At 69.8% G+C, this 223,673-nt stretch carries 205 protein-coding genes, 4 tRNA genes and 3 pseudogenes (2 of these 212 cut by a window edge); 96 read left to right on the top strand and 116 right to left on the bottom strand.

Annotated elements, in window-relative coordinates; genetic code table 11:
• A protein-coding gene (locus tag ACT3UF_RS12405; protein ID WP_441443380.1) for an ABC transporter family substrate-binding protein crosses the window boundary here: on the top strand, positions 1 to 353 show its final stretch. It extends 1,375 nt beyond the left edge of the window; the window shows 353 of its 1,728 coding nt (coding positions 1,376-1,728); its start codon lies off the left edge, out of view; it ends in the stop codon at positions 351 to 353.
• Positions 354 to 509: 156 nt separating this feature from the next.
• Here the strand turns inward: ACT3UF_RS12405 and ACT3UF_RS12400 are convergent, their stop codons facing one another.
• The gene (locus ACT3UF_RS12400) at positions 510 to 1,187 is read right to left on the bottom strand and encodes a PH domain-containing protein (RefSeq protein ID WP_441443381.1); all 678 of its coding nucleotides are present in this window, start codon (positions 1,185 to 1,187) and stop codon (positions 510 to 512) included.
• 25 nt (positions 1,188 to 1,212) lie between these two features.
• Positions 1,213 to 2,424: a molybdopterin molybdotransferase MoeA gene (locus tag ACT3UF_RS12395; RefSeq protein ID WP_442331860.1), complete on the bottom strand. Its 1,212-nt coding sequence runs from the start codon at positions 2,422 to 2,424 to the stop codon at positions 1,213 to 1,215.
• Between the two features lie 122 nt (positions 2,425 to 2,546).
• On the opposite strand from ACT3UF_RS12395, the gene ACT3UF_RS12390 reads away from it, so the two are divergent.
• From ACT3UF_RS12390 to ACT3UF_RS12360, 7 genes are all read left to right on the top strand, one after another.
• A complete protein-coding gene (locus tag ACT3UF_RS12390; protein WP_441443383.1) occupies positions 2,547 to 3,533 on the top strand; it encodes an NADP-dependent oxidoreductase in 987 nt (328 codons plus the stop codon).
• A 66-nt stretch (positions 3,534 to 3,599) separates the two neighbouring features.
• Positions 3,600 to 4,886, top strand: coding sequence for a THUMP-like domain-containing protein (locus ACT3UF_RS12385; RefSeq protein ID WP_441443384.1), 1,287 nt, complete (start codon positions 3,600 to 3,602; stop codon positions 4,884 to 4,886).
• Positions 4,883 to 5,722 (top strand): DUF4129 domain-containing protein, encoded by an 840-nt coding sequence (locus ACT3UF_RS12380; RefSeq protein ID WP_444501756.1) that lies wholly within the window; start codon positions 4,883 to 4,885, stop codon positions 5,720 to 5,722. The genes ACT3UF_RS12385 and ACT3UF_RS12380 overlap by 4 nt, the downstream gene beginning before the upstream one ends.
• On the top strand, positions 5,719 to 6,225 hold the full coding sequence (locus ACT3UF_RS12375; RefSeq protein WP_444501757.1) for a hypothetical protein: 507 nt from the start codon (positions 5,719 to 5,721) through the stop codon (positions 6,223 to 6,225). Before ACT3UF_RS12380 ends, ACT3UF_RS12375 begins: the two co-directional genes overlap by 4 nt.
• Positions 6,222 to 7,244 carry an AAA family ATPase gene (locus ACT3UF_RS12370; protein WP_444501758.1) on the top strand — a complete coding sequence of 341 codons (1,023 nt, stop codon included), beginning with the start codon at positions 6,222 to 6,224 and terminating at the stop codon, positions 7,242 to 7,244. Before ACT3UF_RS12375 ends, ACT3UF_RS12370 begins: the two co-directional genes overlap by 4 nt.
• Positions 7,241 to 8,578 (top strand): DUF58 domain-containing protein, encoded by a 1,338-nt coding sequence (locus ACT3UF_RS12365; RefSeq protein WP_441443388.1) that lies wholly within the window; start codon positions 7,241 to 7,243, stop codon positions 8,576 to 8,578. Before ACT3UF_RS12370 ends, ACT3UF_RS12365 begins: the two co-directional genes overlap by 4 nt.
• The gene (locus tag ACT3UF_RS12360) at positions 8,578 to 9,129 is read left to right on the top strand and encodes a hypothetical protein (protein ID WP_441443389.1); all 552 of its coding nucleotides are present in this window, start codon (positions 8,578 to 8,580) and stop codon (positions 9,127 to 9,129) included. Before ACT3UF_RS12365 ends, ACT3UF_RS12360 begins: the two co-directional genes overlap by 1 nt.
• 31 nt (positions 9,130 to 9,160) lie before the next feature.
• On the opposite strand, the gene ACT3UF_RS12355 is transcribed toward ACT3UF_RS12360, so the two are convergent.
• Complete coding sequence (locus tag ACT3UF_RS12355) at positions 9,161 to 10,945, bottom strand: hypothetical protein (RefSeq protein WP_441443390.1); 1,785 nt, start codon at positions 10,943 to 10,945, stop codon at positions 9,161 to 9,163.
• 236 nt (positions 10,946 to 11,181) lie between these two features.
• Here ACT3UF_RS12355 and msrA point away from each other — a divergent pair, with 236 nt between their 5' ends.
• Positions 11,182 to 11,874 carry a peptide-methionine (S)-S-oxide reductase MsrA gene (gene msrA / locus ACT3UF_RS12350; protein ID WP_441443391.1) on the top strand — a complete coding sequence of 231 codons (693 nt, stop codon included), beginning with the start codon at positions 11,182 to 11,184 and terminating at the stop codon, positions 11,872 to 11,874.
• A 5-nt stretch (positions 11,875 to 11,879) separates the two neighbouring features.
• On the opposite strand, the gene ACT3UF_RS12345 is transcribed toward msrA, so the two are convergent.
• Positions 11,880 to 12,419 carry an arsenic metallochaperone ArsD family protein gene (locus ACT3UF_RS12345; RefSeq protein ID WP_441443392.1) on the bottom strand — a complete coding sequence of 180 codons (540 nt, stop codon included), beginning with the start codon at positions 12,417 to 12,419 and terminating at the stop codon, positions 11,880 to 11,882.
• Positions 12,420 to 12,461: 42 nt separating this feature from the next.
• On the opposite strand from ACT3UF_RS12345, the gene ACT3UF_RS12340 reads away from it, so the two are divergent.
• Positions 12,462 to 13,064, top strand: a complete 603-nt coding sequence (locus ACT3UF_RS12340) for an LURP-one-related/scramblase family protein (protein ID WP_441443393.1) — start codon at positions 12,462 to 12,464, stop codon at positions 13,062 to 13,064.
• Positions 13,065 to 13,073: 9 nt separating this feature from the next.
• On the opposite strand, the gene ACT3UF_RS12335 is transcribed toward ACT3UF_RS12340, so the two are convergent.
• On the bottom strand, positions 13,074 to 14,105 hold the full coding sequence (locus ACT3UF_RS12335) for an aminoglycoside phosphotransferase family protein (RefSeq protein ID WP_441443394.1): 1,032 nt from the start codon (positions 14,103 to 14,105) through the stop codon (positions 13,074 to 13,076).
• Positions 14,106 to 14,110: 5 nt separating this feature from the next.
• Positions 14,111 to 14,851 (bottom strand): FadR/GntR family transcriptional regulator, encoded by a 741-nt coding sequence (locus ACT3UF_RS12330; RefSeq protein ID WP_441443396.1) that lies wholly within the window; start codon positions 14,849 to 14,851, stop codon positions 14,111 to 14,113.
• A 554-nt stretch (positions 14,852 to 15,405) separates the two neighbouring features.
• Between ACT3UF_RS12330 and ACT3UF_RS12325 the strand changes: the two are divergent.
• The 7 genes and pseudogenes from ACT3UF_RS12325 to ACT3UF_RS12295 form a co-directional block, all read left to right on the top strand.
• A pseudogene (locus ACT3UF_RS12325) lies at positions 15,406 to 15,858 on the top strand (ABC transporter substrate-binding protein); the annotation flags it as partial.
• A 13-nt stretch (positions 15,859 to 15,871) separates the two neighbouring features.
• Positions 15,872 to 17,429, top strand: a pseudogene (locus tag ACT3UF_RS12320) (dipeptide/oligopeptide/nickel ABC transporter permease/ATP-binding protein); the annotation flags it as partial.
• Complete coding sequence (locus tag ACT3UF_RS12315) at positions 17,426 to 18,256, top strand: ABC transporter ATP-binding protein (RefSeq protein WP_441443397.1); 831 nt, start codon at positions 17,426 to 17,428, stop codon at positions 18,254 to 18,256. The pseudogene ACT3UF_RS12320 and the gene ACT3UF_RS12315, both read left to right, overlap by 4 nt.
• Before the next feature lie 97 nt (positions 18,257 to 18,353).
• Positions 18,354 to 19,310 carry a dihydrodipicolinate synthase family protein gene (locus ACT3UF_RS12310; protein WP_441443398.1) on the top strand — a complete coding sequence of 319 codons (957 nt, stop codon included), beginning with the start codon at positions 18,354 to 18,356 and terminating at the stop codon, positions 19,308 to 19,310.
• Positions 19,303 to 20,250: an ROK family protein gene (locus ACT3UF_RS12305; protein ID WP_441443399.1), complete on the top strand. Its 948-nt coding sequence runs from the start codon at positions 19,303 to 19,305 to the stop codon at positions 20,248 to 20,250. Before ACT3UF_RS12310 ends, ACT3UF_RS12305 begins: the two co-directional genes overlap by 8 nt.
• A gap of 33 nt (positions 20,251 to 20,283) precedes the next feature.
• Positions 20,284 to 21,000: an N-acetylmannosamine-6-phosphate 2-epimerase gene (locus ACT3UF_RS12300; RefSeq protein WP_441443400.1), complete on the top strand. Its 717-nt coding sequence runs from the start codon at positions 20,284 to 20,286 to the stop codon at positions 20,998 to 21,000.
• Positions 20,997 to 22,136, top strand: a complete 1,140-nt coding sequence (locus ACT3UF_RS12295; RefSeq protein ID WP_441443401.1) for a sialidase family protein — start codon at positions 20,997 to 20,999, stop codon at positions 22,134 to 22,136. Before ACT3UF_RS12300 ends, ACT3UF_RS12295 begins: the two co-directional genes overlap by 4 nt.
• A 222-nt stretch (positions 22,137 to 22,358) precedes the next feature.
• Here the strand turns inward: ACT3UF_RS12295 and ACT3UF_RS12290 are convergent, their stop codons facing one another.
• Together ACT3UF_RS12290 and ACT3UF_RS12285 are read right to left on the bottom strand one after the other, a co-directional pair.
• Positions 22,359 to 25,043 carry a S8 family serine peptidase gene (locus ACT3UF_RS12290; protein ID WP_444608365.1) on the bottom strand — a complete coding sequence of 895 codons (2,685 nt, stop codon included), beginning with the start codon at positions 25,041 to 25,043 and terminating at the stop codon, positions 22,359 to 22,361.
• A gap of 177 nt (positions 25,044 to 25,220) precedes the next feature.
• Complete coding sequence (locus tag ACT3UF_RS12285; RefSeq protein ID WP_441443403.1) at positions 25,221 to 26,036, bottom strand: hypothetical protein; 816 nt, start codon at positions 26,034 to 26,036, stop codon at positions 25,221 to 25,223.
• 54 nt (positions 26,037 to 26,090) lie between these two features.
• On the opposite strand from ACT3UF_RS12285, the gene ACT3UF_RS12280 reads away from it, so the two are divergent.
• A complete protein-coding gene (locus tag ACT3UF_RS12280) occupies positions 26,091 to 27,536 on the top strand; it encodes a DUF2079 domain-containing protein (RefSeq protein ID WP_345082086.1) in 1,446 nt (481 codons plus the stop codon).
• Here the strand turns inward: ACT3UF_RS12280 and ACT3UF_RS12275 are convergent.
• The 5 genes from ACT3UF_RS12275 to ACT3UF_RS12255 form a co-directional block, all read right to left on the bottom strand.
• Complete coding sequence (locus tag ACT3UF_RS12275) at positions 27,514 to 28,386, bottom strand: hypothetical protein (protein ID WP_441443404.1); 873 nt, start codon at positions 28,384 to 28,386, stop codon at positions 27,514 to 27,516. The genes ACT3UF_RS12280 and ACT3UF_RS12275 overlap by 23 nt on opposite strands.
• 83 nt (positions 28,387 to 28,469) lie before the next feature.
• On the bottom strand, positions 28,470 to 29,927 hold the full coding sequence (locus ACT3UF_RS12270) for an alpha/beta fold hydrolase (protein ID WP_444501761.1): 1,458 nt from the start codon (positions 29,925 to 29,927) through the stop codon (positions 28,470 to 28,472).
• The gene (locus tag ACT3UF_RS12265; RefSeq protein WP_441443406.1) at positions 29,924 to 30,640 is read right to left on the bottom strand and encodes a DinB family protein; all 717 of its coding nucleotides are present in this window, start codon (positions 30,638 to 30,640) and stop codon (positions 29,924 to 29,926) included. The genes ACT3UF_RS12270 and ACT3UF_RS12265 overlap by 4 nt, the downstream gene beginning before the upstream one ends.
• Positions 30,637 to 32,850, bottom strand: coding sequence for a prolyl oligopeptidase family serine peptidase (locus tag ACT3UF_RS12260; protein WP_441443407.1), 2,214 nt, complete (start codon positions 32,848 to 32,850; stop codon positions 30,637 to 30,639). The genes ACT3UF_RS12265 and ACT3UF_RS12260 overlap by 4 nt, the downstream gene beginning before the upstream one ends.
• Before the next feature lie 45 nt (positions 32,851 to 32,895).
• Positions 32,896 to 33,462, bottom strand: a complete 567-nt coding sequence (locus ACT3UF_RS12255) for a hypothetical protein (protein ID WP_442331984.1) — start codon at positions 33,460 to 33,462, stop codon at positions 32,896 to 32,898.
• Positions 33,463 to 33,539: 77 nt separating this feature from the next.
• Here ACT3UF_RS12255 and ACT3UF_RS12250 point away from each other — a divergent pair, with 77 nt between their 5' ends.
• Positions 33,540 to 34,760 (top strand): glycoside hydrolase family 3 N-terminal domain-containing protein, encoded by a 1,221-nt coding sequence (locus ACT3UF_RS12250; RefSeq protein ID WP_441443409.1) that lies wholly within the window; start codon positions 33,540 to 33,542, stop codon positions 34,758 to 34,760.
• Between the two features lie 35 nt (positions 34,761 to 34,795).
• Here ACT3UF_RS12250 and thiD read toward each other — a convergent pair whose 3' ends face one another.
• Positions 34,796 to 35,671, bottom strand: coding sequence for a bifunctional hydroxymethylpyrimidine kinase/phosphomethylpyrimidine kinase (gene thiD, locus ACT3UF_RS12245; protein ID WP_441443410.1), 876 nt, complete (start codon positions 35,669 to 35,671; stop codon positions 34,796 to 34,798).
• A 234-nt stretch (positions 35,672 to 35,905) separates the two neighbouring features.
• On the opposite strand from thiD, the gene ACT3UF_RS12240 reads away from it, so the two are divergent.
• Together ACT3UF_RS12240 and ACT3UF_RS12235 are read left to right on the top strand one after the other, a co-directional pair.
• On the top strand, positions 35,906 to 36,829 hold the full coding sequence (locus tag ACT3UF_RS12240) for a hypothetical protein (RefSeq protein WP_442331983.1): 924 nt from the start codon (positions 35,906 to 35,908) through the stop codon (positions 36,827 to 36,829).
• Positions 36,830 to 36,884: 55 nt separating this feature from the next.
• A complete protein-coding gene (locus ACT3UF_RS12235) occupies positions 36,885 to 37,694 on the top strand; it encodes a hypothetical protein (RefSeq protein ID WP_441443412.1) in 810 nt (269 codons plus the stop codon).
• A gap of 23 nt (positions 37,695 to 37,717) precedes the next feature.
• Here the strand turns inward: ACT3UF_RS12235 and cls are convergent, their stop codons facing one another.
• The 7 genes from cls to ACT3UF_RS12200 form a co-directional block, all read right to left on the bottom strand.
• Complete coding sequence (cls, locus tag ACT3UF_RS12230) at positions 37,718 to 39,205, bottom strand: cardiolipin synthase (RefSeq protein WP_444501762.1); 1,488 nt, start codon at positions 39,203 to 39,205, stop codon at positions 37,718 to 37,720.
• Positions 39,206 to 39,300: 95 nt separating this feature from the next.
• Complete coding sequence (locus ACT3UF_RS12225; RefSeq protein ID WP_441443414.1) at positions 39,301 to 40,224, bottom strand: Bax inhibitor-1/YccA family protein; 924 nt, start codon at positions 40,222 to 40,224, stop codon at positions 39,301 to 39,303.
• 149 nt (positions 40,225 to 40,373) lie between these two features.
• Complete coding sequence (locus tag ACT3UF_RS12220) at positions 40,374 to 41,126, bottom strand: amino acid ABC transporter ATP-binding protein (protein ID WP_441443415.1); 753 nt, start codon at positions 41,124 to 41,126, stop codon at positions 40,374 to 40,376.
• Positions 41,116 to 41,778: an amino acid ABC transporter permease gene (locus ACT3UF_RS12215; protein WP_441443416.1), complete on the bottom strand. Its 663-nt coding sequence runs from the start codon at positions 41,776 to 41,778 to the stop codon at positions 41,116 to 41,118. Before ACT3UF_RS12215 ends, ACT3UF_RS12220 begins: the two co-directional genes overlap by 11 nt.
• Positions 41,779 to 41,786: 8 nt before the next feature.
• Complete coding sequence (locus ACT3UF_RS12210) at positions 41,787 to 42,608, bottom strand: transporter substrate-binding domain-containing protein (RefSeq protein WP_441443417.1); 822 nt, start codon at positions 42,606 to 42,608, stop codon at positions 41,787 to 41,789.
• Positions 42,609 to 42,660: 52 nt separating this feature from the next.
• On the bottom strand, positions 42,661 to 43,797 hold the full coding sequence (locus ACT3UF_RS12205) for a trans-sulfuration enzyme family protein (RefSeq protein ID WP_441443418.1): 1,137 nt from the start codon (positions 43,795 to 43,797) through the stop codon (positions 42,661 to 42,663).
• Between the two features lie 187 nt (positions 43,798 to 43,984).
• On the bottom strand, positions 43,985 to 45,373 hold the full coding sequence (locus tag ACT3UF_RS12200; protein ID WP_441443419.1) for an MFS transporter: 1,389 nt from the start codon (positions 45,371 to 45,373) through the stop codon (positions 43,985 to 43,987).
• Positions 45,374 to 45,506: 133 nt separating this feature from the next.
• On the opposite strand from ACT3UF_RS12200, the gene ACT3UF_RS12195 reads away from it, so the two are divergent.
• The gene (locus ACT3UF_RS12195; RefSeq protein WP_441443420.1) at positions 45,507 to 46,616 is read left to right on the top strand and encodes an ROK family protein; all 1,110 of its coding nucleotides are present in this window, start codon (positions 45,507 to 45,509) and stop codon (positions 46,614 to 46,616) included.
• 4 nt (positions 46,617 to 46,620) lie between these two features.
• Here the strand turns inward: ACT3UF_RS12195 and ACT3UF_RS12190 are convergent, their stop codons facing one another.
• From ACT3UF_RS12190 to ACT3UF_RS12180, 3 genes are all read right to left on the bottom strand, one after another.
• Entirely contained in the window at positions 46,621 to 47,925 is a 1,305-nt protein-coding gene (locus tag ACT3UF_RS12190) for an MFS transporter (protein ID WP_441443421.1), read from the bottom strand.
• Between the two features lie 323 nt (positions 47,926 to 48,248).
• Entirely contained in the window at positions 48,249 to 49,007 is a 759-nt protein-coding gene (locus ACT3UF_RS12185; protein WP_441443422.1) for a YggS family pyridoxal phosphate-dependent enzyme, read from the bottom strand.
• A gap of 109 nt (positions 49,008 to 49,116) precedes the next feature.
• Positions 49,117 to 49,193, bottom strand: a tRNA-Leu gene (locus ACT3UF_RS12180).
• 62 nt (positions 49,194 to 49,255) lie between these two features.
• Between ACT3UF_RS12180 and ACT3UF_RS12175 the strand changes: the two genes are divergently transcribed.
• Positions 49,256 to 51,415: a helicase-associated domain-containing protein gene (locus ACT3UF_RS12175; RefSeq protein WP_441443423.1), complete on the top strand. Its 2,160-nt coding sequence runs from the start codon at positions 49,256 to 49,258 to the stop codon at positions 51,413 to 51,415.
• A 199-nt stretch (positions 51,416 to 51,614) separates the two neighbouring features.
• On the top strand, positions 51,615 to 51,881 hold the full coding sequence (locus ACT3UF_RS12170) for a hypothetical protein (protein WP_441443424.1): 267 nt from the start codon (positions 51,615 to 51,617) through the stop codon (positions 51,879 to 51,881).
• Between the two features lie 282 nt (positions 51,882 to 52,163).
• On the opposite strand, the gene gndA is transcribed toward ACT3UF_RS12170, so the two are convergent.
• Complete coding sequence (gene gndA, locus ACT3UF_RS12165; RefSeq protein ID WP_441443425.1) at positions 52,164 to 53,624, bottom strand: NADP-dependent phosphogluconate dehydrogenase; 1,461 nt, start codon at positions 53,622 to 53,624, stop codon at positions 52,164 to 52,166.
• A gap of 308 nt (positions 53,625 to 53,932) precedes the next feature.
• Between gndA and ACT3UF_RS12160 the strand changes: the two genes are divergently transcribed.
• From ACT3UF_RS12160 to ACT3UF_RS12135, 6 genes are all read left to right on the top strand, one after another.
• The gene (locus ACT3UF_RS12160) at positions 53,933 to 54,781 is read left to right on the top strand and encodes a hypothetical protein (RefSeq protein ID WP_441443426.1); all 849 of its coding nucleotides are present in this window, start codon (positions 53,933 to 53,935) and stop codon (positions 54,779 to 54,781) included.
• A 224-nt stretch (positions 54,782 to 55,005) separates the two neighbouring features.
• Positions 55,006 to 55,689, top strand: coding sequence for a hypothetical protein (locus tag ACT3UF_RS12155; RefSeq protein ID WP_441443427.1), 684 nt, complete (start codon positions 55,006 to 55,008; stop codon positions 55,687 to 55,689).
• A gap of 39 nt (positions 55,690 to 55,728) precedes the next feature.
• Positions 55,729 to 57,384 carry a DNA repair helicase XPB gene (locus ACT3UF_RS12150; protein ID WP_442331982.1) on the top strand — a complete coding sequence of 552 codons (1,656 nt, stop codon included), beginning with the start codon at positions 55,729 to 55,731 and terminating at the stop codon, positions 57,382 to 57,384.
• A gap of 108 nt (positions 57,385 to 57,492) precedes the next feature.
• Entirely contained in the window at positions 57,493 to 57,960 is a 468-nt protein-coding gene (locus ACT3UF_RS12145; RefSeq protein ID WP_442331981.1) for a lipopolysaccharide assembly protein LapA domain-containing protein, read from the top strand.
• A 54-nt stretch (positions 57,961 to 58,014) separates the two neighbouring features.
• Positions 58,015 to 58,734 (top strand): response regulator transcription factor, encoded by a 720-nt coding sequence (locus ACT3UF_RS12140; protein WP_441443430.1) that lies wholly within the window; start codon positions 58,015 to 58,017, stop codon positions 58,732 to 58,734.
• A 3-nt stretch (positions 58,735 to 58,737) separates the two neighbouring features.
• Positions 58,738 to 60,318: an ATP-binding protein gene (locus tag ACT3UF_RS12135; RefSeq protein ID WP_441443431.1), complete on the top strand. Its 1,581-nt coding sequence runs from the start codon at positions 58,738 to 58,740 to the stop codon at positions 60,316 to 60,318.
• Between the two features lie 111 nt (positions 60,319 to 60,429).
• Here ACT3UF_RS12135 and ACT3UF_RS12130 read toward each other — a convergent pair whose 3' ends face one another.
• The 7 genes from ACT3UF_RS12130 to ACT3UF_RS12100 form a co-directional block, all read right to left on the bottom strand.
• A complete protein-coding gene (locus tag ACT3UF_RS12130; protein WP_441443432.1) occupies positions 60,430 to 60,987 on the bottom strand; it encodes a DUF4031 domain-containing protein in 558 nt (185 codons plus the stop codon).
• A complete protein-coding gene (locus ACT3UF_RS12125) occupies positions 60,984 to 62,303 on the bottom strand; it encodes a DUF418 domain-containing protein (protein WP_441443433.1) in 1,320 nt (439 codons plus the stop codon). Before ACT3UF_RS12125 ends, ACT3UF_RS12130 begins: the two co-directional genes overlap by 4 nt.
• Positions 62,304 to 62,405: 102 nt before the next feature.
• Positions 62,406 to 63,191 carry a hypothetical protein gene (locus tag ACT3UF_RS12120; protein WP_442331980.1) on the bottom strand — a complete coding sequence of 262 codons (786 nt, stop codon included), beginning with the start codon at positions 63,189 to 63,191 and terminating at the stop codon, positions 62,406 to 62,408.
• Positions 63,188 to 64,153 carry an ABC transporter ATP-binding protein gene (locus ACT3UF_RS12115; RefSeq protein ID WP_444599048.1) on the bottom strand — a complete coding sequence of 322 codons (966 nt, stop codon included), beginning with the start codon at positions 64,151 to 64,153 and terminating at the stop codon, positions 63,188 to 63,190. The genes ACT3UF_RS12120 and ACT3UF_RS12115 overlap by 4 nt, the downstream gene beginning before the upstream one ends.
• Positions 64,150 to 64,911 (bottom strand): hypothetical protein, encoded by a 762-nt coding sequence (locus tag ACT3UF_RS12110; RefSeq protein ID WP_441443436.1) that lies wholly within the window; start codon positions 64,909 to 64,911, stop codon positions 64,150 to 64,152. Before ACT3UF_RS12110 ends, ACT3UF_RS12115 begins: the two co-directional genes overlap by 4 nt.
• Positions 64,908 to 65,834, bottom strand: coding sequence for an ATP-binding cassette domain-containing protein (locus ACT3UF_RS12105; RefSeq protein WP_441443437.1), 927 nt, complete (start codon positions 65,832 to 65,834; stop codon positions 64,908 to 64,910). Before ACT3UF_RS12105 ends, ACT3UF_RS12110 begins: the two co-directional genes overlap by 4 nt.
• The gene (locus tag ACT3UF_RS12100) at positions 65,831 to 66,208 is read right to left on the bottom strand and encodes a GntR family transcriptional regulator (protein WP_442331977.1); all 378 of its coding nucleotides are present in this window, start codon (positions 66,206 to 66,208) and stop codon (positions 65,831 to 65,833) included. The genes ACT3UF_RS12105 and ACT3UF_RS12100 overlap by 4 nt, the downstream gene beginning before the upstream one ends.
• A 581-nt stretch (positions 66,209 to 66,789) precedes the next feature.
• Here ACT3UF_RS12100 and ACT3UF_RS12095 point away from each other — a divergent pair.
• Positions 66,790 to 68,787: an HNH endonuclease gene (locus ACT3UF_RS12095; RefSeq protein ID WP_444608364.1), complete on the top strand. Its 1,998-nt coding sequence runs from the start codon at positions 66,790 to 66,792 to the stop codon at positions 68,785 to 68,787.
• Positions 68,788 to 68,832: 45 nt separating this feature from the next.
• On the opposite strand, the gene ACT3UF_RS12090 is transcribed toward ACT3UF_RS12095, so the two are convergent.
• The 3 genes from ACT3UF_RS12090 to ACT3UF_RS12080 all read right to left on the bottom strand — a co-directional run bounded on the left by ACT3UF_RS12090 (position 68,833) and on the right by ACT3UF_RS12080 (position 72,018).
• Entirely contained in the window at positions 68,833 to 69,828 is a 996-nt protein-coding gene (locus ACT3UF_RS12090) for an RNase H family protein (protein ID WP_441443440.1), read from the bottom strand.
• 134 nt (positions 69,829 to 69,962) lie between these two features.
• On the bottom strand, positions 69,963 to 70,997 hold the full coding sequence (locus ACT3UF_RS12085) for an alcohol dehydrogenase catalytic domain-containing protein (protein WP_441443441.1): 1,035 nt from the start codon (positions 70,995 to 70,997) through the stop codon (positions 69,963 to 69,965).
• 10 nt (positions 70,998 to 71,007) lie between these two features.
• Complete coding sequence (locus ACT3UF_RS12080; RefSeq protein ID WP_444501767.1) at positions 71,008 to 72,018, bottom strand: GNAT family N-acetyltransferase; 1,011 nt, start codon at positions 72,016 to 72,018, stop codon at positions 71,008 to 71,010.
• Positions 72,019 to 72,408: 390 nt separating this feature from the next.
• Here ACT3UF_RS12080 and ACT3UF_RS12075 point away from each other — a divergent pair, with 390 nt between their 5' ends.
• On the top strand, positions 72,409 to 72,885 hold the full coding sequence (locus ACT3UF_RS12075) for a hypothetical protein (RefSeq protein ID WP_444501768.1): 477 nt from the start codon (positions 72,409 to 72,411) through the stop codon (positions 72,883 to 72,885).
• 43 nt (positions 72,886 to 72,928) lie between these two features.
• On the opposite strand, the gene ACT3UF_RS12070 is transcribed toward ACT3UF_RS12075, so the two are convergent.
• Entirely contained in the window at positions 72,929 to 74,878 is a 1,950-nt protein-coding gene (locus tag ACT3UF_RS12070) for a glycoside hydrolase family 2 protein (RefSeq protein ID WP_441443444.1), read from the bottom strand.
• Between the two features lie 110 nt (positions 74,879 to 74,988).
• Positions 74,989 to 76,008, bottom strand: coding sequence for a LacI family DNA-binding transcriptional regulator (locus tag ACT3UF_RS12065; RefSeq protein ID WP_441443445.1), 1,020 nt, complete (start codon positions 76,006 to 76,008; stop codon positions 74,989 to 74,991).
• Positions 76,009 to 76,352: 344 nt separating this feature from the next.
• On the opposite strand from ACT3UF_RS12065, the gene ACT3UF_RS12060 reads away from it, so the two are divergent.
• The 4 genes from ACT3UF_RS12060 to ACT3UF_RS12045 all read left to right on the top strand — a co-directional run bounded on the left by ACT3UF_RS12060 (position 76,353) and on the right by ACT3UF_RS12045 (position 79,921).
• Positions 76,353 to 77,945, top strand: a complete 1,593-nt coding sequence (locus ACT3UF_RS12060) for a DEAD/DEAH box helicase (protein WP_441443446.1) — start codon at positions 76,353 to 76,355, stop codon at positions 77,943 to 77,945.
• Entirely contained in the window at positions 77,942 to 78,391 is a 450-nt protein-coding gene (locus tag ACT3UF_RS12055; RefSeq protein ID WP_441443447.1) for a rhodanese-like domain-containing protein, read from the top strand. Before ACT3UF_RS12060 ends, ACT3UF_RS12055 begins: the two co-directional genes overlap by 4 nt.
• A gap of 181 nt (positions 78,392 to 78,572) precedes the next feature.
• Positions 78,573 to 78,932 carry an ArsR/SmtB family transcription factor gene (locus ACT3UF_RS12050; protein WP_441443448.1) on the top strand — a complete coding sequence of 120 codons (360 nt, stop codon included), beginning with the start codon at positions 78,573 to 78,575 and terminating at the stop codon, positions 78,930 to 78,932.
• Positions 78,929 to 79,921, top strand: coding sequence for a cation diffusion facilitator family transporter (locus ACT3UF_RS12045; RefSeq protein ID WP_442332200.1), 993 nt, complete (start codon positions 78,929 to 78,931; stop codon positions 79,919 to 79,921). The genes ACT3UF_RS12050 and ACT3UF_RS12045 overlap by 4 nt, the downstream gene beginning before the upstream one ends.
• 17 nt (positions 79,922 to 79,938) lie before the next feature.
• On the opposite strand, the pseudogene ACT3UF_RS12040 reads toward ACT3UF_RS12045, so the two are convergent.
• Positions 79,939 to 80,331: pseudogene (locus ACT3UF_RS12040) on the bottom strand (putative PEP-binding protein); the annotation flags it as partial.
• A gap of 94 nt (positions 80,332 to 80,425) precedes the next feature.
• Here ACT3UF_RS12040 and ACT3UF_RS12035 point away from each other — a divergent pair.
• Positions 80,426 to 81,247, top strand: a complete 822-nt coding sequence (locus ACT3UF_RS12035) for a hypothetical protein (protein WP_444608363.1) — start codon at positions 80,426 to 80,428, stop codon at positions 81,245 to 81,247.
• Between the two features lie 8 nt (positions 81,248 to 81,255).
• Here ACT3UF_RS12035 and ACT3UF_RS12030 read toward each other — a convergent pair whose 3' ends face one another.
• Entirely contained in the window at positions 81,256 to 82,227 is a 972-nt protein-coding gene (locus ACT3UF_RS12030) for an MsnO8 family LLM class oxidoreductase (protein WP_444608362.1), read from the bottom strand.
• 106 nt (positions 82,228 to 82,333) lie between these two features.
• Between ACT3UF_RS12030 and ACT3UF_RS12025 the strand changes: the two genes are divergently transcribed.
• Positions 82,334 to 83,338, top strand: coding sequence for an LLM class flavin-dependent oxidoreductase (locus ACT3UF_RS12025; RefSeq protein WP_441443465.1), 1,005 nt, complete (start codon positions 82,334 to 82,336; stop codon positions 83,336 to 83,338).
• Positions 83,335 to 83,934 (top strand): hypothetical protein, encoded by a 600-nt coding sequence (locus ACT3UF_RS12020; protein WP_444608361.1) that lies wholly within the window; start codon positions 83,335 to 83,337, stop codon positions 83,932 to 83,934. Before ACT3UF_RS12025 ends, ACT3UF_RS12020 begins: the two co-directional genes overlap by 4 nt.
• 139 nt (positions 83,935 to 84,073) lie before the next feature.
• Here the strand turns inward: ACT3UF_RS12020 and ACT3UF_RS12015 are convergent, their stop codons facing one another.
• The 4 genes from ACT3UF_RS12015 to ACT3UF_RS12000 are packed head-to-tail and all read right to left on the bottom strand — an operon-like array spanning position 84,074 to position 87,110.
• On the bottom strand, positions 84,074 to 85,402 hold the full coding sequence (locus tag ACT3UF_RS12015) for a TRAP transporter large permease (RefSeq protein ID WP_441443467.1): 1,329 nt from the start codon (positions 85,400 to 85,402) through the stop codon (positions 84,074 to 84,076).
• A 2-nt stretch (positions 85,403 to 85,404) separates the two neighbouring features.
• Positions 85,405 to 85,860: a TRAP transporter small permease gene (locus ACT3UF_RS12010; RefSeq protein WP_441443468.1), complete on the bottom strand. Its 456-nt coding sequence runs from the start codon at positions 85,858 to 85,860 to the stop codon at positions 85,405 to 85,407.
• Between the two features lie 3 nt (positions 85,861 to 85,863).
• Positions 85,864 to 86,010 carry a hypothetical protein gene (locus tag ACT3UF_RS12005; RefSeq protein ID WP_441443469.1) on the bottom strand — a complete coding sequence of 49 codons (147 nt, stop codon included), beginning with the start codon at positions 86,008 to 86,010 and terminating at the stop codon, positions 85,864 to 85,866.
• Positions 86,010 to 87,110, bottom strand: coding sequence for a TRAP transporter substrate-binding protein (locus ACT3UF_RS12000; RefSeq protein ID WP_442332203.1), 1,101 nt, complete (start codon positions 87,108 to 87,110; stop codon positions 86,010 to 86,012). The genes ACT3UF_RS12005 and ACT3UF_RS12000 overlap by 1 nt, the downstream gene beginning before the upstream one ends.
• A gap of 319 nt (positions 87,111 to 87,429) precedes the next feature.
• Between ACT3UF_RS12000 and ACT3UF_RS11995 the strand changes: the two genes are divergently transcribed.
• Complete coding sequence (locus ACT3UF_RS11995) at positions 87,430 to 88,269, top strand: CPBP family glutamic-type intramembrane protease (protein WP_441443471.1); 840 nt, start codon at positions 87,430 to 87,432, stop codon at positions 88,267 to 88,269.
• Positions 88,270 to 88,577: 308 nt separating this feature from the next.
• On the opposite strand, the gene ACT3UF_RS11990 is transcribed toward ACT3UF_RS11995, so the two are convergent.
• The 5 genes from ACT3UF_RS11990 to ACT3UF_RS11970 form a co-directional block, all read right to left on the bottom strand.
• Complete coding sequence (locus ACT3UF_RS11990; protein WP_444601612.1) at positions 88,578 to 89,795, bottom strand: IS110 family transposase; 1,218 nt, start codon at positions 89,793 to 89,795, stop codon at positions 88,578 to 88,580.
• A 243-nt stretch (positions 89,796 to 90,038) separates the two neighbouring features.
• On the bottom strand, positions 90,039 to 90,380 hold the full coding sequence (locus tag ACT3UF_RS11985) for an SRPBCC family protein (RefSeq protein ID WP_444608360.1): 342 nt from the start codon (positions 90,378 to 90,380) through the stop codon (positions 90,039 to 90,041).
• 396 nt (positions 90,381 to 90,776) lie between these two features.
• The gene (gene groL / locus ACT3UF_RS11980) at positions 90,777 to 92,414 is read right to left on the bottom strand and encodes a chaperonin GroEL (RefSeq protein WP_444599054.1); all 1,638 of its coding nucleotides are present in this window, start codon (positions 92,412 to 92,414) and stop codon (positions 90,777 to 90,779) included.
• A gap of 428 nt (positions 92,415 to 92,842) precedes the next feature.
• The gene (locus ACT3UF_RS11975) at positions 92,843 to 93,442 is read right to left on the bottom strand and encodes a LytR C-terminal domain-containing protein (RefSeq protein WP_441443474.1); all 600 of its coding nucleotides are present in this window, start codon (positions 93,440 to 93,442) and stop codon (positions 92,843 to 92,845) included.
• Positions 93,443 to 93,505: 63 nt separating this feature from the next.
• A complete protein-coding gene (locus tag ACT3UF_RS11970) occupies positions 93,506 to 93,982 on the bottom strand; it encodes a DUF3263 domain-containing protein (protein ID WP_444608359.1) in 477 nt (158 codons plus the stop codon).
• Between the two features lie 128 nt (positions 93,983 to 94,110).
• On the opposite strand from ACT3UF_RS11970, the gene ACT3UF_RS11965 reads away from it, so the two are divergent.
• Complete coding sequence (locus ACT3UF_RS11965; protein ID WP_441443476.1) at positions 94,111 to 94,788, top strand: uracil-DNA glycosylase; 678 nt, start codon at positions 94,111 to 94,113, stop codon at positions 94,786 to 94,788.
• Between the two features lie 46 nt (positions 94,789 to 94,834).
• On the opposite strand, the gene ACT3UF_RS11960 is transcribed toward ACT3UF_RS11965, so the two are convergent.
• Positions 94,835 to 95,491 (bottom strand): hypothetical protein, encoded by a 657-nt coding sequence (locus tag ACT3UF_RS11960; RefSeq protein ID WP_444608358.1) that lies wholly within the window; start codon positions 95,489 to 95,491, stop codon positions 94,835 to 94,837.
• Positions 95,492 to 95,619: 128 nt separating this feature from the next.
• On the opposite strand from ACT3UF_RS11960, the gene treS reads away from it, so the two are divergent.
• Positions 95,620 to 97,419, top strand: coding sequence for a maltose alpha-D-glucosyltransferase (gene treS / locus ACT3UF_RS11955; protein ID WP_441443478.1), 1,800 nt, complete (start codon positions 95,620 to 95,622; stop codon positions 97,417 to 97,419).
• A 75-nt stretch (positions 97,420 to 97,494) separates the two neighbouring features.
• Here the strand turns inward: treS and ACT3UF_RS11950 are convergent, their stop codons facing one another.
• A complete protein-coding gene (locus tag ACT3UF_RS11950) occupies positions 97,495 to 97,959 on the bottom strand; it encodes a hypothetical protein (protein ID WP_441443479.1) in 465 nt (154 codons plus the stop codon).
• 358 nt (positions 97,960 to 98,317) lie between these two features.
• Between ACT3UF_RS11950 and ACT3UF_RS11945 the strand changes: the two genes are divergently transcribed.
• Positions 98,318 to 99,721: a hypothetical protein gene (locus tag ACT3UF_RS11945; protein WP_444608357.1), complete on the top strand. Its 1,404-nt coding sequence runs from the start codon at positions 98,318 to 98,320 to the stop codon at positions 99,719 to 99,721.
• Between the two features lie 287 nt (positions 99,722 to 100,008).
• Here the strand turns inward: ACT3UF_RS11945 and ACT3UF_RS11940 are convergent, their stop codons facing one another.
• From ACT3UF_RS11940 to ACT3UF_RS11890, 11 genes are all read right to left on the bottom strand, one after another.
• The gene (locus ACT3UF_RS11940; RefSeq protein WP_444599058.1) at positions 100,009 to 100,287 is read right to left on the bottom strand and encodes a hypothetical protein; all 279 of its coding nucleotides are present in this window, start codon (positions 100,285 to 100,287) and stop codon (positions 100,009 to 100,011) included.
• 124 nt (positions 100,288 to 100,411) lie between these two features.
• Complete coding sequence (locus ACT3UF_RS11935) at positions 100,412 to 101,254, bottom strand: phage major capsid protein (protein WP_444599059.1); 843 nt, start codon at positions 101,252 to 101,254, stop codon at positions 100,412 to 100,414.
• 122 nt (positions 101,255 to 101,376) lie between these two features.
• Complete coding sequence (locus tag ACT3UF_RS11930) at positions 101,377 to 101,820, bottom strand: hypothetical protein (protein ID WP_444599060.1); 444 nt, start codon at positions 101,818 to 101,820, stop codon at positions 101,377 to 101,379.
• A complete protein-coding gene (locus ACT3UF_RS11925) occupies positions 101,817 to 102,497 on the bottom strand; it encodes a hypothetical protein (RefSeq protein ID WP_444599061.1) in 681 nt (226 codons plus the stop codon). Before ACT3UF_RS11925 ends, ACT3UF_RS11930 begins: the two co-directional genes overlap by 4 nt.
• The gene (locus ACT3UF_RS11920) at positions 102,498 to 103,247 is read right to left on the bottom strand and encodes a phage terminase large subunit (RefSeq protein WP_444599062.1); all 750 of its coding nucleotides are present in this window, start codon (positions 103,245 to 103,247) and stop codon (positions 102,498 to 102,500) included. It abuts the gene before it with no gap.
• Complete coding sequence (locus tag ACT3UF_RS11915) at positions 103,244 to 103,744, bottom strand: hypothetical protein (protein ID WP_444599063.1); 501 nt, start codon at positions 103,742 to 103,744, stop codon at positions 103,244 to 103,246. The genes ACT3UF_RS11920 and ACT3UF_RS11915 overlap by 4 nt, the downstream gene beginning before the upstream one ends.
• Positions 103,737 to 104,216 carry a hypothetical protein gene (locus ACT3UF_RS11910; protein WP_444599064.1) on the bottom strand — a complete coding sequence of 160 codons (480 nt, stop codon included), beginning with the start codon at positions 104,214 to 104,216 and terminating at the stop codon, positions 103,737 to 103,739. Before ACT3UF_RS11910 ends, ACT3UF_RS11915 begins: the two co-directional genes overlap by 8 nt.
• Positions 104,217 to 104,319: 103 nt before the next feature.
• A complete protein-coding gene (locus ACT3UF_RS11905) occupies positions 104,320 to 105,342 on the bottom strand; it encodes an AAA family ATPase (RefSeq protein WP_444599065.1) in 1,023 nt (340 codons plus the stop codon).
• Positions 105,339 to 105,539, bottom strand: a complete 201-nt coding sequence (locus ACT3UF_RS11900) for a hypothetical protein (protein ID WP_444599066.1) — start codon at positions 105,537 to 105,539, stop codon at positions 105,339 to 105,341. Before ACT3UF_RS11900 ends, ACT3UF_RS11905 begins: the two co-directional genes overlap by 4 nt.
• Positions 105,536 to 105,754: a hypothetical protein gene (locus ACT3UF_RS11895; protein ID WP_444599067.1), complete on the bottom strand. Its 219-nt coding sequence runs from the start codon at positions 105,752 to 105,754 to the stop codon at positions 105,536 to 105,538. Before ACT3UF_RS11895 ends, ACT3UF_RS11900 begins: the two co-directional genes overlap by 4 nt.
• 86 nt (positions 105,755 to 105,840) lie before the next feature.
• Positions 105,841 to 106,038: a helix-turn-helix domain-containing protein gene (locus ACT3UF_RS11890; protein ID WP_444599068.1), complete on the bottom strand. Its 198-nt coding sequence runs from the start codon at positions 106,036 to 106,038 to the stop codon at positions 105,841 to 105,843.
• A gap of 124 nt (positions 106,039 to 106,162) precedes the next feature.
• On the opposite strand from ACT3UF_RS11890, the gene ACT3UF_RS11885 reads away from it, so the two are divergent.
• Positions 106,163 to 106,783, top strand: a complete 621-nt coding sequence (locus ACT3UF_RS11885; RefSeq protein WP_444599069.1) for a helix-turn-helix domain-containing protein — start codon at positions 106,163 to 106,165, stop codon at positions 106,781 to 106,783.
• 2 nt (positions 106,784 to 106,785) lie between these two features.
• Entirely contained in the window at positions 106,786 to 108,027 is a 1,242-nt protein-coding gene (locus ACT3UF_RS11880; protein ID WP_444599070.1) for a site-specific integrase, read from the top strand.
• A 22-nt stretch (positions 108,028 to 108,049) separates the two neighbouring features.
• Here the strand turns inward: ACT3UF_RS11880 and ACT3UF_RS11875 are convergent.
• The 3 genes from ACT3UF_RS11875 to ACT3UF_RS11865 all read right to left on the bottom strand — a co-directional run bounded on the left by ACT3UF_RS11875 (position 108,050) and on the right by ACT3UF_RS11865 (position 111,280).
• Positions 108,050 to 108,121 (bottom strand) — tRNA-Thr (locus ACT3UF_RS11875).
• Between the two features lie 89 nt (positions 108,122 to 108,210).
• Positions 108,211 to 109,032: a thioredoxin domain-containing protein gene (locus ACT3UF_RS11870; protein WP_442332206.1), complete on the bottom strand. Its 822-nt coding sequence runs from the start codon at positions 109,030 to 109,032 to the stop codon at positions 108,211 to 108,213.
• Positions 109,033 to 109,159: 127 nt separating this feature from the next.
• Positions 109,160 to 111,280, bottom strand: coding sequence for a protein kinase domain-containing protein (locus ACT3UF_RS11865; RefSeq protein WP_444608356.1), 2,121 nt, complete (start codon positions 111,278 to 111,280; stop codon positions 109,160 to 109,162).
• Positions 111,281 to 111,489: 209 nt separating this feature from the next.
• Between ACT3UF_RS11865 and ACT3UF_RS11860 the strand changes: the two genes are divergently transcribed.
• From ACT3UF_RS11860 to ACT3UF_RS11835, 6 genes are all read left to right on the top strand, one after another.
• Positions 111,490 to 112,167 (top strand): AIM24 family protein, encoded by a 678-nt coding sequence (locus tag ACT3UF_RS11860; protein WP_441443826.1) that lies wholly within the window; start codon positions 111,490 to 111,492, stop codon positions 112,165 to 112,167.
• Between the two features lie 36 nt (positions 112,168 to 112,203).
• Positions 112,204 to 114,471, top strand: coding sequence for a circularly permuted type 2 ATP-grasp protein (locus ACT3UF_RS11855; protein WP_441443827.1), 2,268 nt, complete (start codon positions 112,204 to 112,206; stop codon positions 114,469 to 114,471).
• On the top strand, positions 114,464 to 115,462 hold the full coding sequence (locus tag ACT3UF_RS11850) for a transglutaminase family protein (protein ID WP_441443828.1): 999 nt from the start codon (positions 114,464 to 114,466) through the stop codon (positions 115,460 to 115,462). The genes ACT3UF_RS11855 and ACT3UF_RS11850 overlap by 8 nt, the downstream gene beginning before the upstream one ends.
• A 176-nt stretch (positions 115,463 to 115,638) precedes the next feature.
• Entirely contained in the window at positions 115,639 to 116,559 is a 921-nt protein-coding gene (locus ACT3UF_RS11845; protein WP_441443829.1) for a formate/nitrite family transporter, read from the top strand.
• Between the two features lie 156 nt (positions 116,560 to 116,715).
• Positions 116,716 to 118,191 carry an FAD-dependent oxidoreductase gene (locus ACT3UF_RS11840; protein ID WP_441443830.1) on the top strand — a complete coding sequence of 492 codons (1,476 nt, stop codon included), beginning with the start codon at positions 116,716 to 116,718 and terminating at the stop codon, positions 118,189 to 118,191.
• A gap of 156 nt (positions 118,192 to 118,347) precedes the next feature.
• Positions 118,348 to 119,325 carry a zinc-binding dehydrogenase gene (locus tag ACT3UF_RS11835; RefSeq protein WP_441443831.1) on the top strand — a complete coding sequence of 326 codons (978 nt, stop codon included), beginning with the start codon at positions 118,348 to 118,350 and terminating at the stop codon, positions 119,323 to 119,325.
• A 121-nt stretch (positions 119,326 to 119,446) separates the two neighbouring features.
• On the opposite strand, the gene ACT3UF_RS11830 is transcribed toward ACT3UF_RS11835, so the two are convergent.
• Both ACT3UF_RS11830 and ACT3UF_RS11825 read right to left on the bottom strand, forming a co-directional pair.
• Entirely contained in the window at positions 119,447 to 119,869 is a 423-nt protein-coding gene (locus ACT3UF_RS11830; protein ID WP_441443832.1) for an organic hydroperoxide resistance protein, read from the bottom strand.
• A complete protein-coding gene (locus ACT3UF_RS11825) occupies positions 119,866 to 120,456 on the bottom strand; it encodes a TetR/AcrR family transcriptional regulator (protein ID WP_441443833.1) in 591 nt (196 codons plus the stop codon). The genes ACT3UF_RS11830 and ACT3UF_RS11825 overlap by 4 nt, the downstream gene beginning before the upstream one ends.
• A 127-nt stretch (positions 120,457 to 120,583) precedes the next feature.
• Between ACT3UF_RS11825 and ACT3UF_RS11820 the strand changes: the two genes are divergently transcribed.
• Positions 120,584 to 120,973: a DUF1304 family protein gene (locus tag ACT3UF_RS11820; protein ID WP_444608355.1), complete on the top strand. Its 390-nt coding sequence runs from the start codon at positions 120,584 to 120,586 to the stop codon at positions 120,971 to 120,973.
• A gap of 120 nt (positions 120,974 to 121,093) precedes the next feature.
• Here the strand turns inward: ACT3UF_RS11820 and ACT3UF_RS11815 are convergent, their stop codons facing one another.
• Positions 121,094 to 122,305, bottom strand: coding sequence for a pyridoxal phosphate-dependent aminotransferase (locus tag ACT3UF_RS11815; RefSeq protein WP_444608354.1), 1,212 nt, complete (start codon positions 122,303 to 122,305; stop codon positions 121,094 to 121,096).
• Between the two features lie 162 nt (positions 122,306 to 122,467).
• Here ACT3UF_RS11815 and ACT3UF_RS11810 point away from each other — a divergent pair, with 162 nt between their 5' ends.
• From ACT3UF_RS11810 to ACT3UF_RS11795, 4 genes are all read left to right on the top strand, one after another.
• The gene (locus ACT3UF_RS11810; RefSeq protein WP_444608353.1) at positions 122,468 to 124,708 is read left to right on the top strand and encodes an alpha-galactosidase; all 2,241 of its coding nucleotides are present in this window, start codon (positions 122,468 to 122,470) and stop codon (positions 124,706 to 124,708) included.
• A gap of 125 nt (positions 124,709 to 124,833) precedes the next feature.
• Positions 124,834 to 125,748 (top strand): carbohydrate ABC transporter permease, encoded by a 915-nt coding sequence (locus tag ACT3UF_RS11805; RefSeq protein WP_442332527.1) that lies wholly within the window; start codon positions 124,834 to 124,836, stop codon positions 125,746 to 125,748.
• A gap of 13 nt (positions 125,749 to 125,761) precedes the next feature.
• On the top strand, positions 125,762 to 126,733 hold the full coding sequence (locus ACT3UF_RS11800; protein ID WP_442332526.1) for a carbohydrate ABC transporter permease: 972 nt from the start codon (positions 125,762 to 125,764) through the stop codon (positions 126,731 to 126,733).
• 8 nt (positions 126,734 to 126,741) lie between these two features.
• Positions 126,742 to 128,133 carry an ABC transporter substrate-binding protein gene (locus tag ACT3UF_RS11795; protein ID WP_444608352.1) on the top strand — a complete coding sequence of 464 codons (1,392 nt, stop codon included), beginning with the start codon at positions 126,742 to 126,744 and terminating at the stop codon, positions 128,131 to 128,133.
• A gap of 83 nt (positions 128,134 to 128,216) precedes the next feature.
• Here the strand turns inward: ACT3UF_RS11795 and ACT3UF_RS11790 are convergent, their stop codons facing one another.
• The 4 genes from ACT3UF_RS11790 to ACT3UF_RS11775 all read right to left on the bottom strand — a co-directional run bounded on the left by ACT3UF_RS11790 (position 128,217) and on the right by ACT3UF_RS11775 (position 132,654).
• Positions 128,217 to 129,380, bottom strand: a complete 1,164-nt coding sequence (locus ACT3UF_RS11790; RefSeq protein WP_441443840.1) for an ROK family protein — start codon at positions 129,378 to 129,380, stop codon at positions 128,217 to 128,219.
• A 9-nt stretch (positions 129,381 to 129,389) separates the two neighbouring features.
• The gene (locus ACT3UF_RS11785; protein WP_442332524.1) at positions 129,390 to 130,367 is read right to left on the bottom strand and encodes a LacI family DNA-binding transcriptional regulator; all 978 of its coding nucleotides are present in this window, start codon (positions 130,365 to 130,367) and stop codon (positions 129,390 to 129,392) included.
• 177 nt (positions 130,368 to 130,544) lie between these two features.
• A complete protein-coding gene (locus tag ACT3UF_RS11780) occupies positions 130,545 to 131,546 on the bottom strand; it encodes a Gfo/Idh/MocA family protein (RefSeq protein WP_444608351.1) in 1,002 nt (333 codons plus the stop codon).
• Positions 131,547 to 131,610: 64 nt separating this feature from the next.
• The gene (locus ACT3UF_RS11775; protein WP_442332545.1) at positions 131,611 to 132,654 is read right to left on the bottom strand and encodes a Gfo/Idh/MocA family protein; all 1,044 of its coding nucleotides are present in this window, start codon (positions 132,652 to 132,654) and stop codon (positions 131,611 to 131,613) included.
• Between the two features lie 216 nt (positions 132,655 to 132,870).
• On the opposite strand from ACT3UF_RS11775, the gene ACT3UF_RS11770 reads away from it, so the two are divergent.
• The 5 genes from ACT3UF_RS11770 to ACT3UF_RS11750 all read left to right on the top strand — a co-directional run bounded on the left by ACT3UF_RS11770 (position 132,871) and on the right by ACT3UF_RS11750 (position 137,949).
• A complete protein-coding gene (locus ACT3UF_RS11770) occupies positions 132,871 to 133,734 on the top strand; it encodes a Gfo/Idh/MocA family protein (RefSeq protein ID WP_441443844.1) in 864 nt (287 codons plus the stop codon).
• Positions 133,734 to 134,765 (top strand): Gfo/Idh/MocA family protein, encoded by a 1,032-nt coding sequence (locus ACT3UF_RS11765; protein WP_442332544.1) that lies wholly within the window; start codon positions 133,734 to 133,736, stop codon positions 134,763 to 134,765. The genes ACT3UF_RS11770 and ACT3UF_RS11765 overlap by 1 nt, the downstream gene beginning before the upstream one ends.
• Before the next feature lie 7 nt (positions 134,766 to 134,772).
• Positions 134,773 to 135,690, top strand: a complete 918-nt coding sequence (locus ACT3UF_RS11760; protein WP_441443846.1) for a hypothetical protein — start codon at positions 134,773 to 134,775, stop codon at positions 135,688 to 135,690.
• A 228-nt stretch (positions 135,691 to 135,918) separates the two neighbouring features.
• Positions 135,919 to 136,689, top strand: a complete 771-nt coding sequence (locus ACT3UF_RS11755; protein WP_444608350.1) for a hypothetical protein — start codon at positions 135,919 to 135,921, stop codon at positions 136,687 to 136,689.
• A 9-nt stretch (positions 136,690 to 136,698) separates the two neighbouring features.
• Positions 136,699 to 137,949, top strand: a complete 1,251-nt coding sequence (locus ACT3UF_RS11750) for a hypothetical protein (protein ID WP_444501790.1) — start codon at positions 136,699 to 136,701, stop codon at positions 137,947 to 137,949.
• Positions 137,950 to 138,049: 100 nt separating this feature from the next.
• On the opposite strand, the gene ACT3UF_RS11745 is transcribed toward ACT3UF_RS11750, so the two are convergent.
• From ACT3UF_RS11745 to ACT3UF_RS11700, 10 genes are all read right to left on the bottom strand, one after another.
• Positions 138,050 to 139,267, bottom strand: a complete 1,218-nt coding sequence (locus ACT3UF_RS11745) for an Nramp family divalent metal transporter (RefSeq protein ID WP_444608349.1) — start codon at positions 139,265 to 139,267, stop codon at positions 138,050 to 138,052.
• Positions 139,268 to 139,277: 10 nt separating this feature from the next.
• Entirely contained in the window at positions 139,278 to 140,009 is a 732-nt protein-coding gene (locus tag ACT3UF_RS11740) for an amidohydrolase family protein (RefSeq protein WP_441443849.1), read from the bottom strand.
• The gene (locus tag ACT3UF_RS11735; RefSeq protein ID WP_444608348.1) at positions 140,006 to 140,713 is read right to left on the bottom strand and encodes a hypothetical protein; all 708 of its coding nucleotides are present in this window, start codon (positions 140,711 to 140,713) and stop codon (positions 140,006 to 140,008) included. Before ACT3UF_RS11735 ends, ACT3UF_RS11740 begins: the two co-directional genes overlap by 4 nt.
• Positions 140,710 to 141,951, bottom strand: coding sequence for a DegT/DnrJ/EryC1/StrS family aminotransferase (locus ACT3UF_RS11730; protein ID WP_442332539.1), 1,242 nt, complete (start codon positions 141,949 to 141,951; stop codon positions 140,710 to 140,712). Before ACT3UF_RS11730 ends, ACT3UF_RS11735 begins: the two co-directional genes overlap by 4 nt.
• Positions 141,941 to 143,656, bottom strand: coding sequence for a dipeptide ABC transporter ATP-binding protein (locus ACT3UF_RS11725; RefSeq protein ID WP_444608347.1), 1,716 nt, complete (start codon positions 143,654 to 143,656; stop codon positions 141,941 to 141,943). The genes ACT3UF_RS11730 and ACT3UF_RS11725 overlap by 11 nt, the downstream gene beginning before the upstream one ends.
• 13 nt (positions 143,657 to 143,669) lie before the next feature.
• The gene (locus tag ACT3UF_RS11720) at positions 143,670 to 144,566 is read right to left on the bottom strand and encodes an ABC transporter permease (protein WP_441443853.1); all 897 of its coding nucleotides are present in this window, start codon (positions 144,564 to 144,566) and stop codon (positions 143,670 to 143,672) included.
• On the bottom strand, positions 144,566 to 145,633 hold the full coding sequence (locus ACT3UF_RS11715) for an ABC transporter permease (protein WP_442332537.1): 1,068 nt from the start codon (positions 145,631 to 145,633) through the stop codon (positions 144,566 to 144,568). Before ACT3UF_RS11715 ends, ACT3UF_RS11720 begins: the two co-directional genes overlap by 1 nt.
• A gap of 34 nt (positions 145,634 to 145,667) precedes the next feature.
• On the bottom strand, positions 145,668 to 147,425 hold the full coding sequence (locus ACT3UF_RS11710) for a peptide ABC transporter substrate-binding protein (RefSeq protein WP_444608346.1): 1,758 nt from the start codon (positions 147,423 to 147,425) through the stop codon (positions 145,668 to 145,670).
• A 201-nt stretch (positions 147,426 to 147,626) separates the two neighbouring features.
• Positions 147,627 to 148,952, bottom strand: coding sequence for an enolase C-terminal domain-like protein (locus tag ACT3UF_RS11705; RefSeq protein WP_441443856.1), 1,326 nt, complete (start codon positions 148,950 to 148,952; stop codon positions 147,627 to 147,629).
• A gap of 27 nt (positions 148,953 to 148,979) precedes the next feature.
• The gene (locus tag ACT3UF_RS11700) at positions 148,980 to 150,113 is read right to left on the bottom strand and encodes a LacI family DNA-binding transcriptional regulator (protein WP_444608345.1); all 1,134 of its coding nucleotides are present in this window, start codon (positions 150,111 to 150,113) and stop codon (positions 148,980 to 148,982) included.
• 119 nt (positions 150,114 to 150,232) lie between these two features.
• Here ACT3UF_RS11700 and ACT3UF_RS11695 point away from each other — a divergent pair, with 119 nt between their 5' ends.
• The 5 genes from ACT3UF_RS11695 (at position 150,233) to ACT3UF_RS11675 (ending at position 155,073) form a co-directional block, all read left to right on the top strand.
• Positions 150,233 to 151,288 carry an NAD-dependent epimerase/dehydratase family protein gene (locus ACT3UF_RS11695; RefSeq protein ID WP_441443858.1) on the top strand — a complete coding sequence of 352 codons (1,056 nt, stop codon included), beginning with the start codon at positions 150,233 to 150,235 and terminating at the stop codon, positions 151,286 to 151,288.
• On the top strand, positions 151,288 to 152,334 hold the full coding sequence (locus tag ACT3UF_RS11690) for a dihydrodipicolinate synthase family protein (protein WP_441443859.1): 1,047 nt from the start codon (positions 151,288 to 151,290) through the stop codon (positions 152,332 to 152,334). Before ACT3UF_RS11695 ends, ACT3UF_RS11690 begins: the two co-directional genes overlap by 1 nt.
• A complete protein-coding gene (locus ACT3UF_RS11685; RefSeq protein WP_441443860.1) occupies positions 152,331 to 153,152 on the top strand; it encodes a hypothetical protein in 822 nt (273 codons plus the stop codon). The genes ACT3UF_RS11690 and ACT3UF_RS11685 overlap by 4 nt, the downstream gene beginning before the upstream one ends.
• A 35-nt stretch (positions 153,153 to 153,187) precedes the next feature.
• On the top strand, positions 153,188 to 154,219 hold the full coding sequence (locus tag ACT3UF_RS11680) for a hydroxyacid dehydrogenase (protein ID WP_444600858.1): 1,032 nt from the start codon (positions 153,188 to 153,190) through the stop codon (positions 154,217 to 154,219).
• Positions 154,220 to 154,389: 170 nt separating this feature from the next.
• On the top strand, positions 154,390 to 155,073 hold the full coding sequence (locus tag ACT3UF_RS11675; RefSeq protein WP_441443862.1) for a hypothetical protein: 684 nt from the start codon (positions 154,390 to 154,392) through the stop codon (positions 155,071 to 155,073).
• A gap of 63 nt (positions 155,074 to 155,136) precedes the next feature.
• Here the strand turns inward: ACT3UF_RS11675 and ACT3UF_RS11670 are convergent, their stop codons facing one another.
• On the bottom strand, positions 155,137 to 155,742 hold the full coding sequence (locus ACT3UF_RS11670; protein WP_441443863.1) for a DUF4126 domain-containing protein: 606 nt from the start codon (positions 155,740 to 155,742) through the stop codon (positions 155,137 to 155,139).
• 51 nt (positions 155,743 to 155,793) lie between these two features.
• Complete coding sequence (locus ACT3UF_RS11665; protein WP_441443864.1) at positions 155,794 to 156,459, bottom strand: PH domain-containing protein; 666 nt, start codon at positions 156,457 to 156,459, stop codon at positions 155,794 to 155,796.
• A 49-nt stretch (positions 156,460 to 156,508) separates the two neighbouring features.
• On the opposite strand from ACT3UF_RS11665, the gene ACT3UF_RS11660 reads away from it, so the two are divergent.
• From ACT3UF_RS11660 to ACT3UF_RS11635, 6 genes are all read left to right on the top strand, one after another.
• The gene (locus tag ACT3UF_RS11660) at positions 156,509 to 157,135 is read left to right on the top strand and encodes a hypothetical protein (protein WP_441443865.1); all 627 of its coding nucleotides are present in this window, start codon (positions 156,509 to 156,511) and stop codon (positions 157,133 to 157,135) included.
• Between the two features lie 335 nt (positions 157,136 to 157,470).
• Positions 157,471 to 158,103, top strand: coding sequence for a DUF47 family protein (locus ACT3UF_RS11655; protein WP_441443920.1), 633 nt, complete (start codon positions 157,471 to 157,473; stop codon positions 158,101 to 158,103).
• Positions 158,104 to 159,120 carry an anion permease gene (locus ACT3UF_RS11650; protein WP_442332428.1) on the top strand — a complete coding sequence of 339 codons (1,017 nt, stop codon included), beginning with the start codon at positions 158,104 to 158,106 and terminating at the stop codon, positions 159,118 to 159,120.
• A 90-nt stretch (positions 159,121 to 159,210) separates the two neighbouring features.
• Positions 159,211 to 160,041 carry a hypothetical protein gene (locus ACT3UF_RS11645; protein WP_442332427.1) on the top strand — a complete coding sequence of 277 codons (831 nt, stop codon included), beginning with the start codon at positions 159,211 to 159,213 and terminating at the stop codon, positions 160,039 to 160,041.
• 109 nt (positions 160,042 to 160,150) lie between these two features.
• On the top strand, positions 160,151 to 161,788 hold the full coding sequence (gene pgm, locus ACT3UF_RS11640; protein WP_442332426.1) for a phosphoglucomutase (alpha-D-glucose-1,6-bisphosphate-dependent): 1,638 nt from the start codon (positions 160,151 to 160,153) through the stop codon (positions 161,786 to 161,788).
• A gap of 575 nt (positions 161,789 to 162,363) precedes the next feature.
• A complete protein-coding gene (locus ACT3UF_RS11635) occupies positions 162,364 to 163,407 on the top strand; it encodes a hypothetical protein (RefSeq protein WP_444608344.1) in 1,044 nt (347 codons plus the stop codon).
• Between the two features lie 97 nt (positions 163,408 to 163,504).
• Here the strand turns inward: ACT3UF_RS11635 and ACT3UF_RS11630 are convergent, their stop codons facing one another.
• Positions 163,505 to 164,023, bottom strand: a complete 519-nt coding sequence (locus tag ACT3UF_RS11630) for an arsenate reductase/protein-tyrosine-phosphatase family protein (RefSeq protein WP_444599095.1) — start codon at positions 164,021 to 164,023, stop codon at positions 163,505 to 163,507.
• Positions 164,024 to 164,180: 157 nt separating this feature from the next.
• Here ACT3UF_RS11630 and ACT3UF_RS11625 point away from each other — a divergent pair, with 157 nt between their 5' ends.
• From ACT3UF_RS11625 to ACT3UF_RS11610, 4 genes are read left to right on the top strand one after another with little or no spacing between them, the layout of a single operon-like run.
• Positions 164,181 to 164,666, top strand: a complete 486-nt coding sequence (locus ACT3UF_RS11625; protein ID WP_442332424.1) for a GNAT family N-acetyltransferase — start codon at positions 164,181 to 164,183, stop codon at positions 164,664 to 164,666.
• Positions 164,667 to 164,672: 6 nt separating this feature from the next.
• Positions 164,673 to 165,779, top strand: a complete 1,107-nt coding sequence (locus tag ACT3UF_RS11620) for an App1 family protein (protein WP_441443872.1) — start codon at positions 164,673 to 164,675, stop codon at positions 165,777 to 165,779.
• Positions 165,776 to 166,363: a GNAT family N-acetyltransferase gene (locus tag ACT3UF_RS11615; protein ID WP_441443873.1), complete on the top strand. Its 588-nt coding sequence runs from the start codon at positions 165,776 to 165,778 to the stop codon at positions 166,361 to 166,363. Before ACT3UF_RS11620 ends, ACT3UF_RS11615 begins: the two co-directional genes overlap by 4 nt.
• A 48-nt stretch (positions 166,364 to 166,411) precedes the next feature.
• The gene (locus ACT3UF_RS11610) at positions 166,412 to 167,431 is read left to right on the top strand and encodes an aldo/keto reductase (RefSeq protein ID WP_444608343.1); all 1,020 of its coding nucleotides are present in this window, start codon (positions 166,412 to 166,414) and stop codon (positions 167,429 to 167,431) included.
• A 239-nt stretch (positions 167,432 to 167,670) separates the two neighbouring features.
• On the opposite strand, the gene ppc is transcribed toward ACT3UF_RS11610, so the two are convergent.
• The 5 genes from ppc to ACT3UF_RS11585 form a co-directional block, all read right to left on the bottom strand.
• Positions 167,671 to 170,499 carry a phosphoenolpyruvate carboxylase gene (ppc, locus tag ACT3UF_RS11605; RefSeq protein ID WP_444600854.1) on the bottom strand — a complete coding sequence of 943 codons (2,829 nt, stop codon included), beginning with the start codon at positions 170,497 to 170,499 and terminating at the stop codon, positions 167,671 to 167,673.
• Positions 170,500 to 170,665: 166 nt separating this feature from the next.
• On the bottom strand, positions 170,666 to 171,463 hold the full coding sequence (ehuA, locus tag ACT3UF_RS11600; protein ID WP_441443876.1) for an ectoine/hydroxyectoine ABC transporter ATP-binding protein EhuA: 798 nt from the start codon (positions 171,461 to 171,463) through the stop codon (positions 170,666 to 170,668).
• Entirely contained in the window at positions 171,456 to 172,115 is a 660-nt protein-coding gene (gene ehuD, locus ACT3UF_RS11595; protein ID WP_441443877.1) for an ectoine/hydroxyectoine ABC transporter permease subunit EhuD, read from the bottom strand. Before ehuD ends, ehuA begins: the two co-directional genes overlap by 8 nt.
• Positions 172,112 to 172,948: an ectoine/hydroxyectoine ABC transporter permease subunit EhuC gene (gene ehuC, locus ACT3UF_RS11590; RefSeq protein ID WP_441443878.1), complete on the bottom strand. Its 837-nt coding sequence runs from the start codon at positions 172,946 to 172,948 to the stop codon at positions 172,112 to 172,114. Before ehuC ends, ehuD begins: the two co-directional genes overlap by 4 nt.
• An 84-nt stretch (positions 172,949 to 173,032) precedes the next feature.
• Positions 173,033 to 173,962, bottom strand: a complete 930-nt coding sequence (locus tag ACT3UF_RS11585; protein ID WP_441443879.1) for a transporter substrate-binding domain-containing protein — start codon at positions 173,960 to 173,962, stop codon at positions 173,033 to 173,035.
• 289 nt (positions 173,963 to 174,251) lie between these two features.
• Between ACT3UF_RS11585 and ACT3UF_RS11580 the strand changes: the two genes are divergently transcribed.
• On the top strand, positions 174,252 to 175,052 hold the full coding sequence (locus tag ACT3UF_RS11580) for a GntR family transcriptional regulator (protein ID WP_444605824.1): 801 nt from the start codon (positions 174,252 to 174,254) through the stop codon (positions 175,050 to 175,052).
• A 130-nt stretch (positions 175,053 to 175,182) separates the two neighbouring features.
• Here ACT3UF_RS11580 and ACT3UF_RS11575 read toward each other — a convergent pair.
• From ACT3UF_RS11575 to ACT3UF_RS11555, 5 genes are all read right to left on the bottom strand, one after another.
• Positions 175,183 to 175,271, bottom strand: a tRNA-Ser gene (locus tag ACT3UF_RS11575).
• Between the two features lie 102 nt (positions 175,272 to 175,373).
• Entirely contained in the window at positions 175,374 to 175,910 is a 537-nt protein-coding gene (locus ACT3UF_RS11570) for a peroxiredoxin (RefSeq protein WP_444608342.1), read from the bottom strand.
• Positions 175,911 to 175,944: 34 nt separating this feature from the next.
• A complete protein-coding gene (locus tag ACT3UF_RS11565) occupies positions 175,945 to 177,675 on the bottom strand; it encodes a potassium channel family protein (RefSeq protein ID WP_444605825.1) in 1,731 nt (576 codons plus the stop codon).
• Positions 177,676 to 177,839: 164 nt separating this feature from the next.
• Positions 177,840 to 178,511: a DUF1801 domain-containing protein gene (locus ACT3UF_RS11560; protein WP_441443883.1), complete on the bottom strand. Its 672-nt coding sequence runs from the start codon at positions 178,509 to 178,511 to the stop codon at positions 177,840 to 177,842.
• Between the two features lie 78 nt (positions 178,512 to 178,589).
• Complete coding sequence (locus ACT3UF_RS11555; protein ID WP_441443884.1) at positions 178,590 to 179,603, bottom strand: LacI family DNA-binding transcriptional regulator; 1,014 nt, start codon at positions 179,601 to 179,603, stop codon at positions 178,590 to 178,592.
• A gap of 162 nt (positions 179,604 to 179,765) precedes the next feature.
• Here ACT3UF_RS11555 and ACT3UF_RS11550 point away from each other — a divergent pair, with 162 nt between their 5' ends.
• Complete coding sequence (locus tag ACT3UF_RS11550; protein WP_441443885.1) at positions 179,766 to 181,199, top strand: tagaturonate epimerase family protein; 1,434 nt, start codon at positions 179,766 to 179,768, stop codon at positions 181,197 to 181,199.
• A gap of 106 nt (positions 181,200 to 181,305) precedes the next feature.
• On the opposite strand, the gene ACT3UF_RS11545 is transcribed toward ACT3UF_RS11550, so the two are convergent.
• Positions 181,306 to 181,866, bottom strand: coding sequence for a DUF6328 family protein (locus ACT3UF_RS11545; protein WP_441443886.1), 561 nt, complete (start codon positions 181,864 to 181,866; stop codon positions 181,306 to 181,308).
• A 106-nt stretch (positions 181,867 to 181,972) separates the two neighbouring features.
• Between ACT3UF_RS11545 and ACT3UF_RS11540 the strand changes: the two genes are divergently transcribed.
• A complete protein-coding gene (locus ACT3UF_RS11540; protein ID WP_441443887.1) occupies positions 181,973 to 182,989 on the top strand; it encodes a YdcF family protein in 1,017 nt (338 codons plus the stop codon).
• A gap of 121 nt (positions 182,990 to 183,110) precedes the next feature.
• On the opposite strand, the gene ACT3UF_RS11535 is transcribed toward ACT3UF_RS11540, so the two are convergent.
• The 3 genes from ACT3UF_RS11535 to ACT3UF_RS11525 all read right to left on the bottom strand — a co-directional run bounded on the left by ACT3UF_RS11535 (position 183,111) and on the right by ACT3UF_RS11525 (position 186,219).
• The gene (locus ACT3UF_RS11535; RefSeq protein ID WP_441443888.1) at positions 183,111 to 183,728 is read right to left on the bottom strand and encodes a biotin transporter BioY; all 618 of its coding nucleotides are present in this window, start codon (positions 183,726 to 183,728) and stop codon (positions 183,111 to 183,113) included.
• A gap of 164 nt (positions 183,729 to 183,892) precedes the next feature.
• Entirely contained in the window at positions 183,893 to 185,401 is a 1,509-nt protein-coding gene (locus ACT3UF_RS11530; protein ID WP_444501809.1) for a lipase maturation factor family protein, read from the bottom strand.
• Positions 185,402 to 185,508: 107 nt separating this feature from the next.
• Positions 185,509 to 186,219: a M50 family metallopeptidase gene (locus ACT3UF_RS11525; protein ID WP_441443889.1), complete on the bottom strand. Its 711-nt coding sequence runs from the start codon at positions 186,217 to 186,219 to the stop codon at positions 185,509 to 185,511.
• A 95-nt stretch (positions 186,220 to 186,314) separates the two neighbouring features.
• Between ACT3UF_RS11525 and ACT3UF_RS11520 the strand changes: the two genes are divergently transcribed.
• The gene (locus ACT3UF_RS11520) at positions 186,315 to 188,732 is read left to right on the top strand and encodes a family 78 glycoside hydrolase catalytic domain (RefSeq protein WP_444600852.1); all 2,418 of its coding nucleotides are present in this window, start codon (positions 186,315 to 186,317) and stop codon (positions 188,730 to 188,732) included.
• A gap of 85 nt (positions 188,733 to 188,817) precedes the next feature.
• On the opposite strand, the gene ACT3UF_RS11515 is transcribed toward ACT3UF_RS11520, so the two are convergent.
• On the bottom strand, positions 188,818 to 189,021 hold the full coding sequence (locus tag ACT3UF_RS11515; RefSeq protein ID WP_299300980.1) for a cold-shock protein: 204 nt from the start codon (positions 189,019 to 189,021) through the stop codon (positions 188,818 to 188,820).
• A 626-nt stretch (positions 189,022 to 189,647) separates the two neighbouring features.
• Positions 189,648 to 192,242 carry an ATP-dependent DNA ligase gene (locus ACT3UF_RS11510; protein WP_441443891.1) on the bottom strand — a complete coding sequence of 865 codons (2,595 nt, stop codon included), beginning with the start codon at positions 192,240 to 192,242 and terminating at the stop codon, positions 189,648 to 189,650.
• 122 nt (positions 192,243 to 192,364) lie between these two features.
• On the opposite strand from ACT3UF_RS11510, the gene ku reads away from it, so the two are divergent.
• Positions 192,365 to 193,483, top strand: a complete 1,119-nt coding sequence (ku, locus tag ACT3UF_RS11505; RefSeq protein ID WP_444608341.1) for a non-homologous end joining protein Ku — start codon at positions 192,365 to 192,367, stop codon at positions 193,481 to 193,483.
• Between the two features lie 74 nt (positions 193,484 to 193,557).
• Here the strand turns inward: ku and ACT3UF_RS11500 are convergent, their stop codons facing one another.
• Positions 193,558 to 194,499 carry an EamA family transporter gene (locus ACT3UF_RS11500; protein ID WP_444600850.1) on the bottom strand — a complete coding sequence of 314 codons (942 nt, stop codon included), beginning with the start codon at positions 194,497 to 194,499 and terminating at the stop codon, positions 193,558 to 193,560.
• A 108-nt stretch (positions 194,500 to 194,607) separates the two neighbouring features.
• On the opposite strand from ACT3UF_RS11500, the gene ACT3UF_RS11495 reads away from it, so the two are divergent.
• The 4 genes from ACT3UF_RS11495 (at position 194,608) to ACT3UF_RS11480 (ending at position 197,075) form a co-directional block, all read left to right on the top strand.
• The gene (locus tag ACT3UF_RS11495) at positions 194,608 to 195,126 is read left to right on the top strand and encodes a MarR family winged helix-turn-helix transcriptional regulator (RefSeq protein WP_441443894.1); all 519 of its coding nucleotides are present in this window, start codon (positions 194,608 to 194,610) and stop codon (positions 195,124 to 195,126) included.
• A 5-nt stretch (positions 195,127 to 195,131) separates the two neighbouring features.
• On the top strand, positions 195,132 to 196,052 hold the full coding sequence (locus ACT3UF_RS11490; protein ID WP_444608340.1) for an SDR family NAD(P)-dependent oxidoreductase: 921 nt from the start codon (positions 195,132 to 195,134) through the stop codon (positions 196,050 to 196,052).
• A gap of 128 nt (positions 196,053 to 196,180) precedes the next feature.
• A complete protein-coding gene (locus ACT3UF_RS11485) occupies positions 196,181 to 196,495 on the top strand; it encodes a putative quinol monooxygenase (RefSeq protein WP_444605830.1) in 315 nt (104 codons plus the stop codon).
• A gap of 79 nt (positions 196,496 to 196,574) precedes the next feature.
• Positions 196,575 to 197,075, top strand: coding sequence for a helix-turn-helix domain-containing protein (locus ACT3UF_RS11480; protein WP_444608339.1), 501 nt, complete (start codon positions 196,575 to 196,577; stop codon positions 197,073 to 197,075).
• On the opposite strand, the gene ACT3UF_RS11475 is transcribed toward ACT3UF_RS11480, so the two are convergent.
• Both ACT3UF_RS11475 and ACT3UF_RS11470 read right to left on the bottom strand, forming a co-directional pair.
• Positions 197,056 to 197,655, bottom strand: a complete 600-nt coding sequence (locus ACT3UF_RS11475; protein WP_442331826.1) for a ClpP family protease — start codon at positions 197,653 to 197,655, stop codon at positions 197,056 to 197,058. The genes ACT3UF_RS11480 and ACT3UF_RS11475 overlap by 20 nt on opposite strands.
• Complete coding sequence (locus tag ACT3UF_RS11470) at positions 197,652 to 198,278, bottom strand: ClpP family protease (protein ID WP_444608338.1); 627 nt, start codon at positions 198,276 to 198,278, stop codon at positions 197,652 to 197,654. The genes ACT3UF_RS11475 and ACT3UF_RS11470 overlap by 4 nt, the downstream gene beginning before the upstream one ends.
• A 285-nt stretch (positions 198,279 to 198,563) precedes the next feature.
• Here ACT3UF_RS11470 and ACT3UF_RS11465 point away from each other — a divergent pair, with 285 nt between their 5' ends.
• From ACT3UF_RS11465 to ACT3UF_RS11450, 4 genes are all read left to right on the top strand, one after another.
• The gene (locus ACT3UF_RS11465) at positions 198,564 to 199,403 is read left to right on the top strand and encodes a DUF1684 domain-containing protein (RefSeq protein ID WP_442331828.1); all 840 of its coding nucleotides are present in this window, start codon (positions 198,564 to 198,566) and stop codon (positions 199,401 to 199,403) included.
• Positions 199,404 to 199,431: 28 nt separating this feature from the next.
• The gene (locus ACT3UF_RS11460) at positions 199,432 to 200,196 is read left to right on the top strand and encodes a TVP38/TMEM64 family protein (protein WP_345078635.1); all 765 of its coding nucleotides are present in this window, start codon (positions 199,432 to 199,434) and stop codon (positions 200,194 to 200,196) included.
• Between the two features lie 46 nt (positions 200,197 to 200,242).
• On the top strand, positions 200,243 to 201,310 hold the full coding sequence (locus ACT3UF_RS11455; RefSeq protein WP_441443901.1) for a mannitol-1-phosphate 5-dehydrogenase: 1,068 nt from the start codon (positions 200,243 to 200,245) through the stop codon (positions 201,308 to 201,310).
• A gap of 83 nt (positions 201,311 to 201,393) precedes the next feature.
• Positions 201,394 to 201,666 (top strand): HPr family phosphocarrier protein, encoded by a 273-nt coding sequence (locus ACT3UF_RS11450; protein ID WP_441443902.1) that lies wholly within the window; start codon positions 201,394 to 201,396, stop codon positions 201,664 to 201,666.
• An 80-nt stretch (positions 201,667 to 201,746) separates the two neighbouring features.
• Here the strand turns inward: ACT3UF_RS11450 and ptsP are convergent, their stop codons facing one another.
• The gene (gene ptsP / locus ACT3UF_RS11445; RefSeq protein WP_345078752.1) at positions 201,747 to 203,465 is read right to left on the bottom strand and encodes a phosphoenolpyruvate--protein phosphotransferase; all 1,719 of its coding nucleotides are present in this window, start codon (positions 203,463 to 203,465) and stop codon (positions 201,747 to 201,749) included.
• 90 nt (positions 203,466 to 203,555) lie between these two features.
• Between ptsP and ACT3UF_RS11440 the strand changes: the two genes are divergently transcribed.
• Positions 203,556 to 204,464, top strand: coding sequence for an SDR family NAD(P)-dependent oxidoreductase (locus tag ACT3UF_RS11440; RefSeq protein WP_345078648.1), 909 nt, complete (start codon positions 203,556 to 203,558; stop codon positions 204,462 to 204,464).
• A 5-nt stretch (positions 204,465 to 204,469) separates the two neighbouring features.
• Here the strand turns inward: ACT3UF_RS11440 and ACT3UF_RS11435 are convergent, their stop codons facing one another.
• A complete protein-coding gene (locus ACT3UF_RS11435; RefSeq protein WP_442331829.1) occupies positions 204,470 to 205,033 on the bottom strand; it encodes a hypothetical protein in 564 nt (187 codons plus the stop codon).
• A gap of 194 nt (positions 205,034 to 205,227) precedes the next feature.
• Between ACT3UF_RS11435 and ACT3UF_RS11430 the strand changes: the two genes are divergently transcribed.
• Positions 205,228 to 206,046: a DUF1684 domain-containing protein gene (locus ACT3UF_RS11430; protein ID WP_441443904.1), complete on the top strand. Its 819-nt coding sequence runs from the start codon at positions 205,228 to 205,230 to the stop codon at positions 206,044 to 206,046.
• A 2-nt stretch (positions 206,047 to 206,048) separates the two neighbouring features.
• Here ACT3UF_RS11430 and ACT3UF_RS11425 read toward each other — a convergent pair.
• The 6 genes from ACT3UF_RS11425 to ACT3UF_RS11400 form a co-directional block, all read right to left on the bottom strand.
• A tRNA-Ser gene (locus ACT3UF_RS11425) sits at positions 206,049 to 206,136 on the bottom strand.
• A 26-nt stretch (positions 206,137 to 206,162) separates the two neighbouring features.
• Positions 206,163 to 208,883 (bottom strand): HAD-IC family P-type ATPase, encoded by a 2,721-nt coding sequence (locus tag ACT3UF_RS11420; protein ID WP_441443905.1) that lies wholly within the window; start codon positions 208,881 to 208,883, stop codon positions 206,163 to 206,165.
• Positions 208,884 to 208,978: 95 nt separating this feature from the next.
• Entirely contained in the window at positions 208,979 to 209,494 is a 516-nt protein-coding gene (locus tag ACT3UF_RS11415; RefSeq protein WP_444608337.1) for a PH domain-containing protein, read from the bottom strand.
• Positions 209,491 to 210,207 (bottom strand): hypothetical protein, encoded by a 717-nt coding sequence (locus tag ACT3UF_RS11410; protein WP_441443907.1) that lies wholly within the window; start codon positions 210,205 to 210,207, stop codon positions 209,491 to 209,493. The genes ACT3UF_RS11415 and ACT3UF_RS11410 overlap by 4 nt, the downstream gene beginning before the upstream one ends.
• Before the next feature lie 18 nt (positions 210,208 to 210,225).
• Complete coding sequence (locus ACT3UF_RS11405) at positions 210,226 to 211,098, bottom strand: ABC transporter ATP-binding protein (protein ID WP_442331830.1); 873 nt, start codon at positions 211,096 to 211,098, stop codon at positions 210,226 to 210,228.
• Positions 211,095 to 211,499: a GntR family transcriptional regulator gene (locus ACT3UF_RS11400; RefSeq protein ID WP_441443909.1), complete on the bottom strand. Its 405-nt coding sequence runs from the start codon at positions 211,497 to 211,499 to the stop codon at positions 211,095 to 211,097. The genes ACT3UF_RS11405 and ACT3UF_RS11400 overlap by 4 nt, the downstream gene beginning before the upstream one ends.
• Positions 211,500 to 211,650: 151 nt before the next feature.
• Here ACT3UF_RS11400 and ACT3UF_RS11395 point away from each other — a divergent pair, with 151 nt between their 5' ends.
• From ACT3UF_RS11395 to ACT3UF_RS11380, 4 genes are all read left to right on the top strand, one after another.
• Positions 211,651 to 212,637: an MDR family oxidoreductase gene (locus ACT3UF_RS11395; RefSeq protein WP_441443910.1), complete on the top strand. Its 987-nt coding sequence runs from the start codon at positions 211,651 to 211,653 to the stop codon at positions 212,635 to 212,637.
• A 2-nt stretch (positions 212,638 to 212,639) separates the two neighbouring features.
• The gene (locus ACT3UF_RS11390) at positions 212,640 to 213,617 is read left to right on the top strand and encodes an NAD(P)H-quinone oxidoreductase (protein WP_441443923.1); all 978 of its coding nucleotides are present in this window, start codon (positions 212,640 to 212,642) and stop codon (positions 213,615 to 213,617) included.
• Between the two features lie 144 nt (positions 213,618 to 213,761).
• A complete protein-coding gene (locus tag ACT3UF_RS11385) occupies positions 213,762 to 216,362 on the top strand; it encodes a hypothetical protein (RefSeq protein WP_441443911.1) in 2,601 nt (866 codons plus the stop codon).
• A 245-nt stretch (positions 216,363 to 216,607) separates the two neighbouring features.
• On the top strand, positions 216,608 to 217,633 hold the full coding sequence (locus ACT3UF_RS11380; RefSeq protein WP_441443912.1) for a Fic family protein: 1,026 nt from the start codon (positions 216,608 to 216,610) through the stop codon (positions 217,631 to 217,633).
• A gap of 10 nt (positions 217,634 to 217,643) precedes the next feature.
• Here the strand turns inward: ACT3UF_RS11380 and ACT3UF_RS11375 are convergent, their stop codons facing one another.
• Together ACT3UF_RS11375 and serS are read right to left on the bottom strand one after the other, a co-directional pair.
• Entirely contained in the window at positions 217,644 to 218,522 is an 879-nt protein-coding gene (locus ACT3UF_RS11375) for an HAD family hydrolase (protein ID WP_441443913.1), read from the bottom strand.
• 103 nt (positions 218,523 to 218,625) lie between these two features.
• On the bottom strand, positions 218,626 to 219,897 hold the full coding sequence (serS, locus tag ACT3UF_RS11370; RefSeq protein WP_442331831.1) for a serine--tRNA ligase: 1,272 nt from the start codon (positions 219,895 to 219,897) through the stop codon (positions 218,626 to 218,628).
• A gap of 44 nt (positions 219,898 to 219,941) precedes the next feature.
• Here serS and ACT3UF_RS11365 point away from each other — a divergent pair, with 44 nt between their 5' ends.
• Complete coding sequence (locus tag ACT3UF_RS11365) at positions 219,942 to 221,141, top strand: diacylglycerol/lipid kinase family protein (protein ID WP_442331832.1); 1,200 nt, start codon at positions 219,942 to 219,944, stop codon at positions 221,139 to 221,141.
• 16 nt (positions 221,142 to 221,157) lie between these two features.
• Here ACT3UF_RS11365 and ACT3UF_RS11360 read toward each other — a convergent pair whose 3' ends face one another.
• The 3 genes from ACT3UF_RS11360 to pheA all read right to left on the bottom strand — a co-directional run.
• Positions 221,158 to 222,111, bottom strand: a complete 954-nt coding sequence (locus tag ACT3UF_RS11360) for a universal stress protein (RefSeq protein ID WP_444608336.1) — start codon at positions 222,109 to 222,111, stop codon at positions 221,158 to 221,160.
• A 169-nt stretch (positions 222,112 to 222,280) separates the two neighbouring features.
• Entirely contained in the window at positions 222,281 to 222,820 is a 540-nt protein-coding gene (locus tag ACT3UF_RS11355; protein WP_441443917.1) for a YdeI/OmpD-associated family protein, read from the bottom strand.
• A gap of 87 nt (positions 222,821 to 222,907) precedes the next feature.
• Positions 222,908 to 223,673, bottom strand: partial view of a prephenate dehydratase gene (gene pheA / locus ACT3UF_RS11350; RefSeq protein ID WP_441443918.1) — the 3' portion only. The gene runs 212 nt beyond the window's last position; only the last 766 of its 978 coding nucleotides appear in the window; its start codon lies off the right edge, out of view — the gene reads right to left on this strand; its stop codon occupies positions 222,908 to 222,910.

Here is a 223,673-nt window from a genome sequence, read left to right as displayed (position 1 = left end):
TCCCCGACTACGTCATGCCGAAGTCCTTCGACATGGTGACCTTCTCGTGGGTGGGCACCGCCTTCCCCGAGACCTCCTCGGTGAACCTCATGTACCCGCTCGAGTCGGGTCAGAACTACACCGGCTTCGCCGACGATCGCCTCGGGCCGCTCAATGAGCAGATCAAGGGTGCCTTCGATGAGGAGGAGCGTCGCAAGGTCGCCAATGAGATCTCGACGATCATCGCCGAGTCCTTCGTGGTCATCCCCTTCTACGCGACTCCGATCATCTTCGCGGTGAAGAACGGCGTCGTGAACACCGGTGCCTCGCAGTTCGAGACCACCGACTGGACCCAGGTCGGTATCAAGGCCTGATCGACGTATCGCGAGCTTGCGAGGGACAGGAGACCAGGCGGAAGATTCAGTCTGATCGACGAACTCTCAAGAGCAGGGGCCGGACCGCAGCAGCGGTTCGGCCCCTTCTCTGTGCCACGCAGAGCGTGTGGTGCCCGCGTCAGCAGGCTCTGTGGCTCACAGCACGATGCGCGCCACGGCGAACACCGCGAACACCGCCACCACCGCGATCTGCACGATGTTGGGCCGCGTGGTCATCACCGCGCCGGTGTCAGCGTCGGTCCCGGCTGCGCGGTCCAGCGCGGGCTGTCCCGGCTGCCCCTCGCGGCGGTCCTGCCAGCGCTCCCAGCGCAGCTTGATCACGGCGGACCGGCTGGACTGCTGGTCGTTGACCAGGCGCTCCTGCGGGGTGAGCCGTCGGCCGCGCAGATCCTGCTCATGGATCTGTGCCTGCCGCCGCCAGGGCGCATCCCGGCTCAGCGCCGGGGCGTTCCAGGCGGTGATGGTCTTCGTCGTGCCGTCGCGGCCCGCGGTCTCGAGGCGCAGCATCGCGCCGACCCGCACTTCTTCGATCATCGCGAAGGGGATCTGGTGGGTGACCACGATGTTGCGCACCTCGACGGAGTCCTCGTGGAGGACCACCCGCGGTGCCCACAGCACCATCCACACCAGCGCCATGATCAGCAGCAGCACCGGCAGGGTCAGCACACCCTGCCAGCCCGCGCGGACTACTGCGTCGATGGCAAGACCGAGACCGAGCAGCCCGACGACCGCACAGAGCACTGTCGCCCCGTGAGGGCGCAGGTGGAGGGTGCCTCCCGGATCGTGAACGGGGGCTGGGCTGGTGGACGGCATGGAGCCACGGTAATGCAGGGGCGGCTCAGATCCTGAGCACGGCCACCGTGCCGTCCGCGGCGTCGATGTCCCTGCGCAGCACGATCGCATCAGCTCGCCCATAGGGGGCAAGGCGCCGCCCGGGCAGCAGGTCGACCACCTCCCGGCCGTCGGCCCCGAGGCGCAGCCTCCCGGGCAGCGCATACACAGTGCCGGGTCGGCGATGCCCGTGATCTGCGGCGGTGTCGCCGAGCGGCATCCTGCGCGGGGCGGCGCGCTCCCCCACCAGCAGGGGACGGATGAACAGGTGGTAGCCGACCAATGCCCCCACCGGGGTGCCGGGAAGGTGGACGACGGGCACCCCGCCGCGGAGCAGTCCCCACCCTTGCGGTCCGCCGGGGCGCAGTGCGAGATGCTCGAAGCGGGAGGTGCTGCTGCCGTGCTCGCCGAGCAGGGTCTTGACCACGTCGAAGGCGCCGTGGCCGATCCCGCCGGTGGTGAGCACGAGGTCGGACTCCGCCGCGGCCCTGGTGAGCGTCTCACGAAGCTGGGTGTGGTCGTCGCTGCTGTGCAGCGGGGGCAGTGCCTGCGCGCCGTCGACCTCCAACGCCGCGGCGAGCATCGTGCCGTTGGATTCGCGCACGCTGCCGATCGCAGTCGCCTCAGCGGCGAGCTCGTCCCCGGTGACCACCACGGTCACCCGGCGGCGGCGGCGCACCGGCAGCTGGGCGAGTCCGAGCGCGCGGGCCAGTCCTACCAGTCCCGGTCCCACGAGGTCTCCCTCCCCGGCGAGCAGCTCGTCCGCAGCGACCTCCTCGCCGGGGAAGCGCACGTGGCGCCCGGCGGCGGGAAGGGCATCGAGGGTGAGGGTCACGGCGGCGGGGACCCGTCCGAAGGGGTCGGCATCCGTCGCCTCGACCTCGATCACGGCGTCCGCTCCTGCCGGGACCGCTCCGCCGGTCATGATCCGGGCGGCGGTGCCGAGCGCCAGGGCTCGGACCTGACCGGGGCGGGCGGGGATCTCGGTGCTCACCGGGAGGGTGGTGGCGCCCGGCGCCTTCAGGTCCGCACGACGCACGGCGAAGCCGTCCATCGCGGCGATGGGCAGGGCCGGCATCGCCTCGGGGCTGCGAACCTCAGCGGCGAGATACCGGCCTCTCGCCTGCTGGAGCGGCACCTGCTCGGTCTCGAGCGGCAGCGTGATCTCGCGGGTCAGGAGCTCACGCCACTGCCACGGCGAGAGACGGTGGGCGCTCATGGTCCTCCAGGGGTAGTGTCCGGGCAGGCGATCGCTCCATGATCCCCCATCGCCGGCCCCGCGAACCCGACCATCGACCTTCTGCCGTGGCCACTGCCAGGTGCGGGGTGCATGATGGGTCCATGCGTGAGATTCGTTTCGACCGCTTCGGCGGCCCAGAGGTCCTGACCCTGCACACCGACGCCCCCACCCCTGAGCCCGCGCCCGACGAGGTGCTCGTTCAGGTGCTGTTCGCGGGCCTGAACCCGCTGGACTTCAAGATCCGCGACGGCTCCTCCGGGCGGGCGAAGGATCTGCCGCTGCCGGCGGGCACCGGTCGGGAGATGGTCGGCACCGTGGTCGGGGCCGGCTCCGGGCTCGATCAGGCCGAGCTGGGCTCTCGCGGCCTCACCGAGGGCACGCGGGTGTTCGGGATGCGCGGCCCCGGCGATCACCGCGGGGTGGCCGCCGAGGTGATCGCGATCTCGGCGGATGACCTCGCCCCAGTGCCCGGGGAGATCCCCGAGGAGGACCTGCCGCGCTGGGCGGGGCTGGCGCTGGTGGGACTCACCGCGATCGCCACCGTGCGGGACACCGCCGGGATCGAGAAGGGCGAGACGGTGCTGATCCACGGTGGCAGCGGCGGGGTGGGACAGCTGCTGATCCCGATGGCGCTCGAGGCCGGCGCCTCTGCCGTCTATGCCACCGGACGGTCCGCGAACGTCGAGCGGATCCGTGAGCTCGGCGCGGTGCCCATCCCCTATGACACCGGCGAGTGGGGCTCCGAGCTGCAGCGCCTCACGGAAGGCCGCGGGGTCGACGTCGTGCTCGACACCCACTATCACGCGACTTTCCTGCCCAGCCTCGACCAGCTCGCCCCCGGCGGCCGGATCGTCGCCCTGCCCACGCTCGCGGATCTCACCCCGGCGCTCGAGCGGGGCATCGAGGCTAGGATCCCGTCGATCGTGCAGAGCCGGGAGCGGCTGGACCGCCTGGCTCAGGGCATCCGCGCTGGTCGCTACCCGCTCGAGGTCTCCGAGGTGCTGCCCATGAGTCAGATCGACCAGGCGCATGTGCGGCTCCAGGAGGGCCACACCCGCGGGAAGCTGGTGCTGGACATCGGCGCCTGAGCCGCGGGGCACGTACCGGCTCGCGGCGGTGAGCCCGGACACATGTCCAGCAGGTACCCTTTTCTCATGCCTGTGCCCTCTGCCGATGATGCCGACGCCGCCCTCCGTGCCCTGGAGCCGGTGCTGCATCCCAGCGGTTGGGCGCTGCTGAACTCCCTGCCTCCTTATCGTGAGGACGACGTGCTGCGGCACTCGACGCAGCTGCGTGAGGCCGGGCATTCCCCCGAGCTGGTCGCCGCCGTGCTGACCCAGTCGCGGCTGCGCGCACGCGCTGCGGACAAGTTCGGGGAGTTCGCCTCCTCCATGCTGTTCACCCCGCACGGTCTCGAGCAGGCCACCCGTCTGCCGATCGCGGCGCTCCACGCCAAGCGCTTCCAGCGCGCCGCAGTGGGCAGCGTCGCCGACCTCGGCTGCGGCATCGGCGGTGACTCGATGGCGATGGCGGGGCTGGGGCTCGAGGTGACGGCGGTGGATCGCGATCCCGCGGCAGTCACCGTGGCCACCGTGAACCTGCGCCCCTTCCCGAACGCGCGCGCCCAGCTGGGTGACGCCGCGGAGCACGACCCGACGTCGACCGACGGTATCTGGCTGGATCCCGCCCGCCGAGCCCCCTCCCGCGGCGGCACCCGGCGCCTGCACGACCCCGAGGAGTACGAGCCGCCGCTGTCCGCTGTCCTGGACCTGGCGCGCCGGCTCGGCACCGCCGACGAGCTGGGACCGCTCGGCGCGAAGCTCGGCCCTGCCGTCTCCCGGGAGGCGCTGCCGCGCGAGGTGGAGGTCCAGTGGCTGTCCTACCACGGGCAGGTCCTCGAGGCCGCCGCCTGGTGCGGGCCGCTCGCACGCGAGGGAGTGCTCTCTTCCGCCCTGCTCATCGACCACGCCGGTGCGCACCGCCTGGACCGGGGCGTCGACTCCGCCGGCGATCCCACGCCGGGCACGGTCGGGGACCACTTCTACGAGCCCGACGGCGCCGTGATCCGGGCCGGACTGATCGGCACTCTCGCCGAGCACCTCGGCGCCCACACCCTGGATGAGACGATCGCCTATCTCACCGGCGACCGCCTGGTGAGCACCCCCTTCGTCCGGGGCTACACAGTGCGTGACGTGATGCCCTTCGGCCTCAAGCGGCTGACCGCCTACCTGCGGGAGCATCGCCTGGGCGTTCTGGAGATCAAGAAGCGCGGCACCGCCGTGGAGCCCGACGAGCTGCGTCGCAAACTGCGCCCGCGCCGCTTCGGCGACGAATCCGCGACCCTGATCCTCACCCGCATCGGCGGGGAGCAGTCCGTGATCGTCGCCTCCCCGCATCCGAGCCCCGCCGCCCAGGGAACCGCGCAGGAGGCCGTCCGATGAGTACCGGGAACGGCGCCAGCAGCAGCACCACCACCACTGCTGACGCTGACGCCGACGCCGACGCCGGAGCTGACGCTGCCCGCAGCACGGACAGCTCCCCCCGCGTCGATGCCCACCGCCGTCTGGTCGCGGTGCTGCTGCTGGTGGTCTCCCTCGGCGCGATCGGCCTGGTCGCCCTCGGCGCCGCCGCGGACCGGGGCCCCGGCGCGGTGTACACCGGGGAGACCGAGGGCGAGTACAAGTTCGCTCCCGCTCGTGAGGACTACAACGAGCCGGACTGGGCCACCCAGGACCTCCCCACCCAGCCGCCGGATCCCGACGGTCCGAACACCGGGCTGATCATCGCCCTGGTGGTGCTCGGTGTGATCCTCCTCGCCCTCGCCATCTGGGTGGCGTACCGGATGCGGAAGCTCGCCCGGCCTGCGCCTGCGCTGGCCGGATACGCCGATGAGGATGAGCTCACCGCCGAGCAGGCGATGGCCGCGCTCGAGGATGCCCGTGCGCATCTGTCCACCGTGGTCGACGCCCATGACGCGGTGATCGCGGCCTGGCTGGCGCTGGAGCGCGCGATCGCCGAGGCCGGGGTGCGGCGCGCCCCCTCCCAGACCACGCTCGAGTTCGTCGTCGCCGTGCTCGGCGCCCTGGACCTCGACCGTTCGGCGCTGGATCGGCTCGCACATCTGTACCGTCGGGCGCTGTTCGACCCCCAGCCCCTGGTGGAGTCGGACCGCGAGGAGGCACTCGCCCTGCTCGACGGGCTGACCGCGGATCTCGGCGGCGGCACGACGGAGAACGGCCCGGCTGGGAACGGCCCGGCTGAGGAGGGCTACGCATGATCCGTTCCTGGCTGCCGCTGCTGGTGAAGCTGGCGATCGGCGTGGTGCTCGCCCTGGTGCTGTACTTCATCTGCACGCTGTTCGGGCTGTACCTGCCGCTGCCGATCCTGTTCTCCGTGGGCCTGGCCTGCGGCGCGATCTGGTGGATCATCGACGAGGGCGCTGACCGCGCCGATCAGCTCCATGCCCCCGAACTCGATCTCGACGCCGACTACGCGCTGCCCCATGCCCAGGACACGCGGGTGCGCCGGCTCGAGGATCTCGCCCATGGCGCCCAGCCCAGCCGCCGCATGACCAGCCGCGGCCTCGCCCGCACGCTCGGCGAGATCGCGGAGGAACGTGCCCGCGACCCCGAAGCCCCCGCACTCAGCACGGGCCTGGAGCGGCTGCTCGAGATCGCCCGCCACCCCGATGCCGAGACCCATCCCGTCGGCCCCATCGACCGACGTGCCCTGCACCGCTGCCTGACCGAGCTCGCCTCGCGCGAGGAGAGGGACCGATGACCGACCCCACCCCTGATACCCCCACTGCTCTCACGCCCCGGGCGATGTCGCCCCAGGAAGCCACCGCTGCCGCCGCCACCGTGCTGGACGCCGTCGAGACCGCCGTGGTCGGCAAGCGCGAGTCCCTCGAACTGGTCCTCACCGGCATCCTCGCCGGCGGGCACGTGCTCCTCGAGGACCTCCCGGGCCTGGGCAAGACGCTCGCCGCGAGGTCGTTCGCGCAGGCGCTCGGGCTGCCCTTCAAGCGTGCCCAGTTCACTCCCGACCTGCTGCCGGCGGATCTCACCGGCGCCGAGGTGTTCGACCAGCGCACCGGCGAGTTCGTGTTCCGTCCGGGCCCGGTGTTCACCGGACTGCTGCTGGCCGACGAGATCAACCGCACCCCGCCGAAGACCCAGTCCGCGCTGCTGGAGGCGATGCAGGAGCGGCAGGTCTCCGTCGAGGGCACCACCCGGAAGCTGCCCAACCCGTTCCATGTGCTCGCCACCGCGAACCCCATCGAGCATGAGGGCACCTATCCCCTGCCCGAGGCGCAGCTGGACCGTTTCCTGCTGCGACTCTCCTTCGGCTATCCCACCGCCGCACAGGAGTGGGAGGTGGTCTCCCGCCGCATCGATCGCCGCCGCGAGGAGCAGATCGTGCCCGAGGTGCTGGATGCCGCCGGGCTGCTCGGCGTGCAGCAGGCCGTCGAGGATGTCCACGTCGAGGACTCGGTGGGTCATTACGCGGTCGAGCTCACCGCCGCGACCCGCAGCCACCAGCACGCCCTGGTCGGCGCCTCACCGCGAGGCACCCTCGCCCTGATCACCTGTGCCCGCGCGCTCGCGGTGATCCGGGGGCGCTCCTACGTGGTCCCCGAGGACATCAAGGCACTCGCCCATCCCGCGCTGGACCACCGCGTCACCGTCAAGCCCGAGCTGTGGCTCCAGAACGCGACCGGCGCCGGCGTGGTCGACGCGGTCCTCGGGCAGGTGCCGGTCCCCGCAGCGGTCGAACCGGTCCCCCAGGCCTCGGCGTGAGCTCCGGGGACTCACGGCAGATCGAGCTGCGGACCCGGCCGACGGCGGCGCTGGTGCGGGCCGCGATCATCGGCGGTGCCGCCCTCGCACTCGCCCTGGTCATGGGCCGGCCCGACATCATCCTGGTCGGGCTGCCGTTGCTGGTCTGGGCCCTGGTGGCACTGGCTCGACGGACCCTGCGCGGTGAGGAGCGGGCGGTGGTGGATCCGCAGCAGCGGGTGAACCGCCGCAGCATCGAAGAGGGTGGCACCGCAGCCGTCACCGTGCGCACGGACCCTGGGGTGCTCACCGCGGCGACGCTGCCGATGCCGCCCCACGCCGACATCGCCCCGCGCCACGGCTCCCTCGCCGGCGACGGGGAGCTGCAGATGCGGGTCAGCGCGCAGCGCTGGGGAAAGGTCCGGGTGGGCCCGATGCACGTGCTGGTGGCCGACGCACTCGGCGCCTACCGCGCCCAGCGGACCCTCGCCCCTGCCGAGGTGCAGGTGGTCCCCGCCTCCACCGTGCTCGACGCCCCCGTCGAGGTGCCCACCCCGATCGGGGTCAGCGGGGTGCACCTGTCCCGCCGCCGCGGCGATGGCACCGCGCTCTCCGAGGTGCGGACCTTCCGCCCCGGTGACCGCCTGCATCGCATCAACTGGCGCGTCACCAGCCGCACCGGCGAGCTGCACACCAACGCCACCTTCACCGAGCAGGACACCGAGGTCCTGATCGTCACCGACACCATTGCGGATATCGCTCCCGCGCCCTGGTCCGATGCGGAGGCGCCCACCAGCCTGGACATGACCATCCGGGCGACCTCGGCGATCGCCCGTCACTATCTCACCGCCGGGGACCGCGTCTCGGTGTTCGACATCGGTCATCTCATCGGCCCGGTGCCGCCCGGCTCCGGTCCCCGCCAGCTGCGCGTGCTGACCGCCGCCCTGTCACGGGCCAGCCGGGATGCCGGCGCGCTGCGCCCGGCGCGGCGCCTGCGCTCGGTGCGCTCGGGCACCCTCACCGTGGTGTGCACGCCGCTGCTGAGCCGGGACACGATCGCGCAGATCGGAGTGCTGGTCTCGCATGGGGCCGACGTCATCGTGGTCGACACCCTGCCGCCGAGCATCGGCGACACCTCGGTGCTGCACGGGAAGCCGCTGCGTATCGATGGCAAGGTCTCCGACCGGTTCTGGCCCGAAGCCTGGGCGATGCGCCGCCTGCTGCGCGAGAAGACGGTGCGCGAGCTGCGCGAAGCCGGTGTGCCGGTCACGGCCTGGGAAGGTCCGAGCTCTCTCGCCCCCGTGCTGCTGTCACTCTCGGCGGCCCGTACGGCGCCCCGGATGAGGAGGTCCTGATGCGGATGGGACAGGTGGTCGATCCCGTCGCCCAGCGGCTGCTCGAGCTGCAGAAGGTGAGCGCCACGCAGTGGCTGCTGCGCATCACCGGCACCGCCGCGACGGTGTTCGCGCTGCTGATGCTGTTCGGGGTCACGGGGCTGTTCACCCACGTCGGCACCGTCCTGATCACCCTCACGGTCGCGCTGGGGCTCCTGTTCCAGTTCCGCAACCCGGACACCGATCTGGGGCTGCTGGCACCGGCGGGGATCGTGCTGGGAGTCCTCGGCCTGGGCGAGGTCTCGATGCTGCGCACCGCCGGGATCGGGCTCCTGCTGCTGATCGCGCACAGCGCCTTCGCCCTCGCGGCGACGATTCCCGTGCACGGCGTGTTTGCCCGCAGCGCCTGGTTACTCGCCGGCAAGGGGCTGCTCCCGGTGCTCGTCCTGAGCCTGCTGGGCGGGCTGCTGGTGGCAGGGCTCGCAGGGGTGCAGCTCGGTCCCTGGATGATGGTGCTCGGAGTGCTCGCGGCGATCGGACTGTTCATCACGGTGCTGCCCCGCGAGCGGTGAGATCGCAGCGAAAGAGCACTGGGTCACCGCCTCACCTTGAGGCTGCAAAGTCCGGCGGCGCTTCGTCCTCCGTGCGCTGCTGAACGTCCGGCTGGGCCTGAGCGTCCGTCTGGCCCTGAGCGTCCTGAGACTCCTCCGGCGCGTTCGGGAGGATCCTGGCCCGCTCTCCGTCGGGCCCGTCGAGGAGCCGCCTCAGCAGCGGCGAGGTCGAGGTATATCGGTGCCCGGTGGGCGTCTCGATGGTGAGCAGACCTGGTTCCTCATCGGCGGCGGGGTCCAAGGTCGAGGTCCATCCGGGCATCTCCTTGGCCAGGTTGAACCGTTGGCAGTGGCCCACGCCGTTGCCGACGTCGGTGCTGCCCCCATCGGCGTGGCGGTGCGCATGGTCGACGTCATGGATCGCGGCATCGCAGAAGGGCGTGCGGCAGCGCTGGTCCCGCGTGAGGATGAAGCGTCGGACCTCGCCGCGGAAGAGCCGACGGCGGCCGTCCACCTCTGTCAGATCGCCCGTGGGCGAGTCGGTGTAGAGGCGTCTGATCCAGCGCTTCGCCTCGGTCACCTCCCGCGAATCTGTTGCGGCCGTCGCGGGATCCGGTGGGCTGGTCTCGAGCTCTTCCTCAGGAGGACCGGCCGACGGTGCTGCGGGCATGACATTCTTCGGGCCTGCGGAGGCTTCGTTCGGCAGGCCGGCAGGTGAAGTGGTCGACGGCTCTGCGGTCACCTCGGTCGGCGGCGAAGGCACTATCGGCTGTTCGGGCGAACCGGCGAGTGCCGGTCCATCCGACGCGGCCAGCTCGGCAGGGTGCGCGTGAGCGGAGCGTGATTCGGCGTCGTCGACAGGCAGGGCAGGCAGGGCGAGCGCGGCAGGCTCATCTCCGAGCTCAGACGGTGGCGTTTCGTGCACATCCGGCTGGCGCCGGGAGGGCGCTGTGCGGGTGCCGAGGGCGATGTCGCGAGCGACCGGGCCAGGGATCGGAATCCCGCCCATCCAGGCAGTCTCGACGTCCTCGCCGAGCAGCGTCAGATCGGTCATGAGCAGCTGGACCTCCACCGGAACGTCGTCCACGGTCTCCACCCCGGTGGTCCGCTCGACGAGCGTATCGGCCATGATCTGACCCTTCCCCCGAGGATCACCCCCGCTCTTGGCGGCCTTGGCGGCGCGAGTGAGGGCGTCGAAGCTGGCGACGCCGTCCTTCACCGGGAGGACCGCTCGCAGCACCGACATCCCATCCACGGCGGGGCGCAGCGTGACCCGTCGGCCGCTGACCGCTCGCTGGTTCCGAGCCACCGCCGCTCCAGGGTCGAGCTCCATAGCCCGCGCCCGCGTGATGTCGCTCGCGCGGCCTGCGGTGACCTTCGGGAGCCGGGCCTCGAACTCGGCATCGATGGTGGCACGGTCCTCGTCGTCGAGGACCACCACATTGGCCGCCACCATGTGGGCGGCCCACTCGCTGATCTTCCCGGCGCCGAGCAGCGCAGTGGTGCGCGGCATCGAGGTGACGAGTATCCGTCGCAGCGCAAGCTCATCGGAGGCCTGCTTGGGGGCGATCCTGCGCGCGAGACCGATCTGGTCGGCGATGCCACGTCCGAGCTCATCGCGCGGCACCCCGAGGCGCTTCTGCTCCCGGATCTGAGAGTCGTGAAAGACAGTCTCTGCCTGCGCCTGCACGGCGGCGAGGCGGGCCTTGCCGTGCTCCATGGCGGTGATGAGATCGATGAGGGCGTCGTCATGCCCCCTGGGGAGCTGTTCCAGGGACGGTGCAGCGTCGAGAAGGAGCTCGAGGTCAGTGGTCCACTGCATCGCGCTGGCGCTCATGCCTCTGCCCTCCTTCACGCCTGGTCACGGTCCTGGACGACTGTGTCCGGGGCTGTCGTGCTGTTCGAACAAGCGTGCGCTCCGCTCCGTGGCAGCACCAGGTCTGCATCCCGAATGTGGACGAAGGGGTGGTGGGGAGGAAGGGTCACGCCGTGCGTCACGCCCTGGGCGGAACCCAGGTGTTCCACGTCGCTCCAGACCTCCACGGCAGGTCGGCGAGGACTACCGTGAGGGGCATGTGGCAGATGATGGACCTCCTGTACGGGCACAAGAAGGAAATGGTCGCGCGGGAAGACGCCCTCCCCGGCCGCGACCGCTATCCCTACCCGCTCGCGCGCGAGCACCTCGTGCTCGGGACCGACATGCTCGGGCCGGACTCCCCCGTCGATCCGCGTCCCTGGCCCGCGGGCACCGAGGAGATCATCCTCGCCGGCGGCTGCTTCTGGGGCATCGAGCGCATCGCCTGGCAGGTCCCTGGCGTGCACACCACTTCCTCGGGCTATGCCGGCGGATATACGCCGCATCCCACCTATGAAGAGGTCTTCTCCGCCAAGACCGGTCACACCGAGGCTGTGCGCGTCATCTACTCCGGTGGAGAGCCGACGCTGCGCGCCCTGCTCACACAGTTCTGGGAGCAGCACGACCCCACCACCGCCAACCGTCAGGGCAATGACGTCGGCACCGAGTACCGCAGCGCCGTGTACTGGACGTCCACAGCGCAGGGCGAGGTCGTGCGCAGCTCGGCAGAGCGCTATCAGCAGGCGCTTGACGAGGCCGGGCGAGGTGCCATCACCACCGAGCTGTCACCGCTGTCCGAGGCCGGCAACGGCGTGTACTACACGGCGGAGCCCGAGCAGCAGCAGTTCCTGGAGAAGAATCCCGGCGGCTACTGCAACCACGGGTTCAACGGGGTGGCCTGCTCGCTCTGAGCGACTCAGCGGGCCGGGGCCTCCTGGCCGGGCAGCCCGTCGCCGTGGTCCCCGCCCATGAGGTTCCGTCGTGCGCCGATGTCCGGCCCACCCTCGGGCCGTGCCGGAGCCGGGGCGACACCCAGCAGCTGCGCCGCGAAGCCACCCGCCTCGCGCGGCAGCGGAACAGCGCCCGCGCCGGGAGCACCGCCAGGTCCGCAGGCCGACGCCGCCGCTGAGCGGGGTGCCCGCGGTGCACCTCCCTCCTGGGCGAAGCGCGTCATCTGCTCCGTGGTGGGGTAGACGGAGCTGACCACGATGTCCAAGCCCAGCAGCGTCACCGGCAGCGCGGATTCCCCTGCGGACTCCAGCAGCGCACGCACCGGCTCGCACTCCTCGAAGGCCCAGGCGTCCTCGTCCTGCAGGTAGACGGTGATCGGCTGGCCGGCGAGCGCGAGGGCCGCGGCCTCGTCGAGGAAGGCCTCCTGCTGCTCGACGTCGGGCGGCGGGGAGGGCAGGAAGATGTCCAGTGCGGCCTGCTGCGCAGACTCGTCCACAACGTTCATGAGCACCACGGTAGCGCCCTGGACGCCTGGCACACTGTGGCGATGGACTCCTCCGCACCCACCCCTATGCCCAACCCAGCTCCCGGCTCCGTGCTCCTCGGCCACGACACCCTGGTGATGCAGCAGATCACCGGGTTCATGTCCAACGACTTCGACATCCTCGATGCCACCGGCGAGCAGGTGATCGGGCACGTCACGACCTCGGGAAGCGGGGTGTCACGGCTCTTCGCAGGGAGCCGCGCGCTCGATGTCGCCGACGCCGACGGCACACCGCTGCTGCACGTCCAGGATCCGCCGGGCATCGGCTTCGACCGCTTCGAGCTCTCGACCCCCGAGGGCGCTCCGCTCGCCGAGGTGATCAGTCACTTCGCGCTCTTCTCGACACGTGTGGGGATCTCGGTGGTGGGCGGACCCTCGCTCGAGCTCAAAGGGGACATGCTGGGGATGGACTTCACCGTCGAGGTCGAGGGATTCGTCGCCGCGACGGTCGCCCGGCAGTGGGGCGGGCTCTCCCGTGGCTTCCTCGGCCACAGCCGCTATGTGCTCGCGATGGACCCGACGGCGCCGCCTCAGCTGCGGCTGGCGGTCATCGGCGGCTGCATCGTGCTGGACCTGATCCGGCAGAAGAAGTCGCGCAACAACTGAGTCTGGCGGTCACCGAAGCATCCGCTGCGCGGTGCGCAGCCAGGCCCTGGACTCCTCGGCCCAGCCCAGTTTCGCCAGGTGGATCGCGGTGGTGACGCGTTCGAGCCCTGCCCAGGCCGCGGTCCGCTCCGCGTCGAGCTCGAGCCGCTCCGCGAGCTGCGCGACGAGCCGTGCATGCCAGCGCCGCCCTGCACCGACTCCCTCGCGATGATCGAGGTCGTCGATCACCCGCTGGTGGTCCCGCAGCGCCACCCCGAGGTCATACTCCGGCTCTCCGAGGAATCCGTCAGGGTCGATGAACACATGCTCCGGCCCACGACGCAGCACATTTCCCGGATGCGGATCTCCGTGCAGCACCACCTGGCGCGGAGAGGGATCGGCGATCAGCTCGAGGGCGAGGGCCCGCGCCCGCTCGAGGACCTCGCGCTCCCCCGGCTCAATGCCCACGCCCCCGAGCACCCCACCGCCCGCACCCTCCAGTACCCCACCGCTCGCGCGCTCCAGCGCCCCACCGCTCGCGCCCTCGAGCACGTCGTTCGCGAGCCCGCTCTCGAGCGCGCCGTCCACAAGGGCCAGCAGCGAGGTGGCCTTCTGGGCGGGGGTGAAGGGTGCGCCGACGGCGACGGGAAGCTCCCAGGTGGTGGGCAGCAGGTCGGCGAGGGCCAGGGACTGGGCGACGGGGTCGGGGACGGACGCCCACAGCGAGGGGCCGAGACGTTCCAGCAGCACCGCACGGAGGTCGTCGGCCTGCTCGAGCACTCGCACATAGCCGCGCCCGTCGGCCGCCTGGAGAATCCGCACCTGCTGGGCATGATCTGAGCCGTGTCCGCTGAGCTTCAGGACGGCGGGGCCGGTGGTGCGTCCGTGCACCTCGAGCACGGGCAGCTCGGCCCCGTCGGCGAAGGTCCGGACCACGGTGAGCTCCCAGCGGGACAGCACCGCCCGCAGCCGATCCGGGAGTGCATCGAGGAGGTCCCGCGCCCAGGGCTGCGCGGCCCAGGGACGAGCCCTCGCGTCGTCGAGCACCTCGCTCAGGTGCACAGGCCTCAGACCGTTTCTGCTGCGGCGGGCTCCGCGGCCGAGCTCTGAGCTTTCGCCGCTGCGTCCAGCACCCTTCCCAGCGGGAGGTAGTGCGCGTGGACGGCCTGGCGATAGGCGTCCGCGTCGCCGGTCTCGAGGGCGGTGAGCATGGCCTGATGGGCGTTGACGGTGTCCAGGATGTCCTCGGCCGGGGGGAGCTCGAGCAGCGGGACGGCGACGGTGTGGATCTCCCAGAAGGCCTGCGCGAGCTGGCGCAGCAGCCCGTTGTCCAGGTGTGAGAACAGCGCCGTATGGAAGGCGGCATCCGCCTCGGGGAAGGGGCGGCCCGCGGAGGCGAGATCCCGCATCTGCTCGACCAGCCCCTCGAGCTCGGGGTTCGTGGTGTCCTGATAGGACGCCACCAGCTGATCCGCGACCGAGAGATCGAGGGCTATTCGCAGCTCGACCACCTCTCGCAGGGCCCGCAGGTCGTTGCCGTCGTCGAGCCGCGCCCGGAACAGCAGCCCGTCCACCAGCGGGGAGAGCGAGAGCTGCCCCACGAAGGTGCCGTGCCCGTGCCGCACCTCGACGATGTCCAGCGAGGCCAGCGTGCGCATGGCCTCGCGCACCGAGGAGCGTGAGATCTCGAGCCGCTCGCACAGCGCGCTCTCGGTGGGCATGGGATCTCCCGGCACCAGCCCTTCGACGAGGATCAGGTCCTGGATCCGCTCGACAGCGCTGTTGCCCGTGCCTCTGCTGCGCACCATGCCTCTTCCTCTCGGACCCGCCGCAGTGTGCGACACAGGTCTCATCATGCCGTGCCCGGCCCTCCGCCGCGTTCCGGTCCGGAGGGTCTTCCTCGTGCGTGGCGACCTCACAGCCGCGTGGTCACCATTCGGTGACGACCGCTCTCTGGGGTGGTGGCGATCACGCCATCCGTGATGCACTCTTCCCAGTCATCAGACATCATACGTCTGATCTTCGCGAGGTGGCGGACTTCCCGCCGACTCGCGAAGACGGCGTGACCATCCCCGTCGCCACCGGCGCCGGGACCACCCTCCGAAGGGATGTATCAACGGTGATCTCCAACTCCACTGGTCGGCTCGGCCGACGCGGCTTCCTCCGCGGCACCGCCGCCATCGCCGGCGCGGCCGGCATCGTCGCCGGCATCGGCACCTGCGCACCCAGCGACAGCGGAGGTGACGGCGGCAACGGCGGCAGCGGCTCCGACGGCGGCGGTGCCCCCGCGGGGGAGGCGAATCCGGACGGCCACATCAACGCCGCCATCAGCTACGAGCTTGGCACCAACGGCTACGACCCGATGACCACCTCGGCGGCGCTGACCGTCGCGGTTAACTGGCACACCCTCGAGGGCCTGACGGAGCTGCACCCCGTGACGCGTGAGGTGTACGCGGCGCTCGCCACCGAGGTCCCCTCGGCCGAGGGCGACACCGTCGACGTCACCCTGCGCGAGGGTGCGGTCTTCCACGACGGCTCCCCCGTCACCGTCGACGACGTCGTCTTCTCCTTCGAGCGGGTCAAGGACCCGGCGAACGCGTCGCTGTACTCGCAGTTCATCCCCTTCATCGACACGATCGAGAAGAAGGACGACACCACCGTCACCTTCACCCTCCTCCACCCCACCGGAGTGTTCGCCGAGCGGCTGTCGACGGTGAAGATCGTGCCGAAGGCTGCTGTCGAAGCTGATCCGAAGGCCTTCGATTCGAACCCGGTGGGCTCGGGCCCCTGGAAGATGACCGACAACTCCGCCGCCTCGAAGATCGTCGATCAAGCACGTGGCACGCAACTGCATCGCCCCGATCATGGTGTTCGCGACCGTGCTGGTCGCCGATGCGATCGTGCTCGAGGCCTCGCTGTCCTTCATCAACGCGGGTGTGCAGCCGCCCAGCCCCTCCTGGGGCAACATCCTGGCCGACGGCAAGCAGCTGCTGCTGTCGGGCTACTGGTGGCCCACCTTCTTCCCCGGGTTGTCGATCCTGCTGACCGTGCTCGCCCTGAACATCCTCTCCGAAGGCCTGACCGACGCGATGGCGAGCCCCCGCGTCAAGGTCAAGGTCGACGTCGAGGCCGATGAGCAGTCCCTCGTCGAGGCCGCGGTCGACGGCCGGAAGGCTGGCACCGGACCCGGCACTGGTACCGACGCCGGCGCCGGGTCCGGGTCCGGGTTCGACGCCGGGTCCGGGTCCGGGTCCGGGTCCGCCGTCGCTGCTGCCGCTGGCCCCGCCAGCACTGCGCACGAGATCCCTCACGAGGTGCTCGGTGCGACCGACGAGGAGACCGCCCAGCGGCTGCTGCTCGAGTCGCTCTCCGCCCTGCGCAGCGCCGAGCTGTCCCGGCCCGAGCGCGTCGCCTCCGAGACCGTGTCCGCGCCTCTGCTCGAGGTGCAGGACCTGCGGGTCGCCTTCCCCTCCGCGCACGGCGGGACGGACATCCTCGACGGGATCTCCTTCCAGGTGCGACCCGGCGAGACGATGGGACTGGTCGGCGAGTCCGGCTCCGGCAAGTCCGTGGCGAGCCTCGCGGTGATGGGTCTGCTGCCCCGCACCGCACGGATCAGCGGGAAGGTGCTGCTGAACGGTGTGGACCTGCTGTCCCTGCCCGCGAAGCAGATGAACGCCCTGCGCGGCCACGAGATCGCTGATCTACCAGGACGCGCTCAGCTCGCTGAACCCCTCGATGCTGATCCGCTCCCAGATGGCCCAGCTGACCCGCCGCGGCGGGACCCGCAGCGCGGAGGAGCTGCTGGAGCTGGTGGGCCTGGATCCGAAGCGCATGCTGAACTCCTACCCGCATGAGCTCTCCGGCGGTCAGCGCCAGCGGGTGCTGATCGCAATGGCCCTGACCCGCGACCCGAAGCTGGTGATCGCCGACGAGCCCACCACCGCCCTGGACGTCACCGTGCAGAAGCAGGTCGTGGACCTGCTGAACCGGCTGCGGGAGGAGCTCGGCTTCGCGATGGTGTTCGTCAGCCACGACCTCGCCCTGGTGTCCCAGCTCGCCGACCGGATCACCGTGATGTACGCCGGTCAGGTCATGGAGCAGGCCACCACCCACGAGCTGCTCATCGATCCCCGCCACGAGTACACCCGCGGCCTGCTGGGCTCGGTGCTGTCGATCGAGGCCGGCGCCGAGCGCCTGCACCAGGTCCCCGGCACCGTCCCCTCACCCCGCGACTTCGCCGCCGGAGACCGTTTCGCCCCGCGTTCGCTGGATCCGTCGGCCGATCCCACCGCGCACCCGCGACTGGTCGAGATCGGGATGAGCGGTCACCTCGTGGCCACCACCGGCACCGTCCCCACACCTCTGGCAGGAGATCCGCGATGACCACCGACTCCACCCCGCAGTTCACCTCGGACACCGCCGGCCGGGAGCAGCCCACGATCGAGCTGGTCGACGTCCACGTCGTCCACCGCCTGCGCAGCGGAAGCCTGCTGCATCCCGACACCATCCGCGCCGTCGACGGGGTGAGCGTCTCCGTGCGCCGCGGCGAGGTGCTCGGCATCGTCGGCGAATCCGGTTCCGGGAAGTCCACCCTGGCCCGGGTGATGACCGGGCTGCAGCCCGTCACCAGCGGTCACGTCTTCTTCGACGGCCAGCCGCTGCGGCGCGGAGGCGCGGCCCGCAAGCAGCTGGGCCGGAAGGTGTCCGTCGTCTTCCAGGATCCCGCGACGGCGCTGAACCCGCGCCTGGCGGTGCGGGAGACGCTGGTCGACCCGCTGCGCGTGCACGGGATCGGCACCGAGCCCGAGCGCCTGGCCCGGGTGAAGGACCTCCTCCACCTGGTGGGGCTGCCCCAGTCCGCGCTCGAGGTGCTGCCGCGCCAGCTCTCCGGCGGGCAGCGGCAACGCGTCGCGATCGCCCGCGCCCTCGCGCTCGAGCCCGAGATCATCGTCGCCGACGAGCCCACCAGCGCCCTGGACGTCTCCGTCCGCGCCCAGGTGCTGAACCTGCTCACCGACCTCAAGCACGAGCTGGGGCTGGGACTGGTGTTCATCTCCCATGACATCAGCACCGTCCGCTTCATCTCCGACACCATCGCCGTGATGCACCACGGGAAGGTCATCGAGCATGGCAGCGTCGAGCAGATCTTCGAGGGCGCCGAGGACGAATACACCCGAGCCCTGCTGGCCGCAGCCCCGTCGCTGCTGTGACAGCCCAGCTGTGACGGCACTGCTGTGACATCGCTGCTGTGACAGCCCCACTCCGAACATCCTGATATCCACCGTTCTTCGAAGGAGCACCACCGCCATGACCTCCCCCTCCACCCTCACCGGTGTGGTCCCCCCGCTGCTGACCCCGCTGACCGCCAACGGCGACATCGACCTGCCCTCGCTCGAGCGGCTGGTCGCCCACCTGCTCGAGGGCGGAGTGGACGGGATCTTCTCCCTCGGCTCGAGCGGGGAGGTCGCCTTCTGGGACGACGCCCGCCGCGCCGCCGTGCTCGAGGCCGTCACCGGCACCGTCGCCGGCCAGGTCCCGGTGATCGCCGGCGTCATCGATATGCAGACCGACCGCGTGATCCAGCACGTCCGCGCCGCCGAGCGCTTCGATCTGGCCGGCTATGTGGTCACCGCTCCGTTCTACGCGATCACCGGACCGGAGGAGATCGATACCCACTTCCGCGCCGTCGCCGCCGTGACCGAGCGCCCGATCTGGGCCTACGACATCCCCGTCTGCGTGCACACGAAGCTCTCCGCCGCGCAGATGCTGCGGCTCGGAAACGATGGCATCATCACGGGGGTGAAGGATTCCAGCGGCGACGATGTGGGCTTCCGGCGGCTCGCTGCCGCGAACCGTGCTGCGGGCTCCCCGCTGACGCTGCTGACCGGCCACGAGGTGGTTGTCGACGGCGCCTACCTCGCCGGGGCCGACGGCTCCGTGCCAGGGCTCGGCAACGTGGACCCCGCCGGCTATGTGCGCATGCACCAGGCCGCCCAGGCCGGCGACTGGGAGCAGGTGCGTCGCGAACAGGAGCACCTCGCGCAGCTGTTCGAGATCGTCTTCCAGCCCACCGACAAGGTCGGCCCGGCCGCCGGCGTCGGCGCTTTCAAGACCGCGCTGCGGGAGCTGGGGATCTTCTCCACCAACACGATGGCCACGCCGATGTCCCCGATCGAGGGGGACGCGGTGGGTCGCATCCGCGCGATCCTCGAGCAGACGGGGCTGCTCGAGGGGGCGTTCACCGACGGGGGCACGGATGCCTGATCCTGTCCTCGCCCTCGACCTCGGGGGCACCAAGATCCGCGCCGCGCTGGTGCACGGCGCGGGAGCCGACGACGCCCAGCGAGGCATCGCGCCCCGGCTCGAACGAGTGGCCGAGGTGCCGACGCCCGCGACCGCCGGACCGGCCGCGATCCTCGGCGCCGCGGCGGACCTCGCCGACCAGGTGCGCTCAGGCTCACGGGTGCAGGCGGTGGGCCTCTCCTCAGCGGGTGTCATCGACAGCGGCCGAGGACGGGTCTCGCACGCCACCGCCTCCCTGACCGGCTGGGCCGGGACCGACCTCCTCACCCCCCTCGCCGACCGCTTCGGAGTGCCGGTCAGCGCGCTCAACGACGTCCACGCCCACGGGCTCGGCGAAGCCCGATTCGGGACCGGTCGCGACCGGGACTCGCTCCTGCTGATCGCCGTGGGCACCGGCATCGGCGGTTGCCACGTGCTCGGCGGGCGGGGGGTCCTCGGCGCGCACGGCGCCGCCGGCCACGTCGGCCATGTGCCGGTCCCCGAGGCCGCAGGGGTGCCCTGCCCCTGCGGCCGGGTGGGACATCTGGAGGGACTGGCCTCCGGGCCGGGGATCCTCCAGCTGGCCACCCGCCTCGGCGCAGACAGCTCGCTGAGCGACGGCCGAGCGCTCGCCGCCGCGGCCATCGCCGGGGACGCCACGGCGCTGGAGGCCTACCGGGTCGCCGGTATCGCGACCGGGCGGGTGATCGGGGCGCTGTTGAACGTGCTGGATCCCGAGGTGGTGGCCCTGACCGGCGGTGTCCACGGAGCCGGAGCGCCGTGGCGCGATGCCGTGACCGCTGGCATCGCGCAGGAGGCGATGGACGTCGTCGCGTCCACCCCTGTGCTGTCAGCGAGCGCCGGAGAGCATGCCGCGCTGCTGGGTGCCGCCGCTCGAGCGCTCGACGACCTCACCGCCTGACACCGACCGTCCACTCCGCCGATAGGACTTCTCTTGCATCCTCTGGTCGCCCCGCTCGAGGGCTCACTGATCGTCTCCTGCCAGGCCTATCCCGGAGAGCCGATGCGCGATCCCCGCACCATGGCGCAGATCGCCGCCGCAGTGGAACAGGGCGGCGCCTCAGCGGTGCGCGCGCAGGGGCTCGACGACATCCGCCAGGTCAGCTCCGCCGTCGAGGTGCCGGTGATCGGCATCTGGAAGGACGGGGAGGAGGGAGTCTTCATCACTCCCACCCTCGATCACTGCCTCGCGGTGATCGACGCGGGCGCGGACATCCTCGCCCTGGACGGCACCACCCGTCCCCGCCCTGACGGGCGCACCTTCGCCCAGACCGTCACGGCCGTGCGCGAGCGCTTCGACGGACCGCTGATGGCGGACTGCGACAGCCTCGAGTCGGCGCATATCGCCGCGGATCTCGGGATCGAGCTGATCGGCACGACCCTCGCCGGCTACACCGCGGCGCGCCCGACGACGGACGGACCCGATCTCGAGCTGCTCGGCGAGCTCGCGCAGCAGCTGCCCGCGACCTCGGCACTGGTGGCCGAGGGGCGGGTCCACACCCCGCAGGAGGCGTCCGACGCCCGCGCCGCCGGGGCCTTCGCCATCGTGGTCGGCACCGCGATCACGCATCCCACGAGCATCACCCGCTGGTTCCGCACCGCAGTGGAGGATGCTGCGGACACTGCCGCCTCGGGCACTCGGCTGCGATGATCTCACTGGGCTCCTCCCCTGCGCCGGTCCCCGACGCCCCGGTCCCGCACACCGTGCTCGCCCGCGCCGGGGAAGGGCCCTGGCCCCGGTACCGGATCGTGGGGCTCATCCATCTCGGCGACGGGCACCTGCTGGCGGCCTTCGACGGCCGCGACACCGGTCAGGACGTCCCGGATCCGACGGGCCTGGTGCAGCGACGCTCCCTGGACGGAGGCCGCAGCTGGGGCCCCTTCGAGGATCTCCGCGCGGCGGATCGCGAAGACCGCCAGTGGTACTGCGATCCCAGCTATCTCCACGACCCCGCCACCGGCAGGCTGTTCGTCTTCCACACCCATGCGAAGGACCGCGGGGTCTGGGACGCGGTGGCCGGCACCGATGACGCGGACCGGGACGTGATGGGCTCCGCCGTCGGCCTCTCCGATGACTCCGGCCGCAGCTGGGAGTTCCGCTCCGTGACCGCGGTCGCCGCTCCCCCGGAGCTGCTCCGCACCGCATTCCCGACCTCCGGTGCCGGAATCGTGCTGTGTCGCGGACCGCACGCCGGCAGACTGCTGCAGCCCTACTGCGGCTGGTTCCGCGAGGGTGGCCGTGCGGGAGAGGGACCGGCCGCCGGTGAGGTGGTGCGCTCCTATGTGCTCTTCTCCGACGACCATGGCGAGAGCTGGCAGCGCGGAGCCCCGGTGGGCGAGGACATGGACGAGACCACGATCGTGGAGCTCTCGGACGGCCGGGTGCTGCTGAACTCGCGCGATCACGCCCGCGGCGGGCACCGACGGATCGCGGTCTCCGCCGACGGCGGGGAGAGCTGGCAGAACCCCGGGATCGATGTGCAGTTCCTCGATCCCGGCAACAACGCCCAGCTGGCGAGCCGCTGGCCGGATGCCGGCGCCGAGGACCCACGGGCACGGGAGCTGCTGTTCACCGGTGCCCACGACCGCTTCGCCCGGATCCGCGGCACGCTCAGCGCCTCGCACGATGACGGGGAGACCTGGCAGAAGGTGCTCGTGTTCGAACCCGGTCCGCTGGACTACTCCGTGGTCCAGGCGCTGGATGACGGCGTGATCGGAGTGCTCTGGGAGGTCGAGGCCCGCGAGATCCGCTTCGCACGGATCACCGCGGATCAGCTGCCAGCCTGAGCGACCGCCGGACGCAGCTCGCAGCTCGCAGCTCGCAGCTCGCAGCTCGCAGCTCGCAGCTCGGAGCTCGGAGCTCGGAGCTCGGAGCCGATTTCGCAGGCAGAGGGCGGCGGCACCGTGATGGTGCCGCCGCCCTCCGTCATGCGGTCCGCTGGGTCAGGCTCAGCGGGCCGCGACTCGGTGCGCTCCGTTTCAGTGCGCTCCCGCTCAGCGAGGCCCCGCTCAGCGAGCTCCGGGCTTGCCCGGGTTCGGGTTGTCGATCGTGAACTGCGGGGAGGTGAAGGTCTCCCAGTGGTCCGGGTTCGCCGGATCACCCAGGGGCTTCAGCACCCGCATCTCGAGGATGTAGTCCCCGTTCTTCACGGTCTTGAACTTCTGGTTCTTCAGCGCGTAGCTGCCGTCCCAGCCGTAGACCTCGGGTGCGGCCGAACGGCCGAGGTGATCGCCGGCGTCGATCAGGCCGACGGAGGGGTTGACCGGCTTGGCCTTCCCTCCCCCGTTGATCGAGTAGGCCTTGATCTCGAGCCGCTCGACCGGGTATCCGAAGTAGTACGCGAGGTAGGGGATGTCCCCGTCCTGCATCGTGTACGTGTGGCCGCCATCGGGATCCAGCAGAACGCTGCCGGCCCCGTCGGAGACGCCGAGGACGGGCAGGCCCAGGCCCTGGGGATCCAGCACCGGCAGCGCCTGGTAGTCACCGGAGAGCCCCGCGAAGGGGACGACGATGTCATCCTCCGCGCCGGTCAGGGTGATCCAGCCGCCGTAGATGATGCCGTCCTCGCCGAAGGCCTCACCGAGGACCACGTCGAGCTCGGTGCTGCTCCCGGCGGGCACCGCCACCGTGTCGGCGGCGGGCTCGGCGATGCCTGCGGCGTCATAGAACGCCGGGTCATAGGCGGGGTGGCCGGTGGCGATGCCGTGGCGGACGCCGACCTGGTAGGTCTGCTCCGCCTCGGAATCGTTGTGGACCGTGAGGGTGACGGTCTTCGGGCCGTCCTCACCCTCGCCGAGGGAGATCGAGGGCTCATCGACGCGGGTAGCGGTGTGCACGGCGCCGACCATGTCCAGCAGGCCCGCACCCTGACGGTGGACCGGCTCGAGGTAGCCGACGTCCGGGATCAGCGACCAGGTCAGCTGATCTGCGGTGTTCATCATCGCGGTCTTCACGTCACGAGGGGTGAGCTCCGGAGAGGATTCCAGCAGCAGCGCCGCGGCGCCGGCGACATGGGGCGCCGCCATCGACGTACCGGACTTGGCGCCGTGACCGCCCTGCTCGAGCGGGACGGTCGACCAGATCGAACCGCCGGGGGCGGCGATGTCGGGCTTGAGCTGCAGCTCTGCGGTGAGGCCGTAGGAGGAGAAGTCCGAGACCAGGCCCGCGGTCGGGTTCTCGAGGGTCACGGTGCCGTCCTGCCAGGCCCAGGTGACGTCGCCGGCGGCGGCCGCCTCCTGCAGCGCCAGGCCGTCATCCTGGCTGATCATCACCACGGGGATCGTGATCGCCGGATCGCCCTCGACCGTCGGGTTCACGGCGCCGGGAGCGTTGTTGTACAGGATCACGGCGTCATATCCGGCGGCCTGGCCGGAGAAGGCCTTCTCGTAGAAGGAGCAGACCCCGCGCTCGACCAGCAGTGCCTGACCTGGACCGGAGGCCGGAACGACGGCGGAGGGGTCGCAGGCCTGACCTGCTGCGCTGCCCGGGGCTCCAGCGGAGATCAGGGCGAACTCACCGGAGGTCGGGATCGCCGCTCCGCCGGTGGCGCCGCTGTAGGCGATCTCGGCATCCGCCGCAGTCGCGTAGGGCGAGCGGAAGTGGGTGTTGTCCACCGATGCGACGGTGATCGCGTCGGCCGCGACCCCGGGGGCGCCGCTCGAGAACGTGCCTGCGACGCCCTCGTTCCCGGCGGAGATCACCATGGTGACCCCGTTATCGGTGAGCACATCGGACATCTGTGCGGTCGGGTAGTCCTGCCAGGTCACGAAGCTCGCGCCGAGGGACATGTTCACCACGTCGGCGCCGTCCTCCATCGCCTGCTCCATCGCTGCGAGGATCACCTCGGTGCTGCTGGAGCCGTCGCAGCCGAACACGCGATAGGACAGCAGGTCCACCTTGGGTGCCACGCCGAGCACCTCGCCGTCGGCGCCGATGATGCCGGCGACATGGGAGCCGTGGCCGCCGCAGTCGTCGGGGTACTCGTCGGGGGCGACGGGGACCCCGGTCTGGGAGTCGTAGTCATCTCCCACGAAGTCGTAACCGCCCACCACCCGCTCACCCGGGAAGTCCGCCGTCTGGTCGTTGGTGCCGGAGCCCCCGAAATCGGGGTGGTTGTAGTCGATGCCGGAGTCGATGACGGCGACGGTGACGCCCTCACCGGTGAGGCCGTCGACCTGCTGGACCTGGTCCACGCCGGTCATGGCGTTGCCGTAGACGTCCTTCGGTGCGGCGTCGACGGGCTCGGGCATCGAGACCTCGAGCACCGGGTAGACGGCGGTCACGCCGGCGACATCGCGCAGCTTGGCGACGTCGGCATCGTCCATGACGACGGACATGCCGTTCCAGCCGGCCACGAAGGTCTCCTCGACCTCCATCGGGATCTGGGCGGCTTCCGCACGCTCGTGGACCTGCTCCTGGGCGCGGGAGTTCGTCGAGGCGCTGCCGCCGCGGAGCGTGGGGGCGCCATCGACCTGGACGAGCCAGCGGCCTGGGATCGCGGTCTCGGCCACATCGAGCACGTCGTCGGGGGTGGGAACCTCGACGCCGAGCTCGGAAGCGGTGCCGAGGATCTCGGGAGAGCCTCCCTCGGCCAGAGCGGGCGGGGCGACCAGCAGGCCGGCCACGAGGGCCGCACCGGCGCCGGCCGCGAGCGCGCCGCGGAGTCTGAGCAGACGTGAACGGTTGAAGTGCATCGTTGCATTCCTCCGGGGATGGGATGAGCGGTGCGCTGCGCATCATCGCGCCCGGGCCCTCCGGTGCGCACCGGCGCTCAGCATTCCATCACGAACTGCCCAGCCGAGGAGGGAGAATCAGCGATTCGAAGCCGAGAACCGAAGAATTCCCGCGGAAGCTGGGGCGGCCTCGGCCGGTCAGGGCGTCGCCGTCTCGCGGACGATCTTGATCTCGTCGGACCCGGGCAGCGAGAAGTCCGTGCCCGAGAGGTGCTCGAGCGCCGCATCCACGTCGGCCTCCTCGATGTCGTCGGCGAGGACGATGCTGAGCATGCTCAGCAGACCGTCGTCGATCTGCAGCTCGGCCTGGAAGCGATGGCCCTTCTGGGTGAAGACGCCACGCACCGGCCAGGTCTGTTGGCGCGGAACCGCGCGCTCGGCGGTTTCGGGCACGGAGAGCCACACCTCTGCAGCTTCCTCGGAGGGACCGTGTGCGTTCGCCTCCGGCAGCTGGGCATGCAGTGCCGCCGCACCGGGAAGGTCCGTACCCTCCGCCGCCAGCAACAGGTCCACGAGGTCCCGGACCGGGGTGGGCAGCTCGCGCTCCTCGACGTCTTCCTCGATCTCCGTGCCGTGCTCCTCCGAGGCCCGGTACGTGTCGAGTGCGTACATCGCGACAGTTCCGGCCGCGCCGAGCGCGGCGAGCACCAGGCGAGGCCGGGAGATCCCGCGGCGGCCCATCGCATCGACGATCCGGGCATCGAGATGCTCGACAAGATCCATCAGGCCGAGCGTCGCGGCGCCGATGATCACACCGTCCAGGCCTCGCGAGAGCATCACCTCCTCCTCGCGCGTGGTGTCAGCGACGAGCAGACCGCTCACCCCTGCCGTACCGATCCGGTACGCGGCGCGCGACCATGGGCCCAGCCGTCGGGGTTCGATGAGGCTGAGCCCGCCGATGGTGGCCGCAGCGGCGGCGGAGCGGAGCAGGGAAGCCGTGGAGTTCGAGGTCATAGGCGAATCGTAGAGCGTGGAGGCTCCTCCGGTCATGGCATATACCCTCGCACCGTGGATACTCCGGCCGACGCCCGCTCCGTGACCCAGCACGGAACAGCGGAGACCCCCGATGCTGGCGGACTCTCGCGACGGCTGGTGCCCGGACTGCTCGCCCTCGCCGCGACCCTCGCCTACGGGATGCTGGGCTCCCAGCAGTTCCACCATCTCGTCGCCCGCTCGTGGGATCTGGGGATCTTCACCCAGCTCGCACGCGCTTACGGGGAGCTGCGTGCCCCGATCGTCCCCATCAAGGGGGACGAGGTGAATCTGCTGGGCGATCACTTCCATCCGCTGCTGGTGATGCTGGCCCCGGTGTGGTGGGCCTGGCCCTCCGGTGAGGCGCTGCTGTGGACGCAGGCGCTGCTGTTCGGGGTGTCCGCGATCCCGCTGACCCGCCTCGCGATCGACCGCCTGGGCCCGGGGCTCGGCTCCCTCGCCGGGGGCGCATATGTGTTCTCCTTCGGGCTGCAGTCCGCAGCATCGGTCCAGTTCCATGAGATCGCCTTCGCGGTGCCGCTGCTGGCGCTGTCGCTGACGGCGCTGCTGCGCGGCAGGGTGCTCGACGCAGTGCTGTGGGCGGCGCCGCTGGTCTTCGTCAAGGAGGATCTGGGGCTCACCGTCGCCCTGCTCGGGGTGCTGATCGCGCTGCGCCACCGCGAGCACTCGCGCGACCGCCGTGCGGGATGGGCGCTGGCCGGGTGGGGCGCGGGGTGGTTCGTGCTGTCGACCTTCGTGCTCCTGCCGCTGCTGAACACTGCCGGTCAGTACGACTACACCGACAACCTCGGCTCCCCGCTCGAGGTGTTCTGGCCGCCGGTGAAGTGGCTGACAGTGCTCATGCTGCTGCTGGTCGCGGGCCTGATCGGTGGCCGCTCACCGCTGATCGCGCTGATGCTGCCCACCCTCGCCTGGCGTTTCACCGGGACCGTCGAGTTCTACTGGGACTGGTACTGGCACTACAACGCGGTGCTGATGCCGATCGCGCTGGCCGCGATGCTGGACGCCCTCGGGGATCGACGCACAGGACGCGCGACCGCCTGGTGGCGGCGGGATGCTCCGCTCCCGGTGCGCCGGATCCGCATCACCGCGGTCGCCGCCTCCGCAGCGGTCACCCTGCTGCTCGGCCCGGCGATGCCGGTGCTCGACGTGCTGCGGCCCCAGCTGTGGGAGCCGACCTGGCGGGCGGAGCCCGCAGCGGAGGCGCTCGCGGCAGTGCCCGACGGGTCAGTGCTCGCGGTGGACATCACGCTGATGGCCCAGGCGGTCCCGGACCATGACGTGCAGTGGCTGCACGGACCCAATCAACGGGTGCCGGACTGCGTGCTCAGCGACGACTACGCCTTCTCCTGGGGCGAGGGCCCGCCGCAGGATCTGCCGAGCTGGGCACAGCAGCAGTGGGACGCGGAGTATCAGACGGAGTTCGAGGACGGCGGCTTCACCGTCGTGTGCCGGCCGTAGTGCTCTGCTGATTCAGCCCCTGCGGGTTCGTTCCCCGCTGGTTCGCTCCGTGATCGCTGGCGCCCTCGCCCTCAGCGCCGCCTGAACCGTTGCCGCCCTCAGCGCCTTCGGGATCGGGATCGGCGGAACTCTCCGGGTTCGTTGCGGTCTCTTCGCCGGTGCCAGCCCCTGGCGTGGTGGAGTCGCCTTGCCCCGGCGTCGAGGAGTCACCGTCCCCGGGAGTCGAAGAGTCACCGTCTTCAGGTGTCTCCTGCCCGGGGTCCGGGCTCCCAGACTCAGGATCGTCGCTCGGCGTCGTGGATTCCGCGGGAGGCGAGGTAGTTCCAGTCTCCGGCGCCGAGGGCGGGGTCGAGCTACCGCCGCCGGAGCCGTTGCCCGGCTTGGTGCCGCCGTCGGAGGAGCCGCCATTGCCGCCGCGGGGCGAGTCATTGCCGGTGGAGCCGTCGTCACGCCCACCCTCGGCCTCACGCCCGGGGTCATCCTCCGCAGGTTCGGTGGGTGCCGGCTGCGTCTCCTCGGGCGAGGCGCTCTCGGTCTCCGCCGGCGTGGTCTCTGCGGCGGGCTCGGTCGGCACCGGTGCGATCGGCGTGCCGGCGGGGTCCGGGGCTCCGCCGCCGTCCGAGGGGGCGGGCGTCGCGGGATCGGTCGCGACGGGGAGCTCGGCGGGGCTCTCCCCGGCGTCACCGGCGAGGGCGGCGAGCGGTCCCATCCCGGCGGCTCCGAAACCGGTCACCGTACCGACCCCGACGATGCTCGCGATCGCCAGTGCACGCAGCAGGCCCTGATGGGTCGTCAGCGGCGCGCTGCTGCGGATGCCGGTGGCGCGTCGCCTGCTCGACCCAGACCTCATCGATGCTCTCCCTGACTGTGCTGTGCTGTGCTCGGCTCAGAATACTGGCGCATGCCCTCCGATGATCTGCTGAGGGGCAGGGCTCACACCGGATCCGCCCGCTCGTGCGGCGGACGGCGACCCCGATGGGGCCGGGGATCGGAGCGGGCGCGTTCCCGCAGCAGTCGTTCACGCTCGGCGCGCGCCGACTCCAGGCGCAGCCGCCACGGAGAATAGCGTTCTGCGGCGAGCGCGATCTGCAGCCCCCGCGAGAGCGCGAGATCGGTCGCCGACGCCGGCAGCGCCGCGAGCTCGGCGGCGCGCCCCGGCAGTTGGGCCGCTGCTCCGCAGGCGCTCCAGCGCGCGGCGACCTGCAGGATCCGACTGCGGGTGTCGAGGATCGAATGCCGGGCGCCGGGGATCTCGAGCAGCTGGGCACCGGGAATGCGCTCCGCGAGCTCACGCGCGATGCACGGGGGTGAGATCAGGTCCTGGGAACCGGTGATCACGAGTGTCGGTGCGGTGATCGCCGGTGCCAGCTCATGCAGGTTCAGCTGCTCCCCGGTGAACGGGGGCACCGCCCGTGCCTGCTCCGCCTCCAGCAGGAGCGGATCCAGCGGGCCGCCATCGGCGTGATGCCCGCCGCCGAGCTCGGTGTGCAGGATCCGTGCGGTGAGGTCGTGCTCGATCACGTACGGGGTGGACTGCAGCCAGGACTGGTTCAGGACCTGGCGGACGCTGGTCCAGGTCAGATGCCCGCGCCCCACGGCCAGCAGATCCACCAGATCACGCACCGCCTCCGGCCCGCCGTGCTCGTGGACGGCGAGCACCACCGGCCCCGCCCGAGAGGCGTCGACCGTGCCCTCCTGCGCGAGCCTGCGCAGCGTGCGGGCGGTGGTACCGGTGGACGGCTCGGTGCCCTCCCAGTACAGCGCGCGCAGCGCCTCCTGGGCGATCACCTCGTCCCCCGCACCGGTCAACGGGGAGTCCAGCACCAGCGAATGCACCCGCTCCGGGTGGAAGATCGCGAGCAGCTGCGCGAGATAGGCGCCGTAGCCGCTGCCCACCACCGCCGCCCGCGGGACCCGGGCGTGGTCGAGCACCGCCACCAGGTCGCCGACCACCTCACGCAGGGACATCGCATGCGGCGGGAGGTCCTCGCCCTCCGCGTCGAGCCGCGACAGACCCACCCCGCGGTGCTCCATCATGAGCACGTCCAGGCCCCGCCCTGCGAGGCTGCGGCGCAGCACGTCATAGGGCAGCACCGAGGCCCGCGCGGGACCGTCGGGGATCAGCAGCACAGGCACCTGCGGCGCAGCGGCACCGCCCGCGGCAGTGCTGCCCGCAGCGGCACCGCCCGCGCCTGCGCTGCTCGCGGCACGGACGCGGCGCGGGACCGTGCGGGCGTAGCGCAGCGGGAACAGCCGCGGGTCCTCGGCGGAGAACTCGCGGTAGACCGTCATCAGGTCGTTGCGCAGCTGGAGCAGATCGTCCTGTGCGGCGCGGTCGAAGAACTCCGAGGGTCGAGAACGGGTGGAGCGGAGTCCGGGCAGAGCGATCACTCGCCGATCCTCCCATCGAGCAGCTCCACCAGGATGTCCAGCTGTCCGGCATGTCGCGCGGTCTCCTCGACCATATGGGCCAGCACCCAGCGCACGGTGCGCACCTCGCCGCCGCCACGCAGCTCCTCTTCCGGCTCGCGGCCGACCAGCTGGTCCCGTGACTGCGCGGTGGCGCTGCGGTAGTCCTCGCGCGCCTCCGTGAGCGAGGCCCCCACCGGGAGCGCCCACTGGCCGCCGGGGTCACGACCGTCTGACCAGCGGTAGCCGACGTCTTCGAGCGGAACCCCGCCGAGCACCTCCCGGAACCAGTAGCGCTCGATATCGGCCAGATGTCGCAGCATCCCGGTCACCGTGGTCTCCGAGCCGACCAGTCGTCGGGCGGCCTGCTCATCGTTCAGCCGTTCGGTCTTCCAGAGCATGGTGGCGCGCAGGAAGTCGAGGAACCCCTCGAGGGTCTCCCGCTCTCCGCTCAGCAGCGGCGGCTCGGGTCGCTGCTCGCCGGGTTCGTCGGCGATCTCCTGCGCCTGCGCTTCTTCTGCGGCGACGGCGTCCCGCTGCTCCGCAGCGAGCCGGTCCACGAGGTCGTCGAGCCCTTCGACCTGGTCTGCAGGGCCGGGATTCGCGGGGCCGGGGTTCGCAGGTCGGGCGTCCTCAGGATCTGATCCCGCAGGATCAGCGCCGGGCCCGTGCGGAGTTGAGGCGGGGACGTTCACGAACGATCTCCGATGGTGTTCCACAGGAAGGTGTACAGCAGCGCGTTCATCCGTGCGGCCTGCTCATTGTTGGCCGCTCCCCCGTGGCCGCCCTCGATGTTCTCCCAGTAGCGCACGTCGGCTCCCAGGGATTCCATGGCGGCGGCGAACTTCCGGGCGTGTCCGGGGTGGACGCGATCATCCCGCGTGGAGGTGAGCACGAACGTCGGCGGATACTGGGCGCCCTTGCCCTCCTGCAGCAGGTGGTAGGGGCTGAACGTGCGGATGTACTCCCAGTCCTCGGTGTCGGGATCCCCGTACTCGGCCATCCAGGAGGCGCCCGCCAGCAGGTGGCTGTACCGCTTCATGTCCAGCAGCGGGACCTGGATGATCACCGCGCCGAACAGCTCCGGGTACAGGGTGACCATGTTCCCGGTGAGCAGCCCGCCGTTGGAGCCGCCGCGCACCGCGAGGTGGGCGCGGTCGGTGACGCCGCGCTCGATCAGGTCCTTCGCCACCGAGGAGAAGTCCTCATAGGCACGGTGTCGGTTCTCCTTGAGCGCGGCCTGGTGCCAGCGGGGGCCGTACTCTCCGCCGCCACGGATGTTGGCCAGCACGTAGGTGCCGCCGCGCTCGAGCCAGGTCTTACCGATCGCCCCGAGATAGGAGGGCGTCAAGGAGATCTCGAAACCGCCGTAGCCGTAGAGCAGGGTGGGTCGGGGCTCGTCGGAGCCCTCGGCGTCCGTCTCCCCGATCCGGGTGATCTCGAAGTACGGGATGCGGGTGCCATCGTCGCTGGTCGCGAAGTGCTGGCTGACGTCCAGGCCCTCCGACTCGAAGCGGGCCGGGGCGGACTTGATGACCGCGAGCTCGCCCGGCTCGCCGCCGCCCGCGACGTCGGCGAGGTCCCCGAGCTGGAGGGTGGTGGGCTCGATGAAGTCGGTGACCGTCACCCAGACCTCGTCGCTGACGTCGGCGTCCACCGCGGAGACCCCGATGGAGCCGCGCAGCTCCGGGTAGAGGTCCTGACGCACCCAGGCGCCGTGCTCGTCGCGGGTGTGCACCTCGAGCCGGTGCACGACGTCTTCGAGGATCGACAGCACCACGGTGGTGCGGGTGATGGTCATGTCCGCGAGCGAAGTGGTCTCGGTGGGCTCGAACAGCATCTGCAGCTCGGGCTCGCCCGCCTGGAAGGCCGCGAAGTCGCCGACCACCAGGGAGCCGGCCGGGTACACCGACTCACCGATCTCCCAGTCGCTGCGGGGGCTGAAGATGCCCAGATCCCGGTGCGCGCTGGCCTCGAGGTCTGCGGGGACCTCGACCGTGGTCAGCGCCGGTGGCTGCTGCGAGCGGTCGACCACGTGGATCGTGTTGTTGTAGAAGGCGTGCGCCTCGATCACCCAGTCCCGCTCCCAGTCAGGGGTCGAGTCATGGGCGGCGAAGATCGCCATATCGGTGTCGGCGACCTCGTGCACCAGCTGAGCCTCATCCAGCGGGGTGCCTCGGTGCCAGATCCGGGCCTGGCGCGCATAGCCGGAGCTGGTCATGGTGCCGTCGCCGAAATCGGTCGAGACCCAGACGGTGTCGGCGTCGATCCAGCTCAGCGATCCCTTCGCCTCCGGACGCTCGAAGCCGCCCTCGGCTGCGGTCACGAAGGAGAGGGTCTCGAGATCGAACTCTCGGGTGACATCCGCATCCGAGCCTCCGTGGGAGAGATCGACCAGGGCATGGCGGTAGGGCTGCCCCTCCTGCGGGCGCAGCAGGCTCGCGCCGTGCCACACCCAGTCCTCCCCCTCGGCCTCGTTGAGCGCATCGACGTCCAGCAGCACCTCCCACTCGGGCTCCTCGGTGCGGTAGGACTCCAGGGTGGTGCGCCGCCAGAGCCCGCGCTCATGCTCGGCATCGGTCCAGAAGTTGTAGAGGAAGTCGCCGCGCTTGGTGACGCCCGGGATGCGGTCCTTGGCATCGAGGATCTCTCGGATCTCCTCCTGCAGCGTCGTGGCCAGCGGGTCACCCGAGGGATCATGGGGATCGCCGACGCCGTCCAGCTCCGACTCCGCCGCTGCGTTGCGCTCGCGCACCCACGCGAGCGCCTCGTCCCCAGTGACCTCCTCGAGCCACTGATGCGGATCCGCGCTGCCATCGGGGGCGGGCAGCTGGGGACCCGGGGCGGGGCGAGCGGCAGAGTCCGTCATCACGTCGGGGTCGGTCATCGCGGCGGGGTCGGTCATCGGTTCTCCTGGTCGAAGTCGGCGGGATCAGTGATGTCGGTGACGTCAGGTGACGTCGGTGACGTCGGTGAAGTCGGTGAGTGTGGTCTTCCAGGTGGTCTTCCAGACCTCCCGGGCATCAGCGGTCTCGAGGCCCTTGTGCTCGATACCGAGGGTGCTGCGCTCCTCGTCCTTGGCGGTGATGTTCACGGAGAGCCGGCTTCCGTCGCTCACGGCAGCACGCCAATAGCGCCACTTCGGGGTATCGCTGAGGCTGGGCTGCTCGAGCCCCAGCTCCTCGCGACGCGCAGCCGACATGAAGGCATCCCACCGCGAGCGCACGGCATCGGGATCTCCGGGAAGGGTGCGGGAGGCGGACGCGGCGAAATCGCCCGCGCAGCCCTGGCCCACCACACGACGGCCGATGATCTGTTCATAGGCGACGGTCACGCCCTGTGCCCACCACTCGCTGATCTCCCACCGCTGCGGCAGCAGGCGGGCAATCGCTGTGTGGTCGAGTTCGCGGCCTCCGGCGTCGTCGATCCGCTGCACCCAGGCCGCCAGCGACGTCCCGGTGCCGGACTCGATCCGCGGGGCATGGGGATGCTCCTGCGGCGGGGTCTCGGTGCTCATGGGGCCACCTTACGGGGGCGCAGGTGGCTCCGCTCACGTCCCGCTGGCATCGGTGCCGCTCATGGAACACTGACGCCATGCGTCGTCGTCACCTCCTGGCTCTCACCCCCGCGGCGGCCCTCGCCGCCTGCACTGCCGAGGGACCCGACCAGGACCCGGGAGCCGACGGGCCCGGCGGCTCCAGCGACGGAGGCGGCGCCGAGGGACCGCCATCGCAGACGGCCAGCACAGCGGCGACCAGCACAGCCCCCGCCACCACGGAGCCCCCCACCGTTGCTGAGCTGCTGCTGGAGACGCTCTCCCCTCGCGAGCTCGCCGGGCAGCTGGTGCTGGTGGGGATCCCTGCCGGCTCCGAGATCCCCGAGCAGGTGCTGACCGAGCATCACGCGGGCGGGATCTTCCTGCTCCAGGTCTGGGAGAGCGCCGAGGCCGTGGACCGCACGGTCACCGCCGCGCGCGAGCTCTCCCGTCCCGATCTCCCGGCGCTGATCGCCGTCGACCAGGAGGGCGGGCAGGTCAGGATGCTGCGTGGCGATGCCGCCCGGAAGACCCCGTCGGCCGAGAAGCTCGGCGCGCAGGGAATCGACGCCGTGACAGAGGCGTACACGAGCATCGGTGAGGATCTCGCCGCCCGCGGCATCCAGGTCGCGCTCGCGCCGGTCGCTGACGTGGTGGATCCCGCCCTGGGCGATGCCAACGAGCCCGTCGGCGGGCTGGACCGAGGCTTCGGCACCGAGCCGAACGCGGTGGGCGCGTGCGTGGCGGCCGCGACCACAGCTCTTGCCGCCCAGGGCATCGCCGCGACCCTCAAGCACTTCCCGGGCCTGGGACGCGTGGAGCAGAACACGGATTTCTCCGCCGAGGGGATCGAGGACGAGGTCACCGGGCCCGAGGATCCGTTCCTGGAGTCCTTCCGCGCCGGGATCGAGGCCGGCGCGCAGCTGGTGATGATGTCCTCGGCGATCTATCCGCAGCTCGAGGCCGGAGTCCCGGCGATGTTCTCCGCCGCGGCGATCCAGGATCTGCTGCGCGACGGACTCGGGTTCGAGGGGCTGGTGGTGACCGACGACATCGGCGCGGCGAAGGCCGTCGCCTCCGTCCCCGTCGCCGAGCGCGCCACCCGCCTGCTGGAGGCGGGAGGCGACGCCGTGCTGACGGCCGATGCCTCGCTCACCGGAGAGCTGGTCGATGCGATCGAAGGCTGGGCCGCGCAGAGCCCGGAGCAGGAGCAGCGGGTGCGGGAGTCCGCGGGCCGGATGCTCGCGCTCAAGGAGCAGCTGGGGCTGCTCCAGGGATAGCCCGCCCCCGCGAGTTCCTCCTCCGCGCCGGGAGGTCAGTCCCTGTCGAGGGTGATGAGGTGGTTCACCGGGCTGAAGCCTCCCTCATGGCGGGAGATCTGCCAGCCCTGGGCGTTCTCCGTCGCGCTCGCGACGAACTCGCGGGCGGAGGCGACGATGGTCACCATGTCATCATCGGTGCCCGCTTCGCCGATCTCCCCCAGCTCCCCCGCCCGGTCGAACTCTGCGATCCGGGCGAGCTGCGCCGCGATCGCGGCGGACAAGGTCGATCCGGCACCGCGGACTCGCCGGTCCGGCAGCCGCCGGGCCCGCAGCAGATCGGTGCCGCCCTGATGAACCAGCACGTCCACCACATCCTCGCCCTCCAGCCGGCCCCCGGTGATCAGCACCGCGCCCGGCCCCAGCGCCTGCAGCGCGAGCGCCTGCTCGCGGATCTCGTCGATCGAGGTCGCCAGCGGACGGCCCAGCAGCTGGGCGGCCTCGGCCATGTTCGGGGTGAGCACATCCGCCAGCGGCAGCAGCTCCGTCGCGAGCGCGCTCGCCCCCTCCGCGGAGATCAGCGCGGTGCCGTCGGCGCTGACCATCACCGGGTCCAGCACGATCCGTCCCAGCCTTCCGCGATGGGCGCGGAGCGCGGCGGCCACCGCCTGGACCGCTGCGGCGCTGCCCAGAGCACCGATCTTGGTGGCGTCGAGCCGGAGGTCGCCCGCGACCGCGTCGATCTGGCGGCGCACCACGTCGCCGGGCAGCGGATGGGTGCTCTGCACGCCGTTGGTCGTGACGACGGTGATCATGCTGACCGCGCTCGCCCCGTAGGTGCCCAGCGCCGTGAAAGTCTTGAGATCCGCCTGGATGCCGGCGGCACCGTGGGTCTCCGAGTCGGCGATGGTCAGGATGAGGGGCGGGCGCATGCGGACTCCATCTCTCGGGGAACCCGGCTCCGGAGGGGCACGGGACGGGCGAGCCCCGGGCTGCGGGCCTGTCCGTGAGCGGAGAGTACCAATCACGGCTGGCATCTCTATCCTGGGAGCGATCCCGCGGGGCCCCGCGTGCGAGAATCACCCGGGGCGGGCACGCCGAAGGCGCCCGCGGGGAACGCGAACGGAACTCCGCACAGCGGCGATGGGGAGACAGCGGAGGTGGGGATGGGCACGGAGTCAGGCGGCGAGCAGCAGCCGGAGGAGTCCTCGCTGCCCGATTTCTCCGCGCAGTCCTCGGACGGGCTGCCCGATTTCGATTCCTCGCAGGGACCGGTGACCCTCGGCGCGCCGAGCGATCGTGCCCTGCGCCGCAGCCGCACCACGATGCTGGCCGTCATCGGCTCCGCGGTTGTGGTGCTCGCAGTGGTCGCGCTGGTCCTCTCGCAGACCGTCTTCCGCTCGGTGCTGGCGGACCCCGACCCCACCGCCTATCAGACCGGCGAACGCTCGGCCAAGGGGCAGTCGGAGTACGTGCCGGATCCCCAGGACCCGGACATCGCCCCGCCCCCGCCGATCTTCACCCAGGCGCCGACCACCGAGTGCACGGTGCCGCTGAACGCCGATTCCCCGCCCGCCGAACCCGGGAAGGTGCGCGGCGGCGGGCTGGAGTACACGAATCCTCCGGGCTGGGGAGACGGCTCGGTGGTCAGCTCGCTGCCCTATCTCACCGAGGTCGGTGCCGATTCCCGCCAGGTGGAGGGCGGCTGGTTCAGCGTGCTGAACCTCGGCCGGGTCTCCTTCCCCGAGGACGAGGGCGGATATCCCGGCCTCGAGCCCGCTGCGGTCGCGATCTTCCAGTGCTACGCCACCACCTCGGGGGTGCTCTCCCACTTCGGTGAGCATCCCGAGGTCACCGACTACCGCTCCGAAGTCATGAGCGTGGACGGCACCGCCGCGTGGATCGTCCAGGCGACCTACCACTTCGAGGATCCCAGCGTGCTCGAGTCCTCGAGCGCCTCGGTCGTCACCTCGATCGTCGTGGAGACCCCGAACGGCCCCAGCGCCCTGACCGGCGATGTCGCCGCCGATCAGCCTGAACACGCCCAGAACCTCGAGGACATCATCGCGAGCCTCGCCGTCGTCGAATGATGACCCGTCCCGAACACCGCACGTCGAGAGATCATCGCCCGTCGAAGGAGCCGCAGTGCACACCGGACCCCAGTACACCTCCACCCAGCAGCAGGCCGGTGGGAACGGTGGGCGCGGCGCCGCCCTGCTGATCGGCGGGATCGCCTTCGCCGTGGTCTTCCTGCTCATCGTGGGCGCGACCGTGGGCTACCTGGTGCTGCGCCCCGCAGGGGGCGGCGGAGGGTCGACGGTGACCTCCTCGTCCGCGAGCACGTCGGTCGCTCCGGAGACCCCGTCCACCTCGGAGACGCCCTCGCCCACCCCGACCGACGTCGAGGCGGAACGCTGCTGGACCCCGGAGCGGTCCGAGCGGACCTCCACCAACCCCTCCGGCAAGCTGCGCGGAGGCGGGCTGCAGTTCATCCCGCCGACGCTCTACGCCGAGCGCGGCGGCCCGCGGGGCATCGCCTACGCCAATGACCTGCAGGGCGCTCAGGCCCAGGTCACGGAAGACTGGACCTCCACCATGGTGGTCGGCGCGATCGAGTGGCAGCCCGGCATCGAGTACCCCGGGGCCGAGGTCGCCTCACAGACCATCGTGAGCTGCTACTTCTCCTCGGACATCTGGGGCGGCACCAGTGGCCGCTCACTGGATGACGAGATCACCGAACCGGTCACGATCGCCGGACTGCCCGGCTACCGCACGACCGCGACCGTGAACTTCGCCGTCTCGGACATCGACGAGGTGACCGCCACCGAACTGGTGGTGGTGGTGCTCGAGACCGACCAGGGCCCGAGCCTGTTCATGACCGAGACCAACACCGGGACTGCCGAGCACATGGAAGCCGCGGACCAGGCCTACGAGTCGCTCACCGGAATCTCCTGAGTCCAGCTCAGACCACCGAGGACTCAGACCACCGAGGACGCGAGCCGGCAGAGGTTGTCGACCACCTGCATCGCTCGAGGACGCTGTCGCCATTCCTCGAGGGTGAGCTGTCGGCTGCGCGAGCGATAGGTCGCCTCCACCTCACGCATCTTCACCATGAAGTCGGTGCCCCCGACCATCAGCGAGCACTCCATCTGCAGCAGGAACGAGCGCATGTCCATGTTCGAGGAGCCGATCACCGTCACCGAGTCGTCGATGGTGACGTGCTTGGCGTGCAGGATGGTCGGGACGCGGTAGAGCCAGATCGTGACCCCGGCCTCGAGCAGCATCGAGTAGTACGAGCGCTGGGCATGGAAGACCAGGAACTGGTCCCCGATCTCGGAGACGAACAGCTCGACCTCCACCCCGCGCCGGGCGGCGGTGACGAGCGCCGCGAGCATCGACTCGTCGGGCACGAAGTAGGGCGAGACCGCGACGATCCGGCGGGAGGCGGAGTAGAACAGCTGGTTGAACAGCGCCAGATTGTTCTCCGCGACGAAGCCGGGCCCGCTGGGCACCAGCTGGCACTCGTAGCTGCCCGAGGTGTCCGGGGAGGGACGCACCACCGTCTCCTCCGGCAGCATCTGCTCGGACTCGTAGAACCAGTCGGTGGCGAACAGCAGGTTCAGCTCCGAGACGATCGGGCCGCGGAACCGGACCATCGTCTCCTGCCAGTGGAGCCCGCGGCGGATGTTGGAGCGCTTGTCGTAGTGGGCGGCGATCAGGTTCTGGCTGCCCATCCAGCCGACCTCGCCGTCGACGATCACCATCTTGCGGTGGTTGCGGAGGTCAGGCCGCTGGAAGGCACCGTCCCGGAACGGCTGGATCGGGTTCATCGGGAAGTGCTCGATGCCGTGGGCGTCGAGCATGCGGCGCATCGCCCGATACTGCGACCCGTGGCTGAGCGCACCCCAGTGGTCGTAGAGCACCCGGACCGGGACGCCCGCGTCGGCGCGCTCTCCGAGGGCCGCGAAGAAGTCCTCGGTGATCTCGTCCAGCCCCATGATGTAGAAGAGCACGTGCACGCTCTCGCGTGCGGAGCGCACGTCAGCTGCCATCCGCGCGATCGAGGTGTCGTAGTCGATCTCGAGATCCGCGGAGTTCCGGCCCGTGAGCGGGAAGGCGCCGAGCTCACGGTTCAGCCGCACCGCAGCCTGCAGCCAGCTGGGCACGTCCTCATCGAGCTCGCTGTCGGGGATATTCTGCGCCCGCACCCGCATCAGGCGGTTGACGGCCCGCTGCTTCTCGCGCCTGCGGCGCGGCAGCTGTGCGTTCCCCAGCATCAGGTACAGGGGGAAGCCGATCAGCGGGATCACCATGATCGCGAGCAGCCAGGCGATCGCCGAACCCGGCCGACGGTTGCGGGGCACCACGATCAGGCTCACCAGACGCAGCACGATGTCGAGCGCCCAGTAGACGTACGTGAACACCAGGACCCCGTGGTCGAGCAGCCATTGCCACACGTCGGTCACCCTCAGCTCCTCTGGTCGGAAACGGGAACGGCGGGCCCCAGAGGGACCCGCCGTTCAGGATACGGGGACGCAGTCGCCGCCCGAGGTGATGCTGATCAGTCGTTGCCGCGCAGGATCATCAGGATCCGCAGGATCTCGACGTACAGCCACACCATGGTGACCGTGACGCCGAAGGCGAGGCGCCAGGCGTACTTGCGCGGCACGCCTGCCTCGGCCGCGTGCTGGACGCCCTCGAAGTCCATCACCAGCGAGTACGAGGCCAGCACCACGGCGATGCCGCCGATGGCCAGGCCCAGCATGCCGTCGCGCAGGCTCTGGCCCATCAGCAGCATCGCGCCGATGTTGACCAGGCCGAACAGCATGTAGGCGATCATCGCGACCATGAAGATCTTGTTCAGGCGCGGGGAGGTGCGCAGCACGCCCATCCGGAACAGGACCAGCACGGTGCCGGCGACGGCGAGGGTGCCCACCACGGCCTGCAGCGCGATGCCGGGGTAGAAGTACTCCATGGTGCCGCTGAGGCCGCCGAGGAACAGGCCCTCGAATCCGGCGTAGAGCACCACCAGGATCGGCGAGGGCTGCTTCTTGAAGATGTTGATCAGCGCCGTGATCAGCCCGCCGACCACGCCGATCAGGGTCGCGGCGCCAGCGATCGCCAGGCCCGCCTGGGCTCCGGCCTCGCCAGCCATGAAGGCCAGCGCGTAGGGCAGCATCGCGACCGCGAAGCCGACCACGATGACGATGCCGAGGGTCGCGGTGATGGCGTTCAGCGCATCCCGCATCGTCATCCGGCCGGTGTCGTGACCGGTCGCGGAGGGACGGGCGTACATCGCCTCGAGCTGCTCCGCACCCGGCTGGGCCGTCGCGCTCTGGCCGTAGCCCTGCTGGGCGAAGCCCGAGGACCACTGGGTGTTCTGGGCGGGTGCGGCCTGTGCCGAGTTGCCGAAGCGCGGGGCGTTGTAGTTCGCACCGTTCTGAACGGCCTGGTCGCGGCCGAACACGATGTTGTGGCGTGCCATGGGGCTCCTCACGTGGGATCAGGTGGGTCGACGACCGACGCCAGGAGTGCGCTTCGTCGGACCGATTCCGCCATGGTACGGCGGAAACCCGAGATCTCGCTGTGTGCATGCTCTGCTCAGAGCGAAGGGCCGCATGCCGGGCCAGGCCCTCAGACCGAGCTGATGACCTCGCGGAAGCGGCGCAGCCGTGTGTCCTCGCTCGAGAAGAACTCCTCGGGTGTGCCGTCCTGCAGGACCTTCCCGTCCTCGAGGAACAGCACCCTGTTCGCGACCTGCTTCGCGAAGGCGAGGGAATGGGTGACGACCACGAGCGTGCGCTGCTCGGCGGCGAGTTCAGCGAGCACCGCGACCACCTCGGCGGCGAGCTCCGGATCCAGCGCGGAGGTCGGTTCGTCGAACAGCAGGAAATCGGGGTCCATGGCAAGGGCCCGGGCGATCGCGACCCGCTGCTGCTGCCCGCCGGAGAGGCGGTCGGGATAGGAGTGGGCCTTGTCGGCGAGCCCCACCTTCTCCAGCAGCTCCCTTCCCCGCTGGTCCGCCGCCTGCCGGGTCTGGCCGCGGTTCTCGCGCGGGGCGAGAGTGACGTTGCCGAGCGCGGTGAGATGAGGGAAGAGATTGAACTGCTGGAACACCATTGTCGAGCGGGAGCGGATCTCCCGCACCCGGGTGGCGGTCAGCCTCCCGCCGACCTCGATCGGCCCCTCCCCCAGGTCGATCGTGCCGCCGTCGGGCTTCTCGAGCAGATTCAGGCAGCGCAGCAGGGTGGATTTGCCGGACCCGGAGGGGCCCAGCAGCACCGAGGTGGTGCCGCGCTCGACGTCCAGGGAGACATCGTCGAGGGCGACCAGCTCACCGAAGGTCTTGCGCAGGCCACGCACCCGCAGCGGATCATCAGCGGACATGGGCGGACACCTTCTTCTCCAACTGGTTCTGGCCGAGGCTGAGCAGGGAGACCAGCGCCAGATAGATCAGCGCGACCTCGGTGTACATGATGAGGGGCTCATAGGTGGCGGCCGCGATCTGCCGACCCACCTGGAAGACATCGATGAGGGTGATCGCGAAGACCAGGCTGGTCCCCTTGACCAGATCGATGAAGTCATTGGCCAGCGGCGGCAGCACGATCCGCATGGCCTGCGGGGCGACCACCTTGCGGAAGGTGGCCGCGCGCGAGAGATTCAGCGACTGAGCGGCCTCGAACTGTCCGCGCGGGATCGAGAGGATCGAGGCGCGGACCGCCTCGGAGGCGTAGGCCCCGGTGTTCAGGGCCAGCGTGATCACCGCCGCTGGGAACGCAGCCAGCTCGATGCCCACGCTGGGCAGGCCAAAGTAGACGATGAACAGCTGCACCACCAGCGGTGTCCCACGGAACACCTGCACATAGATCCAGGCCGCCGCCTTCAGAGGCGCCGGCGCATACAGCCGCGTCAGGGCCACCACCACCGCGATCACCAGCGCGATCGCGAAGGACAGCAGCGACAGCGGGACCGTCATCTCGATCATCGCGGTCAGCAGCCGTGGGAGCGACTCGATCCAGAGCTCGAGGAAGCGGGGCATCGGGTGTCTCAGCCCTCAGGGGTGATGTCCTGGCCCACCCATTCCTCGTAGATGGCGCTCAGGGAGCCATCGGATTTCATCCCGTCCAGGATCTCGTCCACCGCGCCGAGCAGGGCATCCTGGCCCTTCTGCATGATCGCGCCGACCGTGACGTCGGTGGGCAGCTCGGCGTCCAGCAGGCGGAAGGCGGCATCGGGATGCTCCTCCTGGTACGTCTGGAAGGAGATGATGTCGTTGGCGGTCGCGTCGGCCCGCCCCTGGATCACCAGCTCTATGGCTTCGGCGAAGCCCTGCACCGGGACGATCTCGGCACCGAGGGCCTCCATCTGCTGCGCCCAGTTGCTGGTCGCAGTCTGCGCGGAACGCTTGCCCTCGAGCTCCTCGACGGTCTGGACCTCGGAACCCTCCGGCACGGCGATACGGCCGATCGAGCGGGCGTAGGGTTCGGTGAAGGCGTACTTCTCCTCCCGCTCCGGGGTGATGCCGACGTTGTTGACAACCAGGTCGTAGCGGTCCACGTCGAGGCCGGCGATGAGCGAGTCCCACTCGGTCTCGATGTACTCCGGCGTGACCCCCAGCCCTTCGGCGATCGCGTCGGCGATCTCCTTCTCGAAGCCGACCAGCTCACCGGTCTCGTCATGGAAGGCGTAGGGGCGGTAGGTGCCCTCGAGACCGATCCGGATGGTCCCGTTCTCCTGGACGCGGGCCAGGATGTCCTCGTCCCCTCCGCCGGAGCCGCCCTCGGAGCTGCAGGCGGCCAGGACAGCGGCGATGGAGCCCCCGCCGAGCGCGAGAGCGAGGCGGCGAGTGGGGCGAGGGGCGATGCTCATGGTGGGGTCCTCTGTGGTGTCCGGAAGGGTGGGGACGCGGTGTGCCGCAGGCTCAGCGTGCGGCGACGGCCAGTGCCTGGTCAAGGTCGTCGAGCAGGTCATGGATGTCCTCGATGCCGACGCTCAGGCGCAGCATCTCGGGCGTGATCCCGGCATTCGTCCGGGCCTGGTCGGTCATCGCCTCGTGGGTCATGGTGGCGGGGCGGCATATCAGGGACTCGACCCCGCCGAGGCTCACCGCGAAGGCGGGATAGCGCAGCGCTTCGAGGAAGGCGATGCGGTCCAGGCCCTCCGCGAGCTCGAACGAGAGCACCGCGCCGACGCCGCTCGCCTGGGAGGCATGGATCCGAGCCTCCTCCTCGCTGTGCGAGCCGGGGAACCAGACCCGGGCCACGTCTTCGCGGGAGCTCAGGTGGGCCACGATCGCCTCGGCGTTGGCCTGCTGACGCTCGAGCCGCAGGGGCAGGGTCTTGATCGACTGGATCAGCCGGAAGGAGTCCTGCGGGGCGAGCACCCCGCCCTGTGCCTTCTGGGCGAGGGCGACGGCCTGGGCGAGCTGGTCGTCGTTCGTGGTGATCGTGCCCGCGAGCAGGTCGGAGTGGCCGGCGAGGTACTTGGTGGCGGACTGCACGACCACATCGGCGCCGAGCTCGAGCGGCTTCTGCAGCACCGGGGTCATGAAGGTGTTGTCCACGATCACCAGGGCGCCGTGGCGGTGCGCGAGCTCGGAGATCCGGCGCAGATCGGTGATCCGGAGGGTCGGATTGGCCGGGGTCTCGATGAAGACGGCTCGGGTGGTGGGGGTGAAGTCCTCGTCGGTGAGCGCTGCGAGGTCATCGACGAAGCGTCCGGTGACCCCACGGCCGGGGAGCACCAGATCCACGAAGCGATAGGTGCCGCCGTAGACGCTCGCCGGCAGCAGGACCTCATCGCCGACGACCAGGGTCGACAGCGCGGCCGCGGTGGCGGCCATCCCGGAGGCGAAGGCGAAGCCGTGCTCCGCTCCTTCGAGCGCGGCCAGCACGGTCTCGAGCTGCGCCCGGGTCGGGTTCGCACCGCGCTGATAGGCGAACTCGCCCTCCTCGGTCGCCCGGTCGAGCTCGAACGTCGAGGAGAGGTGCACCGGCGGGACCACGGCCCCGTGCTCGAAATCCCTCAGGGTATGCACGGCGGTGGTCTGGATGTGCACTGCGGCTCCTCGCTCCTCGATTCGGCGGCTCCCAGTCACAGTAGGTCAGCATCACGCCAGTCAGGAGAGTTGCGTGAACGGATGTGACGCATAAGCCGGCTGGCCCATAACCCAAAGGGGCGCTAATGCAGCAGCGCGGTGGGGCCCGGCCGTCGAGACCCGTCCGGTCCGGGACTTCGGCTTCCGCTCAGGAGCCGACGCTCACCGGGATCGCGTCCGTGACCGCGGGCACAGGCTCGACACGCTCCGGGGAGATGGCCGGGATCGACCCGGTGTAGGTGCTCTCGTGCTCGCGCAGCACCGCAAGGGTGTGCCGTGCTCGCAGGCGGAGCCCCAGCAGGGTCCCGGCGACCAGTGCGAAGCCCAGGCTCGCGAGGACGATCGCGACGAGCATCGGGGCGCGATAGCCGAAGCCCGCGGCGATCACCGCTCCGCCGAGGACCGCGCCGAGCGCGTTGGCGACGTTGAACGCGGCCTGATTCAGGGAAGCGCCGAGCACCTCGGAGCGGTGCGCCACGCGGATCAGCCAGGTCTGCAGCGCCGGGCTCAGGGCGGAGCTCGCGACGTTGACGGCGAAGAAGCCCAGCAGCAGCCCGACCAGGGAGTCCTGCGAGCCGAGGAAGAGCCCCACCAGGGCGGCGATGTACAGCGGGAAACCGATCAGCAGGGTGCCGTTCAGCGAACGATCCGTCGCGGCGCCGCCGGCGATGTTGCCGAGGGTCATCCCCAGGCCCGCTGCGGCGAGCACCCATGGCACCAGCGCGACAGAGGCGCCGGAGACCTGGGTGGCGATGTCGGCGACGTAGCTGAAGACGGCGAAGCCGCCCGCGAAACCGACCGCTGCGATGGCCATGACGATCCACAGCTGCAGACGGCGCAGCGCGACGATCTCGTCGACCATCCGCCGCCCCGCGACCGGCGCCTGGTGCGGGACCGCCCAGCGCAGGGCGAGCACGGTGAGCACGAAGATCACGGCGATCACCAGGTAGACGACGCGCCACCCGGCGACCTGGCCGAGCGCGGTCATCAGGGGCACGCCGACGAGGTTGGCGACGGTCAGGCCCGAGAGCGCGACGGCCACACCCTTGCCCTGGCTGCCCGGCCCCATCAGCGAGGCGGCCAGCAGCGAGGCCACCCCGAAGTAGGCGCCGTGCGGGAGGCCGGCGAGGAAGCGGGCGACCACGGTGAGCTCGAAGGTCGGCATCAGCGCGGAGAGCACGGTGCCCGCGACGAGGGCGACGGCCAGGGCGGTGATCATGGTGGTGCGGCTCCAGCGCACGGAGAGCAGTGCCAGCACCGGCGCGCCGACGACCACGCCGAGCGCGTAGGAGGTGATCAGGAGCCCGGCCCGGGCGATGCCCGCATCGGGATCGTCCGCCATCTGTGCGGGCAGCAGGCCGTCGGCGATGCCGGGCAGCAGGCCCATCGTCGCGAACTCGGAGGCGCCGATGCCCACGCCGCCGAGGGCAAGAGCGAACAGGGCCAGGGCACGGCGCCGTGGGGTGATCTCGTGCGGGGCGGGAGTGGTCGCGGGATCGGGCGCCGGGGTGGGCCGAAGATCGGTGGAGAGGGTCATGGGAGTTCCTCGACTATCGGTAGAGCAGATGCAGAAGGGCGTCATCGACCGAACGGACACAATAAGCCAACGCTGTTGCGTTAGGTCAAGGGGGTGGCTCGGCGGATCCTCGTCACACGGCCGCCATGCGAGGATGGGCATCGTGAGGACGACCGGACCGCTGGACCGCGTGGCAGGCGCACATGACGCCGCCGTGCTCGCCGTCGCCCGTCGCGGCGAACCCGTGGCCCGCACCGGTCTCGCCGACGCCCTGCAGGTCACGCCGCAGGCGATCTCCAAGATCCTGGCCCGCCTGATGGACCGCGGGCTGATGGCGGAGAGCGGATCCGTCTCCTCCGGCCCTGGCAAGCCCACCACGCTGTACCGGATCGTCCCCGAATCGCGGCGTGCGATCGGACTGCATCTGACGCGCTCACGGATGCACGGGGTGGTGGCGGACCTCACCGGACAGATCCTGGAGCGGCGGGAGGCCGTGATCGACGCGGAGCGGCCCGTCTCGGAGTTGATCGCCAGCCTCGCCGGGCAGGCGCGGGAGCTCGCGCGGCACGGGCCCGGCGAGCTGCTGGGCGTCGGCGTCGGGATGCCGGGGCCGGTGGACCCGGTCGAAGGCGTCTACCGCGGCTCCTCCTCCCCCACCGATGCCTGGCGGGGGGCGGGGATCCGCGATCTCCTGCTCGCCGAGCTCTCGGTCCCGGTGCTCCTGGACCACGATTCCCGCGCCGCGCTGGTGGGCGAGAGCTGGTCGCAGCCCGGCCTGCTCGACAATGCGGTGCTGGTGCTCGCCGAGGAGGGGCTCGGGGCGAGCCTGCGCCTGGACGGGGTGATGGTGCGTGGAGCCCACTCCCGCGCCGGGGAGGCCGGCCACATGGTGGTGCGGATGGGCGGGGAGCAGTGCCCCTGCGGGCGGCGCGGCTGCGCCGAGGCTGAGTACCTCGCCGCACTGTCCCGTGGGGAGCAGCAGCGCGCCGCGGATGTGCTCGCGACGGTGGTGCTGAACCTGGTGCGCCTGGTGGACGTGGACCGGGTGGTGCTCGGCGGTCGCTCTGTCTATGCGCACCATCAGGTGACGATGGACGCGATCCGGCGTGCCCTGGAGGACGGGCTGCGCGCCGGGGCGCGCGTGCATGTCGAGGTGCTGCTCTCCACCCGCGGGGTGGACCTCATCGCGGCCGGCGCCGCCTGTGAGGTGCTAGAGCACGAGTACGGGCTGCCCGCGCCGCTGGTCGGGCCCGACCTGTCCTGAGCCCTCAGCCGTCGATCGTGGCGTGCTCCCGCCGGGAGAGCTCGATCCCGGCCTGCTCGAGCTGGGCGAGCCGGCGCCGGGAGCGCAGGCGCAGCAGCGCGAGGGTCGCCAGCAGCATCAGGAAGCCCGTCGAGGCGAGGAGCGTGCCCACGAGCGTCGGGGCGGCGAGACCGAAGCCGGCCGCGATCACCGCACCGCCCAGCAGCGCCCCGACCGCGTTGGACACGTTGAACGCCCCGTGGTGCAGGGCGGCGCCCAGCATCTCCGAGCGGCCCGCGATCCGCATCAGCCAGGTCTGCATGGCCGGGCTGAGGGCGGAGTGCGCGAAGTTCACCAGGGTGAAGGTGAGAGTCAGTCCCACCGGATCGGTGACCGTCACGATCATCACTGCCATGCCCGCGATGTAGAGCGGGAAGCCGAGCAGCAGGGTGCCGTTCAAGGAGCGATCCGCGGCGATCCCGCCCAGGACGTTGCCGACCGTCGCACCGAGGCCCGCCGCGGCGAGCAGCCACGGGATGTATCCCGCGCCGAGCCCGGCGACCTGCTGGCCGATATCCGCGATGTAGCTGTACACGGCGAAGGAGCCGGCGAAGCCGACGGCGGCGATCAGCATCACGACCCAGAGCTGGAGGCGGCGGAAAGCCCTCAGCTCATCGACGATCCGGCGGCCCCGGGGGACGCCCTGAGCCGGGACGGTCAGGCGCAGCAGCACCGCGGTCACCACGAACACCGCGGCGATCACCAGGAACGACACGCGCCAGCCCTGCGCCTGGCCGAGGGCGGTCAGCAGCGGCACCCCGGCGAGGTTCGCGACCGTCAGCCCGGACAGGGCCAGGGCCGCGCCCTTGCCCTGGCTGCCCGGCCCCATCAGGGAGCTGGCCAGCAGCGCCGCGACCCCCAGGTAGGCGCCATGGGGCAGGCCGGCCAGGAAGCGGGCGGCGAGGGTCAGCCCGAAGCTCGGCATCAGGGCGGACAGCGCGGTGCTCACGACCAGCGCGACCGCGAGGATCAGGATGATGCGGGTGCGGCTCATGCGCACGGCGAGCAGGGACAGCGCCGGGGCGCCGATCACGACCCCGATCGCGTAGGCGCTGATCAACCAGCCGGCCCGGGCGATGCCCTGGTCCGGCTGGGTGGCCATCAGGTCGGGCAGCAGAGACTGGGCGATCTGGGGCAGCAGGCCCATGCTCACGAACTCGGAGGAGCCGATCCCGAATCCGCCCAGGGCGAGGGCGAACAGGGCGAACACCCGGCGGGCCCGGGACACGGGCGGGCGGGCAGGGATCTGGCCTTGGATCATGGCGGTCATGGGCACCTCCCGGGCAGCGGAGAGACGGGGCGACGAGCAGAGGAACACGGAGGACAGAACGGGGAGCGAGCGGGGGCGGCGCCGGAGCGGGCTCCGGCAGTGCGCGACGGAGTCCGGGCGCAGAAAAGGTGCCGCTGCGGCTCTGCGTCCGCGCTCGGCACCTTCGGGGACCAGGCTATGCGGGGGCGGAGTGCGGACGCCAGGGAGTCCCGCGGTCGGGCCTCGAGAATCAGGTCACACGTGGGCCCGGGCGCGCCCGGGATGCACAGTCATGCGATGCACAGTCACGCGATGCACAGTCACGCCCGAATGGGGCAGGCCGCTCAGGCGGGACGGGCCCCGAAGATGGCCGAGCCGACGCGGACGATCGTGGCACCCTCCTCGACGGCGATCTCCAGATCGCCGCTCATGCCCATCGACAGCTGCTCGAGCTCGGGGGCGCCCAGCTCCTCGCGGGCCCAGTCGCGCAGCTCGCGCAGCATCCGCAGGGAGGCGCGCACTGCGGCGTCATCGCTGGTGTTCGCGCCGATGGTCATGAGGCCGACGGGCCTCAGGGAGCTGCTCGCCCGCAGTCGCTCCACGATCGGTGCGATGGCATCCACGGTGGGCGCGAAGCCGCCCTTGGACTCCTCGCCGGAGGTGTTGACCTGCACCAGCACCTCGCGGGTCAGGCCGGCCGTCTCGGCGCGGCGCTCGAGCGCGTCGGCGATGCCCTCGCGGTCCACGCTGTGGATCAGCTCGGCGAAGCCCACGACGTCGCGGGCCTTGTTGGTCTGCAGACGGCCGATGAAGTGACGCGGCACCGCGTTGTCCACGAGCAGCGGATCGGCGTGCTTGGCGATCTCCTGCGCCCGGTTCTCCCCCACCGCGGCCCGTCGGCCCCGCTCGCGCAGCAGCTCCACCGCGACGGCGATCTCCACCGGGGTGCGCGTCTTGGTGGCCAGCAGTACGGTGATCTCACGGCTGTCGCGGCCCACCCGCTGTGCCGCTGCCTCCAGGCGGGAGAGCACCTCGTCGAGACGGGGTGCCATCCGCTCACGGTGGTCGAGGGCCAGGGAGGAGTCATCGGCAGGAACGGTCATGCTCCCATTGTGGCCGACATCGACGCAGCTCTGCGGCGAGCGCCCCGGCACCTGCGTCACAGTACCCCGGGAAGCAGCGAACAGCACGCTCCTCAGCTGCTTATCGCCGTGGTGCCCCCAGCGGGACTCGAACCCGCACTGTGCCGATTTTAAGTCGGCCGCCTCTGCCGATTGGGCTATGGGGGCGAGCAGCGGAGCCCCCAGTGCCGAGGCTCCTCACAGCGGGCAAGCCTATGCTGGAATGCATCATGACCGCTGCGATCCGGTCCCTCGCGGACTCCCTGCGCCGGTTCGGCGACGAACGCCTCGAGGCCCTGCTCGTCGCCCGACCGGATCTCACCTCGCCCCTTCCCCGCGGGATCGGCCCGCTCGCCGCTCGGGCCGCAGGCGCCACCTCCGCGCGGCGCGCCCTGGAGGCGCTGACCCTGCCGGAGCTGCATCTGGTCGAGGCCCTCGCCGTGCTCGACGACGGTGCGTCCCCCGCCCGGCTGGCTGCGGCGGTCTCCGCGGACCCGCCCACGATCGCTCCCGCCCTGGAACGTCTGATCACCCTCGCCGTGGTCTGGGGCGAAGATGAGCTGCACCTGATCCGCCCCCTCCGGGAGGGGATGCGCACCCCTGCGGGTCTCGCCGCCGCGACTCCCCAGGACCCCAGCGCGCAGGAGGCGCAGCAGCGGGTGGAACGGGCCCGCAGCACGCATCCCGAGGTGCTGGAGACGCTCGCCTGGGGGCCCAGCGCGGTCACCGGTGGCGGCCGGCTCGCCGCAGAGCTGCTCGCCGCAGGCATCGTGGTGGCCGACGGAAAGTCACTGCACATCCCTCGCTCTGTCCAGCTCGCCCTGCGGGATGGCCGGCTGCGCCGCACCCATCTCGCGCAGCGTCCAGCCCCGGACGGCCCCGAGCTCACCGAACGGATCCCCGGCTCGCGCACCGCCCAGGCCGTCGAGCGCGCCTTCGAGGCTCTCCGCCTGCTGGGCACGGTGCGCGGCTTCGACGAGGACCCGCCGGGGGTCCTGCGCCGCGGAGGCCTCCCCCAACGGGACCTGCGCCGCCTGGCAGAGCGTGCCGGAGCACCGCTGCTGACCTACGCGACGGTCCTGCAGTCCGCCTGGCAGGCCGGGCTGATCGGCCACGACGGTCAGGAATGGCACCCCACTCAGGACTGGGATACGCACCGCCTGCTCGCCGCGGAGCAGCGCTGGGCGGAGCTGACGCTGGCCTGGGCGCGCGGACACCATCTCGCGGCGGTGGTGGGGACCCCGGACTCTTCCGGCACCGGCCGCTCCCTGCTGTCCGACCTCACCCGGCGCGACGGAGTGCGCACCCGCCGCGGCAGCCTGCTGCGGCTGCTGCGCACCTCCCCCGGCGTGGACGCGAGCGAGGAGTCCCTGGCCGCAGCCCTGGCGTGGGCGTTCCCGCTGGTCCCCGCCGAGGTGATCCAGGAGGAGACCGGCGCGCTGCTGGTCGAGGGACAGGCGCTGGGCCTGCTCGACGGCGGGGCGCTCACCGTGCTCGGCCACGAACTGGTCCTCGCTCTGGACGAGGAGATCACCAGCGCGGACGCCCGACTCGCCACCGTCCTCGCAGCGGAAGCCCCGACCCCGGTCGCCGAGGTGCTGCTGGATGCTGACCTGACCGCCGTCATCCCCGGCCGGCCCGCCGAGCGGCTGCTGCCGCTGCTGGACTGGACCGAAGTGGTCTCCCGCGGGGGTGCGTTGACGCTGCGCTTCACCACCGCCGCCGTGCGTCGGGCGCTCGGGGACGGCCGCGATGCGGAGGCGCTGCTGATCCTGCTGGAGGAGGTCTGCCGCACACCCGTTCCCCAGGCGCTGACCTACCTGCTGCGCGATGAGCAGCGTCGCCACGGCCGGGTGCAGGTCTCCCGAGCCACCACCGTGCTCACCGCGGACGTCGAGGTGCTCGACCTGCTGCAGGTCGCACCCGAGGCCGCCGTTCTGGACCTGCACCGGCTGGCCCCCACCGTCGCCGTCACCCTCTCCGAGCCCGGGTTCGCCCTGCAGATGGCCCGCCAGGCCGGGCTCTCCCCTCAGGCCGTCGGAGCGGACGGCCGCCCGGTCCCCGAGGAGCTGACCCATTCCCTGCGCGGAGGTCCGGTCGAGCCGGACCTGGTGACCATCGACGGCCCCGAGCTGCGGGTGCCCACCCTCGAGGCAGTGGCCCGGCTCCGCGCCGCGGAGGAGGGTGCAAGCGATCTCTCGGTCACCGATCGCCTGCTGGATGCGATCTCGCGCAATGACGAGATCCCGCTCGGCATCGTCGACGGGCGCGGCGGGGTGGTCGTGAAGCACGCCCAGCCGCTCTCCCTCGAAGGGGGTCGCCTGCGTGCCCGGGAGGTCGGCCGAGATGAGGAGTTCACGGTGCTCGTGCACCGCGTGACCCTGAGCTGAGTGGAACCGGGCGCCAGATGCCAGGAGCCAGGGCCCTGGTACGAGGGATCCGAAGGATTATGGGGAGTCCTCCCCATGGCGGACCCTCCCCCGGTTCGCGATAGTATTCCCGTCGCCAGGACCGGACGTATGAGAACACCCGACCTGGGGCCCGGCTCGTCACCGCCGGGGAATGATCATCAGGAAGAAGGGGATTCCCATGACCACACCCAACTCGGGTTACGACATCGAGGCCATCAAGAAGAAGGCCCTGATCTGGACCATCGTCGGCTTCATCTGCGGCGGCGTCATCTCCGGCGTGCTCGGCCTGCTCGGCTACCTCAAGGCCGATACCGAGCCGGAGACCGCACAGAAGTTCACGAAGTGGGCCATGATCCTCACGATCATCGTCATCGTTCTCTACGTGGTCGTCGGCATCCTCTACGCCGTCCTCGTCGGCGCGGCGATCTCGAGCGGCTCGATGTGATCTCGCACAGCGTTTGACGAAGGCCCCGGACCTGCTGGTCCGGGGCCTTCGTCGTACTCGGGGGCGGGGCACCGTCACCGGCACCCCGCCCCGTCGACCAGTCCTGCGTCAGATCGACTGAGCTCCTACCGCTCGCAAGCTCGCAGTACGTCGATCAGTCCTGCGTCAGATCGACTGAGCTCCTACCGCTCGCAAGCTCGCAGTACGTCGATCAGTCCTGCGTCAGATCGACTGAGCTCCTACCGCTCGCAAGCTCGCAGTACGTCGATCAGTCCTGCGCGATCAGTCCTGCTTCGTCTCGCGGCGATCCTCGGACCACTCCACGTGGAAGGTGCCCTCGGCGTCGACGCGCTGGTAGGTGTGCGCACCGAAGTAGTCGCGCTGGGCCTGGACCAGGGCGGCGGGGAGGCGCTCGGCGCGCACCGCGTCGTAGTACGACAGGGTCGAGGAGAACACCGGCACCGGGTAGCCGGTCGAGGCCGCGAAGGCCACGATGCGGCGCCAAGCCGGGATGCACTTGGCGATCTCGGTGGTGAAGTACTCGTCCGCCAGCAGCAGCGGGAGCTTCGCGTCGCGCTCGTACGCCTCGGTGATGCGATTGAGGAAGCGGGCGCGGATGATGCAGCCACCGCGCCAGATCCGGGCCATCGCACCCAGGTCGATGTCCCAGCCGAACTCCTCGGCACCGGCGGCGATCTCGTCGAAGCCCTGCGAGTAGGAGACCAGCTTCGCGGCGTAGAGCGCCTTCTGCAGGTCATCGATGAACTGGGCGGGGTCGGCGATCTCGAGGGTCTGCGCCTCGGCGGGCAGCACCTTGCGGCCGGCCTCACGCTGCGGCGTGGAGCCGGAGACGGAGCGGGCGAACGTCGCTTCGGCGATGCCGGTGACCGGGACGCCGAGGTCCAGGGCCGTCTGCACGGTCCAGGCGCCGGTGCCCTTCTGGGCCGCGCGGTCGAGGATGACATCCACGAACGGCTTGCCGGAGGAGGCGTCGGTGTGGTGGAGCACCTCGGCGGTGATCTCGATGAGGAACGACTCCAGGTCGCCCTTGTTCCACTCGGCGAAGACGTCACCGATCTCGGAGGCGCTCTTGCCGAGGGCCTTGGACATGAGGTCGTAGGCCTCGGAGATGACCTGCATGTCGGCATACTCGATGCCGTTGTGGACCATCTTCACGAAGTGGCCCGCACCGTCGGCGCCGACGTGGGTGCAGCACGGCGCGCCATCGACATGCGCGGAGATCTTCTCGAACATGGGGCCGAGGCGGTCGTAGGACTCCTTGGTGCCACCGGGCATGATCGAGGGGCCGTTCAGCGCGCCCTCCTCGCCACCGGAGACGCCGGTGCCCACGAAGTGCAGGCCCTTCTCGCGCAGCGCGGCTTCGCGGCGGCGGGTATCGCCGAACAGGGCGTTGCCGGCGTCGACGATGATGTCGCCCGGCTCCATGAGCGAGGCGAGCTCGTCGATCACGGCGTCGGTGGGCTTGCCGGCCTTGACCATGATGAGCGCGACGCGCGGTTTCTGCAGGGAGGCGACGAAGTCCGCCATGGACTCCGAGGGGTAGAACTCGCCGTCGCCGCTGTGATCGGTCATGACCTTCTCGGTCTTGGCGACGCTGCGGTTGTGGAGCGCCACCTTGAAGCCGTTGCGGGCGAAGTTGCGCGCCAGGTTGGAGCCCATCACCGCCATTCCGGTGACGCCGATGTCTGCCACATCGGCGGGGGACGGAGCGAAGCTAGCCATGGGTTCTCCTCATGTCGGGTGCTGTCGAGCCGGGCGGAACCTCGCGGCCGACGAGACGTCGACAGGTCGGGCGTCCCGGTCCATCAGCTCCCATCTTAGGGATGTTGCGCCGGAGGTGCTCGGCAGTGCCAGGGCTTGCCGTGACCGGAGAGCTCGGAGGGAAGCGCCTTTCGGGGCCCTCAGGCCCCGACAGCAGCGCTCTCGGGGATCACGCTCCGGCATTGTCGGGCCTTGAGCACAGCCTGCGCACCCGTACCGTGGTCCCCGCCCTGCACCGCCCTCACCGGCCCCGAGAGAGAGCACTCCCCATGACCGTCCCGTCGCCGTACTCCGCACCACCCTCCCGCAGCCCCCACAGCTACGGCGCCCCCGGGATCGACAGCTCCGCCACGGTGCCGCCGGCAGCAGCTGGAGGCGCCGGGAGGCGTCCGGGTGCGGGTCCAGCGCCCGGGACGGATCTCGCCGCGGACCTCGGGGCGGCCCTGCGCTTCGCCGGCACGGCGCTGCTGCGCAATCCGGTGTCCTACCTGGTCGTGGGGTTCATCTACTGCGCGATCTACACCGTGATCATCGTCGGCGGGATGATCGGTGCCACCGCCGCGATGTTCTCGCGTACCGACCAGTGGACCTCGGACTACGTCCCCGTCGTCGAGCTGGTCCTGTTCTACGCGATCATGCTGGGCGCGATGGTGCTCCTGATCCCGTTCAGCCTGATGTGGCAGTCGGCGTCCGGTCGCGCCGCGGAGATCGTCCTCCAGGGCGGTCGGCCCACCATCGGACAGGCGCTCGTGGGGCCCTGGCGCATCGTCCTGACCTCCCTGCTGTACGGCCTGATCGTGGCGGTGGGGATGCTCCTGTTCTACATTCCCGGGCTGATCGCCGCGGTGCTGTTCATGTTCGCGATCCCGGCGTCGGCCCGCGGTGCCGCCCCGGTGGCCGCGCTCAAGGAGAGCTATGCCCTGGTGCGCGCGAACCTCGGCACCGCGATCGTCGCGTACCTGGTGCTCTCGGTGATCCTCTCGATCGGAGCCACGATTGTGGTGGGCATCCTGGTGATGACCCCGTTCATCGTGCTCTTCGAGCTCGGGATGTACGAGCGGCTGCGAGGCCATGAGCTGCCGGAGCCGGCCCGCGCCGGAGCCCAGGCCTGCCCCTGAGCTCGGACTCAGACATTCCGAGCTTCGAGCCCCGAGCCCTGATCGGCCCGTACGGTGGGAGAGCGGCCTGCCGGCCTCACCTCGCTCCCCTCGAAAGGCAGCACTCCGTGCCCTCCCCCTCCCAGCCCGCGGATCAGTCCTCTCACGAACATGGGTCTTCCGACCCCTCCTTCTCCTCACAGCCCTCCCCACAGCCGAACGCGCCGGTGATCGCTGGTGGGCCGGTGGCCGTCGGCATCCGCTGGGCCTGGAACGCCTTCACCCGCAATCTCGGCGCCTTCCTGGTGCCGGCCCTGGTCTATGCCGTGATCCTCATCGTCGTGATCATCGCCTTCGTGATCCTCAGCGTCATGCTCTCGATCGCGCTGCAACGCAGCGGTGGAACGCCGGGATACGCCACTGAGGCACCGGCGTTCAGCGTCGGCAGCGTGCTCATCTCGCTCGTCGTGGCGCTCGTGAGCGCGCTGTGGGTCTCGGGCATCCTCCACGCCGGCACCGCAGTCCTCGCCGGCCGCCGCCCGACGATCAAGGAGGGCTTCGTCGGCACGGGGACCACCATCGCCGTGGCCTTCGTGGTCGCGCTCCTCAGCGCGGTGCTGGGACAGCTCGCGCAGGGCGTGAGCTTCGTGTTCTACGTCCCGGCGATCGTCGTCTCCGTTCTGCTCTACTTCGCCACCGTCGAGGCGGCCCGGGGAGCAGGGTTCGGCGAGGCGATCTCCGCCAGCGTGCGCCTCGTGACGAAGAACGTCGGAACAGTCGTCGTCACCATGCTGCTCGCGTTCGCGATCTGCCTGACCATGATCATCCCGATCCTCGCGGTGGCCGTGATCCCGGTCATGCAGCTGCTGGTGCTCGGCGTGCACCAGCGGGTCACGGGCAACGCGCTCGTCGAGCCCGCTTCTGTCTGAGACCCCGGCGCAGCTCGAGTTCCGGCGTAGCCTCTTGTGATGACCGACGGCCCCCTCATCGTCCAGAGCGACAAGTCCCTCCTGCTCGAGGTCGACCATCCGCAGGCGCAGACCGCCCGCATCGCGATCGCCGCCTTCGCGGAGCTCGAGCGCGCCCCGGAGCATGTGCACACCTACCGGATCACGGATCTGGGACTGTGGAACGCGCGCGCCGCAGGCTATGACGCCGAATCGGTGGTCGCCGCGCTCGTGGACCACTCCCGCTACCCGGTCCCGCACTCGCTGCTGATCGACGTGGCGGACACGATGGACCGCTACGGCAGGCTCCAGCTCCGCTCGGATCCCGTCCACGGACTGGTGCTGCACGCACTGGATCGGGCGGTGCTCGAAGAGGTCTCACGGACCACGCGGATCCAGGGGATGCTCGGCGCCCGTCTCGATGAGACCACGATGGTGGTCCACCCTTCGGAGCGGGGCGCCCTCAAGCAGGCGCTGCTGAAGCTCGGCTGGCCGGCCGAGGATCATGCCGGCTATGTCGACGGCGAGGCCCACCCGATCTCCCTGCGGGAGGAGGACTGGCAGCTGCGCCCCTACCAGGAGGAGGCGGTGGACGGCTTTCGCCATGGCGGCAGCGGTGTGGTGGTGCTTCCCTGCGGCGCCGGAAAGACCCTCGTCGGCGCCGGGGCGATGGCCTCGATGCAGCGCACCACGCTGATCCTGGTGACTTCGACGGTCTCGGCCCGTCAGTGGAAGGACGAGCTGCTGCGCCGCACCACGCTGACCGAGGACGAGATCGGTGAGTACTCGGGGGCCGCCAAGGAGGTGCGCCCGGTGACGATCGCGACCTACCAGGTGCTGACCCTGAAGCGGAAGGGGATCCACCCGCATCTGGAGCTGATGAGCGCCCGTGACTGGGGTCTGATCATCTACGACGAGGTGCACCTGCTGCCGGCGCCTGTCTTCCGGATGACGGCGGACCTGCAGGCCAGGCGCCGGCTGGGGCTCACCGCGACGCTGGTGCGCGAGGACGGCCGGGAGGGTGAGGTGTTCTCCCTGATCGGCCCCAAGCGCTATGACGCCCCCTGGAAGGACATCGAGTCCCAGGGCTATATCGCCCCGGCGGACTGCACCGAGGTGCGGGTGACGATGCCGGCCTCGGACAGGATGGCCTACGCCATGGCCGAAGCCGCGGACCGCCCCCGACTGAGCGCCGCCCATGGCGCGAAGATCGACGTGGTGCAGAAGATCGCCTCCCGTCACCCGGGCGAGCCGATGCTCGTGATCGGGCAGTTCATCGACCAGCTCGAGGAGATCGCCGAACGCCTGGACGCCGACCTCATCACCGGCCAGACCCCGGTCAAGCGCCGCCAGGAGCTGTTCGACGCCTTCCGCACCGGTCAGATCGACCGTTTGGTCGTCTCGAAGGTCGCGAACTTCTCGATCGACCTGCCGGAGGCCTCCGTCGCGGTGCAGGTCTCCGGCGCCTTCGGCTCCCGCCAGGAGGAGGCGCAGCGACTGGGCCGCCTCCTCCGCCCGAAGGCGGACGGCCGCACCGCGCACTTCTACACCGTGGTCATGCGCGACACCCAGGATCAGGACTATGCCGCCCACCGTCAACGGTTCCTCGCCGAGCAGGGCTATGCGTACACGATCATGGACGCCGACGACCTCGAGGCTGCTGCGGAGGCGGACTGAGCCGTCCGGGACCCACCGGCGCTGACCGGCGGGCAGGCCGCTAGCTGGATAGAGTGGGGACGCATCCCATTCGCCGGCGCTCCGTCGGCCCTCCCCCAGGAGATCGACATGACCTCATCCGACGATTCCCTCCGTCCCACCGGTCACGACGGCGCGCCCCGTCCCGTCTCCCCGACCTCCGGCCCGGCCGACGGCACCGCGGGTGAGACCGTCGCGGGCACCGAGCGCCCCGCCACCGGGCGTCGCGCCGCGGAGCGGCCCGTCTCCCAGGAACCCGCCCCCGAGCTCGAACCCGTCGGCAGCGGCGGGAAGACCGCCGGCATGTGGATCGGGCTGATCCTCGGCGCGATCATCCTGGTGCTGCTGCTGATCTTCGTGATCCAGAACAACGTCACCGCCGGCTTCCGGTACTTCGGCGCAGAGTTCGATCTGCCCCTCGGAGTGGCGATGCTGCTCGCGGCGATCGCCGGCGCGCTGGTGATGGCGCTGGTCGGCTCGGTGCGGATGGTCCAGATGAGCTGGACGATCCGGAGGCTGCGCAAGCAGCAGGACAAGATCCACCGCGCCACCCGCTGAGCCCGTTCAGCTGACATCCAGCCGATTCCCAAGGTCGAGGAGGACGGTGGTCCCATGACGACGAGCGAAGAACAGGACTACGAAGCACGCCTGCTCGTGGTCGACGACGAACCCAACATCCGCGACCTGCTCGCGACCTCACTCCGTTTCGCCGGCTTCGAGGTGTTCACCGCCTCGACCGGCAATGAGGCGATCCGCGAGGCCACCGAGCATCAGCCCGACCTGGTGGTGCTCGACGTGATGCTGCCGGACATGGACGGTTTCACCGTCACCCGGCGCTTGCGCGACCGTGGTGAGCAGTACCCGATCCTCTTCCTCACTGCGAAGGACGAGACCCAGGACAAGGTCACCGGCCTCACCGTCGGCGGCGACGACTACGTCACCAAGCCCTTCAGCCTCGAAGAGGTCGTGGCCCGCATCCGTGCGGTGCTGCGCCGCACCCACGGCGGCTCCGAGCCCACCGTGGACAGCTCGCTGGTGGTCGCGGATCTGCGCCTGGACGAGGACTCCCACGAGGTCCACCGCGGGGACGTGAACATCGAGCTGTCCCCCACCGAGTTCAAGCTGCTGCGCTACCTGATGCTCAACGCCGGCCGGGTGGTCTCCAAGACCCAGATCCTCGACCACGTCTGGGACTACGACTGGTCCGGCGAGGTGGGGATCGTGGAGTCCTACATCTCCTACCTGCGCCGCAAAGTCGACGTCATCGGCGACCCGATGATCCACACCAAGCGCGGCATCGGCTACGTCCTGCGAGCCCCCGAAGGCTCCTGAGGCGTGGCGCTGCCGACCCTGCGCGCCGAACGGCCCGTGTCCCTGTGGACCCGGATCGTCGCCCTCATCTCGGCGCTGCTGGTGCTCGGCACGGTCGTCACCGGGAGCCTCTCCCTGTTCCTGCTGAACCGCACTTTGATCCAGTCCGTCGACAGCAACCTGCAGGCAGGCATGGGCGAGATGCTCGCCTTGGCCCAGCAGGAGCTGGAGGGGGACGACGACGCGATCCGCAACAGCACCTACACCCCGGTCGAATATGCGATCGAGATCCGGGACCGGGACGGGAGGCGCATCGACGGAGCCGTGGTCTACTACGGCCCCGGTGACATCGTCATCCCGTTCCCGACGCTGAGCGAGGAGCAGATCCTGCAGCAGGGCGGCCGCCCCTTCACGGTGCTGGACTCCGCGGAGAACCGGTGGCGGGTGGTGGCGATGCTGAACTCCGGACCCGACGGAGGCAGCGTGTACGTGGCGCTGCCGCTGACCGGTGTGGACCGCACCATGCATGAGATGGCACTGGTCATCGTGCTGGTGGGGACGATGGTGGTGCTGGTGGGCATGGGCCTCGGCGGGTATGTGACCCATCGGGCGCTCGAACCGCTGCGCGACGTCGAGGCGACCGCCTCCCAGATCGCCGGCGGTGACCTCTCCCGCCGGGTTCCGGTCACCCGCACCAGCCTCGAGGTCCATGATCTGGCCTTCTCCCTGAACGAGATGCTGGTGCGGATCGAGCAGGCGTTCGCCGCGCAGTCGACCTCCGAGGAGCGGGCCACCGCCTCCGAGGCGAAGATGCGTCGCTTCGTAGGCGATGCTTCCCATGAGCTGCGCACCCCGCTCGCAGCCATCCGCGGCTTCGGCGAGCTGTACCGGATGGGTGCCCTCCCCAAGGACGAGGACGTCGCCTCGGCGATGCGCCGCATTGAGGATGAGGCGAAGCGGATGGGCTCGCTGGTGGAGAATCTGCTGCGTCTGGCCCGGCTCGACGAGAAGCCGGAGCTCGCCCTGGATCCGGTGGACTTCACCGATGCCCTGTTCGATGCGGCCCAGGACCTGCGCGCGCTGGATCCCGGTCGGCAGGTGATGGTGACCTCGCTGTCGGGAACGCCGCTGTCCGTGCAGCCGCATCTGTCCATCGGCGTGCTCGGCGACGAGGCCTCCCTGCGACAGGTGATCCTGAACCTGGTGGGCAATGCGAACCGGCACACCCCCAAGGGTTCCCCGGTCGAGATCGCCGTCGGCTACCTCTCCCCGCAGCGGGTGCGGATCGAGATCCGGGACCACGGCGAGGGCATCGACGATGATCAGCGCGAGAAGGTGTTCGAGCGCTTCTACCGCACGGATGCCTCGCGGATGCGCTCGGCGACGCAGGGCGGCGGGGCGGGGCTCGGGCTCGCGATCGCGGCCTCGATCGTCCAGCAGCACGGCGGCACCATCGGGGTGTCCGAGACCGAGGGTGGCGGCGCCACCTTCTGGCTCGAGGTGCAGGGCACCGAGATCTCGCCGGAGGCCCGGGTGCGCCCGGATCAGCTGCGGGCGCTGAACGCGGAGAGCCCCGGCGAGGCCCCGGAGCAGGACGAGCCCTGAGCATCGAGAGGCCCTGAACGCCGAGGGGCACGGGGACGCGGGTTCCTCACCGAGGAGCCCGGGACGATGAGGTGCCAGAGCGGTGCGGTGCCAGAGCGGTGAGCGGCTGGGTCAGCGCCCGTCCTCGAGCACCTGGCCGATGAAAGCGGCCTCCCCACGAGCCCGCGCGAGCCGGTCCAGCAGCTCCAGAAGCTCCATCGCCTCACGGCGAGCGTGGTCGTCATGGGCTTCGATGCGCGGTGCGGCCGACGGGTCCTCCCTGGTCATCCGGAACGCGCCACGGGCGGCTTCACGCGCTGGCGGCAGCGGGTCCACGTGCCCGAGCTGGCCCACGATGAGGTCCCGCGGGACTCGCTCCAGGCCCAGAGCGGCGGCGTGCGCGGCGCTGCGCCGGGCGCGGGCTGCAGGACGGTCCAGGAGCTTCACCCGCAACCCGGACGAGATGAGGATCCGGGTCAGCTCCCTATCGCCCACGAACTGCACCCCGACCTCCCGCAGCGCCCCCTCTGCGGAGGTGGGCCAGTCGTAGTGGTCCAGGTCGAAGGAGCGGGGAGGCAGGCCCGCCCGGGCGGCGATCTCGTGCAGCTCCTCGAGCGAGGCGTCCGAGATCAGATGGCCCCACAGCAGTCCGTGGCGCGGCCAGCGCGGGGTGTCGGCGAAGACGGTCATGAGCGTGCTCCCTTCCAAGGATCCGGTGCAGTCTCGACTCGTCGGTGCTCGACACGTCGGGGTTCGCCCTGTCGGGTCGCGACCTGTCGGGTCGCACCCTGTCGAGTCGCGATCTGTCGGGCCGGGGCGGCGGAACCGGCCAGGAGGCGCAGCAGCCTTTCGAGCGGGCCGCGGTGGCCGTGGCTGCGCAGCAGAGCGGCCAGCAGGATCATCGCCAGCCAGGTCAGCAGCACGATCACCGCCGCACCGGCGGTACCGAGCCGCGCTCCGAGATCCAGGGCATAGGGCGGGAACAGGGCCAGGAACACGATCGACTGCCCGATATAGGCGCTCAGGGAGGCGGCACCGAGTGCCTCGATGCCACGGATCGACGAGCCCAGCAGCCGCTCGGCCCGCCCCACCCCCTGCTCGCCGCGGTGTCGCACGTGCTCGACCAGCAGCGCCGCGGCGGCGGCCAGACCGAGGGCTCCCACGATCCCCGAGTACTGGTGCACGACGCCCAGGATGCCCAGCAGCAGCTCGCTGTCCAGGTGCGCGTGACCGGGATCCAGCACCAGCGCGAGGGTCAGCGGGATCGCGCCGAGCACCCCGACCAGCAGCCCCCACCGCATCAGAGGGATCAGCAGGTCACGATTCGCGAGTACTTCCTCGAGCAGCCGCAGCCGGGCTGCAATCGCACCGAGCGCCATCGGGGTGAGCAGCCCGAGGTCCAGGAGCGGGGTGAGCGCGGTGCTGCGCAGCGCCGCCTCGGCCCGCAGCGCGAGGCCGGTGAGGTAATCGGGGGCGGAGGCCGCGGCGTATCCGCTGCCGCCGCTCAGCCCGATGGTCCCATCGGTCCAGCCCCACACGCCGAGCGCCGGCAGGGCGATCACGGCGACCAGCGGCATCACCATGCGGTGACGGGTGATCAGCAATGTGCAGAACATGCCGATGATCGCGTAGCCGACCAGGATGTCACCGCTGAACAGCAGGACCGCATGGGCGAGGCCGATCAGGAGCAGCACCAGATGGCGACGGAGCATGCGCAGCACGAAGCGCCCCGCACTCTCGCCGCGCTCCTGGGAGCGGCGGTGGAGGATCCCGATGCCGTAGCCGAAGAGCATCGCGAACAGCGGGAATCCGCGGTTGTCGGCGAACAGTGCGACGAGCACGTCCGCAGCACGATCCAGCGCGGTGGCGTCGAGCTGTTTCAGCAGCACCGTCCACTGCGAGCCGTGCAGCCACCCCACCGTGTTGGCCAGCGCGATGCCGAGCAGCGCGAGGCCGCGGGCGAGATCGGGCCCGCCGGCGCGGCGTGCAAGGGGGACGGAGGTCATCACCGCGCTCGCCGCGACCGGGAGCGTGCGGCGCTGCCGACGGGGCTGGTGCTCATGCGCGCCATGGTCCCACAGGGTGCTGGCCGATCCCGGCAGCGCCAGTCAGGCTCGGCGCACCCAGCGACGCTGCGCGAGCAGGAGAGCGAGGACCCCGCCGCCGAAGGTGAGCACGAGAGTGAGGCTCTGCCCGACCCTGGCAGCGACCACGAACCGGGTGGTGCCGGCCGCGCCGAGGGCGGCTGCCGCGTCCGATTCCAGGTTCATCAGGACGACGCTGGCCAGCAGCGTGCTCCCGGCGACCATGAGCCAGGCGAGCAGACTGATTCCGATGAACTGGGCAAGTGCGCCGATCCTGGAGGGCCGCTCCCCGAGTTGGATGGCGCGGCCGCCGACGAGTGCATGCGTCCACAGGATCGCCCCGGACCACAGCCCGATGTCCACGAGGTGGTCCCACCAGGTCATCGGCAGCGGTCCGAGTTCGGTGCTCCGGATGTCGAAGCTGCTCCAGTGCCTCGCATCGGGGAGCCACTGGGTCAGGCAGATGGCGCCGACGGCGCCGAGGGCGAGCACCAGCTGCCCGCCGCAGATCATGAGGGTGCGAGCGCGCACGGCGTCGGCGCGGGAGATCCCCAGCGCACTGCGCTGGTATCTGCCGTCCTCGGAGGCGTCGGCGAGATCCGCGGGCAGGCGCGCGGCGAGCAGGATCGCGACCACGCCGAGGCGGAGTTCGGCGAGGATGGCGACCAGCACGATCACCGCCGCGAGCAGCGCGTAGAGCAGGATCCGCCCGCGGTGGTGCTGCCACTCCAGCCCGAGCGCCCGTCCCAGCGAGGTCAAGGGGCGCGGCGCGGATCGCGCGGCAGTGCGCGAGTCAGCGGTGCCGGTCATCGTGAGACCTCCCGGAGGGTGAAGGTGAGGACGTCCTGGAGCGTGGGGCGGCGCAGATCCGTGAGCCCTTCCAGCCCCACTGCGTCCTCTGCGCGCACCAGCGCTTCGAGCTGGTCCCCGCTGCGGCGCGGACCTCGCAGCACCGCGGCGTGCTCACCCAGATGGTGAGGCGAGGTCGCGGCGGTGGCGCTGGCTGTGGCGCTGGTGGTCGTGGCGACCAGATGCTCCTCGATCAGATCGATCACGGAGCCCTCGAGCACGACACGACCCTCATGCAGCAGCACCAGGTGGTCCACGAACCGTTCGATCTCGCCGAGGTCATGGGTGGACAGCAGGATCGTGCGGTCCTCTCCCCCGGCCTGGTGCTCCCGCAGTTCGTCGAGCACGTCGGTGCGGGCCAGCGGGTCGAGCCGCGCGAAGGGCTCGTCGAGCAGGAGCAGATCGGGGCGGATGCCGAGTGCGACGGCGAGCAGCAGCCGGGTCCGCTGTCCGGCCGAGAGCCGGCGCAGCTGGGCACCAGGATCGATTCCCGCGCGACGCAGCAGGTCGCCGGTGAGGCGGGCGTCGTAGGAGGGCTCGACGCGGCGCTGGGCGAGCACCAGATCGTCGGCCGTCCAATGATCCGGCTGGAAAGGGGCGTCGGGGACGACGCCGACCCCGGCGGGCAGGGCGTCCTCTGCGCCCCCGAGGGGTGCTCCCAGCACTTCGATCGTGCCGGAGCTGGGCGCCAGCGCTCCGGACACTGTGCGCAGCAGGGTGGTCTTGCCGGCGCCGTTGGTGCCGACCAGCGCGGTGACCTGGCCGCTCGGCACCCCGAAGGTGACACCGCGCAGCACGTGACGCAGCGGCCGGGTCCATCGCTGCGCATCGGGCAGGTGGACATCGAGAGCACGGACCGTGATCGCGGCGACTGCGGGGCCCGCAGCGGGCAGGTCGAGAGGCATGCCGAGGGGCACGGTCATCTCACCGTTCCCGGTCGACCGGAGTCGAGGCCACGGATCCAGCGGCGCGCTGAGCTCCGCAAGCGGAGCAGGAGCACGGCGAGCAGCACCGCCAGCACCACTCCGACGATCACCATCCCGCCAGGGCCGGACCAGAGATCGAACCGCAGCACGATCTCCACCAGCGCAATCGGGATCGCCAGCACCACTCCGGCGAGGAAGTAGATCAGGATGCTGAGCACGGCCATGCTCCGCCCGGGCCGTCGCATCGTGCACTCGCCGCCGACGACGATCCCGGTCGCCACCAGGGCGGCCAGGGAGAGCAGCGCCCCGACCAGGATGATCGGGAGCTGCGGTGCGCCAGGGTCACCGGTGAAGGAGAAAGGCGCGGCTCCCCCTGCCGTCTCACGGCCCAGGAGCACCGAGATCACCGCACCAACGGCCACAGTCACGACCACCGCGGCATGCTCCACGCCGATCAGCGCCAGTCGACCGCGCACCCGGTCCGCACGGCTGAGCCCGAGGCTGGCTCTCAGCTCGTCGCGCTCGATGGTGTCGGCCCGGCCGTAGCGGTACCAGCCCAGAGCCGCCCAGAGGGTCAGCAGGCCGGCGTACTGGTCGGTGGCGAGCACCGCGCAGAGCAGCGCGAGCGCGCAGAGGAGGAGTGTGAGGGCCACGCGGCCGGCATTCAGCCGCAGCTCGGTGTGAAGGATGAGGCCCGTCGGCCGTTTATCGGTGGGCAGTCCGCGGGGAGTGCGTGCAGCGGTGGTGGTGCTCATCGGTGAGTCCTCCTCAGGGTGGGGGCATCGGTCCGCGCAGCGCGGAGCACATGCGTGACGATCTCGCTCACGTCGGGCCGGCGCAGGGACGCGCTGGTCGGTAACCCCACGGCGTCATCGACGGCGACCAGGGCCCGGGTGCGGGTACCGGTCGTCGTCGGCCCGATGAACGGCTGACCGGGCCCCGCCTCCGCGTCGGTGCGGTCCAGCTCGCACAGCAGGAACTCCTCCCGCAGGGATTCCACCTCCCCGCTGAGGACATCGCGCCCCTGCGCGATGACGACGAGCTGGTCGACGAAGCGCTCCATGCCGTCGAGGTCGTGGGTGGCCAGCAGGAGCGTGCGCTCCTTCTCGGCCATGAAGTCGCGCAGCACCTCGATCAGCTCCATCCGTGCGAGCGGATCGAGATGGGCGAAGGGCTCGTCCAGGATCAGCAGCTGCGGATCCTGAGCCAGGGCCGCGGCGAGCCCCAGCTGGGTTGCCTGGCCACGGGAGAGGCGGCGAAGCTCCCGCTGGTGCGGGACCCCGAAGGTGGTCAGGAGCTCCTCGAAGCGGGAGCTGTCGAAGCCGGGGACCACCCGGCGGCGCAGTCTGGCCACGTGCTGCGGGGTCCAGCGCCGCGGATGGGCCGAGATGTCGGGCATGCTCGCCGCCCCCTGCGGGGGATGCACCCGGGCGGGGCCGAGGGCTGTTCCGAGCACCTCGATGGTTCCCGTGGTGAACGCCAGTGCGCCGGTCACCGTGCGCAGGGTGGTGGTCTTGCCCGCCCCGTTGGCGCCGACCAGAGCTGTGACCTGACCCGTCGGGACTGCGAGGTTCAGGCCGCGCAGGATCGGAAGGGCTTCGGTGTACGGGCGGTCGCCTGAGTGGATTCGCACCTCCAGGTCACGGATCGTGACGGCATTGCTCGGACGCTGAGTCATTGAAACTCCTCCAGACGGTGAGCGAGGCGGGCGGCCAGCTCCCGGTCCTCGATCCCTGCGGTGCGGGCAGCGCGGAGCGCCAGGTCGAAGCCCTCGTCGATCTGCTCCAGTGCGCGGCGGCGCAGCTGATCGCTGTCCTGGGCGCGCACGAACACGCCCTTTCCGCGCACCGCGTCGACCAGGCCGTCCGCCACCAGCTCGTTGTAGGCGCGCGTGGTGGTGATGACGCTGACCCGCAGGTCGCGGGCGAGCGCGCGGATCGACGGGAGGGCGTCCCCCGAGGTGAGAGCGCCGGTGAGGATCGCGGTGGCGATGCCCTCCCGGATCTGCTCGTAGATCGGCACGGAGGCGGAGGGGTCGATCGGGATGTGCATCGCGCTCCCTCCCCACTGAAAGTGAACCTACTGTCTATACACAGCATAGACAGCTGGAGGACGGGGACGTCAACCCTTCCGAGCAAGCGGCATGCCAAGCGGGCGGCATGCCACCGCAACTCCGACCAGGACTCCCGGCACCGCGCCCGCGCGGACAGCACTGCGCCCTCACGGAGGTGCCACCGGCGGCACCAAACTGCCTTTATCCACATTTTCCGGGAGGTCTTGACATTCTCGATCCAATCAGAACGCCACGATCGATGCTTTACGTGAAGACATTCCCGTGAATGCCTCAGCTGCACACCCTCCTGCCCGTCCAGCTTTCTCGTCAGCAGCACGCCACTGCCGCCCAAGATTCCGAACCTCTCCCTGCGTAACGCTCCAACCTGCACAGACGCCGCATCTGCTCCCATGACAATTGAGGGTCGAGCGTCCCCTCACCGCGTCCCCCACCCCAACCTTTCCTCCACAGTGGTCATCCATCCACAATTTCATCCACAATTCCGTCCACAACCTTGGAGGCTATCCACAGATTCCCTGCAGGGGTAGCGGACATTTTCGAATCTACATACGATGGAAGCATGGAATCGACACCGATGGGCCGCGGGGACCACCCCGGCGAGGACACCCCTCGCCGGGACGTGGCGCCGCCGTCGGGAGATGTCCTCGAGGAGGTGCTGGGCCGGTTCAGCGCAATCGAGACCAGTCCTGAGGCCCGCGCGCTCGTCGCCCAGGTCCTGGCCGCGACCCTGATGGCGTTCACCCGCACCCGCTCAGTGCGCGACTCGCTCCCGGATACCGCCCCCGAGAGCGCCGAAGAAGCGCTCGCCGTCCTCGCTGGCGTCGATCAGCTGCGCGCCTCCCTCGCCGCGATCGATGCGTCCTGGCAGGTCGCCGCCGAGGACCGGATCCGGCGCGATGACCTCGCGCGGGGCGTGCCGTCCTCAAAGCAGGGCCGCGGCGCCGGGCAGGAGATCGCGCTCGCCCGCCGGATCTCGCCGTCCACCTCCTCGTTCTCCCTGGCGAAGGCCCGCCGACTGACGCAGAACATGCCCAGTGCGATCGAGCGTCTGTGGGCCGGTGCCATGACTGATCAACAGGCCTCCGCAGTCTCTGGTGCGCTTGACGGTGCCAACGCGGACACCTGCCACAGGGTGGATGACCACCTCCGCGAGCACCCCGAGTTCCTGCAGGGCAAGGGATACAAGCGCTTGCGAAGCGACACTCAGAAGCTGGTTCAGCAACTCGAGCCCGAGACATCCCGCCAGCGTGCGGAGCGTGCCGCTCGCGCCCGGCACGTGCGGATGACTCCCCTGGCTGACGGGATGGCCAGGGTGACCGCCGTACTGCGAGGGGTCGACGCCGCCGGACTGATGAACTCCCTGAATACCCGCGCCGAGTCACTGCGCGTCGCAGGGGCCAAGGCCTCCGTCCCCGCGCTGGAAGCGGATCTGCTGGTCGACGACGTGCTGCGTGGTGGGCAGGCCGAGGAGCCCGGCGATCAACACGTCGAGCCCAGAGATCAGCACGTCACACCCGACGACCAGCACATCACCCCCAGCGACCCGGGCGCAGAGCCTGTCGATCCGGTCCACGAGCCCGGCGCTTCCGAAAAGCCTGAAGAGGCTCGGGAATCCCAAGAAGCCCAGGAAGCCCATGCGGCAGGCGCAGCCCCCGAGGTTGACGCCGCCGAGCAGGCGGCTCCGAGGATGCCCCGCACCCGTCCCGGCCTGGACGTCGGCATCGTCATCTCCGACACCGCACTGCTGGGTCAGGACGATGGCTCCGAGACCGCTGAACTCGAGGGCTACGGCACCATCCCCGCCCACATCATCCGAGACACCCTGCTTGGTCAGCCACCAGGTCACCTTCGAGCCGATGAGGACGAGCATCCCGATGACGTGGTCTCGGCCTTCTACCGTCGGCTGTACCGAAGTCCGCGCACCGGCGATCTGATCGCGATGGAGTCCCGGGCGCGGGCATTCCCCGCCGGTCTCGCCCGGATGATCCGCTGGCGCGACACGACCTGCCGCACCCCCTGGTGCAATGCGAAGATCCGCCACATCGACCACGTCGTCCCGCATCACAAGGGCGGCCCCACCAGCTATGCGAACGGCCAGGGGCTGTGCGTGCGCTGCAATCTGCTCAAGGAGCTCGGCCTGTGGGTGCTCAGCCCGCTGAGCAGTTCCCACGCTGCCGCCGACATGACCGCGGCTGGCAACGCGAATGGGCCTGCGACCGAGACGGGTGCAGCGACCGGGACAGGGGCCGAGGCAGAGACGGGGATCGAGACCGAGACAGGATCCGAGGCAGACGACTCCGGGACAGCTCTCGCCGACCCGTCATCACCGCCGCGAGCCTGGATCTGGAGCAGCCCGCACGGGGCCATGGGCACCTCGTTCACACCGTCACAGCTCACGCCATCTGAATTCACGCCGTGGCCCGGTCCCCCGCCCGAGAAACACAGCGGCGACGAGCCCAAGCACGACGACTCCGAGGACCACAATTCAGCGGACAACCCCGATTGCGGCGATGCCGACGACGAGTCGGAACCGCCGGAGACGCCGACCACCTCGTAGGCCGCTGAGTCCCAGCCTCGCGCTCCAGTGACGAGCAGGTGCGACTCAGCGACCTGCGCTGGCGCGGGTGCCCTGATGGTGGCGCAGCAGCCAGCGACCGTTCTCGCGCACCCACAGCGAACTGCGGTGCACGGTGTCGCCCTGCCCATGGGTCGAGTACTGCAGGAGCACCACGCCGGGGGCGATCTCGTCGGCGATGAACTCTTCCGCCTCGATGGCCTCCAAGGGTGCGAGGTGGGCGAGAATCTCGTCGCGGTCGTAGCGGCGCCCGCTCGCACCGACCTCGCTGAAGTCCGGGTGCAGCAGCTCGGCGGCGCTCGGCGGATCCGCGCGCAACGTCGCGCTGAGCAGTGCGAGCTCGCGTGCGGTGATCTGCTCGAAGTCGGTCGCGCCGGGCGCGTCGGCCACCAGCACCGTCTCCTCGGATGCGGTCGAGCAGCTCGCCGGGGTCGGCTGGGCGGCGGGTTCGTCGAAGAGGCTGAAGAGGTCATCAGCCGGGGCGGCGGCACTGGGCGCGCCCGCGGCGGCCTCCGGAGAGACCTTTGCGGCGGCTGGAGCTGACGGCGCAGCATCCGCGCCGGGATAGCCGGGGCCCACCTGCGGGTCCTGCTTCCTCTGGAAAGCCGTCGCGGCGGCGTTGGCGCGCTTGTCCGCAGCCTCGTTCATGGCATGGCCGGAATGGCCCTTGACCCATTCGAATTCGACGCTGCGCCCGGCGAGGGCACGGTCGATGTCCTTCAACAGCTCGACGTTCAGCACCGGCTTGCCGTCCTTCTTGCGCCAGCCCTTGCGCTTCCAGCCCGGCATCCACTTCGTGACCGAGTTGATGACGTACTGGCTGTCGCACAGGATGTGCAGGTGCTGGTCGGCGTCGACGGCGGTGGCCTCGAGCAGATCGAGCACAGCCTTCAGCTCGCCCATGTTGTTGGTGCCGTGGGGCCACCCGCCCGCACGCCAGGTGTCCTCGTCGATGTACCAGGCCCAGCCGGCCGGGCCGGGATTGCCGAGGGCGGAGCCGTCGGCTGCTGCAGTGATGGTCATGCGCTCAATGCTTCCACAGCAGGCGAGTTCGGCCGGGCACGGCGGGGCCGGTCGCGGCGTTCCTCACCCCGGCCGTGGTCTGCAGTGCCTGGGCGACGCACTTCCCGCCCGGGCATCCATCCCACCCAGGCATCTCAGCGCCAGCGAGCGACGGTCATCCCCGGGGTGGTGGGCGGCTGGTCCATCGCGACCATCGCCGCCGGCAGCTCGGCGGCGTCGATCACACGGCCGACGGTCCCTGCCAGATCCAGTCGACCGCTCGCAACATCAGCGAGCAGCTCGCCGTATTCGGCGACGGCGAGGCCGTGACTGCCGAGGATCTGCAGCTCCTGGGCGATCACGCGGCCGATCGGCAGGGCGGGGTCGGCGTCCTCCCCCAGCAGCAGCCCCACCTGCACGTGCCGGCCGCGGGGTCGCAGTGACTCGATCCCCGCGCGGGCGGTCGCGGCGGAGCCGAGCGCATCGAGGCTGACGTGAGCGCCGCCACCGGTCACCTCCCGCACCCGGGCGGCGATGTCCGGCGACGAGGTCAGCGCAGCGGCGCCGAGAGCCTCGGCAGCGGCAAGGGCGCGGGGCGAGACGTCGACCGCGACCACCTCGGCGCCCGCGGCGAGCGCGACCATCACGCAGGCCAGGCCCAGCCCGCCGCAGCCGAACACGACGACCTGCTCCCCCGGCTGCACGTCGGCCTGTGCACGCACAGCGTGGTGGGCGGTGCCCACCCGGCAGCCGAGCCCGGCGGCGAGGGTCATGTCGATCCCGTCGGGAAGGGCGACGAGGTTGTGGTCGGCCTCGATCACGACCACCTGCTCGGCCCAGGATCCCGGCAAGTCGAAACCGGGCTGGCGCTGCTGGGGACACACCTGCGGGGCGCCCGCGAGGCACTGCTCGCACTGCCCGCAGGCGAGGATGAACGGGGCGGTGACGCGGTCACCGGGCGCGAAGCGGGTCACCTCCTCCCCGACTTCGGCGACGACGCCGGCGAACTCATGGCCGGGGATGTGCGGCAGCTGCACGGAATCGTCGTGTCCCTGCCAGGCGTGCCAGTCGCTGCGGCACACGCCGGTGGCGTGCACGGTGACGACTGCGCCGCGGGGCGGGCAGACGGGGCTCGGTACCTCGACCAGCTCGGGCGTTCCTCGGTAGGTCTCGAAGCGGACTGCTCTCATCGGGTGCTCCTCAGACCAGTCGGCCGACAGGCTTCTCGAACGTGCCGTAGACAGCGTCGCGGGCGAAGCCGAGGGCGTCGTAGAGGCGGGTCGCACCGGTGAGGGACTCGGCGTCGACCTCGAGCTCTGCCTTGGCATATCCGGCGTCGGCCGCCGCGGCGAGGGTGCGGGCGATGACCGCCCGCGCAAGGCCCCTGCCACGTGCCCCGGGGCGGGTGCCCACCAGCGCGATGTGCAGCACGCCGGGCTTGTCCTCCGAGGTGATGACGTAGGCGAGCACGGTGCCCTCCGCGTCGAGCGCGATGCTGGAGAGCTCGCGACGAGCGGTGTGGGAGGACCACCAGATGTTCCAGCGCTCCGGCGGGACCGGAGCCGAGCCCCAATGGTCGGCGAAGGCATCGATATGGGCGAGCCGGGTGGCCTCGGCGTGATCGTGCTCGGGCGCGATCACCTGCACCTGCTCCCGCTCGAAGGAGGGAAGCGCCGCCCCGGGGAGGTCGCGGACCATGACGAGCCAGCTGCGGGCCCGGCGGTAGCCGCGCCGTTCGATCAGCGGGCGCACGTCGGCGCCGCCGGTGAGCGGGGCGTCCTCCCGCGCGTCCAGGTCCGGGTCACGGCCTCCGGAGACACGGAAGATCGCGTCGGCCTCCGCGGAGTGACGCTCGGCGGCGAGCTGCGCGGCGCGGCTCTCGGCCCATTCGAACAGCTCCGCACCCAGGCCCTGGCGACGGTGGGCGGGATCGACCCCACCCATCAGCTGGCAGCGCACGCGGCCGTCGCGGTCCAGCGAGGTGTGGACGTCGACGGCGGCGAAGCCGATCAGCTCATCCCCATCGCGGAGCGCGAGGGTGTCCTCGCTCAGATCGAGCCCGGGCATCGTGAGCCATTCCCGGATGCTGGGCTCCTCGGCAGGTTCACCGAGCTCATCCGCCACGTCGATGCGATTCATCAGCGCGGTGAGCGCGGGGACGTCGTCAAGGGTGAGCGGGCTGCGGGTCATCACGGTGTCGGTGGAGGTCACCGGAACAGCGTAGTCGGGTGCCGCGGGCACCGCAGGCAGGCGATGAGATGCCGTTCGACGCCCTCCTGCGCGACATCCCGCAGCTCCCCGGATCCGTGCTCTGTGAGTACCGGCTGCACGATCTCGGCGGCGTCGTCGAGGGAGGAGCGGAGACGATTTCCTTGCGGAGGGTGTCGTAAGTGTCCACAAGCGTAAATGTCTACAAGTAAGTACCCGAGCTCGGAGACCTGGTGAGTATTTCTCCATGCGGCATCGATCATTGGGATCAGCAATCATGGTGAGCTCTGGGGAGCAATGAAGGGGGAGGACGCGATCACATGGGTATCGGCGACCACATGAGTCTCGCCAGCTGGAAGGCGAAGCTCCGGACAGTGCCACGATCAGTGCGCCATGAATGATCCCCGATTCCCCCGCCGCGTCATCGCGGGCGTGATCGCATCGCTCGCCCTCACATCCTGTTCACTGCTCGATCCCGAGGAGGTCCCCGTGCCGGCGAAGAACATCGACAAGTCCGCGCAGACCGATCCTGCACCAGTGCAGAAAAGAACCAGAGATCTGCCCGAGGACGCCGAGTTCCTCTGGTACTCGGGGACCCTGGGCTCCGGGGCCCCCGGCCCCTCGACGTACTGGGTCGATGCCTGCCTGAGCACGACTGACCAGGTCATGAACAATTTCCGTGCGCTATGCCCGGACGGGTCCGTGAGCGTGCCGGACGTCGTCGACGAGCTGGCTCAGGAGCTCGGCGAGGAGGACTACGTGGAGTGCCCTGCGGCGGCGGGCGAGATCGCCGTCGACGGGTGGCGGACCCGGGTCTGGCTCGCGCAGGCCTCGCCGGTCATGGTCGTCACCCTGGTGGGCCAGGGCTGAGCCCTCGCCGGGACGTCGGCACGACGCCCCGGCACCGCGATGCTCAGTCCTGCTCGTACGCAGCCGGCTTCTCCTGCACCGCACGCAGTCGGGCGAGGTCGAGCTTGCGGCCGCGGTCGAAGTCGACCACGCCGTTCTTCTCCTGGAAGACGTCCGTCATCTGCGTGTAGCAGTAGCCGAACATGAGCGGGTCCTCGAGCAGCACCCGGGTGAGTCCCTCGAACCGCGTATAGAGCTCTTCCTCGCTGCGCACCCGCTCGCCGTAGCCCCAGGACTCGGCGGCGTTGTTGCCAGCGCGTTCGGCTTCCTGTGCCTCCCGGGCCTCCTGCTCGTTCCACCAGATGCCGCCGTACTCGGAGACGAAATAGGGCTGGCCGGCGAAGGGCAGGGAGAAGGTCCCGTCGGCGAAGGGCATCTCATCCGGGGCGAGCTCGCGACGGTTCGCCCAGGGGGTGCCGTCCGCCAGCCCGGACTGCTCGACGCGGAAGCGCTCCACATCCTGTTCGTAGGAGTGGGAGTCATAGATGTCGGCGCCGCGCACCCGGTGGGAGTAGCCGGAGGCGTCCAGGACCGGGCGGGACGGGTCGGCGAGCTTGGTCGCGTCGTACATCGCCTGGGTGACGTCATCGAGCTGGGTGAGCTGGTCATGCCTCACCTGATGGGTCTCGTTCAGCGGGCACCAGCCGATGATGCTGGGATGGCTGAGATCCCGCTCGACGGCCTCGATCCACTGGCCGATGAACGTCGCAGTGGGCTGCTGGTTGTCGCCCATCGGGCCGTGGCCGGAGATGCCCCAGTCCCCGAACTCGCCCCAGACCAGGTAGCCGTGCAGATCCGCCCAGAACAGCATCCGCTGCTCGAAGACCTTCTGGTGCAGGCGGGCGCCGTTGAACCCGGCCTCGAGGGCGAGGCGGATGTCGGTGGTCATCGCCTCGTCGGCCGGGGAGGTCATGAACGTCTCCTCCCAGTAGCCCTGGTCGAGCACGAGGCGCTGGAAGACCTTCTCACCGTTGATCCGGAACTCGTGGTCGCGCAGGGTGGTCGCGCGCAGGCCCGCATAGGAACGGACCTCATCGAGCACCGCGCCGTCCGCGTCCAGGAGGCGCGCGGTGAGGGAGTACAGCTCCGGGGCACCGGGTCCCCAGATCCGCACCTTATCCTCGGGGATCACCAGCTGGAGGTGCGGGGCGAGATCGAGATCAGCCCGCACCTCGGCGCGTGCGACCTCCTCGCCGCCGGGCACGGAGGCGACGACCTCAAGGCGCGTGCCGCCGGTGGTGCGCGCAAGCGGCGCGGTGAGGGAGAAGGCACGGCCGCCGAGCGAGGGGACGATCCGCAGGGAGCGGATCTCGTCGAGGGGGACGCCCTCGAGCCAGACGCTCTGCCAGATGCCGGTGGTGCGGTGGTAGCTGGCGTGGGTGGCGTGGAACCAGGTGGACTGCTTGCCGCGGGCCTGGGGGACGTCATGCGGGTCGCGGGCACGGACCACGATCTCCACCTCGGAGCCGGGGCCGACGCCGGGCACGCTCGAGAGGTCCGCCGCGAAGGGGGTGAAGCCGCCTCGGTGGCGGGCCACCTCGACACCGTCGGCCCAGACCGTGGTGTCGTGGTCGACGGCCTCGAAGCGCAGGATCGGGCGCAAGCCGTCCCAGTCTGCGGGAATGGTGACGGTGCGCCGATACCAGACGGCGTTCAGAAAATCGCGGTTCCCGATCCCGGAGGCCTCGGTCTCCGGCGCGAAGGGCACGGTGATCGTCTGCGCGAGCTCGCGCTCCAGCAGCCCACGCTCCCGACCGGAGTCGCCCTGGTCGATCTCGAACTGCCAGGTCCCGTTGAGGCTCAGCCAGGCGGGGCGCTGCAACTGGGGCCGCGGATGCTCGGGCCGGGGGACTCCAGCGGCCGACGGCGGGGCGTCCAGGATGGCAGCGAGCTCATCGGCCCGGGCGAACAGGGCGGCGAGCTGCGCGGGCAGGGTGGGGGTCTGAGCGGTCATAGGGCGGCTCCTCGGCACGAGATCGGCACTGATCGGGCGCGTCCAGTCAAGCGCATCTCGCCTGGGATTGCAACGTGGGAATTCAGCCTTCCCGTGGGATGCCCTCGCAATCAATCCTGCTCTCGGACGCCGGTGGATCCGCGCTCGATGAGTCGGTGCCCGACCACCAGTTCCGCGCCGCCTGACGCCGCTCCTCCAGCCTCGGCCAGTGCGGCATCCAGGGCGGCGGAGATCAGGGCCTCGAGGTCCGGGGCCACCGTGGTCAGCGAGGGGGATGCCCAGGTGGCCTCCGGAATGTCATCCCACCCCACCACCGCGACCTGCTCGGGCACGGCGACGCCGCGCTGGGCGAGCGCGCGCAGAGCGCCCAGGGCCAGCAGATCGTTGCCGGCCACCACCGCGTCCACCTCGAGCCCGGCCGCGAGCACGGCCTCCAGCTCTCGCCACCCGGCCTCGCGGCTCCACTTCGTCACGGTGCGGATCAGCTCGGGCACGATCGGCACCCCGGCGAATCGCAGTGCGGCCCGGAATCCGGTGAGGCGGTCGGTGGCCGTGGAGCGGACGGCGCCGTCGCCGCCCAGGAACAGCAGTCGCCGCCTCCCCTGATCGACCAGGTGGCGCACCACGTCGGCGGCTGAGGCGGCATTGTCGATCGCCACATGGGAGACCTCCGGTGCTGCGGGCAGCATCTCGCCCAGCAGCACCACCCGGGGCCCGCCGGAGGGGAGCAGATCGGCCGGCACCAGCGCGGAGGGGGAGATGATCACCGCATCCACGGGCCGGGGCGTGTGGCCGCGCACCAGGGCCCGTTCCGTCGGGGCGCTGCCCAGGGACACCTCGACGCTGACGGTGTACCCCCGGTCGCGAGCCGCGACCTGCATGCGCTCGGCGAGGCGCGCGAAATAGGGGTTCTGCAGCTCCGGCACCACCAGCGCGATGGTCCGGGTGGGCCCGCCGCGCAGTTCCCTGCCCGCATGATTGGGCACGTAGCCGAGCTCCTCGATCGCCAGCCGCACGCGGGCGCGGGTCTCGTCCCGCACCACGGGGCGATCATTGACCACATTGGAGACGGTCTTCCAGGAGACTCCGGCGTGCAGGGCGACGTCCTTGATGCTGACGCGACGTGTCATCGGCCCTCCTGGAAACGGGATGAATGCTTGCGCAGGAGGCTACCGGAGGGTGCCCTTGTGTCCCACGTGAGAACGCGGGCACCCGGCACATCCCACCGCATCGTCGGCGACCCGGTGGTATCTCACACCACGGGCCCGCTTCATCGCCACCGAGCTGGCCTGGACGTAGTGTGGTTGGCAGTGCCGTCCTCCCGCCGCGGCACAGGTCCCGCACAGGCAGCCCCGATCCACGCGATCGGCTGGCTCCGCTGCGGAGACAGCGTCGGCCGAGGATCACTGCCCCTGGGCAGTGCCGTGCGACGATGCCCCGGGTGGGATGCACTGAGCAGAACGGATCACCTTTCGTGACCACCCCTGATTTCGCACGCCTCGGCGTGCCCGCCGCCCTCATCAAGGCGCTCGCGCCGCGAGGCATCACCCAGCCCACCCCGATCCAGGCCTCGACGCTGCCCGACTCGCTGGCCGGCCGGGACGTGCTGGGCCGGGGCCGTACCGGCTCGGGCAAGACCTACGCCTTCCTGCTGCCGCTGGTGGCCCGCCTGATCGCGGAGCCCCGCCGTCGCGTCGCGCGCCGCCCCCGCTCCCTGATCCTCGCGCCGACGCGTGAGCTCGCCTCGCAGCTCGCCGAGTCGCTGAAGCCGCTCGAGCTGGCCGCCGATCTGCGCAGCACCGTCGTCTTCGGCGGCGTGGGCCAGAACCCCCAGGTGAAGGCCCTCGCAAGCGGCGTCGACGTGCTCGTCGCCTGCCCCGGCCGTCTGCTCGACCTCATGAACCAGGGTCACGTGGACCTCGGTGCCGTCGAGATCACCGTCATCGACGAGGCTGACCACATGGCTGACATGGGCTTCCTGCCCATGGTCCGCAAGATCCTCGCCAAGACGCCGTCGAAGGGCCAGCGGATGCTGTTCTCCGCAACCCTCGATTCCGGGGTGAACAAGCTGGTCAAGGAGTTCCTCCACGAGCCGGTCACCCACTCCGCGGATCCGGCGACCAGCCCGGTGGGCACCATGGAGCACCACGTGCTCGAGGTCGCCGCCACCACCCGCTTCGATGTGCTGCGTGATCTTGCCGCCGCACCCGGGCGCACCATCATGTTCACCCGCACCAAGTACGGCGCGAAGAACCTCGCCCGCAAGCTCAGCGCGCGCGGCGTCGATGCGGTGGACCTGCACGGCAACCTCTCGCAGAACGCCCGCACCCGGAACCTCGAGGCATTCGGCGACGGCACCGCGACGACGATGGTCTGCACCGACATCGCCGCCCGCGGCATCCACGTCGACGATGTGGCCCTCGTGGTCCACGCCGATCCGCCCGTCGAGCACAAGGCGTACCTGCACCGCTCGGGTCGCACCGCCCGCGCCGGCGAATCGGGCACCGTGATCACCGTGCAGACCCCGGATCAGAAGCGCGATGTCAGCGACCTGATGCGCAAGGCCGGGATCACCCCCACGTACCACTCCCAGGTGCAGCCCACCAGCCCGGTGCTGTCCTCGCTCGCCCCGGGCGAGCGAGTGGCCACCCATGAGCCCCGCCAGCCCGAGCCCGAGCTCGACCAGGCCCGCATGAACGGGGAGCGTCGCGGACGCTCCGGCGGTCAGGGTCGCGGGGGCCAGGGTGGCGGCCAGGGCCGTGGCGGTCAGGGCGGCGGCGCCCGCCGTGGCGGTCAGGGCGAGGAGACCCGCACCGAGGGTCAGGGTCGCGGGGGTCAGGGCCGACGCGGCCAGGGCGCCGGCGGTCAGGGCCGTGGCGGTCAGGGCGGCGGCGGTCAGGGCGGCGGTCGCCGTGGCGGCCAGGGCGGGCAGGGCGGCAGCGCCTCCGGCGCGCGCCGTCAGGGCCAGGGCGCTCCGTCCCGCTACTCCACGAGCTCCGACGGCGGCGGCACCGGCAACTCCGTCGGCGGCGGTCTCGCCTCCTTCTCCTCCGGTCGCAAGCGGTGAGCAGCACCGCCCCGGCCGGCGGTCGACGCCGCGCCGGAGCGCCTGCGCCGCACAGCATCGACGAGGTGCTCGAGGCTGCCCGGCAGGGCGTCCATCGGCTCACGCCGGAGGACCTCCTCACCGCTCAGGCGCAGGGGGCGCACGTGATCGACATCCGCTCGGCCGCGACCCGGGAGTCCGAGGGGCATCTGCCCGGAGCCACCGTCATCGAGCGCCTGGTGCTCGAATGGCGGCTTGATCCGAGCAGTGCGCACCGGATGGCGGACGGGCCGGAGCATGATGATCTGGTCGTCGTGGTCTGCAACGAGGGGTACTACTCCTCGCTCGCGGCCCGCGACCTGCGTGACCTCGGCTTCCACCGTGCCACGGATCTGATCGGCGGCTTCCGGGCCTACCGCGATGCTGGCCTGCCGATCCAGGCGGAGCCCGCTCGCAGCGTGGACTGACCCGCACCTGCACGGCGGGGAGAGGACGGCGGGGAGAGGACGACCTTCGGGCATCGTCCGCTCCCCGCCGTCCTGCTCTCTGTCGTCTTGCTCCCTGCACCCGCCAGCGCCCGACTGCGGCATGCCCCACAACCTCACTTCGCTTATTGCGCAACTATGGAACCGCTGGGATCCTGGACCCATGACGATTCCGGGACCCCCTGCGGGCTCCTCCCCCACCGCGCCGCAGCTCGCCGCCGCGGCGAACACCTTCGCCCTGCTGGCGAGCCCCTCACGGCTGCATCTGGTGCGCCTCATGAGCGGCGGCCACTTCGATGTGGGCACCCTTGCCGAAAAGGTCGGGCTCAGCCTGCCCACCACCAGTCAGCATCTGAGCAAGCTGCGCCTGGCCGGGATCGTCTCCGTTCGCCGCGAGGGCCGCCACAGCTACTACACGGTGGAAGATCCGCACGTCCTCTCCCTGGTCGAGCAGATCTTCGAGCACATCGCACCCGACGGCACCCTCGCCCCCGATCCGACCACGAAGGATTCCCGCGCATGACCGCCCCCGCTCCGACCACCCCTGCCGCGGGCAAGCGCGTGGATCTGCGCAGATTCGCGTGGCTCTCGATCGTCGCCGCAGTCATCACCATCGCCCTGAAGACGGGCGCCTGGGCGATGACCGACTCCGTCGGCCTGCTCTCCGACGCCGCGGAGTCCACGGTGAACCTGGTCGCCGCCGTGGTCGCCCTCATCGCGCTGACGGTCGCCGCCCGCCCCGCCACCGAGCGCTTCCTCTACGGCCGGGCCAAGGCCGAGTACTTCTCGGCCGCCGTCGAGGGGCTGATGATCTTCGTGGCGGCCGCGGTCATCATGGTCACCGCCGTCGAACGCTTCATCAACCCGCGGCCGCTCGAGAACCTCGGCATCGGCCTGGTGATCGTCGTGATCGCCTCGCTGATCAACGGCGGGGTCTCGCTGGTGCTGATGCGCGCCGGGAAGGAGCACAACTCGATCACCCTGCGGGCCGACGGGAAGCACCTGATGACCGATGTGGTCACCAGCGCCGGGATCCTCATCGGGGTGGGCCTGGTCGCTCTGACCGGCTGGGAGAGACTGGATGCGCTGGTCGCCTTCGCGGTGGGCGTGAACATCATCGTCACCGGTATCGGTCTGCTCAACGAGGCGGTCTCAGGCCTGCTGGACAAGGCGCTGCCGGAGGAGGACCACGAGGTCATCACCGAAGTGCTGCGCCGCCGCACCGACGGCACCATCACGTTCCACGGGCTGCAGACCCGTGAGGCCGGCAAGCAGAAGTACATGAACGTGCACGTGCTGGTGCCGGACGAGTGGACCGTCAAGCGCGGCCACGACTACATCGAGGGGCTCGAGGACGAGCTGCGCGACTGCCTGCCGGACCTCACCGTGCTCACCCATCTCGAGCCGATCTCCGATCCGGCGTCCTATGAGGACATCCCCGAGCAGCACGTCCCGATCCACGGCGACGATCACGACCCGACCCGGCCTCCGGCGGAGCCGGGCACTCCCTGACCCCCGGCGCCGAACGATCAGACCGTGGCGAGCCGCTTCCAGGTGTCGACGATCGTGTCCGGGTTCAGCGAGATCGACGAGATCCCCTTCGCCCTGAGATGCTCGGCGAGCTTGGGATGGTCGCTCGGGCCCTGTCCGCAGATCCCCACGTACTTCCCCCGGGCCCGGCAGGCATCGATCGCCATGTCGATCAGGCGGATCACCGCAGGATCGCGCTCGTCGAAGGCTCCGGCCACGAGCTCGGAGTCGCGGTCGATCCCGAGGGTGAGCTGAGTGAGGTCGTTCGACCCGATCGAGAATCCGTCGACATGGTCGAGGAAGGCATCGGCGTCGAGCGCATTCGAGGGCACCTCGCACATCATCACGATCTGCAGCCCGTTCACCCCGCGCTCGAGCCCGTGGCCCGCGAGCGCGGGCGGCGCTCGATCTCTGCGGGACGATCTGAGCAGGACCGGCTCGTCGGAACCCGGCGCGCCTCACCATGAACGGTGACAGGATGCCGCCATGGTGACCCGGCGCACAGCAAAGTCGTCCCCGGCCTCCGCCCGACCGCTGCTCCTGAACAACCTCGTGGCCGCGCTCATCGCGAGCGCGCTGATGATCTTCGTGCACGAGCTCACGCATCTGGTCGCCGGGCTCGCGCTGGGACACGCCTCGGTCCTGTACCCCTTCGGGGTGATCGACCGCGGTTCTCCGCCGGAGGGCGATCAGGTGCTGACGCTGCTCGTCGGCCCCGCCTTCAGCCTGGTCACCGGCGTGCTGCTGCAGCTGTGGACCCCGCTGCGGGCGCGTGCTGACTTCCTGCACCTGGTGTGGCTGTGGTTCGCCTTCACCTCGGTCCAGGAGGGCATCATGTATCTGTGCCTGACTCCTTTCGGCGCCGGCGACACCGGGCAGGCCGCACAGCTGCTCGGGCTATCCCTCCCGCTGCAGTTCCTCGCGCTCGCGATCGGCATCGGCGGCATGTTCCTCAACGCCCGGGCCTTCGCGCCCCACATGGCGCGCCACGCCGGGGCCGATCCGCGCCTGCGCAATGCGATGACGCTGTTCCCGTGGCTGTACGGGATGACCGTCTCGGTGCTGCTGAGCATCGTGTACCTCGCGATCAGCCCGGCCGAGATACCGGCCTCCGCGCAGATCGCGATTCTCGCGGCGGGGACGGCGCTCCTGGTCTTCGCGCCGATGGCGCACATCTTCGCCCGCAGCGTCACCGCGGTGCCCTCTGAGCCGCTGCGGCTCCGCGCGGTCCCCGTCGGCGGCCTCATCGTGCTGGGCGTGCTGGTGCTCGGGAACATCCTGCTGAGCGTCGGCCTGCAGCTCGGCTGAGCGGAGGCTCAGCCGGCCAGCAGTCGCGCGAGCTCTTCGTCCGAGGCCCTGAGCGCCTCCCGGTCATAGGTCGCGCCGGTCGCCATCACCTCGTGGGCCCCGCTGCGCTCGGCCAGTTCCTCGATCCGTCGGCGCACGGTCGCCGCCGTCCCGGCCACTGTCGCCGCCAGGCCCCTCTCCACCCGGCGAGCCTCCTTCTCGCTCATGGACGACGCTCGGATCCGCGCGACCGGTTCGAGGGCCTCGAACAGACCCGTGGTGCGGGAGCGCGCCATCGCCCAGACCTCCGGCAGCGCCAGCTCGCGAGCCTCCTCGTCGGTGTCCGCGATCAGCGCGTCGACGGAGACGATGATCTGCGGCGAGCTGCCACGATGCGGCCGGAAGCGGCGGCGGTAGGCGGCGAGCCGATCCGGCAGCTCCGGGGAATCCAGGAAGGGGCCGCCGAGCACCACCGGCAGGCCGAGCGCAGCGGCGGTGTCGACCCCGCTGCCGGTCGCGAGCACGAACATCGGCACCTCGCCGGCGTCGGCGGGCCGGGCGGTCAGCGGGGCGGAGCCCTCGAGATGCGCCCGCACATCGGCGATCTCCTGCGCGAACTCCTCAGGGCTCGCCTCGAGGCGGCCGAGGGCGTGCCGCACCGGCTCGGTGAACCCCAGCGACCGACCGAGGCCCAGGTCGATGCGGCCCGGATACAGGGCGGCCAGCATGCGGAACTGCTCGGCGACCACGAGCGGCCGATGGTTGAGGAGCATCACCCCTCCGGAGCCCAGCCTGATCCGGCGGGTGCGGGCCCCGATCGCCGCCAGCAGCACCGCCGGGGCACCGCTCGCAATCCCGGGCACCGCATGATGCTCTGCGACCCAGAACCGCTCATAGCCCAGCTGCTCGACATCGATCGCACGCTCGACGGAATGCTCCAGAGCAGCGGTCTCCGGAAGCCCATGGCGGGTGCGGGAGCGGTCGAGCAGAGAGAACCTCATGCCGGGGCCAACGCCTGGCTGCGCGTGAAGCTTCCCTGATCGGAGGTCGAGAAGCTCTCATCCCCGAGCCCGCCACCGCAGAGTCTCCCTCGATAGCCTGAGCAGTATGAATGCTCCTCATGTGCCGCTGTCGATCCTCGATCTCGTCTCCATCTCCGAAGGGATGACGACCCGCGAGGCGATCAACGCTTCGATGGACGGCGCGAAGGCCGCCGACCGGCTCGGCTACGAACGGCTCTGGTTCGCCGAGCACCACAACACCAACAGCCTGGCGTCCTCCGCCACGTCGCTGCTGATCGACCGGGCGGCTTCCCTGACCGAGCGCATCCGTGTCGGCTCCGGAGGGATCATGCTCCCCAACCACGCGCCGCTGACGGTGATCGAGCAGTTCGGCACCCTGGTGCAGTTCCACGGCGACCGCATCGACCTGGGCCTGGGTCGGGCACCGGGAACGGACCAGCTCACCGCTCAGCTCCTCGCGCGCACCTCAGCGGAGCCGTCTGCCTTCATCGCCGCCGTCGAGCAGATGCGGGACTGGTCCCGCGAGGTGCCCATCGGTTCCCTGCCGATCACCGCGGATGTCGCCCGCGGGACCGAGGTGCCGATGTGGATCCTCGGCTCGACCGCCAATGGCGCCCGCCTGGCCGCTCAGCTGGGGATGCCCTTCTCCGTCGCCTCGCACTTCGCCCCCTTCCAGTACCTGCACGCGCTCGACGTCTACCGCGACAACTTCGACCCGGACGCCGCCTCGGCACAGATGTCGACGCCGCGCACCATGGTCGGCGTCAACCTGGTGGTGGCCGACACCGACGAGGAGGCGCAGCGTCAGTTCACCACCCTCCAGCAGATGTTCCTGGGGGTCGTCACCGGCCGGCGCCAGAAGATCCAGCCCCCGCGGCCGATCGACGAGGTCGCCGCGCCGCAGCTCATCGCACAGGTCGACCAGACCCTGTCGATCAAGGCAGTCGGCTCCCCCGCCACAGTGGTCCGGCAGCTCGAGGAGATCGTCGCCGCCACCGGCGCCGACGAGCTCATCCTCACCGCCTACTACTACGACCCGGCGGACCGGCTGCACGCGCTCGAGCTGCTCGCGCAGGCGTGGGGCTTGTGAGACGACGCCACCAAGGCGCGGCTCCCGCCGCATGGCTCGCGCTGCTCTGCCTCTCCGCAGCAGCGCTCACCGGCTGCGGCGAACTCGAAGAATCTCGCCCGGGGCAGGGCGACCCATGGATTCACGACGAGGACAGCGAGCGCTGGTTCCTGCCTGACTCCCTGACGACCAGCTCCGAGCTGGTGGCCGAGCACCTGCCCACGCTGGACACGGCCTCTGAGCTCACACTGATCGGCGGCCAGTTCACTGATCCGCACGAGCGGGTCCCGATCCCCGCCCAGGACGACTACTGGTGGCAGGCTGTGGTGACACTGGCCCCGGCGGAGGTCGAAGAGCTGGCCACGACCGCACAGTCACAGGCTGCCGCAGGATCGATCGGCGGCGAGCCCGAGCGGCTCACGGACAGAGAGCTGCGCGCTGCGATCGTCGGCCCGCTCGAGGAGGCCCTCTCCTCCTGCCCCGAGGAGTGGCTCACCGTGATGCCGGTCCTCACCCAGCCGGGATATGAGAACCGGACCGCGGCCGGCGACGGGTTGGGCGTCCTCGCGGTCTGCCCCGGCGGCGATCAGCTCGTCATCTCTGCCTTCGACATGTGAGCGGCCCGCAGGTCGCTGCTGCGAGTCGCTGCCGCAGGCCGCTGCCGCAGGCCGCTGCCGCAGGCCGCTGCCGCGGGCGACACCGCGAGCATGAGAACGGGGCCACGGCGCGTACGCCGTGGCCCCGTCGCGAGCAGCCTCACTCGCTGGACATCCCGAGCAGATCGGGGATGAACATCGAGATCTGCGGGACGAACACGATCAGCAGCAGGCCGATCACGAGCGGCACGTAGAAGGGCAGCAAGCGCATGATCACCGGCTCCACCTTCATCCGGCCCACCCTCGCGCCGACGAACAGGATCACACCGACCGGCGGGGTGATCGTGCCCAGGCACAGGTTGAACGTCATCATCAGGCCGAAGTGGATCGGATCCACACCCAGCTCAAGGGCGACGGGCAGGAAGATCGGGGTGAAGATCAGGATCGCCGGGGTGGGGTCCATGAACATGCCCACCACCAGCAGCGCCAGCATCATCAGCAGCAGCACGATGATCGGGGAGCTGGAGACCCCCAGCAGGGCACCGGCGATGAACTGCGGGATGGTCGCATAGGCGAGCACCCAGCCCAGCACTCCGGAGACCGCGATCAGCAGCAGCACCACGGCGGTGGTGCGGGTCGCCGCCAGGATCACCGCGGGCAGCTTCTTGACGGTCAGCGCCCGGTAGATGAAGCCGAGGACCAGCGAGTAGACCACGGCGATCACCGCGGATTCGGTGGCGGTGAAGAACCCGGCCACCAGACCGCCGATGACGATGACCATCATGAACACCGCCGGCACCGCGGCCAGCAGGGTGCGCAGTGCCATGGCGAGGGTGAGCTCGCCGCGGGCAGCACCGTTGTCGTTGCCCACCAGCTCGGGGCGGCGCTTCGTCATGATCCAGACCATCGCGATGCAGGCCAGCATCCATACCGCGCCCGGGCCGTAACCGGCGGCGAACAGCGTGGCGACCGAGGTCGAGGACACCAGCGAATACACGATCAGAGTGTTCGACGGCGGGATCAGCATGCCCGAAGGCGCCGAGGCGACGTTCACCGCGGCGGCGAAGGCCGGGTCATAGCCTTCCTTGCGCTGCCGGGGGCTGAGGATCCCGCCGACGGCTGCGGCAGAGGCCACAGCCGCGCCGGAGACGGAGCCGAACATCGCGTTGGCGACCACGTTGGTCTGGGCGAGCGAGCCGGGCATGCGGCCCACCAGCACCTTGGCCGCGTCGATCAGCCGGGCGGCCACTCCGCCGGTGTTCATCAGCTGGCCTGCCAGCACGAAGAACGGTATCGCGAGCAGGGAGAACGAATTCGCGCCCATGAACATGCGCTGCGCGGAGACGAACACGGCCGGCTCGATGCCGATGACGGCGATCAGGGCCACCACAGAGGGCAGGCCGATGGCGATCGCGACCGGGGCGCCGATGGCGATGAGGACGAGGATGCCGATGATCAGGATGATCCCGGCGAGCATTGCGGGATCCATGATCAGCGCTCCTTCTCGGTGTCGGTGCGGGGGTCGGAGTCCGGGAGCGACTGCCCGTCGGAATCCTGGATGACGGCTGCCGCCGCGGCGGCTCCGGCGCTCTCGGCGGCCTCGTCGTCGGTCTCCTCGAGCGGTGCGAGCTCATCGCCTCGCACAGCGAGCAGCAGATCTTCGAGCGCGAGGAAGGCGATCATCAGCCCGCTGACGGGCAGTGCGAGGTACATATGGCCCACGGAGAACGGGAAGCCCGGGATCACCTGCTCCCAGGACATCGCGACCCCGCGCAGCCCGCCCCACACCATGCCGAGCGCTGCGAAGGCGAGCGTCGAGGCTTGGACGGCGACGACCAGCACGCGGCGGGAGAGCCCCGGGGCGCGCTGCGCTAGCACGTCGACCGCGATGTGACCACGTTCGCCGAACACCAGGGTCGCGGCGAACAGGCTCAACCACACGAACATGTACTAGGCGGTGACGGTGGGCCAGGCGCTGGGGGCACTGAGCACCTGGCGGGTGAACACCTGCCACACCACGACCAGCACGAGCACCGCGAACAGCACGATGCACAGCACCTTGAGGGCGGAGAGCAGCCCTTGACGGATCTTCCACATCAGGAATCGCCCCCTTCGGCCGCACCGCGGATCGCCTCGTACAGGGCGAAGTCCGCCGGGTCCTCCAGCAGGGAGATGCCGGTCTCCTCGATGATCGCGGTGAACACCTCGGGGTCCGGCTCCGTGATGACCACTCCGCGCTCGAGCATCGTCGCGGTGGCGTCCTCGGTCTGCTGCTTCCAGATCTCGACGAACTCGCTCTGGGTCTCGGCCCAGGCGGCTCGGAGAGCCACCGAGTCCTGCTCGTCCATCGTCTCGAGCAGGTCGGTGTTGGCCAGCAGGAAGTCGAAGCCGATCAGGTGATTGGTGAGCGTGAAGTGCTTGGCGACCTCGTAGTGGCGCTGGGTGACGTAGGAGATCTCATTGTTCTCCGCACCGTCGAGCACCCCCGCCTGCAGCCCGGTGTAGACCTCGCTGTAGGCCATCGGAGTGGGAACCCCACCGATGTTCCTGATCAGGCGCAGGAAGATCTCGGACTCCTGGACTCGGACTTTGAGCCCCTCCAGATCTTCGACGGACTCGATCGGACCCTGTGCCGTGTAGAGGTGCCGGCCGCCTTGGGTGTAGCCGCCCAGGACCGACAGCCGCTTCTGCGGCTCAAGCGATGCGAAGAGCTCGCCGACGATCGACTCGTCGAGCATCACCCGGTTCTGGTGGTCGATGTCGTCGAAGACCCCGGCGACGTTCATCGGCAGGAAGCGCGGTGAGGAGTTCTCGATCTGGGTGCCGGAGACGACGGCCATGTCGATCGCGCCGTCGGAGACCAGCTGCACGGTCTCCTGCTGGTCGCCGAGGGAGTTGTTGGCGTACACGCGGGCGCCGTAGCGGCCGTCGGTCGCTTCCGCGATCCGCTCACCGAAGGAGACCAGCGAGCCGTAGCTGGGGTGGGACTCCGCCTGGCCCAGGGAGATGGACAGCACCCGGTCGACACCGGTGACTGCACCCTCCTGGGAGGCACAGCCGCCGAGCAGCGCAGCACCTGCGCCGACCACGGGCAGGGACTTGAGGAATCCGCGACGTCCCACTCCCTCCCTCACATCGGCACGAGTACCGGCGAGCGAGCGGGGGGCTCCTCGTCGGCGGGAGAAAGGTGTTCGCACTGCATTCCTCCTCGAATGGGACGCTCCGTACCGCACCGCCGGGGACGGCGCAGACGTGCGTTCGCCACCATCGAGCCGGTCTGGCCGACGGCGGGACGCTCAGGGTTCTCACTGTGATGCGCGGCGGTGAACCCTGCCGAGGGCCCACCCGAGGGCAATCTCCGTGCCCTATGGCGACGGTGCCCGGTCGCATCAAAAGCTCGACCACGGACAGGGTGCCAGCGCCCGGGAAACCGGTCTCACCACTTGCCGCATGTTGCCACTGGCGGGCCGTAGTGAGTTGTGTCCCACCGAGCGCTCGACTGGCATGCTGGTGCCCATGGCAACGCCGCCCACCCCCACCGCTGTCACCGCTGTCGACACCGCGCCGCCCACCCCGACGACCTGGCTGCTTCCTGCCGCCGGGGTATCAGCCTCCGCCTTCCTCCTCTTCGGCCTCCAGCTCGCCGGCTGGGGCCACGGACTGCTCGCGCTCAGCCTGCTCGGCGCCTTCGTCCTCTCCCGGGAGCTCGGCAAGGATCTCTCCCTGATCGGCCTCGGGATCGCGATCGTCTCCACCACCTCGGTGAAGGCGAATGTGGACTGGGACCGCTTCTTCACGATCGGGACCGTGCTGCTCCTCGCCGTGGCAGTGCCGCTGCTGGTGGACCGTCTGGTGCTGCGCCGTCGGGCGATCCGCTTCCCCTGGCTCTCCGGCGAGAGGTGGAATCGGTGGCAGTGGGGGTACATCATCGCCGTGCCCGTGCTGGGCTGGCTGATCCTGCCGTACTACTTCATCACCTCGGGCGCCTACGAGAACTGGCCGGCGATCACGGACAGCGGCGCGCTGGGACGCTTCCTCGTGGGCGTGAACTTCGTGGGCACCTGGGACGAGCTGTTCTTCATCTGCACCTGCTTCGCGCTGCTGCGCCGCCACTTCGGGCTCTGGACGGCGAACCTCCTGCAGGCGGTCATCTTCGTGTCCTTCCTGTGGGAGCTCGGCTATCAGGCCTGGGGGCCGCTGCTCACCGTCCCCTTCGCGCTGCTCCAGGGCTGGCTGTTCTCCCGCACCGGCTCGCTGCTGTACGTGCTGGTCGTGCATCTGCTCTTCGACGTGATCGTGTTCCTCGCCATCGTCCACGCGCACAACCCCGGGGTGATCCCGATCTTCCTGATCTGACCAGGCCTGGCGTGGCGTGGCGCGTCCGGTCAGAGCAGGGCCTGCTCAGCGGCTGGCGAGCACCTCACGGATCGCGGCGAGCGTCGCCGGGATCCCGGTGCGTGCGGCCCGCTGACGCACAGCGATCTCCTCCTCGGCGCGGTCGCCGTAGCGTTCGGCGAACACCTCTTCGAAGTACGGGGGGGTGTCCCTATGTTCTTCGTCAAGGGGAAGCGCGAAGTTCTCTCGGGATCTGAGGGGGCTGAGGGGCGCGTTGGAGCTGCCGGCGGGATGGTGCTGTTGCCGGGATCTTAGGGCGTTCGTTGGTGTCAGGCGGCTGCCGCGGTGGGTGTCTTCTGGATGGCCGGTGGGGAGTAGAACGTGCCGTCGCGGAGCATCGCGAAGAGCACGTCGCAGCGGCGTCTGGCGAGGGCGATGAGGGCTTGGTTGTGTCGCTTCTTCTCTGCTCGTTTCCGGTCGTAGTAGGCGCGGGAAACCGGATCTCTCAGCGCGGCGAACGCGGAGAGGAACAGGGCGCGTTTGAGGACCTTGTTGCCTCGCCTGGAGGGGTGGTCTCCACGGATGGAGGTGCCGGAACGCCAGGTCACGGGAGTGAGCCCGGCGTAGGAGGCAAGGTGTCCTGCGGTCTCGAACTGCTTGCCGGTCACCTCGGTGATGATCCTGGCAGCTGTCCTGACGCCGACCGCTGGCATGGACGTCAGGAGGTCGTGAAGAGGGTGGTCTGCCACCAGTGCCTCGACCTGTTCGAAGACCTCACCGCGGGCGGTGCGGAGCTGGGCGAGTTGGATCGCGAGCTGGCGCAGCACGACCCCGGCCGCGTCGGTGCCGGCCACGACCACGGTCTGCTCGCTTAAGGCCTCGAAGATCTCGGCGGCCCAGGGGTTCCCGCCACGAGGCGCATACTTCCGCATGAACGTCGCGACCCGGGTCTGACCAGCCTTTTTCAGAGCGGCCGGGCCGGGGTATTTCTCCAGCAGGGCCGCCATGACGGGATGGTCAAGGTGTCTGCCGATGACGCGCTCGAGAGCGGGATGGATCTGGGTGAGCAGCCCGCGGATCCGGTTTGAGGCCGCGGTGACCTGCCCGGCGAGGTCATCATCGAAGCCGCAGAGCATGCTCAGCTGAGCGGCCTGCTCATCAGCCAGAGCGATCGAGCGCAGCGTCTGAGGCATCGTGCGGGCGGCTTCGGCGATGATCGCCGCGTCACGGGCATCAGTTTTCGCTTCGCCGGGGTGGAGATCGGCAATGCGACGCATCGCGAGGCCGGGCAGATAGCCGATCAGAACGCCCATGTCCTGAGCGACGGCCAGGGGCAGAGCGCCGATGGTCGCGGGCTGGTCCACGACGACGAGGACCGTTCCGTGGCCAGCAGCTTTGCTGATCAAGGTCCGGAGTTTCGCCTCGTCCTGCGGGAGAGGCTGGTCCAGGAGTTTCTTGCCATTGCGGTCGATCGCGACGGCGTGATGGTCGGACTTTCCGACGTCGATACCGATGAACACGTCAACACTGTCGTGTTCGGAGATCATGAGGTCCTCCAAGGCTGGTGCGGGCAGGAACGAAGCTGGCTTGTCCTGCGGCCCCAGAGCTCGGCATCCACGTTACGCCCGACCTGCCGGCATGACCTCGCGCGACTTGGTCTGGTCCCTATCAGCGATCCTCTGACGCCTACCGGGACCCGGTGACAACACCCCCCGGATCATGAACGACTGGGGGCAATAGTCATGCCGGGCCCGACAGGCCAGCAACCCCGATCCCGGAGAGGTCCGGGGCTACGAACAAGGTAACGGGGTGAGCGTGTACTCGGTCAGCTCCGTACCGCCGCCCGCGGCCGGCCGCAGCCGGTACCCCCACTGGGCACGGCCGGGTCCCACCGACAAGGCGAAGTGCTCTCCCGGGGTGGCCGCGATGACTTCGGAGGTGGTCTGCCATTCGCGCTCCGGGGTGCGGTTGAACCCCGTGAAGCGGGCGCCCACTCCTCGCTGCTCGCTGTCCCACTCGCAGCGCAGGCACTGCTGACTCCACTCGCCCGTCCGCGTGACGTCGCTGATCAGCGCGTACACCTCGTCCGGGGTGGAGGGGACGACGATCGAATCCTGCATCTCGTAGGTCATGGCTCCATTGTCCCCGCGCCCGACTGCGTCGTGGCTGGCGGCCGCGCGGAGCAGGTGATCAGTCCTGGACCTCGACCAGAGACACCCGGACCGTTCACGGGTTCGTCATCGAGGCCTCGCTCCGAGCATCATCTCGAGATGCTCCGCTCGCTCCCGGGCGACCTGCTCCCGCAGTCGGCGGCGTCGTGCCGCCTCCCGGCACTGCTGATGCTCGCCATTGCCCTCGAGACAGGGTCAAGGGCCCAGGGTGAGCACCGGGGATGGGGAGGAGTGCGGCAGCAGGGCCACCGGACAGCGCAGGGCTGGATACCGCTGGGCCGGACAGCACAGTGCCCCGACCCTCCGGAGAGGATCGGGGCACTGCGGTGCTCCGGTGGGAGCGGCGTGATCAGGAGATCACATCATGCCGCCCATTCCGCCCATGCCACCCATGTCGTCGCCGCCGCCGGCCGGGGCCTTGGGCTCCGGCTTGTCGGCCACGACGGCCTCGGTGGTGAGGAACAGGCCCGCGATCGACGCCGCGTTCTGCAGCGCGGAGCGGGTGACCTTGACCGGGTCGATGATCCCGGCGGCGATCAGATCCTCATACACACCGGTCGCGGCGTTCAGGCCCTGGCCGACGGGGAGGTGCTTGACCTTCTCCGCGACGACGCCGCCCTCGAGACCGGCGTTGACCGCGATCTGCTTGAGCGGGGCCTCGATGGCGACCTTGACGATGTTCGCCCCGGTGGCCTCGTCACCCTCGAGGGTGAGCTTGCTGAAGGTGTCGGCACCGGCCTGCAGCAGCGCGACGCCGCCACCGGCGACGACGCCCTCATCCACAGCAGCCTTGGCGTTGCGCACGGCATCCTCGATGCGGTGCTTGCGCTCCTTGAGCTCCACCTCGGTGGCGGCGCCGGCCTTGATGACGGCCACGCCGCCGGCCAGCTTCGCGAGGCGCTCCTGGAGCTTCTCGCGGTCGTAGTCCGAGTCGGAGTTCTCGATCTCGGTGCGGATCTGGGACACGCGACCGGCGATGCGCTCGGCGTCGCCGGAGCCCTCGACGATGGTGGTCTCGTCCTTGGTCACGACGACCTTGCGGGCCTGGCCGAGCAGCTCGAGCCCGGCGGTCTCCAGCTTCAGGCCGACCTCCTCGGAGATGACCTGGCCACCGGTGAGGATGGCCATGTCCTCGAGCATCGCCTTACGACGATCGCCGAAGCCCGGTGCCTTGACGGCGACGGACTTGAAGGAGCCGCGCAGCTTGTTGACCACGAGCACCGCGAGCGCCTCGCCGTCGACATCCTCGGCGAGGATCGCGAGCGGCTTGCCGGACTGGATGACCTTCTCCAGCAGCGGCAGCAGATCCTTGACGGAGGAGATCTTCGAGGAGATCAGCAGGATGTAGGGGTCCTCGAGGACCGTCTCCTGGCGATCGGCGTCGGTGACGAAGTAGGGCGAGATGTAGCCCTTGTCGAACCGCATGCCCTCGGTGAGCTCCAGCTCGAGGCCCATGGTGTTGGACTCCTCGACCGTGATCACGCCTTCCTTGCCGACCTTGTCCAGCGCCTCGGCGATGAGCTCGCCGATGGCCGGGTCAGCGGCGGAGATGGCTGCGGTGGAGGCGATCTGCTCCTTGGTCTCGATCTCGTGAGCCTGCGAGAGCAGGGTCTCCGTGACGGCTGCCACGGCCTTGTCGATGCCGCGCTTGAGCGCGATCGGGTTGGCGCCGGCGGCCACGTTGCGCAGCCCCTCCTTGACGAGGGCCTGTGCGAGGACGGTGGCGGTGGTGGTGCCGTCGCCGGCGATGTCGTCCGTCTTCTTGGCGACCTCCTTCACCAGCTCCGCGCCGATCTTCTCGTAGGGATCGTCGAGCTCGATCTCCTTGGCGATCGACACGCCGTCGTTGGTGATGGTGGGCGCGCCCCAGGACTTCTCGAGCACGACGTTGCGGCCCTTGGGGCCGAGGGTGACCTTGACGGCGTTCGCGAGCTGGTTCATTCCCCGCTCGAGGCCGCGCCGGGCCTCCTCGTCGTATGCGATGAGCTTGGCCATTGTGGAATCTCTCCCGTGTGGTGTGGTGTCCACCCGACCCTGTGCCCGCGACGGACGAGAGCCGACGCCGTGTTCATGTCCCACAGCGGCGACCCCCTCACGGGGCCGGAATGTTCGTGGTCGGCGAAGCGGTGGACCGCCTGCCGATCGTGCCCCCGGTGCGCGCGAGCTCGAGCGCACGAGGCGCTGTCACTCTCGATCACCGAGTGCCAGATCATCATAAGCACTCGAAGGCGGAGAGTGCTAACTCTCTGCTCATGGCGGACACATCGGTCGAGTCGCTGTCGGGTCGCAGTCGCTTCGCCCTGTGTCAGAGCTCCGCGCTGCGGAGCCCTCCGGAACGGCCCGGGAATCAGGAGAGCGACAGGCGCCGACCTCCTGGGTCGCCGCCTGCCGCTCGAGCCTCCTGCTGTCGAGAGCGAGCTCTGTCAGCCTTCGCCCTCGGCGTCACCGCCGGCATCGCCGGGCTCAGCCACGGCGACCAGGGTGATGCGGGCGTCGTACTCGTCGCTCTGACGGGCTTCGCCGGCGCCGGCGCGCTCGGCGAGAGCCTGAGCGGTGTCCGCGTCGCCCTCGTCGCGGTAGAAGACCACCGGCTCCTGCTGGGCGTTGTCCGAGGTGGTGACGCTGACGTCCTCCCAGCCTTCACCTTCGAGGGTGTCGCGCCAGGTGCCGGCCAGGCCGTTGATGCCGCCGGCGTTGACCACCAGCACCGGAGTGGTGAGGTCGGGCTCGGGGGCGGGCTCGGCTTCCTCCTCGGCAGCGGTCTCCTCGGCGCTCTGCTCGGCGGCTTCGCTCTCGGCCGCGGCGGAGGTGGGGTCCTCTGCGCGGTCATCGCCGTTGTTGCCCATGCCTCCGATGAAGAAGAGCAGCACGACGAGCAGCACCGCGGCGGCGCCGATGATGATGATGTACAGCAGGTTCTCCCGCCAGAACGGGAGCTCGGCGCGGTGGGCGCCGTGGAAGGACACGGCGTCCGCCTCATCGTCGAAACGGTCCGGCGGGTACGGATACTGGGAATCAGCCACGGCCCCATTAAACCTGCTCCACCCGCGCCGGGTGCGGAGCACACGCCCTGCGGGTGACTCCGCTCAGGCCACTCGGTGGGTGTCGGCGGCGCCCGTGGCGCCATCCTCGGACGTGCGCCGGCCCCGCAGTCGGTGGACGACGGAGGGCGCGGCCCGCAGTGCGGCGGGCTCGTCCAGAAGTGCATTCAGACGCACGTAGTACGCGACCTTCGACAGGCCGATCTGCTCACGGATCGCCCGTTCCTTCGCGCCGACGTAGCGGAAGGTGCGACCTTCGAGGGCGAGGATCCGGCGGTCCCGCTCGCTGAGCCCGCCCTGCGGGCCGGGCAGTGACGCATCGGACATCGTGGCGGGAGTGTCGTCGCCCTGCTCCGGTTCTTCACCCGCGGAGAGCTGCTGCTCCGATTCTGTGGCCTCCACAGCCTCCACAGCCTCCAGAGCCTCCAGAGCCTCCAGAGCCTCCAGAGCCTCCGCAGCCTCGACGGTTCCCGCGGCGGCGAGCGCTGCGCGGGAAGCTCGATGAGCGATATCGGAGGACATAGCCCCAGGGTAAGGGCCGGGACGCGCCGGTCCTGTCCGGCGCGCCGCTGACCCGGCCCGGGTGGGGAACGGCTCACGCGCGCCGCTCAGCGGGGCGCCGGTGACTGGTCCGGTGGAAGACTGGAGCCGTGTCGACATCGCTCGCCGAGAACATCGCCGCCGACTGGGCTGAGGCGCTCGCGCCCGTCGAACCCCGCCTTCGGGAGCTGGAGGGGTTCCTGCGTTCCGAGGAGGACGCCGGTCGCGGCTATCTGCCCGCTCCTGATCGGGTGCTGCGCGCCTTCACGCGCCCGCTGGCCGAGGTGCGGGTGCTGATCGTCGGCCAGGATCCGTATCCGACCCCTGGCCATCCGATCGGGCTCTCCTTCGCGGTGGAGCGGGAGGTGCGCCCGCTGCCGAGGTCGCTGACGAACATCTACACGGAGCTCGAGAGCGATCTGGGGATCCCGCGCGCACCCCATGGCGATCTCTCCGCCTGGCAGGACCAGGGTGTGCTGCTGCTGAACCGGGTGCTCACCGTCGCCCCCGGGGCCGCCGCCTCACACCGTCGCCGCGGCTGGGAGGAGATCACCGGGCAGGCGCTGCGCCAGCTGGTGGCGCGCGGCGGTCCGCTGGTGGCGATCCTGTGGGGACGCGATGCCCAGTCCCTGATCCCCCTGCTGGGCGAGGTGCCGTACATCGCCAGCCCGCACCCCAGTCCGCTGTCGGCCTCGCGAGGGTTCTTCGGCTCCCGGCCGTTCTCGGGTGCGAACGCGTTGCTCGCGAAGCAGGGTGCGGCGCCGATCGACTGGCGCGTCGGGGACTGACGCGGGGACTGACGCCGGGGATTGACGCCGCCGGCGCAGCCCGGGCTCAGCCCTCGGTCCAGACCCAGCTGTCGAGGATCTGCCGGATCTCGGGAGACAGCTCCGTCGCGCCGTGGGTCTCGACCACGATCTGCACCACGTCATCGGCCACGTCGGCGCAGTACATCTCCCCCACCGCGTCCTGTCCGTCATGGGTGCCCGTGGTGCGATGCGCCGCGAGCTCCTTGCCGTCGAGGGTGATCGGGTCCAGCTCCTCGGGGTCCCCGGGCTCGTCCCAGCCGAAGCCCGTCCAGGTGGCCTGCGTGCGGCAGGTCATCACCGCGTGCAGGTCGGAGTCGAACATGTACACCGTGATGCTGTTGGTCGCGAAGCTGTAGAGGTCATCGGGGGCGATGTCCTCGTCGGCGAGCTCCGCCACTCCCACGGCATCCGCCGGGTCTGCGCTCTTGTTCAGGTCGAACCACGTCGCCGGATAGGCGAAGCTGAAGAACTCGTGCTCGAAGCTCACCAGCTCGGGTCCGCTCGCGGTCTCCGTCGGCCCCGGCGGGGAGCCCCGGTCCCGGCTCACGAGGTAGACCACCCCGCCGGTCACCGCCAGGAAGACGATCGCGAGGAGGGTGAGGACGCAGGCCAGCGCGCACCAGAAACCGGTGCGCGAGCGCTGCTGCGGCGAGGGCTGCTGCCCCGGATATAGATGCCCCATTGGTCTCCCCCGACGTGCTGACATGATCCGCGAACGGCACTGTCCGCAGCTGCCCCGCCATAGTACGGCGGACGCTACTGTGGTGGCACGTCGCACGCCCTGCTCCTTACCCCGCCGTGGAGGACCCGATGCCCCTGCACACCACTCAGTTCACGCCGCAGGGACCAGGGGTCGACTACGACCCCCACTGGTACCGCAGGGCCGTCTTCTACGAGGTGGTGGTGCGCGCCTTCGCCGACGGCAACGGCGACGGCACGGGCGACTTCTCCGGCCTCATCGAACGCCTGGACTACCTGCAGTGGCTGGGCATCGACTGCCTCTGGCTGCCGCCGTTCATGGCCTCGCCGCTGCGCGACGGCGGCTACGACATCTCCGACTACGAGGCGGTGCTGCCGGAGTTCGGTTCGATCACCGATTTCGAGCGCCTGGTCAGCGAAGCCCATCAGCGCGGGATCCGGGTGGTCATCGACCTGCCGATGAACCACACCTCGGACAAGCACCCGTGGTTCCTGGAATCGCGTTCGGACCCGGAGGGGCCCTACGGCGACTTCTACGTGTGGTCGGACACCGACGAGAAGTACTCCGAGGCCCGCATCATCTTCGTGGACACCGAAGAGTCCAACTGGGCCTTCGACCCCGTGCGTCGGCAGTTCTTCTGGCACCGCTTCTTCTCGCACCAGCCCGATCTGAACTTCGAGAACCCGAAGGTCCGCGAGGCGATGTTCGACGTCGTGAAGTTCTGGATGGACAAGGGCATCGACGGCTTCCGCGCCGACGCGATCCCCTATCTCTACGAGGAGGAGGGCACCGACGGGGAGAACCTCCCCGCCACCCACGACTTCCTCGCCGAGCTGCGCAGCTACGTCGACGACCACTGGCCCGGACGCGTGATCATCGCCGAGGCGAACCAGTGGCCCCGCGACGTCGTGGACTACTTCGGAACCGAGGAGAAGCCCGAATGCCATATGTGCTTCCACTTCCCGGTGATGCCCCGCCTGTTCTACGCACTGCGTGAAGGCAGCGCCCGCCAGATCATCGACATCCTCGAGGACACCCCGGAGATCCCCCGGGGTGCCCAGTGGGGGACCTTCCTGCGCAACCATGACGAGCTGACCCTCGAGATGGTCACCGGGGAGGAGCGCACCGCGATGCTGGGCTGGTACGCCCCGGACTCCCGGATGCGGGCGAACGTGGGCATCCGTCGGCGTCTGGCGCCGCTGCTGGACAATTCCCGCAGCGAGCTCGAGCTGATCCACGCCCTGCTGCTGTCCCTGCCCGGCTCCCCGTTCCTCTACTACGGGGACGAGATCGCGATGGGTGACAACATCTGGCTCACCGATCGTGATGCCGTGCGCACGCCGATGCAGTGGACCCCCGATCGCAATGCCGGGTTCAGCGAGATCACCGATCCCGGCAAGCTGTACCTGCCGGTGATCCAGTCGCTCGTCTACCACTACGCCACCACCAATGTGGAGGCGCAGATGGCGCATTCGAGCTCATTGCTGCACTTCGTGCGCTGGATGCTCGCGGTGCGCAAGGAGCACGAGGCCTTCGGCATGGGCGCCTACCGCAACGTCCCCGCCGATTCGGACCGCGTGCTCGCCTTCACCCGCACCTACGACGGGGCCGAGCACGGCGAGGACGCGGAGTTCCACGCCGAGACCCTGCTGTGCGTGTTCAACCTCTCCGCACGTCCCGTGACCGTCTCCCTGGAGCTCGGAGGGCTGGCTCGGCGCACGGTGCGCGACCTGTTCGGCGGGCACGAGTTCCCGCCGGTGGGCGAGGACGGCTCGATGACCATCACCCTGGGCGGGCACGGCTACTACTGGCTGAAGGTGCGCCCGCTGCACCCCGACGGGGAGCCGATGACGGTCACCACCGCGCTGCCGGTGATCACCGTGGAGGATGCCCAACCGCCGGCGAGCTGACGCCTGCTTCCAGGGCGGGCGGGGCCCGTCAGTCCGAGCGGGCGGGGTCCGTCAGCCGGAGCGGGCGGAGCCTCGTCAGCCTGTGAAGGCTGCGGCGAGGGTCGCGCCGGCGAGGACGATGCCGCCGACCATCGCGAGGATCCCGATGACCTCCATCGGGATCCAGAACACCGAATGGGGACCGTGGCGGCCGATCGCGCGACGGCCATCGGCGATGACGGACTCGATCATCTGCGCCGCCTCCTCGGGGCTGCTGGGCAGCGTGTTGCCCACGACCAGCACTCCGCGGTCCGCTGCGTCCTCGAGCCGGGGCCGTTCGGCCGCCTCCCACTGCTCCGCCCGCTTCCGGGGCAGGAGCACGTTGAGGTACCACCCGTGCACTGCCGTGATCGCCCCGCCGATCAGGATCCCCAGTCCCGCCAACGGTCCTGCCGCTGTCGAGGACTGCAGGATCGAAGCGCCGAGCAGCCCTCCCAGAAGCGCCGCGCACGCTCCGATGTACACGATGGCCAGGCCGCCCCATCCGCGCCAGATGATCATGTGGTCCCCTCTCGATCCGGCACCTGCGGCGCCGGCGCCCTCGAACTGCCCCGGCATCCGCCGCGGCACAGTGGTCGAGGCTATCGGGGTCCCGGGATCGGCGATATGGGGAGAACTCCCCTGCGGCACCACCGCAGGCGATCTCCTCCTGCCTCGCCTCCCGCGAGATGCCGACGGGGCGGCGCACATGGCCAGTGAAAAATCTCCGTTGCACACCTGCCCCGTGCCTCGAGCACGCCCGATGTGCCATTCTCGGGGATCGGCACGAGGCGCGGGCACGAGGTCCGAGCTCGAGATGCGGGCGGCGGGACACTGTCTCGTCGCAACGGCCGACACAGCGTGACGAAGGGAGAATGCGGTGGCAGAGCCCCGTTCAGCGGCACAGGAGGCAGGCGATCCGAGCACCAGCCCGGAGCGTCTGCTCGAACTCACCGAGAAGCATCCTCAGCTGCAGCGGATGATCCTCCTGAACCCGTCGTGCCCCGAGGTCGCGCGCCAGTGGATCCTGGCCACGAATCCATGGGCGAAGCGCGCCTACGAGGAGAGCCGTGAGCAGGATGTCTCCGAGCCAGAAGCCTCTGAGAGGGACACTGCCGACGACGACACCCAGGTCGCAGGTCTCGCTCCCCTCCCGGCTCCCGACCCCTCCTCCGATCTGCAGCCAGAGCTCGTCGCGGAGCCGGCGGCCGAGGACCCCGACGACGTCTCTGTCTGGGGCGACTTCGGAGACGACGCCTTCTGGAACGGCGCAGACGACTCTGACGAACCCGCGCCCGGTGCCCCGACCTCCTCCGTGAGGATCGCGCAGGATGCGGGCGTGGTCCCCCTCGGTCCGGCGCCCTCCCCGGCATCGCCGGATGCTCCGCCCGCAGCAGCCGCGGCACCCGCCGCCACCCCGGCCCCGGCCCCCGCACCAGCACCAGCACCAGCACCAGCACCAGCACCAGCACCAGCACCAGCACCAGCACCAGCTGAGTATCCGGACTACGCCTTCCCCGCCGTCCCCGGTGCCTATGACGCCACAGCGATGCACGGCGCGCAGTCCTCCGCCGCACCGCAGTTCCCGCAGGGGCAGAGTCCGCAGACGCCCTACGGTGCCGCGGCATACGGTGCCGCGGCATACGGTGCCGCGGCACCCGCTGCGGCAGCTGCCGCGACGCCCCCTGCACAGCACCCCGGCGCGACGGGCGACGAGGGCTCGGGGCCCTCCCGCCGCATCTGGTGGGCCTGTGGCGGCTGCCTGCTGCTCTCCCTCCTGCTGGTGGTCGTCATCGCCTTCGCCGGACGCGCCTGGCTGTCCGCAGACGACGACGGGTATGAGCGAGACAGCTCGACCACGGCACAGGAGGCCCCGGCGGAGCAGCCCACCGAAGAACCCACCGAGGAGACCCCCAGCCAGGACCCGGTCTCCCCTGCCCCCGACGGCGCACAGGAGATGACCGAGCTGCGCTCCCCGACCGGGAACATCATCTGCCTGCTGGAGGGCGACTCGGTGTCCTGCAGCGTGCTCGAGCGGGACTTCGGCGAGTCCGGTCTCGAGGACTGCGAGAACGGTCCGTTCTCGATCCAGGTCTCCGACGGCGCAGCCGCCACGGCCTGCGGATCGTCCTTCCTCAGCGACTCCGCGACTGCGCTCGAGTACGACCAGAGCGCGACCTCCGGGAATGTCGCCTGCACCAGCCGCTTCGACGGCATGACCTGCTGGAATATCATGACCGGCAAGGGGTTCATGGTGAACCGGGTGACCTACGAGACGTTCTGACCCCCGGCGCGGACGCTATCGGGATCGCAGAACAGCCCCTCACCGGAGCACATCGGAGACGATGTCCTCGCAGGTGAGGGGCTGTTTCTTCGAGCTGGAGACGGGAATCGAACCCGCAACCACCTGTTTACAAGGAACATTTGGGCGGTGCCGAGCCGTTCTCCACCATCCCCAGGAGTTCCTATCAATGCAGGTAACGGCGGCTTTTCGTCCCGCTCACTGACTCACTGAATCCGTCCATCCCTGCAGGTGTGTGCTCACTGTGTGCACACACTTGCTACCTGCCTTTAGCGCGGCAAGGGTCTCGTGTTGTAGCCAATCTCCGGGCGGTTCGCGCCGGTGACTTCGATGAAGTGACGCTCGACCGCGCGGACCTCGGCCTCGGTGGCGCTCTCAGACTCCCAGAGCACCTGCTTCCTCACGGTGAGGTCTCTACATACCTCTGGGCCAAGGTCAGCTGCGATGAAGGCCTTCCTCGGCGAACCGAAGTACAGCGCGGTACCCGTGAGGTCCATGCCAACGTAGATTTTCCCGTTCGGATAGGTGATCTTGTAGACGACTCGCATGGGCTGCCCCTGTCAGGCTCTAGAAACCCCGAGCATATGTCGACGAGCGACTCAACCACATACAAAGCGGCCCCCGGTCCCACTGAAGGGATCGGGGGCCGCTGCTATGCGCCTGCCGGGCGGCTCACGCCGCGGAGAGCGTCACCTTCTGGATCGTCGCCGGATCAGTGAACCCGAACCCGACTCGCATGATCGCCCGCACCGCGGTGCGGTAGGAAGTGAAGTAGGCCGACGTATCGACGTCGAGGTCCACATCCTTCCGACGCACGATCACCGCGCGCTGCTTCGGGATACCCCAGATCGTGCCCGCCGTGACCGCGGACGAGACCAGCAGCGGGACGCCGAGGACCACCCGGCGCGTCGCCAGGGTCGCATCCGAGCCCAGCAGCGGCCGGATGCTGGAGGTGGACTCCTTCAGCTGCGAGAGCGCCAGGGCATCCGCCGGGTTGGCGATGAAGCTGGAGACCTGGACTCCGTGCCCCTCCGCGTTGGAGAGAGCGGCCGCGAACGGGTCGAGGTCGGCCCAGGCGGTCCCGGCGTCGACCTCGGTCACCCCGGCGAGGTCCTCCAGCCCCTCCGGCTGGGCGCTGCTCGTCGGGGACGAGCCGAAGAAGGCCGCGTCGAGCTTCTTTGCGATGTCGCGGGCCAGGCCGTCGCCGATCATGTCGGCCGCCGCCGGGGAGGTATCCTCCGCCGCCTCGGTCGAGACGACGACGAGACCGGCCAGCTTCTCCGGCGTCACCGTGATGTCGTCCACCGTGGGGTCCGAGGTGCCGATCTCTGCACCCTCCGCGACCCAGGAGGCCGACGGGTCCGCGGTCACCCGCGGGATCTTCGTACGGGTCGCGTCGGTGGTGACGAGGGTCCCGGCCTGGAGAGCGATGGAGTTCGCCTCGACGGGCTGCACCACGAGCTGCTCGATCTGATCCGGGCTGATCGCGGAGAGGTTGGAAGTGTTCATGGACATGAAAAAGCCTCCTTCAAGGCAGTCAGGAAATGCCGCGTGCTGCGGCGAGAACTTATCGACTGCCCCGCAAGGAGGCCGCTACGGAATGGTACAAGACCATTACGCTCTCATGATACCAGGATTCACGTGCTGAGAATGTCTCCCCACGACGCGGATTCTTCACGCTGCTCACTGGTCGATCCAGTGAAGTCCGCGGAGGACGACGACGGCGGGGCGGCGAAGAAGTGCGGCTTCTCCTTCCGCAGCTCGTCCAGGGCTGCACCCACCTTCTCCTCGTCGACCCGGCCGTCCTCGCCGAGCATCTCGGAGACGTTCACCTTCTCCGCCACATCCTCGACCGCCGAGTCCAGGACCTTCCGGCCACGGGCGAACTCGTCGAAACTCGCCCGCTGATACCCGGACACCGCCTCGGAGAGCCGGTCCCGCTCCGCCTCCGCCTCCCGCAGCTGCGTACGGTAGCTACCCTCAGACTTCCGCTTCTCCCGGAGCATCTGCGCGAGGCGCTCCGCGGGGAGCTGCGCGAGCTGATCGTCCGTCATCTCGTCGTTGCTGTCGTTGTTGTTCACTGCTGACCTCCTACAAGGGTCTTCGGATTCTCGATCACATCGGGACGCCCATATGGGTTGTTCCCGTACACAGCCAGCGCCAGGGCGAACACGAGGTCACCGTGCCCCTCACCCGCCGCCCGCTGGTATCCCACCGACTCCCGACCGGACTCGCCGATCTTGAGTCGGAAACTCGTCAGCTCACGCTCCAGCACATCGCCCAGCGCGAGCCCCTCCGCGATCCGCAACCTGCCCAGCTGCAGCGGGGCCTGGATCGCCGCCATGAGGTCCCGCTTCGGGACGTTCCACCCATTCGCCTCCCGGCCCCCGGTGACGGTGATCCCGATGGGGTCATAGCGGCCCAGCGGCCCCTCACGGTGCGCGTCCGCGAACATGTCCAGGACCGCCCGGCCCACACCCGTCCCGTCAACGAACAGCAGCCCCTGCGACTGCATCGGCTCCGCCCGCATGAACGCGGCCACGTCGTCGACGATCGACGGATACGGGGTGCCCAGCTCCCACCGCCTCAGGTGCCGAACATGCTTCTCCTCGACGACGTACCGCCGGTACAGGTCCGGCTGCCGGTGCCACTGATTCAGGGAGATGTACTCCGGCAGGACGAATACGCGCTCGACGACGACGAGAGCCGAGAAGTCGGCAGCCGATCCGAGGTCGAGACCAACCACAAAACTGGACATTCACGCCACCTCCAAAGGTGCGATAGTGCTAGAAAAGGATGCACGGACAGAATCCGTTGAAAAGAACTGCGAATCGGTATCCCCGAACACGCATTCATAATCCGACGAGAACACGAACGATCCGAGAGACGCCTTCACCTCCGCGATCCGCGCCGCGTCGTACTGGGCCGACTCGTGCACCGTCACCCGGTGCCGCTCCCACCCATTCCCCACCGCCTCATGCAGCTCGTAGAACCACCCCCGCCGCCCCCACGGCGTCGACAACGCGATGATCTGCCCATCCGAGGCGACCATCGGCAAGATGCTGGCGAACACGTCATCCTCGATCCGCGCCGCCTCATCCAAGATCAGCAGCCGAACCCCAGAGAACCCGCGGATGCCACCCTCCGACCCCGGCAGCGACACGATCCTGGAACCGTTCGCCAGCCCCATCTCGCTGCTGTTGTCCCGCTTCAGGCGAGGCTGCCCCCGCATCCCCCGATACACCGCCGCCACCCGGTGCAACATCTCGTCCGACTGCCGCTGCGTCGGCGACACGATCAACACGTCCCTGCCCGGATGATGCAGCGCCGCGTGAAGGGCCTTCAGAGAGGTCGTCTGCGTCTTCCCCACCTGCCGAGCACACAACACCAGGGCACGCCGAGACGAGGACCTCAGCAGCCGCTCCTGCCACTCCTCCGCATCGAACCCGCGCCCCGCGGCGAACCGCACCGGATCGAGGGCCTCCGCCATGGACATCGCCAGCGTCACGACTCCACCTCCGGCAACTCCTCCAGAGCACCAGCGACCGCGACCCGCGCATCCGGGAACGGGGCCAGGGCCTCCAGCATCTGGGACTGGATCGCCAGCCACTCCGGCGACGACTGGACGTTGACGATGTTCACCTGGGGCCGCTCGTCCAACTCGCCGGAGAGCTTCGCCAGCAGCTCGACGGTGGCACGCAGCTCCTTGATCGCTGCCAGGGCCAGACTCCCCTGCCCCGCCTCCTCCGCAGCGTCGAGGATGCCCTGGGCCTTCAGGTACAGCTCCTCGGCACGGTCGGACGCCTTCACGGCTCCGGCGGTCTCCCGGCGGGTCGCTACGGCCTTCAGGGCCGCGGAGAGGTGCCGGTCCCGGTGCCGTCGCACGGAGTCGCGGGACATGCCGAACTCGTCAGCGATGCCGGGATTGGATGTGCCCTGCGCGAGCCGCCGGTCTATCTCCGGCCGCTGCGGGTGCGAGCAGACACGGCAGCGGGGCTCAGCCACGGCGGGCCTCCTCCAGCTCAGCGAGGCGCTCCTCGGCATCCCTGAGCTTCCGGCGCGTCTTGGCGCACTCGCGGCGCAAACGGCGCACCTCGGCGGCGAGGTCCCGGCGCGTACGTCGCTTCAGGTCACGGAGCGATTGGTTCGGATCGGTGCTGTAGCGGGGTGCGCAAGTAGTGCGCTGGTCTCCGCGCTCTTCAGCGCCCTCTGTTTGGGAAACAGGTGCGCTCGCATTGCTGCTGGTCAGAGCAGGGTCATTGCCACTGGTGAGCACACCGTGAGCACACCCGCTCCTCTCCTCCCCATCGCTCTCTGCGGCGTCGGCAGCAGCCTCCCCAGCCTCGGCGCGGAACGAAGGGTCGCCAGCGCTCTGCTGCCGCGCGTGGTCCTCGTCTTGTCGTGCGAGCCATGCTCTGAGGTCGGGGACGAAGTCGTCGGGTTCGTTGGCGAGTAGTTCTCGGAGGGTGGGGGTCATGATGTGCTCCTAGAGTGCTGTTCGAAGTGTGCGAAGTGTCCTAATGCCTGGTCGGGTGGGGGTTCCCTTTCGAACGGGGGTGTTCGAAGTGCTCTTGGTGGTGTCACTCCTCGTCCTCCGGTTCGAACACTTCGAACGGTTCGAACACGGGTATGGGGGCGTACTTGCCGCGGCCGACCTTGCGGATGCGTCCGGCCTCCGCGTGTCGTGCGAGGTAGGTGCTTGCTCCGTCGTTGGTGAGGGCGGGGATCAGTGCCGCCATGGTCTTCGGGGAGATACCCGCCTCGGGCGCGTCGCGAACAGCGTCGAGCACCTGCTGCGAGACGTCGCCGAGTCCGGCGGTCTGTCGTCGCTGTGTGGCGCGCTGGGCAGCGTCTCGGAGGCCGTCGCCGTCGAGCTGCCACTGCCCGTCGGTCATGGTGACCGCGTACTCGCCCTCGGCGGCGTCGCGGGATGTGACGTGGAGGGTGGCGTCTCCGGTGCCGCGGTCGCGCTTGATCACGAGAACACTGTCCGCAGCTCCGGCGAGGCCTTGGGTGCCGGATACGGAGTCGAGGAAGTCGGCCTTCTCGGCCTTGCTGCTGTGGTGGACGACGACGAGGGAGGAGCCGGGAACGTCGTCCACCAGCTCCTTCAGGGCGCTCATTTGGGTGTAGTCGTGCCCGTATGCGTCGTTGCCGGTGTAGGTGCCGCGGACCTTGCCGAGCGTGTCCACGATGATGAGGGGCTTCTCGGGGCCGTGCCGGTCGAGGAAGGCCTGGATCACGGCGACGGCGGGGGTGTCGAGTCTCGGCTGGAATGAGAGGTTCTCGGGGCCGTGGTCGATGTCGAGCATCCGCATCCGGGATTGGAGTCGCCGCTTGCCGTCCTCGAGTGCGAGGTAGAGGACGGGTCGTCGGTCGACGGGGATCGCGCCGAAGACTTCTCCTCCTTCCGCGGCGGCGAGAGCGATCCCGAGGACCATCCAGGACTTGCCGATCTTCGGGGCTGCGACGAGGAGGGTGAGCCCTTCGGGGATGATGCCGGGGACGACGTACTCGACGGGTGGCAGCTCTTGGGTGGAGAGCCATGCTGCGGTGAAGGAGGCGTCGAGGGGGTGGGGTGCTGCGGTGGCGGGGGCGCTCATGCGTCGGGCTCCGCGGCGAGTACGGCGACGCATCCGCAGGGGTCGTCCTCGGCGTGGTGGTGGCCGGTGCATCGGTCGTCGGGGCATCCGCAGCGGTCGCCCTGCCAGTGGCCGTCTGGGAAGTGGCGAAGCACGTACTCGGGGATGGTGAGTCCGGCGGCGCGGATCGTTTCTCGCGCTTCGGGGTTGAGCTTCATGAGAGCGCCTCCTGGGCGTCTATGGCGGCGGCGATGGGGCCGCGCCCGTCGGGGTGCTTCGGCAGGGGCGTAGTGTCCAGGTAGCTGCCCCATGGCGGAGCTGGAGGTCGCCCGTACTCCCGCCAGACCGCCGGTGCGGAGTCGGGGTGCATGAGGGGGCCGTGGAGCATGGCGAGGCCGCCGTCGACGGGTGCCGGGGTCTGCTCTCCGGGCATGGCCCGGGTACGCTGGGTGTGCTGCCTGGCGGTAGCTGGAGCCTTCGACCTGCTGAACGCGGGACGGGGGCTCTTTTCTGTGATGGTCACAGCTGCTCGGCCTCCTCCTCGTCGCCGTTGATGAGGGCCATGAGGCGGCGGCGCGGCACGAGGATGCGGCCGCCGATCTTCAGTGAGGGAATCTCGCCGCGGCGGACGGCTTCGTACGCCTGGTTGCGGCCGATGCCGAGCAGCTGCCCGGCCTCTTCCACCTTCATCGTCGCGCTGGTCGTCCTGGTGGTCATATCGCCCTCCTGGTGGCTCTCGCCGTACCGGGTACATCCTGCTGTGTCCGACACACGCTAGGGGTCCCCATTGGGGTTGTCAAGTCCCTACGTGTCTGGCACGCTGTGCTGTACCAACGAGAGGATGACCATGGACCAGGAACGGACCGTCGCCGAAGTCATCGGCATGAATGTGAAGCGCCTCCGCACAGATAGGGGCCTGACCGCGCCGGAGGTCGGCCGCCTCCTGGGCGACGTGCTCGGGAAGGTGTGGGCCAGGCAGACCGTCTACCAGGTCGAGGCTGGAGACCGCGCCATGGCTGCCGAGGAGGTCGCAGCTTTCGCGCATGTGCTGGACTGCCCGGTCGCTGACCTGCTCGCCGTCCCTGATGACGTCGGGGAGGTGCGCATCGGGGAGCTGACGGTCCCGGCCGCCGAGTGGCGGGTCCTGCCCGCGGCAAGCTCCGTCGACGACCTTGTGCACCTCCGGCTGTTCCACGCAGCCCAGGACGTGAAGAACTCGATGCGAACCTCTGAGGCGCTGTTCAACAACCTGGTCCGGGACGTGACGACGCACGCACGCACGAGTAGCGCGCTCCGTGAGCGGATCGAGCAGGACTACGAGATCGGCCGTGAGCGCACGCGGCGCGAGCTGTCCCAGCTGGACGAGGGAGGGCTCGCCGTCGCGGACAAGGACGTGGACCAGAGCTTGTCTGCGGCGACGGAGACCGCGCGTGAGGTGCTCAAGAGCCTGGGGAGGGAGTGACCATGGCGAAGGTGACGAGGCGCTGCGGCTGCCGCGACGACGACGGCCGCCAGTACGGCGCGAACTGCCCACGGCTGAAGGACTGGCGACACGGCACCTGGGGCTTCAGAATCTCCGCGGGCCGCGACCCGAAGACGGGGCGTCGCCGCTACCTCTCCGAGGCCGGGCACCGGACGGCCGACGACGCGAAGGAGGCTCTCGCCGATGCCCAGCGGGCGCTGCGCCGGGGCACCGCGGACTTCACCCGTACCCGCGTCGGCGACTACCTCCAGACATGGCTCGATCAGCAGGAGGGGCAGCTGAAGCCGTCCACGCACGGCAACTACTCCCGGTACCTGCGGAACGATGTGATCCCCGCGCTCGGCGGCAAGCTACTGAAGGACCTACAGCGGGCCGATGTCGCGGCGCTCGTCCGGGGGCTCCAAGACGACGGCCGCGGCGCGACCACGGTCCGCCGGATTCACGCGGTGCTGTCGTCCGCACTCGCGGATGCCGTACAGGACGGGCTGCTCGCCGAGAACGTCGCGAAAGGCGCACGACTGCCCAGGGTGGACCGGCAGCGGGTCGAGGTGTGGACGCCGGACCAGGCCGGGAAGTTCCTGGAGGCCGTCGCCGAGCACCGCCTCGGGCCGCTGTTCGAACTGGCGATCCTCACCGGGATGAGGCGCGGCGAACTCGTCGGGCTGCGCTGGTCTGACGTAGACCTCCTCACCCGAACTATCGCGGTCAGGGTCCAGCTGGTCGTCACGTCCTCCGGCGTCGTCGAGGGGAACGCGAAGACGTTCTCCGGACAGTCCCGGCGGGTGCGTCTCTCTGAGCGGGCGGTGTCCGTTCTGATGGGGTGGCGGCTCCGCCAGGAGGCCGACGCCGAGGAGTGGGCCGACGCCTACCAGGAGTCCGGCCGTGTCTTCACGTGGGAGGACGGGCGGGCGTACCGGCCCGACTACGTGTCCAAGCTGTTCCGGACGCTCACGGAGGGGAAGGAGCTGCCGCCCATGCACTTCCACAGCCTCCGCCACCTTCACGCGTCGCTGATGCTCGCCTCCGGCCAAGACTTCACTGTCGTCTCCAAGAGCATGGGGCACAGCAACTCCGCGATCACCCGCGACCTGTACTCGCACCTGTTCGAGGATCACGCGATGGTGGCGGTCGAGGGGGCGGCGTCGCTGCTGCCGTCCCGCGGCGGTGTGCTCACAGACGTGCTCACAACCGGTGATCACAGCGACTTGGACGGCTCGAAATGAGCATTACCGCTGGTCAAATGAGAGCTGGAGACGGGAATCGAACCCGCAACCACCTGTTTACAAGACAGGTGCGCTACCGTTGCGCCACTCCAGCGGGCGGACCGGCCGACGGATCAGCCGGTCCGAAGCAGTCTAGAGGGAATTGCAGAGCTGCTCGTCCCCCACCGCAGGTCGCTCAGAGGGTCAGCCCTCGCCGCCGTCGGACGCGGGCGCCTCGCCACCGCCGTCGGACGCCGCAGGAGCGCCGCCGGCCGCCAGCACCGCCTCACGCAGCGCACCGGGCTGGGTGAAGCCCTTGAACTCCGTGCCGTCGATCTCGACGTACGGGGTCCCGCCGCCGGTCTCCTCGCCGTACGGGTTCGAGACCCGCTTCACCCACGGCTCGTACGTGCCGGCCTTGATATCGCTGATCGCCTGCTCGGAGGCCCCTGCCTCCAGGGCGAACGCCTCGATCTGCTCGTCGGTCAGCCCTTCCGCGCCGGGCTGGTTGGCGAACATCAGGGTCTGGAAGGCCATCGCATTGACCGGATCATCCGCGTAGACCGCGACCAGGGCGTTCGCCGCGCGCGAGGAGTAGTCGCCGGAAGAGGACTGCATGTCCATGAAGTTGCGAGGCACGATGTGCACGATCGCCTCCTCATCCGCGACCATGGTCGAGATGTCCTCGGCGTTGATGTTCTCGAACTCCCCGCAGTGCGGGCACAGGAAGTCCAGGTGAATCTCCACCACAGGTTTCCCGGAGTCCTCCGGGGCGCCGAGGGTGAGGTACGGCTGGTCCGCGCTCATGCCCTCGGGCACCGCGACCGGGCCCTCCGGCTGCATCGAACGGAATATGAGGTAGCCCGCTCCGGCGACGATCACCAGCGCGACCACGGTGATCGCGGCGATCACCACGGTGCGCACGGTGCGCTGGCGCTTGAGCTCCGACTGCCGCTGCTTGCGCAGGACCTCCCGCTGCGCTTCGCGGCGCTCCTGCGCTGACTTTGATGAACCGGTCGCGGCCATGGAATCTCCTCGCCCCCGATGCGGGGCTGCGGTGGGTGATAGATCGATGAGAGTTTAACGGCCTGCAACTGGACGGTGCCGGGAAGGATGGGGCACCTCACGTGCCAGCCCCTGACCGAGCGCGAGCTCAGCGCCGCCAGATGGCGATGTCCTCGAGCCGAGGTCCGCTGGGGAAGGGGAAGTAGTCGACCGCTCCCCCGCGGGCCAGGAGGGTGAAGATCACCGCGCCCAGCAGGAGCAGGAGCAGCACCGCCACCACTGCGCTCCAGAGCAGGTCCGGCGCGGCGGCGTCGACCATCCGGTGCGCACCGTTGCGGGTGGTGCGACTGCCCAAACCCACCCAGGTGATCAGCAGGGTGATCGCCGCCGCGGTCGCGAAGGCGACTCCGTCCGGCGGCGGAGCGCCCTGGAGCAGCGTCCAGGACACATCGAGAGCGATACACACCAGCACCCCGAGGACCAGCGGGAACACTGCCTGCACCGCGATCTCGAGCAGCCCCAGCAGGAAACGGAAGGGACTGGCGAGGCCCGTCCTCCACTGCGGCCCCGCACCGGTGGCTCCGCGCATCCGCTGAGCGGTCACGGACAGATGCGACCGCTCCCAGGTGCGGGCCAACGCCCCCAGCAGCAGCAGCACGGCCAGCGACACATAGGGCGCGATCGCAGCGAGGGACACGATCAGCAGGTGCCCGATCCACACCAGCAGCGGACGGCGCGGCGGCGGCGCCGGCCACGCACCGTACGGCGCCGACGGCTCGGCTGCGGAGGGCGGGTACTGCGCAGGGTGCTGCGGCCGTGCCTCGATCGTCTGCTGAGCCTGACGCTGCGGAGCCGGATGCTGCAGATTCGGATGCTGCGGAGCCAGCTGCTGGGAGTAGGCGTACGGCTGGCCCGGGTGCTCCTGCACCGGAACCTGCTGGCGCGGCAGCTGCTGAGTGGATGGTTGCTGAGGGGGCGGTTGCTGGAAGGACTGCGGCTGAGGGGAAGGCTGCGGGGAGTAGTGCTGCGGCACATGCGACGGCGGCGCGCTGTGCTGCGGCGAGGAGACGACCGGCAGCGCCATGGTGGGGTTCCCGATGACGGGCAGCGCCTCGGTGACCGAATCCGCGGCAGTCGTGATCCGCGGCAGCGCCTCGGTGGGATGCTCCGCTGGGGTGGCGATCATCGGGATCGCCTCGGTGGGCTGGTCCTGGGCGCCTGCGGTCGCCTCCGCGGCAGCGGCCGGTGCCCCGGGCGACGCCCCCTCCGGGGTCCCACCTGTCGGGTCTGCGTCCTCAGCACCGGGCGGGGCCGCTCCGATCACCGGCAGCACCGCGGTCCGAGACCCCGCATCCAGCATCTCCGTGTCCCCGGGGTCCGCATACCGCGTGAGGTCCAGCTCGGCGAGCCGCGCGATCATGTCCTCGGGAGCCGGGCGTTCCGCAGGGACGGAGCGCAGCGCCGCGCGCAGCCAGTCCGCGAGCTCCGTGGGCAGCCCGTCGACGTCGATCTCCCCGCGCTCGGCGCGCAGGAACACCAGGTCGGCACGGCCGCTGCCGAAAGGATCACGGCCGGTGGCCGCGAAGGAGAGCAGCGCGGCCCAGGCCCACCAGTCCCCCGCCTCTCCCGTGTGATCGCTGCGGATCACCTCGGGATCGAGATAGGCGGCGGTGCCCATGACCAGGCCGGTGGAGGTCAGTCGGGATTCCTCGGCCGCGATCGCGATGCCGAAATCGATGATCACCGGATCCAGCCGATCCCCGTCGGGATCGAACCCGGTCAGGTCGCCCTCGGTGGCGCCACGCAGCATCACGTTGCTGGGTTTGAGGTCGCGGTGGATCACCCCGGCACGGTGGATGTCGCGCAGTGTCTCCCCCATCACGAGTCCGACCTCCCGCACCGACTCGGGGTGCAGGCCACCGTGGGAGCGCACCGCGTCCTCGAGCGTCGGCCCGGGGATGAACTCGGTGACCACGAAGGCGTCCGAGGAGTCGAGTTCCGCGTCGAGGATGCGCACGATGTTGTCGTTGCGCACCAACTTCTGCGCCGTGACCTCACGCGCCAGGCGCTCGCGCGCCTGCGGGTCGTCCGAGATCTCGTGACGCAGCAGCTTGATGGCCACGTCATTGCCGTCGGCATCGTGCGCACGGTAGACGATCCCCATACCGCCGGCACCGATCCGGCCGAGGATCTCGTAGCCGGAGTCCTCGGCGAGCGCGAGCAGCCGCGGGTCGCGGGCGTCGCGGCGGGAGATGCGGGACTCTGCCATGGTCTCCATGCTACGAGGCCCGTGCCCGGCATCGTGCCCGCTTCACCGCTCCCCCACACTGTCCGCACCTCGGCCGCACCCCGGACACGGGCCTGATGGAGCATTCCTGAGGGGTGACGGCGTGAGACGATCGCCTCGCGGCGCGGTGGGCGCCGTGGTGCGGGGCGGCTGCCGTCCGGCGCCCGAGAGCGACCAAAGGACTCCGTGCCATGCGTTCGAACCTGTTCGATGCCTCCAACCAGGAGCGCCAGACCAACGACCGATGGGCGCTGCAGTCCAACAAGATGCTGCGCTGCTCGCTCACTCCGGACGCGCCGGAGATCATCTCCGCCTCCGGGGCGATGGTCGCCTACCAGGGGCAGATGGACTTCTCGTACCAGGGCTCCGGCGGCGGCATGAAGCTGCTGAAGAAGATGGCCACCGGCGAGGGCGGCAACATGATGCGCACCCGCGGGCAGGGCGAGATCTTCTACGCCCGTCAGGCCAATGAGATCTTCCTGATCCAGCTCGAGGGCGAGGCCCTCACCCTGAACACCAAGAACATGCTCGCCTTCGACAGCTCCATCCAGTGGGACATCAAGTCCCTCGGCGGCGCGGGCTTCATGGCCGGGGGCCTGTTCAACCTGTTCCTGCAGGGCCAGGGCATGGTCGCGGTCACCTCCGACGGCCCGCCGATGCTGCTGGACTGCTCCCAGCAGCCCACCTACGTGGATCCCCAGGCCGCGGTGTGCTGGTCGGCGAACCTGCAGCCGCAGATCAAGAACGACTTCAAGATGGGCTCGCTGATCGGCCGCGGCTCCGGCGAGTCCTTCCAGCTCGCCTTCCACGGCCCGGGCTTCGTCGTGGTCCAGCCCTCCGAGGGCATCCCGGTGGTCAGCGGTTCCTGACTGCCCGCACCGCGGCGTCATGTCTACGATGTTCCGGTGATCTCCACCCCGCCTCAGGCCCTGGTCGACGAGCTCGATGCTCTCGGACCACTGGGCCGACGGCGCGCGGCGACGTCGGCGGCGCGCATGTTCGCCGCCGACGTCTCCACCGCCACGCCCGTGATCGATCCCGTGCCGCTGGTCCTGGATGCCGATTCCTGGTCGGTGCTGTCCACGGGCCTGATCCAGCGGGTGCGGCTGCTGGACGCCCTGTACGGGGATCTCTACGGCCCGCGCACCGTGCTCGGCACCGACGTCGCCCCGGCCGCACAGCTCCTCCAGGATCCTGCGTACCTGCGCTCGGCCGTCGGGATCCCCGCTCGCGGGAACCATCATCTCTTCGCGCTGACCAGCACCGTCACCCGCACCGCCGAGGGGTCATGGGTGGTCCTCGAGGACTCCGTGGACGTGCCCGGAGGCGCCGGCACCACCCTCGAGCTGCGGCGGGTCCTCTCCCGCTGCGCGCCCACCCTGTACCGCTCCACGCCGCTGCGCCGCCTGCATCCGTTCTTCGATGCCCTGCGCACCTCGCTGCATCAGCGCACCCGGTCCGACGGCCGCGCCGGCCGCACTGTGGTCCTGACGGATGAGTCCGAGGACCCGATGCGGGGATTCGACCACAGCTGGCTGGCGAACCTGCTGGGCGCCCCGATGGTCTCCGCCGGGGATCTGCGCACCGGCTCCGGCTCCGTAACCCTGCGCCTGCCCGGTCTGGATTCCGATCCCGGTGATGCGGTGGACGCCGTGCTGCGCCTGGTGCCCTCACAGCTGCTGGACCCGTTGGACCTGGGCCCGACCCCGCTGGGCGGGGTGACCGGCCTGGTCGAGGCCGCCCGCTGCGGCGACGTGGAGATCTTCAACCCGCTCGGCGCCGGACTGCTGGAGAACCCGGATCTGCGCTCCGCGCTGCCGGACCTGTGCCGGCAGATGCTCCATGAGGACCTGCTGCTGCGCCCCGCCGATCCGGAGGCCGCTGGTGCCCGGTGGCTGAGCCTGGACCCGCGCGGCGGCGACGCCCTCGTCGAGCGGCCGGTGCGGATCCAGCTGCTGGTGATGGGCACGGAGGACGGCTACGAGGTGCTGCCCGGTGGGATCGCCACGACCTCCGATGACGGACCCCCGGCGCTCAAGGATGTCTGGGTCACGGTCGCGGAGACCTCTCCGGTCGCTGACCCGGCACCGCCCGCGGAGAACGTCGCCGAGCCGCGCACCGCCGCCCGGACCCGCGGGATGCTCAGCGCGTATCCCGCGATGACCCGGTCGATCGGCTCGGACCTGTTCTGGTTCGGCCGCTATCTCGAGCGGGTGGATTCCACCGCCCGCCTGCTGCGGACGGTCCTGGACACCGTCAACGACCTGGATGCGGAGCACAGCCCCGCCGCCCGCACCGCCCAGGCCGTGCTGCTCGAGGCGGTCACCGAGGCCACCACCACGTACCCGGGCTTCCTGGATGTGGAACTGCAGGACCGTGAAGAGGTGCGCACCGAGCTCGAGAGCCTGCTCACCGACCTGGCGCGGCCCGGCTCCCTCGCCCAGTCCTACACCGCGCTCGCCCACACCACCCGCACGCTCAGGGATCTGATCTCGGATGACGTCTGGCCGGTGATCGCCCGCATGCGCCAGGAGGTCCGGGCGCTGGGCGGCCCGGACCGTCCGCCGCTCGAGCAGGGGCTGACGGACATCGTGGACGGCTGCCTGACGCTCTCCGGCGCGGTCGCCGATTCGATGCCGCGGAACCTGGGCTGGGATCTCACCGAGGTGGGGCGCAAGATCGAACGCGCCATGAGCCTGCTGGCGCTGCTGCGGGCCACTCTGGGTCGGCGCCGTGTACGCGCCGCTGAGGTGCGGGTCGCCGGTGCCGTCGCGCTGATCACCGAGTCCGGCGCCTCCTACCGGCGCTCCTACCACGCCGCCGTGCAGCCGGAACTGCTGCTGGAGCTGCTGCTGAACGACCCGACGCTGCCCCGTTCGATCGCCTTCCAGCTCGAGCGGCTGGGGATGGCGCTGGACAGGCTGCCGGAGGTCACCCCGTCTCCCGAGCTGCGGGCCCCGCTGATCGCGCTGCGCTCCCGGATCGGTTCCTGGGAGGCGCGCGAGCTGCTGCGCCCGGTCGCTGACGCCGACGACTCCGCGAGCGCCCCGACCGCGCTGCTGGAGGAGGTCGATGCTGCGATCGACCTGCTGCGGGAGCTCGCGACCGCCCTGGAGAACCGCTTCTTCCGTCCTTCTGAATCCACCTCACGATGGGGTATCGACGATGTCTGAGCATGACCAGGATGCGAAGCGCCTGCGACCGCTGATCCCGTTGCGGGACGACGAGGCGGGCGCTGCCGAGCCCGTCCACTACCGCGTCCACCACCTGACGTCCTATCGGTACGCCAAACCTGTCTCGCGCAACTACGGCCGCGCCCATATCGAGCCGCGCGCCACACCGCATCAGAGGGTGCTCTCGCACGAGGTGGTCGTGGACCCGGCCCCGGCCCGCCTCACCGCACACACCGACTTCTACGGGAACTCCTCGACCTATCTGCTGGTGGACACCCCTCATGCGCAGCTCGACGTCCACTCTCACGCCCGCGTCACCGTCGCGGAGCGCCGCTATCCGATCGAGCCGATGTCGCGCCCCTGGGAGCAGTGCACCCCGGAGCACTGGGGCTCGCTGCTGCCGGATTCCGGCCTCGACTTCGTCCACCCCTCCCCGCGCATCCCCGCAGGCACCGCGGCGCAGGAGATCTCCGCCGAGGTGTTCACCCCCGGCCGCGCGATCGGTGAGTGCCTGTCCGATCTCACGGCGCTGATCCACACCGACTTCACCTACGACTCCGCCGCCACGACCGTCTCCTCGACCCTCGAGGAGGTGCTCGCCGCCCGGCACGGCGTCTGCCAGGACTTCTCTCACGTCGGGCTCGCCGCGGTGCGCGCTGCAGGGCTCGCGGCCCGTTATGTCTCCGGGTATCTGCGGACCGCGCCGTCGGCCGGCGGGGTGCTGGGCACCGAGCCGGTCGGGGAGATGGTCGGCTCCGCCGCCTCCCATGCCTGGCTCAGCGTGCTGGTCCCCGGAACCGGCTGGGTGGACATCGACCCCACCAACCGCGCCTTCGTGGACCAGCGCTTCGTGACCACCGCCTGGGGCCGGGACTACGCGGATGTGCCGCCGCTGAAGGGCATCGTGGTGGGACCGCCCGGCGCCAGCAGCACTCTCGCCGTCGCCGTCGGAGTGGTGCCCGAGGCACCGGGCGCCGGCAGCCCGGAGTGAGTCGCCGGAGTGAGCCTGGCCACCTCTCGCCGCACGACGAGCAGGTCCCGGGATGGCGACTGCCGAAGGAGCGCGCTCGACTGTCCGGTCAGGCGTAGCCTGACCGCCGGTAACCGGACGGTGCACGTCATGCAGGGCCCGGTCGCCGTCCCCTGCCACCTCCTGGAGACCTTCCCATGAACGTGCCCGCGCCCGCGGACCCCACTCCTGCCGCCACGCCCAGCGCGCCGAGCCCCGTGATCCCCACGCCGAAGGCACTGACGACCGCGCTCGAGGATGCGATGTACGCGAAGGCCACCGCACCGTGGAGCCGGATGTTCCTGCAGACCCTCACCGGGGGCGCCTTCATCGCCCTGGGATTCGTCTTCATGGTCACCACCCAGCAGGGGATGGGCGACTGGCCGGTCGGCATCGCCAAGCTCATCGGCGGCACCGTCTTCTCCGTCGGCCTCGGGCTCGTGGTGATCAGCGGCTCCGACCTGTTCACCGGCACCACCCTGACGTTCATGCCTAGGCTGTCCGGACGGATCTCCACCGGTCGGATGCTGGGCCACTGGGGGATGTCCGCAGGCGGCAACCTGCTCGGCGCCCTCCTCATCGCACTGCTGATGCTCGGCGCCGGGACCCATGCGACCAACGGGTCCGCCTGGGGGCTGATCGTCCTGGACACCACCCGGTCCAAGCTCGATCACGACTGGCACCAGGCCTTCTTCCTGGGGGTCCTCGCGAACCTCGCCGTCTGCCTGGCCGTCTGGGTCGCCACCGCCGGCAAGACCGTCACGGACAAGGTCCTCGGCGTGGCCGGGCCCATCGCCCTGTTCGTGGCCACCGGCTTCGAACATTCCGTGGCCAACATGTTCATGCTCCCGATGGGACTGCTGATCAAGACCTTCGCTGGCGACTCCTTCTGGCAGGGCGAGGCGATCCAGGCAGTCGGGACGTCCCTCGAGGACTACTCCTCGATCACGGTCGGCGCCGCGATCTGGGACAACATGATCCCGGTGGTCCTGGGCAACATCGTGGGCGGGGCGGTGCTGGTCGGCGCCTACTTCTGGGCGACCTACCGCCGAGGAGATGCTGACCTGGCCAGGAGCTGACCCGCGACGTCAGGCCGCTCACAGTGGCCCGGGTCCGGGCGAATTTCGCGTATAGAGTGGTGCGGAAATCTGCGCAGAGCGGAGTCGGCGGATGACGTCGCGACCGCTCCGGACCGCATCCGACCCGGCGCCACCGCGCCATGAGACCGAGGTGAGATGTCCTCCTCCCAGCAGCCCTTCCGTCTGGCCGTGATCGGCTCCGGCCCCGCCGGCGTCTATGCCGCTGAGACCCTGCTGCGCTCTGCGCCGGTGAAGAACGGTGAGCTCCAGGTCACGATCGACCTGTTCGATCGCCTCCCCGCTCCCTTCGGGCTGATCCGCTACGGCGTCGCCCCGGATCACCCGCGCATCAAGGGGATCATCACCGCGCTGCATCGGATCCTGGGTCGCGGTGACATCCGTTTCCTCGGCGACGTCGAGTTCGGCACCGATCTGACCATCGAGGACCTGCGGACCCATTACGACGCGGCCATCTTCGCCACCGGCGCGCTCAAGGACGCCGAGCTCTCGGTGCCCGGCGTCGAACTCGCAGGCTCCCACGGCGCCGCAGACTTCGTGGCCTGGTACGACGGCAACCCGGACTATCCCCGCACCTGGGAGCTGGACGCCGAGTCCGTCGCCGTGGTCGGCAACGGGAACGTCGCCCTGGACGTCGCCCGCGTGCTCTCCAAGACCGCGGATGAGCTGCTGCGCACCGAGATCCCCGCCAACGTGTACGAGGGCCTGCAGGCTGCGAAGACCACCGACGTGCACGTCTTCGGCCGTCGGGGACCTGCGCAGACCAAGTTCTCCCCCCTCGAGGCGCGCGAGCTGTCCCACCCGCGGGGTCTCCAGGTCGTCATGGATCCGCGCGACATCGAGCAGATCACCGAGGCCCAGTGGGAGACCATCAAGGCCGACAAGCGCACGGACCAGGTGGTCCAGACCTTCGTGGGCTGGCTCGAGGAGCAGCAGCGCCGCGAGGCCGCCGGTGAGGAGCCGACGGACCGCGAGGGCCGCCCGGTCCAGCGCCGCCTCCACATGCACTTCTGGCACCGCCCCGTCGAGATCCTCGGCGAGGGTGGCGACGGAGGACGAGTCACCGGCATGCGCTTCGAGCGCACCCAGCTGGATGAAGAGGGCAACCTCGAGGGCACCGGCGAGTTCGTGGACTACGAGCTCGGCGCGATCTACCGGGCCGTCGGGTACCACGGCTCCGAGCTGCCCGGCATCCCCTACGACGCGAAGCGCGGCGTGATCAGCAATACCGCCGGCCGTGTCACCGCTGCCGAGGGCGATGTGCTGCCCGGCCTCTACGCCAACGGCTGGATTAAGCGCGGCCCGGTGGGCCTGATCGGCGCGACCAAGTCCGACGCCATCGAGACCATCGCCAGCCTGCTCGAGGACATCGAGTCCGGTGTTCTGCACTCCGCGCCCGAGCGTGACGGCGACGCTGTCCTGCGCCTGCTCGAGGACCGTGGCGTGCCGTACACGACTTGGGACGGCTGGATGGCGCTGGACGAGCACGAGAAGGCGCTCGGCGCCGCCGCGGTCGACGCCGACGGAGAGCCCCGCGCCCGGATCAAGGTCGTCGAGCGCGAGGAGATGGTGCGCGTCTCCCGCGACGCGGTGAACCAGCCCTCGCACGCCTGACCAGCACCACAGCACCACCGGCCACCACGAGGAGCCGGGACCGTCGCCTCGACCCGGCATCGGTCCCGGCTCCTCGTCTCCCACCTCACATGCGCGGGACAGCACCCCTGACGACCCCTATTCTGTAGTGAGCATTCCACTACTGAGAGGTCCCCCATGCGCACCGTGTCCTACGACCGCTTCGGCGAGCCCGCCGACGTCCTGCAGACCCGCGAGGTCGACGCCCCCTCCCCCGCCGCAGGCGAGGTTCTGCTGCGGCTGGTCCTCAGCCCCATCCACCACCACGACCTGTGGACGATCCGCGGCACCTACGGCGTGCGCCCTGAGCTTCCCGCGCAACCCGGCAGCGAGGCCGTCGCGGTCGTCGAGCAGCTCGGCGAGGGCGTGGACACCGTCGCCCCCGGGGACCGGGTGGCGGTCACCGGCGTCCCGTGCACCTGGGCGGAGCTGTTCACCGCGCCCGCCGGGGCCCTGATCCCGCTGCCGGCGGAGCTTCCCGACGAGGCCGCCGCCCAGCTGGTCGCCATGCCGTTCAGCGCCCTGTCCCTGCTCGAGCACCTGGACCTTGCCCCCGGCGAGGTGCTCGTGCAGAACGCCGCGACCGGGGCCGTCGGCCGTCTGGTCGCCCAGTTCGCACGGGGCCGCGACCAGCGGGTGATCAGCCTGGTGCGCCGCAGCAGCGGCATCGAGGAGCTGGCCGCACAGGGCATCGGCGACGTGGTCGCCACCGACCAGGAGGACTGGGAGCAGCAGGCCCGCGCCCTGATCGGCGACGCGCACGTCGCCGCGGGACTGGATTCCGTGGGCGGCGAGGCCGCGGGGCAGGTGGCCTCCCTGCTCGGCGAGGGCGGGCGCCTGGTCGTCTTCGGCGCGATGGGCGGCACCACGATGGCGCTGCCCTCCGGCCCGATCATCTTCCGCGACCTGAAGGTCGAGGGATTCTGGGGCGCGAAGGTCTCCGCGCGAATGAGCCCCGAGATGCGGCGCGGGCTGATCACCGAGATCATCACCCGGCTGCTCACCGGCGAAGTCACGCTGCCCACGGCCGGCACCTTCGCTCTGGACGAGGTGGTCGGCGCCGTGTCGGCGACGCTCACCGATGGCCGACAGGGCAAGGTGCTGCTGCGCCCCTGATCAAGCCATTGCCGGAGCACATCGTCCCGGCCGCACGCAGGAGGCAGGACCCCGACGGGATCGATCCCGTCGGGGCCCTCCGTCACGCATAGGCCGGCACCGAGCCTCCGGCAGGCGACGTTCAGTCGTCGCTGACGGTGACCGTGACCGGGATGTTCCCGCGGGTGGCGTTCGAGTACGGGCACACCTGATGGGCGGCCTCGGCGAGGGCCTGGGCGGCGTCGTGGTCCAGCTCCGGAATGACCACCTCGAGCTCGACGGCGAGCGAGAAGCCCCCATCCCCCTCGGAGCCGATGGTCACGCGGGCGCCGACGCTCGAGCCGTCGATCGCGATCTTCTGCCGGCGCGCGACGGACTGCAGCGCGGAGTGGAAGCAGGCGGAAAAGCCGGCGGCGAAGAGCTGCTCGGGGTTCGCGCCGTTCCCGCTGCCGCCCATCTCGGCGGGGATTGCCAGATCCAGGGCGAGATCGGCGCCGACGACGTCGACGTGTCCGTCGCGGCCGCCGCCGGTGGCGAGAGCTTCGGTGGTGTAGAGCGGCTTCATGGAGTGTCCTTGTTCTCGAGATGGGAGAGGGCGACGTCGAGGGCGGCGAGCGCCGCCCCGTGATCCACCCGGGCCATGGCCAGCGCGCTGATCAGCAGCGAGACGCAGGTCTCCACCAGGCGCTCGCGGTCCGCGGGCGTGCGGTGGGGGCGCTGGGCCGCGGCGCCGCGCGAGAACGCGGCGTGCAGCTCGGCGCGATAGGCGCGCACCACCTCGGCGATGGTCCCGTCGCGGGCGATACCGGAGCAGGCGGTGTTCACCAGCAGGCAGCCGTCGGCGGGGGTGCGGCCGGTCGGGTCCGCGAAACGTTCGCGGGCCGCACGGAAGTAGGCGACGAGAGCATCGGGAGCGATCGCCGGCGCGCGCAGCGGAGCGAGGCCGGGGCGCACCACCTGGTCGAGATAGTCCTCCAGAGCGGCGTCGAAGAGGCCGCGCTTGGAACCGAAGGCGTGGTAGATGCTGCTCGCGCTCAGGCCGGTGGCCTGCTGGAGGGTCGCCATGGAGGCGGGTTCGTAGCCCTCGCGCCAGAACACGTCGCGCGCGGCGCGCACCGCCTCGTCCCGATCGAAAGCTGCCGGTCGCCCCATGATCCCTCCCGAAGTGCTCGCGCCCGTCCGTGCATCCTGTCGCCGATCGCACCGGGAACCGGGGCGACGGGCGACGTGGCACCCACTATAGTGGAGCAATCACTTCACAATGCCCTCGGAGGTTCCTTTGATCATCCTCGGTTCCGTGCTCGCCCTGGCCGCCGCCGCCCTGCACGTCGCGATCTTCGCCCTCGAGTCCCTGCTGTGGGGCACTCCGCGAGCCGCCGCCGTTTTCGGCGAGCAGAGCCCGCAGGAGGTCGCCGCGACGAGGCTGATGGCCCTGAACCAGGGCTTCTACAACCTCTTCCTCGCGGTGCTCGCCGCGCTGGGGGCCGTGCTGCTGCTCGCGGGCACGACGGCGGTCGGGGCGGCGCTAGCCCTCGCGGGCACCGGCAGCATGCTCGCCGCGGCGCTGGTGCTGCTGCTCGCCTCCCCCGCCCATCGCGGGGCGGCGCTCAAGCAGGGCGCCCTCCCGCTGCTCGCGATCCTCGCCCTGACGGCGGGCCTGGCCCTCTGAACCCCAACCCCGGATCCCCCACCTCCTGACCCCAGGACGCGGCGCAGGCTCGAGCGCCCGGTCACGCAGGCGAGCGCAGGATTGAGCGGGCGAGCGGGCGGTGATCCAGCGCCGAACCGTTCAGCGCCGGATCCCGGCCAGGAAGTCCCCGATCCGGTCGATGGCGTCTGCCAGCACCTCGACGGACGGCAGGGTGACCAGTCGGAAGTGGTCATGCGTGGGGAAGTTAAACCCGGTGCCCTGGGTGACCAGCAGCTTGCGGGCGCGGAGCAGGTCGTAGGCGAACTGCTCGTCGTTGTCGATGCGGTACATCTCCAGATCGAGCTTCGGGAACATGTACAGCGCGCCCTGCGCCTTCTGCACCGAGACGCCGGGAATCGCGCTCAGGCCTTCGTAGGCGACATCGCGCTGCTCGCGCAGCCGTCCGCCGGGCAGGATCAGCTGCTGGATCGACTGCTGACCGCCCAGCGCCGTGGCCACGATGTGCTGCGCAGGAACATTGGGGCACAGGCGCATGTTGGAGAGCACGTCCAGGCCCTCGATGAAGCTCGCCGCGTGGTCCTTCGGGCCGTACAGCGCCATCCAGCCGGCCCGGAACCCCGCCACCCGGTAGGCCTTGGAGAGGCCGTTGAAGGTGATCGAGAGCAGATCCGGGGCGAGCGAGGCGATCGGGGTGTGGACGGCATCGTCATAGAGGATCTTGTCGTAGATCTCGTCCGCGAGGATCATCAGCCCGTGCTTGCGGGCGACCTCGAGGATGTCGCGCAGCACGTGCTCGGGGTACACGGCGCCGGTGGGGTTGTTGGGGTTGATCACCACGATCGCCTTGGTGCGCTCGGTGACCTTGTCAGCGATGTCGGCGACATCCGGCCACCAGTGCTCGTCCTCGTCGCATCGGTAGTGCACGGCGCGGCCGCCGGCGAGCGAGACCGAGGCGGTCCACAGCGGATAGTCGGGCTGCGGGACCAGCACCTCGTCGCCGTCGTCGACCAGGGCCTGGCACACCATCTGGATCAGCTCGGAGACGCCGTTGCCGAGGTAGACGTCCTCGAGCCCGATGCCGGGCATGTTCCGGGTCTGGTAATACTGCGCGACCGCTCGACGAGCAGAGGGGATGCCCTTGGAGTCGGAGTAGCCCTGTGCGGTGGGCAGGTTCTTGATCATGTCGACGAGGATCTCGTCGGGCGTCTCGAAGCCGAACGGCGCGGGGTTTCCGATGTTCAGCTTGAGGATCTGGTGGCCCTCGGCCTCCATGCGAGCTGCCTCTGCGGGGACCGGTCCTCGGATCTCGTAGCACACGTCGCGCAGTTTCGAGGACTGGGTGAAGATCATTCTGGGGCTCCTGGCCTTCTCGGGTGTGCGACAGCGTAGCGCTCACGATGACAGGAAGTCGGGCGCGGGCACTTGACGAGACGGCTTTAATTTCATAGTTTCAGTAAGGCGGTGTCGCAGAGGACGTCGCACCGTCGCCACGACCGCCCCTGGAGGCCGCAGTTGTCCGCTCATGAGATCCCCGCCGATCACCCGGTGCTCGCTCCCCGCCCCGGTGCGACCCACCGCCTCCACCTCACCGCCTCCGGTGTCTCGGTGGTCCTGGATGTCACCGATGGGCGGGCGCCGACGATCGCCCACTGGGGCGCGGCGCTCGGTGAGCTCGGTGAGGCAGGGCTCGATGCGGTGTGCGAGAGCGCCGTCGACGTGGTCCCCCAGAATGCGGTCGACGTCCCGGTGCGGATCGGGATCATTCCCCAGCAGAGCGACGGCTGGATCGGCCGGCCCGGCCTCAGCGGCTCCCGTCCGGACGGCTCCGGCTGGAACCCCCGGCTCATCACCGAGAGCGTCACCCTCGACGGCACCCCGATAACAGCCGCACACATCGAGAGCGGCGCCGCCACGGTGCGCTTCGTCCTGACCGACGCCCTGCTCGGTCTCGCACTCCGCCTCGAGGTCGAGCTGCTCCCCTCCGGGCTGCTGCGGATGCGCACCACTCTCACCAACACCGCGAAGACCCCGTACTCCCTGGCGGAGCTGACGCTCACCGTCCCGGTCCCGGCAGATGCCGAGGAGCTGCTCGACTTCGCCGGTCGCTGGGCCAAGGAGCGCACCCCGCAGCGCTCCGCGTTCACCGTCGGCACCCACCTGCGCGAGAACCGCCGCGGACGTACGGGACCCGACTCCGCATACGTCCTGCACGCCGGCCGCCCCGGCCTCGGCTTCCGCCACGGCGAGGCGTGGGCCGTGCACACCGCCTTCTCCGGCAACCACCGCCACCTCGCCGAGCAGATCAACACCGGCCGACGGATCCTGGGCGGCGGCGAGCTGCTGCTCCCGGGCGAGCTCCACCTCGCCCCCGGGGAGGAGTACGCGGGCCCCTGGCTCTATGCCTCCTACGGCGAGGGGCTCGATGCCGTCGCCTCCCGCTTCCACCGCCATCTGCGTTCCCGGCCCCAGCACGTGGACACTCGCCGGCCCGTCACCCTGAACGTCTGGGAGGCGGTCTATTTCGATCACGATCTGGATCGGCTCAAAGACCTCGCCGAGCGTGCAGCGGCGCTCGGCGTGGAGCGCTTCGTGCTGGATGACGGCTGGTTCGGCTCCCGTCGCGATGACACCTCCGGGCTCGGCGACTGGGTGGTCTCCGACGACGTCTGGCCCGACGGGCTCGGCCCGCTGATCGACCACGTGCGCGGACTGGGCATGGAGTTCGGCCTCTGGTTCGAGCCGGAGATGGTCAACGAGGACTCCGACGTCGCCCGCGCCCATCCCGAGTGGATCATGGCCCCCTCCCCCGAGCGGATGCCCCTGGAATCACGGCACCAGCAGGTGCTGAACCTGTCTGTCCCCGCCGCCTTCGCCCACGTCCGGGACCAGATGATGGCGATCCTGGACCGGTACGAGATCGGCTACCTCAAGTGGGACCACAATCGTGACCTGCTGGAGGCTGCGACCTCGCAGACCGGCCGGGCCGCGGTGCATGAGCAGACCCTCGCCGCCTACGCCCTGATGGATGCGCTGAAGGCGGCCCATCCGGGCCTGGAGATCGAATCCTGCTCCTCGGGCGGGGCCCGCGTGGACCTCGAGGTGCTCGAGCACACCGACCGGGTGTGGGTCTCGGACTGCATCGACCCGCTGGACCGCCAGCAGATGAACCGCTGGACCTCGCAGCTGATCCCGCTCGAGCTGATGGGCAGCCACATCGCCTCCGGCCGCTCCCACACCACCGGCCGCCTCCACACCCTCGCCTTCCGCGGCCTGTCGGCCCTGTTCGGACATCTCGGCATCGAGTGGGACCTGGCCCGGGCCACAGCCGCGGAGCTGGAGGAGCTGCGGGAGTGGATCGCGCTGTACAAGGAGCGCCGCGAGCTGCTGTTCACCGGTGACCTGGTGCGCGTGGACCGCGGCAGCAGCCCGCTGTGGATGTACGGGGTGGTGGCCCCGGACCAAGCGGAGGCGCTGTTCGCCCTCGCCGCCGTCGGGCGGTCCTCCGAGTCCCAGCACGAACGGCTGCGCTTCCCCGGGCTCGACCCCCGCGCCCGCTATCTCCTCCGACCGCTGCTGATCGGCGAGCGCCCCACGGGCCTGGCCCTGCCGCCCTGGTGGCAGCGAGCAGCGGCGGAAGGCGGACTCGCTCTGCCCGGCGCCGTGCTCACCACCTCCGGCCTGGCCGCACCCCTGATCGATCCCGAGCAGGGCGTGCTGTTCTCCCTCACCCGGCTGCCTGACTCGGCCGCCTGACCCGGCTGCCTGACTCGGCCGCCTGAGGCAGCTACCTGACGCGGCCGCCGCCCGATGCCCCCTTTACACCGCGGTCCGGCATCTCCGGACCTCGCAATCTCGCCCCCCATAGGAAGAAGAACGCCATGTCCACCGTGACGACGTCGACACGGTCGGCTCCCACCAGACGCCGCAGGAAGGACGACACGAAGCTCGCGCTGATGTTCATCGCGCCAGCGACCGTCGGCCTGCTGGTGTTCCTCGTGTGGCCTCTGCTGACCGGCATCTATTACTCCTTCACGGAGTACACCACCCTCACCCCGCCGGTCTGGGTGGGGCTGGAGAACTATCAGAAGCTGATCGCGGATCCTGTCTTCTGGAACTCGCTCAAGGTGACGGTCTGGTACGTGCTGATCAACATCGGCGTCCAGACGGTCGTCGCCCTGCTGATCGGGGTGCTCATGCAGCGCCTCACGCAGTCCACGATCCTGCGCTCGCTGGTGCTCACCCCCTACCTGGTCTCCAATGTGGTCGCCGCGATCGTGTTCCTGTGGATCCTGGACACCCAGCTGGGCATCTTCAACATCTTCCTGCAGTGGATCGGCTTCGACCCGGTCTCCTTCTGGGCCAACGAGACCTGGGTGATCCCGACGATCGCGCTGGTGAACGTATGGCGCCACATGGGCTACACCGCGCTGCTGCTGTTCGCGGGCCTGCAGTCCATCCCCGTCTACCTCTACGAGGCGGCGCGCACCGAAGGGGCGGGTGAGATCGCCCAGTTCCGACGCATCACCCTGCCGCTGCTGCGCCCGATCCTGGCACTGGTGCTGATCATGACCATCATCGGCTCCTTCCAAGTGTTCGACACCGTGTCCGTGACCACCCAGGGCGGTCCGGCCGACGCCTCGAAGGTGCTGCAGATGTACATCTACGAGAACGCCTTCGCCCAGTACCAGTTCGGCTACGCCTCAGCCCTGTCCGTCGCACTGCTGGTGATCCTCATGGTCATCACCTTCACGCAGTACTGGCTGACCAAGGCCGGACAGTCGGACCTGGACTGACGGGAGAGAGAACATGACCATCACATCGCAGCCCGTCACGGGCAGCCCCGGCACCGCCGGCAGCACGAACTCCACCGACCCCACGGGTCGCTCGATCCATCGGCCGAAGAAGCCCATCCCCTGGGGGAAGATCGCGGCCTGGGCCGTGATGGTGATCTTCCTGCTGATCACCCTGTTCCCCTTCTACTGGATGCTGCGCACCGCGCTGTCCAGCAACAATGCCCTGGCCACGGATCCGGGCAGCCTGCTGCCGGTGGGCCTGAACCTCGGCGGCTTCGAGCGTGTCTTCGGCCTGCAGGATGTCGAGACCGCGATCTCCCAGGGAGGCAGCGGCGCGTCGATCAACTTCTGGCGCTATCTGCTGAACTCCGTCATCGTCGCCACGGTGATCACCGTCGTGCAGACCTTCTCCTGCGCGATGGCCGCCTATGCCTTCTCGCGCCTGCGCTGGCGCGGCCGGGAGACGGTGTTCCTGATCTTCCTGGGCTCGCTGATGATCCCGCAGATCTTCACCCTGCTGCCCAACTTCATCCTCATCAAGAACCTGGGCCTGGTGGACACCCTGGCAGGGATCATGCTGCCGACGCTGTTCATCTCGAGCTTCGCGATCTTCTTCCTGCGGCAGTTCTTCAACAACATCTCGAGGGAGGTCGAGGAGGCCGCCCTGATTGACGGGGCGAGCAAGTCGCGGGTGTTCTTCACCCTCATCCTGCCGATGTCCAGCGCACCGCTGGCCACTCTGGCCCTGCTCACCTACATGGGCGCGTGGAACGAGTACTTCTGGTCGCTGATGGTGTCCTACACCGATCAGTCCCGGGTGCTCACCGTCGCGCTCGGCGTCTTCCGAGCCCAGTCGCCCGGCACCGGCCCCGACTGGTCGGGCCTGATGGCTGCGACGCTGGTCGCCGCCGCTCCCATGCTGATCCTCTTCGCGCTGTTCGCGAAGAAGATCGTCAACTCCATCGGCTTCAGCGGGATCAAGTGAGGTCACCCATGCATACCCACAAGCGCACACTCCCCTCCCCCACGGCTCTGTCCCGGCGCCGCCTGCTCCAGGGCTCTGCCGCACTCGCGGCGGGCGCCGTCAGCGCCGGTGCCCTCTCCGCCTGCGGTGCGGCCTCTGCCCCGGCAGGTGCCACCGAGATCGACTACTGGCTGTGGGACGCGAACCAGCTGCCCGCGTACTCCGCAGCGATCAATCGCTTCATGGAGCTGAACCCCGACATCTTCGTGCGCGTCACGCAGCTGGGATGGGGTGACTACTGGACGAAGCTGACGGCCAGCTTCGTCGCAGAGGCGGGCCCCGATGCCTTCACCGATCACCTCGCACGCTTCCCCGAGTTCGTGAACCTCGAGGTGATCGCGCCGCTGGACGGGCTCGCCGCCCTCGAGGACGTCACCGCAGACCATTTCCAGGATGGTCTGCAGGAGCTGTGGAGCGATCAGGAGGGCACCCGCTACGGGATCCCCAAGGACTACGACACGATCGCGATCATGTATGACAAGAACCTGCTCGCCGAGGAGGGGTTCACCCCCGAGGACCTCGAGACGCTGGACTGGAACCCCGAGGACGGCGGCAGCTTCGAAGAGTTGATCGCCCGGCTCTCGCTGGATGCGAACGGTGTGCGCGGCGATGAGGAGGGCTTCGACCCGAAGAACGTGGTGCGCTACGGCATGGCCGCGGACGCCGGGACCGACTACACGGGTCAGACCAGCTGGTCGCCGTTCGCGCTCTCGACAGGTTGGACGTTCACCGATGCGAACACTTGGGGAACGCGCTTCAACTACGACGACGAGCGCTTCGCCGCCACCATGGACTGGTACTTCGGCCTGGTCGACAAGGGGTTCTTCCCACCCTTCGGCATGTTCGGCGACTCCAGCCCCGGCCAGACCCAGCTGCAGTCCGGGAAGGCGGGGATCGCACTCGCGGGCTCCTGGATGATCTCCACCTTCGCGAACATGGAGGGCATGGAGCTGGGGATCGCTCCGCTGCCGACGGGTCCGGTCGGCACCCCGATGTCGATGTTCAACGGCCTCGGGGACTCGATCTCCTCGCAGTCGGAGAAGAAGGAGGAGGCGGCGCGCCTGATCGCGTTCCTCGCCTCCGACGAGGCGCAGCGGATCATCGGCGAGCGCGCACCGTTCTTCCCGGCGACGGATGCCGGCACCGAAGCTGCGATCGAGAGCTACGCCGCCAAGGGGCTCGACGTCACCCCGTTCACCGATCGCGTGGCCAACGGTGAGACCGGTCTGTACCCGCTGGTGGAGAACTCGGCCTCGATCATGCCGCTCATGCAGACGGCCTTCGACCAGTGCTGGATGAGGAAGATCGACGGCGCGGACTTCGCCTCGTTCAACGAACGGGTCAATGCCCTGTTCGAGTGACGCCCTGCTCGAGTGGCGCCCTGCTCGAGTGGCGTCCTGTGTGAATGACAGAGCAGCCGGCGGAGCATCGTCGGGGTCGTGCCTCAGGGCTCGACCCCGACGAACTCCTGCACGGCGATGACGGCGACCCCGCGAGCCCATTCGTCGAAGTCGCCGCTGAGGGTGCGGATCGCCAGTTCCTGCTGTGAGCTGGCGAGACCCCGCCGCAGGATCTCCTCGAAGGTGGGTGCGGCGGCCCGCAGCAGGTCCACGTTCTCCCCGCCGAGCACGATCGCTTCGGGATCCACCACCGCGACCAGGCCGACGGCCGTGACCGCGAGCGCGTGCGCCATCTCCGTCGCGACCGAGAGCGCGCCGTCGTGCCCCGTCGCGAGCAGTCCGCGCAGGTCCTCGATGTCCCCTCCCGCGGGAAGCACGCCCTGGTCGTGGGCGCGACGGACCACGGCCTGCGTGCTGGCGACCTCGCGGATCGCGATCATGTCGCCGCCTGGGCCGACGCCGACGGGAACCAGGCCGGTCAGCCCCGCCATGTGGTGGCGTCCGCGCACGATCCGGCCATCGACCACCGTCGCGATCCCCACCCCGGCGCCGACGGTGAGCACGGCGAAGGAATCGTAGGAACGCCCCATCCCGAACCAGTGCAGGCCGTTGACCATGGCGATCAGGTCGTTCTCGACGACCACGGGAAGCTGGATCTGGGCCTCTAGGGCAGCGGCGAGCTCGACGGGCTCGCGCCAGCCCAGCAGATGCGCGGAGACCACGGTGCGGCGCTCGGTGACCAGTCCTCCGAGACCCACTCCGATCCCGACCACATGGGGATGCGCCGCGATCATCGCCTCGACGGCGATCAGGATCGTCTCCTGGATCGTCGCGGGCGCGGTGTCCTCCAGGGAGAGCGTCAGCTCCTCGAGGACGTTGGCGCGCACCGTGGTGACCACGGCGTGGACCTCGTCGGCCGTGACCTTGACCCCGATGAATCGGGGTCCGCGGTTCTCCTCGACGTCGAGCGGCTCATGGGGACGTCCCTTGGCCTGCTGCACGATGCCGAGCGGATGCAGGAGGTCGCGCTCGAGCAGATCTCGGCTCACGCGGGTGACGGTGGGGGCCGAGAGGCCGAGCCTCTGGGACAGCTCGCTGCGCGAGCGGGGGCCGAACCGCAGCAGGTCCCGGTAGACCGTGCGCGTGCTCTCACCGCCGAGATCCGCCATGGTGGCGGAACTGGTGCCTGTGTGTCCGTCCCCCTGCATGCTGAGAGCCTATCGGGGCGGGCCGATCGTCCCGCGCATCACTGGGGTGCCGGGCAGGGTCACCGTGCGTACCGGGCCGCCGGCGATGGCCTCTCCCAGCACCTCGACGGAGGCGCGGCCGAGCTCGGTGAACGGAGCGGCGACGGTGGTCAGCCCCGGGGTCATGGTGCGGGCGAGCAGCACGTCGTCACAGCCGACGATGCTGCGGTCGGCGGGGACCCGCTCCCCCCGCTCGCTGAGGCCCGCGATCACTCCGGCGGCCATCAGGTCGTCGAAGGCGAAGACGGCGGTGGCGTCGACATCGATGATCTGCTGCGCCGCGGCGCGGCCGTCCTCGAACTGCGCCTCGAAGGGGCCCAGCTCCACGAGCTCGACCCCGGAGCTCTCGGCCCAGGAGCGCACGGCCCGGGCACGGCTGGTCGCAGCCCAGGACGCACTGGGCCCGCGCAGCAGCGCGAAGCGGGAATGGCCGTGCTCGCGGAGATGCTGGGCCAGGCCCTGCAGTGCTTCGGTGTTGTCGCACACCACCGCCGGCAGCGAGCGCACCGCACGGTTGACGATCACGGCGGGGACACCCCGGAGCACGTCATGCAGCTGCTTCGAGGGAAGACGGGCGGAAGCGATGATCAGCCCGTCGACCTGCGGACGGATCCGGGCGACGAGATCCTGCTCCGCGCTCGCGCTGAGCTCGGAGTCGATCAGCAGCAGCTCTGCGTCCTGCTCGCGCGCGGCATCCTGGACCGCGCGGATCAGCGGCGGGAAGAAGGGGTTCTCGACGTCGGGCACCAACATGCCGATCACGCCGGTGCGGCCGGTCGCCAGCCCTCGTGCGGCGCGGTTGGGGGTGTACCCGAGCTCGCGCGCTGTCTCGAGGATCTGCTCGCGCACGGACTGCTTGACCATCTCCGGGCGGGAGAAGGCACGCGAGACCGTCGAGGGCGAGACCCCCAGACTCTCCGCGATCGAGTAGATCGTGGCTCTGCGCATCGCCCACCTCCTGAATACCGGTCACCGCGCAGCGACGGGATCGGTTCCGGCGATGCCGCGGCCCCCGGACACGGTGTCTCTGTTCTCACCCTGCGTGGTCTGGAACCTCATTGTGCCGCACCGGATCCGGTGCGGCGGCCCTGGCCCACCAACGGCCGGTGTCGAGCGGTGAGGGGGTCAGAAGCCCAGCGGCGCTCCCCCGGCCTCCGCGCTCCGCTGCGCCTTGAGTGCGACCTCGGTGGCCTGCAGGCTCGCTGCGGTGGTGACCTCGGGCTCGCGGCCGGCCAGGAGCGCGTCGAAGAAGTACTGGGCTGGGCGGGGCGCCGGCCCCAATGGCTCCTCCCAGGTGGGACGGTCGTGGGTGGTGACCGTGAGGCGGTGGTACGCCCAGTCCAGCTCAGCGGTCCCCTTCTCTCCGGTGATCCTCATCCGGTAGTGGCCGTGGACCTCTGCCGCTTCAGGCGCCAGCCAGTTCGCCTCGATGGTGGCGGGGACTTCCCCGACGCGTATCAAGAGGCTGACGTGGTCGTCGAAGCCGGGATGGTCCTGCGGCCGGGCATTGCCGACGAAGGCGCTCACGCTGCCGTGGAGCGCCGCCAGGCCGGACTGCCCGGCGACCAGGTCCAGGACCAGATCGATGTCGTGGATGGGAAGGTCCCCGGCGATCCCGCCGTAGGTGGCCGGGTCCATGAACCAGGCCGGACGAGCGGACTGGCCGAGCTTGTGCGGGCCGGTGCTCGCGATCATCGCGATCCTGCCCAGCACCCCGTCGGCGAGCAGTCGACGCAGCGCGAGGGTGGCGGGATAGAAGCGCTTCTCGAACACTATCGAGACGTGCCGCTGAGCCCGATCTGCCACGGTCCTGATCTTGTCGAGCTGGTCGAGGGTCGTGCACAGCGGCTTGTCGGCCAGCACATGCGCGCCGGCGTTCAGCGCGGCGATGCTCGCCCGTGCGCGTTCGCTGTAGATCCCGGCCACCAGGGCGACGTCGACGTCGTGGGCGGCGAGCAGCTCCTGCGCGGTGTCGTAGAGGGGAACCTCGACCCCGCCGAGGAAGCGTTCACGCAGGGCGACATCGGGCTCCGACGCGGCCACCAGCTCGAGCTCCTCGCGGTGCTCGACCTCCGCCAGGGCGTAGTCGACGTGCTGGTGGGCGGCGCCCAGGATGGCGACCTTCATCGCTGCTGCTCCGTCATCGCACTTCCTCCGTCATCGCAGTTTTTCGCCATCACACAGATCTCCGTCATCGCAGTTCTTCCATGGTGACCGTGCGGCCTTCAGCCGCCGCGGTGGTGAGGGCATCGAGCAGGCGCACGGTCTCGGCGCCGTCCCGGCCGGAGATCGAGGAGTCGCGTCCCTCCCGCAGCGCCGCGAGGATGTCGGTCCATTGCTGGATGTGCCCGGCGATGCCGATCGCGCCGGGATCCGAGGCGCCGACGCCGATCCCCTCCTCCTCGGCCCGGATCGTCGGGGTCGGGATGCCCTCGACGTCCCAGCGCCGCAGCTCGCCCTGGCCGATCTCGACGACTCCGTGTTCGCAGTGGAGGGTGAGGGTGGCCGGGGTCCCGGGTGGGGTCGCGGTCGAGGTGCTGATCAGTCCCAGGGCGCCGCTGGTGAAGCGCACGGTGGCGACGGTGGTGTCCTCGGCGCCGGGCGCATGGGCGAGGGTCGCGGATTGCGCGGTGACGGAGTCGATGGGACCCGCGAGCCAGCGCAGGAGGTCGACGTTGTGGGCACCCTGGTTCATGAGGGAGCCACCGCCACCCGCAGCATCGCCGCGCCATGCGGCGGCGGCATAGTAGTCCTCGTCCCGCCACCAGTGGACGTGGGTGGTGGCGAGCCGCACCTTCCCCAGCCGACCGTCCTCGAGCGCGGCCCGCACGGCCTGCACCTCAGGCTCGAGGCGACGCTGGGAGATGACATGGACGCTCAAGCCGGTGCCCTCGGCGAGGGTGACGATCTGATCCGCCTCGGCCGCCGTGAGTGCGAGCGGCTTCTCGACCACGACGTGCTTGCCGCCGTTCAGGGCTGCGAGGACGTTCTCGGCATGGGCGCCGCTGGGGGTGCAGACCGCGATCGCGTCGAGGTCCTCCCGGCGCAGGAGTTCTTCGGGGCTCTGCTTCACCGCCTCCGGCCAGCCGGCGTCCGCCGCCTTCTCGGCGCTGCCTCCGCTGAAGGCCACGAGGGTCACTCGGTCCCGGAGCTGTGCGAGCGCCCGGGCGTGCGAGACGCCGATGGTGCCCAGGCCCAGCAGGCCCACTCGTGGAAGCTCATCGATCTTCTCCATGGCTCGACAGTAGGCCGTCCACCCAGGGAGTGCAATCGGTTGTGGAAGCCGAGAATCAAGCTCCATGGCCGGTGGATACGTTTTCCCCCTTGACGTGCAAGCGATTGCAGTACAGGCTGGAACCCTGTCCCGTCGCCGTGACATCGCAGCCGGCGTTCGGGACCCGACCGCATCCACCGACCAGCCCGGCATCGCCCGGCCACGAGGGGAACAGCAATGCTGCGCATCGGCCTCATCGGCACCGAGAATTCGCACATCACCCACTTCACCCGATTCCTGAACGTCGAGGAACGTCACCCCGGCGCCCGCGCGATCGCCCTGGTGGGCGGCCCCTCGGAGCGGAACCAGGAGCTCGCCGCACTCGGCGGCATCGACCTGATCGTCGAGGAGCCAGGAGAGCTCGGGGACCAGGTGGACGCCGCGATCGTCTCCACCCGCGACGGCGCCAAGCATCTCGAGCACGCTCGGCCACTGCTCGAAGCCGGCAAGGCGGTGCTGGTCGACAAACCGCTCGCCGCCTCCGTGGAGGACGCCCAGGAGCTGCTCGATCTCGCCGCACGCCACAACGCGGTGCTGCTGTCCTGCTCTGCCCTGCGCTTCGTGCCCGAGCTCCCGCACTTCACCCCGACCGCGGAGACCGGTGCACTGCGCCATCTCCACGTGATCGGCGCGGCAGACCCGGACAGCGAGTACTCGGGACTGTTCTTCTACGGCATCCATCATGTCGAGGCAGCCCTTGAGATCCTCGGGAATCCGACGGTCGAGCCGGGCTCCCTCGATGTGCGGACCGTGCGCCGGGGGGACACCGTGGTGGCATCGCTCGAGATCGCGAACACCCAGCTCACCCTCACCTTCGTCATCCCCGGCAAGAGCACCCGAGTGCCCTTCCACGCCACCGGCATCTACGAGAATGCCGTCGTCTCCCACCCGCTGAGCCTGACGAACGACTACAACGCCCCCGCCCTGGCCGAGTTCCTCGGCGCAGTCGACGCGGGCGCCTCCCCTCGTTCTCCGCAGGACCTGCTGTCCCCCGTCGCCGTACTGTCCGCGATCACCGCTTCCCTGGAGAGGAACTCCTGATGACCGAGTCCACCACCGCCCCGCTCGATCAGCTGCGCTTCGGCATCATCGGCGTCGGCATCATCGGCCAGGGCCATGCCAAGCGACTGACCTCCGAGGCCACTCCCGCCGCGCTGATCGCGGTCGCCGATCAGAACCCTGAGGCGGCCCAGAAGATCGCCGCCGAGCACGGCGTCGAAGCCGCCGCGGACGTCACCGCACTGCTGGCGCGCGAGGACATCGACGCGGTCATCATCGCCGTGCCCTCGGGCCTGCACGCCGCGGTCACGATCCAGGCGCTCGACGCCGGCAAGCACGTGTTCCTCGAGAAGCCGATCGAGGTGACCGTCGAGGCGGCGGACAGGATCCGAGCCGCCGAGCAGCGCTCCGGCAAGACCCTGACCATCGCCAGCCAGCGCCGCTTCGCAGCGGAGAACCAGTTCCTCAAGCAGATCATCGACGAAGGACGGCTGGGCCGCCTCACCTCTGCGACCATCGAGGTCCCGCTCTGGCGAAGCCAGGAGTACTACGACTCCGGCGCCTGGCGCGGCACCTGGAAGCTCGACGGCGGCGGCGCCCTGATGAATCAGGGCGTGCACCTGGTGGATCTGACCCTCTGGCTGCTCGGCGAGGTCGAGGAGCTCTTCGCCTTCACCGGCCTGCTCGCCCACGAGCGGATCGAGGTCGAGGACACCGTCACCATCACCGCCCGATTGAAGAGCGGCGCCCAGCTGACCTTCCAGGCCACCACCGCCGCCTACGGCAACCTCCCGATCCGGATGAACCTGATGGGCGACGCCGGCTCGATCGTCACCGAGAACGAACGGGTCATGCACCTGCACTCCCGCGATGGCCTCGAGCTGCCCGAGTTCACCCCGCGGGACATCCTGCTCGAGGGCTTGAAGGACTTCGTCTCGGCGGTGCAGAGCGGCACCGCGCCGCTGGTCTCCTCGGCCGAGGCCCGCGCCGCGGTCGCCTTCATCGAAGCGGTCTACGAGTCCGGTCGCACCGGAGCGCCGGTCCGTCCGGCCGCCCTGCCTGCGGAGGTCTGAACAGACGATGCCCTCTGAGGAGGACACCCGCCGATGGTGGCAGCAGCGCCTGGGGGCGGTCGCTGATCCCGGGGGCAGCTGGCGGCCGGGCGGGCGCCGCACCCCTGGGCACCCCGGGGTGCGCGGTGAGATCCATCAGCTCGTGATCCAGAGCTTCGGCAGCGAGCTGGTGTGCGAGCTGCTGCGGCCGACGACGGTCCCATCGTCCGGGGTCGTGGTGGTGGTGCCTTTCTATGACACCGCTCCCCTGTTCGCGGAGCCCTCCCCGCGCACCGAGCTCAGCGGCCGGGACCCTGCCGGCAGCGCCTTCGGCCTGCAGCTGGCACAGGCCGGTCACGCCGTGCTCGCTGTGCCCTGGTGGTTCGAGCAGGTCGCCGCCTCGGACGCCGCGACGGCGAGGGCGGTGGGGCTGGAGGCACGCTACGGCCCTGCCGCCGAGCGCCATCGTCGCGAGCAGTCCATGACCGGCCTCGGCAGGAGCGTCGCGGATCTGATGCTCGCCGTCACCGCGCTGCAGGAGTCCGGGCTCGCCCCTTCGTCCCGGCTGGCGTCCTTCGGTCACTCCCTTGGAGGCAAGCTCTCCCTGCACCTGGCCGCCCTGGATCCTCGTATCGAGGCCGGCGCCGCCCATGAGCCCGGCCTCGGCTTCGCCCACTCCAACTGGAGCGATCCCTGGTATCTGGACGGCGACATCCCCGCCGGCCGGGACCAGGACGAGCTGCTCGGGCTGGTGGCCCCGCGACCCTTCCTGCTGGCCGGGGGCGGGGACGGCGACGGCGTGCACAACCTCGACCTGTTCCGCTCGGCGCGGCGGCGCTGGCCCGAGGAGCAGGGGCTCGAACTCCTGCTGCACGACGGCGGGCATCCGCCGCCCGCTCACGTCATGACAGGTGTCGCCACCTGGCTGCGCGAGCGGCTGAGCTGACCCCTTTTCGTCACCGGAGAACCCGGTCACACCAGTGTGCCGCCTCGTGACCATCGACGCCGTCGGCCGCTCCCCAGCCGCCTCCCGGCCGGCTGCCCGAACGCGCCTCCAGGCACGGAATGAGGGCCTCGCGAGGGACTTCACCCCAATTCTCGATGAGGCATGGACACATGCTGCAATGGGTTGCAGACTGAAGTCCGGACACATCACCCAACGGAGGGCTGACAGATGCCTGCACCACAGATGACTCGACGTCGAGCACTGCAGACCGGACTTCTCACCACGACCGCGGTGGGACTGGCCACCGCCGCACCCGCACTCGCCGCACCCCGGCTCCCCTCAGGATCCGGGGAACTGATCGATCTCGGGATCGCCATGGAGTCGATCAACGTCCGCCTCACGGGCAGCGGCCCTGATGGTGAAGGCGGCACGAACCTCTACGCCCTCTCGGACGGCAGCCCGGTGACCTTCTCCGTCATCAGCCCCGAGACCGGAGAACGACTGTTCTCCTGGTCCTTGCCCGACGACTCCCTGGCCTACGGCGGAGGGGTGTACGGCATCGAGGGCGGCGCCTACTTCACGGCACGCAGCGGCAAGGCCACCGCGCTGAACTTCTACGACCACGCCGCCCAGACCGTCACCCCCATCACCACCAGCGGGACGGGGAAGTCGATCCCGAACACGATGATCCGCAACGTCATCCCCGACGGGGACACGCTCTACCTCTGCTGCTACCCGCGCTCGGAGATCTACGCCTTCGATCTGCCCACCGGCGAGGTTCGGGAGTTCGGACGGGCCAGCGACAACGGAGGCGACTACGCCTGGGGCTTCACCAAGATCGACGACGTCCTCTACGTCGGCACCGGGATCGGCACCGGCCAGCTGGCCGCCTTCGACACCGCGAGCGGCGAGCGGACCGAGATCGAGCTTCCCCGCACTCCCGCACAGATCGCTGCACTGGGCACTGCCGGGCCCCTGCTGCTGGTCCCGCTGCCGTGAGGCAACGGGGTGTACGACACGACGAGCGGCACCTGGCGCGACGATGCCACGGGGATGGACCAGGCGGCGTCCGCCTTCGCCAGCGGGGGCGACCCGAATCTCAGCTACTTCCGGCGCGATGACGAGTACTGGGTCTTCGACGCCGAGACCCTCGCCGCAACACCACTGGGCTTCGCCGCGCACGGCGTCTCCACCAGCTCACTGCGGGCTCTCGAAGTCTTCCCGGCGAGCGGGCACGACATCATCGCGAACTTCCGCCAGAACGGGGAGGTGGTGATCTTCGACCCGACGGCCGATGAGGTCACCCTCCATGATCCCGCCGTCGAGGGCGCGCCGGTGATCGCCCAGAGCATCGGACTGGGACCGACGGGCGATGTCTGGGTGGGCGCCTATCTCAGCGCCGGGGTGATCGCGACCGTCGACAGGAGCAGCGGAGAGATCACCCAGCTCGAGGGACCGGAGCAGAGCGACACATTCGCAGCGGTCGGACCGTATCTCATGGTCAGCAAGTACCCGAACGGCGTGGTCTATCGCTATGACTCGCGCGTCCCGTGGGACTGGGGCTCGAACCCCGACAAGCTCGCCACCCTGATCTCACCGCACCTGCAGGACCGCATCTTCGAGATGACTGCTGCGGGAGATCTCCTCGCCACGGCGTCGATCCCCGAGTACGGACACCTCGGAGGCGCGCTCACCCTGATCGACCCGGAGACGGGCGACCACGACGTCTATCGCAACATCGTTCCCGAGCAGGGGGTGTGCGCTGTGGTGCACCGTGACGGGGTCGTCTACGGCGGCTCCACCATCCAGGGTGGGATGTCGATCGAGCCGACCACCACCGAGGGGCATCTGTTCGAGTTCGATCTGGCCTCCCGCGAGGTCATCTCGACGATCGTCCCGGTCCCGGGCGATGAGACGGTGTCCACGCTGTGCTTCGGTGCCGATGCCTCGACCCTGGTCGGGATGACCTACGAGAACCGCTTCTTCACCTACGACATCACCCGCCATGAGGTGACCTCGGTGGTCGACCTCGGGATCACGCCGACTGGGGCGAAATGGGGCCGCACTCCGACTCTGCGGTATCGCAAGCACGATCAGCACTTCTACGGAGTGGGCGGCCATACCTACTTCCGGGTGTCGGCCGCCGGCGTCCTCACGGTCCTGGACGACGAGCACGCCTGGAAGACACTGACGATCACCGATCGCGGCGAGATCTACCTGATCGATGACAACCGGGTGTACGTCCACCGCCTCACCTGAGCCGGACGAGCAGCACCCGAGGCCAGATGCATCTGGCCTCGGGTGCTGCTCGTCGATCTGCGCGGCTCACCGCGCCAGCAGCATCACCACGCCGGCAGTGTCACCGCGCCAGCAGTGTCGTCAGGTACTGCACGGCCAGCACCAGCAGGAAGCCGGTGCCGAGCACTGCGAGGATCGTCTGGGCGACCCCGATCCGAAGGGTTCCTCGCCGGCGGCTGCGGGCCAGGGCCACCAACACGATGCCGATCAGCGGCACCACGAAGATGGTGACCGCCTGGGCCGTGAGGATCAGCTGGACGGGGATCCCGCCGAAGACGATCGCGACCACCCCGCCCAGGGCGATCACGGCCGTGATGCAGATCTTCACGGCTGCGGAGTCCAGACCGCCCCGGTCGATCCCCAGTGCCCCGGCCAGCATGGAGCCGCCGATCGTGCTGTTGCCGAGCAGGGAGGAGAAGGCCGCCGCCCAGAGACCGAGCGCGAACAGGATGGTCGCCCAGCGGCCAAGGATCGGCTCCAGGATCACGGCCATATCCGCCGGTGAGCTGACCGTGGCGCCGAGCGGATGCAGCACCGCGGCGGCCGCCACCATGATCACCAGGGAGAGGGCTCCCAGGACCAGCGTCCCCAGCGTCGCATCCCGGCGCGCGTCAGGGAACTGCTCGGCGGTCCATCCCTTCTCCCGCACCAGCTGGATCTGGTAGAACGCCCCGACCACCGAGAACGTGGTCGCCACGGCGCTGACCACCAGGGCATTCGCGCCCGAGGGGATCGACGGGATCAGGCCCCGGAGCACCTCAAGCAGGTCCGGGCGGGTGATCACGGCGGTGGCCACGTAGATCAGCAGCATGAGCACGATGATCACCACCATCGTCCGCTCGAGGTTCCGGTAGAAGCGGGGCAGCCAGAGGAAGCCGATGGCGGCCGCCGTGAAGAGCACGGCGTACAGGCGGGGATCTCCCCCGAGCAGCACCTGCCCGGCGGCGCCGGTCCCGGCGGAGTTCCCCGCCTGGAAGGAGGCGGCAACGAGGAAGGCACCGAGCCCGACCAGGACCCCCACGATCCGGCCGAAGGCAAGGCTCACGGTCGCGACCGGCGAGCGGTCCGTGGTCAGTCCGATCCGCACCGAGAGGTTCACGAAGCAGAGCATCAGGATCGTGGCGAGCACCGGCACCCACACCAGGTCATAGGCGAAGGACGCGCCCAGCGAGCTCGCGGTGGCGATGCTGCCGGGACCGAACACCAGCGCCGCGGTGACGAAGGCGGGGCCGAAGCGACCCCGGGACTCTCTGGGCGCGGGGGCAGTCTTCACGGTCATCTCATTCCTCTCAGAGGTCGAACAGCTCCTGCGCGTTCCGCCGCATGATCAGCTCCTCCTCGGCCGGGCTGAGCTCTGCGGCGCGGAAGGCGCCGATCGCGAGCGCAGGATCGATGAGCGTGGAGTCGGTGCCGAACAGCATCCGCTCGGGGCCCACGCGGTTCAGCACCCAGCGGATCCGGTCCGCTTCGGGCTGGGAGTAGCCGGGCTCGAGCCAGAGCCGATCGGTGCGGGAGACCGCCTCAGGGGCGAGGCGCCAGGCTGGTCCGCCCATGTGCCCGGCGATGACCTTCACCTCAGGGACAGCAGCAACGGTATCGGCGAGCGCGAGCAGCTCCGTGCCCCAGGAGTGGACGAGCACCGGCAGATCATGCTCGGCGCACAGGCGCAGCGCGTCGGCCATCGCCGGAGAGCCCGCCTTGGTGCGTGCGTAATCGGTATGGATCTTCGCGCCGATGAAGAGTCCGCCGGGCAGCAGCTCGGCCAGGTGCGTCCGAGCAGCCTCGAGGTCGCGGGGGTCGATGACGAACATGCCGCGCAGCCGGGGTCGGCCCGTGATGGCGGCGGCGAGGGCGAGGTTGCCGGAGGTCGGGTCGTAGGTGACGGCTTCGACGCCCGAGACCAGCTGGACGTCGATCCCGTGCGCGTCCATCGAGCGCAGATTGTCCTCCGCCGTGCCCTGGTCGGGTCCGAAGAACCACGGTCCCAGATGGGCGTGCACGTCGATGCGTCCGCGGTTCATGACCTCTCCCCTGCCAGGCGCCGGAGGTTGCCGGAGGTGACGAGCGCCCGCTGCTCGGGGCTGAGCCCGCTGGAGTGCAGCCGCTCGAGCACGGAATGCTCCTCGAACCAGCCGGCGCGGGTGCCGAACAGGAGGCGGTCGGCCCCGACCTCGGCGGTGATGGACTCCCAGGCGTCGAGGTTCCCCAGCAGCCGGGTGGAGGCGTGGAAGCCGGGCTCCTCCCTGGCCACCATGATGAACTCACCGGCATCGTAGAAGTGCTGGTCCAGCAGCACCACGGAGGCACCGAGCCCCATCAGTGCGAGGCCGACGGTGCGGGTCGATCCCTCCACCAGCAGAGTGAGGCCGAGCTCGGTGGCGCGGCGGGCGAGCAGTCGCAGTCTTGGCGCGGTGCCGGGGATGTTCTGCCGGGTGGTGGCGAAGCGCACCAGACGGTGCCCATCGGCGGCGATCCGTTCCAGGCGGGCGTGGGCGTCCAGGGGGTTGCGCAGCTCCACCCCGGGCACATCGATCCAGCCGTGCTCCGCCGCGGCTCGTGCACCCTCCCGGTTCCCGGATTTCGGGTCGTAGGCGATCGCGCTCAGGCTGGTCACGGCGCCGCCGTCGATCCCGGCTGCAGCCAGCCGCTGGGCGAGTTCCGCGGGGGTGCGGCGGCGGCCGCTGGCGATATCACGGCCCACCAGCAGGTCGCAGTCGAGGATCATGCGCCGATCAGCTCCCGATGGACCTTCTCGATCGCTGCGGAGATCGCGTCGACCTGGTCATCGGTGTAGTTCTCGTTCCAGGGGATCACCTGCAGGCGATGGTCGATGAGAGCTTCTGCCTGCGGGCAGAGGCCGTCGGGATACTCGATGGTGCCGCACAGCGGGTAGCCGCTGCCGCCGTAGGCGCTGGGGGCGCGCAGCACGGGCTCGGTGTAGAGGGGCCGGCCGATGTACCCGGCGATGCAGGGCACCCCTTCGGCGGAGAGCGCGGCGGCGAAGCGTCGCGCCCCCTCCCGGTCCAGGCCCTCGAGCAGCAGCGGGTAGTACCAGTAGGCGTGCTCGGCGCCGAACGGAGGGACGCTCACCCCGGGCAGGGCGCCGATCCGGGCCGAGACCTGTTCGGCGCTGCGGCGCCGGCGAGCGACCACCTCGGGAAGCTTGCGCAGCTGGGCGCGGGCGACCGCGCCGCTCAGTTCCGGCATCCGGTAGTTCAGGGCGAACGAGAGGTAGGTGCGCTCCCCTGTGTCCCGCGGCCAGGCCTTGTCGGCGAACAGCCGCATCGCGCGTGCGAGCTGTGGGTCGTCGGTGAGCACCAGCCCGCCATCTCCGGTGGTGATGTGCTTGGACTGCTGGAGGCTGAAGCAGCCCAGGTGGCCGACGGCGCCGACCAGCGGCTCCTCGGGCCGTTCCCGGGCGAGGTAGGCCTGGGCGCAGTCCTCGATGAGGAGGATCCCTGATTCGTCGGCGATCTCGCGCAGCTCGCGGACCTTCGCGGCACCGCCGAAGAGGTGGACGACGAGGATCGCTCGGGTGCGCGGCGTGATCCGGCGGCGCACGTCCGCGGGGTCGAGGCAGCCGGTGGCGGGATCCAGATCCGCGAAGATCGGCACCGCGTTCTGCGCGATGATCGGCAGCACCGAGCCCATGTCCGAGATCGGCGGGACGATGATCTCGTCCCCGGGAGCGGGATCGACGGCGGCGACCGCGAGGTGCAGCGCGGCGGTCCCGCTGCTGCAGGAGACCGCGTGCGCAGATCCCATCAGCGCCGCGAATTCGCGCTCCAATGCCGTGACCTCGGTGCCCCAGACCCCGGAGAGCATCCCGGAGCGGAGCACCCGCAGCACGGCCTCCTCTTCTTCGGCGCCGATCGTGCGGCCGGCGGCGTCGTTGGTCGAGGGCAGCGAGCCGGGCGGCAGCACCGGGCTGCCGCCGTTGAGGGCGAGCAGTTCAGAGTGCATCGGCATGCACCGGCAGGACGGCAGAGAGCAGGGTCTTGGTGTACTCCTCGCGAGGGTGGGTGAAGACCTCGAAGGCAGAGCCCTTCTCGACGACCTTCCCCGACTTCATCACCAGCACCTGATCCGCGAAGCGCTCCACGACGGCGAGGTTGTGGGTGATCAGCAGGATCGAGAAGCCCAGCTCCTGGCGCAGGTCCTCCAGCAGCTCCAGCACCTGCAGCTGCACCGAGGCGTCCAGGGCGGAGGTCGGTTCGTCGGCCACCAGCAGTGCCGGCTCGAGGGCGATCGCCCGCGCGATCGCGACGCGCTGCTGCTGTCCCCCGGAGAGCTGACGGGGGTAGAGGTTCTCGAAGTGAGTGGGGAGGTCGACCTTGCTGAGCAGATCGAGCACCGTCGCTCGGCGAGTGGCCTTGGAACCGATGCGGTTGATCCGCAGTGGCTCCTCGATGTTCTCGGCGATGGTGGAGGAGGGCAGCAGTGAGCCGTACGGGCTCTGGAACACCATCTGCATCGCGCGACGCTGCTCCCGCAGCTCCCGGCGGTTCATCGCCAGGACATCCTTGCCGTCGAAGCGGACCTCACCGCTGCTGGGCTCGATGAGGCGCAGCACCAGCCGGGCCAGAGTGGACTTGCCCGAGCCGGACTCCCCCACCACCCCGAGGGTGCTGCCTGCGGGCAGGTCGAAGGAGACCTGGTCCACGGCCCGCACCGGCCCGGTGGCGCCGGGGAAGTCCTTGACCAGGTCTCGCACCGCGACCAGCGGAACCGGCTCCTCGCGCGGTATCGACGGTTCTGACGCGGCCGACGGGGCCGAAGACGTCGAGGCAGCCGACGCAGACGACGCTGTGCCCTGGTTCGGCCCGGTGTACTGGTCCGACCCGGTATCGGAACTGATGGTCGTCTCCTCGGGCGGGCGGATGTCCATCGCGGAATCGAGCAGGACGCGCGTGTACGGGCTCTCCGGAGCGGTGAGGAGCTGTCGCATCGGTCCCGCCTCCTGCACCTCGCCGTGGCGCAGCACGACGCCGTCGTCGGAGAGGTACCGGGCCACGCCGAGGTCGTGCGTGATCATCACCAGTGACATCCCGTCCTCGCGCATGCTGCGCAGCAGATCGAGGATCTGTTTCTGGACGGTGACGTCGAGGGCGGTGGTGGGCTCGTCCGCGATGATCAGCCGGGGCCTGGTGATGGTCGACATCGCGATCATGGCGCGCTGGCGCATGCCTCCGGAGAGCTGGAAGGGATACATCGTGATCCGGCGCTCCGGTTCAGGGATCCCCACGTCACCCAGCGCCCTCACGGCGAGCTTGTGCGCCTCCTGCTTGGTGCCCAGGCCGTGCCAGAGGATCGGTTCGGTGAGCTGCCGTGCCAGGGTGAGCGAGGGGTTCAGGGACTCCATCGCGTTCTGGAAGACCATGCCCACCTCGCGGCCGCGCACCCTCCGCAGCTGCTGGTGACCGGCCTGCAGCAGATCGATGGCATCCCCTGAGCCGAGGTCGAGCTTCGCCGATCCGGTCACGCGGGCATTCTTGGGCAGCAGCCCCAGGACCGCCCGCATCGAGACGCTCTTGCCGGAGCCGGATTCGCCGATCACGGCGGTCGAGCCGTTCTCGGCCAGCTGGAGATCGAGGCCGTTGACGGCGTTCACCGTCGAGCCGTCGGGCATATCGAAGGTGACCCGCAGATCGGAGATGTCGAGCAGCATGGGTGGTCCTCTCTCAGGTCTCGTCGACGTCGAAGGCATCGCGGATGCCATCGCCCACGAAGGTGAAGGCGATCATGATCGCGACGAACACGATCGTGGGCCAGAAGATCAGGTACGGGCTGTTGAGCACGAAGGCGTAGCCGTCGACGATCATCGCCCCGAGCGATGGGGTCGGTGGAGCCACCCCGAGGCCGAGGATCGCGAGGCCGGATTCGGCGAGCATGTTCGCCGGTATGCCGAAGCTGACGGTGACCAGCACGGGGCCGAGGGCGTTGGGGAGCATGTACCGCATCACGAGGGTCCAGCCGTTCGCCCCCATGGAGCGTCCGGCCTCGACGTACTCGAGGGTCTTCAGACGCATGATCTGGGCGCGCAGCAGTCGTGACTGACTCACCCAGGAGGCGATGGTGAGGGCAAGGATGATCGCCCATGTCGAACGCCCCATCACCGCGACCAGCAGCACCGCGAAGAGGTAGCCGGGGAAGGCGAACATGACGTCTGTGATCGCCATCAGCACGGCGTCATACTTCCCGCCCTTGTAGCCGGCGATGAGGCCCACGACCATCCCGATGCTCAGCGACAGCATCTCGGCGACGACGGCGATGAACAGGGCGGTGCGGATCGAGTAGATCAGCCGGGAGAAGACGTCCCGGCCGAGCTCGTCGGTGCCCATCACGAAGCCGTCGCTGAAGGACGGCAGCAGCTCCTGCCCGCGGTGGATCGTCGCGAAGTGGTACGGAGCGAGGAGCGGTGAGGCGAGTGCCACCACTGCCACCAGGCCGATGAAGGCCAAGCTCACCACCGAGAGCCGATTGCGCAGGAAGCGCGCCCAGCGGCGACCCCACTCGGTGGTCGGCTGGTGCACGGCGGTCCGTGCGGGGGTGGTCTTCGGTTCGTCGAGAGTGGTCATCAGATCGCTCCTCTTGGCGCCTGGGTGCTGAGCGGCGTCGAGACGCCGACCGCGGCTCCCGCGCCGTCGCCCGTATCGCCGCGGCCGCGGCGGGGGCCGTGCGAGGCGAGCCCGAGATCGGCCCGCACTCGTGGATCGAGCGCCGCATAGCTGAGGTCGACCAGCAGGTTCATCACCATCAGCAGGGCAGCGAAGAACAGGGTGGTGCCCATCAGCAGCGGCATGTCACGGCTGACGGCAGCCTGGGTGAAGTAGTGCCCGAGCCCCGGGATGCCGAAGATCTTCTCGACGAAGATGGTGCCGGTGGCGAGCCCGGCGAACAGCGGGCCGACGACGGTCACCAGCGGCATCAGTGAGTTGCGCAGCACGTGGGTGACCAGGATGGTCCGCTCCCTGCCTCCTTTGGCGCGGGCCGTGAGCACGTAGTCCTGCCGAAGGTTCTCCAGCATGGAGGAGCGCACATGACGGGCGAGCACCCCGATCGGGGCAATCGCGAGGGCGAGGGTGGGCAGCACCATGTATTCCGGCCCCTTCCACCCGTACAGCGGGAGGACCCCCAGGCCGACGCCGAAGATCAGCACCAGCAGCAGCGCCGCGAGGTAGTTCGGCAGACCGTTGCCGAGGGTGGCCAGGAACATGGTGCCGGTGTCCCAGATGCTCCGGCGCCGCACTGCGGCGAGGATCCCGAGCGGGATCGCTATCGCGACGGCGATGAGGGTGGCGGAGACGGCCAGCGCGGCGGATATCGGGAACGCGGTCGCGATGATCTCCTCGACGGTCCGGCTGGTGAACCTGTAGCTCGGACCCATATCGCCGGTCACCGCGCCGGCCATGAAGGTCGTGTACTGCTGCCAGATCGGCACGTCAGAGCCGTAGCGTGCGCCCAGCTCGGTGCGATTCTCGCTGGTCGCCTGCTGCGCGAGGCTGACGGTGCCACCGCCCGACGCCTGGATCCCGGCGAAGTCGCCGGGAGCCAGCTGCAGCAGGCCGAAGGTCAGGACCGACACCGCGAACATGCACAGTGCCAGCCGGAACAGCCGCCGTCCGATGAACATGGCCAGTCTCATCGATCCACCTCCTCAATCCTCATCGCCGTCGTGATCACTCGCTCGCCGTGAGGTGCTTGTAGTAGTAGCCCTCGGGGGACGGGCGTCCCTGCAGGCCGCTGAGCCGGTCGGAGGTCACCCACATCTGCGCGCCCCACACCAGCGGGATGGTGAAGGCCATCTCGTCCCGCAGCGCGGCGGCCTCGAGGAACGTCTGGGTCCGCTTCGCCTCGTCGAGCTCCGCCGCGGCGGCGCGGGCGAGCTCCGCATATTTCTGTGCCTCCGGGGTGGACTTCGTGGAGAGGATCTCCTCGACCTGCGCGGCGATCTGTGCCCCGTCGAGACTCTCGTCGGAACGGGTGGCCTTGATCTTGTCCCAGGCCGCTACGGGCATCGAGAACTGGCGCACGTGGTCGATGCCGAAGATGTTGAGGATCCAGTTGGGCATCGTCGAGATGCCGGCGAAAGAGCCGTAGTAGAAGCTCATCACCGAGGTGTCCTCGTAGGGCAGCCAGCGGGTGTCTGCATGGACGCCGCCTTCGAGGACCTCGAGGGAGACCGCGAGGCCGAGGGTGTCCTTCAGCTGCTCAGCGAGAATCGCGAACATCGGCGACTCGAAGCCCATCTGGACCCGCATCGGCGGGAGCCCGTCGCCGTAGCCGGCCTCCTCGAGCAGTGCCTTCGCCCCGTCGGGATCGAAGGGGATCATGAGATCCTCGCTCCACTCCGGGACGCTGCTGGGGACCAGGGTCCCGGCGGCTTCTTTCCCCGGATCGTTCTCAGTGAGTGCCCCGCGATCGATGGCCATCGAGAGGGCCTGACGCACTTTCTGATCGCGGATCGCGTCGTGCCCTCCCCACATCGTCTGCAGGTAATGGCAGGCGTAGCCGTCCACCTTGGTCAGCTTCTCCTCGAGCGAGGGATCGCCGTTGAGGGTGACTCCGTCCACCCCGATGACGTCCATCTCGCCGGCGCTGAAGGCGAGGACGTTGGTGGGCAGGTCGCCGCCGAGCTGGAGGGTGACGTGGTCGATGTCGACGTTGTCCGCGTCCCAGTACTCGGGGTTCTTCTCCATCTCGAGGACGGTGGTGGGATCCCACTGCGTCATCCGGAACGGGCCGTTGCTCACCCAGCTGTCGACAGCGGTCCACCCTTCCGGGTCCGCTTCGACCGACGCCTTGTTCAGCACCGTCATCGAGTAGTGCGACATGTTGATCAGGAAGTCGGGGTTCGCGGCCTCCAGCGTGACTTCGACGGTCTTCTCATCCGGTGCGGTGATGCCCACCTCGGCCCAGTCGCTCGAGGCGCCGGACTGGAAATCGGCCGCGCCCTTGATTCCGATGGAGGGCAGGAAGCTCGAGGCGCCGGCCGCGTAGCCGGTGCCCGCCCCGCTCGGGGTGAGCAGCCGCTGGAAGGAGAAGGCCACATCGTCCGAGGTGATGGGCTCACCGTTGGACCACTTCGCCTCACGAAGGTGGAAGGTATAGGTCAGCCCGTCCTCGGATTCATCCCAGCTCTCGGCGAGCGCCGGCACCACGTCGCTGCCGTCCTCGGACTGCATGACCAGGCCTTCGCCGAGGGCCGAGGGGACAATGGTCATGCTGTTGTTCACGTAGTGCGGATCGAGTGCGTCGATCGTGCCGGTGCTGGCGATGGTGATCGACTTCGCGCCGTCCTCGCCGCTACCGCCGCCGCTCCCCCCGGAGCTCGAATCGAAGAGGGAGCAGCCCGAGGCGAGCAGCCCCGCCCCGCCGACTCCCATTCCGAGCAGCACCCGTCTGCTGACCGTTCCGAAATCCTGCGTCTTTGCCATGGAGTTCACCCTTCGGATGCTGTCTGCGTCATCGCCCGGGGCGCCGTCGCCCCGTTGACTGCAAACGCTTTCTATCACAATCGTGACGGTGCTCACGGGTGTTGTCAAGGTGGTTGCGCAATCGGTGTCATTGCGCCGCGCGCAGGCTCCGAGACCGTGTTCCTGCTGTGACCTCCGGGCGCTGCGCGAGAACGCGAGGGCTCAGATGTCGTGCAGTCCGCGGGCCACCGGCTCGACACGGACAGAGCCATCCCGCACGGTCACGAGCTCCGGAGCACGCCGCGCGAGCTCCCCGTTCGCCGCTGCGGCGTACTGCCGGCTGTTGTACTCGACTGCAGGCCAGGAGACCGGCAGCACCGCGGCGAGGCCGAGGGAGTGCTCCAGGGCGAGGTCAACGGTGGTGAGGTCCTGGATCGCGATCCGCATCCCGGCTGCGTGCGCGAGCGCCTGGGTGATCATCGCGTGGCTCTGCCCCTTGACCGCCTTGATCACCACGCCGGACCAGCCCTGGCCCTGCACCGTGGACAGCTGGGTCAGACGGCTGTAGCCCTCGTCGAGCAGCACGGGGATCCGGGCCGAGAGCCTGCGGAGCATCACCGGATCCGGCTCCTGGTCGCGAGGGATCGGCTGCTCCAGGTAGTCGATCGTGGACAGCAGGACCGGGTCCTCACGCTCGAGGGTGTCCAGCAGCTCGGCGAGCGCCGGAAGCGTGTACGCCTCATTGGGGTCCAGGGAGAGTCGCAGGTCGGAATGCAGCGGAGCGGCAACGCGGTGCACGGCCCGCAGCCGCTCGAGATCGGCGGAGAGCTCACCGGAGAGCTTGAGCTTGAGATGGTGCACGCCCTCGACCCGGATCCAGTCCTCAAGGTCGCGCACACCCGGTGCGGCGTCGGCCGCGGTGAGCGGATCACCGACCCCGAGCGCATGCTGGACAGGCAGCTGAGCGTGAGGCGTGCCCAGGGTTTCCCCGGGATACAGCCCCTCCCCCGCCTTGCCATAGCGGCTGAGGTCTTCTCGCAGGTGCTCCGCGGTGTACATCGAGGTGAGCGGAATTCCGGCAGCTCGTGACCAGGCGTCGTGCAGCGCGTTGTCCACCGCGCCGAGGGCGAGCAGACCAGCGAGGCGCGGGATGCGATCAACACCGGCGCGGCGCGCCGCACCGGCGAGCAGATCGTCGAGACCCTCGTACAGCGGGCGCCAGAGCACGAACGGATCACCGCTGAGCGATGACTCGGCCATCTGCGCCGCGAGCTCACGCACCAGCTCGCGCATCACCCGGTCACGGGTCTCCAGGTCGAGGTCCGTCGAGGGCCAGGACCAGGGCGCCGAGAGCATCCCGGCTCCGACTCCTGCGGAGCCCTGCCCAGCGCAGTCGGTGACGTCCACGTGCACGGAGACAGCGGTGATGTGCGTGAGCGGCCGCCCGCTGATCACGAAGGGTGGCTCGAGGGCGACGTCCCGGAAACGGACTTCCGCACCTCTCACCCGGATATCGCTGCGCCGACCATTCTTCATGGCGGAGTTCACCGTCTCCCCTTCGAGCGACACGACTGCTCAGCGTGAGCGCACGGGACCGGTGGACTGGCGCACCATCAGCTCGACGCCGAGACGGCGCTCGATCATGGCGACACCGTCGGCACCGACAGCACCGGCCGCACCGGCCGCACCGGCCGCACCGGCCGCACCGGCGACATCGTCGGCAGAGCCGTCCGCACCTTCGGCGCCGCCCGGGCTGACGGCGCCCCGCGGCCCGCCGCGGCCCAGCGCGAGATCCAGGGCGATCTTGCCCATCTCCCGCAGCGGCAGCCGCACGGTGGTCAGCGAGGGCGAGAGGTCGCGGGCGACGGCGATGTCGTTGAAGCCGGCGACGGAGACGTCCTCCGGGACACTGCGTCCCTGGTCCCTCAGGTAGGCGAGTGCACCCATCGCCATCTGGTCCGCGGTGCCGAGCAGGGCGGTGAGCTCGGGATGCTCGCGCAGCAGCTCACCGGCGGCGCGGTAGCCCTCGTCCCGGTTCGGCGGGCCGTGGTGGACGATCAGCCGGGCTCCGACTTCGTCGAGGGCTTCTTTCATCCCCTCGTATCGCTCCTGACTGGAGATCAGCGCTTCGGGACCTGAGATCAGTGCGATATCGCGGTGGCCGAGCTCGGTGAGATGGCGGCCGATGAGCCGGCCGCCCTCGCGGTTGTCCACCAGCACCCGGTCCATCTCGACCACCGGGGTGCCGATGCCCACTACGTGCCCGCCCGCAGCTCGGAAGGATCTCACCCGGGTCGCGATCCCCTGCCGGTACGCCTCATCGCTCAGGCCGGAGCCGGCGACGATCACGGAATGCGCACGATGCGACTGCAGCATCCTGAAGTAGCCGAGCTCGCGCTCCGGATCACGCTCGGTATGGCAGATGGTGACCAACAGGTTCTCGGCGGTTGCTCGTTCGTGGATGCCGTTGACGATCTCGGAGAAGTACGGGTCGCCGACGTCTCCCACCAGCACGCCGATGGTGCCGGTGTTGCCGCGCAGAAGCCCCTGCGCCTGGGCGTTGGGGACGTAGTCGAGCTCGAGCGCGACGGCCTTCACTCGCTCACGGAGCTCCTCGACCACCGGGTAGGTGCTCCCGGAGAGCACACGGGACGCTGTCGGGACGGAGACTCCGGCGCGTTGTGCCACGTCTTTGAGGGTCACTGCCATGTTCGGAGGATACTCCCAGCAAACGCTCTCTTGACGGTCCCACGCTGGCGACCTAGGCTCTCTCTCGCGGGGAAATGCTTTTCTCCCACCACCTTCTCTCCACGACGTGAGGACGATCAGTGTCGACCGTGATCACAAACATGCTTCCCACCACCGCCCCTGCCGACGAGCAGGAGCTCGACGAGCTCCTGTCCCGCCCGCTTCCCGGCGTGGGCGAGGCCCTCGCTGCTCTGGGCGGCGACATCGTGCTCCTCGGCGCGGGCGGCAAGATCGGCCCCACCATGTCCCTGATGGCCCGGCGGGCGCTGGACGAGGTCGGCTCCGATGCCCGCGTCATCGCCGTCTCGCGCTTCTCCGACCCCGCCTCGCGCACGCTGCTCGAGGAGGCGGGCATCGTGGTGCACCCCGCGGATCTCGCGCGCTCCGAGTCCTACGCGGACCTGCCGGACGCCGCGGGCATGTTCTACCTCGCGGCGATGAAGTTCGGCACCACGGGCCTCGAGCACCAGACCTGGTGGTCCAACGCCGCGATGCCCGCACTGGTCGCGGACCGGTACCGGGGCGTGCCCTCGCTGGTCTACTCCACCGGCAACGTGTACCCGCTCTCCCCGCTCGGCACCGGCGGCTCCACCGAGGCCGACGAGCCGGCGCCGGTCGGTGAGTACGCCCAGTCCTGCCTCGCCCGGGAGCGGCTGTTCAGCTATGCCTCCCACACCTGGGACACCCCGGTGTCGATCTTCCGCCTGAACTACGCCTGCGAGCTGCGCTACGGGGTGATCGCCGATATCGCCACCAAGATCGCCGCTGGCGAGCCGGTGGATGTCACCATGCCCGCCGTCAACGTCGCCTGGCAGGGCGATATCAACGCCTGGGCGCTGCGGTCGATCGAGCTGGCAGGCACTCCCCCGCGGATCCTCAACGCCACCGGCCCGGAGACCGTCTCCGTGCGCCGGCTGGCCCACTGGCTCGGCGAGGAGATGGGCATCGCACCGAAGATCGTCGGCGAGGAGTCACCCGATGCTCTCCTGAACGATGCCGCCGAGATCCATGAGCTCTACGGCTATCCCTCGGTCCCGCTGCGTCGCCTGGTGCGCTGGGTGGGCCAATGGGTCGGGGGCGGTGGCCGCCAGCTCGGCAAGGCCACCAAATTCCAGCAGCGCGAGGGGAAGTTCTGATGATCGACCTGCACGCGAGGCTCGATTCCGGCGTCGCGATCCCCGCACATCCCCTGGCTCTCGACGACCACGGCGGTGTGGACCTGCGAGCGCAGCGGGCTCTGACCCGCTATCAGCTGGCTGCCGGCGCGCATGGCCTCGCCGTCGGAGTGCACTCCACCCAGTTCGAGCTGCATGACGATCCCGCCCTGCTGCGCACCGTCTGGGAGCAGGCCGCGGCCATCGCTGCGGAGGCCGCCCCGGGCGCCGTCGCCTCGCCGTTGCTGATCGCGGGCCTGGTCGGTGACACCGCCCAAGCCGTCCGCGAGGCGGAGCTCGCCCGCGAGCTCGGATTCCAGGCCGCGCTGATGAGCCCCTGGGGAATGGTCGAACGCAGCGAGCAGTCGCTGCTCGAGCGTGCCGAAGCCGTCGGCGAGGTGCTTCCGACCATCGGCTTCTACCTGCAGGACAGCGTGGGCGGCATGCCCCTGAGCCGAGCCTTCTGGCGCTCTCTGTTCAGCCTCGAGTCGGTGGTGGCGGTGAAGACGGCGCCGTTTGACCGGTACCGCACCAACGACGTGATGCAGGAGCTGCTCGGTCATGAGCGCTGGGACCAGGTCGCGGTGCTGACCGGCAACGACGATGCGATCGTGGCGGATCTGGTGACGCCCTTCCGACGCGAGGTCGACGGGCACCTGCGGGAGGTGCGGGCACGCGGCGGGCTGCTGGGGCAGTGGGCTGTGGGCACTCGCGCCGCGGTCGAGCTGGTCGCTCGGGCGAACGCTGAGGTCGCCGCCGACGCCGTCACCCCCGAGCTGCTCGCACTGGGCAGCGATCTGGTAGAGGTCAACGCGGCCGTCTTCGATGTGCTCCACAATTTCTCGGGCTGCGTCCCCGGTGTCAACGAGGTGCTGCGCCAGCAGGGGCTGCTGAGCAGCACTCGCTGCCTGGGGCCCGATGTCCTGTCCCCCGGGCAGGAGCAGCTGATCCGTGAGGTGCGGGCGCGCTTCCCCGCGCTGCTGGACGAGGAGTTCGTCGCCGCCGGGCGCGAGGGCTGGCTGTCATGAGACCTGCCCTCGTCGGCTGGGGCTCCTCCTCGATGGCGCTGATCGGTCCGGCGCTCGAGGCGGCGCTGGCGCCATCGGGAACCGGCTTCCTCAACGAAGGTCGCGGCGGGGAGACCTCGCACCACACCGCCGCCCGGATCGGGTCGATCCCCCTCCCGATCGCCGTGGCGGGCGGACTCCTCCCGGCGGCGGGGACGGTGAAGCTGCTGCCCACCGAGCTCGACCTGGTCTCCCACGCCCTCAAGCCCTACGCCGGCCACGTCGCCGGCATCCCCGCCGTGGTCCACGGCACCGAGGAGGGTGTCTTCCTGACCCGCCTGCGTCCCGGCGATCCGATCGCAGTCGACGGCGATCCCTTCCTCCCGCTCACCGGGGCGTCCCTGCGCGGCCACGACGCCGTGCTGTGGATGGGCAAGAACGACCTCAACCGTGGGCAGGACGCAGCAGGGGTCCTGGACCGCATCACCACCTCCGCCCGGTATCTCGAGCAGGCTGGGGCGCGCGTCGCCGTCGTCGGCCAGTTCGTCAACAACGGCGCCGAACCCGCGATGCGCGCGCAGGTGCTCGCCGTGAACTCCGGATGCGCGGAGCGCTTCGGCAGCGCCTACCTCGAGGTCCAGGATTTCGTCACCTCCCCGGCGCTGCCGGAGGCCACCGGGATCGATGCCTCCGCAGAGGACCTCGCCGAGCGCCGCGCCGGAGCCAAGCCGCCGTCGATCTCCACGGATCCGGGGCATTTCGACCAGCTCGGCAATGCCGTCGTGGCGGGTCACCTGCTCACCGGTCTGCGCAGGCTCGGCCTGCTCGATGCACCATGACCCCGAAGACCGCCCCGCCCCGAGAAGGAGACCTCATGTCCGTCCCCGCAGAGCCCGCCAGCACTCCCCGCATCTTCGTGGCGATCACCCCTCAAGAGCTCGGAGTCCTCTACTCCGAGGCGGCTCTGGAGCGGCTGCGGGGCGTGGGCGAGGTGGTGCTCCCGCCGGAGAGCGGCGACTCCCGGATCCGCCTCCCCGAGGGCATCGCCGACGACTACGACGTGCTGATCACGTCCTGGAGCACCGCGCCCTTCGATCCCTCGGTGCTGAGCGGGTCACGGCTGAAGTACGCCGCGCACACCGCCGGCACCGTGCGAGGCCTGTTCCCCAAGCAGGTGCTCGAGCAGGGGCTGCGGCTCGCCCAGGGCGGCTCTGCGGCGATGGCCACCGCGGTGGCGGAGCTCGCGCTCACCTTCACCCTTGTACTGCTGCGCGATGTGCACTCGATGGACCGTCGCCTGCAGGCGACGCATGATTGGAGGGCCGGCGGCTCCGGCACCCTCACCCATGGCATCCGGGAGCAGACCATCGGCGTGCTGAGCCTGTCCCGGGTGGGTCGTGAGTACGTCTCGATGGTGCGCGGGCTGGGCGTCCAGGAGGTGCTCGCCCACGACCCCTTCGCCACGGAGGACGACGCCGCAGCGCTCGGGGTGCAGCTGGTGGGACTGGCGGAGCTGTGCGAACGCAGCGATGTGCTCGCGATCCACGCTCCCGTCACCGACGAGACCCGGGGGATGCTCGATGCCGACATGATCGCGCGACTTCGCGACGGTGCGACCGTGCTCAACACCGCCCGCTCCGCCGTGATCGATATGGAGGCGCTGACCACCGAGCTGGTCGCGGGCCGGCTGCGCGCAGGGCTGGATGTGTTCGACGTCGAGCCGTTGGCGGAGAACTCCCCTCTCTACGGGCTCGACAACGTGCTGATCACCCCGCACGTGGCCGGAGGGACCGTCGAGGCGCGACGAGCCCAGGGCGACGGGGTGGTGCAGGAGATCTCGGCATTCCTCTCCGGCGCTCCCCTGCGCTACGAGGTGACGGCGGAGATCTACGACCGGCTCTCCTGAGAAGTCTCGGGCGCGGTGACGTCTCGGGCGCGGGGAGGTCTCGGGCGAGGTCGCGAATCTCGGGCGCGGTCGCGAATCGGTGGAGTGCCTGGCGCACATCTGACATGCTTTCGGTGACACTTCCACCGGACGCCTTCCCGCTGTCCGGATCACGCCACCCAGGGGGACCTATGAGCGAGACCAGCACGACCGACGAGCAGGTCACGATCTACACGGCCTACGAGATCGACTTCATGCTCGGGCTGCGAGACACCGAGAGCGGCAGGATCACCCGCGAGCAGATCGGGCTGCGCTCCGCGCCCGCAGCAGCCCAGGAGTTCGTCACCGCAGCCGTCACCTCCGGGCTCCGCGCCCGGGGGAAGGTCGAGCGCTCGGCGGACGGCCAGTGGCTGCTGGGAGAGGAGGGCCAGGTGGTCGCCACCGCGCTGACCGCCGCCGATCGCTGGCTGGGGATCGCGCTGGCCGAAGGCGAGGCGATGCGCATGGCCTTCATCATCAAGGCCAATGAGGCCATCCTCATGCTCACCCAGGACGAGCTGGATTCGTTCGTGGTCACCGCCCTGCCGAGCAGCGATCAGGTGCCCGCCTCAGTCTCCGACATCGTGCTGGCCTTCCTCGGGGAGGGCAACGAGCGGACCGTCTCGCTGCGCCGCACCGATATCGCCGCCCCGGAGGACCCCACCCCGCTGATGTTCCATGCGGAGGCGGACGGCAGCTGGAAGATCGGGCATCTTCCGTTGGACGACGAGGGCATCCTCGGGGTCTCCGACGTGGACGCGGGCGGGGTGGCGGAGGCGACTCGGGTCCTGTGGGACGACGGCATCAGCCAGGCTCCCGGCACCGTCGCCAGCTGAGAGAACCAGTCGCCGGCGAGAACGCCACCGGAGCCAGACCCCGACGGCGTCGGACCCCCGGTCTCAGACTGCGGGTCCGACGCCGTCCCCGCGCCGCGCCCGGGCCTGCTGCAGCCGTTCCCGCAGTCCTCGATAGGCGCGCCGGATCCGCACCATCAGGTAGATGCCGAGGCCGAGCAGCACGAGGGCGAGCACACCGGCGAGCGCGGGCAGCAGAACAGTGAGCAGCCCCATCACCACCGCGGCGACGTCCTCCCCGGTGGAGACCAGGGCGTTGGAGACCGGCTCCGGCGAGACGTTCACCGCGGCGCGCGCAGTTGCCTTGGCGGCGTGGGAGCCGAAGGCCGCGGCGGCACCGAGCACCGCCATCACGATGGCGGTGCTGGTGTCGGTCTCGCCCCCCAGCAGGAACCCGATCGCCCCGCCGGCGATCGGACGGATCACGGTGTGCAGCTGGTCCCAGAAGGAGTCGAGGAAGGCGATCTTGTCCGCTGCGAAGTCCACCAGCAGCAGGATGGCGGTGATCACCAGCAGATCGGTGCGCTGCAGCACCTCAGGGACCTGTTCGAGGTTCATCAGCCTGCCGGACAGTCCCAGCAGGAAGACCATGAAATAGGGCCGGACCCCGCTGACCCAGCCCGATCCCAGGGTCATCATCAGTGCTTCCATGGCTCTCCTCCGTGGTGCTTCCGCAGGGGTCGATCTCTCGGGCTCGGTGGCTCAGAAGGCGCCGCGAGCGGCCTTCTCCTGCTTCCTCAGCTCGATCCGCAGGGTGCGGATGTCCTGCCCCGATGGCTGGGACCAGGTCCAGACATGCCGGTCGAAGGCGGGCATCAGCACGCGGGAGCCGTCGCGCAGCCGCAGCGCTGCGGTGAGCCAGTGCACCGGATGGACCACCCGCGATTCGATCGCGATGATGTCCCGCCAGGGGACCTCTCGGGAACGGAAGGCGCCCACCACCCGCAGCCCGCGCTCGGTGATCTCCACTCGTGAGCGGGCGGTGCCCAGCGCCACCAGGACGAAGCGCAGCCCCAGCAGCAGCAGGATCAGCCCGATCGCGCCGAGTGCGAGCATCACGATCAGCCGGCCGATCTCCGGCGCATGGCCGTCCTCCACTCCGAGCGAGAGCAGCAGGATACCGACCGCGGCGATGACCGTGCCGCCCAGCAGCAACGCGGCGGCCACCGCACGCAGCAGGGTGTCGCGGGTGGCGGCGACCGGGAACAAGGCCCGAACAGTACCGCCGGTGCCGGGCCGTGCGCTCCCCTGACGGTGACCGCGGCGCAGGTCCGAGACCATGCGCTCGACCGTCGCATTGCTGCGGGTGTAATCGGGCAGGGCGGTGCGCGGACCGGTCTCGGGTCCGATCTGCCGGGGGATGGTCATGCCCTCACAGTAATGCGGCTCGTCGCCGCCTGCGCGTAGTGTGCTGAGCATGTCCTCGAACGGCCCTTCCGCCCCCCGCTTCCGCCGGCCCGCTCCGCTGTACGCGTCGGTCGCCGAGACCATCCCCGGCGAGCCCGACCCCGCCGCCTCGGCGGATCTGGCGCACGATTCCGCGCGGGCGCTGCTGGATGGGGTCTTCCACAGCTCTGATCCCGAGGTCGTGGAGCGGGTCGTGGCGCTGGCCGCCCAGGACGGCCTGACCGACCTCAGCGCCTTGTGGTCCGGAGCTCCTGCTTCGACCCTGCCTGGGGCGCTGTGGCGGCTGTACGTGCTCCACACCTGGGTGCAGCAGGTCGGGGACGAGGTCGTGCTCCGCTACCGCGCGGGATCACGCACGGTTCCCGGGCTGAGGTATCTCTCCGGCTTCGCCGAGCCACCGGACGTTCCGCAGGTCCAGCGGACGATGGACGACATCCTGCGTGGAGCGTTCACCGGGGATCTCGGCCTCGCGCTGCGCAGAGCCGGCGCGGTCGCCACGATCATCGCCCACGGCACCGCCCATCTGGCGGATGAGGACCGGGACGATGCGCGCACCCGACAGGCCGAGCGGCTCCTGCGCACCGGCGAGGAGCTCTCGGCGGCAGGCCGCTACGCCGAGGCAGGCCTGCTGGACTGACGCCGGACGACGGCACGACCGCGCCAGAGGGGCGCACGACGCAGCGGGAGCGAGGCGCGGAAGTTTCGCGCGGGAGTCGCGGGAGTGAGGCGCGGAGTGAGGCGCTCGCCATATCGCGGCGGGCATCCATTTGCCTCATGCCCGGGCCGGTGCCCTACGATGGACAGGCGCCGGGCCGCGGTTGCCCCGGGCTCCAACATTTGCCGCTTCGAGCGGCCTTCGCGCCGACAGGCGCATCCCGGTCCGGCGCCTCATCATCACGAATCCGGTCCGCGCAGCCCCTCCGGGCCGCAGCGACGTCATGCGCCCCAGGCGCGAGGAGGCGACCCGAGGTGATGCAGTTCCTCTCCCGGTTCTTCCCACAGCGCACCGAGCGTCCGCTGTACGACCTCTTCGCGGAGCTCGCCGAGCTGCTGGTGCAGTCCGCCGACACCCATTCGAAGCTGCTCGGCCACGGATACCGGGAGCGCACTCGCATCGCACCGCGGCTGCACGAGCAGTCGACGGTCGCCGAGGAGCTGTGCCGACGCATCGCCGAGCGGCTCGCCCAGTCCCTGATCACCCCCTATGAGGCCGAGCTGCTGTACGACCTCGCGCTCACAATGGCGGATGCGGTGGACTCCATGGAGCACACTGCGGAGCTCCTGGTCATTTCCCGCGTGGGACAGCTGCCCACCCCGCTGCTGGATGCGGCCAAGGGCATTGAGCGTGCTGCCGAGTACACGGTCGCCGCGAGCTGGAAGCTGTCGCGCATCCGGGAGCTGGGCGACTACTACGACCAGGTCCGGAAGCTCACTCGGCAGGGAGAGAGGCTGATCCGCAGGGCGCTCGGCGAGCTGTACTCGCGAGGCGGCTCCGTCCAGGAGCTGATGCCCCTGCATGACGTCTCCGGGTCGATCCGGCACACGATCGCTCTGCAGGAACGCATCGCGCGGCTGACCGATCTGCTGCGGGTCAAGGACGCCTGAGTGACGACGCTGATGCTCGTGCTGGTCGTCGTCCTGGCACTCGCGATGGCGTATATGAACGGCTTCCACGATGCGTCCAACGCCGTCACCACGACGATCACGACCAGAACGCTTCGGGAGTCGACCGCTCTGGCCCTGGCCGCGATCCTCAACGTGCTGGGTGCCCTGCTGGGGATGATGCTGATCGTCGCCTCCGCACCGTGGGCGCTGCGGCTGCTGGGGATGACGCCGCTGACGCAGGAGACCGCCGGGCAGCCGGATGTGCTCGGGCTGGTCCTGATCGCGATCATGCTCGCGACCATCGGCTGGGATCTGCTCACCTGGTGGCTCGGGATGCCCTCGTCCACCTGGCATGCCTTCTTCGGCTCCACGGTGGGGGTCTCGCTCGCGATCGGGGCTCCTGCGGCCTGGGAGCGGCTCGGGCTGCTGCTGGTCGTCTCCCTCGTCGGCCCGGTGCTGTCCGCGGTGATCGCCTACCTGCTGATGCAGCTCGTGCTGGTCCTGGGCCGGCATGAGCGGCTGCTGCGGGGACACCTCCGCTTCGCCCAGACCGTCTCCGCCGGCGCGGTCGCCACGGGGCACGGGCTCAACGACTCCCGGTTGCCGCTCGCGGTGATCGTGATCGCCTTCGCCGCCACCGGCGGCCCCCCGTCGTTCGCGGTGACCCTCATGGTCGCGGTCGCCCTCGCGATCGGGCTCGGCACACTGGTGGGCGGTCATCGCATCATCCGCGTGCTCGGCCGCCACCTCACCGACCTGAACGTCGCGCAGGGCCTCGCTGCGGAGACCTCCGCCGCGGTCACCATGTCGCTGGGCCTGTTCGGCGTCGGATCTCCCGTCTCGACCTCTCATGCGCTGGCATCGAGCGTGGTCGGTGCGGGGGTCGCCCAGGGGCTGCGGAATGTGCGCTGGCAGGTCGCCGGCAAGATTCTGCTGATCTGGCTGGCCACCCCGCTGGCCTGCGCTGTGGTGGGCGCGGCGCTGGTGGGGACGATGCTGGCGATGAGCTCCCGCTGAACCTGCCCGCCTGCGGAGCGGGGACTCGGTGTCCTCGGAGGATCGACCACTATCCTGTGGCCTTCCGTGCCGTACCCAGAAGGAGCCCCGATGTCCGACGGTGAGTCCACGACGCCTGCGCCGCGCCAGCGCCCCAGCTACGGACTGCCCGGGCCGACGCCGACCTCCGCTCCCAGAGCGGACGCGGCGCCGCAGTTCGGCCCCCAGAACGACGGCGAGCAGAACTACGGCACGCAGGGCTACGGATCCCAGGGCTACGGCAGCCAGAACTACGGCAGCCAGAACTCCGGAACTCAGGGCTACGGCTCCTTCGGCACCGACCCCTACGCGCCGCAGACCGGCCCGCTGCCTGCCTCCGTCCGTTCGGGCCCCGGTGCCCCCGGCGGATCCGGCGCCGCCCCTCGCAGGCGACGCGGGCTGTGGCCGCTGATCATCGGCCTGGTGCTGCTGGTCGTGATCGGTCCCGCCGCGACGATCGGCGGGATCGTATGGTCGGTCGGCTCGCTCGTCGGCGACGCCACCGAGGGCCCGGTCCCGATGCAGGGGGCGACCGCCGACATCGAGGTGCCCGCCAACGAGATGCTGATCGTGTACGTCCCCCTGGCAGATGCGGCCGCCGCTGAATGCACCGCCGAGGGCTCGACGCCCGGCGCGGTGACCACGGTGCCCAGCTCGACCGAGACCACCTTCGGCGACGGGTCGCAGTACGTCCAGGTGCTCGGCGTCGCCGCTCTGGAGGACACCACGGTGACGGTCTCCTGCACCGGGACCGACGCTCCCGCCTATCTCGGCCCGTACAGCGTGTTCAGCATGGCTGCCCCGCTGCTGATCGGTCCGATCATCGGCGTGATCGCGGGACTGATCGGGCTCGTGCTCACGATCATCGGCATCGTGCTGCTGGTGAAGTCACGTCGGTCCTGATCCTTCAGCACCACGAGCCGTCTCAGCCCGCAGTCATCCCCGGTGTCCGGAGCGTCACCCTGACCTAGAGTGTCGTGACGACCCCGAACTCGAGGATGGAGTGGTGATCATGCACCCCCGTGCAGGCCAGAAGGCACTTGAGGAGGATCTCGTCGATGTCGATGCGCTCCTCGACGCGTATTACGACCTCCACCCGGATCCGTCGGACCCCGACCAGGCCGTCTCCTTCGGCACCTCCGGGCACCGAGGCTCCTCTCTCGACACGGCGTTCAACGAGGACCACATCGCCGCGACCACGCAGGCCATCGTCGAATACCGGGCCGCGCAGGGCATCCGCGGGCCGCTGTTCGTGGGCCGCGACACCCATGCCCTCTCACGACCCGCCTTCGACACCGCACTCGAGGTGCTGATCGGCAACGACGTCGCCGCCCAGGTCGACTCGCTGGACGGCTACACCCCCACCCCTGCCGTCTCCCACGCGATCCTCACGCACAACCGAGGTCGGGCTGCGAACGATCCGGGCCGTGCAGACGGCATCGTGATCACCCCGAGCCACAACCCGCCGCGTGACGGTGGTTTCAAGTACAACCCTCCCCATGGCGGTCCCGCGGACACCGACGCGACCTCCTGGATCGCTGACCGGGCCAACCAGCTGCTGACGGAGGGGCTGCGGGGTGTGCGCCGGCATGGCCGCCAGAAGGCCCTCCAGGATGCCGGGCGTTACGACTTCCTGCACACCTATGTGGCGGACCTGCCTAACGTGGTCGACATCGAGGCGATTCGTCGCGCCGGGGTGCGGATCGGCGCTGATCCGCTGGGCGGCGCCGCGGTGGACTACTGGGCCGAGATCGGGGAGATGCATGATCTCGACCTGACAGTGGTCAATCCGGAGGTGGATCCCCGCTGGTCCTTCATGACGCTGGACCGCGACGGGAAGATCCGCATGGACTGCTCGAGCCCGTGGGCGATGGCCTCGCTGCTCGAGAAGCGCGACGAGTACGACATCGCCACCGGCAACGACGCGGATGCGGATCGCCACGGCATCGTCACCCCCGATGGCGGGCTGATGAACCCCAACCACTATCTCGCCACCGCGATCCGCTACCTCTTCGCGCATCGCCCGAACTGGCCGGCCACCGCGAAGGTCGGCAAGACGGTCGTCTCCTCGAGCCTGATCGATCGCGTGGTGGCCTCCCTGGGCCGCGAGCTGTACGAGGTGCCGGTGGGCTTCAAGTGGTTCGTGCCGGGTCTGATCGACTCCTCCGTCGGCTTCGGCGGCGAGGAGAGCGCCGGTGCCTCCTTCCTGCGGCGCGATGGCTCGGTGTGGACCACGGACAAGGACGGGATCATCCTGGCGCTGCTCGCCTCCGAGATCCTGGCAGTCACCGGCCGCTCCCCCAGCACGCTGCACGCCGAGCTGGTCGAGGAATTCGGCAGCAGCGCCTACGCCCGGATGGACGCTCCGGCCAACCGCGAGCAGAAGGCGAAGCTCAAGGCGCTCAGCCCCGAGCAGGTCAGTGCGACCGAGCTGGCCGGCGAGCCGATCGTCTCGGCGATCACCGAGGCTCCTGCCGGTGGCGCGATCGGAGGCCTGAAGGTCTCCACGGAGTCGGCCTGGTTCGCCGCGCGACCCTCCGGCACCGAGGACATCTACAAGATCTACGCCGAGTCCTTCAAGGGTGAGGAGCACCTGAGCCAGGTGCAGGACGCTGCGAAGGCCCTCGTCGACGAGGTGCTCGCAGACTGACAGTGCTGTGACGGAGCGCCGGGTCCCCGCAGGGGTCTCGGCGCTCCGTCTTTTCTCCGCTCCGGCCTTTTCGCTTCCCCGACCTTTTCGCTTCCCCGGCCCTTCCTCCGCATCGGCCCTTCCTCCGCATCGGCCCTTCCTCCGCGTCGGCCTCCGCGGCCGCTTGTCCATGGTGACGACTGGGCAGGTGCCTGTTCGTCTCCGTGCTCCCGTGGTGCTTCCGGAACATTTCTCCGAGGTTCGCCCGGGGCGATCACGATGACCTCAGCGACCGACGCTGCGAGCGCAAATCGACGGCTGACCAGCATCCATGCAGGTCGACGGCAAAGACTTGGTCAAGCCAAGGTCAACATTGCGTGGATCACGCTGGCGTGGCGCCATGCACAGCACCCTTGCGCGCACCCCGGAGGCGATGAACGATGGGGTCGAAAGTAAAGGTTCGGTAGGGTAATGTGCTCCGTCGGGCCCACCGAAGATGATGCCGACCGCAGCCACCGAGCTCGCGACCATGGAGGAGGGGGACCACGACTATGCGACTGCGCTCACGTCTGTGTGCCTGCTCCGCCGCTCTCGCCATGGCTCTTCCCGTCGCGACGGCACCCGCTCTGGCCGAGATGCTGGACCTCGAGACCACTCAGTCCGCCCCCGCCGAGCCCGACAGCACCCCACCGGAAGGCTCGAACCAGGAGCCCCCCGATGAGGAGAGTGCCGAGACCGAGGAGCTCCCGAGCGAGAAGCCCACCGTGGAGGGCGACGCCCCCGAGCCGCTCCGGGACGAAGAGTCTCCCGAAACTTCCGCAGCACCCGAAGAAGATCCGCAGACCGATGACGATCTGCAGCACGACGGCGATCCACAGACCGATGATGACTCGCAGACGGATGACGACTCACAGGCTGATGACGGCACTCAGCACGAGCCCACGCACCCGGTCGAGGACCCCGTCATCGAGGATGACTGCGAGGACGACTCGGTCATCCCGGCGCTGCTGCTCACCACCCTCGACGATGAGTGCTCCGGCGAGGAGCAGTCACACCCAGCCGACGGCACGGAATCTGTCACGGACGCCGAAACGTCGAGCAGCACCCCGCCCACGATCAGCACCCCCGGCAGCCTTCCCAGCGGAGGCACCAACGGGAGCGGGACCGGACAGCCATCCCTGACTCCAGGGCCGTCGACATCGCCCAACACCTCACCCTCGACCTCTTCGCCGGCACCCAGCCCGAATGAGAGCCCGACGGACGGCTCTGACCAGCCTGATCCACCGGACCCCAGCGATCCCGACAAGCCCACAGAGGGTCCCGAGGAGCCGTCGGCGCCTCCGACGAGCAGCTCCGCGGTGGAGAGCGAGAGCAACGAGACCACTGAGATCAGCGGCGTCGGCGCCGAGACACCGAGCTCTCCCCCTCCGCCGTCACCGCAGTCCGGCGCCGGCCATGATGAAGGCGGCCCGGTGGTCCGGCTGTTCAACGCGATCTCGGAGGACAGCGGCTCCGGCTTTGGCCAGATGCGCCAGGTGCTGATCGCCGCGCTCGGCATCGGCTTCCTGACCACTGCCGGCTTCGTCGGCGCGACCTGGCATCACCGCGCCAGCACCGGGAAGCACGACACCGACGCGTAACCGAGGCCTGAAAGCCCGGACAAGGCCCCGACGCCCCCGGCTCCCCGAGGTGAACAATGCCGTCGTGGGCTCCACAGCGAGCCCCCAGCAGGTGAGCTCAGCGCTCCTCGAGCAGCTCCCGGGCGCGCGCGATGATGCCCGGCACGCTCTCGCGCATCTCGCGGATCGTGCGGTCGAACGCTCCCTGCCCCTCGTACCAGGGGTCCTCGACGGCAAGCTCCGTGGGCAGCGCCGCCGGGTCCGCGCCCGGCTCGAACCGCCGCCACATCGCGATCTGGGGAACGGCCGAACCCTCGGGTGCCTGCTCGACCATCCGCCGCAGCCGCTGCGCGTGATCGGCGGTCATCGGCAGCACCAGATCCCAGGCCAGCAGCTCCGTCAGATGGATCGTGCGGGCGGTGTGATCGAAGGGCCGCACATAACCTGATCGCTCGAGAGCGAGCTCGGTGCGGTCATCCATCGGCATCCCCTCGGCTTCCCAGCTGGTACCGGCCGACCCCACCTCCACCTTCCCGACCAGGTCGCTCTCCAGGATCGCGGCGCGCAGCATCACCGCGGCGGCCGGGGATCGACAGACGTTGCCGGTGCAGACGGTGAGCAGGCGAATGGGCGACATCCCCCTATTGTGTCAAGCTCGGGGCGCTGCGCGCGCAGAACCGCCGGGGAACGTACACTGGTGACGGGAGTGCATGCGGTGCCCGCGGCAGCGCGAGAGCATGATCGCCAGGGCATGATGGCCCGTGACCACGCAACGACGGCTCAGGAGGACACCCATGGCCGACATTATCCGCGCCCACGACGACGACTGGTCGCTCGTGCGCGAGATCCGTCTTCGGTCCCTCAGCACGGACCCGGCCGCCTTCGGGCAGAGCTGGGACAAGGAATCCACCTATGAGGACTCGGTCTGGGAGCAGCGCGTGCGCGATGCCGCCTGGTTCCTGGCCGTCGAGGACGGACAGCCGGTCGCCGTGGTGGCGGCCCGGCGCGAGGAGGACTCCCCCGCCAACGAGCGCGAGCTCCAGGCCATGTGGGTCACCCCGAACTCTCGCCACTCCGGGATCGCCGGGAAGCTCGCCGAGGCGATCTTCGACTGGTCCCGCGAGGACGGCGCAGACACGATCACCCTGTACGTGGGCCCCCGGAACACGGGTGCTCGCGCCCTGTACGAGAGCCTCGGATTCGTCGACACCGGTGACCGCTGGGAGATCGTCGAGGACGATCCCGATGGGGCCTGGCTGAAGATGGCCCGCGGTCTCTGACGCCCGGTGGGCATCAGCACTCGGCTGACCTCCGCCCGCGCCGGGCTCCGTTCGCTGGCCGCGCGCGGCGGTGACGACCGTCCGCACTGGGCGGCACGCATCGAGAACGTCAAGAACACCGCCGTCGGTCATGCCCTGCGTCGGCTCAGCTGGGATCTGCGGCTGCAGCCCTTCCACGGCTACGGCTCCACCGAGCGGGTCCGGGTGCTGGCGAAGGTGCTGTACGCCTCCCCCGGCACCCCCGCAGACTTCCACGACCAGCCGGTCCACGACCTGCGCACGATGGCGGTGCGCGGCTGGCGGAACTTCGCCGGGCAGGTCGCGCCGCACCGCACCGTACAGATCCTGCTGGGTGATCAGCAGTTCACCGCGCGCGCGGACCGCACTGGCATCGTGGACGCGATGCTCGAAGTCTCCCTGCCCCCCGGCCAGCATCAGGCCGTGCTCTGGACCGTCGCCGGCAACGAGGTCACCGCGGACGTGACCGTCTTCGCGCCGGAGACCGAGGTCGGCATGGTCAGCGACATCGACGACACCGTGATGGTGACCTGGCTGCCGCGCCCGCTGCTGGCCTTCTGGAACGCCTTCGTCGTCCACCAGTCCTCCCGCCAGGTGGTCCCGGGAATGCCGATGCTCTACCAGCGCCTGGTGCGCGAGCACCCGGCGATGCCGGTGTTCTACCTGTCCACCGGCGCGTGGAACGTCTTCCCCGTGCTCAAGCGCTTCCTCTACCGCAACGGCTATCCCGATGGCCCGCTGCTGCTGACCGACTGGGGCCCCACCAACACGGGCTTCTTCCGCTCCGGTCCCGAGCACAAGCATCGCGCCCTCGAGCAGCTGGCCACCGAATATCCCCACATGCGGTGGATCCTGGTGGGTGACGACGGGCAGCACGACCCCACGATCTACGCCGAGTTCGCCGCGCGCCACCCCGAGCTGGTCGAGACGATCGCGATCCGCCAGCTCACCGAGCCCGAGCAGCTGCTCGCGCACGGCTCGCGCCGCCCGCTCCAGGACGCGGCGCCCGCGAACGGCTCTCCGCTCACCCTCGCCGCTCCCGACGGCCACGGGCTCCTCGCCGAGTTCCAGAGGGCCGGGAAGATCTCCTCATGACGACGTCATCCCTCGAGACCGGGAAGCACAGAGAGATCCTGCTGCGCACCGCCCACGACGACGACGCAGACGCCGTGGCCGTCCTGGTGCAGGCCGCCTACCGAGGCGAGGGCGGCTGGACCACCGAAGCGCATCTGGTGGACGGTCAGCGCACCGATGCGCAGGAGGTCCGCGGGATGCTCGCGGACCCCGCGGTGTCGCTGCTGGTCGCTGAGCTCGCCGGGCCCGACGGTTCCTCCGGGCCCGCCGGTGAGGTGGTGGGCTGCTGCTACACCCGCCGCGAACCCACCGACGCCGACGGGGTAGACCGTGCCGAGCTGGGCCTGTTCGCCGTGCACCCCTCGGTACAGTCCCGAGGCCTCGGCGCCCGCCTGCTCGAGGCGCAGGCCGAGCACCAGCGCACCGCCGGGGTGGACATGCTCATGATCCAGGTGCTGCAGTCCCGGCCAGAGCTGCACGCCTGGTACGAGCGCCACGGTTTCGTTCCCACCGGGCACAGCGTCCCCTTCGCAGGCGAGGCCGACTGGTTGAAGGTCGAGGGGCTCGGGATGGACGTCATGGAGCGGCCACTCTGCGCACTCTGAGCGGAGAACCCCCTGTCCAGAGGCGGTTTCTCCGACTAATCTCAGAGGATGAACACCGACGTCCATCACCCCTCCGCAGCCCGCTACGACCGCACCCCATACCGTCGCGTCGGCCGATCCGGCGTGCTGCTGCCCCCGATCTCACTGGGCTTCTGGCAGAACTTCGGCGAGAACCGCGACCCGCTCACCCTGCGCACGATCGTCCGCCGTGCCTTCGACCTCGGTGTGAACCACTTCGACCTGGCCAACAACTACGGCCCTCCGCCCGGCAGCGCCGAGACCCATGTGGGCCGCATCCTCGCGCAGGACTTCCGCCATCACCGCGACGAGCTGGTGATCTCCACCAAGGCCGGATACCGGATGTGGGACGGGCCGTTCGGCGACGGCGGGTCTCGCAAATACCTGCTGAACTCGCTGGATCAGTCCCTGGAGCGCCTGGGGCTGGAGAACGTGGACATCTTCTACCACCACCGCGAGGATCCCGAGACCCCGCTCGAGGAGACGATGGGCGCGCTCGCCCATGCGGTGCGCAGCGGCAGGGCGCTCTATGTCGGCGTCTCGAACTACTCCCCCGAGAAGACCCGGCAGGCCGCGCGGATCCTTGCGGATCTCGGCACCCCGCTGCTGATCCATCAGCCCTCGTACTCGATGTTCAACCGGCATATCGAGAACGGCCTGCTCGATGTCGTCGGCGAGCTCGGGGTGGGCCTGGCGGCCTTCTCCCCGCTCCAGCAGGGTCTGCTCACCAACCGGTACCTCTCCGGCGTGCCGCAGAGCTCGCGCGCCGCCGGCACCTCGTCCTCCCTCTCCGAGCAGCAGGTCCTGGGCGAGGACTACCAGTCGCGGGTGCGCGGTCTGTCCCAGATCGCCCACGAGCGCGGCCAGAGCCTGGCCCAGCTCGCGCTGGCCTGGGCGCTGCGGCACCGGCAGGTCAGCACCGCGCTGGTCGGAGCCTCGTCGGTGACGCAGCTCGAGCAGAACGTCGCCACCCTCGAGAACCTCGAGCTGACCGACGAAGAGCTCACCCGGATCGATGAGTTCGCCATCGACGGCACCGCCAGGCGCTGAGCTGCCCTTGCACGACGCCCGATCCGGATCCCGGTCCTGCCCCTGCACGACCCCTGCCCGACCCCTGAACCGCTCCCGCACGACATCGAGTCGTAGGTTCTGTGCCCCAAGGTGTCCAGAGGCGCGCAGAACCTACGACTCGATGAGTTGCCGCGGGCAGAGGGACTGCCGCGGGCAGAGGGGCTGCCGTAGGCGGATGAGCCGCCACGGGCGAGCGGGCCGCCGCAGGCAGGCGGGGATCAGCCGGTGTTCTTCAGCCCCGCCGCGACGCCGTTGATGGTGGTCAGCAGTGCACGCTGCAGCTCAGGAGAGAGCTCCTCGCCGCGCTCGGTGGCGGCACGGGCCCGCTGCAGCATCGCGACCTGCATGTAGGAGATCGGATCCAGGTACCGGTCGCGCACCGCGAGGGTGCGCTTGAGCACCGGCTGATTGTCCAGCAGGCCCAGCACCCCGGTGAGCCGCTCGATCTCGGCGACCGAGAGCTCGTACTCCGCCTTGATGCGGTCGAACAGCGGCCACAGCCGCTCCGGCACCAGCGAGTGCACGTAGTGCGCGGCGATCGCCATGTCCGTCTTCGCGAGCGTCATCTCGACGTTGCTGATCACGGTGCGGAAGAAGTGCCAGTTGCGGTACATCTCGTGCAGATCAGGCTCGAGCCCTGCCTCGCGCGCGGCCTTCAGGCCGGAGCCGGCACCGAACCAGCCGGGCACGATCTGCCGCGACTGGGTCCAGCCGAACACCCACGGGATCGCCCGCAGGCCGTCCAGGCCCTTCTCGGAGGTCGCGCGCTTGGAGGGGCGCGAGCCGATGTTCAGGTCACCGAGCTGCTCGACCGGCGTCGAGGTCACGAAGTACTCCGGCAGATCCGGATCGTCCGCCAGCGTGCGATAGCGCGCATAGGAGGCATCGGAGACCTGCTGCATGACCTCGCCGAAGCGGTCCAGCTGCTCAGGCGTCGAGCGCGGGGAGGTGTGCAGTGCGGAGCCCTCGAGCACCGCCGCCAGCGACAGGTCCAGGTTCTCCCGGGCCAGCGTGGGCAGCGTGTACTTGTCCGAGATGACCTCGCCCTGCTCGGTGAACTTGATCTCGCCCTCGAGCACGCCGTACGGCTGGGCCAGGATCGCGTCATACGTCGGGCCGCCACCACGGCCGACGGAACCGCCGCGGCCATGGAACAGACGCAGCGTCACCCCGTGGCGGGCGGCGACATCGCGCAGCAGGCGCTGCGCCTGGTGGATCTCCCACTGGCTGGTGATGACGCCGGAGTCCTTGTTGCCATCGGAGTAGCCGAGCATGACCTCCTGGAGGTCGCCGCGCAGGCGCACGATCTCCCGGTAGGACGGATCGCTGAGCATCTCGTCGAGGATCTCCCCGGCGTGACGCAGCTCGGCGACCTCCTCGAGCAGCGGCGCGAAGCTGATGTCCGATCGGTTCTGGTCGCCGCCGGGCAGGGTGACCAGGCCGGCTTCGCGAGCCAGCAGGGCGACGGCGAGGATGTCGTCGGCTCCGTGCGTCATCGAGACGATGTAGGTCTCGATAGAGGACTGGCCGTACTGCCGGTGAGCGTCCCGGATCTCGCCGAACACCTTGTAGGTGGTGCGGGTGGCGTCATCGAGGATCGTCTCGTCCTCGGCGAGCGCCGTGCCGACCAGCGGGCGCCGGCTCGCGAGCTCCGCGGCCAGCACCTTGGTGCGCTCCTCGCGGCTGAGCTCCATGTAGGGCCGGTCCAGCTCTCCGACACGGTCGAAGAGACGGGCCAGCACCTCATGGTGCTTCTCAGAGTGCTCGCGCACGTCGAGGACGGCGAGGTTGAGGCCGGATCCGGCGAGGACCTGCTGGGCGACGGCGATCGCACCGTCGGCCGCTCGGCGTCCGCCGTGGCGGTTCAGGGCGCCGCGCAGGATGCTGAAGTCGTCCTGCAGCTCCTCCGAGTCGTAGTAGTCCTTGCCGTGGACATGCGGCTCGCCGGTGCGGATCCGCTCGCCGGTGGCCTTGAGCTTGGCGCGCATGGTGCCGAGCTTGAGCCGGTAGGGCTCCTGCTCGAACATCCGCTGCTGCACTTCGTCGACCTCGGACTCGAAGGCGAGGTCCGCGTCGATGCTCGCGCGCAGCTCCTCGTCCTGACCGGTCATCTCGCTGGAGATCGACAGGTCGCCGATGAGCTCGGAGACGACATCGATCGCGAGCTCGACCGCGGTCTCGGCCTGGAGCTGTAGCACCTCGCGGGTGACCTCCGCGGTGACGAACGGGTTGCCGTCGCGGTCGCCACCGATCCAGGAGCCGAAGCGCAGCGGCACCTGACGCTCGCGCAGGTCGGCGCCATGGGCACGCAGCTCCTCGCGCAGGTCGTCGAGGAAGCCCGGCATGGTCTGGCGGTACAGCTGGGTCAGGTAGTAGAGCACATTGCGCGACTCGTCCTGCGGGGTGGGACGCTGACGGCGCAGCTCGTCCGTCTGCCACAGGGACTCGATGAGCTCGGAGAGCAGGTGATCCTGCCTGCGCCGCTCGGGGGTGCCGTCCTCGGTGTCGTTCTCGAGGATGTCCGAGATCTTGCGGAGCTTGGTCAGCACCGCCCGACGGGATGCCTCGGTGGGGTGAGCGGTGAAGATCAGGCGCACGTCGAGCGAGTCGACGGCCTCCTGCAGGCCCTCAGCGCCGACGGACTCATGGACGGCCGCGACGGTGCGCGGGACCCAGGACTCCGAAGCCGGACGTTCCCGCAGGGAGCGCACGCGGTAGACCTGCTCGGCCGCGTTGGCCAGCAGGAAGTACTGGGCGAACGCCCGGGTCAGAGCAGTGGCCTGCTCGATGGGGAGCTCAGCGAGACGGTTCTGGACGTCCTGGGCGCTGGCCTCGGAGTCCGAGGACTTCGCATCCTTGGTGAGCTTGCGGACCTGCTCGACGAGGTCGAGCATCTCCTGACCGTGCTGGTCGGCCAGCGTGCGGCCGAGCAGGGTCGACAGTCGTCGGACGGTCGCTCGCAGTGGGGCGTCGATATGGGGATCGTCGCCGACGACGGGGAACTCGCTCGTCAAGGTCGGGACGGCGATGGCGTCGGTATCTGGCACAGGGCCTCCTGGGGTCGGCACGCCGAGTAGCGGCCGCCGACACAAGCAGGGCGACCGCGTCGGCGCGGAACGAACGGGCACAGACTACAGCGAGGAGCCGTCGGCGCACCCGCAGGGGACAGTCCGCGGACCGCAGCAGGTCAGCCTGCGGTCCGCGACGGGTCTTTCAGAGCACGGCGCGCAGGAAGTCCTGGGTGCGCTGGTTCTCGGGTTCGCTGAAGATCTTGTCCGGCAGGCCTTCCTCGATCACGGACCCCTTGTCGAACATCATCACGCGGTCGGAGACCTCCCGCGCGAACTGCATCTCGTGGGTGACGATCAGCATCGAGATGTCGGTCTCGGCGGCGATGTCCTTGAGCACCGCGAGCACCTCTCCGACCAGCTCGGGGTCCAGCGCCGAGGTGACCTCGTCCAGCAGCAGGATCTCCGGATCCATCGCCAGGGCGCGCGCGATCGCGATGCGCTGCTGCTGGCCGCCGGAGAGCTCCGAAGGGCGGGCATCCTTCTTCCAGCCCATCCCCACCTTGTCCAGCAGCGCCTCCGCCTTCGCCTCGGCCTCGGCCTTCTTCAGACCCATCACGTGGACCGGGGCCTCGATGATGTTCTCCATCACGGTCATATTGGGGAACAGGTTGAAGTGCTGGAAGACCATGCCGATGTCGGTGGTGGTGCGGCGGCGGCGCTTGTCCGGGATGCGCACGCGCTTGCCGCCCTGCTCCTCGTACTGCAGCGGAGTGCCTCCGATGTGGATGTACCCACCGGTGAGCTCTTCGAGCGTCATCACCAGGCGCAGGATGGTGGTCTTGCCCGAGCCGGAGGGTCCGATCAGGGTGACGCGCTCGCCCTTGGTGACCGTGAAGTTCAGATCGTCGAGCACGGTGTTGTCACCGAACTTCTTGACCACGTCGCGGAACTCGATGTGGGGCACGCCGGGCACGCCGGGGTGCGCAGTGTTCTCAGGCAAGTTTCTTCTCCAGTCGTCGGATCAGGAGGGAGGTGGGATAGCTGGCCGCCAGGAAGATGAGGCCGGCCAGGGTGATCGCCTCGGTGTACCGGAAGTAGGTCGAGCCGTAGTTCTGCGCGACGTTCAGGAGCTCCGGGACGTAGATCACGAACAGGAACGGGGTCTCCTTGAACATGGAGATCGCGTAGTTGCCCAGGGCCGGCACGGTGTTGCGGATCGCCTGGGGGACGACCACCGCTCGCCAGGTGCGCATCCGCGGCAGGGAGAGTGCCGTGGCCGCCTCCCACTGGCCCTTGGGCACCGAGTCGATGCCGGCGCGGTACACCTCGGCCATATAGGTCGTGTAGTGGATGCCCAGCACCCAGATGCCGATGGAGAGCGAGGAGTCGACGTACGGCGAGAGCACGAGGTTCGCGAAGACCAGCTGGACCACCAGCGGCGTCATGCGGATGAACTCGACCACCCAGGTGAAGGGGGTGCTGATGATCCTCGGCGCACTGCGCCGGATGATCGCCACCACCAGTCCGAGGACAAGGGCGATGAGGGTGCCGAGCACTGTGGCGATCAGCGTGATCTTGAAGCCGTCGAACAGCAGGTCCGGAAGGACTGCGAAGGCGTGGTCCCAGCTCCACCAGGAATTCTGCGGGGTCATGCCAGACCACCTCCCATCGGCGTGCCGGAGGCCGCGACGGAGCGATCACGGACGACGCGCGCCGTGCGCCCTCCTGAGGGGGTGGTGCCGGGTGCCTGGAAGAGCGAGCGCCATGCCGTGCGCAATGCCGGGCCGCGCCCGATCTGGTGCTTGGCGCGGATCTCCAGTCCGTTCATCAGGATCACGATCAGCCAGGCGATCAGGTAGTAGGCCAGCAGCGCGAAGGAGTACGCGAACCAGGTGCCGGTGCGGTCACGCAGCTGCTCGACCTGGAAGAAAATGTCGTACAGCAGCACCGTGCTGACGATCGCGCTGCCCTTGAGCAGCTGGATCCACAGGTTGGACAGAGACGGGATCATCAGCGCCCAGGCCTGGGGGATCACGATGCGGAACATGCCACGGGCCGGGCTCAGGCTGAGCGCGCTGACCGCCTCGTACTGCCCCGTGGGCACCGAGCCGATCGATCCGCGCACGACCTCCGCGGCATAGGCCCCGTAGTTCAGGCCGAGGGCGAGGACGCCCACCAGCAGCGGCTCGAGCCGGAACCCGAGCGGGTACGGCAGCTGCGGGAGCACGAAGGCGAGCCAGAACAGCTGGACCACGAGCGAGGTGCCGCGGAAGAACTCCACGAACACGCGGGCCACGCCGCGCACGATCAGGACCTTCGAGAGCTGCGCGAGGCCGAACACGAACGCGATCACCAGCGCGAGCAGCGCTCCCAGGACCGTGGTCAGCAGGGTGACCTGGAGCCCGTCGAGGATCAACGGCATCCGGTCCAGCACCAGCTGGAGGTTCGGGCCGAGGTCCTGGAAGAAGCCGATCACTCCATCCATCTGTACATCACCTCTCGGTCGACGAACGGCCCGGCGCGACCCGCGAGGGGCCGCGCCGGGACGCCGTCATCGATGGAGCTGGGGTCACTGCAGGGAGGACAGGTCACCGCTGCAGAGGATCTCGCTGGTCATCTCCTCGGGCGGCAGCTCCTCCTCGCTGAAGCCGAAGTCGCCGACGATCGAGAGGTAGCGCTCGGGGTCCCCGATGATCGCGGCGAGCTTCTCGTTGTAGGCGTCCAGCAGCGAGGTGTCCTCCTGGCGGAAGACGGTGCCGCCTGCGCCGACCTGCTTCACACCGTCGATCTCCTGGACGAAGCTCTCGGTCACCTCGACGTCGTCGACGGTGTTGTCGGCGAGCCAGTTCAGGGAGATCGCGGTGAGGGCGAAGGCCGCGGCATTGCCGGCCTTGAGCGCATCCACGCCGTCCTGCGGGCCGCCCACCTCGATGCTGTCCAGGCCGAGCGCGGCGACATAGTCGGACTCGACCGCGCCGGACATGGTGGCGACGGTCAGACCCGAGTCCACGAAGGAGTTCATGTCCACCAGGCCCTCCGGGTTGCCCATGGGCACCATCAGCGCGGTCGTGTACTGGAACTCCGGCTCGCTGAACGCGGCCTGCGCACAGCGGTCCGGGAGGATCGACATGCCAGCGCTGACCGCGTCGAACTGCCGGGAGTTCAGGCCCGGGATGAGCGAGCCCCAGTCGGTGAGCTTGCCCTCGACCTTGTCGATGCCGAGCTCTCCGAAGATCTCCCGGTGCAGGGCGAGGGTCGCGCCCATCAGCTCGCCGCCCTCTTCGAAGCTGTAGGGAGCTTCCCCGGCGAAGCCGACGGTGATGGTCCCGGCGTCCTGCAGCTGGCTGAGGAGGTCTCCCCCGCCGCCGCCGTCGCTGCCACCGGCCCCGGTGTCCTCGCCGCCTCCGGTGCTGGTGCGGCTGCAGGCGGCCAGCCCGCCCAGTGCGGCGGCCGACAGGACCAGACCGCTTCCTCGGATGAAGTGTCGGCGGTTCTGCATGGAGATGCTCCCTTGGCGTGTATGTCTCGTGCTCTGCGGTGATGTACGACACTACCTGCTGTCCGACAATCCGCAGATCAGCAATTCGGATCACACCCACGCTAACGGTACCCAAGGGGTGAAGATCGACCTCGAACCGCTTTCGTGATGGTGTCGTGACCCGTGCGGCAGGCCGGCCCCGAGCCGAGATGTGACAGCGATGACTCGCCACGTGCATGCCTGCACCGGTCGGAGGGCGGATGATTAGATGACGCCCCGCGCGTATCGCGCTCGAGCACAGGAGGATGCGATGCCACCTCGCCAGGAAACGGTCCGGCTGCCGATGATGCAGCCCATCCGCCGCCCTTCGATCATCGATCAGGCCGAGCTCGAGCTGCGCAATGCGATCTATTACGGCGACCTGCGCCCTGGTGACACCATCCCCGAGGTGCAGGTGTCCAAGCAGATGGGGATCTCGCGATCCTCGCTGCGCGAGGCCTGCCAGCGCCTGGTGAGGGACGGTCTGCTCACCCAGATCCCGGGACGCGGCCTCTTCGTGACCATGATGGATGCCGAGACCATGTCGGACTTCATCGACTACCGGCTGGGGATCGAGATGCAGGCCGTCTCGATCGTGGCCGATCGCGTCAGCACCCTGCGGGCGAAAGGCGACGACGGCGCTGTCGAGTCGCTGCTGGCCCCGCTGCGCGATGCCCTGGAGCGGACCCGGCGGGCGCTCGAGGCGGAGGAGGTCATCGAGGCAGGCAACGCGGACCTCGAGCTGCACCAGCAGATCGCCGAGCTCGCCCGGAACCGGTTCCTGATCTCCGCCATGAGCACGATCGTGATCCTCACCCGGATGGGGAGCTTCTCGGACCCGCGCGGCTTCGGCGTGCGGGCCGACATCACGGCCGCCCACGAAGCGCTGCTGGACGCTCTCTCGGCGGGCGATGCCTCACGTGCCCGCGCGGTGCTCCGCGAGACCCTGCAGGAGCTGGCTACCCGCCTGCGCAGCGGGGCGAGCCAGCAGGACGTGGTGCGCGACCCCGATCTGCTGGAGTCCGACGGTCCTGAGTGGACCACCCTCGGCGAGGACAGCCAGCTCTCCTGAGCGCTGCCGCCGTCCCCGACCGGTCCGACAGGTCCGTCCGGGATGCGAGAAGGCCCCTCCCCCGCGGTCATGCCGCAGGGTCGGGGCCTTCTTCGTGCCGATCATCCGGCCGATCAGAATCGGCCATCGGCGGAGACGAGAGGATTTGAACCTCCGAGGCGATTTTGGTCGCCTACTCCCTTAGCAGGGGAGCGCATTCGGCCGCTCTGCCACGTCTCCTGGTGCTGGCTCTCGCGCAGCACGCCGCCACAGCATACGGGAGGCCGGGGAGTGCACCAAAGCGAGAGCGCGCAGATCACGTCACATCTGTGAGCAACCCGTTCAGAGGCCGAGCTTCTCCTGCAGCAGCGCGATGTGCTTCGGGGTGCCGACGCGGTACTTCACGAAGGTCAGCACGCCCTCAGCATCGATCCCGAAGGTGGAACGGATGGTGCCCTGGACCAGCTTCCCGTACATGTTCTTCTCGCCCCATGCGCCGTAGGCCTCCATCACCTGGTGGGTCTCATCCGAGGCGAGCGTGTAGGGAAGCTCCTGCTCGGCGACGAAGCGATCGAGCTCTGCCACCGGGTCCGGGGACACCCCGATCACGCGGCAGCCGGCATCGAGGAACAGCTGGTGGTTGTCTCGCAGATCGCAGGCCTGTTTCGTGCACAGGGAGGTGTTCGCCGCCGGGTAGAACCACAGCAGTACCGGGGCGCCGCGCAGCGCGGCGAGATCCACCCGCCCACCGCCGGCGGTGGGAAGGTCGAAGGCGGGGGCGGCATCGCCTACGGCGAGCTTCACAGGCGCGGACGACGCGGGTGCGGTCGGCTCGGGCGCGGACGACGCGGTTGCGGACGACTCGGGTGCGGACGGCATGGGTCTCCTGACGACGATGAGGTGACTGCTCAGCCTAGCGGCGCAGTCTGCGGCGTCCCAGGTAGACCTGCCGGAAGCGGCGCTCGGCGTGCCGATCTCCGAGCAGCAGCAGCTGCCCGGGGGCGGAGGGGATCGACTCGGTGTCATAGCCCACGGTGCCGTCCTCGTCGAGGACCGCGACGATGTGGCAGCCGGTCCTGCGGCGCACCGCGTCATCGCGCACCGATCGGCGCACGAGCGAGGCGGGCCGAGGCACCAGGAACAGCTCGTTGCCCTCGGCGACCAGCACGCGATGGCTGAGGCCCGCGTGGTTCCACAGGTCGGTCGCGCCGGTCGTGGCGTAGGAGAGCACGCTGTCCGCGCCGGCCCGGTAGAGCGTGGCGACGTTGCGCTCGTAGGTGGCGCGGGAGACCACCTGCAGCTCGGGCCGCAGGCGCCGGCAGAACAGCGTGAGGTAGACGTTGAGGTCATCGTCGCGCGGGGTGACCAGCACGGCCGAGGCGTTCTCGAGGCCCGCCCGGCGCAGCACCCGCTGATCGGCGGCATCCCCCTCGACCACGGCGTAGCTCGCCGTCCCCTCGAGCACCGAGTACGAGTTCTCGACCCGGCCCGGCATCACCTCGACGATCGTGTTGGGGATCCCCTCGTCGCTCAGCGCACGGGAGGCGGATCTCCCCACCCGGCCGCCGCCGAGGATCACGACGGGCTCCTCGGAGACCTCCTCGCTCTGGAACTGCTCGTCATACTGGGCGAGATCGGCCGCCTGCCCGGCGAGCACCAGCACCGTGCCGTCGGTGATCCGCAGATCCGGCGTCATCGCTCGCAGCCTGCCCTTGCGCATGATCGCGAGGATCCGCACCCGTGAGCGCAGCAGGGGGATCGCCTCCCCCAGCGTGAGGCCCACCAGCGAGGTGCCGCGGGCGGCCGCCTCGGCGATGAGGGTGGAGCCGAAGGAGCCGATGGCGTGGAACCGCCCGGTCGAGCCGAGCACGCGAGAGGCCATCTCCCTGCCCAGCACCGCTCCGAGCTCGAGCACGTGATCGGCGCCGGCGAGATCGAGCACGTCGACGGAGACCGGCTTCGAGGCGGTCACCGCGATCGGCACCCTGGCGGCGGCCTGGCGCACCGTGAAGGCGACGTTCGTGTTCGCGGTGTCCGAGAGCGTCGAGACCACCAGGCGCGCCCGCGATGCTCCGGCGTTGCGATAGGTCATCGCGGAGTCCAAGGGACCGACGATCACCTGTCGTCCCTGGTCATGCAGCTCTCCGGCGAGCGCGATGTCCTCGAGGACCACGACGGCGGCCACCTGCGACCGCTCAGCCCGGGCGGCGAAGGCCTGGTTGACCGCGTCGGAGCCCACCAGCAGCACGTGATCGCGCAGGGTCGGCGGAACCTTTCGCGGGGTCCGTGCGGCACGGCGCCGGTCCAGCCAGGGGGTGACGACGTACTGGATCACGAAGAAGGGAAGCAGCACCAGCATGTAGACGACCCCGCTGAGCAGCACCCACAGCGAGAACAGCCGGCCCAGGTCGGAGGTGAAGGTGATGTCCCCATAGCCCAGGGTGGACATGGTCGTGATGGTCCAGTAGACCGCGCTGGCCCAGGAGTGATCCGTCACCTCCTGCGCCATCAGGACTTTGAAGACCGCGGAATGGATGATCACCATCAGGGCGCCGATCCCGAGGATCACGACTCCGGCCTTCGACCGTCGGCCGACGAACAGAAGCCGCTCCACGCGCGTGCGCTCACCTGTCGACAGGCCCATTGCTGTCCTCTCCACGGCCGTTCGGGCTGCTCGCCCGTCCGGTGCTCTGACCCGGCTCGCGGGGTCCCTCGGTGCACAGTAGGCCTCACTGGGCACAGGGCGCATCCGACGGGGCCCCGCTGAGCGGAGCGTCACCGCCGGGCTGTGCGCTCGGCCGGCTGTGCTCAGGCGGTGTCGGGCCCGTTCTCCCAGGCATGGGCGACGAGCTCGGCCAGCGTCGCGGTGTCGATGTCCTCGAGCTTCCTGACCCAGACGCAGCCCGCACCCCGCCGGTGCTTGCCCAGCCGGTCCAGCAGCTCCTCGGAACGGGGGAAGCCCTGGATGCCGTAGAGCGCGAGCTCGGCCCTGCGGGGGCTGAAGCCGAGCTGGAAGGTGTCACCCTCGCGGCCGCTGGCGTAGCGGTAGTGGACCTCGCCGTAGCCGATCATGCTGGGCCCCCACATGGTGGCCCGCTCCCCCGTGGCCTCGCCGAACATCTCCAGCAGCATGGCGCCCTCGCGGCGGCGGCGCGCATCGAGCCCGGCGACGTACTGCGCCGGGTCGACCTCCGTGGCGTGGGTGGTGATGTCCGCAGCGCCCGTGCCCGTCGCACCCTTGGTCACGACGTCCTGTCGCTGTGCGGGCGCGGGCGGGTTGCGGAAGGGGACCCCATGGAGCTCGAGCACCGCCTGCAGCCGACGCCCGGCCGCCGGACCCACTCCATGCAGCTGCGCGAGCTGCTGCCAGTCGAGGCCTGCGAGCTGACCGACGGTGTGCAGATCGGAGCCGGCCAGGGCGCGAGCAGCAGGCCGGCCGACGCCGGGGACATCTCCGATGGAGGTGGACAGGTCACTCATGGAGGGAGCGTAGAGCAGTGGCTCCCGCCGCACCTTGCACCCGCCGGTCTTCCCCCGGCTGTCTTCACCCGGCTGTCTTCACCCGGCGAGACCGCTGAGGCCGCTGAGACCTGCACCGTCGGCCCGGGCGATGGAGGCCCGGGGGACGAACTGCGTCGGCAGCCCGAGATGTGCGGGGTCCGCCTCCCGGAGGGTGCCCTCGTGGAGCATCTCGATCGCCCGCGCGCCCATGTCGTAGCGCGGCACCCGGATGGTGGCCAGGCCCGGGGTGACCATGGCGGCGAACGGGATGTCATCCCAGCCCACCACGCTGATCTGGCCAGGCACGTCCACGCCGTAGCTGCGCAGGCGCTCCATCAGCGCCAGCGCCATCAGGTCGTTGTAGACCAGCACTGCGGTGGCATCGGTCTGCAGCAGCGCCTCGGCCGCAGCGCGGCCGCCGTCCGCGGTGGGAGGGAAGGGACCGATCTCGACCCAGTCCAGCTCGGCTTCGGCGCAGATACGGCTGATCACGGAGCGGCGCGCCCGGTCCGAACGACTGACGGCGGGTCCACCCACGTATCCGAGGCGACGGTGTCCGAGCCGACGCAGATGCTGCACCGCCGCGGGGATCCCCGGCTCGGGATCGGCGTAGACGCCGGGCAGCTGAGGCGAGACCCGGTTGACCAGGCTGAGCCGGGTCAGAGTTGCGGCCTCGCGCAGGGAGTCCTCATCCATCCGGCTCGAGCACAGCATGATCCCGTCGACCTGCGGGGCGAGAGTGCGCACCAGAGGCAGCTCACCGTCCGGGGACTCCCCCGCGTCGGTGATCAGCAGCTGGGCGCCGAGCTGGTGGGCGCGCGCCTGGGCTCCCTTGAGCACCGCAGGAAAGAAGGGATTCTCGAGATCGGGCACGATCACCCCGTACACCCCGGCGCGGCCGGTGATCAGCGCGCGGGCGGTGCGATTGGGGCTGTACCCGAGGTCGGCCGCAGCTGCTCGGATGCGGGCCAGCGAGCTCGCGCCGACCATCTCGGGGCGCTGGAAGGCGCGGGACGCGGTCGCGATGGAGACCCCTGCCTGCCGGGCCACGTCCTTGAGCGTCACCGCCATGCTCGCCTCCTCTGCGACCTGCAAAGTTTGCAGTCACTGCGGAGAGCATAGCCGAAACATGGCCCTCCACCCAGGCCAAATGTATGCAATCGTTTACGATGTACGGCGATGGTGGCCGTCGGGACAGCGGACGTCCCTCACCCATCCGAAATGGAGAACTTCATGACCCTGCGCAACGACGCCCTCGAGGCGAGCATCCGCTACGACGGCTCTGCCCGCTCGCTCCAGCTCATCGCCTCCGCGGCGACCGCGCTGAGCTCCTTCGAGGGCGAGGCCGCTGCAGCCGGTGAGGGCCACGTGCTCACCGGCCCCCTGTCCACCGCGAACGCCAAGGCGCTGCAGGCCGCCTTCCCCGCGCTGCGCCCCCAGAAGATCGGCGGCCACCGCACCTCGATCGGCACCGGCGACCGCACCGGCCTCGCCACTCCCGGCCAGGCGCGCGCCTTCGCCACCCAGGGCGCCGGCGTGATGCCGGTCCTCGCCCAGCAGTCGATCCGCGAGATGGACCGCCTGGGCCGCAACGCCCAGTCCGTGATGGATGACGCGATCTTCGGCCTGGTCGAGGCCGGCTGGGACAGCGGCTTCGGCGCCGACTGCGACCACATCAAGACCACCGAGGGCATCGACCGCGGCCTCGACGCGGGCTTCGTGATGTTCACCCTCGATCCGGGCGACATGGTCGCCGACGTCACCGCCGGCGTCTCCGAGGCCGACGCCGCGGCGCTGCCCTGGGACCAGCTCGAGGACTCCCTCGAGGCTCTCAAGCAGCGCTACGTGGGCATGACCCTGGACGTCGGTCATTCGCAGATCGAGGTCACCGAGCAGGACGTCCTCACCGCCGCCGTGAAGTACGGCCGCGCGGTCGTGGAGTCGATGCGCCTGTACCGCCACGTCACCGAGAACGCGAAGCACGAGGTCGAGATCGAGTTCGCCGTCGACGAGACCGCTTGGCTGACCACCTTCTTCGAGCACTTCTACATGGCCTCGGAGCTCAAGCGCCTGGGCGCCTCCTGGTTCAGCTTCGCCCCCCGCTACGTGGACGGCTTCGAGAAGGGCCTGGACTTCCTGGGTGACGCCGAGGAGCTGCGCACGAACCTCGAGGCGCACCACGCGATCTCGCAGCAGTTCGGCGGCTACAAGATCTCGCTGCACTCGGGCTCGGACAAGTTCTCGATCTACCCGCTGTGCGTCGAGGCCACCCAGGGCCTGGTGCACCTGAAGACCTCCGGCACCAGCTACCTGTGCGGCGTCGAGATCGTCGCCGCTCATGACGCGGAGCTCTTCTCAGCCATCTGGGACATCTCCCGCGCCTCCTACGTCGAGGCCCGCGCGAGCTACCAGGTCTCCGCCCACGAGGATCGCACCCCGACGTCGCTGGAGGGCGTGGACCTGCTGGAGCTGATCCGCTCGAACGACGCCCGCCAGATCCTGCACGTCGGCTATGGCGATTCGCTGAACGGGAAGGACGCCTCCGGCGCTTCGATCCACGACCGCTTCCTCGCAGTCGTCGCGGCGAACCAGGCCCAGCACACCGACGTCCTCGCCGCCCACATCGGGAAGCACGTCTCGCCGTTCGCGGCGCCGCTGGCTCGCTGATCCCGCAGCATCCTCAGAGGGCCGGTTCGCGTTTCAGCGCGGACCGGCCCTCCGGCGTATGGCAGCGGTGCAGTCCGGCGTTCCCGCCGAGCCGCGGGTCCTCGTCTCAGCCCCGCGTCTTCCGCGCGATCCGGTGCGGCAGCAGTATCAGCAGCGCGGCCATCAGGCCGAGCAGCAGCAGGCTGACTCCCACGGCGATACCCCGGCTGAGCACCACATCGATCACGAAGCCGGCCACGGCGCTCAGCAGCACCCCGAGCAGCAGGATGGCGGCGTGCAGCAACGTGTTGGCGGTCTTGACCATCTCGTCCTTGGCCCGCTGGCGGAACAGTCGCCGGTGCATCCCGACCGGGGTCAGCAGCAGAGCGACGATCAGCAGAGCGAGCAGCAACAGTCCGAGATACCAGCCGATCTGGACCGGGTCGAGCTCCTCGAAGCGCGACTGGAAGGGCAGCACCACCAGGAACGCTGCGAGGATCTGGGAACCGGTCTGCAGCACCCGGATTTCCTGGAGCAGCTCGTTCCAGTTGCGATCCAGCCGCTCGGCCGCGGATTCCTCACGCTGGTAACGCCCCGCGGTCGGCTCCTGCGCGGCGGGCGAGACCTTGTCCGGGCCCTCGCCTGGAACCCCGTCTGGAACCTCGTCTGGAACCTCGTGGACGCCCATCGGCTCAGTGTAGAACCAGCGTCGGCGGTGCAGGACCCGCCCCGGCGGCACGGCCGGTGTGCGGGCCGTGGAACGATGGGTGCCAGGACGATATGAGGAGTCGCGGATGCTGGGTGCGTTGATCGGGACCGCCTTCTGGTGGGCGGTGTATCTGCTGGTGTTCCGTCGGGATCGCCGACGGGTGCGCAACGGGGTGCTGCTGCTGATCGCGCTCTATTCGAGCCTCTCGACGCTGGCTCGCCTGGTCTCCACCGCGCTGCCCCTGGGCGATCTGCTGGTGCTCGTCGGGGCTGGCGTGGCGCTGCTGGGCGTGCTGGTCCTGGGCGTCTTCCTGGTCTGGAACGGGTTGACGATGGTGCGCAAGGAGGGACGCTCTCTGGGCAACCTGCTCTCTGCGCTGGCGGGACTGGCACTCCTGGGAGCGCCGGTGGGCTCCGCGGCAGCGGTGCTCACGATGACCCCGCTGGGCCTCGGCGCCGGGGCGCTGCTGGCTCTGCTCGCCCTCCATGTGGGGTTGGCGTTCCTTGTGTTCCTGTGCGCCTCGATCCCGTACCAGCTGTTCCCGCGGCAGCTGGCGACCAGCGGCGTGATCATCCACGGCTCCGGGCTGATCGACGGCAAGGTCCCGAAGCTGCTGCGCAGCCGGCTGGACCGCGCAGTTGCAGAGCGCGAGCGGCTGCTCGGCGCCGGGCTGGATCCTCTGCTGGTGCCCTCGGGCGGCCGCGGCGACGATGAGCCGCGCGCCGAGGCCGAGGCGATGGCGGAGTACCTGATCGAGGAGGTGGGGGTGCCGGCGGAGCGGATCCGGGTCGAGGCCGCGTCCCGCACGACCGCGGAGAACCTGCGCTTCTCGCACCAGATCCTCGACGAAGCCGGTCATCAGGGCCCGTACGTCGTCTCCACCAGCAGGTATCACGCGTTCCGTGCCGCTCTGCTCGCTCGGTCGCTCGGGTACGCCGATGAAGCGATCGGAGGGCCGACGGCGTTCTACTTCGTGCCCAGCGCCACCCTGCGCGAGTTCCTCGCGATCCTGTCCTACCGCAAGCTCTGGCTCAGCGTGGGCTTCCTGCCCTCACTGGTCTTCGTGGCGCTGCTGGTGCGAGCGGCGACGCTCGCGGTCTGAGCACTCCGCCGGCTAGGCACTCCCCCGGCTGAGGACTCCCCCGTCCGGGCGGCGCCGCGTCGCGTCAGCGGCGCCGCGTCACGTCAGCGGCGCCGCGTCACGTCAGCGGCGCCGCGTCACGTCAGCGGCGCTCGTCGAGCGAGCGCACCCCGCGCCAGGCGGCGGGGATCAGCACGGCGGCGATACCGGCCTTGACCAGGCCACCGGCGACGAACGGCCACACCCCGGCGGCCAGGATGCCGCCCAGGCCCAGCTCCGCACCCATCACGGCGTTGAGGATCATGGCGAGGTAGGGCACACCGAGCAGGAACGGCACCACGCTCGCGGCGACGAAGCCGGCCATGGCGAGGAACGGCTTGCGGTCCCAGGCGCGCTCGGCGAACCAGCCCGCCACGAAGGCGGCGGGTACGAAGCCGAGGATGAACCCGAAGCTCGGGGAGAGGACCGCGGCCGGCCCGCCCGTGAACTCGGCGAACACCGGCGCACCTGCCAGCCCGACCAGCAGATAGGTGAGCAGGGCCGTCGCGCCGCGGCGGGAGCCCAGCGCGGCGCCGACGAGGATGACGCCGAGGGTCTGACCGGTGATCGGCACCAGCGGCAGCGGAATCGTGACCTGGGCGAGCAGGGCCACGATGCCGGCGCCCGCGAGCACCAGGCCGGCGTCCTGCAGGCGGGTGCGGTGCGGGGCCAGGGCGTCGGCCAGGACAGGGCGGCGGGCCGGGATGGCGATCGCGGACATGGGGCTCCTCGGGAACGGTCGGATGCAGCAGGGGCCAGCCTACGCATTGACCGCATCCCGTCGCGACCGGTCCAGCGCGCTGCGAGCCAGGCGTTCGCAGTCCGGCGCACAGACCCCGGTGTTCACCACCTCGCGATCACCCCTTGCTGATCACAGTCTGCCGATCACAGTCTGGCGATCACCCCCAGGTCGGTCCTCACCCACCACGCACCGCTCCCCCGCCGCTCCGGCGGCCGTGCGTAGCGGTACTCGAAGTACCGCACCCGGATCCCCGTCGGCGCCCGACCCTCGAACGGATCGGTGCGCAGCAGGCGCCGTACGCCGGGGTCGCCGCTGCGCAGCTTCTCGAGCAGCGCCACGAACCAGGCCTGCGGGCCGGGACGCAGCGCCAGGAACCACATCTGCCAGTCCAACCGCAGGTGATAGGGCGCGAACTGCCTGGAGCGCCGGCGCACGTCCCCGGGCTTGCCCTTGAACTCGTACGGCAGCCATTCCTCCTCGTCAGCGGTGTCCGGGTCCGGGGCGCGGGTGCCCTCGATGACCACCTCGAAGCGTCTCTCCGTCATCGATCCGAAAGCCCCGTAGGCGTTGACCAGGTGGAAGCGGTTGAAGCTCGCATTCATCAGCTGCCGGGACGAGAAGAGGTTGCGCAGCGGCTTCCACGAGAGCACGAGCAGCCCCGCGAACACGGCGAGGATCAGCAGCTGCCACCACAGCGGCGAGGCATCGACGGCGGGCGGGGCGCCGGCTGCGAAGGGATCCCCGCTCCTCGGCCATCGCGGCCAATGCTGCCATCCCCAGCCCGGCCAGGGCCCGCCGGTCGCCCAGCGCAGGAACGAGTCGCTGATCGCCGCGAAGGCGACCAGGATCGTCAGCCAGTTCAGCCAGGCGTAGTTGCCGGTCAGCACGAGGAAGAGCTGGGTGAGGATCACCGCGACCGCCGCGATCGAGGCGAACGGCTGCGGCAGCAGGATCAACCAGATCACCCCGAGCTGCACGGCATGGCTGCCGAGCACCTCGAGTCGGTGCCACCAGCGCGGCGCGAGGTGGGCCAGGCGGCTCAACGGACCGGGCATCGGCTGGGTCTGGTGGTGATGATCCATCGCGGTGAGGTCCCGCCAGGACTCGTCGCCGCGCAGCTTGATCATCCCTGCCCCGAACTCGAGGCGCAGCAGCATCCAGCGCAGGAAGAACAGGATCAGCAGCGGCGGCGCGACCGCGTGGGAGCCGAGGAAGCCCACCAGGAACCCGCACTCCAGCAACATCGATTCCCAGCCGAAGCCGTAGAACACCTGGCCCACGGAATGTATCGACAGGTACAGCAGCCACATCACGCCGAACACCGCGATCATGGACCATGCGGGCCCCTGCTGCGGCAGACCCACCACCACCGCGGCACCGAGCACGATGCCCACCAGGCACATCACCCGCAGCAGGCGATCGCTGTACGGGGTCCGGCGCCAGCGGAACAGAGTCGGCCCGGCGCGGTCGCCGACACGCTCGAGGAACTCAGTCGCCGGGAGCAGGCCCCGCTCCCCCAGCAGCACGGGGAACTGGTGGAAGCTCGAGAGGAAGGCGAGCATGAACACCGCCGCGACCCCCCGCTGGATCACCTCGCGGGCGATCAGATGGTCGTGCCCGTCCAGCAGGGCGAGCCAGCTCGTCCATTCCATGGCGTCCACGGCGTCCACCTCCGGGCTCGGGGTCTCCGCCTCCGATCATCCGCCGCCGGGCCGGAACTGTCACGGGCGCGCCCATGTCCCGGCGCCGACTCCGGCGCTCACAGCACGAAGGGTGCGAGGGTGCTGGCCGCCCACCAGCTGCAGGCGCCGAGCACGAGGGCGAAGCTCGCGGTCCACATCCAGGCTGGCACCGGGGTCAGCTGGGCGAGCTGGGCCGGATCGTCGGAGCTACCGCCGCCGGTGATCACCGCCCCCAGGTGACGCCAGGCACCCAGCAGCAGGAACACCCCGGTGGCCAGGGTCAGCAGCGCGGCGAGCGCGGGACTGCCCCACCACCAGAGGGCGCCGACGCCCACAGCAGTGCCGAGCACCGCGGCCAGGGTGTGCAGCGAGCGGGAGAAGAACAGCGAGAGCACGAGCACCACCAGAGCGATGGAGAGGGCGGTGCGCGCCCAGCCGTGCAGGGAGATCTGGACCAGCAGTGCGCCCACGATGGCGGGGGCCGGGTATCCGGCCCAGGTGGAAGCCACCCGGCCGACGCCGCGCCGCGGGCCGACGGTGACCGCGTGACCGGACATGTCGGCGCTGACCACGAAGCCGGTGAAGCGTCGTCCCATCAGGATCCCGATGACCGCGTGGCCGAGCTCGTGCACGATCGTCACCGCGAGCCGGGCGAACCTCCACAGCGGAGGCAGCACCACGACGACCAGTGCGAGGACGAGCGCGAGCAGTGTCCACCAGCCGGTGGCGGGCGCAGCGTCGGGCATGAGGCGGCCCGTGATCTCGCGGCCGATCTGCTCGAGGGTCATGGAGCCATGGTGACAGCTCCGGCCTGGAGCGCGCTGGGAGCGTGCCAGACTGTCCGCACCCGTCGACGACGACTCGAAGGACCTGGTGGCACCGCATGCCGGACATCGACCCCGCCCTCGCCCGATGGATCACCGCCCCCGGTGAGGATCCGCAGAATCCGCTCCTGCGCATGTCGTTCGAGCTGGCCTCGCCGCCGGTCGCGGCGCGGCTGCTGGTGACGGGCCTGGGCACCTTCCGCGCCTATCTCAACGGCGCTCCGATCAGCGACGGTCTGCTCGACCCGGGGCTGACGGATCCTCGCCGACGGGTGCAGGTGTGCGAGGTGGACGCTGCGGAGCTGCTCACCCGCGGCGAGAACGTGCTCGGCATCGAACTGGGCCGCGGCTTCCATGCGATGACCACCCCGAACGAATGGCGCTGGCATCTGGCGCCCTGGCGGGGCCCGGTGCGGGCCTGGGCGCGGCTGCGGATCGATCTGGCCGACGGCACCACCCGGGCGCTGTCCACCGGGGAAGGGTGGCGCACCCGGCCGGGCCCGGTGGTCTTCGACTCGATGTACGAGGGTGAGACCTTCGCTCCCACCGAGGACCCGGCCGCATGGCGGTTGCCGGGCTATGACGATGCCGGCTGGGCGCCGGTGCTGGTGGACCGTCCCGGCAGCGGGTCCCGCCGGGCGCAGAGGTCTGCTGAACCGCTGCTGGTGCGCCAGGTGCAGGAGCCCGTGGTGGTGCGCGAGGAGCTCCTCCCGACCCTGGTCTCCTCCACTCCGCAGCGGGTGGTGCTGGATATGGGACGGGTGATCGCCGGCTGGTGCCGCTTCACGCTCCCCGCTGAGGTGGGGCCGTGGGCGCCCCCGGTCGAGTTCGTGGCACGGCACGGGGAGAAGCTCCTGGCCGACGGCACAGTGGATGACGTGAACCAGCACATCCACACCGATCGCTTCCAGCAGGACCGGGTGCTGCTGCAGCCTGCCTTCGCACGTTCCTTCGCCCCGCGGCACAGCTACAAGGGGTTCCGCTATGTGCAGCTCGAACCGCTCTCGGGCGACCTGGCTGGGCTCCAGGTCACCGGGGTCCTCGCCCATGCGGATCTTCGCGAGGTCAGCAGGCTGAGCTCGTCGGATCCGTATCTCGAACAGTTCGACGCGGCGATGCGCGCCTCCCTGCTGAACAACATGCATCACGTCCCCACGGATACCCCGATCCAGGAGAAGAACGGGTGGACCGGTGATGCGCTGACGGCGCTCGCGGCGATGACCACGAGCTTCGATATGCGCCGGATGCTGCGCAAGTGGTTGGCGGACCAGGTCGACGGGCAGCGGGCGGACGGATCCCTCGCGGTGATCTCGCCGAATCCGGACTGGGGGTATGACGAGCTCTCGCCCGCCCCGGAGTGGACCTGCCTGCTGCCGACGCTACTGGACGAGATGGTCACCGAGTACGGCGAGGTGGGGCTGGTCGCGCTGCACGGTCCAGCGGCGGCGAGCTATCTCGCTCATGAGCTCTCCCGACGTGACCAGGAGGGGCTGATCTCGGGGGTGCTCGGCGACTACCTCAGCCCGGGCAGCCCCGGCCCTGCCCCGGAGGACAAGCGCCTGTCCGGTTCGCTGTTCGTGGCAAGGGCCCTGCGCTCCCTCGCCCATGCGGTGGACCTGGCCACGCTCGAGAGCGGCGGTGCGGGTGGTGACCCCTGGACCGCGAGCGGCGAGAGCATCGAGGGGGTGCCGGATCCGGAAGCATTGCGGGCCGACGCCACCGCGCTGGAGGAGGCGGTGAACGCCGTCTTCCTCGACCCCGTCGCGGGTCGCTACCGCGATCCCGGCACTCTAGAAGATTCCACCGCTCCAGAGGATTCCGCCGCTCCCGAAGATTCCGGCACTCGCGCCGAGGGCGGGAGGGCGAACACTGCGGATTCTCCCGGCCCTGCGGGCGCTGCCGCACCCGCCTACCGCCAGACCAGCAACCTGCTGCCCCTTGCCTTCGGGACGGTCCCGCCCGAGCACGTCGAGGCGGTGGTGGCGAATCTGGTGGCGGATATCGAGGCGCGCGGGGATCACCACGACTGCGGGCACATCGGAGTGCGCTTCCTGCTGCCGGTGCTGTCGGCGCACGGTCATGGCGAGCTGGCCTGGCGGGTGCTGAACTCGCCGACCGCGCCGGGATGGAAGGCGTGGCTGGAGGCAGGGAATTCGACCTTCATGGAGATGTGGGAGAACCCCCGCTCCTGCTCCCACTACTTCATGGGCACCCCCGCGACCTGGCTCCATGAATGGGTGGTGGGGCTGCGGCGAGGGCCCGACGGATGGCGGGACTTCGTGGTCGAGCCCGATCCGCGGGTGCCGGTGGCCCACATCGCCTTCTCCCGCGAGACGGATCTCGGGGAGATCGTGATCGAGGTGGACCGCGAGGAGCGCGTGATGACGCTGGTGGTCCCTGAGGGAGCCCGTGCACGGGTGCTCCTGCCCGGAACCGAGAAGGTCTGCGAGGCAGGGCGCCACGTCGTGACCTGGTGACAGCACGACGCCCGCCGTGCCCGGCCGAAGCCGGACCCGACGGGCGTCGAGGTCATGCGGCCGATACGTAGATCGGCCGGAGCGCTCAGAGGGCGCGGATGTTCACTGCCTGCAGACCCTTGGGGCCCTGCTCGGTCTCGAACTCCACGCGCTGGTTCTCCTCGAGGTCGCGACGGCCGGTGCCGGCGATGGCGCTGAAGTGAGCGAACACATCGGCGGAGCCGTCCTCGGGGGCGATGAAGCCGTAGCCCTTGTCGGAGTTGAACCAGGTGACGATGCCAGTAGCCATGGCGATATTCCTTCGTTGTCGTGAACCACATTCGTGGCCCGGGTATCCGTGACGACGGCGCCGCCGCGGATGGGTTGTGCCCCTGGCGTCACGGCGACCGATGCGGTCACCGCTGCCGTTCTGGGGGGCGGGTGCGGCCACGAGGGCCGCCTGAGCCGCGGCCAGCGACACGAAGTCGCCGATGCGGCCGAACTGGGGCCCGTAGGCCGTGTGGACCGGCGCGTCAGCGGAGGTGCTGACGACATGGCCGGCGAACTCTCCGGCGAGCGTGGCGACGTGGACGTCGTCATCGGCTCGGAGCCAGGAGAGGGTCTGGTGCGCTGCAACGGCTGCGGTGGCAGTCATCGGCGCGATCGTGAGGTGTGACGCAGAAGCGTCGTCGTACAAAGGCAGTGCGGAGGAGGTAATGAAGTCCCAATTTCGTCGGAAGTGCTGCGCGACCGTCGTCGGTCGCCTCCGAGGGAGGCATCCTGCGCCGTGCGTGTCTTCCACAGATCCTGCCATATGACCGGGCCGTGTGGACGACTTCGAGAAGACTACGGCATGAACCCTTGTGCTCGAACCCCGATGTGACCCACCGTACGTCCGGGACATCGCGACGGCATCGCCCCCGGGGCCCCAGGCCCTCAGTCCTCCCAGCGCACCTGTGCGGGCTCCTTGTCCGGGCGCCATCCGCGCCAGACCGGATGGCGCAGGCGACCGTCCTCGGTCCGTTCGGCGTGCTGCACCTCGCCCACCAGATCCGCGCGCACCCACTCGGCGTCACGGCGATCCGCTGCTGGCACGTTGTTCGCCGCAGGGGTCTTCCGGGTCCGGGAGCGGAGGGCGGTGGCGATCTGTTCGAGATCTCGGCCCGAGAAGCCGCTGCCCACCCGTCCCGCATAGCGCAGGACACCCTCGGTGTCGGGGACAGCGAGCAGCAGGGAGCCGAGGGTCCCAGAGCGCTCCCCCTTGCCGTGTCGCCACCCGATGACCACGACCTCCTGGTGGTGGGCGTTCTTGAGCTTGATCCAGGTGCGCGAGCGCTTCCCGGCCTGGTAGATGCCGCTCTCCTTCTTCGCCATCACCCCTTCGAGCTGCAGCTGCTGGGAGATCTCGATCGCATGCTCGACGTCACCGTGGTCGGCGTGGGGCAGCTGGACGTGCTCGGTCACGCTGACGGCGTCGAACAGCGCTTCCCGGCGTTCCAGATAGGACGCTCGCACCAGCGACTCACCGCCGCGGACCAGCAGGTCGAACAGCATCACGTGGACCTCGACCTCCTCCCGCGCTCGGGCGACGTCGCGCTCGCGGGTCAGCCCGAGTCGCTGCTGGAGCCGGGAGAAGGACGGCCGGTCGCTCCCATCCAGCGCCACGATCTCCCCATCCAGCACGGTCTCGCCAGCGACCCTGAGCTCCGGGTCCACGGCGTCGTGCAGCTCCGCGAGCTCGGGGAAGGTCGCGGTGAGGTCGTTGCCGCCACGGCTGGTCAGCCGCACGGCACCCTCGGTGACGGTCGCGATGACGCGCACCCCGTCCCATTTCATCTCGAAGGCCCACTCGTCCTCCTGGCGAATGTCGCCTCGAGTGCCGAGAGTCGCGAGCATCGGTGAGAGCGGCTCTCCCATGCCGGCCGCGCTCGACCCGGCCGGCTCCTCGTCCTCGCTGCGCCGCGGAGGCTTCCGCGACCGCGTGGTCGGCGCGCTCTGGGGTGCAGACCCGCCGCCCTCTCCGCCCTCGCTGTCGCCGTCACCGTCGGGCTGGTCCTTCATGAGGTGCAGCAGCCAGTTCGCCGCCGCCTTCTCCTTCGCGGCGGCGGACTTCCCTGATCCGCCCATCCCGCCGGTGTGGATGAAGGCATAGCGTCGCGGAACCCCGCCGAGGCCGCCGTCCGGGCGACCGTGGCAGACCACGATCACCTCCTTGCCCTCGCGCCATTTCTCGATCTCGACGGTGCCGGTATCCCAGAGGGCGACCTCCCCACCGCCGTACTCCTGTGCGGGGATGGTGCCTTCGAAGGTGCCGTACTCGAGGGGATGGTCCTCGGTCTGCACGGCGAGCCGGTTCTGGTCCGTCTCCAGCGGCGGGCCCTTCGGCACCGCCCAGGAGACCAGCACCCCGGAGTGCTGGAGACGGAAGTCCCAGTGCAGGCGTGAGGCGTGATGCTCCTGGATCACGAACATCGGCTCCTCGGAGTGCAGAGCCTCGAGCGCCTCCTGTGCAGCTGCGGAGCCGGTGTCCGGGTCGCGCTTCGGCGCGGGGACGGGCTCGGGGGTCTTCTCCGGGTCCCGCTTCGAGCGATACACCTCGAGCCGGTCCCGGGCGCGCTTTACCGCGGGTGCCTTCCCTGCGGCCGCGATGCCCAGCGGTGCGATCGGGTCGATGCCCTCCTCGAGCCGCTCGAGCACCTCGGCCATCTCGAGCTGTTCGAGGCCGGGGTCCTCGATCTCCTCCCAGGTGCGCGGGGCGGCGACGGTGGGCCGCAGTCTTCCTCGCAGCGAGTACGGGCAGATGGTGGTCTTCTGCCCGTTGTTCTGCGACCAGTCCACGAGCACCTTGCCGCGGCGCGATGACTTCTTCATCTCGCTCACGACCTGCTCGGGGTGGTCCTGCTCGAGAGCCCGGGCCAGCTGATGCGCGACCTGTGCGATCTCGTCGGCCGTGCTGCTGCCGTCCAGCGGCGCGTACAGATGGATCCCCTTGGATCCGGAGGTCACGGGATAGGAGTCCAGGCCCATATCGGCGAGGATCTCGCGGCACCATCCCGCCACGAGAGCGCAGTCCGCCAGCCCTGCGCCTTCTCCGGGATCGAGATCCAGGACCATCCGGTCGGGACCTGCGGGTTCGAGGTGCTCGTCGAAGCGCCACTGCGGGGTATGGATCTCGAGGGCTGCGAGCTGGGCGAGCCAGACCAGCACCGCGACCTCGTCCACCAGCGGGTAGGTGGCGGTGGCCTCGCTGTGCCGGATCTCGGCGCGCGGCACCCAGTCCGGTGCGTGATCCTCCAGATCCTTGCGGAAGAACGCCTTGCCGGGCCGCTCGGTGGTGCCGACCCCGTCGACCCACCGTTTTCGCGTCGCGGGACGACGCGCGGCCTGCGGGATCAGCAGCGGCGCGATGCGGTGGAAGTAGTCGATCACCTCGCCCTTGGCGGTGCCCGTGGAGGGGTAGAGGATCTTGTCGAGGTTCGACAGCTTCACCCTCCGTCCGTCCACCTCGACGTGCTGTGCGGGGATGGCCATGGGCCCACTGTGCCCCCGATCGCCGCATTCGTCACGCCCCGGGATCGTTCATCTCCCATAGGTGCACAACCGTCCGACCGCTCGTTCCTGGTCACCGCCGGTTCTCCGTGATGTCATGGGGCATGCGCGCAATCTGGAGCGGTGAGATCACCTTCGGCCTCGTGAACGTGCCGGTGAAGCTCTACGGAGCCACCCGCTCGCACGACATCTCCTTCCATCAGGTCCACGATGAGGATCACGGGCGGATCCGGTATCAGCGCACCTGCGAGGTGTGCGGCCGAGAGATCGACTACGAGCACATCGACAAGGCCTACGACGATGGCGACAAAACGGTGGTGCTCACCGACGAGGAGCTGGACAAGCTGCCGGCGGAGGACAACGACGAGATCGACGTCGTGCAGTTCGTGCCTTCGGATCAGGTGGATCCGATCCTGCTCGGCACCTCGTACTTCCTCGAGCCGGTGGGGCGTTCCGCGAAGGCGTATGTGCTGCTGCGGCGCACGCTGGAGGAGACGGAGCGGACCGCTGTCGTGACCTTCACCCTGCGCACCAAGACCCGCCTCGGGGTGCTGCGGATCCACGGGGACCTGCTCGCGCTGCAGACCCTGCGCTGGCCCAAAGACCTCAAGGAGGTCGACTTCGGCCCCAAGAAGTCGAAGATCAGCAGCAAGGAGCTGGCGATGTCGGCGTCCCTGGTCGAGCAGTTCAGCGATGACTTCGACCCTGAGCAGTTCACCGACGAGTACCAGGCGCAGCTTCGCGAGCTGGTCGACGCCAAGCTCGAGCAGGGAGACTCCGTGGACACCGACGCGACCTTCGGGAAGGACAGCTCGAAAGACGAGGCCGACGCGGCTGGCGGCGGCGGGAAGGTCATCAGCCTGATGGACGCACTGGAACGCAGCGTGCAGAAGCGCCGCGGATCGGGATCATCGCCGGCACAGCAGAAGGACGAGACGGAGAAGAAGGGGTCGGGCCCGACGCGGAAGAAGTCGGACTCGGCGAAGAAGTCCTCGCACTCCACGGCGTCGAGCGCGAAGAGTTCCGGTGCCTCCAAGAAGTCTGGCGGTTCCAAGAAGTCCGGCGGTTCCGGGAAGTCCAGCGCCTCCAAGAGTTCCGGCTCCTCGAAGAAGTCCGGGTCCTCGGCCAAGAGCACAGGCACGAAGACCAAGGCTCCGAAGGCCAAGAAGGCTGCAAAGAAGTCCTCCGGTTCGTCGGCGGAGCGCTCGAAGAAGTCGGCGTAGGCCTCACCTCCCAGGGCACCGTCCGCCTCCGCCCTGCTCTCGCAGGGGCGAGGCGCCGTCGGCACCGAGGATCCTCATGGCGACATCTCCCGCGCTCGACGGGATTCCTGGGCTGCGACCACGGCGATCAGGGCGAGGGCGAAGCCGCCCAGCTGGACGGCCGTGAGCTGCTCGCCGAGCACGAGGAAGCCGAGCACAGCCGCAACGAGTGGGGAGAGCACCGGGAGGAACGCAGCGCTCCCCGCTGGCATCTGACCCAAGCCCCGGAACCACAGCACGTAGGCGAGAAGCCCTCCCACAAGCGCGAGCCAGGCATAGCCCATCGTCGCCTGCGCGTCGAGCGCCGGCGGCGTGCCTTCGACGGCAAGGGCGAGAGGGAGGATGATCAGGCCGCCAGCGGTGAGCTGCCAGCCTGCGAAGGCGATGGGGCCGACGGGTGGCCGCCACCGCTTGGACAGCACCGTGCCCACCGCCATCGAAGCCACGCCACCGATGCCCGCGAGGATGCCGAGCGGATCGAGCGCGGCATCGGGCCCGAGCACCGTGGCTGCGACTCCGAGCACAGCCAGGACTCCCCAGATCAGCCGACGCACCGTCGGCCGCTCCCGGAGCAGGACAGCGGCGAGCACCGCGACCAGCAGCGGCCCGGTGGCGCCGAAGACTCCCGCCACTCCCCCGGGCAGCAGGTAGGCGGCGAGGAACAGCAGCGGGAAGAAGGCGCCGATGTTGAGCGTGCCCAGCAGCAGGGAGCGCCACCACCAGTGGCCGTGCGGGAGGGCGCGGCCGAGCGCGAGGGCGAGCAGGCCTGCCGGCAGAGCGCGCAGAGCCCCGGACCACAGGGGATGATCCGGAGGCAGCAGTTCGGTGGTGACGAGATAGGTGGTCCCCCAGGTGATCGGGGCGATCGCCGTCAGCGCGACAGTCAGCGCGGCGGCCGACCCAGGGCGCGGAGCCGACGGCGTGCCACTCGCGGAAGCATTCCCGCCCCGCGATCTTTCGATGTCTAACTGTTTCATGGTTGAGAATGTATGCCTGCGATAGAGTCCCGTCAAACAGTTAGATGTCGAAGGTTCGCTCACGCTGGCCCCACCGCGAGCGATCCATCCGCGCCAGGAGGGAATGACATGGCAGACCGCGTGAGCGACTTCCTCGCCCAGTGGGCCCGGGAGCGACCGGATCTCGACGCCACCCCGATGGGGGTGATCGGACGCCTTTCGCGGGTCGACGAGATTGCCGGCCGCACGCTGCAGGCGACGTTCCGGGGCGTCGGCCTGCATCGCGGGGAATTCGACACCCTCGCCGCCCTGCGACGGTCCGGGTCCCCGTTCACCCTCACCCCCGGCGAGCTGGCCGCCTCGAGCATGGTCACCGGCGCCGCGATGACCAACCGCCTGCAGCGTCTGGAGGACAAAGGGCTGCTGCAGCGGACGATGGACCCCTCCAACCGGCGCCGCGTGCTGGTGCGCCTCACCGACGCTGGGCGGGAGCTGGTCGACGAGATCGTGGTCCCCCATGTCAACGCCGAGCAGGAACTGTTGGACGCCCGGCTCACGCGCGAGGAGCAGACTCAGCTGGCGAAGCTGCTGGAACGCTTCCTGGAGAACTCGGGCGACGTCTCCACCCACGACACGAGCAAGGACTGACCCGCATGGGCAAGAACCTCAGCCACCAGAATGCGTCGGGTCGGAGAACGACCGGCGAGCCGTCCCAAACACAGGCCCAGACACCGACGACCATCGTCATCACCGGCGCGTCCGACGGGATCGGCGCCGCCGCAGCCCGTCAGCTCGCCGGCACGGGCGTCCGCCTGCTCGTGGTCGGTCGCTCACCGGAGAAGACTGCGGCCGTCGCGCGGGAGATCGACGCCGAACACTTCATCGCCGACTTCGCTCGTCTCGATGACGTGCGCCGCCTCGCGGCGGAGCTCTCAGCGGCGACCGCCGAGCACGGCATCGACGTGCTCGCCAACAATGCCGGCGGAATCTTCGGCGACCGCACCCCGACCGTCGACGGTTTCGAGAAGACGCTCCAGGTCAACCACCTCGCCCCGTTCCTGCTGACCAACCTCCTGCTGCCACGCCTGCTGCCCGGGGGCGCCTCGGTCGTGAACACCTCAAGCATGGCGAACCGGCTGTTCGGGCACCTGGACCTCTCCGACCTCGGCAACGAGCGGAGATACAGCCCGCGCAAGGCCTACGGGGATGCAAAGCTCGCGAACGTGCTGTTCACCCGCAGCCTGCACGCGAAGTTCCACGACCAGGGGCTCTCTTCCGCGGCATTCCACCCCGGGCTGGTGCGCACGAGCTTCTCCGCCGGATCGGCGAGTTCGATGCGCTGGTTCTATCAGTCGCCGCTCGCGCGCTTCGCACCGATGATCAGCCCCGAACAGGGCGGCGCGACCCTGGCCTGGTTCCTCACCGGCGTGCCGGGTTCGACCTGGACCTCCGGGCGCTACTACGACCAGGACCGGCCCACCACGCGCGTGAACCCGCAGGCCGACGACCTCGCTCTCGCCGAGGGGCTGTGGCAGCGCAGCGCCGAGCTGGTCGGGCTGTCCCCGGCCCGCTGAGGCTCGGCGACCGAGTCTGACGATCGCGCACCGCTGAGCGCCCAGCGCTCGGACGGTGTGGAGGCTCCCGGCCGGACGGGGCAGGATGGGCGGTCAGGACCCCACCCCGATCAGCACCAGGAGCCCCCATGACCGCAGTCGTCGTCACCGCGATCTTCTACCCCAAGCCCGGCAAGAAGCAGGAGCTGGCCGAGGCCATGCATCGCGGCATCGCCGCCGTGCACGGAGAGAACGGCTGCGAGCTCTATGCGATCCACGACGCCGAGGACGGCACCATCACGATGATCGAGAAGTGGTCCTCCGTCGAGGCGCTCGACATCCACGGCGACAGCGATGAGGTCAAGATCCTGCGCGCCGATGTGGCGGACCTGGTCGAGAAGCCGGGCCTGGTCACCCGCATGACCCCCATCCCTGCAGGCACGGAGGCGCAGGGACAGCTCTGACCTCTGAACCCGTCGGAGCCTGGTTCTGCCCACAGCAGAGGCTCCGGCGGGGTCGTCGCAGGCGGCGTACCGTCATCCCATGACCACGCTGGAGCCTCTGCTGCGAGAGCTGATCGGCGGCGCCCTGCGCCGTCGCCGACGGGAGCACGGACGCACCCTCACCGATGTCGCCGGGCAGGCCGGGGTGAGCATGCAGCACCTCTCGGACGTCGAGCGTGGGCGCAAGGACGCCTCGAGCGAGATCCTCGCGGCGATCTGCGGAGCGCTCGGCGTGACGGCCGCCCAGCTGATGTCCGAAGCGGCTCAGTCCGCAGCGCAGTCCTCAGCTCAGTCCGCAGCGCGGTCCTCAGCGCAGTCCTCGGCTCTGCCCGCAGCCACGCCCGCAGCCCGGTCGTCGGCCCAGCCCTACGCCCGGCCCGTCCTGCTCGACCTCGCCCGTGCTCCGCGCTCGGCGCCGCCTGAGCTCGAGATCGAGATCGAGCCTGGGCTCGAGCTCGGGGCGAGGTCCGTCGTCAACGGACGGCACCGACCCTCCCTCCGCCCGCTCCGCCCGCGCGACGTCATGCTGTCGGCCGCCTGAGCAGGATCTCGTCGGCGAGCCCGTATTCCACGATCGCCGCGGCATCCAGCACCCGCTCGCGTTCGAGGTCCTGCCTCACCTGCGAGGCGTCGCGGCCGGTCGCCTCTGCGAGCAGCTGTTCCAGCTGGCGGCGCACCCGTTCGACCTCCTCGACGGCAAGGATCAGGTCCGGGATCGCTCCGCGTCCGCTGGCCTCGAGCGGTCGCAGCACCGCGCGCGAGTGCGGCAGCACGGCCCGCATCCCGGGAGTTCCCGCGGCCAGCAGCAGCACCGGCGCGGCGACGACCTGGCCCACGCAGGTCACCGCGATCGGGCTGCGCACATAGGCGAGCGCGTCGTGGATGGCGAGCACTGCCTGCACGTCCCCGCCGGCGGAGTTCAGGTAGATCTGGATGGGGGTGTCCCGCGACTCGTTCTCCAGGTGCAGCACCTGGGCGATGATCGTGTTCGCCACCCCGTCGTCCACCTCGGTGCCGAGGTAGACGATGCGGTCGCTGAGCAGGCGGGAGAAGATGTCGGCCGTCCGCTCGCCGCCGCCTGCGGTGCGCTCGATGACGCTGGGGATGGTGTAGCTGCTCATCGTCCGAGTCCTGTCGTCGTGGTGGCGGACCGCATCGGGAGGATCTCGCGGAGGTCGGCGACCACCTGGTCGCAGAATCCGTAGGCGACCGCGTCGGCTGCGGACCAGAAGCGGTCGCGCTCCGAGTCGCGGGCGATCGTCTCTCGCGGCTGCCCGGTGCGCTCTGCGGTGATGTCGATGAGCAGATCGCGGTTCGCGCGCAGGTCCTCGGCCTGGATCTCGATGTCGGCTGCAGAGCCGCCGAAGCCCGCGGATCCCTGATGCATGAGCACCCGCCCGTGCGGGAGGATGCTCCGCTTGCCGGTGGTGCCGTGCGTGAGCAGGTACTGGCCGGCGCTGTAGGCCATGCCCAGAGCGACGGTGCGCACATCGCAGGGCACCAGGTCCATGAGGTCCCCGATCGCGAGCATGGCGGGCACCAGCCCGCCAGGAGAGTTGATCAGCAGCGTGATGTCGCTGTCGGGGTCCTCGGCGGCCAGGAGCAGCAGTCCGGCGCTGAGCTGGGCGCCGTTGTCCTGATCGAGCTCCCGATCCAGCAGCAGGACGCGCTGGTGGAGCAGGCCGAGATCGATGCGGTCGGTGAGGGCGGCGGTGGTCGTGGCTGGAGGTGAGGTGGTGTTCATGTTGCGAGTCTTCGCCGGGCCGGTGGCGCGGCGCCAGCATCTCCGCTCTGGGTTGATCAGTCCTGCGCTGATCAGTTCAGGGCTGATCAGCTGTGCGCTGATTAGCTGTGCGCTGATCGGCCCAGCGTTGAGGGGCCCAGCGTTGATAGGGCAGCGTTGATCAGCCCTGGGCGGAGGCCGGCCCGGCGCGGGTCCCCCGCCGTGTGAACGCAGATCACGGCAGGCTCGCCAGGACCCCGCGACGAGGAGGAGACTCGCGCCACCGCCCTGACCGAGGAGAGCCCGATGACGCAGCACACCCCGACCGCCGCCGCCGAGCGGGCCGATGCCGAGCGGGCCGACGTCCCCGCCTCCTGGACCAACTTCCGGCGCCGCCGGGACGAATCCCTGGCCGCACGCCACGGCATCCTCTCCCAGGTCGCGCTGCACTGGATCGACCCGTCGGCCGGGCCGCAGCATCTAGGCGAGGTCCCCGGCAGCTGGGAGATCATCGAGGATCGACCGGTCGTGCGCTTCGGAGGCACGGAGCTCACGCTGCTCGCCGACTCCTCGGAGATCGGCGTCCGCGCCGATGACGGGGTCGTCGTCACGACCGTGACCTCCGCGGGTGACGTCCGCCTGGCGAGCTTCGGCGAGGACGTGCAGATCGATGTGATCCGTCGGGGCGGGCGGATCGGCCTGCGCCTGCTCGACCCGGCGGCGCCACGACTGGCCGCCTTCGACGGGGTGCCGACCTTTCCCTACGACCCCGCCTCTGTGCATACCGGGACCTTCCGGCCCCAGCCCGCCACGGTGCGAGTCGGCTCGGCGCTGCCGTGGCTCGAGCAGGAGCTGCCCTCCCCCGGGGTCGTGACCCTCGAGATCGCCGGCACCGAGGTGGATCTCGTGCTCACCGGCGAATCCAGCATCCTGTTCACCGACGAGACCTCCGGCTCCGAGAGCGCCCACTGGCGTCAGGTCAGCGCACAGCTGGACGGCGACCGGGTGCACGTGGATCTCAACTTCTCCCTGAACTTCCCGTCCGCCTTCAGCGCCTGGGGCACCTGTCCGCGCCCGCCGGCGGGCAACCACCTGCCGCTGGCCGTGCGCGCCGGGGAGGCCCGGGTCGAGCCCACGGAGCGCTGAGCGGCTGCCGAGCCTCTAGGATCGCGGGATGCCAGACCGTCCCGATCCCGAGACCGGCGAGACCCCCGAAGTCTCCGACGGCCCTGCCCGCACGCGCGGCGGGGTGCCCTGGGGCTCCGTGCTGCGCAACGTCACCCTCGTGCTCGCCGTGCTGGTGATGGTGTGGCTCGCGCTGAACGTGCGCCTGCCGTCCGTGGACGAGCTGCGCGCGGACATCGCCGAGCTCGGTGCCTGGGGTCCGCTCGCCTTCATCGCGCTCTACGCGGCGGTGGCCCTGACACCGATCCCGGTGACGATCATGGCGGTGGCCGGCGGGATGCTCTTCGGGGTGCCCGGTGGCACCGTGCTGTCGATGATCGGGGTGACGCTCGGCTGCTGGGGCGGCTACTGGGTGGCGCGGGGCCTGGGCCGGGACACGGTGATGCGCGCTCTCGGATCGCACGCGGAGCTGGTCGAGGACCGCCTCGAGAACGGCGGGTTCTATGCGGTGTGCACGCTGCGACTGATGCCCGGCATCCCCTACTGGCCGGTGAACTACGGCAGCGGCGCTTTGGGCATCAGCAGCCGCGACTTCCTCATCGCCACTGCGCTCTCGGCGCTGCCGGGTCAGATCTCCCTCATCGCCGTCGGAGCGTTCCTGGTCGAGCCGGGCATCGCCTCCGGTGCGGTGGTGGCGATCTCCTGGACCATCGTGATCGCACTGACGCTGCTGTCCTATCGCCGGTGGAGGGCCACCCGCAGCACGGAGCATCCCGAGGACGCCATCCCCTCTGCTACCACTGACAACGCCTGATTCCGGTCTAGACTGCTCCCACGCCGCCGGAGCACCCCTCAGCACGATGTCCGGGGTAGGCCCCGATCGGTCGCAGCGCGCCAGCCGGCGCGCGTCGCAGGCGGACTCCTACCAGGTGCGCACCGTGGGCCAGCAGCCCACCAGCACCACGGTCGACGGATTCCGTGCGATCAACTCGGCACAGGACCCGGACACCCTGACCGAGGAGATCGCCTCCGCGGACCTGGTGACCACCGCCGTCGGTGCCCATATCCTGCGGTTCGTGGCGCCGAACATCGCCGCCGGGATCGCTGCCCGCCCCGCCGGGGCACCGCCGCTGGCGGTGCTGGCCTGCGAGAACGCGATCAATGCCACGGATCTGCTCGAGCAGGAGATCCGCAACGCCTATCAGGGCGACGATCTCGAGGAGAAGGCACTGTTCGCGAACACCGCAGTGGACAGGATCGTGCCCGTCCAGGCGGAAGGCGCAGGTCTGGACGTCACCGTCGAGGACTTCTACGAGTGGGCGGTCGAGCGCGGCCCCTTCAACGGTCACGAGCTCGAGGTCCCGGGGATCACCTGGGTCGATGACCTGGGGCCGTACATCGAACGGAAGCTGTTCACGGTCAACACCGGCCATGCCACCACCGCCTGGCACGGCTGGGCGGCAGGGCACGCGACGATCGCGGAAGCGATCTCGGATCCTGCCGTCGCGGTCGAGGTCGAATCGGTGCTCGCCGAGACCTCCTCGCTGCTGGTGGCCGTGCACGGCTTCTCCGAGGAGGAGATGGCCTCCTACCGGAACAAGGTGCTAGGCCGTTTCGCGAACACCTCGCTGCCGGACCCCGTCGAGCGCGTGGGCAGGGCGCCGCTGCGCAAGCTCTCCCGCGAGGACCGGATCGTCGGCCCGGCGGCCGCCCTCGCCGAGCGGGGGATGCAGCATGACGGCCTGCTGGCCGCCTTCGGCGCGGCACTCGCCTTCACCCCGGAAGGGGACGAGGAGGTGGACCGCCTGCAGGAGATCCTGCGAGGAGGCGATGCAGACGCCGCCGCCGCGGAGATCACCGGCCTCGAGCCCACCCATCCGCTGTTCCCCGAGGTGCGTGCACTGATCGCTGCACGCACCACGCGCTGAGCACCCGTCCGGTCCACCCCGCCCTGCCCATCTGGGCACGGTATATTCCCCACACACACGTGACCCCACGAAAGGCACACACCATGGCAGAGCGCACCGTCAAGATCGCCAGCTCCTCCGGGCTCCACGCCCGTCCGGCCGGCATCTTCGCCCAGGCCGCAGCGGAGCAGCCCGCAAGCGTGACCATCGAGAAGGCCGGCGGCAGCGCCGTGCAGGCATCGAGCATGCTGATGCTTATGACCCTCGGGGCCGGCAACGGCGACGAGGTGACCCTGCGGGCCGAGGGCGACGGCGCCGAGGAGTCCGTGAACGCACTCGCCGCACTCCTGGAGAAGGACCTCGACGCCGAGGCGTGAGCAGGCCGCGCACAGCGACGAAGGGCGCCCCACCGATCCTGGTGGGGCGCCCTTCGTCCTGCAGAGAGCAGATCAGCGCGTCACAGGCCGAGCTCGCCGAGGATCGGCAGGCCGGCGCGGACGGCGCTGATCGCGTCCTCCGCGGTGCGGGCGGAGACTGCCTTCGCCGCGAGCTCCTGTGCCTGCGCAAGGGTCACCGTGGAGAGCACCTTCGCGACCACGGGCAACGAGCGCGGAGTCATCGACAGGCTGTTCACGCCGAGGCCCACCAGCACCACCGCGAGGCCCGGGTCACCGGCGGCCTCGCCGCACACGCCGACGGGCTTGTTCGCGCTCTCACCGAAGGCCTCTGGATCCCCGCCCGCAGCGCGGGCCCCATCGCAGGTGGCCTTGACCAGTGCCAGCACCGAGGGCTGCCACGGAGTGTTCAGATGCGCGAGGGAGCCGAGCTGACGATCGGCGGCCATCGTGTACTGGGTGAGGTCATTGGTGCCGATCGAGGCGAAGTCGCACGCTGCGAGGTGACGGTCCGCGGTGATCGCGGCGGCAGGGGTCTCGACCATGATCCCGGCCGGCTCCAGCCCCCGCTCGCGGCACATCGCGACGAAGTCCTCGGTCTCATCGACGGTCGCGATCATCGGCGCCATCACCCAGGGCTTCGCCTCGGACTGCTTCGCGGCGGCGGCGATCGCGTCGAGCTGATTGGTCAGCACCGAGCGCTTCTCCCAGGAGGTGCGATAGGCGCGCACGCCGAGCGCGGGGTTCGGCTCGTCGGCGTCGGTGAGGAAGGGCAGCGGCTTGTCGGCGCCGGCGTCGATCGTGCGCACCACGATCTTCTTGCCGGGCAGGTGCGCGAAGGTCTCGACGTAGGCCGTGGTCTGCTCCTCGACGGAGGGCTCGTCCTCACGGTCCAGGAACAGGAACTCGGTGCGGAACAGGCCCACTCCGTCCGCGTTCGCGGCGGCGGCCGTCTCGGCGTCCTTGGCGCCGCCGATGTTGGCCAGCAGCTGCACCCGGGTGCCGTCGGAGAGCACCCCGCCCCCGCCTTCATAGGTGAGCGGGTTCTTCTGCAGCTCGGTCCACGCGGCAGCGAAACGGTGATGCTCCTCGGTGACCTCATCGGTGATGGTGCCGAGTCCGGCGTCGACGAACACCTCGGTCCCGTCGGCGAACTCGTGGATGCTCTTGGCCGCGACGATCGCCGGCAGTCCCAGCTGCCGGGCGAGGATCGCGGTGTGGGACTGCGGACCGCCGTCGGAGGTGATCAGAGCGATCACTCGGGCAGGATCGAGGGTCGCGGTGTCCGCCGGGGCGAGGTCGATGGCGGTGAGCACGAAGGGCTCCTCGCCCTCAGGGATGCCCGGGGCCTGCTCGCCGCGCAGCTCGGCGACGATGCGGGCACGCACGTCACGCACGTCGGTGGCACGCTCGGCCATATAGCCGCCGAGCCCCTCGAGCATTCCGGCGACCTGGTCGCCGGCCTCCCAGACGGCCCGCTCCGGGGTCTTGCCAGCGGTGAGGACGAAGCCCTGCGCGGTCTGGGTCAGCGAGGGATCCGCCGCCATCTGGGCGGTGGCCTCGAGGATCTTCTTCCCCTCCCCCGAGGCACGCCCTGCGAGCCGGATCAGGGTGGCCTGCACGGCAGCGGCCGCCGCGGGAATCCGTTCTGCCTCGACAGCGCGGTCCGCTCCCTCCGCGAGGGTGTCCCCGGTGGCTGGCTCGGCGACCGGCGGCGCCATCGAGCGGATGGTGCCGATCACCCGGCCAGGACTGACTGCGACACCGGTGTACTGAGCCATCATTGCCATCTCCTCTGAGGAGGCCGAAGGGGATTCTTGGCTGTCATCGTACGCGGAGCACGACGTCGTCCGCGCCCCTACGATGGCGCGATGAACGCCATGGCCTGGGAGCATCTGCACGAACCCGATCTGCGCGGGCGCACCGTCGTGATGACGGGAGCGAGCGACGGCCTGGGGCGGGAGGCGGCGCTCCAGCTCGCCCGCTGGGGCGCGGACCTGGTCCTCGCGGTGCGCAGCCGGTCCAAAGGTGAGGTGGTCCAGTCCCGGATCGTGCGCGAGACCGGCCGGGAGGAGGCAGTCCGCCTGGTCCAGCTCGACCTGGCGGAGCTCTCCTCTGTCCGCTCCGCGGCCGCTCAGATCGCGGAGCTCACGGACGCCCGCGGGATCGATCTGCTGATCCATGTCGCGGGACTGGTGACCCGCCGCCGGGGGCTCACCGCGGACGGCTTCGAGCTGATGACCGGAGTGAACGCCCTGGCGCCGCTGCTGCTGACGGATCTGCTGCTGCCGCTGGTGCGGGGGCGGGTCGTGGTGACGGCCTCGCAGGCGCACGCCTTCGGTGAGATCGACCTGTCCGATCCCTACTTCTCCCGCAGCGGCTGGTCCCTGCGCGCCGCCTATGGACGCTCGAAGCTCGTGACGATGCTGTGGGGGCGCGAGCTCTCCGAGCGGCTGCAGGAACGGGGCGGGCCGGTGGACCTGCAGCTCGTGCACCCTGGCTGGGTGCTCACGAACCTGCAGAACGCGACCGGCTCCGCCCGTCTGGATCGGCTGGTCACCGAGGTGACCAGGCCATTCGCCATGCCGCCGACGGGAGGCGCCGCCGCGGTGCTGTTCGCCGCGACCCAGCCGCTCCCGCCCGGCTCCTACCTCGGTCCCGACGGACCCAGGGCGCTGCGGGGGCGGCCGACGCTCCTGCGCCGCTCCGGCCCGGCGCTGGACCGCGACCTGGCGCGTGAGGTCACGGCCTGGGCACGGTCAGAGGTGGCGGCGGTCTGAGGACATCAGTTCGCGGAGTCCGGGGACTGCGGCGAATCCGCCGAGACCGGGCTCGGGGCCGACTGCGCCGAGACCGGCGACTGAGCGGACACAGGAGACTGTGCCGACGGGGCCGACGGGGCCGACGGGGCGGACTGGGCGGACACAGCTGACTGCGCTGACACCGCCGACACCGGCGACCGAGCGGACTGCGCGGACACCGCAGACTGCGCCGACACCGCCGACACCGCCGTCGGGGCTGACTGCGCCGAGAGCGCCGAGACCGCAGTCTGCGCGGAGACGGGGCTGTTGGCCGTCAGCATCAGCTCGACGGGCGGCACCGCGCTCGCCAGGTCCTCGCTCACTGCGCCCTCGCTCACCAGGTCCTCACTCGCCGGACTCGGCACCGAGAGGGTGGAGGCGTCCTCGGCAGGACGCTCGGCAGCCTGCACGGTGCTCTGCTCGACGGTGGTGTCGTCCACACCCTCGACGGGCCCGCCCGCGGTCATCGCGTAGGCCACTCCCGGGATGAGCACTGCTGCCGTGGTCCCGGCCGCCACTGTCCAGATCGTCTTCGCCCGCATCGTCATCTCTCCTCCGTCGGCCCGTGCTCCGGGCTGCTTCCGTTTCTGTGATGCCCTCAGGAAACACCGCCCGGATGAGACCAGCCCAAGATCCGGATGAGGCCGTTCTCATCGATGTGACCGCCTGTGACGCAGGGGTCGACGCCGGTGCCCGCCCCGCGCAAGACTCCTCGCAGACCACGACGATCGAGGAGCACGCCATGAGCACCACCGACCAGATCACCGACCACGGCACCGCGCCCTCCTCCTGGTCGGACTTCCGAAGCCGGCGCCACCGCTCCCTCGCCGACCCTCACGGGATCCTCGCCCAGGTGGGTCTGCACTGGGTGGATCCCGAGCAGGCGGCCCGGTCCTTCGACGACGTGCCCGGCAGCTGGGAGATCGCGGGCAATCAGCTCACGGTGACCTGGCAGGGCGAGGAGCTCGAGCTCCTCGCGTCGTCACCGGAGGTGGAGGAGACCCGCGAGGGCGAGCTGCACCGCGCGACGATCACGACTCCCGGAGATGTGCGCGTGGCGCGGTACGGCGCGGACGTGCAGATCGACGTGATCCGTCGCGGCGGCCGCACGGGGCTGCGCCTCCTGGACCCGGCTGCGCCCCGACGCACCACGTTCTCCGAGGTCCCCACCTATCCCTACGACCCGGGGCTCGTGCTCACCGGCACCTGGACCGCTCGGCCCACCGAGGTGACCGTCGGTTCCGCGCTGCCCTGGCTCGAGCAGCGTCTCCCCTCCCCTGGCGTCGCCTCGCTCGAGATCGGGGGCAAGCGCGTGCAGCTGGTGCTCACCGGCGACGCGAACGTCCTGTTCACCGACGAGACCTCGGGAACCACCAGCGCCGACTGGCGGGTGGTGACCGCGGAGCTCGACGGGGACACGATCACGGTGGACTTCAACCGGGCCGTGAACTTCCCGGCGGCCTTCAGCGCCTGGGCCACCTGCCCGCGCCCGCCCGCCGCGAACCACCTCGCGGCCGCGATCCGGGCCGGGGAGAAGCGGGTGACGCGCACGGAGCGGTGACGCGGAGGGTGCGGGATTCGAACCCGCGGTACAGGGTCACTGCACATTGGTTTTCAAGACCAACTCATTCGGCCGCTCTGACAACCCTCCTCATGCCCGGAGGCACCCGCGAGAGTCTACCGCCGCAGCGCCTTGTCCACCTCCACCACCGCGAACACCACCACTCCGGCGGCGATCGGGACCAGCCAGCCCGTCCAGCCCACCGCACCGGAGGCGAAGGCGGTCTGCATGAACGGGACATAGACGAAGGCCAGCTGCAGCAGAAGCATGATCGCGATGCAGGCCCAGGAGATCGGGTTCGTCGTGAGCAGCTCTTTGCGCAGGCTCGTGGTGCGAGTGAAGCGCGAGGCCAGCAGATAGAAGATCTGGCCCACCACCAGGGTGTTGACCGCGATCGTGCGGGAGACCTCGAGCGGAACGCCCTGGGCCTGGCCCAGCAGGAACACCCCGATGGTGATCCCGCCCAGCAGCAGCGAGACGTAGACGATCCGGATCATGCCAGCGAGCGGGATGATCGACCCGCCGGGCTTGCGGGGCGGGCGGCGCATGATGTCGGGCTCCCCCGGCTCGAAGGCGAGCGCGAGCGCGAGGGTGACGGCGGTGATGGTGTTCACCCACAGCACCTGCACCGGGGTCAGCGGGAGCGTCATCCCCATCAGCACGGCGACCAGGATGACCAAGCCCTGCGCGCCATTGGTGGGCAGGATGAACGCGATCGCCTTGCGGAGGTTGTCGTAGATGGTGCGGCCCATCTCGACGGAGTCCGCGATGGTCGCGAAGTTGTCGTCCGCGAGCACCACATCGGCCGCCTCCTTGGTGGCCTCAGTGCCCTTGATACCCATGGCCACCCCCACGTCGGCCTTCTTCAGCGAGGGGGCATCGTTGACGCCGTCTCCGGTCATCGCGACCACGTCACCGCCGTCCTGCAGCGCCGTGACCAGCCGCAGCTTGTGCTCAGGACTGGTGCGGGCGAAGATCAAGCGGGTGTGTGCGAGCTCGGCGAACTCCTCGTCGTCCGCGGCGTCCAGCTCCGCGCCGGTGACGGCGCCGTGCTCGTCCTCGATGCCCATCTCGCGACCGATCGCGGTGGCGGTGCCGGCGTGGTCACCGGTGATCATCATGACCCGGATGCCGGCACCCTGGACGAGCCGGATGGCCTCGATGGCCTCCTGGCGGGGTGGGTCGATGATCCCGTACAGACCCAGGAACGTGAAGCCGCCGGAATCGACGTCCGACGGGGCGAGCGAGTCGGTGGCGTCTCCGGCCCGGCGCACCGCCGCGGCGAGCACCCGCAGGCCCTGGCCGCTCAGCTCGTCGATCACCCGGTCCCAGTGCTCGCGATCCAGCGCTTCGCGCTCGTCCAGGCCCATCCCCTGGAACTCGGAGCGGTCCAGCAGCCGGTCGGGGGCTCCCTTGAGGTTCACCACCCGGCCGACGCCCTCGATCTCGTCGAGGGTCGCCATGTACTTGTATGCGGAGTCGAAGGGCACCACGGCCAGGCGGTGCTCGTCGTCGCCCTCAATGCCGGCCTTCATCGCGAAAGTCCTCAGTCCGCCATCCGTCGGCTCGCCGGAGAGCACCCACCGGTCGTCCTTCCGCGAGACGGTGGAGTCGTTGGTGCGTGCGGCGACCTCGGCGAGCATCCGCAGGTCCCCGCGGTCCTCGGCGTCGATGACCTGCCCGTCCAGCTCGATGTCCCCCTCGGGCGCATACCCGGTGCCGCGCACGTCATAGGTGCCGGCGGGGGTGACCACGGTGCGCACCGTCATCTCGTTCCTGGTGAGCGTGCCGGTCTTGTCCGAGGCGATGACGGTGACGGAGCCCAGGGTCTCCACCGAGTTCATACGCCGGGTGATGGAGTTGCGGCCGGCCATCTTCTGCACGCCGAGCGCGAGGGTGATGGTGAGGACCGCAGGCAGCCCCTCAGGGATCGCGGCAACCGCGAAGCCGATGGCCGCCATCACGAGTTCGCCGAGCCCGTACTCGTACAGCGCCCAGCCGGCCACGAACATCAACGCGGCGGCGATGACCACGACGATCGAGAGCTTGGTGGAGAAGGAGGACATCTGCCGCGTCAGCGGGGTTTCCATCGATTCCACCTCGTCGAGCATTGAGGTGATGTGCCCGATCTCGGTATGGCGTCCGGTGCCGACCACCACGCCGCGGCCCGAGCCGGAGGCGATGGTGGTGCCGGAGAAGGCGATCGCGCTACGATCGCCGAGCGCGGCGTCGACCTCGACAGAGCGCGGCGACTTCTCCACTGCGAGGGACTCGCCGGTCAGGGCGGACTCCTCGGCGGTGAGGTTGGTGGCCTCGAGGATGCGGACGTCGGCCGGGACCTTGTCCCCGCCGCCGAGCCGCACCACATCCCCAGGGACCAGGTTCTCCGCCGGGATCGTCGACCAGGAGCCGTCGCGCCGCACCTGCGCGTCCAGGGAGAGCATGGAGCGGATGCCCTCGAGGGCGTCGGCGGCCTTGCCCTCCTGGACGTACCCGATCACGGCGTTGATCAGCACGACCGCGAGGATCACGACGGTGTCGACGACATGCCCCATGAGCGTGGTCAGCACGCCGGCGCCGAGCAGGACGTAGATCATCGGGTCCTTGAACTGGCGCAGGAACCGTCGCAGAGCCGATTCCTGCTGACCGCTCGGCAGGGCGTTGGGGCCGTGGTGCTCGAGACGCCGGGAGGCCACGTCCGCCGGGAGCCCGTCGGCCGCGGTCCCGAGCTGCTCGAGGACCTGATCGACCGGAACCGCGTGCGGCGTGGGAATCAGGGGCTGCTCGCCGGCCGACGAGGAGGTGGGTGGCTGGGGGGACGTGGTCACGGTGCTCATCGTCCCTCCATCATCACCCCGTGAGCTGAGGGATCACGAGGACTTCCGTCACCGGAGCCTGGGTGCCGACCGGGCGACGCCCGAGAAGCGGCGGCCTACCGCGTCGAGCTCGCGAGCCAGCGCCGATGCGCTGAGATGGCGGCCTGGGCGGGACAGCGCAGCTGGGCCAAGGAGTCGATGAAGCGGAAGGGGTTCTCCCCGCGGTACAGAGCCATCCGATCCGTGGTCGCGAGCGCCGTGATCCGGCGGCCCGCTGGATGCCTGAGCACCACGACGACGGCTCCTGTGGTCCAGTACGTTCTGCTCTGCTCGATCACGGCAACCTGCTCCCACGGGATCCGGTGGGTGCGTAGGTAGTGGACCAGGGTGAGTCCGTCGTCGTCGACGATGAACTGGAGCCGGGTGCCGATCACCACTATCGCGATGACGAGGAGCAGGACCACCACACACATCACCGCACCGAGCACACCGATGACGGAGTCCAGGGTGAGCAGCATCGCACCCATTCCGAGCAGGACCAAGCCGGCGAATCCCGCGACACAGCCCAGAGCCCCGCGGACCCAACCAGTCTTCAGCGCCCGATACCTGATCTCCGCCACCACTGCCGTCACGCCACCTGGGTGCGACGCACCAGCAGCAGCCACACTCCCGCCGAGGCCGCCCCGATCAGGGCGATCACCACCATCCATGGGCCCCAGCCCATGGTCATGACCTCCAGCAGGTTCTGCCCGAAGCCATCCAGCAGAAGCACACCCGCGAGGATCCCCACGCCGATCAGCGCAAGGATCGCTCCGGCCACCCAGAGGAAGGCCTGACCGAACCGCAGGAAGGCGGCGGTGATGGCGGCACCGAGGAACAGCGTGCCCAGGATCAGCAGGAAGGTCTGCATCAGGGTCTGCCACGGTGCGCCGGTGCCGGTGTAGAAGACGTCGAAGAAGCGGATGCTCAGGCCGAAGCCGTCGGTGGCCTGTTCGATGGTCTTCCCGATGGTGACCAGGACGGAGTAGACCACGGCGTTTCCCAGGAACACCGCGCTCAGACCGGTGGCGAACTCCCGGCGGGTCAGTCCGAGGCCGAGCGCGAGGGGGAAGTACTGACCCATGGAGGTGAAGCCGTAGCCGATCAGCGGCCCCAGCAGGGCGAAGATCGCCCCGTTCCATTGCATGCCGTAGTACATCCCAGCCTGGGCCTCAGGCCCCTGCGACCCGACGATCAGGCCCACCGCCAGGATGACCACGAAGGCGAAGGTGACGGCGACCAGGGGCCATCCGAAGGCCTGCATCCGATTGACCAGGTGCATGTCGATGACGTTGCGCGAGCGCATCAGGGTTCTCCTCTCAGGTCACCGGGCAGCAGCCGCGGCGGTGGTGCGGTGGACGATGTAGTTCTGCAGCGAGACGGGGGCGACCTGGAGTCCGGCTGCCCGGGCGCGGTCCGCACTGCCCGGCTCGGCATGCACGGTGGCGGTCGCGAGCGCACCGATCTCCTGGACGCGGAGCACATCGGCCCCGGCGATGAAGGCCGTGACCTCGTCCAGCCGGCCGGAGACCTCGATCGCCGCGCTCTGCAGCTCTTCGGCCTCGGCGGAGATCGCGACCCGCCCCTCGTCCAGCAGCACCACGTGCTCGAGCAGGTTGGAGACCTCGTCGATGTGGTGGGTGGAGAGGATCACGGTGCGGGGGTGTTCGGAGAAGTCGGCCAGCAGCCGGTCGAAGAACAGGCGGCGGGCCACCGCATCGAGGCCCAGGTAGGGCTCGTCGAAGAAGGTCAGCGGGGCTCGGGAGGCCAGGCCGATGATGATGCCGACGGCCGAGAGCTGCCCGCGCGAGAGCTTCTTGATGGCCCGCTTCTCCGGCAGCCGGAAGTCGGCGACCAGCTCCCGGGCGAGCCCCTGGTCCCACGCGGGATAGAGCCCTTCGGCGATGCGCAGGATGTCCGATGGCCGGAATCCGTCGGGGTACTTCTGGCTCTCCTGGATGAAGCAGGTCTTAGAGAGCACCTCGGCGTTCTCGACCGGGCTCTGGCCCAGCATCCGCATCTCACCGGAGGTGGCGAAGATCTGTCCGGTCAGCAGCTTCATGAGCGTGGTCTTGCCGGCGCCGTTGCGGCCCAGCAGTCCGTGCACCCGGCCTGCGGCGAAGTCGAGGGAGACGTCGTCGATCGCGGCGACGTCACGGAAGTGCTTGGTGAGGTTGCGGGTCTCGATAGCACTCATTGCAGTGCCTCCATCATCTCGGTGATCTCTCGGTGGTCGATGCCCAGGTGCGCGGCTTCGCGCAGCAGTGGGGCGAGGTAGTCGCGGGCGAAGTCGTCGCGCCTGCGCTGTCTCAGCAGCGCGGTCGCGCCGACGGCGACGAACATTCCCACTCCTCGGCGTTTGACCAGGACGCCGGCGTCGGCCAGGAGGTTCAGCCCCTTGCCGGCGGTGGCGGGGTTGATGCGGAGGAACGCGGCCAGCTCATTGGTGGAGGGCACCGGGCCGTCCTCCGGATGGGTCCCGTTGAGGATCCCGTCCTCGATCTGCTCCGCCACCGCGATGTAGAGCGGCTTCGTCTCATCCAGCACAGAAGCCTCCCAGTCGTGAGGACCGCCAGCCATCTCGGCCCGTTGGTTCATTACTCCACTAATGAACCACAAAACCGAAGAGCCGTCAAGAGGTCGACAGGCTCCCCGCCGGGCAGCTTTCCCGATACCGGCCCATGGGGGCACCGGTCAGGGAAGCGCGCATAGGCTGGAGCCATCCGCCCCCGAGCGAGAGGAGCGCCCCATGCGCGCCATAGTGATCGAATCCGAGGGCGCAGCCCCGCGCCTGCTGGAGCACGCCGACGAGTCCCTGCTCAGCGGGGACGTCGAGCTGGACGTGCTGGCCTCCAGCGTCAACTTCAAGGACGGCATGGCCCTGGCCGGTAAGGGCATCGCCCGTGCCCATCCCCTGATCCCGGGCATCGACCTGGTGGGACGGGTGACTGGCTCGGCTGGCTCGGCCGACGAACGCTTCTCCGCCGGAGACCTGGTGATCCTCAACGGGGACGGCATCGGCGAATCCCTCCATGGCGGCTTCGCCACCCGAGCCCGGGTGCGCCCCGACGCGCTCGTTCGCCTTCCCGCCAGCCTCTCCCCCGAGCGGGCCGCCGCGATCGGCACCGCGGGGTTCACCGCGATGCTCGCAGTGCTGCGACTGGAGGATTCCGGCCTGACCCCGGACGCCGGGTACATCCTGGTCACCGGGGCCTCCGGCGGCGCGGGCTCGATCGCGGTCGCGCTGCTGGCAGGCCGCGGCTTCCGGGTGCTCGCCTCGACCGGCCGGGTCGAGGAGAACGGCGAGTACCTGCGGGATCTCGGCGCGGCCGATGTGCTGGACCGTCGGGAGCTCTCCGAGGAGCCGGGCCGGCCGCTGCAGTCCCAGCGCTTCGCGGGGGCGATCGACGGGGTGGGCAGCACCACGCTCGCCAACATCCTCGCCCAGACCGCCTGGGGCGGCACAGTCGCCGCCTACGGCCTCGCCCAGGGTCCGGATCTGCCGACGACGGTGCTGCCGTTCATCCTGCGTGGGGTGGCCCTCGCAGGGGTCAACTCCGTGGAGTGCCCGCTCCCGCTGCGGCAGCGCGCATGGGACGCCCTGGCCGACGAACTCGATCTCGATCTCCTGGACGGGATGACCACCAGCATCGGCCTGTCCGAGACCATCCCCTATGCCGACAAGATCCTGGCCGGGCAGGTCCGCGGCCGCACGATCGTGGAAGTGACCCAGTGACCATGCGTGCAATGACCATCACCGAAGACCATCGCCTCGAGCTCGCCGAGCTTCCCGAGCCCGTCCCCGCACCTGGCGAGGTGCTGGTCGATGTCGTCGCTGCGGGGGTCAACCGCGCCGATCTCGCCCAGACCGCCGGGAAGTACCCGCCGCCGCCCGGCGCCTCGGAGCTGCCGGGTCTGGAGGTCTCCGGGTACCGACGAGACACCGGCGAGAAGGTCGTGGCACTGCTCGCGGGCGGCGGCTACGCGGAGGTCGTCGCGGTGCCGAAGGAGCTGCTGCTGCCGATCCCCGCCGGGTTCACCCTGGTCGATGCGGCCGGCGTGATCGAGGCGGCCGCGACCGTGGTCTCCAACCTCGTGCTCGAAGCCGGCCTGCACGAGGGCGAGACGATCCTGATCCAGGGCGGCACCGGCGGCATCGGCAGCGTCGCCATCCAGCTCGCCCGGCATCTGGGAGCACGGGTGCTCACCACCGTCGGCTCCGATGCCGCGATCGCGACGGTGCGCGAGCTCGGTGCCGACATGGCCTGGAACCGCCACACCACCGATCTGCTCGAGGCAGTCCGGGAGACCGGCGGGGTCGATGTCGTCCTCGACGTGGTGGGAGGGTCGGCGCTGGCCGATCACGTGGGGATGCTGCGCGAGAGCGGCAGAGTGGTCATCATCGGAACCCTCGGCGGGGCGAGCGGAGACCTGCCGATCGGGAAGCTGATGGGCAAGCGCGGCCGGGTCATCGGCACCACTCTGCGTTCACGCCCGCTGGAGGCCAAGCACGGAATCCTCGAGGCCGTCCGGTACCTGGCGTGGCCGTTGCTGGAGTCCGGTGAGCTGCGGGTCCCGATCCACGCGCGCCTGCCGCTGGAGCGTGCCGAGGATGCCCACGCGATCCTGCGCGAAGGCGGCCATCTGGGCAAGGTGATCCTCGAGGTCGCAGCCCCGGCGAGCAACTCCGGCGGTGGCCGGCGCCGGCGGGAGTAGCTGGCACGGGGCTCGTGGAGCCCTGCCCCCATCTCGGTCATTTCGGTCGAACATCTGCAACCGGTTGCCTTCAGCGAGAGGGCGACCTTAGGGTAGAAGAGCATTTCTCACTCGCCGCATCACTGACCCAATGGAGGGTTCACCATGCACGCGCAGTCCCCCACCCCGCTCGCCGATGACCCAGCCCTCGACGAGCCAGCCCCCGCCCACCGGCTGCGCCGCTTCGGAGGCCTGCTCGCGACCGCCGCCCTGACCGGAGCACTGCTCGTCGGAGGCTCCTCCCCCGCCATCGCCGACGATCCACCACCGACCGAGCCCGCCCCTGCAGGGGTTCCGAGCGACGACCCGCGGGTCCTCGACCTCCTCGCCCAGGACGAGAACCTCGAATACCTCGGCACTCCGGTGACCTCGAAGATCGCCAGCCAGGCCGGCCAGGGCATCATCGATGGTCGCCACGTTTCATACCAGCTGTTCAAAGGCGCCCCGTCGACCGATTACCCCGCCACCTTCGCCGTCACCGACATTGAGACTGGCGAGCAGCTGGACACCTGCGTCGTCACCGGAGCCGAAGCCGCCCGGAACCTGAACGTCGCGACCGATGGCAAGGTCTACTGGGGCACCTACCACGACTACCACCTCTGGCAGTACGACCCGGCCACTGGCGATTGCCTGGATCTGGGCCTGACCGACCCTGCCCAGTCCAATGCCCACGCCTTCGGCCTCTCCCCCGGGCCGGACGGCTCAGTGTTCATCGGTGCCTACCCCGATTCGCGGCTGCTGAAGTACGACCCCGCCACCGAGCAGATCGAGCACCTGGGAACCGTCGATCCCGACGGCGAATACATCCACTCGATCGCGTACCACGAGGCGACCGACACCGTCTATGTCGGCTCCGGCGGCATCTCCCCGCGGATCTGGAAGATCACCGAGGGAGGACACGGGGAGAAGACGCTGCTGGTGGATGAGTCCACTGCCCCGGGTATCAACAGCGCGGGCCAGTTCGTGGGTCGCATGGACATCGTGGGCGACAAGGTCATCGCCCAGATCGGCCTGCGCATGCTAGTGCTCGATCTCGACGGCGGCATCGTCCACTGGGATGTGGACCAGACCCGATTCTTCTTCGGCTACCACACCATTCCCGGCACCGATCCGACCGAGGCGGTCTTCTCCACCGGAGGCGGCGTCCTGATGGTCTACAACACCGTGGAGAACACCTTCCGCACCACAGAGATCACCATCGGTGGGTACCTGTCCAATGGCGTCGTCGACGACTCGAGCGGCGTCCCACTGCTCTACGGCACCTCGCAGGACGGCGTGTTCGTCGCCAATCTCGACTCCGAGACCCTTGTGAGCGAAGCACCGGTCGAGTTCGCGCAGCCCACGCTGATCCAGAAGCTGTTCGTGGGCCCTGAGGACTCCGTCTGGGCCTCGGGCTACATGGTGGGCCTGAACGACATCGACAAGACCGGCGCCGATCACGGCACGACCCTGCAGCAGGGCCAGTTCGAGTCCTCCGCAGTGCGTGACGGGAAGCTGTACCTCGGCGCGTACGGGCACTCAAAGCTGAAGATGCTGGATCCCGCCACCTACGACCCGACTGATGCCGCCACAGTCTCGCAGCTGTTCACCAGTGAGGCCCAGGGTCAGGACCGTCCGTTCGGGATGGCGTACAACCCCGAGCGTGACGAGATCTACATGGGATCCGTGGCGATCTACGGACAGACTCAGGGCGGCCTCGCGATCTGGGAGGGCGGCACGGGCGAGCATGTCTGGCTCACCGAGAAGATCGGAGCCGATGAGAACGTGGTCTCCGTCGTCTACAACGAGTCCGACGGCATGGTCTACATCGGCACCACCGTCGACGGCGGCCTCGGCTCGACCCCGAGCGGGAACACCTCCGGGAAGCTGATCGTCCTGGACCCGGAGACCCGCACCGTCGTGGACCGGATCGACCCTGCAGGTGAGGAACGTGAGGGCGTCACCGGCCTGATGGTCGATGACGAGGGCGCGGTATGGGGCGTCGCGGAGCAGTCGCTGTTCCGCTACGACCCGGCCACCGGCACCTCCACCGTGAAGGGCAACGTCGGCGGGGCATATTCCGAGGGCACGACCTACTGGGCCTACGGCTACGTCCACCAGTCCTCCGCGGACGGGCGGATTTACGTCACCGCTGGCTCGCGCTTCTCGGTCCACGACCCCGCCACCGGCGAGACCACTCGCATCGCCTCGGGCGTCGGCTGGAGCGTCGTCGACGGTGCAGGTGATGTGTACCTGAGCGCCGGGGCGCACCTCTTCCGCTACAACGTGGAGGCGGCGGTCACCTGCGATGAGACCCTCACCGAAGACCACAGCGGCTCCCTCACTGTGACCGAGGGGACGACCTGCATCGAGGGTGCCACCGTGCGCGGCGCGGTGAGCGTCGCCGAGGGAGCCGGGCTGCAGCTGACCGACGCCGCCGTGCGCGGCCCGATCACCTCGACCGGCGCCGAGGTCATCTCCATCCAGGCCAGCGAGATCCGCGGCCCGGTGAGCATCTCCGGCACCACGGGGTTGCTCGAGATCCGCGGATCCACCATCAGCGGTCCGCTGACGATCGACGGCACGACGGAGGGCGTCACCCCGATCCTCACCGATTCGCGGGTCGAGGGTCCGCTCTCGTGCACCGGCAATGCGGTCGCCCTCGACGATGACGGCGCACCGAACACGGTCCGCGGTCCGGCCACCGGGGACTGCGCCGGGATGTGAGCGAGCGCTGACGCACAGAAGACTGCCTCCCTGGTTTATGAGTAAACTCGTTACTCATAAACCAGGGAGGCAGTCTTATGAGCAACGACGACCAGACGTGGCCTGCACTCGCGACGGAGGTACAGTCCTGGACTCCCACTGCGGGATTCGGAATCCGTGCAGACCGATACCCGGGTGAACAACGCTACGAGTCGGCCATCGTCCCCGAGATCGCCGGCGTGACTCCGCGTGTCTCCTCCGAAGTGATGACCGCAGCAGAGGACGCGGCGCTCTCCTTGAGCAGACTCGATGCGGAGCTCGGAGAACGGGTGGCCTCCTTTGCCCCGGTGCTGCTGCGCTCCGAAGCCGCCTCATCCTCACAGATCGAGAACCTCACCGCTTCTGCCCGCTCGATCATGAGCGCCGAGCTCGGGGCCAGGACCGGACAGAACGCCGTCCAGATCGCCGCGAACACCCGAGCGATGACGGCAGCCATCGAGCTGGCCGACGAACTCTCCGAATCATCGATCCTGCGGATGCACGAGGTGCTGCTGAGTTCCCAGCCCCGGCACACACCGGGACGTTGGCGCGACGAGGCTGTGTGGATCGGGACCCGCTCGGACACTCCTGTCGGTGCCGAGTTCGTCGCGCCGCACCATTCCCGGATCCCACACCTGATCGATGATCTTGTGTCGTTCCTGCACCGATCCGATATGCCGTCGCTGATCGCGGTGGCGGTGAGCCATGCGCAGTTCGAGACCATCCACCCTTTCTCCGACGGCAATGGCCGCACCGGACGCGCCCTGGCCCAGTCCCAGCTGAGGCGCCTGGGAGTGACTCGGAACGTCGCGATCCCGGTCTCAGCCGGTCTGCTCGCCGACGTCCCCGGCTACCACTCCGCGCTCGGCGCCTACCGGAACGGAGACATCACCCCGATCATCGCGGCGTTCTCCGACGCGTCGCTCCGCGCCGTGCGCAACACACGTGAGCTGGTCGATGAGATCGAGGAGATCCGGGCGGGTTGGACGGAGCGGCTCACGGCCAGGCGCTCGAGCAACGCGTGGAGGTTGCTCGATGTGCTCATGCGGCGCCCTGTGCTCACCTCCGCGGCCGCGGCCGCAGAGCTCGGCGTGAAGCAGCCCAACGTCTATCCCCCGCTGAAGGCCCTCGAGGATGCCGGGATCCTCGCCTCGAAAAACGAGTATCAACTGGGCCCGTTCTGGCGCTCCGACGAGATCCTCGCGGCCATCGACCGGTTCGCCGAGCGTGCTGGTCGGCGAAGCCTGACCTAGCACCCGCCCGTCAGCCCAGCAGCTGCTCGAGCACCAGCACGGTGCCGTCCTCGTAGATCGAGTCGGTGACGATGTCCGCCACGTCCTTCACGCCCTGCGGGGCCTGACCCATGGCCACGCCCACCGCGGCCCAGGTGAGCATCTCGGTGTCGTTGAACCCGTCTCCGACTGCGACCGTGTGGGCGCTGTCGATCTCGAGCCGGCTGCGGAGCACTTCGAGGGCGCTCGCCTTGGAGATGCCGGGAGCGGCCATGTCGAGCCAGGCGGTCCAGCCGATCGAGTACTCCACGCCGTGCACCCCGGACTCGGCGATGACCTTGCTGAACTCCTGCGGAGACAGGTCCGGGACGTGGACGACCACGCGCACGGCCTCGAGCTCCATCAGCTCGTCGAGCTGGCTCTCGATCGCCTGGACGCCGAAGCTCGCGTCCTGGAAGCCGGCCGTGGAGCGGAAGCTGCCGTCGACCATCTCCACCGCGTAGTGGGCATCGGGTGCGACCTCGCGCAGGGTGCGCAGGGCGTGCCCGGGCTGGAAGGACCGGGTGTCGATGATGCGGTGCCCGCCCTCGAGCTCCGGGTCCATCTGAACGGTGACCGCCCCGTTGGAGCAGACGGCGAAGCCGTGGGTAACCCCCGCGGCCTCGACGATCGGGAGGGTGGCCCCGAGGGAGCGGCCGGTGGCGATGACGACGGTGTGCGCCTCCGCCGTCTGCTGCAGCACCTCATGCATCTCCGCACTCATCACGCCGTCGTGGTCGACCAGGGTGCCGTCCACATCCAGGCCGATCAGCAGCTTCTGCGCGGAGAGCCCGGTGAGGAGCTCCTGGAGGCGCGCACGAGTCGCGTCACGGTCGGTGGTCGAGGCCTGGGTCGAGGTCTGAGTCGTCATGTCCGGCAGTGTGGCACCGGCATCCGACGAGCGGGTGAACCCACGGTGACGACGAGCACTGAGCATGCTGCGCAGGCGGCGCAGGGGTCGGGGGGCCGGCATCTCAGGCAGCGCCCCCCACGACCTCGAAGATCTCGCGCCCGCCGAGGAAGGGCCGCAGCCCCTCCGGGACGACCACCGATCCGTCGGCCTGCTGGTGGTTCTCGAGGATCGCGGCGATGAATCGGGTGGTGCCCAGGGTGCCGTTCAGGGTCGCGACCGGCCGCAGCCCGTTCTCGGTGCGCTCTCGGATGTTCAGCCGCCGTGCCTGGAACTGGGTGGTGTTCGAGGTGGACGTGAGCTCGCGGTAGGTGTTCTGGCTGGGCATCCATGCCTCGCAGTCGTACTTGCGGGCGGCGGAGGTGCCGAGGTCCCCCGCGGCGGTGTCGATGATGCGGTAGGGCACGTCGATGCGCGCCATCATGTCCCGCTCCCAGCCGAGCAGCCGCTCGTGCTCCTCGTAGGAGTCCTCGATGCGGCAGTAGGAGAACATCTCGACCTTGTGGAACTGGTGCACCCGGATGATGCCGCGGGTGTCCTTGCCGTAGCTGCCGGCCTCGCGGCGGTAGCAGGCGCTCCAGCCCGCGTAGCGGAGCGGGCCGTCTTCGAGGTCGATGATCTCGTCCTTGTGATAGCCGGCGAGTGCGACCTCGCTGGTGCCCACGAGGTAGAGGTCATCACCCTTGTCGAGGTGGTAGACCTCGTCGGCGTGCTCGCCGAGGAAGCCGGTGCCCTCCATCGACTCGGGCAGCACCAGGGTGGGGGTGATCATCGGGGTGAAGCCCGCATCGGTCGCCAGGGAGATCGCGGAGTTCAGGATCGCGAGCTCGAGCTGGGCGCCGACGCCGCGCAGGAAGTAGAAGCGTGCGCCGGAGACCTTCGCCCCGCGCGCCATATCGATCGCCTTGAGCCCCTCAGCGATCTCCAGATGGTCTTTGACCGGGTGGTCGAAGCTCGGAACCTCACCGACGTGCTCACGCACCACGAAGTCGGCCTCGAGCCCCTCGGGGGCCCCCTCGGCGAGGTTCGGGATCTCGCGCAGCGCGGCGTCGCGGGCGGTCAGAGCCTCATCGGTCTCGGCCTCGAGCCGCTTGACGTCGGCGCTGAGCTGCTTCACTTCGGCCAGCAGGGCCTGCTTCTGTTCACCCTTGGCCTGGGCGACCTGCTTGCCGAAGGCCTTCTGCTCGGCGCGCGCGGACTCGAAGGCCGCGGTGGTCTCGCGCCAGCGAGCATCGGACTCGAGCACCGCGTCCACGGTGGAAGGGTCACGCCGACGCGCCCGCTGGGCGTCTCGGACAGCTTCAGGGTTCTCGCGCAGGTGCCGCAGATCGATCATTGCACCAGGGTACCCGCGCGCACGCCTGCCAGTACGCTGACGGAATGGACCTCACCCTGCTGCTGCTGAGCATCGCCTCAGTGCTCACCACCGTGATCACGATCGCCCTGCTGGTGATGGTGCTGCGCCGACTGGGCCGGCACCGCCGAGAGCTGAGCGAGCTGCGCGCCGCCGCGGACCGCCGGTCGAGCACGCGCAGGGCGCCCGGCACCGACGGCGCGGGGGACTCGACGGAGGGTGCCGCGGACGATGACGCCGACTCCCCCGCCGACGACGGCCGGCTCCGCAAGGTCGCCGTGGTGCTGAATCCCTCGAAGTTCGAGGAGACCGACACCTTCCGCCGGAAGATCACCGAGGTGGTGGACCGGATCGAGGGCGCTGAGACGGTCTTCTACGAGACCACCATCGACGATCCCGGCAAGGGCCAGACGGAGCAGGCTGTCGCGGACGGCGCGGATCTCGTGATGGCCGCCGGCGGCGACGGCACGGTGCGTCTGGTCGCCTCGGTGCTGGCCGGCACCGACACCCGGATGGGCATCATCCCGGCCGGCACCGGGAATCTGCTGGCCCGCAATGTCGAGATCCCGCTGGAGGACCCGTCCGCGGCGATGATCACCGCGCTGACCGGTGAGGACCACCAGGTGGACGTCGGCTGGCTCCGTGCCGGTGACTCCGCCGCCGCGGCCCGCTCCGCCGAGCGCCAGATCTTCCTGGTGATCGCCGGCTTCGGCGCCGACGCGGAGATGATCGGCTACACCGATCCGGAGATGAAGAAGCGGATCGGCTGGATCGCGTACATCTTCGGCGGGATCCGCACCGTGCTGGGCCGCTCGGTGGATGTGGTGGTGCAGCTGCCGGATGACACCCGCCACGCCCACAAGGCCCGCACCGTGCTGCTGGGCAACGTGGGCAAGCTGCCGGGCGGCTTCGTGCTGATGCCCGACGCCACGATCGACAACGGCCGCCTCGAAGTGGTGGTCGCGGGCTGGCGGGGAGCGGCAGGATTCAGCCAGGTCGCCGCCCAGGTCATGAACCCGAAACTGGTCCCGAAGTACGGTCCCAAGCTCGCCACGATGGAGCGCTACCTGACCACCGGGATCCGAGTGACCACCACCAAGCCGCAGCCGGTGCAGCTGGACGGCGACACCGATGTCGACGCCACCCACCTGATCGCGACCGTCGATCCCGGGGTGCTGCGGCTGCGCGTGCCGGAGGGGAAGGGCGCGGCGCAGGGCAACAGCTAGGCCCGCGGGGCAACAGCTAAGCCCGCTCGACCCGGTCGTCCTGCAGCGGCGGCACCACCATGACCGGCCGCTCGGCCCCGTGGAGGATCGCGCGCGACACCGAGCCGAGCAGCGCACTTCTCAGGGCACCCCGGCCATGGGAACCGACGACGATCAGCTGCGCGACGGCTTCGGCGTCATGGAGGATCGCAGCGGCCGCTCCCTCCTGGACCTCGCCGGAGATCTCGATGCCGGGCACGTGCTCCGTGACCCAGGCGACCTCTGCCGCCAGATCCGCCTCGAGGTCGGCGCGACGACGGTCCACGAGCTCCTGGGCGTCGCACGGGCGCAGCGGGAACCAGTACTCGCCGCTGTCGGGTCTCTGCTGTGCGGTCAGCAGCACCAGCGACGTTCCGCCATCGGCCGCCTCCCGCGCCGCATGCAACGCGGCCCGGCGACTGTGGGGCGAGCCGTCGACGCCGACGGCCACCGGCCCGGTGAAGCGCTCAGCCACCGCGGGGACCACCACTGTGGGGCACTGCGCATGAGCGGGAAGGGCGGTGGAGACCGAGCCCAGCACCAGGCCGAGGAAACCTCCCCGGCCACGGGCACCGACGACCATCAGGTGCGCCCGTGCCGAGGCTTCCGCGAGCGCGCCGACGGAGTCTCCCTCGATCGTCAGGTAGGAGACCTCGCCGGGATGCTCGGCGAGTCGGGACGCCGCCACCTCCAGCACGTACCCGGCGATCAGCTTGCGGGCCTCGTCCTCGGGCTCCGCGCCGAGGGAGGCGTAGTTGGCGTACACCGGGAGCGGTGCTCGATAGGTGGTGATGACGCTGAGCTTGCTCCCGCGGCGGGCGGCGATGCCGGCGGCGTAGGCCAGTGCGACCTCGGAGTTCGGGGAGCCATCGAACCCGACCGCGACACCGAGGTCACGCGTGGCAGGGTCGAAAGGGATCGTGTTCTGCTCAAGATGAGCCTCTGTGCTCATGGCAAGCCCTCCGCGGGGCTGCCGGCACGGACGACGATGACGCCCCGCTGTCGAGTCCATCCTCGTCGCTCCTCACCCTACCCCTCAGGTGAAAGCGCGGGCCCGAGGCGCCGGTGCGGGGTGCAGGTCGGGGAGAGCGGGTCGGGGTGCACACCGGGGGCCGCGCCGTTCAGTCCTTCAGCACACCGCTCCGGGCGAGTTCCGGGTCGGTGCAGGAGGCGAGGTTGAAGCAGCAGGGGCGACGCTTCCCGTTCCGCAGCTTGTCGATCGAGACCTCCACACGGCGCGCACGGGTGTCGGCGTTGCGGGTCGACCCGACCCAGCGCACCCATTCCCAGCGCGCCATCGGGGTGATGGATGCCCAGGTCTCCTCGAGGTCGTCGGCCGCGTCGAGCGCGGCACCGAGATCCTCTGGGACCTCCGGCTCGGGCCAGACCTTCGTGGGCACGAGGGTGAAGTCGACGACGTTGCCCTCGCTGAGGTCGAGCGCCTTTGCCAGCGCATCGTCGACGCGCAGCCAGTGCCCCTTGCGACCGTCGGGCTCGACCACCATGTCCAGCTGATGACCGTTCAACGTGGCCTCGACGGCGACCTGACCGCGGGAGGGCAGCGCAGCGCTGGCCGCTTCGGGCAATGGGATGAGGAGCCGATCATCGATCGCGCGGACCTCGGCGGTGCCGTCGACGGGGCTACTGGTCTTCGCTGCCATTTCTGCTCTCCTCTGTCCTCAGATCCTGTGCACTCTCAGTTCCTGTGCGTCTCAGATTCTGTGCGTGCTCAGATCCCCTGCTCGTTCTCAGATCGCTGTGGCGGGATCCGTCGGGGTGATCATTCCCGACAGCCGCTCGATCCAGTCGCGCGCGTCGTCGTAGGCATGGTCGGCGAAGTCCTCGCGGATCTCCGCCCGCTGTCCATCGATCCGCGGGTAGGAGCCGAGATAGTGCACCACCGGGCAGAGCCGATGGAGCGAGCGCAGGGCGGCGGCGACGCGGCGGTCCTCGATGTGGCCCTCGATGTCGAGGGAGAAGGAGTACCGGCCCAGAAAGTCGCCGACGGGGCGGGATTCGATCCGGGACATGTTCACGCCGTTGGAGCTGAGGATCTCGAGGGCCTCGAGCAGGGCGCCGGAGCGGTTGTGGGGCAGTTGGACGACGAGCGTGGTCTTGTCGGCGCCGGTGCGGGCGGGGATCCGGCCTTCGCGGGTGACCAGCACGAAGCGGGTGACAGCACCGTCGTAGTCCTCGATGCCTTCGGCGAGGATCTCCAGGCCGAAGTGCTTCGCTGCGAGCGGGGAGCAGACAGCGGCCCGGCCGCGGGCCTCCTCCGCGCTGACCGCGGCGAGGTCTCGAGCGGCGGCTGCTGTCGACGAGGCGGCCGCGATGTCCGCGCCGGGCACGTTCTTCCGCAGCCAGCCCTGGACCTGTGCCTGGGCATGCGGGTGGGAGGAGACGGTGGTCAACTGGTCGAGGGGCGTGGCCTCTCGAGCGGCGAGCACGAAGGTGATCTGCACGGTCTGCTCGGCGACGATGACGACCGAGTCAGTGGCGGCGAGCACGTCCAGG

Source organism: Brachybacterium sp. AOP24-D1-21 (genome assembly GCF_052378665.1).
Taxonomy (GTDB): domain Bacteria; phylum Actinomycetota; class Actinomycetes; order Actinomycetales; family Dermabacteraceae; genus Brachybacterium.
This window is presented reverse-complemented; position numbering and strand designations above follow the sequence as displayed.

Excerpts from the sequence above, each read along its gene's own strand:
- ACT3UF_RS11725 (WP_444608347.1), bottom strand. The coding sequence starts at position 143,656 with ATGCTGCTCGACATCTCCGATCTGCGGGTCACCTTCGATATGCCCGAC.
- ACT3UF_RS11410 (WP_441443907.1), bottom strand. The coding sequence starts at position 210,207 with ATGCGCTCGCGCAACGTCATCGACATGCACCTGGTCAATCGGATGCAG.
- ACT3UF_RS12340 (WP_441443393.1), top strand. The coding sequence starts at position 12,462 with ATGGACTCCTCCGCACCCACCCCTATGCCCAACCCAGCTCCCGGCTCC.
- ACT3UF_RS11635 (WP_444608344.1), top strand. The coding sequence starts at position 162,364 with ATGGCTCTTCCCGTCGCGACGGCACCCGCTCTGGCCGAGATGCTGGAC.
- ACT3UF_RS12195 (WP_441443420.1), top strand. The coding sequence starts at position 45,507 with ATGGGCATCGTGAGGACGACCGGACCGCTGGACCGCGTGGCAGGCGCA.
- ACT3UF_RS12105 (WP_441443437.1), bottom strand. The coding sequence starts at position 65,834 with ATGACTCAGCGTCCGAGCAATGCCGTCACGATCCGTGACCTGGAGGTG.
- ACT3UF_RS11805 (WP_442332527.1), top strand. The coding sequence starts at position 124,834 with ATGTCCACCGTGACGACGTCGACACGGTCGGCTCCCACCAGACGCCGC.
- ACT3UF_RS11585 (WP_441443879.1), bottom strand. The coding sequence starts at position 173,962 with ATGCAGAACCGCCGACACTTCATCCGAGGAAGCGGTCTGGTCCTGTCG.
- ACT3UF_RS12315 (WP_441443397.1), top strand. The coding sequence starts at position 17,426 with ATGACCACCGACTCCACCCCGCAGTTCACCTCGGACACCGCCGGCCGG.
- ACT3UF_RS11440 (WP_345078648.1), top strand. The coding sequence starts at position 203,556 with ATGAACGCCATGGCCTGGGAGCATCTGCACGAACCCGATCTGCGCGGG.
- ACT3UF_RS11690 (WP_441443859.1), top strand. The coding sequence starts at position 151,288 with ATGATCGACCTGCACGCGAGGCTCGATTCCGGCGTCGCGATCCCCGCA.
- ACT3UF_RS11500 (WP_444600850.1), bottom strand. The coding sequence starts at position 194,499 with ATGAAACAGTTAGACATCGAAAGATCGCGGGGCGGGAATGCTTCCGCG.
- ACT3UF_RS12175 (WP_441443423.1), top strand. The coding sequence starts at position 49,256 with ATGACCGCTGCGATCCGGTCCCTCGCGGACTCCCTGCGCCGGTTCGGC.
- ACT3UF_RS12160 (WP_441443426.1), top strand. The coding sequence starts at position 53,933 with ATGACCGTCCCGTCGCCGTACTCCGCACCACCCTCCCGCAGCCCCCAC.
- ACT3UF_RS12085 (WP_441443441.1), bottom strand. The coding sequence starts at position 70,997 with ATGAGAGCAGTCCGCTTCGAGACCTACCGAGGAACGCCCGAGCTGGTC.
- ACT3UF_RS12140 (WP_441443430.1), top strand. The coding sequence starts at position 58,015 with ATGACGACGAGCGAAGAACAGGACTACGAAGCACGCCTGCTCGTGGTC.
- ACT3UF_RS11740 (WP_441443849.1), bottom strand. The coding sequence starts at position 140,009 with ATGAACCGCGGACGCATCGACGTGCACGCCCATCTGGGACCGTGGTTC.
- ACT3UF_RS11940 (WP_444599058.1), bottom strand. The coding sequence starts at position 100,287 with ATGCGAGTCGTCTACAAGATCACCTATCCGAACGGGAAAATCTACGTT.
- ACT3UF_RS12170 (WP_441443424.1), top strand. The coding sequence starts at position 51,615 with ATGACCACACCCAACTCGGGTTACGACATCGAGGCCATCAAGAAGAAG.
- ACT3UF_RS11475 (WP_442331826.1), bottom strand. The coding sequence starts at position 197,655 with ATGAGCAGCTACACCATCCCCAGCGTCATCGAGCGCACCGCAGGCGGC.
- ACT3UF_RS12290 (WP_444608365.1), bottom strand. The coding sequence starts at position 25,043 with ATGCACTTCAACCGTTCACGTCTGCTCAGACTCCGCGGCGCGCTCGCG.
- ehuC (WP_441443878.1), bottom strand. The coding sequence starts at position 172,948 with ATGGATGGAGTGATCGGCTTCTTCCAGGACCTCGGCCCGAACCTCCAG.
- ACT3UF_RS11895 (WP_444599067.1), bottom strand. The coding sequence starts at position 105,754 with ATGCCCGGAGAGCAGACCCCGGCACCCGTCGACGGCGGCCTCGCCATG.
- ACT3UF_RS11395 (WP_441443910.1), top strand. The coding sequence starts at position 211,651 with ATGCGCGCCATAGTGATCGAATCCGAGGGCGCAGCCCCGCGCCTGCTG.
- ACT3UF_RS12255 (WP_442331984.1), bottom strand. The coding sequence starts at position 33,462 with ATGAGCACCGAGACCCCGCCGCAGGAGCATCCCCATGCCCCGCGGATC.
- ACT3UF_RS11900 (WP_444599066.1), bottom strand. The coding sequence starts at position 105,539 with ATGAAGCTCAACCCCGAAGCGCGAGAAACGATCCGCGCCGCCGGACTC.
- ACT3UF_RS12150 (WP_442331982.1), top strand. The coding sequence starts at position 55,729 with ATGACCGACGGCCCCCTCATCGTCCAGAGCGACAAGTCCCTCCTGCTC.
- treS (WP_441443478.1), top strand. The coding sequence starts at position 95,620 with ATGCCCCTGCACACCACTCAGTTCACGCCGCAGGGACCAGGGGTCGAC.
- ACT3UF_RS12390 (WP_441443383.1), top strand. The coding sequence starts at position 2,547 with ATGCGTGAGATTCGTTTCGACCGCTTCGGCGGCCCAGAGGTCCTGACC.
- ACT3UF_RS12345 (WP_441443392.1), bottom strand. The coding sequence starts at position 12,419 with ATGAACGTTGTGGACGAGTCTGCGCAGCAGGCCGCACTGGACATCTTC.
- ACT3UF_RS11835 (WP_441443831.1), top strand. The coding sequence starts at position 118,348 with ATGCGCACCGTGTCCTACGACCGCTTCGGCGAGCCCGCCGACGTCCTG.
- ACT3UF_RS11480 (WP_444608339.1), top strand. The coding sequence starts at position 196,575 with ATGACCACGCTGGAGCCTCTGCTGCGAGAGCTGATCGGCGGCGCCCTG.
- ACT3UF_RS11960 (WP_444608358.1), bottom strand. The coding sequence starts at position 95,491 with ATGGGGCATCTATATCCGGGGCAGCAGCCCTCGCCGCAGCAGCGCTCG.
- ACT3UF_RS11535 (WP_441443888.1), bottom strand. The coding sequence starts at position 183,728 with ATGTCCGCGATCGCCATCCCGGCCCGCCGCCCTGTCCTGGCCGACGCC.
- groL (WP_444599054.1), bottom strand. The coding sequence starts at position 92,414 with ATGGCCAAGCTCATCGCATACGACGAGGAGGCCCGGCGCGGCCTCGAG.
- ACT3UF_RS12050 (WP_441443448.1), top strand. The coding sequence starts at position 78,573 with ATGACGATTCCGGGACCCCCTGCGGGCTCCTCCCCCACCGCGCCGCAG.
- ACT3UF_RS11545 (WP_441443886.1), bottom strand. The coding sequence starts at position 181,866 with ATGGGCGTCCACGAGGTTCCAGACGAGGTTCCAGACGGGGTTCCAGGC.
- ACT3UF_RS11675 (WP_441443862.1), top strand. The coding sequence starts at position 154,390 with ATGAGCGAGACCAGCACGACCGACGAGCAGGTCACGATCTACACGGCC.
- ACT3UF_RS12305 (WP_441443399.1), top strand. The coding sequence starts at position 19,303 with ATGCCTGATCCTGTCCTCGCCCTCGACCTCGGGGGCACCAAGATCCGC.
- ACT3UF_RS11995 (WP_441443471.1), top strand. The coding sequence starts at position 87,430 with ATGGCAACGCCGCCCACCCCCACCGCTGTCACCGCTGTCGACACCGCG.
- pgm (WP_442332426.1), top strand. The coding sequence starts at position 160,151 with ATGCACCCCCGTGCAGGCCAGAAGGCACTTGAGGAGGATCTCGTCGAT.
- ACT3UF_RS12385 (WP_441443384.1), top strand. The coding sequence starts at position 3,600 with ATGCCTGTGCCCTCTGCCGATGATGCCGACGCCGCCCTCCGTGCCCTG.
- ACT3UF_RS11760 (WP_441443846.1), top strand. The coding sequence starts at position 134,773 with ATGCCCTCTGAGGAGGACACCCGCCGATGGTGGCAGCAGCGCCTGGGG.
- ACT3UF_RS11950 (WP_441443479.1), bottom strand. The coding sequence starts at position 97,959 with ATGATCATCTGGCGCGGATGGGGCGGCCTGGCCATCGTGTACATCGGA.
- ACT3UF_RS12070 (WP_441443444.1), bottom strand. The coding sequence starts at position 74,878 with ATGACCGCTCAGACCCCCACCCTGCCCGCGCAGCTCGCCGCCCTGTTC.
- ACT3UF_RS12220 (WP_441443415.1), bottom strand. The coding sequence starts at position 41,126 with ATGTCCGCTGATGATCCGCTGCGGGTGCGTGGCCTGCGCAAGACCTTC.
- ACT3UF_RS11630 (WP_444599095.1), bottom strand. The coding sequence starts at position 164,023 with ATGTCGCCCATTCGCCTGCTCACCGTCTGCACCGGCAACGTCTGTCGA.
- ACT3UF_RS12035 (WP_444608363.1), top strand. The coding sequence starts at position 80,426 with ATGGTGACCCGGCGCACAGCAAAGTCGTCCCCGGCCTCCGCCCGACCG.
- ACT3UF_RS11840 (WP_441443830.1), top strand. The coding sequence starts at position 116,716 with ATGTCCTCCTCCCAGCAGCCCTTCCGTCTGGCCGTGATCGGCTCCGGC.
- ACT3UF_RS11485 (WP_444605830.1), top strand. The coding sequence starts at position 196,181 with ATGACCGCAGTCGTCGTCACCGCGATCTTCTACCCCAAGCCCGGCAAG.
- ACT3UF_RS12065 (WP_441443445.1), bottom strand. The coding sequence starts at position 76,008 with ATGACACGTCGCGTCAGCATCAAGGACGTCGCCCTGCACGCCGGAGTC.
- ACT3UF_RS12120 (WP_442331980.1), bottom strand. The coding sequence starts at position 63,191 with ATGACCGGCACCGCTGACTCGCGCACTGCCGCGCGATCCGCGCCGCGC.
- ACT3UF_RS11715 (WP_442332537.1), bottom strand. The coding sequence starts at position 145,633 with ATGAGACTGGCCATGTTCATCGGACGGCGGCTGTTCCGGCTGGCACTG.
- ACT3UF_RS11755 (WP_444608350.1), top strand. The coding sequence starts at position 135,919 with ATGCCTGCACCACAGATGACTCGACGTCGAGCACTGCAGACCGGACTT.
- ACT3UF_RS11815 (WP_444608354.1), bottom strand. The coding sequence starts at position 122,305 with ATGATCTTCACCCAGTCCTCGAAACTGCGCGACGTGTGCTACGAGATC.
- ACT3UF_RS12200 (WP_441443419.1), bottom strand. The coding sequence starts at position 45,373 with ATGACCCTCTCCACCGATCTTCGGCCCACCCCGGCGCCCGATCCCGCG.
- ACT3UF_RS11885 (WP_444599069.1), top strand. The coding sequence starts at position 106,163 with ATGACCATGGACCAGGAACGGACCGTCGCCGAAGTCATCGGCATGAAT.
- ACT3UF_RS12010 (WP_441443468.1), bottom strand. The coding sequence starts at position 85,860 with ATGTTCGTGTGGTTGAGCCTGTTCGCCGCGACCCTGGTGTTCGGCGAA.
- ACT3UF_RS12075 (WP_444501768.1), top strand. The coding sequence starts at position 72,409 with ATGAATGATCCCCGATTCCCCCGCCGCGTCATCGCGGGCGTGATCGCA.
- ACT3UF_RS11555 (WP_441443884.1), bottom strand. The coding sequence starts at position 179,603 with ATGGCGGTGACGCTCAAGGACGTGGCCCGGCAGGCAGGGGTCTCCATC.
- ACT3UF_RS11710 (WP_444608346.1), bottom strand. The coding sequence starts at position 147,425 with ATGGCAAAGACGCAGGATTTCGGAACGGTCAGCAGACGGGTGCTGCTC.
- ACT3UF_RS11685 (WP_441443860.1), top strand. The coding sequence starts at position 152,331 with ATGAGACCTGCCCTCGTCGGCTGGGGCTCCTCCTCGATGGCGCTGATC.
- msrA (WP_441443391.1), top strand. The coding sequence starts at position 11,182 with ATGTGGCAGATGATGGACCTCCTGTACGGGCACAAGAAGGAAATGGTC.
- ACT3UF_RS11450 (WP_441443902.1), top strand. The coding sequence starts at position 201,394 with ATGGCAGAGCGCACCGTCAAGATCGCCAGCTCCTCCGGGCTCCACGCC.
- ACT3UF_RS11365 (WP_442331832.1), top strand. The coding sequence starts at position 219,942 with ATGGACCTCACCCTGCTGCTGCTGAGCATCGCCTCAGTGCTCACCACC.
- ACT3UF_RS12215 (WP_441443416.1), bottom strand. The coding sequence starts at position 41,778 with ATGCCCCGCTTCCTCGAGCTCTGGATCGAGTCGCTCCCACGGCTGCTG.
- ACT3UF_RS12100 (WP_442331977.1), bottom strand. The coding sequence starts at position 66,208 with ATGCACATCCCGATCGACCCCTCCGCCTCCGTGCCGATCTACGAGCAG.
- ACT3UF_RS12400 (WP_441443381.1), bottom strand. The coding sequence starts at position 1,187 with ATGCCGTCCACCAGCCCAGCCCCCGTTCACGATCCGGGAGGCACCCTC.
- ACT3UF_RS11380 (WP_441443912.1), top strand. The coding sequence starts at position 216,608 with ATGACCGCAGCAGAGGACGCGGCGCTCTCCTTGAGCAGACTCGATGCG.
- ACT3UF_RS11860 (WP_441443826.1), top strand. The coding sequence starts at position 111,490 with ATGCGTTCGAACCTGTTCGATGCCTCCAACCAGGAGCGCCAGACCAAC.
- ACT3UF_RS11865 (WP_444608356.1), bottom strand. The coding sequence starts at position 111,280 with ATGGCAGAGTCCCGCATCTCCCGCCGCGACGCCCGCGACCCGCGGCTG.
- ACT3UF_RS11430 (WP_441443904.1), top strand. The coding sequence starts at position 205,228 with ATGAGCACCACCGACCAGATCACCGACCACGGCACCGCGCCCTCCTCC.
- ACT3UF_RS12190 (WP_441443421.1), bottom strand. The coding sequence starts at position 47,925 with ATGACCGCCATGATCCAAGGCCAGATCCCTGCCCGCCCGCCCGTGTCC.
- ACT3UF_RS12090 (WP_441443440.1), bottom strand. The coding sequence starts at position 69,828 with ATGACCATCACTGCAGCAGCCGACGGCTCCGCCCTCGGCAATCCCGGC.
- ACT3UF_RS11355 (WP_441443917.1), bottom strand. The coding sequence starts at position 222,820 with ATGGCAGCGAAGACCAGTAGCCCCGTCGACGGCACCGCCGAGGTCCGC.
- ACT3UF_RS11470 (WP_444608338.1), bottom strand. The coding sequence starts at position 198,278 with ATGAACACCACCTCACCTCCAGCCACGACCACCGCCGCCCTCACCGAC.
- ACT3UF_RS11645 (WP_442332427.1), top strand. The coding sequence starts at position 159,211 with ATGTCCGACGGTGAGTCCACGACGCCTGCGCCGCGCCAGCGCCCCAGC.
- ACT3UF_RS11540 (WP_441443887.1), top strand. The coding sequence starts at position 181,973 with ATGCTGGGTGCGTTGATCGGGACCGCCTTCTGGTGGGCGGTGTATCTG.
- ACT3UF_RS11385 (WP_441443911.1), top strand. The coding sequence starts at position 213,762 with ATGCACGCGCAGTCCCCCACCCCGCTCGCCGATGACCCAGCCCTCGAC.
- ACT3UF_RS11880 (WP_444599070.1), top strand. The coding sequence starts at position 106,786 with ATGGCGAAGGTGACGAGGCGCTGCGGCTGCCGCGACGACGACGGCCGC.
- ACT3UF_RS11845 (WP_441443829.1), top strand. The coding sequence starts at position 115,639 with ATGAACGTGCCCGCGCCCGCGGACCCCACTCCTGCCGCCACGCCCAGC.
- ACT3UF_RS11935 (WP_444599059.1), bottom strand. The coding sequence starts at position 101,254 with ATGTCCATGAACACTTCCAACCTCTCCGCGATCAGCCCGGATCAGATC.
- ACT3UF_RS11665 (WP_441443864.1), bottom strand. The coding sequence starts at position 156,459 with ATGACCATCCCCCGGCAGATCGGACCCGAGACCGGTCCGCGCACCGCC.
- ACT3UF_RS11830 (WP_441443832.1), bottom strand. The coding sequence starts at position 119,869 with ATGAAGCCGCTCTACACCACCGAAGCTCTCGCCACCGGCGGCGGCCGC.
- ACT3UF_RS12225 (WP_441443414.1), bottom strand. The coding sequence starts at position 40,224 with ATGGCACGCCACAACATCGTGTTCGGCCGCGACCAGGCCGTTCAGAAC.
- ACT3UF_RS11870 (WP_442332206.1), bottom strand. The coding sequence starts at position 109,032 with ATGGCCGCGACCGGTTCATCAAAGTCAGCGCAGGAGCGCCGCGAAGCG.
- ACT3UF_RS11765 (WP_442332544.1), top strand. The coding sequence starts at position 133,734 with ATGACCGAGTCCACCACCGCCCCGCTCGATCAGCTGCGCTTCGGCATC.
- ku (WP_444608341.1), top strand. The coding sequence starts at position 192,365 with ATGCGCGCAATCTGGAGCGGTGAGATCACCTTCGGCCTCGTGAACGTG.
- gndA (WP_441443425.1), bottom strand. The coding sequence starts at position 53,624 with ATGGCTAGCTTCGCTCCGTCCCCCGCCGATGTGGCAGACATCGGCGTC.
- ACT3UF_RS12115 (WP_444599048.1), bottom strand. The coding sequence starts at position 64,153 with ATGACCGTGCCCCTCGGCATGCCTCTCGACCTGCCCGCTGCGGGCCCC.
- ACT3UF_RS11560 (WP_441443883.1), bottom strand. The coding sequence starts at position 178,511 with ATGAGTGACCTGTCCACCTCCATCGGAGATGTCCCCGGCGTCGGCCGG.
- ACT3UF_RS11670 (WP_441443863.1), bottom strand. The coding sequence starts at position 155,742 with ATGGAAGCACTGATGATGACCCTGGGATCGGGCTGGGTCAGCGGGGTC.
- ACT3UF_RS11970 (WP_444608359.1), bottom strand. The coding sequence starts at position 93,982 with ATGTCCTCCGATATCGCTCATCGAGCTTCCCGCGCAGCGCTCGCCGCC.
- ACT3UF_RS11770 (WP_441443844.1), top strand. The coding sequence starts at position 132,871 with ATGCTGCGCATCGGCCTCATCGGCACCGAGAATTCGCACATCACCCAC.
- ACT3UF_RS12275 (WP_441443404.1), bottom strand. The coding sequence starts at position 28,386 with ATGAGGTCTGGGTCGAGCAGGCGACGCGCCACCGGCATCCGCAGCAGC.
- ACT3UF_RS11375 (WP_441443913.1), bottom strand. The coding sequence starts at position 218,522 with ATGACGACTCAGACCTCGACCCAGGCCTCGACCACCGACCGTGACGCG.
- ACT3UF_RS11700 (WP_444608345.1), bottom strand. The coding sequence starts at position 150,113 with ATGGCAGTGACCCTCAAAGACGTGGCACAACGCGCCGGAGTCTCCGTC.
- ACT3UF_RS11580 (WP_444605824.1), top strand. The coding sequence starts at position 174,252 with ATGCCACCTCGCCAGGAAACGGTCCGGCTGCCGATGATGCAGCCCATC.
- ehuD (WP_441443877.1), bottom strand. The coding sequence starts at position 172,115 with ATGACCCCGCAGAATTCCTGGTGGAGCTGGGACCACGCCTTCGCAGTC.
- ACT3UF_RS11775 (WP_442332545.1), bottom strand. The coding sequence starts at position 132,654 with ATGGAGAAGATCGATGAGCTTCCACGAGTGGGCCTGCTGGGCCTGGGC.
- ACT3UF_RS11610 (WP_444608343.1), top strand. The coding sequence starts at position 166,412 with ATGAACACCGACGTCCATCACCCCTCCGCAGCCCGCTACGACCGCACC.
- ACT3UF_RS12025 (WP_441443465.1), top strand. The coding sequence starts at position 82,334 with ATGAATGCTCCTCATGTGCCGCTGTCGATCCTCGATCTCGTCTCCATC.
- ACT3UF_RS11435 (WP_442331829.1), bottom strand. The coding sequence starts at position 205,033 with ATGACGATGCGGGCGAAGACGATCTGGACAGTGGCGGCCGGGACCACG.
- ACT3UF_RS11460 (WP_345078635.1), top strand. The coding sequence starts at position 199,432 with ATGCCAGACCGTCCCGATCCCGAGACCGGCGAGACCCCCGAAGTCTCC.
- ACT3UF_RS12210 (WP_441443417.1), bottom strand. The coding sequence starts at position 42,608 with ATGAGCATCGCCCCTCGCCCCACTCGCCGCCTCGCTCTCGCGCTCGGC.
- ACT3UF_RS11490 (WP_444608340.1), top strand. The coding sequence starts at position 195,132 with ATGGGCAAGAACCTCAGCCACCAGAATGCGTCGGGTCGGAGAACGACC.
- ACT3UF_RS11790 (WP_441443840.1), bottom strand. The coding sequence starts at position 129,380 with ATGCAGGGGGACGGACACACAGGCACCAGTTCCGCCACCATGGCGGAT.
- ACT3UF_RS12130 (WP_441443432.1), bottom strand. The coding sequence starts at position 60,987 with ATGACCGTCTTCGCCGACACCCCGCGCTGGCCGCGCCACGGACTGCTG.
- ACT3UF_RS11455 (WP_441443901.1), top strand. The coding sequence starts at position 200,243 with ATGTCCGGGGTAGGCCCCGATCGGTCGCAGCGCGCCAGCCGGCGCGCG.
- ACT3UF_RS12285 (WP_441443403.1), bottom strand. The coding sequence starts at position 26,036 with ATGACCTCGAACTCCACGGCTTCCCTGCTCCGCTCCGCCGCCGCTGCG.
- ACT3UF_RS11495 (WP_441443894.1), top strand. The coding sequence starts at position 194,608 with ATGGCAGACCGCGTGAGCGACTTCCTCGCCCAGTGGGCCCGGGAGCGA.
- ACT3UF_RS12185 (WP_441443422.1), bottom strand. The coding sequence starts at position 49,007 with ATGACCGTTCCTGCCGATGACTCCTCCCTGGCCCTCGACCACCGTGAG.
- ACT3UF_RS12330 (WP_441443396.1), bottom strand. The coding sequence starts at position 14,851 with ATGGTGCGCAGCAGAGGCACGGGCAACAGCGCTGTCGAGCGGATCCAG.
- ACT3UF_RS11780 (WP_444608351.1), bottom strand. The coding sequence starts at position 131,546 with ATGAAGGTCGCCATCCTGGGCGCCGCCCACCAGCACGTCGACTACGCC.
- ACT3UF_RS11530 (WP_444501809.1), bottom strand. The coding sequence starts at position 185,401 with ATGGAATGGACGAGCTGGCTCGCCCTGCTGGACGGGCACGACCATCTG.
- ACT3UF_RS12005 (WP_441443469.1), bottom strand. The coding sequence starts at position 86,010 with ATGTGGAAGATCCGTCAAGGGCTGCTCTCCGCCCTCAAGGTGCTGTGC.
- ACT3UF_RS12395 (WP_442331860.1), bottom strand. The coding sequence starts at position 2,424 with ATGAGCGCCCACCGTCTCTCGCCGTGGCAGTGGCGTGAGCTCCTGACC.
- ACT3UF_RS11890 (WP_444599068.1), bottom strand. The coding sequence starts at position 106,038 with ATGACCACCAGGACGACCAGCGCGACGATGAAGGTGGAAGAGGCCGGG.
- ACT3UF_RS11405 (WP_442331830.1), bottom strand. The coding sequence starts at position 211,098 with ATGAGTGCTATCGAGACCCGCAACCTCACCAAGCACTTCCGTGACGTC.
- ACT3UF_RS11990 (WP_444601612.1), bottom strand. The coding sequence starts at position 89,795 with ATGATCTCCGAACACGACAGTGTTGACGTGTTCATCGGTATCGACGTC.
- ACT3UF_RS12380 (WP_444501756.1), top strand. The coding sequence starts at position 4,883 with ATGAGTACCGGGAACGGCGCCAGCAGCAGCACCACCACCACTGCTGAC.
- ACT3UF_RS12125 (WP_441443433.1), bottom strand. The coding sequence starts at position 62,303 with ATGACCTCCGTCCCCCTTGCACGCCGCGCCGGCGGGCCCGATCTCGCC.
- ACT3UF_RS12295 (WP_441443401.1), top strand. The coding sequence starts at position 20,997 with ATGATCTCACTGGGCTCCTCCCCTGCGCCGGTCCCCGACGCCCCGGTC.
- ACT3UF_RS12375 (WP_444501757.1), top strand. The coding sequence starts at position 5,719 with ATGATCCGTTCCTGGCTGCCGCTGCTGGTGAAGCTGGCGATCGGCGTG.
- ACT3UF_RS12370 (WP_444501758.1), top strand. The coding sequence starts at position 6,222 with ATGACCGACCCCACCCCTGATACCCCCACTGCTCTCACGCCCCGGGCG.
- ptsP (WP_345078752.1), bottom strand. The coding sequence starts at position 203,465 with ATGGCTCAGTACACCGGTGTCGCAGTCAGTCCTGGCCGGGTGATCGGC.
- ACT3UF_RS12095 (WP_444608364.1), top strand. The coding sequence starts at position 66,790 with ATGGAATCGACACCGATGGGCCGCGGGGACCACCCCGGCGAGGACACC.
- ACT3UF_RS11360 (WP_444608336.1), bottom strand. The coding sequence starts at position 222,111 with ATGAGCACAGAGGCTCATCTTGAGCAGAACACGATCCCTTTCGACCCT.
- ACT3UF_RS11660 (WP_441443865.1), top strand. The coding sequence starts at position 156,509 with ATGTCCTCGAACGGCCCTTCCGCCCCCCGCTTCCGCCGGCCCGCTCCG.
- thiD (WP_441443410.1), bottom strand. The coding sequence starts at position 35,671 with ATGCGCCCGCCCCTCATCCTGACCATCGCCGACTCGGAGACCCACGGT.
- ACT3UF_RS11785 (WP_442332524.1), bottom strand. The coding sequence starts at position 130,367 with ATGCGCAGAGCCACGATCTACTCGATCGCGGAGAGTCTGGGGGTCTCG.
- ACT3UF_RS11515 (WP_299300980.1), bottom strand. The coding sequence starts at position 189,021 with ATGGCTACTGGCATCGTCACCTGGTTCAACTCCGACAAGGGCTACGGC.
- ACT3UF_RS12250 (WP_441443409.1), top strand. The coding sequence starts at position 33,540 with ATGCGTCGTCGTCACCTCCTGGCTCTCACCCCCGCGGCGGCCCTCGCC.
- ACT3UF_RS11565 (WP_444605825.1), bottom strand. The coding sequence starts at position 177,675 with ATGGGCCTGTCGACAGGTGAGCGCACGCGCGTGGAGCGGCTTCTGTTC.
- ACT3UF_RS12240 (WP_442331983.1), top strand. The coding sequence starts at position 35,906 with ATGGGCACGGAGTCAGGCGGCGAGCAGCAGCCGGAGGAGTCCTCGCTG.
- ACT3UF_RS11550 (WP_441443885.1), top strand. The coding sequence starts at position 179,766 with ATGACCCTGCGCAACGACGCCCTCGAGGCGAGCATCCGCTACGACGGC.
- ACT3UF_RS11800 (WP_442332526.1), top strand. The coding sequence starts at position 125,762 with ATGACCATCACATCGCAGCCCGTCACGGGCAGCCCCGGCACCGCCGGC.
- ACT3UF_RS11730 (WP_442332539.1), bottom strand. The coding sequence starts at position 141,951 with ATGCACTCTGAACTGCTCGCCCTCAACGGCGGCAGCCCGGTGCTGCCG.
- ACT3UF_RS11510 (WP_441443891.1), bottom strand. The coding sequence starts at position 192,242 with ATGGCCATCCCCGCACAGCACGTCGAGGTGGACGGACGGAGGGTGAAG.
- ACT3UF_RS12045 (WP_442332200.1), top strand. The coding sequence starts at position 78,929 with ATGACCGCCCCCGCTCCGACCACCCCTGCCGCGGGCAAGCGCGTGGAT.
- ACT3UF_RS11625 (WP_442332424.1), top strand. The coding sequence starts at position 164,181 with ATGGCCGACATTATCCGCGCCCACGACGACGACTGGTCGCTCGTGCGC.
- ACT3UF_RS12145 (WP_442331981.1), top strand. The coding sequence starts at position 57,493 with ATGACCTCATCCGACGATTCCCTCCGTCCCACCGGTCACGACGGCGCG.
- ACT3UF_RS12110 (WP_441443436.1), bottom strand. The coding sequence starts at position 64,911 with ATGAGCACCACCACCGCTGCACGCACTCCCCGCGGACTGCCCACCGAT.
- ACT3UF_RS11400 (WP_441443909.1), bottom strand. The coding sequence starts at position 211,499 with ATGAACCAACGGGCCGAGATGGCTGGCGGTCCTCACGACTGGGAGGCT.
- ACT3UF_RS11720 (WP_441443853.1), bottom strand. The coding sequence starts at position 144,566 with ATGACCACTCTCGACGAACCGAAGACCACCCCCGCACGGACCGCCGTG.
- ACT3UF_RS11795 (WP_444608352.1), top strand. The coding sequence starts at position 126,742 with ATGCATACCCACAAGCGCACACTCCCCTCCCCCACGGCTCTGTCCCGG.
- ACT3UF_RS11390 (WP_441443923.1), top strand. The coding sequence starts at position 212,640 with ATGCGTGCAATGACCATCACCGAAGACCATCGCCTCGAGCTCGCCGAG.
- ACT3UF_RS11525 (WP_441443889.1), bottom strand. The coding sequence starts at position 186,219 with ATGACCCTCGAGCAGATCGGCCGCGAGATCACGGGCCGCCTCATGCCC.
- serS (WP_442331831.1), bottom strand. The coding sequence starts at position 219,897 with ATGATCGATCTGCGGCACCTGCGCGAGAACCCTGAAGCTGTCCGAGAC.
- ACT3UF_RS11925 (WP_444599061.1), bottom strand. The coding sequence starts at position 102,497 with ATGTCCAGTTTTGTGGTTGGTCTCGACCTCGGATCGGCTGCCGACTTC.
- ACT3UF_RS11420 (WP_441443905.1), bottom strand. The coding sequence starts at position 208,883 with ATGAGCACCGTGACCACGTCCCCCCAGCCACCCACCTCCTCGTCGGCC.
- ACT3UF_RS11615 (WP_441443873.1), top strand. The coding sequence starts at position 165,776 with ATGACGACGTCATCCCTCGAGACCGGGAAGCACAGAGAGATCCTGCTG.
- ACT3UF_RS12310 (WP_441443398.1), top strand. The coding sequence starts at position 18,354 with ATGACCTCCCCCTCCACCCTCACCGGTGTGGTCCCCCCGCTGCTGACC.
- ACT3UF_RS11655 (WP_441443920.1), top strand. The coding sequence starts at position 157,471 with ATGCAGTTCCTCTCCCGGTTCTTCCCACAGCGCACCGAGCGTCCGCTG.
- ACT3UF_RS12260 (WP_441443407.1), bottom strand. The coding sequence starts at position 32,850 with ATGACCGACCCCGCCGCGATGACCGACCCCGACGTGATGACGGACTCT.
- ACT3UF_RS11985 (WP_444608360.1), bottom strand. The coding sequence starts at position 90,380 with ATGACCTACGAGATGCAGGATTCGATCGTCGTCCCCTCCACCCCGGAC.
- ACT3UF_RS12360 (WP_441443389.1), top strand. The coding sequence starts at position 8,578 with ATGCGGATGGGACAGGTGGTCGATCCCGTCGCCCAGCGGCTGCTCGAG.
- ACT3UF_RS11745 (WP_444608349.1), bottom strand. The coding sequence starts at position 139,267 with ATGACCGTGAAGACTGCCCCCGCGCCCAGAGAGTCCCGGGGTCGCTTC.
- ACT3UF_RS11850 (WP_441443828.1), top strand. The coding sequence starts at position 114,464 with ATGTCTGAGCATGACCAGGATGCGAAGCGCCTGCGACCGCTGATCCCG.
- ACT3UF_RS12030 (WP_444608362.1), bottom strand. The coding sequence starts at position 82,227 with ATGAGGTTCTCTCTGCTCGACCGCTCCCGCACCCGCCATGGGCTTCCG.
- ACT3UF_RS11905 (WP_444599065.1), bottom strand. The coding sequence starts at position 105,342 with ATGAGCGCCCCCGCCACCGCAGCACCCCACCCCCTCGACGCCTCCTTC.
- ACT3UF_RS11910 (WP_444599064.1), bottom strand. The coding sequence starts at position 104,216 with ATGACCCCCACCCTCCGAGAACTACTCGCCAACGAACCCGACGACTTC.
- ACT3UF_RS11465 (WP_442331828.1), top strand. The coding sequence starts at position 198,564 with ATGACGCAGCACACCCCGACCGCCGCCGCCGAGCGGGCCGATGCCGAG.
- ACT3UF_RS11520 (WP_444600852.1), top strand. The coding sequence starts at position 186,315 with ATGCCGGACATCGACCCCGCCCTCGCCCGATGGATCACCGCCCCCGGT.
- ACT3UF_RS12355 (WP_441443390.1), bottom strand. The coding sequence starts at position 10,945 with ATGAGCGCCAGCGCGATGCAGTGGACCACTGACCTCGAGCTCCTTCTC.
- ACT3UF_RS11570 (WP_444608342.1), bottom strand. The coding sequence starts at position 175,910 with ATGCCGTCCGCACCCGAGTCGTCCGCAACCGCGTCGTCCGCGCCCGAG.
- ACT3UF_RS11735 (WP_444608348.1), bottom strand. The coding sequence starts at position 140,713 with ATGATCCTCGACTGCGACCTGCTGGTGGGCCGTGATATCGCCAGCGGC.
- ACT3UF_RS12015 (WP_441443467.1), bottom strand. The coding sequence starts at position 85,402 with ATGGATCCCGCAATGCTCGCCGGGATCATCCTGATCATCGGCATCCTC.
- ACT3UF_RS11825 (WP_441443833.1), bottom strand. The coding sequence starts at position 120,456 with ATGGGGCGACCGGCAGCTTTCGATCGGGACGAGGCGGTGCGCGCCGCG.
- ACT3UF_RS11680 (WP_444600858.1), top strand. The coding sequence starts at position 153,188 with ATGTCCGTCCCCGCAGAGCCCGCCAGCACTCCCCGCATCTTCGTGGCG.